The following is a 230,686-nucleotide window of genomic DNA, read 5'->3' as shown; positions in this document are numbered from 1 at the left end:
TTTTACCAGTTCCTGATAAACCAAAGAATAAAGCAACATCACCTTTTTCGCCAACGTTGGCTGAGCAATGCATACTCATGATGTCTTGTTGTGGTAATAAATAGTTCATGACTGAGAAAATACCTTTTTTCATTTCACCCGCATATTCAGTTCCCCCGATTAAGATAACGCGGTGTTTGAATGAAACAATCACGAATGTTTCTGATTTTGTACCATCTACTTCAGGATTAGCTTTGAAGTGTGGTGCTGAAACAATTGTGAAGTTTGGTTTGATTTTTTGAGCTTCTTCTTTTGAAGAAGGGCGGATGAACATATTTTTCGCGAATAAATTATGCCATGCCATTTCGTTCACTACTGTTAAACGTAGTTGTGTATCTTCGTCGCTGCCTGCATAACCATTGAAGACATAAAGTTCATCTTTTTGATCTAAATAGTCTAAAACTTTGTCGTAAAGTCTTAAGAATGTATCTTCTTCAATAGGTTGGTTGATTGAACCCCAGTCAATCGTATCTCTATAAGAAGGTTCATTTACAATAAATTTGTCTTTAGGTGAACGTCCAGTGTATTGACCTGTCAGTGCATTGATAGCCCCAAGCTCTGTCAGTTCCCCTTCGTTGTTGTCCAGAATCTTGTTGTACAATTGTGTAGTTGTGAGTTGGAAAAGTGATGAAGACTTTCCAATCAAATGATCCAACTTATTACGGTTAGTTTGTGCATCTACTGCCATTTTAAAAACCCCTCCAGCGCGTAAGTATTGTTAATAATTGTAAGCCTTTACATTTTCATAGTATAACATAATATGCCGATTATTCCATAACAGATTTAAGATTTTAGACATATAGAATTGACAAGCCTAAAGAGTTTGGGTAGTATTGTGATTAACGGATTCTCTTATCCTGAGTGGCGGAGGGACATGGACCCAAAGAAGCCCAGCAACCTCTCCTTATCGGAGAAAGGTGCCAAACCGTTTGCAAATGTCATTAAAGATGTTTGAACGATAAGAGCGAAAGGACGTTTAAGGGCTTTCTCTCTATGTTTATATAGTTTGAAAGTCCTTTTTTATTTGAGCTCGTAGATAGAGAATTTTCGTAATCAAAATCAAAAGGAGTCAGTTATGTCGAATAATAGAAAATTGTTTACGTCAGAATCTGTTACAGAAGGGCATCCTGATAAAATAGCGGACCAAATTTCAGACGCTATTCTGGATGAATTATTAAAGAAAGATCCGGATGCAAGAGTAGCTTGCGAAACAGTAGTCACTACGGGAATGGCTATGATTGTCGGAGAAATTTCTACAGCAACTTATGTTGATTTTCCTAAGGTTGTCCGTGATACAGTAGCAGAAATCGGTTATACGAGAGCGAAATATGGTTATGATAGCCAAACAATGGCTGTGATGTCAGCAATTGATGAGCAATCACCAGATATCGCACAAGCAGTAGACACTGCTTTAGAATATAGAAATGAAATTACGGAAGAGGAAATTGAAAGTACAGGTGCAGGTGACCAAGGTTTAATGTTTGGTTATGCGACGAATGAAACAGATACGTATATGCCGACACCTATTTACTTCTCACACCAACTTGCGAAACGTTTATCAGATGTCAGAAAAGATGGTACATTAACTTACTTAAGACCAGACGGTAAAGTACAAGTTACTGTTGAGTATGATGAAAATGATAAACCAGCACGTATTGATACGATTGTTATTTCAACACAACATGCTGAAGATGCTTCATTAGATCAAATTCAACGTGATATCAGAACACATGTGATTGATCCAATCGTACCAGCTGAGCTATTAGATGAAGAAACTAAATTCTTCATTAACCCGACAGGTCGTTTTGTGATTGGCGGACCTCAAGGTGACGCTGGTTTAACAGGACGTAAGATTATTGTAGATACTTATGGTGGTCTTGCACGTCATGGCGGTGGTTGCTTCAGTGGTAAAGATCCTACAAAAGTAGACCGTTCAGCAGCATATGCAGCACGTTATGTGGCTAAAAATATTGTTGCAGCAGGATTAGCAGATAAATGTGAAGTACAACTTGCATACGCTATCGGTGTAGCAGAACCTGTATCTATTTCAATTGATACATTTGGAACTGGTAAAGTTTCTGAAGGACAATTGGTAGAAGCGGTAAGAGCTAACTTTGACTTGCGTCCAGCAGGTATCATTAAAATGTTAGACTTAAAACGTCCTATTTATAAACAAACAGCAGCTTATGGTCACTTTGGCCGTACGGATGTTGCTTTACCATGGGAACGTGTAGATAAAGTAGATGCATTAAAAGAAGCTGTTCAAGCATAACTATACAGTTTTTGAATTTGTGACATTTTATTATCGATACATTCGATATTTTCCTTTATAATTGGGAGTAAGATATGTAAAGGAGCGGAATATGTTATGGGACCATTAGAAATTGGTTTGATTGCAGCAATTGTCGTCGCTGTTATCTTCTTTGTCTTATTCTTAGTTGTCTTAAACAGTAAGAAAAAGGCTAAGTTGAAAGCAGAGGAACAATATGAGGCAAAAGAAAGAAGTATAAAAGAAAATTATGAAGACGAGCTTGAAAAAGAACGCGTCGAACATAAAAAAGCGGTCACAAAACAACGCGCTGATTTCGATGAAACAGTGACAGCAAAAGATCGTGAAATCGATGCGCTGAAGCTCTTCTCGAAAAATCATAGTGAGTATGTGACAGACATGCGTTTAATCGGTATCAGAGATCGTTTGGTTAAAGAAAAACGTATTCGACCAGAAGATATGCATATTATGGCGAATATCTTCTTACCTAAAAATGATTTTAATGCGATTGATCGTATCAGTCATTTAGTCTTAACACGTACAGGCTTATACATTATCGATTCTCAATTACTTAAAGGACATGTTTATAATGGCATCAGTCAAGAACAATTCGGTACATTACCAACCATTGAACAAGTCTTTGATGTGTTGGATTTAGATAAACGTCATCCTCAAACATTAGTGTTAGATGAAAATGATGATAAGCAATCAGCTTCATTTGTAAACTACTCAAATCAATTAAAAGAAGTTGAGCACTTAGCAGATACATTGAAGCGCGAATTGAATTTGAAATATACACCAATGGCATTACTTTATTTCAATCCTAAAAATGAAGGTGCAGTGACAATTTCAAATTACGCACAAACAACAAATACTAAAGTACTAGTTGGACCAGAACAATTAGATGAATACTTTAATAAATTCGTTTTCCATGGACGTATTCAATATAATGTTGAAGACTTACAACGTGTTATGGAAGAAATTGAATCATTTAATTAATACAATATGCACTGTTGACTGTAATTTTACAGTTAGCAGTGCATTTTTAATTCAAAATGTTTTACAGTTTTATTCATTGTGCATAGCATAAAGGTAAAGCAACAATGCAAGGAGAGAGAAAATGAATACATTTACGCTATATAATGGACAAACGATGCCACAATTGGGACTTGGCACATATAGAATTGAAAATAGTGATGAATTAGCACAACGTGTATCATTTGCGATAGAACACGGTTATCGCAGTATAGATACAGCTGCACGCTATGGAAATGAAGAAAAAGTAGGAGAAGGCATTAAAAAGGGTATTCAAGCCGCTGGCATACACCGCTCAGATTTATTCATTACCTCAAAACTATGGTTAGATGATTACGGCAGAATGAATGTAGAAGAAGCTTATCAACGAACTTTAGATAAACTTGATTTAGATTATTTAGATTTATATTTAATGCATTGGCCTGGCTCTAATGAAGAAGAAATGATTGATACATGGAAAGGCATGGAAGATTTATTAAAACAAAATAAAGTTAAAAATATTGGTGTCAGCAACTTTCAACCGCATCATTTAGAAAGTTTGTTGTCACATGCATCGATTAAACCAGTGATTAATCAAATAGAATTTCATCCTTATTTAACACAAAATGATTTAAGGTTGTATCTTAAAGCGCAACGTATTCAAGCAGAAGCTTGGTCACCATTTATGAACGGCGACATCTTAAAAGATGAAACAATTCAAGCTATCGCTGACGAAGTAGAGAAGTCACCTGCGCAAGTTGTATTGAGATGGCATATTCAACATGATGTTATTGTGATTCCTAAATCCATTACACCTTCACGCATTAAAGAAAATATCAACGTGTTTGACTTTGAGCTATCCGACGACCAAATGAAACGTATAGATCTATTAAATCAAAATAAAAGTATAGACGCAGATGTACCATCTTATAAATCATATTAATCAAAAAGAAACGTTACCCTTTACAGTGAGTTGTAAAAGATAACGCTTCTTTTATGCGATAACATAACCGATTAGGCATGCGATAAAGCATAATCCATATTGTAAAAAGCTATACGCAATAAAAAGCATACGTTGTGACTTAGTGGTCAACATATTGGTTAATTCCAGTGATAGGGTAGAGAATGTAGTTAAACCACCTAAAAATCCTACAATAATCAATGGAGACAACCAAGCTTGTGCAATTGCGATACCTGATAGCAAGCTGATTAAGAAACTGCCTACTAAGTTGACAATAAGCGTTGCTATTGGCAGCTGAGTAGATAGTTTTGAACAGTTATTTGTGACAGCTGCACGGACTACAGCGCCTAAACCGCCACCAAGCATTACTAATAAAAGGTTACTCATGACTTAAGGCACCTCCAGCTTTACTACCGATATAGCATACTGCTAAACCAAGAATATAGCTTGAAATCGCGTAGACAAAAAGTAAAATATATTGCTGATGTTCAAACATTTTTACCAGTTCAAATTGAAATGTAGAGAACGTGGTTAATGCACCTAAAAATCCAGTTGTAATTCCTTTTTTGAGTAAAGGATTAGATTTAAAAGTTTGAATCACCAAGGCGGAGACTAAACCCATAAAAAAGGCGCCCGCTAAGTTAGCAATAAAAGTGCCAATCGGAAACCCTTGGCCATGATTTAATTGTGAAAAGATAAATCGCAGCAAGGCACCTAGTGCGCCTCCTACGAACACATATAAATACTGCAAAATATCGCCTCGTCACATTTTTAATATATAAATAATGCTACTGTTATAGTGGGTTGTCAATTAAAATCTAATCATACCAAATGAGATTAAAGAAGTAACGATATGAATAACAATCACTATAAATAAGATGATAGGTAACATTTTACTGGCTTTACGAATCCAATCTGTACGTTCTTTTGAATGTTTAATAGATTTATCTGCTAAAATGATCGCAATAATTAGGATAATTGCATTAACAACACTGCTTGTAATTATTTTTTTCGCAATTGAATGAAACTGCTCGTTTAACAGTGGATTATACATGTTAAAGTTAAAACTGATGATAATAAGGATTATAGTAAGGTAAAAATAAAGTTTTGACCGTGACATGATGACCTCCGTTTCTGTACATTCTTTTATAATATCATAAAATTTTAGAGGGTTGTGGTTTCTTTTTTAAACCTTTATTAACAATTCTGCTGTGAGTTAATCAATCGCGATTTAAACGGGGGAATGTTATAATCAAGTTACTTTAGACAGCATTGAAAGTTAACAGTAATAAGGAGGCACTTATTTTATGGTAAAAGCAGATTTGAATGTAGAAGTATTTGCGGATGGTGCAGATATTGAAGAAATGAAAAAAGCTTACAAAAATAACGAGGTAGACGGTTTCACAACAAACCCGAGCTTAATGGCTAAAGCAGGTGTTACAGATTATAAAGCATTCGCTGAAGAAGCTGTGAAAGAAATTCCAGACGCTTCAATTTCATTTGAAGTATTTGCGGATGATTTAGAAACAATGGAAAAAGAAGCGGAAATTTTAAAACAATATGGTAAAAATGTTTTCGTTAAAATTCCAATTGTGAATACAAAAGGTGAGTCTACAATTCCTTTAATTAAAAGATTATCAGCTGACGGCGTACAATTAAACGTAACTGCAGTATACACTATAGACCAAGTTAAAGAAATTACAGATGCAGTCACAGAAGGTGTTCCAACTTATGTTTCTGTCTTTGCAGGACGTATTGCGGATACTGGTGTGGATCCATTACCACTAATGAAAGAATCTGTAGAAGTAACACATTCTAAAAAAGGCGTAAAATTATTATGGGCAAGTTGCCGTGAATTATTTAATGTCATTCAAGCAGATGAAATCGGTGCAGATATCATCACATGCCCAGCAGGCGTTATCAGCAAAATTCCAAATATCGGCAGAGATATCAATGAATTATCAGTAGATACTGTTGAAGGATTTGCGAAAGATATTCAAAAATCAGGACTTTCAATTCTATAATTAAATGAGAAATCTAGTATCATGATAATTGATTCTAGTATAAAATAAAGGCAGAAATAATCTTTACCAAGGTATCAGTCCTTATCGTAAAGTTATTTCTGCCTCTTTTTAAAATTTTACCGGGCAGGTGTATAGATGTCGTGAAAAAAGAGCAATTTGAAACAAAAGTAAAAAAGCAACTTTGGTTCCTAAATAAGAAAGAAAAAGATCAGTTGAACCAAGTTTTAAAGGATTTAGAAAACGATCAGACTGATACATTAACTTATAAACAGCCTATCAAGTTTTCAAATCAATTTTTAAGAACGCATATCTTTAAAAAGCGTCATCAAGGAACGGCCTCACTATTCTTAATTATTGTTGGGATGCTACTTATCAATGCATTATTACTAGGTTTATTTTTATTTGGTTTACTAACGAGTTTAAGTGTCGTTCAATATTTTGTAAATCCACAAGTCGATTTATCACTTGTACAATTAGCATTAATTCTAATAGGTGGCATTATATCGCTGATCGTCGCAAGTATTTTAATGAAAATCGTTACAGCATTCTTTACAAAAAAGTTGTTAGAAAATCGCTTTAATCAGCGTCATGAAAAGTCATAAAATGTAAGAAGATACATTCTAACCACTTACGATGCACAAACGAGTAATGGGCGTTTACGACTAAATGCACACCATTTTTAAAGATCAGTCTTGTTGTATAGCGTTCTTGTTTTAGACCTATGATTTCCAAACCATTTACAAAGTACTGGATAGGTGCACGTTTATTCTGTATAGGGAATAAAATAGTTTGTTGATTCACGATTAATGGCAAGTGTTTACGAATATTGAGCATTTGTTTCAATTCATATGATGCATATTTAGATTGAGGTGATTCACGTCTTAATAATGCATTCATATAAGATTTTAATGGTACTTTCGTTAAACCATGAAACATGTTGTAAACACATTCTATTTGGAAAGTGTGATGAGGGTAGGAAGTGAAATATAAAATTCTTGGACGTTCACAAACAACCATTATGACATCTCTCCTTTAAGAAAGTGTTTTAAAGGTGCAAGTTTATGGCGAACTTGCATTTGATACTTTCTGATTGTAGTCGCTGACTTATTCATCAAAGTTTGTATTTCGAACTGTTTATAACCACATAATTTTAAATTCAACCACATGCGTTCATAGTCATTAAGCAGCAAGTAATATTCAGATGCGATCAACTGCGTGAGATAATTGTAATCTGAGTAATCACTTGTTTCTTTAATATCGGAGATGATTGCTTGATTACTCTCTTCTAAAACTTTACTTTTCTTTCTAAATAAATCGATGAGATAGTAGTTCAGCCTTTGAAATAAATAACCGCTCATGCTATTATGAATGGACGTATCAAATTGTCGTAATAATGACCACATTTTGATGGATAAAAGTTGGGCATATTCGTCAATATCATACTTAATATTATATCTTTTTTAATAAAGCATAAATGATACCCTGGTGTCGGATGATTAATGTCTCTATGTTCATCACTCCACACTTTCAATCTTTGTACATAACATATTATTTCTGGTTGGTTTGAGTTTAACGAAGCGGATTAATTCTTTCATTTGCTAAATGTACAAAATAGGTGTTAAATAGAAGGGTAGAATTAAATAATTTAACAAAATAAATTGTAGTTTTCGACATAATAAGCATGATTAAACATAATTTACTAATAGATGGGAGGATTCCATGGATTACGCACACTTGAATTTAGAACACTTTTTCGCACGCCATGATGAATTGGATATGATTAAAGATAGTTCAGATTTTGTAATGATTAATAATATGACAAATGAAATGATGTATCGTGATGGCAAAATTGAAGGTACAATCGATTTGAACCGTTACTACTATAAGAATAGATCAGAAGCAGCTAGTTTTATAATTATGGAGTACAAACGTCCGGAATAATTAAAAACGAAAGCTAGTATTCGCCTGTTTATTACAGAAATGTCTGTAGATAAATAGGCTGTTTTTTATTTGAAGGATGTTATTTTGCACGAATCATGTACTGAGGTTATAGAAATGTTATTGAAAGAATACAGCAATATTACATTCTGACTTCAAGCACGTTCTATGGAATAAGATATGATAGAATGGTGGTTGGATAACTCTAAATTGTGATACACTGCAAAAAGTGTTAAGATTTAGAATCAAAACGAAATAATTTTTAAGTGTTATAAAACCGTAGGAACTATGGGGATAGCTCGGTAAGAAATAAATCAGTCATCATGAATGCGCCGAGAAGCTTCAACACCGTGTTACATAGTGTTAAGCAGTTCACTTTAACTTGACCTAAGAGGTGTAATTATGACGAAACACAAGAAAGGCTCTATCTTCGCAATTATAGGGCTGCTTGTTATTTTGGCTGTGACAGGTTATATTTTCTTTTCTATGATTTCCGACCAAATATTGTTTAAACATGTTAAAAAAGAAGAAACAGTTGAACATTTGGACGTAACTCTGAATCAAGCAGCTAAAAAACAAATTAATAACTATACAAGCCAACAAGTTTCCGACAAAAATGATAGATGGCATGATGCTACAGGAACAGAGATCAAGAAAGCCATGGACAGTGAAAAATTTATCGATGATAAAACTCAAAAGTATCAATTCTTAGATTTATCTAAATATCAAGGTATCGATAAAAATAGAATTAAGCGTATGCTTGCTGACAGACCTACATTATTAGCACATACTGAAGACTTTATTCATGCAGCTAAAAAACGACAAGTAAATGAAGTATACTTAATTTCACATGCTATCTTGGAAACAGGTGCTGTAAAAAGTGAATTATCAAAAGGTGTAGAAATTGATGGTAAAAAATACTACAACTTCTATGGTGTCGGCGCATTAGATGAAGACCCGATTAAAACGGGTGCTGAATATGCGAAAAAACATGGTTGGGATACACCAGAAAAAGCGATTGATGGTGGTGCAGAATTTATTCATAAGCACTTCTTATCAAATCCAGATCAAAATACGTTATATAGTATGAGATGGAATCCTAAGAATCCTGGTGAACACCAATATGCAACAGATATCAAATGGGCAGAAAGCAACGCATCACTTATTGCAGATTTCTATAAAAAGATTAATACTGAAGGTAAATACTACAAGCTATTTGTTTATAAAGATGACAAAGAACATCAATAATAATTTAATATAATATATAGTTTAAAGCGAAATGATTAAATGAATGTGATTTAATTGTTTCGCTTTATTTTTGTTTGTTGCATAATAGAAGGTGAAGCAATAAACAGGGTAGTTATGTAGGAAGAGTAGGAGGTTATTTGTATGCGTGTTGCAATAATCGGAATGGGCACTGCAGGTGTCAGTATTTTAAGACAATTAGAACAGCACCCATATTTCAAAGAACTAGACATTGATGTTTATGACAATGCTAAAAATATGGGACAAGGTGTACCATTTCAAAATGACAGCTCACAATTACTAATTAATTTACCAAGTAAGGATATGTCATTAAATTCTAAAGATCAGGAAGAGTTCTATCATTGGTATCAACAACAAAATGAATTTAAATTTGAGAATGCGACTTATTTACCAAGATTTGTCTTTGGACATTATATGAAAAGTTACCTCGATAAATTTAATGACATGTATGACAATATTCATATTATTACTGAAAAAGCGACTGAAATGTACTTGGAAAAAGGTTTTGAAAAAGATGCGCATATTCAATACTTTATTTGTACCAATCATGAACAAGAGGCATGTCGTCAATATGACTATGTCTTTTTGACAGTCGGTACGATGGCTTATCATGACCCATACCAGTTAAAAGGATTAAAAGGATTTATTAAATCACCTTATCCCACATATGAAACATTAAATACAGTGGAAGATACGGATGATATCGCAGTAATCGGAACAGGTTTATCTAGTCTTGATGTTATTCGTTATGTTGTGAAGCATCATCCTAACTTACCATTGACGGCTGTGAGTCGACGTGGAGAGTTGCCAAGTGTCAGAGGAGAAATGCCAGAAATTACATTAAAGTATCTAACTAAAGAAAACTTTAATCAGATTATTAAATCTCATTTTGGTGTAGTTCCACTAGAGACTGCTATTCATCTCTTTAAGCAAGAGTGTGAGGATTTGAATATCCCGCTTCAACAGCTTATCAATCGGAAAGTCGGCGACCCAATTAAAGATTTAAAATATGATTTAGCTCACCCAGAAATATTAGGTGTATTCCAAAGTTTATTAGAAACGATAAAAGAAAATATGAACTGGATTTGGAATAGTTTAAGCATTGAAGATCAAAGGGAGTTTATGAAACGCTACATGCCGATTTTAAAAGCGAATTCCAACCCAATGCCGCCACGCACAGCACGTTTGCTTATAGAAGAGATAGAAGCGGGACACTTGTTAATCAAAAAAGATTTAGAAAAAGTTGTACAAGAAAATGATACCTTTGTTTTCAAATATAAAGATTCAAACGAAACTGAACAATATAATGTTGTGATTAATGCGACTGGACCTAGAACACAATTAAAAGATTTAGATGAAGATGACGGCTTTTTAATTGATATTACGAATAGACAAATTGTGCAAGCGCATCCGATGGGCGGCATTCAAATTGTGCCTGAAACAAATCAAGTCATCAGCCCGAGATACGGAACACTGCCACACTTAATTGCGATTGGTCAGATTACCAACGGCATCAACCAAGCACGAAATGGTGTCAATATGATTGTGCGTCAATCTGTACAAGCGGTTAATAGTTTATATGAATTTCATTCGGAGAATAGATAATCATTAAGTAATAATTATTGTCAGTTAAATTAAAATAAGCTATGATAAATATATGAGCAAAGTATTGCTCGTTCGATTCAGAAACAATTTCATAATATTCTTTCGGGGCAGGGTGCAATTCCCAACCGGCAGTAAAAACATAAGCCTGCGACCTGTACTCTATTTTAGAGTATGGCTGATCTAGTGTGAATCTAGAGCCGACAGTGAAAGTCTGGATGGGAGAAAGAATCAAGACGTCATTAAATATGATTTAAAACGCGTATTTAAGTGAAGTCTAGTTTGTGTTAGCAATTTTTAACATGGGTGGACTCTGTTTAAATACGGTGATGATACATTTTTCCGTTGCCTCTTTAGTTAGGTGACGGAATTTTTTTATTTTAATGAGGTGATTGTTTGAATCGATTTTTACAAAATGCGATTGCATTAGCAAAAATGGCTGAAGGCCAAACGGGTGTGAACCCTGCCGTTGGTTCTGTCGTGGTTAAAGATGGCAGAATTGTCGGTTTGGGTGCGCATTTAAAACAAGGTGAACGACATGCGGAAGTACAAGCCTTAGATATGGCAGGTGCAGATGCAGAAGGCGCAACGATTTATGTTTCGCTTGAACCTTGCACACACTTTGGTTCTACACCGCCTTGCGTCAATAAAATCATTGAAGCAGGTATTTCAAAAGTTGTATATGCGATGAAAGATATAACTTTAGATTCACCTGGTGATGAGATTTTAACTGAAGCAGGTATAGAAGTGGAATATCAGCATGATGCACAAGCAGAAGCTATGTATACAGATTTTTTCAAAGCTAAACAAGCACAGATACCTGAAGTAACTTTAAAGGTTAGTGTCAGTTTAGATGGAAAGCAAGCGACAGATAACGGTCAAAGTAAGTGGATTACAAATCCAGGTGTGAAACAGGATGTGTTTAAACATCGAGCAAGACATGATGCTATTCTAACCGGTGCAGGTACTGTACAAGCTGACAATCCGAGTTTAACGGTAAGGTTAGAAGGAGAAAGACAGCCTGTACGTGTGGTGTTAGCGAGAAGCGGTCATTTGGATTTCACACAAACTTTATTTACTGATCAACAGACACCTGTGCTTGTGTATACAGAAAATACACAATTAAAAACAAAAGAGCATGGGTCTAATATTCAAATCATTGTATTAGATGATTGTTCTATTGAAACTATTTTAAAAGATTTATATCAAAGAGGTATCGGCTCAGTCTATGTAGAAGCTGGACCTAAAGTGACTTCACAATTTCTCCAATCACAGTGTGTCCAAACACTGATTATTTACTACGCCCCGAAAGTAATTGGAGGTTCTGGCAAGTATCAGTTTTATCAAACTGACAATGTACTTCCTTTAGAAAAAACTCCTCAATTTGAAATTGACCATTCTGAAATCATCGATCAAAATATCAAAGTTGTATTAAGAAAGAAGTGATTTCATGTTTACCGGTATTGTAGAAGAAATCGGTACGGTTGATCGCCTTGTGACAGAACAAAATGTCATAAAACTCTCGATAGCATGTGAAACAATTTTAGAAGATATGCATATCGGCGATTCAATCAGTGTCAATGGTGCATGTTTAACAGTAACTTCCTTTAATCAGAAATCCTTTGATGTGAATGTTATCAAAGGTACAGAAAATAAAACGTATCTCAATCAACTGACTAAAGGCAGCTCGGTCAATCTTGAACGTGCTATGCCGAGTCAGGGCAGATTTGGCGGCCATTTTGTGTTAGGTCATGTCGATGAAGTCGGAAAAGTCCTAAAAATCAGACCGTCATCTAATTCTAATATCATGACCATACAATGTCCTAAATCTATTACTGACCAAATGGTTCAACAAGGTTCAATCACGGTTGATGGAACAAGTTTAACGATTTTCAGATTAGCAGAAGGCCAATTTGATATTCATTTAATTCCAGAAACAAAACGCGCAACGATTTTAGGTCAAAAGCGTGTCGGTGATACCGTGCATTTGGAAGCGGATATGTTATTCAAATATGTACAAAAAGCAATTTCAAATCAAAATACTGAATTAACGCCAGATAAATTAGCGCAATTCGGATTCTAAGAGGAGTGTTCAGAAATGCAATTTGATGATATCGAAAGTGCAGTTGAAGCACTAAAACAAGGTGAAAGTATTATTGTTGTGGATAATGAAGACCGAGAAAATGAAGGGGACTTAGTAGCTGTAACGGAATTGATGAATGAAAATACAGTCAATTTTATGGCACGAGAAGCACGTGGTTTAATTTGTGCACCTCTAGCTCCTTCTATCGCACGCTCATTAAATTTAGAGCCGATGGTTAAAGATAACAGTGATGCATTTGGTACAGCATTTACTGAAAGTATTGATCATATCGATACTACGACAGGTATCAGCGCTGCTGAGAGAATGCTGACAGCTAAAGCTTTGATTAATGATGAGAGTACAAGTGCAGATTTTAATAGACCAGGTCATTTATTTCCATTGATTGCTAGAATCGGCGGGGTTCTAGTACGTCCAGGACATACGGAAGCGGCTGTAGATTTAGCAAGTATGACAGGTTCAAAACCAGCAGGTCTTATTTGTGAAATCATGAATGAAGACGGCACAATGGCTAAAGGTGAGCAACTCCAAGCATTTAAAGAAAAACATCAATTAAAAATGATTACTATTGAATCTTTAATTCATTACCGTAAATTGCATGAACAGCACATGCATGCAAAAGCTAAAGTAAAATTACCTACAGATTTCGGTACATTTGATATGTATGGATTTGAATCAGATTATTCACATGATGAAATTGTAGCAATTGTTAAAGGTGACATTCAAAACGTTGAAAATGTACGTATTCATTCATCTTGTCTGACAGGTGATATTTTCCATAGTCAACGTTGTGACTGTGGTGCTCAATTAGAAGCAGCAATGAAATACATCGATGAACACGACGGTATGGTGATTTACTTACCACAAGAAGGTCGAGGCATTGGCTTAATTAATAAACTGAAAGCCTATGAACTGATTGAACAAGGTCACGATACAGTCACTGCAAATTTAGCATTAGGTTTTGAAGAAGATTTACGAGATTATTATCATGCTGCTGAAATTTTAAAACACTTCGGCATTGAAAAAGTGAACTTGTTAAGTAATAACCCAGAAAAATTCAAAGGGTTAAAACATTATGGTATTGAAGTTGAAAAGCGAATTGAACTGATTGTACCTGAATGTAGTCACAATCATGATTATATGCAAACGAAAAAAGAAAAAATGGGACACATGATTTAATAAATTTTAACGATATTATTGGAGGAATTAACATGAACTTTGAAGGTAAACTATTAGGTAAAGATTTAAAAATCGGTATTGTTGTGAGTCGTTTTAATGATTTTATTACAGGTCGCTTATTAGAAGGGGCTAAAGATGTATTAGTTCGTCATGAAGTAGAAAATGATAATATTGATGTAGCATTTGTACCAGGTGCATTTGAAATTCCACTAGCTGCTAAAAAATTAGCAGAAACAAATAAGTATGATGCAGTGATTACATTAGGTTGTGTCATTCGCGGAGCAACATCTCATTATGATTATGTATGTAATGAAGTTGCAAAAGGCGTATCAAAAGTGAGTGATACAGCAGGCTTGCCAGTAATCTTCGGTGTACTAACAACTGAGACAATTGAACAAGCAATCGAACGAGCAGGTACAAAAGCAGGCAATAAAGGTGCAGAATCAGCAATGGCTGCAATTGAAATGGCAAACTTATTAAAATCAATTCAATAAGTGTTTTTGAATTAAAAATAACAGACAAAAGGCAAGGCCGATAGTGGTCTTGCCTTTTTCATGAATACAGTATTTACTTGCGTTTCTTTAAGCCTTTGAGACCGAAACTTAAACCAATAATTGCGGCAATTGCGCCAGCGCCTACAGCAAGTGTTTTAGGTTTCACAAATTCTTTGACAGCTAAATTTAAATTTTGCGGACGTTCAGCTAAACGTCGCATAAAGTATCCGAACCAATCTTCGCCAAATGGAACATAGATACAGAAATGATAACCGTCTTCGGCAATTTCATAAGCTAACTCTGAACGGAAACCATACAACATTTGAAATTCGAAATTATCACAATCTATGTTGTTCTCTTTAACGAATTTTTTAACATGATCAATGATTTTGTGGTCATGTGTAGCGATAGATGTAAAATTCTTCGCACTTTTCAGTCTTTTTTCGATAAGCTTAATGTAATTCTCATCGATGTCCTCTTTAGTTTGGTAGGCGATAGACGCATTTTCTTTATAAGCACCTTTGACTAAACGTAATCGAATGTGCGGGTAATTTTCAATCATATTGTCGGCTGAATATAAATAAGCTTGAACTACTGTTCCGATGTTATCATAATCTTTTGATAATTCATCCAATACGTAGAGGATATTTGATAAGCCTGCATATTTCTCGGTATCAATATTGATATGAATATTACCAAGTGACTTTCCTTTTTCTACAATTTCTCTTAAGTTCTGTTCTGCCAAATGTACATCGAACTCTGCGCCTAATTGACTGATTTTAAGAGAAATATGTGCGTCTAAATTGTTGTCGTAAATTGCTTGTAGTACAGTTAAAATAATTTTCTTTTCTTTAATACTTTGTTCTTTTGAATCTACAAATTCACCAAGACAATCGACAGTCACCGTAATCCCCTTATCATTAAGTGTTTGGATTGTCTTAATAACTTCATCAATCGAGTTACCAACAACTACTTTACTGGCACCTAACATAGGTCCGTATTTTCGTGCTGCTTGGTTCAAAAAAGTGTTATTTGATAAACTGATAAAAAAATCTTTGACTAATGGCATGTAAATTCCTCCCATACAACTCTGTTAAAAATAGTGTATCATGTTTCATAAATGTATGAAAACGTTAACAATATACAAATATACTTATTTATTTATAAATAACACTAATAGTAAATTATGTAATTGATATGAGAAAAGAACACAATACTAAAAAGGTTATCCTTAATTCCGTTGAGTATATATGTCAGTTCTAAATAGATTTTAATCGGTTCGTTTTGATACAATAATAGTAATTAATTCAGTAGAAGGGTAGTCGTTGATATGTGGAAGTGGGAAACAGAAAGCGAAGCAAAAGGTGTCATAGTTATTGCTCATAATATATTAGAACATACAGGCAGATATGCCTATGTGATTACATCACTCAGACGAAATGGATATCATGTGATTATGGGTGATTTGCCTGGACAAGGCCAAACTTCAAGATCTAATAAAGGTCAAATCGACAACTTTGAAGTCTATCACGAACATATCTTGGAATGGTTGAGAATAGCGAGTGAATATAAATTACCTACATTTTTAATGGGTGTCGGCTTAGGCGGTTTGATTACATTAAATTTAATGGAAAGAACTGAGTTGCCGATTGAAGGTATTATTTTACTTTCGCCATTAGTTGCGTTTAAGACAAATGCTAAAACACGCAAAAATCTATTTACATCTAATATTGGTGCAGGCGTTAAAGATATGCGCTTTAATGTAGGCATTGAACCTGAGCATTTAACAAGAAATGAAGAAGTTATAAGAGAAACTAAAGAAGATGGTTTGATGCTGACAAAAGTATCTTACCATTGGTATAAAGAAGTTGTTCATGTCATGAAAAAGACTTTAGAACATTTAGAAGACATCCAAAGTATCCCAATGTGCTTAATGTATGGGAAAGAAGATCAAATTTTAGACACCGATGCGATTGTAGAAATCAAAAAACGTGTAAAAACAGACGAACTTTATTATAAAGCATGGGAAGGACTCTACCATGAAATTCATAATGAACCAGAGCGTCCGTTAGTCATGCGTTATATCCTTAGTTATTTAAATAACAAAGTCAATGCATTAGGTTTTATACCAAATGACATTGATGATCAAATTGAAATTTAATCAAAAAGGCGCTGTAATAACCTTTACCATTACAGCGTCTTTTGTATTGTCGGTAAATGTTTACAATGTGTAAAATTTCCAAGCATTTCGCATTGATTTTATAGGCTGAAATTGGTATCTTGTATATGTGAAATAAATCACATAGAAGCGATTCTAAATTGGAGAGGGTAAGTAATATGAGTAATGTAAAAGCGAATAAAGTAGTTTTAGTAGGCGATGGTGCAGTAGGTTCTAGTTATGCATTCGCTATGGTAGCACAAGGTGTTGCTGATCAATTAGTAATTATTGATTTAGTAGAAGAAAAAGTAAAAGGCGATGTACTAGACTTAAACCATGGTATGCCTTATGGTGAATCACCATCTATCGTTACAGCAGGTTCATATGCTGATTGTTCAGATGCTGATTTAGTTGTTATCACTGCAGGTGCACCCCAAAAACCTGGTGAAACACGCTTAGATTTAGTAGAAAAAAATACTAAAATCTTCAAATCAATTGTGGGTCAAATTATGGACAGCGGTTTTGATGGTATTTTCTTAATTGCTGCTAACCCAGTAGATGTGCTTACTTATGTCACTAAAAAAGTTTCTGGTTTACCAAAAGAACGTGTTATCGGTTCTGGTACAATTCTAGATACAGCACGTTTCAAATATGAATTAGGTGCAGAATTCGGTGTAGCACCTGAAAGTGTTAATGCTAGCATTATTGGTGAACATGGTGATTCAGAATTAGCAGTATGGTCACAAGCAAGTATTGCAGGTCAAAATTTATATGATATTTTAAATGGTGATCCTGAACGTGCAAAACGTATTGAAGAAATCTTCTTAAATACACGTGATGCAGCTTATGACATCATTAAAGCTAAAGGCGCAACTTATTATGGTATCTCAATGGGCTTATTACACATTTCTAAAGCCATTTTACGTAACCAAAATCTTGTATTAACAGTTTCAAGTTACTTAGAAGGTGAATACGGTCATAAAGATGTTTACATCGGTGTACCAACACTTGTAAACCGTGCAGGTGCAGTGAAAATTTATGAAACACCTTTAAATGAAAGAGAAACTAAAGAGTTTAGCCACTCTGTAGAAGTATTAAAAGAAACAACTAAAAGTGTAGATAAATTATTTAACTAAATTTAAATACAACAAGAGCAGCTATCGCATTATGCGGTAACTGCTCTTATTTTTATACTCAGATATTATCTTTTTTCAATCGCGCAAATATAAGGTGGATTATTTTGTTGGTTAATAAAACCGTATTGTAAGACATGTGCTTTTTGTTGATCGAATTGTTGAAGATATTCAAAGACAACATTGCTTTCTATTCGACCTTCAGGATGGCCAGGGTAAATCACAATTACAATAATACCTTCTGGTGCTAACATTTCAAAAAGTGACTCAATGGCTTGTATAGTAGTTTCAGAAGTCGTCACAATATGTTTATCACCTTTAGGCAAGTATCCTAAATTAAAGATTGCCGCATCAATCGGCAAATCTTCTTGTTTGATGTAGTGTGATACATGTTCATGTCCATCTAAGATCAAAGTAGTGTTGTTATAATCTTTTACTTTCTCTCGTGCTGCTTTGATAGCCGCTTCCTGTATATCAAACCCATACACATGCCCCTTTGGAACATGCTGGGCTAAAAATAATGTGTCATGTCCATTGCCGCACGTAGCATCTACTACTGTGCTAGTTTTATTGATGTGAGAAATAATTAATGACTTCGCAAAAGGTAAAATACGTTCTACTTTCATGATTGTTCTACTTTCTCTACAGGTTGATAATGTTCACCTTGTGCGGAATGACGACGTGCTAATTCTGCATCAATCGCATTCAGCACTTCCCACTTATTAACACTCCACATTGGTCCAACCATTAAATCAATTGGGCCATCACCTGTAATACGATGAATAATCATTTCAGGTGGCAAGATTTCTAATTGATCACAAACTAAGTTGACATATTCTTCTTGTGACATAAAATTCAACATGCCTTTTTCATATTGTTTTACCATCGGTGTGCCTTTAAGTAAGTGTAATAGATGGATTTTGATACCTTGAACATCCATTTGTGCGACAGTTTTTGCTGTTTCCATCATCATGTCATAATCTTCACCAGGCAAACCATTAATAATGTGGGTACACACGTTAATATTATGTTTTCTCAATTTAGCAACACCATCATAATATGTCTGCATATCATGTGCACGGTTGATTAAATCGGAAGTTTTTTGATGTACGGTTTGTAATCCTAATTCCACCCATAAATACGTACGTTTATTTAAATCGGCTAAGTATTCAACCACATCGTCAGGAAGACAGTCAGGTCTTGTTCCAATGGATAAGCCGACAACACCAGGTTCTTTCAACACAGGTTCAAATTTTTCTTTTAACACTTCGACAGGTGCGTGTGTATTTGTAAAGGCTTGGAAATAAGCAATATATTTACCTTCATGCCATTTTTCATGCATGCGTTCTTTAATTTCTTTAAATTGTACATCAATCGGATCTGCACGATTTCCCGCAAAGTCACCACTTCCTGCAGCTGAGCAGAATGTGCAACCGCCATGTGCAACAGTGCCGTCTCGGTTTGGGCAATCAAAGCCTCCATCTAATGCGACTTTAAATATCTTTTGTCCGAATCTATTTTTTAAATGGTAATTCCATGTATGATAACGTTTATCTTCAAATGCATACGTAAAATATCGACCCATATGACATTTTCCTTTCTTAAATTAATCCATTGTAAGATTTTACCATAAATTGAAGGGACATGTTGAGGAGAAAATCCGAATTAGGTCTTTTATTCATTTGAAAATTATAGTAAGATGATTTGGTTGCAAAATCCAAAATTCAATTCAATATAAATCCTAAACACGTTTCGCTTACAGTTATTTGTCTCTGTTTGCGAAATTTTTATTGGTAAAAATACAGAACGTTTTTGCCTGAGAAAAAGATAAAAAGAATAGAAAGCGGGTGGAACAGTATGAATATGCCTAAATCCATTTGGTGGTTAGTTATTGGTATGGCCATCAATATTATGGGTGCTAGTTTTTTATGGCCTTTAAATACGATTTATATGAGTCAGGAATTAGGGAAGAGTTTGACGACTGCCGGAATGGTTTTAATGATCAACTCTTTAGGTATGGTTGTCGGGAACTTATTAGGTGGCTTTTTCTTTGATAAGCTCGGTGGTTTTATTACGATTATGAGCGGTGCAGTGATTTGTTTATGTGCAACGACATTATTGAATTTCTATCATGGATGGCCTTTATATGCGGTATGGTTAGTCATGTTAGGATTTGGGGGCGGTATCATTATCCCGGCAATTTATGCGATGGCAGGTGCAGTTTGGCCGAATGGTGGACGCCAAACCTTTAATGCTATCTATTTAGCACAAAACTTAGGTGTCGCATTTGGTGCTGCTATTGCTGGGTATGTAGCTGAACTCAGCTTTAATTACATTTTCATCGCAAACTTGTTAATGTATGTCGCATTCTTTATCGTGGCAGTGACACAATTTAATTTACAATATCGCGGTAAAGTTAAAATACCCGATGCAAACCAATGGGCACAAAAGAAATATCGCAAACGTTTTGTGGCTTTGTTATTACTTTGTGTTATGTTTTCAATTTGTTGGATTGCATATATTCAATGGGAAAGTACTATCGCTTCATTCACTCAAGAAATGAATATTTCATTGTCTCAATACAGTGTTCTATGGACAATTAACGGTATTATGATCTTAGTAGCCCAACCTTTAATTTATCCGGTTATTCGCTTACTTAGAGGTAATTTGAAGAAACAGATGTTTGTCGGAATTTGCGTATTCATCGTGTCATTCTTTGTGACAAGCTTTGCGGAGCAATTCTCAGTATTTGTGATTGGGATGATCATTTTAACGCTTGGTGAAATGTTCGTATGGCCAGCCGTTCCAACTATTGCGAATCAATTAGCGCCTGAAGGTAAACAAGGTGCTTATCAAGGTATTGTTAATTCAGCAGCGACGGTCGGTAAAGCATTCGGACCTTTAATCGGCGGTATTTTAGTTGACAGTTTCAATATGCAAGCCATGTTCTTAACGATGATGGGCTTATTGTTTATTTCGATGTTTTTCTTATTTATATATGATAAACGTTTATCACCAGATGAATTTGATGTTTAAACAAGGTATACGTGGTATATCTTGTTTTTTTCTTTTTATGGATAAGCAGGGACGTAGAAAAACTTCATATATATATCAATGAGAATAGAAGCGGTGACTAGGAATTTAAGACTTGCATTAAGAGTTAGAATAAAATATAGTTATAAGTGTATATGGAGTAGTAATTTAATGGACTTATCAAGAGAGCTGGTGTTCGGTGCAAACCAGTTAAGTCATTTAAATGAACTTACCAGCGATTATATTAAGAATAATACAGCTCGAGCTATTATGTATGAGGTGCGTAGAAGATACGAATGAAGGTGGTACCGCGGCACAATGTCGTCCTTCATAAGCAAAGCATAATAGTTTGAGTTGTATTTTTTTATTAGGAGGAAAGCAAAGTGAGTTTTAATCATCAAGAAATTGAGAAGAAATGGCAAGATTATTGGGCAGAACACAAAACGTTCAAAACGAACGATAACTTGGGTCAAAAGAAATTTTATGCTTTAGATATGTTCCCGTATCCATCAGGTGCTGGACTTCATGTTGGGCACCCTGAAGGTTATACAGCAACAGATATTATTTCACGTTACAAACGTATGCAAGGGTACAACGTGTTACATCCTATGGGATGGGATGCTTTCGGTTTACCAGCAGAACAATATGCGTTGAATACAGGCAATGATCCACGTGAATTCACTAAAAAGAATATTCAAACGTTTAAACGCCAAATTCAAGAATTAGGTTTCAGTTATGACTGGGATAGAGAATTAAGCACAACAGATCCTGACTATTATAAATGGACACAATGGGTATTCATCCAACTGTTCAATAAAGGTTTAGCTTATGTTGATGAAGTAGCTGTGAACTGGTGTCCTGAACTTAAAGCGGTTTTATCTAACGAAGAAGTTGTAGATGGCGTTTCAGAACGTGGTGGTTTCCCAGTATATCGTCGTCCTATGCGTCAATGGGTACTTCGTATTACAGAATATGCAGACCGTTTATTAGAAGACTTAGAAGATTTAGATTGGCCTGAATCAATTAAAGATATGCAACGTAACTGGATTGGTCGTTCTGAAGGGGCAAAAGTTACGTTTGAAGTTGAAAATCATGGCGGTAAAATTGATGTGTTTACGACACGTCCGGACACTATTTATGGTGCGACTTTCGCAGTATTAAGTCCAGAACATGAGTTAGTCTCTCAAATTACAACAGAAGATCATAAAGCAGAAGTGGAAAAATACCAAAAAGATGCTTCTATGAAATCTGATTTGGAACGTACAGATTTAGCAAAAGACAAAACAGGTGTATTCACTGGTGCTTATGCGATTAATCCATTATCTGGTGAAAAATTACCAATCTGGATTGCGGACTATGTCTTATCATCTTATGGTACAGGAGCTGTGATGGCTGTTCCTGCGCATGATGAACGTGACTATGAATTCGCACAAAAATTTGATTTGCCAATCAAAGAAGTTATTGAAGGCGGAGATATTTCAGAAGCGGCATACACAGGCGATGGTCCACATGTAAATTCTGGTGCTTTAGATGGGTTGCATAATGCTGAAGCCATTACAAAAGCAATTGAATTGTTAGAAGAAAAAGGTGCCGGCGAGAAAAAAGTCAATTATAAACTTCGTGACTGGTTATTCAGCCGTCAACGTTATTGGGGTGAACCTATTCCAATTATTCATTGGGAAGATGGCACTATGACAACTGTTCCGACTGATGAATTACCATTATTATTACCAGAAACTGATTCTATCGAACCTTCTGGTACTGGTGAATCTCCACTTGCGAATATTGATGAATTCGTAAACGTTGTAGATCCAGAAACTGGTATGAAGGGTCGTCGTGAAACGAATACGATGCCACAATGGGCAGGCAGTTGCTGGTACTACTTACGCTATATTGATCCGCATAACGATGAAATGTTAGCAGATCCAGAAAAATTAAAACATTGGTTACCGGTTGATTTATATATCGGTGGTGTAGAACACGCTGTACTTCACTTACTCTATGCAAGATTCTGGCATAAAGTACTTTATGATTTAGGCGTTGTACCAACGAAAGAACCATTCCAAAAATTATTCAACCAAGGTATGATCTTAGGTGAAGGTAACGAAAAAATGAGTAAATCTCGCGGTAACGTTGTAAACCCTGATGATATCATCCGTTCTCACGGTGCTGACACATTACGTTTATATGAAATGTTTATGGGACCTTTAGATGCGGCTATCGCTTGGAGTGAAAAAGGTTTAGATGGTTCAAGACGTTTCTTAGACCGTGTATGGAGATTGTTTGTAAATGAAGATGGTTCATTATCTTCTAAGATTGTAGATACTGATGATAAGTCACTTCAAAAAGTTTATAACCAAACTGTTAAAAAGGTGACAGAAGACTTTGATACATTGAACTTCAACACAGCAATCAGTCAATTGATGGTCTTCATCAATGAAGGTTATAAAGCTGATCAATTATACAAACCATATGTTGAAGGTTTCGTTAAAATGTTATCACCTATTGCACCACACTTAGGTGAAGAACTATGGGCTAAATTAGGTCATGATGAGACAATCAGTTACCAACCTTGGCCAGATTTCGATGAAGCATTGTTAGTAGATGACGAAGTTGAAATCGTTGTCCAAGTTAATGGCAAAGTAAGAGCAAAAGTCTTCATTCCAAAAGATGCGTCAAAAGAAGAAATGGAAGATATTGCGTTACACAATGAGAATGTTAAATTAGATATAGGGGATAAAGACATCAAGAAAGTCATCGCAGTTCCGCAAAAATTAGTTAATATTGTAGCTAAATAATAAAGGAGGATGATTAAGTTATGGAATCAATCACAACTGATGAATTGAAAAAGAAAATGTTCGATAATGAACCAATTCATATCGTTGATGTCCGAGAAAACGAAGAAACAGCGAAAGGTATTATTCCAGGAGCAACAACTATTCCAATGAATGAAATTCCTGATAACCTTAATGAATTCAATGAGAATGATACGTATTACATTATCTGTGCTGCAGGTGTTCGCAGTGCGAATGTAGTGAATTACTTGAAAGAACAAAACCCTAATATTCATGCGGTTAATGTAGAAGGCGGCATGAAAGCTTGGGGCGATGAAGGTTTAGAAATTAATAGTATCTAATTGAATGATAATAGCCGAAACTGGTCGTAAAATTACGATGCAGTTTCGGCTATTTTTCATTTTGTTGATTAAATTATGTGGAAAACTATTCAAACTGTCCGGCATTGATACCTGATACACGGCCTGTAACCAATGCGCTTGTAATATTGTAACCGCCAGTATAACCATGAATATCTAAAACTTCACCGCATAAAAATAGGCCAGGTGTAATTTTTGACATCATTGTATGCGGTTCAATTTCTTTAATAGAAACACCGCCACCAGTCACAAATGCTTTTTCAATAGGTAACGTACCATTCACTGTAAATGTAAAACCTTTGAACAGTTGTGCAAGCGTCAGGATTTGTTGGTTGGAAATATGATGACCTGTAGTGTCTTCAGCTACACCAGTTTGTTCTAGTATAAAGTTGAGATAGCGTTCTTCAATAATCCCACGCAGACTGTTTTTAACAAGTTTATCTGGTGTTTCTTTAATTAAAGATTTGATACGCGCTTGAACCTCATTTTCTTTTTCGTCAGGGAACACATCTAATTGCATTTGAATGTCTTGTTTCTTTTGAGATTTTTGTTCTTTGTAGACGAATTGGCTGCATCGTAATGCGGCTGGACCACTGATTCCAAAATGAGTGAAAATCATATCCATTTGATGTGTGATACGCGGTTTGCCATTTTTTCTAAGCACTGATAATGCGACATCTTTTAAACTCAATCCTTTTAGAGTCTTCCTGATAATAAAAGGTTCTTTAGAAGTAATTGGGACTTCAGTAGGGAAGAGTTCAGTTATTGTATGACCGAGAGACTCAGCAAACGTATAGCCATCTCCAGTTGATCCTGTTTGCGGAACACTTGTCCCACCCGTCGCAATAACAACGGTCTTACTATGATAAACTTGATCATTTTGATCTGTCACAATAAAATGGCCGTCCTCATCTAGCTTAATATGTTTGACTGCAATTTCTTCTTTAATTTCAACATTATTATTTTTGAGTTCTTGAACTAAAGTATCTACGACGTCTTGAGCACGGTTAGAAACCGGGAACATTCTGCCGTGATCTTCTTCTTTAAGTTTCACACCACGAGATTCGAAGAACTCAATAATGGATTCGTTATCAAAGACTGAAAAAGGACTGTATAAGAATTTTCCGTTACCTGGAATGTGGCGAATAATTTCATCATAGGGCAGTCGATTTGTGACATTACATCGTCCGCCACCTGAAATTTTTAATTTCCTGCCGAGTCCTTTTTTCTTTTCTATTAATAATACTTTTTGTTTGTTTTGACTTGCGGCTGCTGCAGACATTAAACCACTGGGTCCGCCGCCGATAATAATCGATTGATACATATAATCGGTACGCGCTGAAATGAATATGCGCGTCTGCCTCCTTTAAATTTGATTTCTGTATTGTATTTAGGTTATTGTGAAAGCTTAGGTGAGTCATTTGTTTGTTTTGCAGTGCCTGCGATATATTTCTCTGACACTGTTGTGAAATTATTTATATAATCTTTCCTGTTAACACTATTTTAAGCTATAATACTAATGAAAAAAAGTAACTGCTGACAATTGTTGGTAGTAGGATAAGATTAAAATTATTTTCAGATAGGAAGATTGTAATGAATGAAAGTCAAGAATTAGTAAGAGGGACCTTTCTTCTAACGGTAAGTATTTTAATAACTAAAATACTAGGTGTGCTATTTATCATTCCGTTTTATGCCATTATCGGCGGAGAAGAAAACTTGGCCCCGTTCAACTATGCATATGCACCTTATAATATTGCGATTGCGGTAGCAACTGCTGGTGTGCCATTGGCCGCATCAAAATATGTTGCGAAATATAATGCAATCGGTGCATATCATGTCAGTCAAAAGTTATATCGATCAAGTTTTATCGTTATGTCAATCAGCGGTGTTATCGGTTTTATTATTTTATATGCATTATCACCATTGATTGCCAATGTGACACTTGCGCATAAATCAAACATAGAGGGCGGCTGGACTGTCGAAGACATCACGTGGATTATTCGTATTATCAGTACAGTTGTTATCTTCATTCCATTACTTGCAACTTGGCGAGGTGTGTTCCAAGGATTTAAATCTATGGGACCTACAGCTATTTCTGAAGTAACTGAACAAGTTGCACGTATTATTTTCATTTTAGGCGGCAGTTATGTCGTGTTAAATGTGATGGGTGGATCAGTATTGATGGCGAATGGTGTCGCTACGTTCGCGGCAGCAATCGGTGCTATCGTCGGTATCTTTACGCTATGGTATTACTGGCGAAAGCGTAAACCGCATATTGATAAAATGGTAGCGTCTGATACTACTGGTTTAGATGTACCATATTCAAAAATGTATAAGGAAATTATTTCTTATAGTATCCCGTTTGTCATTGTGAGTTTGAACTTCCCATTATTCAATATTGTAGACCAATTAACACATAACAATGCGTTAGGTATGGCAGGAGTACCGCAACAATTGCATGACTACTTCTTTACAATCTTGAATATGACAACAAATAAAATTGTGATGATACCAACATCTTTAGCTGCTGGTTTCGCGATTAGTTTAATCCCTTATATCACTAAAACTTATGAGTCAGGGGAATTATCAGAAATGCATCGTCAAATCAGAACATCATTAGGTGTATTGATGTTCATCACAGTTCCAGCAAGTTTAGGTATTATGGCTTTAGCAGCACCGTTATATACAGTGTTCTATAGCAGTAACTTTGACGGAAGTCGTTTATTATTCTTCTACGCACCCGTCGCGATGCTGATTTCTTTATTAAGTATTACAGCATCAATGCTGCAAGGGATTGATAAACAGAAATTGACAGTGTTTGTTATTTTAGCAGCAGTCGTCGTTAAGGTCGTCTTGAACTTCCCATTAATTGTCGCATTCCATACAGCAGGTGCGGTATTAAGTACAGGTATCGCATTATTGTTTGCGAACATATGTAACTTTTATATTTTGAAAAAGTATGCTAAGTTTACATTTACAGAAACTTGGATACAGTTTGCGAAAATCTTCATCTATGGCTTTATCATGATGCTTTGTGTTGAAGCAGCATATTGGGTAACGCAACTGATTGTGTCACCGCAAACTAAAATCGGAAGTCTGATTATCTTAATTGTGGGGGTTGTTATCGGCATGGTTGTTTATGGCGGTATCACGCTGAAAACAAGACTTGCTGACCAATTTTTAGGTGAATTGCCAAGCAAGTTACGTAGAAAGTTGAGAATCTCATAATGCGATTGGATAAATTTTTATCGAACATGGGTGTCGGAACACGCAGTGAGGTAAAACAATTCCTTAAACAGAACGCTGTTGAAGTGAATAACAAAAAAGAAAAACAAAGCAAACGACAAATTGATCCGAATTCAGATATCATTACAGTCAATGGAGAACAAATAACTTATATTGATAAGATTTATCTGATGCTCAATAAACCTGAAGGCTATGTGTCTGCTGTAGAGGATGCAGAACACTTAACGGTTATCGGATTAATTGAAGACTACCAATATTTAGACATATTTCCGGTAGGTCGTCTTGATAAAGATACTGAAGGCTTATTATTGATTACGAATGATGGGCAATTTAATCATGATGTAATGAGTCCGAATAAACACGTATCGAAAGTATATCGTGTTGAAGCAGCACTGCCTGTAACAGAGGAAGATGTACAAAAGTTTGAAAAAGGTATTGAATTATCAGATGGACCGGTTAAACCTGCAAAGCTTGAACTAACGGAAAATCCAAGGATTGTGTACGTTACAATTCAAGAAGGACGTTACCATCAAGTAAAAAGGATGTTTCACGCAATTGAAAATGAGGTAACTAAATTAAAGCGAGTTCAAATCGGAAGCTTAAAACTAGATGATAATCTGTCAAAAGGTGCATATCGTACTTTGACGGAAGCAGAATTAGAACTAGTGAAAAACTAATTTCTTAAAGGACAAGGTGATTATTATGGCAAAATCAAGTAACTTTTTTAAAGCAGTACTAGGTATTGGTGCAGCAACTGCAGCAGTATTATTATCAAGAAAAGAAAGCAGAGATCGTCTAAAACAAGAGTATGATAAATACAAAGAAAATCCAGAATCATACAAAGAAAATGCTAAAGAATTAGCGAACCAAGTTGCATCTAAAGCAACTGAAACGTTCAACGAAGTAAAACAAGATCCTAAAGGCTATGCTGAAAAAGTAAAACAAGACTCTAAAGGTTTCTTACAAGAGCAAAAAGCTCGCTTCTCTAATTCAGAAGATGCAACATCACCAACTTTAGATGATGTTAAACAATCTGATGAAGCACAAAATAATATCAGAATTGTGACTGAAGAAGACTTAAAACAAAATGACAATAAAGGTTCAAACGATACTAAATAATAGCAATTGAACTTTCAGTACCTTAGCGAATAGCTAAGGTATTTTTTTATTTAAAAATTTCATTCTGAGATGACTGTGATGACAACATTTTGAGATTAAGTCAGAAAATTAAGTAGGTTCCCACTGTTGTTTAAGAATCAGTTAGGGTAAAATATAGAGTGAACTAAAATTTGAGAAGGAAGTTGATCACGAATGTGGAAAGAAAAAGTGCAAGAATACCAAGATCAAATTATTGCTGATTTAAACGGCTTACTTTCAATTGAAAGTGTCAGAGATGATAGCAAAGCTACACCTGATGCACCGCTAGGTCCAGGTCCTAGAGCTGCGCTTGATTATATGTATCAAATTGCAGAACGTGACGGATTTAATGTCCACGATGTCGATCATGTTGCAGGAAGAATTGAAGCAGGTAAAGGTGAAGACTTATTCGGCATTCTTTGTCATGTTGACGTGGTACCTGCAGGTGAAGGTTGGGATACACCACCGTTTGAACCGACTGTAACTGAAGATGCAATTATTGCACGTGGTACATTGGATGATAAAGGTCCAACAATTGCTGCGTACTATGCGGTTAAAATCTTAAATGAAATGAATGTAGACTGGAAAAAACGTGTACACATTATCATTGGCACAGATGAAGAATCAGACTGGACTTGTGTAGAGCGTTATTTCAAAACAGAAGAAATGCCTGAACTAGGCTTTGCACCTGATGCAGAATTCCCTGCAATCCATGGTGAAAAAGGTATTACAACATTCGATATTGAATTAGCTGGCGAAGCAAAAGATTCTACTGATACAAATTCAGAAGTTACACTATTATCATTTGAGTCTGGACAACGCTATAACATGGTTCCAGATGAAGCAATTGCACATCTCAAAGTTAAAAATAACAATTCAGAAGTAACAGAACGTTACCAACAATATCTAGAAGCACATGAACTTGTAGGTAACAGTGAATTAGAAGACGATAAGCTGGTTTTACGATTAAAAGGTAAAGCGGTTCATGGTATGGACCCATCTATCGGTTTAAATGCCGGCTTGTTCTTACTCCACTTCTTACGTGGATTAGAATTAGATACTCAAGCAGCTAAATTCGTTGATTTAAGTGAACGTTACTTATTCGAATCTCACTTCGGTGAAAAAATGGGTATGAAATTCCATACTGATAAAATGGGAGACTTAACAACAAATATCGGTATTATTTCATATACATTGCCTGAAGGCGGAAGATTCGGTGTGAACTTACGTTATCCAGAGGGATTTGAATTTGATGAAGCAATTGAAGGATTCAAGCATGAAGTGAATGATTTAGGATTCGAACTTAAACTTGGGAAAGTTCAACGTCCGCACTATGTAGATAAAGAAGATCCATTTGTACAATCATTAGTTCAAGCTTATCGTAATCAAACAGGTGACATGACTGAGCCTTATACAATTGGCGGAGGTACTTATGCACGTAATCTAGATAAAGGCGTAGCATTCGGAGCAATGTTCAGCGACTCAGAGGACTTAATGCATCAAAGAAATGAATATATTACGAAAAAACAACTTTTCAATGCTACTAGCATTTATTTAGAAGCGCTATACGCATTATGTGTGGAGGAATGAGTATGACAAACAAGGTATTTTTGAACGGCCAATTTGTAGATGAACAGGATGCAAATGTACCATACAATGACAGAGGTTATAACTTTGGTGACGGTATTTACGAATACATTCGTATTTATGACAATACATTATTTACTGTAAAAGAACACTTTGAAAGATTTTTACGAAGTGCGTCAGAATTAAATATTGATTTAGATGAAACAATAGAATCACTAACTGACAAAGTAAAAAAACTTGCAGAAGTAAATAATGTTGAAAATGGTGGGGTGTATATCCAAGTTACTCGTGGTGCAGCACCAAGAGATCATGCATTCCCTGGACCAGATGTTAAACCTCAGATGATGGCATTTACAAGAAGCTACGGCAGACCTGTGGAAAAACTAGAAAATGGTATCAATGCTGTTACTGTAGAAGATATTCGTTGGTTAAGATGTGATATCAAAAGCTTAAATTTATTAGGCAACGTGCTTGCGAAAGAATACGCTGTGAAATATAACGCTGATGAAGCAATCCAACATCGTGGCGAAACAGTTACTGAAGGAGCTTCAAGTAACGTTTACGCAATTAAAGACGGTGTTGTTTATACACATCCTACGAATAATTATATTTTGAATGGTATTACGAGACGAGTTATTAAAGCAGTTGCTGAAGAACAAGAAATCCCATTTAAAGAAGAAACGTTTACAGTGGATTTCTTAAAACAAGCAGATGAAATTATTGTCTCTAGTACGTCTGTTGAAGTGATGCCTGTAATTAAATTGGATGGTGAAGCGGTCGGCAATGGTGAAGTCGGCCCAATTACTCGCCAATTACAAAAAGGCTTCGAACAAAAAATTGAGGAAAGTCATTAATTGCATGATTTTCTCCAACTTACCTTGAAAATGTGTTATAATTTTATTTTGTCGCTACTGAAAATTTAATTATTTTCAATAGCTTTCTAGAAAGTAAAATGTGTCTTTTTGTTTCTCATTTTTGGTTGAAAACCAAGGTTAAAAATTATAAAATTAACAATGAGTGCTAAGGACGTAAAAGTATTAAACTTTTTAAAGAAATATAAAATATGGCTCTTGAAATACATTTCTAGAGCCATTTTCTAATTGAAAGCGAGGTGAACGTGTTGGAGCAGTTCTATCAGTTAGGATGGACTTTAGATTCTGCTGGAGGCGCATCCGGAGAGGCTTATATGGCCGAACAAGATGGTCAAAAGCTATTTTTGAAAAGAAATTCTAATCCATTTATAGCGGCATTATCAGCTGAAGGTATTGTCCCTAAATTAGTTTGGACAAAACGAATAGAAACAGGGGAAGTTGTCACAGCGCAACATTGGAAAAATGGCAGAGAATTAACTTTCGAAGAAATGACTCAGACAAGAGTGGCTAAGTTATTGAAAAAAATTCATAGCTCAAAAACATTATTGACCATGTTGAAAAGAATGGAAATGGAACCTATAACACCAGATATTCTATACAATAAAATCAATACCTCGCTTTCCAGACAGGTACTGACGCACCATGTAGTCAGAAAAGCCTTGACGTATCTTGAAGAGCATAAACCTCATTTGGACCCTCGCTTTTATACAGTCGTTCATGGAGATGTAAATCATAATAATTGGTTGCTATCTGATCGTGATGAACTTTATTTAGTCGACTGGGAAGGTGCAATGTTAGCAGATCCTGCCATCGATATCGGAATGCTGCTTTACAATTACGTTCCTCAAAATGAGTGGTCAGAATGGCTTGAAAAATATGGTTGCAAAGAATCATTAGATTTAAGTAAAAGAATGAAATGGTATACCGTTATTCAAGCGATTGGTCTTGTAGAGTGGTCTGAAGAACAGAAACGTTATAAAGATATGAATATATGGCTGAAATTTTTAAATGAAGTGATGAACAGCAACGTATTTATTTGAGGAGAATAAGCAAATGAGATTAAGAAATAAACCTTGGGCAGAGGATTATTTGCGCAAACATAATACAGTTGTAGATATGGATGGAACGCATGCTGGCGAGATGTCAGCATGGTTCGATAAATCACAACCGATTTATATTGAAGTCGGTTCTGGAATGGGGCAGTTTATTACAGAACTCGCTGTACAACATCCTGAAGTCAACTTTGTCTCTTTAGAAAGAGATAAAAACGTGATGATTCGTGTGTTAGATAAAGTGTTGGAAAAGGATTTGCAGAATATCAAACTAATTTGTAATGATGCAATGGAATTAACTGATTACTTTAAACCTGGCGAAATTGATCGTGTTTATTTAAATTTTTCTGATCCTTGGCCGAAAAAACGACATGCGAAGCGAAGACTAACGTATCACACGTTCCTTGCATTATATAAAACGATTTTGAAAGAAGATGGAGAAATCCATTTCAAGACTGATAATCGAGGATTATTTGCTTATAGTTTAGAAAGTATGTCTCAGTTTGGTATGTATTTTACTAAGATTAATCTCAATCTTCATGATGAAGATGATGAGGATAATATTGAAACTGAATATGAAAGAAAGTTTGCGGATAAAGGTTCACGTATTTACCGAATGGAAGCAAAGTTTCATCATTAATCACTGCATTCAATAGAATGCAGTTTTTTTGCGTTTCTAAAGTTTGAAAATATGTCTATATCAACCTATACTTAGTTATATATCTGAACGTTAGGGTGAGGCTTTTGAAACTAGGAAAATTTAAAATCCATGATTTGAACGGTGGTATGACGCACATGGACGGAGGCACAATGTTCGGTCCAGTTCCGAAACCCTTATGGGATAGAAAAATACCAGCAAATGAAAAGAACCAAGTACCCATGAGTGTATCTCCGATTTTAGTTCAAACAGAAGAACACAATATCTTGATTGATACAGGTTTAGGTGAAGGTAAGCTTACTGAAAAACAAAAACGTAACTTTGGTGTTGAAAATGAAGGATTAATTGAAGAAGGGCTGCAAAAGCTCGGTTTAACATCAGAGGACATTGATATTGTCTTGATGACCCATATGCATTATGATCACGCTTCAGGTTTATCTGATGTAGAAGGTCATGCGAAATTCCCTAATGCAGTTCATTATATACAACAAGATGAATGGCATGAATTTTTAGCACCTAATCTACGCAGTAAAGCAACATATTGGCCTGAACTTAATCTCGGTGATTATCAAAAGCATTTAATTTTATTTGAAGATGAGATTGAGGTTGTGCCAGGTGTTCATATGTATCATACGGGTGGCCATAGTTTTGGACACAGTATAATTACTATTGAAAGTGATGGAGAAAAAGCAGTCCATATGGCAGATATTTTTCCTTCACATGCGCATATGAACCCATTATGGGTAACATCATATGATGATTATCCAATGCAATCAATCAGAGAGAAAGAAAGATGGCTGCCTTGGTTGATTATGCAGGATTATTGGTTCTTGTTTTATCATGATGCGTCATACTTTGCGCTTAAATTTGATAAAGAAGATCATTCTATCAAAGCAGAAATAAAAAGAAATCAATAACTTAAAACAAATGCAACAAAAAAACAATGTCTCCGTTATACGGAAACATTGTTAGAATAAGTATGCATACCAATATCATTAAACTTCTTTTATGTTAATGATTTTACCATTTGTCGCATCGGCGATAAATTCATAATTACTGATTTTGCCGTGGTTTTTAGTTGTAACACCGCCACGGTATATTTCATAATGAATACCGTCTTGTTCGAATGGTTGAGGTTCTGAGACAATGTATGACCCTGTCACGTTCATAAAGTAGCTTTTCACTTCTTCAATTAACTTTTGCGGGTTATACTTTTTAGTGCCTAAAAATGTGAGGTAAGCTAGTAAACTACTCAATAAAACTGTGATTGGTAATACTATCAATAACAAAATTTTTCTTCGAGACATCTCAATTTATACCTCCACTTACGTTATAACAATATTCTACCATAACATTAGGAGGATAATGAATTATTAAGGAGCGATGAACAGTGGAAATTGCGAAAAATGAAACATTACAACATATTAAAGCTTTAACAGAATTTCATGGTGCACCAGGTTTTGAACAAGATTTAAGAGCGTACATAAAAAAAGAAATGGAACCATACGCTGACGAGTTCATCTATAACCGTATGGGTGGATTTTACGCGGTAAAAAAATCTAAAAAAGAAAATGCGAAAAAAGTGATGGTAGCAGCACATATGGATGAAGTCGGTTTTATGATTACTGACATTACATCAAATGGTATGCTGCACTTTACGAACTTAGGCGGCGTTGCTGCAGATATATGGCAAGGTCAACGTTTAAAAGTCAAAACAAGACAACAAGAAATTATTACAGGTGTTGTTGCAAGCATTCCTAAACATTTCAGAACAGGTAATGAAGGTCAACCGCAAATTAAAGATTTAATGTTAGACATCGGTAGTGACTCTGCAGATGAAGTCAGAGCACGTGGTGTAGAGATTGGAGATTCAATTGTTCCTGATACCTCTTTAATTCAATTATCTGAACATCGTTTTGCGGGTAAAGCATGGGATAATCGTTATGGTTGTTTATTAGCGATTGAAATTTTAAAATTATTTAAAGACAAAGAACTAGATGTTGATTTATATGTAGGTGCAAATGTCCAAGAAGAAGTCGGTTTAAGAGGTGCACGTGCAGCTGCAGAACAAATTGATCCAGATGTAGCATTTGTAGTCGATTGTTCACCAGCTAACGATATGAAAGGTGTACAACAACTTTCTGGTAAACTGGGAGCAGGAACATTAATCCGTATTAAAGATGGAACCATGATTCTTAAACCAGCATTCAGAGATTATTTATTAGAACAAGCACAACAACATGATATTAATACACAATATTATATTTCACCAGGCGGCACTGATGGAGGAGAGATTCACAAAGCGAACATAGGTATCCCAACTGCAGTCATTGGTGTTTGTGCACGCTATATTCATAGCTCCGATTCAGTATTTGATATCAGAGACTATTATTCAGCAAGAGCATTACTTGAAGTATCTATTTTAGGATTAGATGATGAAACCATTGCACATTTACAATATTCATAAATAAGAAGAAAGAAGTGGATAAATATGAAACAATTAGAATCAGTAGAAGCGTTTGAACAACTTAAACAAGGTAAAACTGTATTTATGTTTACAGCAGATTGGTGCGTAGATTGTCGTTTTATCGCACCGAGACTTCCTGAATTAGAAGAAAAACATCCGGACTATACATTTGTGTCAGTAGATCGCGATAAATTTATTGATTTAGCAGCGGACTTAGGAATTATGGGGATTCCAAGCTTTTTAGTTTACGAGAACGGTGAACAAGTCGGAAGTTATGTCAGCAAAGATAGAAAAACGATTGAACAAATCAGCGAATTTATTACGAATATTTAAATAAAAATACCCTTAGGAAATTCACATTTTTTCTGTTCCTAAGGGTATTTTTACGGTAAACTATAAAAAGGTATGTAATTAGGAGTGTTAATATGAATGTCTTTCAAATGAGAGATAAACTAAAAGAACGTTTAAATCATTTAGATGTTAATTTTACATTTAATAGAGAAGAAGATACCTTGCGCATTGCACGTAAAGATAATGGTAAAGGTGTAACGATTAGATTAACACCCATCGTCGCGAAATATAACGATCAACAAGAAAAAATTGTTGATGAGATTGTTTACTATGTCAATGAAACAATTCAACAAATGAGTGATGATGCACTGCAACAAATGGACAATATCAAAGTGATGCCAGTGATGCGTGCAGCAAGTTTCGATAAGGAAACTAAAGAGGGGCATCCGTTTGTGATTGATGCACATACAGCAGAAACAAATATCTATTATGCATTAGATTTAGGAAAGTCTTATCGACTCATTGACGAATCAATGCTGAAACAATTAAATGTGACTGCACAACAAATTAAAGAAATGGCATTATTCAATATCAGAAAATTAGATAACCCATACAAAACAGATGAAGTTAAAGGCAATCTGTTCTATTTTATTAATACGAATGATGGGTACGATGCGAGTAGAATTTTAAACACGCCATTATTAAATCAATTTGAAGAAAACTGTGAAGGTGAAATGTTAGTAGCTGTTCCGCATCAAGATGTTTTAGTTGTGGCAGATATCAGAAATAAAACGGGTTACGATGTGATGGCTCATTTAACCATGGAATTCTTCACGAAAGGTCTTGTACCAATTACATCGCTATCATTCGGATACGATAATGGCCACTTAGAACCTATCTTTATCTTGGCTAAAAATAATAAAAACAAAAAAGATAAGAGTCCAAATGTGGTCCAAGAATTGAGCACAGTAAAAAATCAAAAGAAAAACGATAAGAAATAAGGAGAATAGATAATGAATTTATTTTACAACTTAAACGGCGTAGGAGATGTAGCATTCTTACAAGTAGAACCTGCTGAAGGAGAGTTCGACTATACAACACATGGTGACGTAGTGAGAATTACGTTAGATGGTAAAGCTGTAGGATATAATATCTTCAATGCTTCTAAGCATTTACCAATCGAAGGTAATGGACATATTAAACTTACACCAGAATTATTAGATGGTTTACAAAACGTCTTAAAAGAATCAGGTATTGACGATCAATTAGATTCTGACTTATCACCAAAATTTGTAGTAGGTTATGTTAAAACTAAAGAAAAACATCCAAATGCGGATAAATTAAGCATTTTACAAGTAGATGTTGGAAATGAAACATTACAAATTGTATGTGGTGCGCCAAATGTTGAAGCAGATCAAAAGGTTGTAGTCGCAAAAGTAGGCGCTGTAATGCCTAGCGGTATGGTTATTAAAGATGCTGAATTACGTGGTGTACCATCAAGCAGTATGGTTTGCTCAATGAAAGAATTAAATTTACCGAACGCACCGCAAGAAAAAGGAATTATGGTATTATCTGAGGATTACCAAACAGGACAACCATTTTTCGAAGAATAAAGTGATTGGAAGGAAGTGACATTATGAACTGGTTTGATAAATTGTTTAGTGATGAAGACGAAGAAGAAGTTTATCAAAGAAAATATAGTCAGCGCAGACAAAAATTAGAAGAAAAAGAACGTCGTCGTCATGCATTACTACCAGAAAATAATGATATTTACGAACGTCCAAAAGGTAATTTTAGATTTCCACTTCATGTGAATGATTCTGACCAACAAACAGAATCAGATTCAGAATCCAATCATTCTGAACCAACTTATGAGTCAGAAGAATTTGTTGAAACTTCTTCGTATCAAAAACCAGACCGTCGTCATAGAAGAAGACGTACGTTTTATGATGACGATACACCATCATTTCGTTCTTCACGCAACACACGTAAGCAATCAGAATCAAAAGAACGTGCTCCAGAACAAACGCATCAAAGAGAACATCAAAATAGACGTGTACAGAATTATTCGACACGCTATGATACGAAAGATATTTATTATAAAAGTGGTGAATTCAGAGCTGAAGAAGTACCTTCAGCTATTTTCGGTACGAAAAAACGTCATCCTTTAGAAAATGGTGTTATTCAACGTTCAGAGGGTGTTACTGAAGAACCTAAAAAGCAACAAGAAAAAATACCGACAGATCCATTAAATGGTTCACGTAAACAAGCTTCAAAAGCACATGAAGTTGAAACAAGAGAATCCGAAGACACAAAAAATGAAACAGAACAACTGTCTTCTAAAGATTCACAACACCAAGTGAAACAAACACCTAATTATTCTAAAGCGGATAATACAATTAATATTAATAATATTTATGCTTCACAAATTGTTGAAGAAATTCGACGTGAACGCGAACGAAAAGTGTTACAACGCAAAAAATTCAAAGAAGCACTTCAACAAAAACGTGAACAAGAAGATGTCAGCTCAATTCAAAAGGCTATTGATGAAATGTATGCTGAACAAGCCAAACAGTATGTAGAAGATCCAGTCTTCCAAGAAAATGGCTTTGAAAAAGAAAAAGAAGCCAGAGCTGCTGAAGACCAAGAAGGCGAAGAAACACAACAACCTACCTCAGAACACATACAAACAGAAACGTCTGAAGAAACGTCAACACAACCACAAAACGACTTTGACTATGAAGAAGTAGATTTAAACCAAGTTCAAGACATGCATCAATTAGACGAACAAGACGTTAAAGTTGTAGAAGATGCTCCTGAAGAAACACAACAACTTGAATCAGAATCACCTCAATCTGAGACAGAAAATCTAACAGAGTCTCCTGAGCCTTTACCAGAAGTTTCTGAAGCACAATATACCGAAATTGAAGATGAAGAAGAACCAGTTGAAAGTGAACAGGAAGAAGTACCAGAAGAACCTGTAAATGGAACTGAAATGCATGAAAGTACTGACGAACAGGAATCAGAACCAGTACAAGAAACATCAGAAGAACCTGAAGATGAACAGGATGAACTACAAGAAGATAATTCTACGGAGGTTCAAGAACCTGTGTTAGCACCAGATAGTAATACATCTAAATCAGAGGCAACGAAAACTGATGAGACTAAAGAAGAAGTCACAGAAGAAAAAGCAAAATCGAGCCTTGAACCTCAATTGAAACCAGATCAACCAAAATCTGATGATGCAGAAAAAGAAGAGTCAAAAACAGAAATAAAAGAGGAACAAGAAGAATCAGTTGAACAAGAAGAAACTAATGAAAAAGTTTCTACACCTGACTCTAATAATGAAGAACAAGAAGAAAATAAAGCAGAGGCAGAAGAAGTTAAAACTGAACAACCGAAAATTTCTCGTCCAATTCGTAAAGGTGCTAAGCCGTTCAATGTGATGATGACACCATCAGACAAACGTCGTATGATGGATGCACAAAAACGTAAAGCTGCACAAACTTCAAAAACACAAACAAGTGGTTCTGCGGTTTCTTCAGAGCCTGAACAAAGCGTGGTTTCACAAACGACTGAAGTTTCGACTCATGACGACAGTGAACCACAATCATCACAATATGAAAATCAAAACTCTGATCAACCAAAAGCTGAACAAGGACATATCACAACAAGTGTACAGACAGCAAAAACGACACAATCTAATGCACAAGAGGAAGTTAAGCAACCTGTAACTGCACAAAAGGAACCTGTTCAAGCACATCACGAAGGTATTCGAAAAGGGCCTAATTTAAAACTGCCAAGTCTAGATTTATTAGATGAACCAGAAGTACATGAAGTTGACCAAGAGTGGATAGATGAGAAAAAAGAAGAGTTGAATGATGCATTTTATTACTTCAATGTACCTGCAGAGGTTAAGAATGTTACAGAAGGACCTAGTGTGACACGTTTTGAATTATCTGTTGAAAAAGGGGTAAAAGTTTCTAGAATCACTGCATTACATGATGATTTGAAAATGGCTTTAGCCGCCAAAGATATTCGAATTGAGGCACCGATTCCAGGTACAAGTTTAGTAGGTATAGAAGTACCAAATATATCGCCAACAAAAGTGAACTTAAAATCTATTATTGAGAGTCCTCAATTTAAGAATGCAGAATCTAAATTAACAGTTGCGATGGGTAATCGCATCAATAATGAACCGTTATTAATGGATATTGCGAAAACGCCACACGCACTGATAGCAGGGGCTACGGGTTCAGGTAAATCTGTTTGTATCAACAGCATATTACTTTCACTATTATATAAAAATCATCCAGAAGAGTTGAAACTCTTGCTGATTGATCCGAAAATGGTAGAGTTAGCACCATACAATGGTTTACCGCATTTAGTATCACCTGTGATTACAGATGTCAAAGCAGCAACACAAAGCTTGAAGTGGGCTGTTGATGAAATGGAAAGACGTTATAAATTATTTGCGCAATATCATGTGCGAAATATTACAGCTTTCAATAAAAAAGCTTCATACGAGCAACGTTTGCCTAAAATTGTCATTGTAATCGACGAGCTTGCAGACTTAATGATGATGGCACCGCAAGATGTAGAGCAATCTATTGCGAGAATTGCACAAAAAGCACGTGCATGCGGTATTCATATGCTTGTAGCAACACAACGTCCATCTGTAAACGTTATTACAGGATTAATCAAAGCGAATATTCCAACTCGTATCGCATTTATGGTATCATCTAGTGTGGATTCAAGAACTATATTAGATAGCGGCGGTGCAGAACGCTTACTTGGTTACGGAGATATGTTGTATCTTGGTAATGGTATGAATAAACCAATTCGCGTTCAAGGCAGCTTTGTGTCTGATAAAGAAATCGATGCAGTTGTCGATTTTATTAAGGCACAACGTGAACCGGAATATTTATTTGAAGAAAAAGAATTGTTAAAACAAACAAAAGCACAACCTAAAGATGAGTTGTTTGATGATGTATGTCGATTTATGGTTGCAGAGGGCAATATCTCAACATCACTCATTCAGCGTCATTTCCAAATTGGTTACAATAGAGCTGCACGAATTGTTGACCAACTTGAAGCGTTGGGTTATATTTCAGGTTCGAACGGTTCGAAACCAAGAGAAGTTTATTTGACTGCAGCTGAAATAAATGAGGAATAAGAAAGAAGGAGTTTAAGTATGACACACTATCATTTTGTCGGTATTAAAGGCTCTGGTATGAGTTCATTGGCGCAAATTATGCATGATTTAGGCCATGAAGTTCAGGGCTCCGACATCGACCAATATGTGTTTACAGAAGATGCATTAAGAAATAAAGGGGTTAAAATTTTGCCATTTAACCCAGACAATATTCAAAAAGGCATGGTTGTTATTCAAGGAAACGCCTTTTCAGATGAACATGAAGAAATTGTCCGCGCAAAAGAATTAGGATTAGAAATTATTGATTATCCTACATTCTTAGGCCATGTCATTGAGCAGTATACGTCTGTAGCTGTGACAGGTGCACACGGCAAAACATCTACAACAGGCCTTTTATCACATGTAATGAATGGAGATAAAAGAACTTCTTTCTTAATTGGTGATGGCACAGGTTTAGGTATTCCTCAAAGTGAATATTTTGCATTTGAAGCATGTGAATATAGACGTCACTTTTTAAGTTATCATCCGGATTATGCGATTATGACGAACATCGACTTTGATCATCCTGATTATTTTAAAGATATTGATGACGTTACAAGTGCGTTCCAAGAAATGGCGCATAATGTCAAAAAAGCAATTATCGCATGGGGTAAAGATGACCATTTAAGAAAAATTAAAGCAGATGTTCCTGTTTATTACTATGGATTAGAAAAAGATGAAGATATTTATGCTGATAACCTTCAAATTACAGAACATGGTACATCGTTTGACGTGTACATTGACGGTAAATTCTTCGACCATTTCTTATCACCGCAATACGGGGATCATAATATTTTAAATACACTTGCGGTTATTATGGTTTGTCATTTAGAAGGTCTTGATGTAAAAAATATTAAAGAAGCGTTAGAAACATTCGGCGGAGTGAAACGTAGATTTAATGAAACAAAAGTACATAATCAAGTAATTGTTGACGATTATGCCCACCATCCGCGCGAAATTAATGCTACAATTGAGACAGCACGTAAAAAATACCCGCATAAAGAGGTTATCGCTGTCTTTCAACCGCATACGTATTCTAGAACAAAAGCGTTCTTGAATGAGTTTGCTGAAAGCTTGAATAAAGCAGACCGTGTCTTCTTATGTGATATTTTCGGATCTATCCGTGAACATGAAGGCAGTTTGACAATTCAAGATTTAATTGATCGCATTCCAGGTGCGCAATTAATCGGTGAAAAAAATGTAAATATATTGAAATCATATGAAGATGCTGTGATTTTATTTATGGGTGCAGGGGATATTCAAAAAGTTGAACGTGCCTATTTAGACAATCACGGAGTAATTAATGAATTTTAATATGTTTATGTTAAAATATGTATGGGTATTAAGTAAAAATAAGACATAAGCAATTTAGGAGGCGTTTTTAATGGACTGGATTTTACCTATAGCAGGTCTAATTGCAGCTATAGCATTTTTAGTATTAGTAATCGGAATTGTAGTTGTTCTTTTATCTGTTAAGAAAAACTTAGACTACGTGGCTAAGACTCTTGATGGAATTGAAGGACAAATTCAAGGGATTACAAGAGAATCAACAGATTTACTTCATAAAGCAAACCGCTTAACTGAAGATATTCAAGATAAAGTGGACCGCTTAAATTCTGTAGTTGATGGAGTAAAAGGTATCGGTGACTCTATCCAAGATTTAGATGGATCAGTGGACCGAGTAACTAACTCAATTGCACATAATATTTCTCAAAACGAAGATAAAATTTCACAAGTCATCCAATGGTCAAACGTTGCGATGGAAATTGCTGATAAATGGCAATACAGAAAACAACGTAGAGAAAGTGCAAACTACAGAGGATAATGGTTAAATGCAGTTCTAACTGGAACTGTGTACCTCATCTGTAGGCTACATTATCAATTATAAGACGTACTAACTGCACTTAAATGAGGTTGAATCAACTTTGTTTAAGTGCTTTTACTTTATAGGAGGCAAATACATGAGAAAGAACGACGAAGCTAGATTAGAAATTTACGAAGTTGAAGCTATGTCTGATACTGTCCGTAAAGATTTCGTTTATGGGTTCATCGCAGGAATATTTATTGGTACAGCAGGTGGTTTTGTGATTAATCAAGTGAAAAAACGTAAACAACTTGAAAAGCAAAATCAACCAGCAGAAGCAAAGAAACCATCAGTGAAAGAAAAAGTGTCTGCACAGACAGATGCGCTTAAAGCAAATGCACAAAGTCAAATTCAAGATATTAAAGATAAAGCACAACAGCTTAAATCTGATGTAAAACAAAAATTCAACAATGATGAACAAGAAACAGATCCAAAAGCATTACGAGCGCAACGTGAAGCAATTCGTAATGAAGCAGCAGCACATGATTTAGCAAATGTTTCTCCGCAAGCTCAAGATGTTCAAACAGACAACAATCCTTTAAAATCTTCACAACCAGATACAGTGCCTTTCCATGAATTTACAGCAACAGGAAATGCATTAGCAGCGAAAGAAAAAGCTAAATTAATTGAAAATGATAATACAGTAGCAACTAAAGTAGCTGAACTATTTGAAGCTAAACCAGTAAAATCAAGTGGTTTTAAAACAGTTCCAGTATTAGTTACAGTTGCAGCTGCAACAACAGCAGTAGGAAGCAAAAAAGCTGCGGATGCTAAAGCAGCAAAACCTGCAGATGCTGAAAAACGTACAGCACAAACACATGAGAAAGCTTCATTCAATAAAGGTGTTATTACGCATGATAAAGCAACTGCTAATCATTCAGAAGCACACAAAACACCAGAAGCTTCAGGTAAAGTAGAATCTAAGACTGTTAATGATACAAAAACAACGAAAACAGAAACAACTAAAACGACAAACACACCTAAGAAAAATGCATCAACAACTAAGCAGACAGCGAAAGCTACTTCACCGAAAGATGCGACAAAAACTACAAAAACAACAACACAAAAACCAGCAGCAAAAGGAAACAAAACAACGACACAAAAAACAACAACAAAGACAACAAAATCAGCTGCAAACAAATCAACAAAGAAACCTAGTGTAACACCAGCGAATAAGAAAACAACGAATAACACTACAAAGACACAACCAAAAGGTGAAACAACTACGAAGAAAATTGAAAAGAAAACATTCAATGACTAATTGTACCTAAAAGAAATCAACCTTATTCTTTTTGAGGTTGATTTTCTTTTTTACTTTTGGTTAAATCTAGTTAAGGAATTGTGAGAAAATTAATAATAATCGAAACAATTCGATTTATTTCGCTTTTCCTCTTGATTAATGATAAAGTTCTTGCTAGAATAACTGTTAAATTCAATATTTTTATCGCTTTAAAGCGTGATAAATTGGATGCAAAAATTACATAGAGGTGACCAAATAATGAATAAGTTAGAACAGTACAGAAATGAAATTCAAGACATTAATGAAAAGATTTTAGACTTACTAGTAGAACGTGGTAAGTTAGCACAGAAAATAGGGGATGAAAAGCGTAAACAAGGTACTAAGGTTTATGATCCTGAACGTGAAAAAGTAATGTTGAATGCTTTAATCGAAAAAAATAATGGTCCATTTAACGATAATGTAATTAAACAATTATTCAAAGAAATATTTAAAGCATCCACTGACTTACAAAAATCTGATCGTGAAAAACATTTAATTGTTTCAAGAAAATTAAAAGCAGAAGATACAATTGTACGCTTTGACAATGGTGGAGTTATTGGTGATGGCAACAAGTCATTCATTTTCGGTCCATGTTCAGTAGAATCACAAGAACAAGTCGATGCAGTTGCTCAAGACTTACAAAGTAAAGGATTAAAATTCATCCGTGGCGGTGCTTTCAAACCACGTACTTCTCCTTATGACTTCCAAGGTCTAGGATTAGAAGGATTGAAAATTCTTAAAAACGTTAAAGATAAATATAATTTAAATGTTGTAAGTGAAATCGTAACACCAGCTGATTTAGAATTGGCAGATGATTACCTAGATGTGTTCCAAATTGGTGCACGTAACATGCAAAACTTCGAATTATTAAAAGAAGCAGGACGTACAAACAAACCAATTTTATTAAAACGTGGTTTATCTGCGACAATTGAAGAGTTCATTTTCGCAGCAGAATATATTGCATCACAAGGTAACCAAAATATTATCTTATGTGAACGTGGTATAAGAACATACGAAAAAGCAACACGTAATACTTTAGATATCTCAGCAGTACCGATTCTTAAACAAGGTACACACTTACCAGTAATGGTAGACGTAACACATAGTACAGGAAGAAAAGATATTATGCTTCCAACAGCTAAAGCAGCTTTAGCAGTAGGTGCAGATGGTGTTATGGCAGAAGTACATCCTGATCCAGCTGTTGCATTAAGTGATAGCGGACAACAAATGGATATTGAACAATTCAACAAATTCTATGATGAGCTAAAACCACTTGCTGATATGTACGATAGCAAGCAATTACGCTAATATATAGTTAATTGAAAGCCTTTTAAATTAAAGTATTCAAACCTTTGATTTAAAGGGCTTTTTTGTGTTTTGCAAAACATCATATGTGTGACAAAACAGTGACAGCAGAAAGTTTTGTTTTGAGTTTGTGACAAATTATGGTACACTTTGAAAATGTTGTGAAAACTTACTATAATAGTGTTTGAAACGCTTTCAGAAAGGGTGATATTATGACCGTTACTATTTATGATGTTGCAAGAGAAGCGCGTGTTTCCATGGCAACTGTTTCTCGTGTGGTAAATGGCAACCAAAATGTCAAACCAGAAACTAGAGATAAAGTAAATGCAGTCATCAAAAAGCTTAACTACAGACCTAATGCTGTTGCACGAGGGTTAGCAAGTAAAAAAACAACAACAGTCGGGGTAATTATTCCAGATATCTCGAATGTATACTATTCTCAACTCGCAAGAGGGTTAGAAGATATTGCAACGATGTATAAATATCATTCAATTATTTCTAACTCTGACAATGATTTAGAAAAAGCTAAAGAAATTTTTAACAATCTACTTAGCAAACAAGTAGATGGTATTATTTTCTTAGGCGGAACACTCGATGCAGAATTGGAAAGTTTAATTGAAAACTCTTCTGTACCTGTTGTAGTTTCAGGAACAAGTGATGATGATAATACAGTTGCTTCTGTAAATATCGACTATAAACAAGCTGCTGAAGAAGTGACTAATCATTTAATCAATTCTGGCGCAAAACGCTTTGCCTTTGTTGGCGGCAATAACTCTGAAAAAGCAGAAAACGATGTGTTATCTAGTTTAAGAGATACACTAGCATCACATGGTTTATCTTTAGAAGATAATCTGACTTTCAGAGGTAAAGAAACATATCGCGATGGTATTAAAGCTTTTGAAGATATTAAAGCGTATCAACCAGATGCAATTTTATCTATCAGTGATGAACAAGCTATTGGTATTGTCCATGCTGCTGAAGATGCGAATATCAACATTCCATCTGATTTACAAATTGTAAGCTTTAATAATACACGTTTAGTTGAAATGGTACGTCCGCAACTATCAAGTGTCATTCAACCGCTTTATGACATCGGTGCAGTAGGTATGCGTTTACTTACTAAATATATGAATAATGAAACGATTGAAGATTCAACGGTCATTTTACCATATCGTATAGAGTATCGCGGTACAACAAAATAAGATGTATAAATTTAAAAGTCTGAAAGAAAGTCACATTACTTTCCTCCAGACTTTTTTATTTTCCTTCATTTAATCAGAACCAACTCGCAACCTGGTTCGCATGTTTTAAGTTCTTAGCAGTAATTTCTGCAGTACGTGGAATTTCCATATAATCTAGACGTTTATCCTCCCAAGTCGTTGGCAAATCAGTCGGCGTATAAGTTCGCCATTTTTCTACCCATTCTTTCGGTAAATCTCCATGTTGAATCGGCACATCCATCAAACTCAAGAAGACATGACTCCAAGCTCTTGGAACAACGCGCCAAATGTTATATCCACCGCCACCGAACATCATGACTTTCCCATCTGTATATTCATCTGCCAACGCTTTAATATAATAGGGAATAGCATAGAGTGAATCTAAAGTACAATTCATATGAGTAAGTGGATCGAGATAGTGAATATCAACACCATGTACACTTAAAATAATATCAGGTTTGAATGATTTAACAACAGGTGTGACAGTGCGTTTAAAACAATCAATATATGAATCATCTTCTGTATAAGGTTCAAGCGGAACATTGACAGAATAACTGAAACCTTGTTCTTTGCCGCGTTCTGTATAATGACCTGAACCTGGAAATAAAAATTTACCCGTTTCATGAATGGAATAATTCAGAATTTCATTTTGTGTATAGAAGCTCCATTGCACACCGTCCCCATGATGTGCATCTGTATCTATAATCATCACTTTCATGTTATAGCGTTCAGATAAGTATTTAGCGGTAATGGCGATATCATTGTAAATACAGAAGCCATTTGCGCGGCCTGGCAATGCATGATGTAATCCTCCGCCTAAATGACATCCGTTTTTAACTTCTCCTTGAACAATCATATCAGCAAGTTTTAAAGCACCGCCTACAATACGTGCACTATGTTGATGCATATGTTTAAACTGTGATGTATCTTCGTTCGCAAAACCATATTTTTTGGATTCTACCTCACTTAAAATTCCACGAGAAGCGTGTTTAATCGCATTTACGTAGTCATAAGAATGTATAAGTGTTAATTCTTCATCTGTGGCGATTCTCGGTGTAATAATTTGACTTGAACTCAGTAATCCTGCATCGATTAACAGTTCAGTCGTCAATTTTAAGCGCATTTGATTAAAAGGATGTTCATTACTGAACCGATAGCGCATTAATTGATTTGAATAAACATACCCCGTTTGTTTTTTGTTTTGACTCATAAAATCTCCCCTTTAGTAGAAGAAGCGGTTCATAAAACGTATATCATCAAACGCCTCCATCTGGTCTAATGTGATACGTGCACCGATTCTTGCCATTAAACAGTTTGCTGGATGTCCTGTAATTTCAGGATCATCAGTTGCGAAAATCTCTAAACCCCCATGAGACATCAACTTCTGCATTAATTTTTTATATTCGTAGACATCTAATTTAGAGTTTTTCAAATCCCAGTGCCAATAGTACTCAGTTGTTAACACAATATAATCTTCAAATTCATCTTCACTTAAGCTTGTTTTAATGAGTTCATTACCTAATCCTGTACCGCGATGCGGTAAGGCTATTTCAACGGCACCAAGCTCAATTAAATAGGGCAGGTTGCCTGTAGACCAACGTTCTAATGGATCAGGATAATGATAAGTGACATATCCGACAATGGTGTTTTCATGTCGTAAGACGTAAATACGACCTTCTGGCAATTCACTAATTTCTTGAATCGCTTCAAATTGTTCGATAGGTCTTCTAAATGCATCCAAACCATCATCGTAATCCATTTGTTCAAGTTGTTTACGTGGTACAGGACCTTCAATAACATAAGTTGTATCGTGACGTGTGTATGTTTGTTTTACATACGTTTTGACATGTTCCATCTTGCCACATCCTTTTTCATATTCTCCTAAGATGAGAGTGCTAAAATTTACTTTTTCACTAAAATGATATGTTTCCACGTATTAATTTAATTATAATGGTTTTAACATAAATTTACACACAAATCAGAATTATCGCAATTATTTTTGAAAATTTACTATGATTTTTGTATAATGGTTTTTGAAAGCGATTTCAAACAAAGGGGGCAATTCAAATGAAAGTTGATATTTATAAAGGGGGAGAAGGTAATTATAACCTTCAAAACTATGACGAAACGTATCAGAACTTTGATTGGAAAGACGTAGAAAAAGCTTTTTCATGGTATGAAACAGGAAAGATCAATATGGCGTATGAATGTATTGATCGTCACGTAGATAATGGTCTAGGGGATAAAGTGGCCTTAAACTACAAAGATGCCAAACGTAAAGAAAGTTATACTTATAAAGAAATGCAGCAATTATCGAATAAAGCCGCAAACGTACTAAAAGATAAAGCGCAAGTAGAAAAAGGGGATCGTGTCTTTATCTTTATGCCAAGAACACCAGAGTTATACTTTGCGTTCTTTGGTATTTTAAAAATTGGTGCGATTGTCGGACCATTATTTGAAGCATTTATGGAAAAAGCAGTCGCTGACCGTTTAGATAATAGTGATGCGAAAGTAATTGTAACAACGAAAGATTTAGTAGATCGAATTCCAAAAGACGACTTACCAAACTTAGAGAAAATTGTCATCGTCGATAATGATGGGGTAGACGATGAATACGTAGATTTTCAACAAGAAATGGAAGATGCTAGCGATTCATTTGATATCGAATGGTTAGATCGTGAAGACGGTTTGATTTTACATTATACTTCTGGCTCTACAGGACAACCTAAAGGTGTGTTACATGTTCAAGATGCCATGATTGTACACTATATTTCAGGTAAATATGTTCTTGATTTACAAGAAGACGATATTTATTGGTGTACAGCAGACCCAGGTTGGGTAACTGGTACTTCATACGGTATTTTCGCACCTTGGCTAAACGGTGTGACAAACTGTATTGCTGGGGGACGTTTCTCTCCTGAAGCATGGTATGGCATGATTGAAGAATTTAAAGTCACAATTTGGTATACAGCACCGACAGCGTTACGTATGTTAATGAGTGCAGGAGACGACGTTGTGAAGAAATACGATTTATCATCATTAAGAGAAGTGTATTCTGTAGGTGAACCATTAAACCCAGAAGTAATTAAATGGGCAAAAGAAGTATTAGAACACACTGTTTTAGATACTTGGTGGATGACAGAAACAGGCGGTCATATGATTGTCAACTATCCTTCTATGGATGTAAAACTAGGTTCTATGGGTAAACCATTACCTGGTATTGAAGCGGCTATTGTGGATGACCAAGGTAATGAGTTACCACCGAATCGAATGGGTAACTTAGCCATTAAAAAAGGCTGGCCATCTATGATGCGTAAAATTTGGAAAAACCAAGAAAAGTATGATTCTTACTTTATTGGTGATTGGTATGTATCAGGAGATTCAGCATATCAAGATGAAGATGGATACTTCTGGTTCCAAGGTCGTGTTGATGATGTGATTATGACTGCTGGTGAACGTGTCGGACCATTCGAAGTGGAATCTAAATTAGTGGAACATCCTGCAGTCGCAGAAGCAGGTGTTATTGGTAAACCAGACCCAGTACGTGGTGAAATTATTAAAGCATTCGTTGCTTTAAATCATGGCTATGAACCAGATGATGAATTGAAAGAAGATATCAGAACATTCGTCAAACACGGTTTATCTGCGCACGCTGCACCAAGAGAAATTGAATTCAAAGATAAATTACCGAAAACACGTTCAGGTAAAATTATGAGACGTGTATTAAAAGCTTGGGAACTTGATCTTCCTGAAGGTGATTTAAGTACAATGGAAGACTAATTGTATATAAAAAACTAACAATAAAATAGGTTGATCATATGAGCGATATCAAAATAAAATCAATGTTTTGGTATCGCTTTCATTATTGCAAAATAAAGGTTTTACATAAAATTTTATCATCTATTTTTGTAATATTACCATAAAAGTAAGAATACTTAAAAATTAATGATGAATATGTTCGACAATAAATGTATATTTCGATATGATGAATGATGTAAAAGGTTTTAAAAACAGTTGAAGCAAGTCTCTATTTACTGCATTTATCTAAACGTATTTTAAAAGCGTTGAGGGCATAAAAGTACGTGGTAAATAAAGTGAACGGATGGTTGCTGAGACTGTAATTCAATTACTAAATAAGGGGCTGAATGAATTGAGTCATTTATCAGATTTGGATATCGCGAATCAAGCTACATTACAACCAATTAAAGACATTGCAGAAAAGATTGGTATTTCGGAAGATGCTTTAGAACCATATGGTCACTATAAAGCTAAAATTGACATTAACCAATTAAAAGACAATGGGGACAAAGGGAAAGTTGTTCTTGTTACTGCAATGAGTCCAACACCAGCTGGTGAAGGTAAATCAACTGTAACTGTTGGTTTAGCAGATGCCTTCCATGAATTAGGAGATAATGTCATTATGGCATTACGTGAGCCAGCATTAGGTCCAGTATTCGGTATTAAAGGTGGCGCAACTGGCGGCGGTTACGCACAAGTATTACCAATGGAAGATATCAACTTACACTTCAACGGTGACTTCCATGCGATTACAACAGCAAACAACGCGTTATCAGCATTTATTGATAACCACATCCATCAAGGTAATGCGTTAGGCATTGACCAACGTCGTATCGAATGGAAACGTGTGTTAGACATGAACGACCGTGCGTTAAGACAAGTTGTAGTAGGTCTTGGTGGACCAACACAAGGTGTTCCGCGTGAAGATGGATTCAACATCACAGTAGCATCTGAAATTATGGCGATTCTTTGCCTAAGCACTGGCTTGAAAGACTTAAAAGAAAGTATCGCTAACATTACAGTTGCATATACACGTGATCGCAAACCAGTTACGGTTGCTGATTTAGAAGTTGAAGGTGCAATTGCGATGATTCTTAAAGACGCAATCAAACCTAACTTAGTGCAATCAATCGAAGGTACACCAGCATTAATTCACGGTGGGCCATTCGCAAATATTGCACATGGTTGTAACTCAATTCTTGCAACTGAAACAGCACGTAAACTAGCTGATGTTGTGGTGACTGAAGCTGGATTCGGTTCAGACTTAGGTGCTGAAAAATTCATGAACATCAAATCACGTAAAGCAGGATTCGAACCAAGTGCTGCTGTAGTTGTTGCGACAATCCGTGCATTGAAAATGCATGGCGGCGTAGCAAAAGATGACTTGAAAGAAGAAAATGTTCAAGCAGTTAAAGACGGTTTAGAAAACTTAGCACGTCATATCAAAAACATCCGTTCATTCGGTGTAGAACCAGTCGTAGCATTAAATGCATTCGTAGCAGATACAGATGCTGAAACTAAAGTAGTTGAAGACTGGGCAAAAGAAAACAATGTACGTATTGCCTTAACTGAAGTTTGGGAAAAAGGCGGCAAAGGCGGCATTGAATTAGCTGAACAAGTGAAAGAAGTATTAAATGAAAAACATGATTTCAAAAATACTTATGAACTTGATGAACCAATTGAACAAAAAATCGAAAAAATTGTTAAAAACATCTATGGCGGTAAAAAAGTAACATTTACAAGCAAAGCACAAAAACAATTGAAACAAATTAAAGATAACGGTTGGGATAATTACCCAGTATGTATGGCTAAAACACAATATTCATTCTCAGATGATAAAGATTTATTAGGTGCGCCTGATGATTTCGAAATCACAATCAGAGAATTACAAGCTAAAACAGGTGCTGGCTTTATCGTTGCTTTAACAGGTGCGATTATGACAATGCCTGGCTTACCTAAGAAACCAGCTGCATTAAATATGGACGTTACAGAAGACGGCCATGCGAAAGGTTTATTCTAATTTAAGCTATAACTAAAACAGGCCCTGAAGTGTGAGTATATTACTCATGACTTCAGGGTCTTTTTGTCATTAAATGTGCTTCTATATTATATTTTTCTGCTTTTTCATACGTAGATTCAGAAATCAATCCTTCTACTCTCATACGCCATAGTACATAATGTTGGCGCTGTAAGCCGATTTCGAGTTCATCTTTAGGTTTAAGTGTGCCGTCTGCTTCATAAGGTGTGTAATAATAAGGACTTTGAACTAATCCGACAAGATAAGTCGCTTCCGGCAAATTCACATCACTTGGCGGTTTCCCGAATAAACTAAATGAAGCGGATCCAATACCTGTAATGTTGTCGCCATTATAATCACGTCCAAAAGGAACGATGTTCAAATACGTATATAAGATTTCTTCTTTAGTCATAATCCGTTCAAGTTTGAGTGCCAATACAATTTCATTTGCTTTACGGTTATAGGTCTTATCATTATTCAACACCTGATTCTTAATCACTTGTTGGGTAATGGTACTGCCGCCTGAAGAGACCTCTGTTTCAAATATATCTTGATAAATAGCTCTCAGTAATGCCTTAGGTAAGATTCCATCATGTTTATAATACAGTGAATCTTCAGAAGCTATTAAAGCTTTAGGTATTAAAGCATTCACGCTTTTCGGTCCAACTAACAATGGGTTTTGTGATTCATCATATTGTGATAAGAAATCCTTTTTAGCATAATTGACTTGTTCATCACCAGGTACATTCAGTACTGCCTCACGTAATTCTGTATCTGTAATATTTTCTGACTGCGCTGTCATACTCATAAAGAAACCGACTAATAAACCGGTTGCTAAACTCAAAGTCAGCAAAATAATAATGAACAGCCAAACAAAAGAATATTTAATCCGCTTATACCATTGTTCAAAGATACGAAGCGGGGTAGAAGCTAAGGGTGCATTAAGTTTGAATGGTTTCATGTTTCGCCTCCGTTAATTAAACATAGTATAGCATAATTGAATTCAAGTTGACTTTTAAAAAACAGTTGATTATAATGAATACAAATTAATATGTTTTGGATAAGGAAAAGTAACTCATTTGATTGTTTTCAGAGAACTGGTGGATGCTGCGAACCAGTAACAACAAATCAGTGAATACACCTGTTGCCTTAATAAAAAGTATCCAACGTTTGACTTAATGAACGTATCATTAATGAAAGTAACCTTTTTAAGTATGGTGGTACCGTGCAATAGATGCGCCCTTACAGAATTTTTCTGTAAGGGTTTTTTTATTTTCCAAATTTCTAAAACACAGCAAACACAAAATATGAGGAGGAATATGATATGACAAATGAATTATTACAAGACTTAGAGTGGCGTGGCCTAGTTTATCAACAAACAGATGCTGAAGGTTTAAAAGCATTATTAGATAAAGAGCAAGTGACATTATACTGTGGTGTGGACCCAACTGCTGACAGTATGCATATCGGTCATTTATTACCATTATTAACTTTACGTCGTTTCCAAGAATACGGTCATAAACCGATTGTATTAATCGGCGGCGGTACAGGTATGATTGGAGACCCATCAGGCAGAACGGACGAACGTGTTTTACAAACAGAATCACAAGTTGAAGATAACGTACGTGGTATCGGTGCACAAATGGATAAAATCTTTAATTTCTCTGGTGAAGGTGCAGCACAACTTGTTAACAATAAAGATTGGTTAAGCCAAATTTCATTAATTGATTTCTTACGTGATTACGGTAAACATGTAGGCGTGAATTACATGTTAGGTAAAGATTCAGTACAATCACGTTTAGAAAAAGGTATTTCTTACACTGAATTCACATACATGATTTTACAAGCAATTGATTTCGGTCATTTAAACCGTGAATTTAACTGTAAAGTTCAAATCGGCGGCTCTGACCAATGGGGTAATATCACAAGTGGTATCGAATTAATGCGCCGTATGTACGGTCAAACAGAAGCGTTTGGTTTCACAATTCCATTAGTTACAAAAGCAGATGGTAAGAAATTCGGTAAATCCGAATCAGGTACAGTTTGGTTAGATGCTGAAAAAACAAGCCCATACGAACTTTACCAATTCTGGATCAATACATCTGACGAAGATGTTATCAAGTTCTTAAAATACTTTACGTTCTTAGATAAAGCAGAAATTGAACAATTAGAAGCATCTAAAAATGAAGCACCTCATAAACGTGAAGCGCAAAAAGCACTTGCTGAAAATGTTGTAAGCTTTATTCATGGTCAAGCTGCCTTAGATGATGCGATTCGTATTTCAGAAGCATTATTCAGCGGTAATTTAAAAGCTTTAAGCAGTCAAGAATTACGTGAAGGCTTTAAAGATGTACCACAAGCTGCAGTCGGCCATGATACAACAAATATTGTTGATTTCATTGTAGAAGCGGGTATTTCTTCTTCTAAACGCCAAGCACGTGAAGATGTATCAAACGGTGCGATTTACATTAATGGTGAACGTCAACAGGATTTAAAATATGAAATTACTGACGAAGATAAAATTGATAATGAATTTACAATAGTACGTCGCGGTAAAAAGAAATACTTCATGGTGAAATACCAATAATATTATTATTTCAGAAATGAATATAAACAAATAAAACGCTTGAAGAGGAATGTCCTGCTTCAAGCGTTTTAATATGTGTTCAAACGATTATTTTTTACCTATACGTACATCTAGATCTTGTTTCTTGCCATCACGGATAACTTTAACTTTCAATGTATCGTCCGGCTTTTTATTTTCATATAAGTAAGATCTTAAATCACTATCATCTTTAATCGCTTTACCATCTGCTTCGATGATAATGTCTCCTTCTTTAAGTTCGCTGCTGCCTGAAGCTTTCGCCACATAGACACCATCATTACGATCAGTATCTAATTCACGTTTATAACGTTCAGGAATGTCGCTCATGTTGATTGTACCGATACCAATAGAAGGGCGTTCGACTTTACCATGTTTTACAAGTTGTTCGATTGTAATTTTCACTTCATTACTTGGAATCGCAAATCCGATACCTTCAACTTGTGCCATAGAAATTTTCATAGAGTTGATGCCGACAAGATCGCCATCTAAATTGACTAAAGCACCGCCTGAGTTACCAGGGTTGATTGCTGCATCGGTTTGTAGCACTGACACTTTATTATTACCGGCAGATGTTTGTGTTTCAATCGTACGTTCATTTGCAGAAATGATACCTGATGTCACAGTATTCGCAAATTCTAATCCTAATGGGTTACCAATCGCAAAAACGCTGTCTCCTGTTTTAACTTTTGATGAGTTTGCGAATTGGATAGCTTTAGTGCCCGGTGCATTTTCGATTTTTAATACCGCGATATCAGTTAATGCATCTTTGCCGACTAATTTAGCATCGACTTTTTTTGTATCATGTAATTGAACTTTGATTTCACTTGCACCATCCACCACATGATTGTTAGTAACGATATACGCACTGTCACCGGATTTTTGATAAATTACACCAGAACCGATACCCGCTTCTTGTGATTTACCAGCAGAGCCATTGAAGAAATCTTCTAAGCTTTGTGCTTTCTGCATATTGATTACACCAACAATAGAAGGCGAGACATCATTGATCATTTGATTAACAGATTTATACTTTGAACTTTTACCGTCTAAGACATTGCCGCCTTTACTATTTGAGGCTTCTTGTACAGTCGCACCGTCATTTGATGAATTCATCAATTTTGTGGCACCGAAGACAATTAAAGCGCTGACGATTCCCGAAAGTAAAGCGATGAGAATCACACGTAACCATGGGAACGAACGCTTAGGCGGTTGATAATTTTCGTTATAGTATTCAGTCATTGAATTCCTCCCAATATGTTTCTTTTTATTATTATCATATGTTTAGTACATAATTTCTACTATTTTGCTATGACAAACTTTATAAGATGATGACAGAATCAATAGAAGCTTGAAATAGGCTTGTTGCCAAGGGGCGGAAGTGATAGAATTTGTATAGTTAAATAAACAATTTAGTAGGTGACAGAATGTATAAATTTATCAGCAGTATTTTATATTGGATTATTGTCAAACTAAGTAAATCGCTTAAAGTTTATGGACGAGAAAATGTACCGCAACTAAATCGTTATGTGGTCACTTGCAACCATGAAAGTTATAACGAAGTGATTATGCTTGGTATGGCGCTTTACCCAAATCAAATCCATTATATGGCTAAGAAAGAGTTATTTTATAACCCGGCTTTCGGCAACTTCTTAAAATCATTAAATGCTTTTCCAGTGGATCGTGAAAATCCGGGACCAAGTACTATTAAAACACCTGTGAATTTATTGAAGAAAAATAAAACAATCGGTATGTTCCCAGCAGGACATCGTACTTCTGAAGAAACACCATTAAAACGTGGTGCAGCTACGATTGCTATGATGGCAAAAGTACCTATTGTACCTGCAGCTTATGAAGGTCCAGATAAAATTATTGGTCTAGTAACAGGCAAAGCTAAAATTATTTTCGGTGAACCGATTGATACGAACGCTTTACCAGACCATTTAAAAAAACGTCATGAAAAAGTGGACTATATTACACAAGAATTAACTAAACGTACAAGAGCCTTACAACAAGAATTAAAACAGTTACCTAAATAATAACATGACATCAAAGTCAGATGATGGTAGAGAACGCAGCTCCTTCACCGCATCTGACTTTATTTTTATGTGTTTTCAATTATTTTATATAGAGAGAGAAGGATGAACAATGTATAACTTTTTACAACGTCTTGGACGCTCATTAATGCTTCCCGTTGCCGTCTTACCAGCAGCAGCCATTATTATTGGTATCGGAAATTTATTAAAGGCTTTAGAGGTTACACCGACTTTAGCTGAATTTATTTTCCAAAGTGGTATCGCAGTTTTAGAACAACTCGGCTTACTTTTCGCGATTGGTGTGGCACTAGGTATGGCCAAAAAGAACGATGGTTCTGTGGCACTTGCGGCAGTTGTTGGTTACTTTGTTGTGACGTCAGTATTAAAAACAGAAACTTTAGCAAAAATTTTAAGTGTAAAAGAAGATAGCTTAAACATCGGTTTTACCGCTATGAATAACCAAAACGTATTTATCGGCTTAATTATCGGTTTAATTGCGGCATTTTGTTACAACAAATTCAGTGGGACCGAATTACCGACTGCTTTGTCATTCTTTAGTGGTAAGCGTTTAGTACCTATTATGACAGCATTCTTATCGGTTATTTTGACGATTATTTTATTATTTGTATGGCCATTCGTGTATAGTGGTATTATTTCATTTGGTAAATGGATTATGGATTTCGGTGCATTCGGTGCATTCCTGTACGGATTTTTCAACCGTTTATTAATTCCAACTGGATTACACCACGCATTAAATTCAGTATTCTGGTTTGATTTAGCAGGTATTAATGATATTGCGAAATTCCAAACAGGAGAAGGTGCGGTTAAAGGTATCACAGGCAGATATATGGCTGGATTCTTCCCAGTGATGATGTTTGGTGTGCCAGCAGCTGCTCTTGCTATGTATCAAACAGCGGATTCTAAACAAAAGAAACGTGTTGCTGGTTTAATGCTCGCTGGTTCGATTTCAGCCTTCTTTGTAGGTGTAACTGAACCGATCGAATTCGCATTTATGTTTGCAGCTCCAGTATTATTTGTAATTCATGCATTGTTAACAGGTTTATCTTTATTCATCGCTGCACTTTTCCATTGGACTGCAGGTTTCTCATTTAGTGCAGGACTGATTGACTTCTTATTATCATTAATCAATCCGGTTTCTAATCACCCATGGATGTTGATGGTACAAGGTGTTGTCTTCTTTGTAATTTATTATGTAGTGTTCAGAGTGGCTATTTCAGTCTTTAATTTAAATACTCCTGGTCGTGGAGATGAAAAGATTGCTGACCCTGTGGATGAAGAAGGTGTTTCAAGTGAGACGGGCAAAGGTGGCAAATATAGCGCAATGTCTACACAAATTATTTCTGGATTAGGTGGTAAAGAAAATATTACTTCACTAACGAACTGTGCTACACGTTTACGTTTAGAAGTGGCAAATATCGATCAAATCGATAAAGCGCAAATTAAACAATCCGGTGCTGCAGGTGTAACAACAAGCGGCCAACATAATGTTCAAGTCATTATCGGTACACAGGTTCAACAAGTCGCAGATGAAGTAGAAAGACAATTAGAATCAGAATAAAGTCATAAGAACGGAGACGCTTTAAGAAGAGTTGTCTCCGTTCTATTGCTTATTTATGTATAACTTTGTATAATATTAATTATTCTGAATTTTCCGAAGTAGGTGGAGAAATGAAAGCAGTATTATTTGATGTTGATGGTGTATTTTTAAGTGAAGAAAGATGTTTTGATGTTTCAGCATTAACGGTATACGAAATGCTGATGAGTCAGCACTTTTTAAAATTAATGCCGACTGTGACATTTAATTCTATTAATGACAGTGAAATCAACTTGATTCGCCAAGTTGTTTTTGATCAAGATAACATTTTAAATGCGATGAAATCTCGTGGTTTGAATTCCAACTGGGATATGTTGTTTATTGTGTTATCCATTCATTTGATAGATTTACTCAAAACGTTATCGAAAGAGGACAGGGAAGCCTTTTTAACAGCACATCCTTTTACAGATGTGACCATTCAAGAAGTAGGAGATTTGGTCGGTCGTCAACAAGTCGACTTTATGAAGCCGCTTCACTTTATCGAAAACGCAGAATCAGGTAAAACAAAAATTTACCGTGATTTACGCATCTATGCGGCAGAACAACTTGATACAAAACATACTGAGTTATTTGAAATCCGCAGTCCTTTATGGGAAATTGCACAAGAAGTATTCCAAGAATGGTATTTAGGTCATCGTTTATATCGAAAAGTTGAAGAAAAAATACCGAGAAGCGATTTTAAAACAGGTTATATTTATCATGAAGAAGAATTGGCTGAAGCGGATCAACTCAAAACTTTATTAAGTGACTTAAAAGCAGCTGGCTATACGCTCGCAGTTGCGACAGGTCGACCAAGAACGGAAACGTTAGTGCCATTTGAAGATAAAGGCTTTTTAAAATACTTTGATGAGTCACACATTGTATCAGCGAGTGAAGTGTTAAAGGCAGAAGAAATGTTCCCTGAACTTAAACCATTAGGTAAACCGAACCCGTTTTGTTATGTTGCCGCATATAACGGTAATAATGAAGCGGATTATCAAAATTATGCCGAACAACAAGAACAGGTATTTGCTGGAGAAGAGATATACATAGTCGGTGACTCTCTTGCAGATTTATTCAGTGCACAAAAGACAGGTGCAACGTTTATCGGTACTTTAACCGGTTTAAAAGGTAAAAAAGCGAAAGAAGAATTAGAATCATATCACGCAGATTATATTGTGGGTAATGTATTAGATATTCGTTCAATTTTATTGTAATGAAAAACCGGCAAACTTGGATATTATTTCCAGTTTGCCGGTATTTTTGTGATTATTATTTATTTAAGTCTACAAATTGAATAGATTCAAATCCATCGATTTGATGTAATGCAGCGATAACTTCGTCAGAAACAGGCATATCGACTGAGATAATCATCATCGCATTACCGCCTTGTGTAGTACGTCCTAAGTGCATAGAAGCGATGTTGATATCATATTCACCTAAAATTTGTCCTGTGCGTCCTACGATACCTGGACGGTCTTGGTGATGAATGACTAATTGATATTTTTCTGGTTTGAAATCAACAGGGTAGTCATTGATTTGAACGATACGTGGACCATAGCCGTTTAAGACAGTGGCACCGACTGTTACTTTACGATCACGGTTAATCATTGTTAATTCAATATAGTTGTTGAATGAACGTGATTTCGCATCTTTTTCCACATTATAAACAACGTTTTGTTCATTTAATAAGAAGAGGGCATTAACCAAGTTTACACGTTCAGCTAGATCTTGAGATAAAATTCCTTTAGCAATCGTACGTGTTAAAATATTTGTATCTTCTTTAACTAATTCACCGCTGAATTTAATTTTCAATTCACGTGGTGCTTTACCTAATAATTGGATACATACTTTGCCGACCATATCACATAAGTTCAAGTATTCTTGTAACTCATTATCTTCTTCGCCAAAAATCATTTTTGGTGCATTGACCGCATGTCGGACATTACCTGTGTGGAAGAATTCTTCTATTTCATTTGAAACAGAGACGGCCACTTTTTCTTGAGCTTCAACTGTTGAAGCACCTAAGTGCGGTGTTACAACAATTTTATCGTGTTTAGTTAAAGGTGAATCAGTTGCAGGTTCATGTTCAAATACGTCAATAGCAGCACGTGCAATTAAACCTTTATCTAAAGCATCAACTAAAGCTTGTTCATCAATAATACCGCCACGTGCAACGTTGATGATTTGTAAATTAGGTTTTGCTTGAGCAAAGAAATCAGCATTGATTAAACCTTTCGTTTTAGGTGTCAGTGGGGTATGGACTGTTACAAAATCAGCACGTTGTGCAATTTCATCAACTGAGGCACGCTCGATATCTAGTTCTTTTGCTTTTTCAGCAGTTAAGTAAGGATCAAATGCGATAATTTTCATACCAAAACTTTTCGCACGTTTAGCGACACCTAGACCAATACGTCCTGTACCGATGATACCAAGTGTTTTATGATACAACTCTGTACCCTTAAATTGAGAACGATTCCATTTACCTTCTTTTAATGATTGGTTGGCTTCAGGTATTTGACGCGCCATCGCAAGTATCATTGCCATTGAATGTTCTGTTGCTGAAATAGTATTACCATCAGGGGCATTAATCACTAATACACCATGCTTTGTAGCTGCGTCTCTATCAATGTTATCGACACCGACACCTGCACGTGCAATGATTTTTAAATTTTCAGCAGCTTCAATGACTTCAGGTGTTACTTGTGTCTGGCTTCGTATGATTAAACCGTCATATGCTTTAATTTTTTCTATTAGTTCATCAGGAGAAAGTCCTGTATCAATATCTACTTCGAAATCTGGATCGTCTAATAAAGTTTGTAAACCATCTTTAGCGATGGGATCTGATACTAAAATTTTATACATAAGCTTTTACCACCTCTAAATATGCTGTAGTACCTTTGCCGATATATGTTTGATGACGTATTTCTGAAAGTACAATTTCTAATGCGCTGATGCATTGTAAAATGTCGGCAGTATCGATTTGACCTAAATGACCAATACGTAGAATTTGACCTTTTAATTTACCTTGACCGCCAGCAATTGTGATATTGAAACGGTCTAGTAATTCATTTTTAATCGTTGTGACTTCGCTTGGAGAATTTGGCACAAATGCGGTTACAGTTGGTGAAGCAAATTCATCTTTAACAAGTAATGGCAAGTCTAAAGCTTTTAATGCAGCTCTTAAACCATCTCTGATGACGTTATGACGTTCAATTACGTTTTCAAAGCCTTGTTCTTCAATCCAATCTGCATAGGCAGCGACACCTTTATACAGACTCACATTCGGTGTAAATGGTGTTGAATTTTTTTCAGCAGAAGCAATATATTTATTGAAGTCTAAATAAAAACGAGGTGTTTTAACTTCTGCAAAACGTGCTTTAGCGCGGTCAGAATAAGCCGCAAATGCCAAGCCTGGTGGTAACATGATTGCTTTTTGACTTCCTGACACTAAGACATCAATGTAGTCACGTTTTAAGTTGACATCTACAGCCCCGACACAGCTTACACCGTCTACTACAAAGTATATTTCTGGGAAGTTTTTGTGAATCGCTTTACCCAATTCATGAATAGGGTGAAGGACAGAAGTCGATGTTTCACAATATTGACTGTAAACGGCAGTTACAGGTTCTGGTAATGCTTTTAGATATTGAATAAATGCCTCAACGTCTACTGCTGCTCCCCAAGCTACTTCAAAGACATGTACATTTTTAAAATATGTTTGAGCGATTTGTTTATAACGATTACCAAAGGCACCAGAAACAATTACAGCCACATGGTCATTCGGATTTAACAGATTAACCATACTTGCTTCTAAAGCGCTTGTCCCACTGGAAGTAAAGATTAAAACGTCGTTTTCAGCCCCGAATACAGGTTTTAACCCTTTATATGCTTTTTCTGCGATTGCTTCAAATTCTTTTGTGCGATGACCAATCATCGGTTCTTGAATGACGCGTTGAATGCGTTCAGGAATCGGAGTTGGTCCAGGTGTCAATAACAATGGATGATGATACATATAGATTTCCCCCTAATGTAAGATTCATTAATCTTACCAAATATTCTGAAAATAATAAAGGCAATTTAAGTATACTTTTACTTAAAATTGATGATTTTATATTAAACTGATATTGTAAGCGTTTTAATATAAAATAACAAGCAACCCAACCAAAGTTGGGTCACTGTTATAGAATGACTGCATCGATTTCAATCTCAACATTACCTCTGATTGAATTAGATATCATGCAGTTATTGTCAGCAATTTTTAAAAGTTTATCTAATCTTTTTTCGAGTGCTTCTTTTTGATCAGCATCAACAGTAATTTTAGGATGATGCGTAATTTTCTCCATTTTGAATTTGCCGTTATTGAGAGAAGCGGTCCCGACTGAAGATTGGTTAATAGAAATATCAGTGAAATGCGCACGTTCTAGAGTTGCTGCTAATGAAATGATATAACAAGAAGAGGCAGCAGCAATCAACATTTCATCTGGATTTGTACCTTCGCCAATACCTCCAAGCGAGCTTGGAATAGAAATAGACTCGTTTAAAACATCGCCTTTAACAGTGCCAGTTTCATCTCTGCCGCCGCTCCATTGTGTTGTCACAATAAAATCATGTTCTGCCATATCTCTTTGACCTCCGTTTAAATTATGATAGATTGTTTTTACAATCATATTAAAAGGGTGAATAACATGGAAAAAGTCATTCCGAGTGAGGATTTTCAAATTATTGCACATCGTGGATTTTCATTAGACTATCCAGAAAATACGTTACTGGCTTATAAAGCAGCATTGAACGCTTCAGTAGATATGCTAGAAATTGATGTGCATTTAACTAAAGATCATCAACTCGTTGTTATCCATGATGATAAAATAGATCGAACTTCTAATGGAAGTGGGTATGTTAAAGATTATACGCGAGATGAATTAAAAAGCTATGATTTCGGTTCATGGAAAGATGCGACATTTATAGGCGCAAAGATTATGACATTTAAAGAAGTCGCAAAGTTAGTTGAACCACATGATACGACTTTACTGATTGAGATTAAGAAGCCAAGTAAATATCCAAATATAGAAGAACAATTATTAAAAGAAATAGAAGATGCCCATTTAGATGCAGATAAGGTCATTATCCAATCATTTGATGAAAGAAGTATAGAGAAAATTTCTAAACTTACACGAAAGTATTCTCTTGGTGTGTTGTTAAGTAAGAAAAAATATTTGTTTAAAATGCCGAATTTTAATAAATTAGCTAAATTTTGTGAGTATGCTAATCCTAATTATGAACTCGTTAACCAAAAGTTTATAGAAAGGGCACACTTGCATCACTTAAAAGTATTGCCTTATACAGTCAATGATATCAATGATATTAGAAAACTAATGATTGATGGGGTAGATGGCATCATTACAGATGGCCCAAATCATTATTTTGAATTAGATTGATTAATTAGAATACCACTTGTATAATTAAATTATCTAATTAACAGAAGGGAAGATAAGAGAAGAACGATTGAGAACTCATATCTGTTTTTCTCGAACAACGATGAAATTTAACCTCAAACCCATCCAAAGACTGGATAAAAAAGAGTTATTAAGCTGGGTAATCATCATTATAGGAGTTACTATCTATAGAGTAGTAAAACGAAAAAAAGCCAAAGCGCATCGTGCATAATAAAAGGATGTCTGATTTTACAGGCATCCTTTATTTTTTATTCATTTTTATGTCTGATATATTGAATCGTTCATTAATCATGTTATAAGCCCAAGGCAGATACTTTGTGAAACCATAAAAGAATCCAAATAACGCAAAAATCGCTTCACCATTATCTTGGGTAATTGATAATAAAATCAAAGTACTAACAAATACATACACGTTAACCACTAAAACGATAAACGCAAAACTTTTTATTACGTTATCTACTTCGTCATTTTTAAAATATTGATACGTCATAATAATAGCTGAAAGTACAAAAGAAATCGCAAGGGATAAAGATAATGCAAAGCCGAAGTTGGCTATAAAAGCATCAATGATCACTTTTAATATTGATTTTTCAAAATAACTTTTATCAAAGTATTCAGTAAAACTTGGTAAGAAGATGAAACCAGAAACAAGATAAACACCAGCTAGTATCATAATCAATCTATTATTTTTCAACCAGTTTTTCACGTTGCACATCTCCTTCTATTTAGTAATTATATTATGACGCAAACAACTGAATAATACTAGCGCTTATAAAAGGGAAGGGGAAAATTAACATAAAAAATACTGCACCTTTTGAAAAGATGCAGTATCGAAATCTCGAAATTATTATTTACCTGAGTAGTACTCAATGATAAGTTGTTCGTTGATTTCAGCTGGTAATTCGCTACGTTCTGGAATACGTACGAAAGTACCTGATAATTTTTCTTCGTCGAATTCTAAGTATTCTGGTACGAAGTTGTTGATTTCAACTGATTCAAGGATGATGTCTAGTTTTTGAGATTTTTCTCTAACTGAGATCACTTGACCTGGTTTTAAAGTGTATGATGGGATATCAACGCGACCACCATCTACTTCGATGTGTCCGTGGTTTACTAATTGACGTGCTTGACGACGTGTACGTGCTAAACCTAAAGCATATACAACTGCGTCTAAACGACGAGCAAGTAAACGCATGAAGTTTTCACCGTGAACACCAGATTGTTTACCAGCGATATCGAATGTGTTACGGAATTGTCTTTCAGTGATTCCGTATAAGTAACGTAATTTTTGTTTTTCACGTAATTGAATCGCATATTCTGATAATTTTTTTCTTTGGTTTGGACCATGTTGACCTGGTGCGTAAGGGCGTTTTTCTAACTCTTTACCAGTACCGCTTAAAGAGATACCTAAACGACGAGATTTTTTCCAGTTTGAACCTGTAAATCGAGCCATGTTAAGACTCCTCCTTTTGTTTTTTGTAGTTGTTATGAAAAAACAAAGAAGAGTATTGTATGCTTAATAGGATATATTGTTTTGTGTGTCCTCGCCTCATAGCTCCGGTTACACGGCACGTCCGCGTTGGGAACAACATAGAGCCTATTAATATACAATTGCTACTTTCGTTATTTCACACAAAGAGTATTGTACCATTATGACGAATAAAGTCAAGGGTTTATCTATATTTCCATGCAAAACAATTATTTCACTGTTCGTGCAATTTGTTCTTCAAGAATTTTCATTAATGAGACTAGGCCTTCTTCATCAGTTTGAGTAAAGCGTCCTGTGATCGGTGCATCAATATCTAATAAACCGATGACTTCACCGTCGCGATGCAATGGAATGACAATTTCTGATCGGCTACGTGCATCACATGCGATGTGACCAGGGAATTGGTGAACATCTTCTACACGTTGAACGATATCTTTTTCAACAGATGTTCCGCAAACACCACTGCCGACTTGAATAGGTGTACAAGCAGGTCTGCCTTGGAAGGGTCCTAAAATGAGTTGTCCCGCTTCCATTAAATAAAAACCAATCCAATTAATATTATCTAAGTTTTCGTTTAAAAGGGCAGAAGTATTACTTAGCAAAGTGATTAAATATTTTTCATCTGCATTTAAACCTTTCATTTGTTGTGCAATTGATTGGTAGTTTGTCGTCGTTTGTTTCATAAATAATGACCTCTTTTCTGTCTAGCATTTTCCATATTATAATATGGACATCTATAAGACTTCAATTTAAGGTGCTTAATCAGCAATTTGTATAAAGAAAATTAATATTTTATTTTAATGAGGCAAGAAATTACGCTATAATGAGAAGTGATTAAATAGGAGGAGAAAACAATGGCACTGTATATCATCTTAGCAATTATAATTATTGCACTTATAATTGTCGGTATCATGTTCTATCTCCGTTCTTCAAAACGTCAAGTGGTCGAAAAAACCGAAGAGCGCAAGATAGAGGTTGAGAAACTAACATTAGACGATCGTCTGAGAGAGTTGGACGATTTAACCCTTGAGGGTGAAACACAACTAGAATATGACCGCTTAAAGCGCGAATCATTAAAAAATACTAATGATAATTTAAGTCCGGTTGAAGAGAAAATTCATAATGCGGAAGAAAACTTTGATAAATTCAAATTTGCTGCAGCACAAGCTGAGTTAGACGATGCAAACGCATTAATGGATCGTTATGAAAGTCAACATGCAAAATTAACTGAAGAAGTTGAAAACATTTTAGCTTTGCATAAAGAAAGTGACCGCTTATTTGAAGAAAGCAAAGTTGCATACCGTGAAATGAAACGTGATGTTTTAGCAAACCGTCATCAATTCGGTGAAGCGGCAGCACCATTAGAAAAAGAAATTGAGTTGTTCGAACCAGAGCTTGTTAAGTATACTGAGTTAAAAGAAGAGGGGAACTACAAACAAGCTTATGAGCATATTAAAACGCTTAACGAAGACATCAATTACTTACAAAAAGATATGCAAGAAATTCCAGAATTAATCCGAGAAGCGCAAAAAGAACTTCCAGGTCAATTCCAAGACTTGAAATATGGTTGCAGAGACTTGAAAGTTGAAGGCTATGATTTAGACCATGTTAAAGTCGACAGTAACTTACAATCAATGAAAACAGAGTTGAGCTTTGTTGAGCCGATGATCAGTCGTTTAGAACTTGAAGAAGCAAACGACAAATTAAACGCTATCAATGATCAACTTGATGAAATGTATGATTTAATCGAGCATGAAGTGAAATCGAAAAATAAAGTAGATGAAACGAAAGAAGTTATCACAAATGACTTGTTCCGTGCGAAAGATACAAATTATACATTACAAACGGAAATTGAATATGTACGTGAAAATTACTATATCAATGAGACAGACATTCAAAATGTACGTCAATTTGAAAATGAAATTCAAAACTTGATTTCAGTTTATGATGAAATTTTAAGAGAAATGTCAAAATCGACAGTACGTTATAGTGAAGTTCAAGACAACTTAGCGTATATCGAAGATCACGTTAAAGTGATTAATGAAAAACAAGAAAAACTTCAAAATCATTTAATTCAATTACGTGAAGATGAAGCTGAAGCAGAAGATAACTTGTTACGTGTACAAAGTAAGAAAGAAGAAATTTATCGTAAGTTATTAGCTTCTAACTTAACAAGTGTTCCAGAACGCTTCATTATTATGAAAAACGAAATTGACCATGAAGTACGTGAAATCAACAGTCAGTTTGATGAACGTCCAATCCATGTGAAGCATTTGAAAGATAAAGTTACAAAAGTTGTCTTACAAATGAATAATTTCGAAAATGAAGCAATGGATGTTTTAGTCAATGCAGTTCTTGCTGAAAAATTAATCCAGTATGGTAACCGTTATCGTAAAGATGACAGCAGCATTGATAAGAGCTTGAATGAAGCAGAACGTCTATTTAAAAATAATAGATACAAACGTGCGATTGAAATTGCAGAACAAGCTTTAGATTCAGTAGATCCAGGGATTTCACAACGTATTGAAGATGAAGTTGTTTCACAAAGTCAAATTTAGTACTTTATACAAGAAGGCGAGAGCAGTATTTTGTTCTCGCCTTCTTTTTGCTTATTGAGAATTCATTGATTTGTGGTAAAATATTAAAATTGGAACAAAAGACTCAAAAAGATAGAATTCATTAAGTGGAAGTGACGAAAAGTGATTTATTTAGATAATGCAGCGACTACAAAACCTGCACAAGATGTGTTAGACACCTTTGTTAAAGTCAACCAAGATTTATATTTTAATCCGAATAGTCCACACCAAGCAGGTTTGCAAGCTGAACAATTGTTGAAACAAGCAAAGCTACAAATCAACCAAATTCTGAACTTAGAAGATAGATACGATATTATTTTTACAAGTGGTGCGACAGAATCCAATAATATGGCATTAAAAGGTGCTGCTTATAACCGAAAACCTTATGCTGATGAAATTATTGTTTCTGTTTTAGAACATCCATCAGTGTTAGAAGTGATGCGTCACTTAGAAGAAGAAGGGTTTAAATTACGTTATGTGAATGTGACAAAAGCAGGCACCATTGATTTAGAACACTTAAAATCATTGATGAATCCGAATGTTGGTCTTGTCACATGTATGCACGTTAATAATATTACTGGCAAAATTCAACCGATTGAAGCGATTGCGGAAATACTTGAAGCGTATCCAAAAGCACATTTTCATGTGGATGCTGTGCAAGCTATCGGAAAAACTCCTTTACACTTTAATGGTGTAGACAGTGTTAGTTTTAGCGGTCATAAGTTTAATGGCTTAAAAGGACAGGGTTTATTATTAGTACGTAATATTCATAACCTTGAACCTGTGATTCATGGCGGTGGCCAAGAATATGGTTTAAGAAGCGGAACAGTTAATTTACCGGTAGATATTGCGATTGTTAAAGCATTGAAACATGCTGTAAGCGAACAAGAACAACTGAATTCAAGATTGACTGAATGGAATGAAGACTTACGAAACTTCTTTAAAGCGTATCCAGGGGTACATGTGAATTCACCACATCAAAGTGCACCACATATTCTAAATGTTGGATTTGATGGCGTGAAAGGGGAAGTATTAGTCAATGCTTTCTCAAAACAAGGTATCATGTTATCTACAACAAGTGCATGTTCATCAAAACATAGTCGTTTAAATGAAGTGTTACTAGCGATGGGGATCAGTGAATCAAGAATTGAAGGCAGTATTCGTATTTCTATGGGTGCAATAACGACTGAATCAGACATTGAAGGATTTAAAGAAGCGTTTAAAATTGTTTATGAAGAAATGAAGGAGTTGTTAAAAAAATGATCTATGATCATATTTTAGTGCGTTATGGTGAACTAACGCTTAAAGGTGCGAACCGAAAAATGTTTGTGAACCGTTTACGTTCAAATGTCAAACAGGCTTTAATGCCGCTTCAAGGCTACCATGTTAAAGCAAACCGAGACAGAATGTATATTGAAGTCACACCTGAAGCGGATATCGAAGAAATTATGCGTCGTATTAGCCAAGTATTTGGTGTGAAGTCCATCAGTCCTGTGATGAAGCTTGAAAAAGATTTAGAAGTAGTGAAAAAACAAGCAAGTGAATTTGCGAAAGCCTATGCAGACGGAGATTCATTCAAAATCGATGTGAAACGTGCGGACAAGCAATTTCCATATGATACGTATCAATTACAACGTATGCTTGGCGGGGCAGTGTTAGAAAACAATGAACAAGTCCATGTAAATGTTAAACAACCAGATCATGTCATTAAAACAGAAGTACGCTTAGATGCAATTTATATTTATGACCGTGTGATTGATGGCGTTGGCGGATTACCAGTTGGTACAGGCGGTAAAACATTATTAATGTTGTCAGGCGGTATTGATTCACCAGTAGCAGGTATGGAAATCATGCGTCGTGGTGTAACAGTAGAAGCCATTCATTTCCATAGTCCGCCATTTACAAGTGAAAAAGCTAAAGAAAAAGTCATTGAACTAACGCGTATCTTAGCTGAACGTGTAGGGCCGATCAAATTGCACATCGTTCCATTTACAGAAGTTCAAAAACAAATTCATAAAGTAGTCCATGAACGCTATACTATGACATCTACAAGAAGAATGATGATGAGCATTGCTGATAAAGTAGTACATCAAATTGGCGCAGATGCGATTGTTAATGGTGAAAACTTAGGACAAGTTGCCAGCCAAACACTTAAAAGTATGTATGCGATTAACCATGTTACTTCAACGCCAGTCTTACGTCCATTATTAACTTTAGATAAAGAAGAAATTGTCATTAAAGCAAAACAATATGGTACGTTTGAAACATCAATTCAACCATTTGAAGATTGCTGTACAATTTTCACTCCTAAAAACCCGGTTACAGAACCTGATTTTGAAAAAGTAGAACGCTATGAAAGTGTATTTGACTTTAGTGAAATGATTGATCGTGCTGTAGAAGGTATTGAAACTATTGAAGTCACTAAAAATTATCAAAGTCAAAAAGACAAAACAACAGAAGCGTTAATGGAAGATTTATTCTAAGTAATATGTGAGTAAAAAGGGGTAAACATCGTGGAATGGGATTTGACACTGATATTAATCATAATTGTATTTGGATTTTTAGCTGCGTTTATTGATGCAGTAGTTGGTGGCGGTGGTTTAATATCTACACCGGCTCTACTTGCCATAGGTCTCCCGCCAGCAACTGCACTTGGAACAAATAAACTAGCAAGTTCATTTGGTTCTTTAACCAGTGCGATTAAGTTTATACGTTCCGGCAAGGTCGATTTGAAAATTGTAGGCAAGCTCTTCCCATTTGTCTTTTTAGCGGCAGTGGGCGGTGCGAGCTTGGCTTCCTTTTTACCAGCTTCAGTCTTAAAGCCGCTTGTCATAATCATCTTAACGATTGTGATGATTTATACACTCGTGCGTAAAGATTGGGGCAGTATACGAACATATCAAAAGCTTTCAACTAAAAAAGCGATTCTCTTTACAAGTGTATTATTACTCATCGGTTTTTATGACGGCTTTTTAGGTGGAGGCACAGGCTCGTTCATGTTGTTCACTTTACTGATAGTCGGATTTGATTTCTTAAGTGCTGCTGGTAACGCGAAGGTCCTTAATTTCGCTTCAAATATCGGTGCATTATTGCTATTTATGTTGCTAGGCAAAGTTGATTACGGGATCGGTTTGATTATGGCTTTCAGTATGATTGTCGGTTCCTATGCAGGTGCGCAATTTGCACTGAGACAAGGTGTCGGTTATGTCAGAGTATTGTTTGTCATCGTAACGAGTGCATTAATTCTTAAAAATATCTATGATTATATGCAGCAATGGTTTAATTAAAGTAAACTGCGTCTTAAACTGTACGCAGTTTACTTTTTGTTTATGACGATAAATCTTTCAATTCAAGGCATCTTCTACATGAAAAATAGTAAATAGTTCATTCAATCGAAGGATAAATATTGGAGTTGACGTGTTGATATCGGTATAATGGGGTAAAGAAAAAGTACTAACAAAATCTCAGGAGGTTGTTTATTAATATGGTACAAATTACATTCGGCGGAGATCCCGTTTCATTAGTAGGTAATGCAGTAGAAGAAGGGCAAGAAGCACCAGACTTCACAGTAGTAAACAATGATTTAGAAGAAGTTACACTTGCAGATTACGAAGGCAAGAAAAAACTAATCAGTGCAGTACCATCTATTGATACAGGGGTTTGTGATAAACAAACACGTAAATTCAACGAAGAAGCAGCATCAGAAGAAGGTGGCGTAGTGCTTACTATTTCTGAAGACTTACCGTTCGCTCAAAAAAGATGGTGTGCAGCAAGCGGTTTAGACAATGTTATTTTATTAAGTGACTACCAAAAACATTCATTTGGTAAAAACTTTGGCGTATTAATGGACGACTTACAATTATTAGCGCGTTCAGTATTCGTATTAGATAAAAATAACAAAGTTGTTTATAAAGAAATCGTGAATGAAGGAACAGACTTCCCTGATTTCGAATCTGCATTAAAAGCATATAGAGAATTAGACTAAAGTAAAGCAAGTATTTAAAGTAATTTTAAGTTAATAAATTTAGACCAGACTGCTCATAATTAGTGTAAGGATTTTAGATTCATTGATTATGAGCAGTCTTTTTAGGAAGGATTTTAAAATGGCTGAAGAACAAACAATTATGGAACGTTTGTTTCATGAATTAGATACTAAAACAAAAGAACTCAATAAAGAAAATGGTCAAAGTTTTATTGAAAACTTAGGGCTTGCGATGGAACAGATTTATCGTAATGACCGTGACTTATTAGAACAAGCAACACTAGCAGACCGACGTAAAGCTTTCCAATTTGCATATTTAAGCTTGTTGCAAGAACAAGATATTCAGGCAAATCACCAAATTACTCCTGACTCGATCGGCTTGATTCTTGGATTCTTAGTACAACAGTTTACACAAGATAAAAAAGAACTGAACATTGTTGATTTAACCAGCGGCAGTGGTCATTTAAGTGCAACTGTGCATGAAGTGTTAACAGAGCAGACATTAATGCATCATCTTGTTGAAGTGGATCCAGTGTTATCTCGTGTCAGTGTACATCTAGCGAATTTCTTGGAAATTCCTTTTGATGTTTACCCACAAGATGCGATATTGCCTTTACCGTTTGAAGAAGCGGATGTCGTGATTGGAGATTTGCCTGTAGGTTATTATCCAGTAGATGATCGCAGTCATGAAATGAAATTGGGATTTGAAGAAGGACATAGTTATGCGCATTTCTTATTAATTGAACAAGCAATTGAAGCGTTAAGAGGTGCAGGTTTTGCATTTTTAATTGTGCCTAGCAATATTTTTGAAGGTGAACATGTAAAACAGCTCGAAAAATTCATTGCAACAGATACAGAAATGCAAGCATTCTTGAACTTACCGAAAACTTTGTTCAAAACTGAGCAATCTCGCAAATCAATCCTGATTTTACAGAAAAAAGAACGCGAGGTAACGCATGCTGTTGAAGTGTTGTTGGCCAATATACCAGATTTTAAATCTCCGCAACAGTTTCAAGGATTTTTAAAAGAATTGTCAGAATGGCTGCAACAAAATCATCACAAAAAATAAACTGTAATAATCTTGAAATTGAACTGTATTAATGGTTAAATAGATATGGTAAAAGAAAATGTAAATATTGGAGGCATAGTTTTATGTCAAAATTAGTGTTAGCAATTAACGCAGGTAGTTCATCACTGAAATTCCAACTTATAGAAATGCCTGAAGAAAAATTAATAAGTAAAGGTTTAATTGAGCGTATCGGCCTTAAAGGCTCAAAAATCACAGTAGAATTTAATGGTCAAAAGTATACTGATGAAAAAGAAATCAGCGACCACGTAAAAGCTGTTGATTTAATGTTGGATAGCTTAATTAACCACGGTATTATTCGTGACATCAATGACATTGATGGTACAGGACACCGTGTTGTTCATGGTGGGGAATTATTCCCTGAATCTGCGTTAGTTACAGACGAGGTAGAGAAACAAATTGAATCATTGACAGAATTAGCACCGCTTCACAATCCAGCAAACTTAATGGGTATTCGTGCATTCCGAAAATTATTGCCGAATATTCCACATGTTGCAGTGTTTGATACATCATTCCATCAAACAATGCCAGAACAAGCATATTTATATAGCTTGCCATTCCATTACTATAAAGACTATGGTATCCGTAAATATGGTTTCCACGGTACAAGCCATAAATATGTATCACAACGTGCTGCTGAAATTTTAAATCGTCCAATTGAAGAATTACGTATTATTTCTTGTCACATCGGTAACGGTGCTTCTATTGCAGCAATCGATGGCGGCGAATCAGTAGATACTTCAATGGGCTTCACACCATTAGCAGGTGTTACAATGGGTACACGCTCTGGTGATATTGACCCAGCATTAATTCCATATATTATGGAAAAAACAGGTAAAAACGCTGAAGAAGTGTTAGATATCCTAAATAAAGAATCAGGTTTATTAGGTATCTCAGGTACTTCAAGTGACTTACGTGACTTAGAACAAGATGCGGATGAAGGTAAAACACGTGCACAATTAGCACTAGATGTATTTGCTTCACGTATCCACAAATATATTGGTTCTTATACAGCGAAAATGCACGGTGTAGATGTTATTGTCTTCACTGCAGGTGTCGGTGAAAACTCTGACGAAGTGCGTGGCCGTGTATTAGAAGGTTTAGAATTCATGGGTGTTTATTGGGATCCTAAGAAAAACGAACAAATTCATGGTTCAGAAGGATTTATCAACTACCCACATTCACCAGTTAAAGTATTAGTTATTCCAACAAACGAAGAAGTAATGATTGCACGTGATGCAGTTAAATTCGGTAGTTTATAATTGATAAAATTCATCCAGTTAATAGGGGAGATAACCTTGTTAACTGGATTTTTTTATGCGTAATGATAATTTTTAAAGTAATAAAAAAACCGATCAGTTATTAACTGACCGGTTAAACGCTCATAGTAAAAGCAAATTAATTATCTTGCTTGATATTGTTTACGTAATTCTTCAGTTGCTACTTGAGGTTCGAAATCTTCAGGCATTTCTTCTGTACGAACTACTAGAACATCACAAGGTGAATGACGAACAATAGCTTCTGAAACAGATCCTACGATAAAGCGTTCTACCGCATTCAAACCAGAAGTACCGCAAATAACTAAGTCTGCTTTGACTTCTTGAGCGATTTTTTTAGGAATGATTGCTTTAGGTGAACCAAATTCAAGGAGTGTTTCAACGTCTTCCACGCCTTCTTTTTGGGCAAAATCTTTATAACCTCTAAGTAATTCTTCAGCGAATTGTTTAGATTTTTCTGTGAACTGAACATCATAAACTTCGTATGAAGTATATGTTCTAGAGTCAATAACATTAGTGATGATAAGTTTAGCGTTGTTACGTTTCGCTACTTCCACCGCTTTATTGAATGCCCATTCAGCTTCTTGTGATCCATCTACTGCGATTAAAATATTTTTATAAGTTAACATCGTACATGACCTCCTTCTTCTATTCACTTATATTTTACCACATTGACAGAATATTAGAAATAAAAGTAGCGATTGAATTTTTATAATTGATTGAATTTTATGAATATCTTATCTTTCGTGATAACTTAATCTTATCATCCTTTTCCAACCGTAATGATTGCGCTTTCAGCATATAAGCGTTAGGATAAGGATGGGAGGTGTACGGAATGAAAATAGGTATTCCAAAAGAGATAAAAAATAATGAAAACAGAGTAGGTTTATCACCAAGCGGTGTTCATGCTTTAGTTGAAGCAGGGCACACAGTTAAAGTAGAGAGCAGCGCAGGTGAAGGTTCATTCTTTACAGATGAGGATTATAAAGACGCAGGTGCAACAATTGTTGATGGACCTGGCGAAGCTTGGGATGTTGAAATGGTTATCAAGGTTAAAGAACCAATTGAACCAGAATACAAATATTTCAAGAAAGATTTAATCTTATTCACTTATCTACACTTAGCAAACGACGAAACATTAACAAAAGAACTTGTTGATAATGAAGTCGTTGCGATTGCATACGAAACGGTGCAATTACCAGATAGATCATTACCATTATTAACGCCAATGAGTGAAGTTGCAGGTAGAATGGCGACACAAATCGGTGCGCAATTCTTGCAAAAATTCTATGGCGGTATGGGCGTATTGCTAGGAGGAATTCCTGGTGTACCTAAAGGTAAAGTCACAATTATCGGTGGCGGCCAAGCAGGTACAAACGCAGCGAAAATCGCTTTAGGCTTAGGTGCCGACGTAACAATCTTAGACGTTAATCCAAAACGTTTACAAGAACTTGATGATTTATTCGGCGGACGTGTGCATACAGTTATGTCTAACCCGCTTAATATCGAACAAAATGTTACGCAAAGTGATTTAGTTGTCGGTGCGGTATTAATTCCAGGCGCTAAAGCACCAAAACTTGTAACTGAACAAATGGTTAAAGACATGAAAGACGGTGCTGTATTGGTAGATATCGCTATCGACCAAGGTGGTATCTTCGAAACATCTGACCACGTTACAACGCATGATGATCCAACTTATGTTAAACATGGTGTGGTTCACTATGCAGTAGCAAATATGCCAGGTGCGGTACCACGTACTTCTACAATTGGTTTAAACAATGCGACATTACCTTATGCGCTACAAATCGCAAACAAAGGTTATTTACAAGCATTGAAAGATAACCAACCATTATCTTTAGGATTGAATGTGTACGACGGTAAAGTTACAAATGAAGGTGTAGCTAACACGTTTGATCTTCCGTATACACCAGTAGATCAAGCATTAAATTAATTATTAATTTAATGGGATGTAAGGAGCGTATAAAGCTCTGAAAACATCAAAAATGACGCCATCTCATTGCTGTTTGGGGTATAAACAGCGATGGGGTGGCGTCTTTCTATACTTAAAAATTTTTCAGCTCATAAAAAAGGTGGAGTATTCGTACTCCACCTTAAATCAATACTCTCTCATTATTTATCATAATGTGTTAAGACTTCATTTCCATCTTCAGTGACTAAGATGTCGTCTTCGATACGGACACCCACTTCACCAGGAACATAAACACCAGGTTCAACTGTGACAACCATACCTGGAACAAATTGATTTGTGTTGAATCCAGCAACATCTTGATATTCATGTTCTTCTAAGCCTAAACCGTGGCCAAGACGGTGTACGAAGTATTCACCATAACCAGCATCAGCAATAATACCGCGTGCTTTTCTGTCTACGTCACCAATAACTACGCCCGGTTTAATCATGTCAATTGCAGCTTTTTCAGCTTCTAATACAACATTATAAACAGATTGTGCTTTTTCGCTTGGGTTACCGAAAGCTACTGTTCGTGTCATATCTGAGCAATAGTTTTCATAAATAACACCTAAGTCGAATAAGACATATTCATCTTTTTGAAGTTGGCGATCACCAGGAATACCATGTGGTGAAGCAGCATGGTCACCAAATAAGACCATTGTATCGAAACTCATTGCGCTGACACCGTATTTTGTTTGAATTTCATACTCAATATGACGTACCACTTGTTTTTCTGTTACGCCTTCTTCTAAGAAATCTACACCGATTTCAATACATTTATCAGCAAGTCTTGCAGCTTCTTTAATTTTGTCAATTTCCTCAGGTGTTTTAACATTACGTAAATCTTTAATAGTTTGGTCAATTGAACCGAATGTTTCAACACCAAATCCTTCAATTAATTCTTTTTGACGTTTTAATGTCAGATGATCTTCTTCCACAAGAATTTTATCAAAGTTGTAATCTACAAGCTTAAATGGATCTTCACCATCAGCATTACCGACAACTTTACCAGTGAACGGAGAGGCTTTAACCTCTTCTACTTCTAATTTAGGGACAAATAAAACTTCTTCACCCTCAGCAGTAATTAGCAAGGCTAATAAACGTTCGTGGGGATCGCTTAAGTAGCCAGAAAAGTAGAATACGTTAAGCGGTGTCGTAATCCAAGCAGCCCCTGCATCTTGATTACGTATTTCATTAACAATTTCTTCTGTTTTCAAAATTCTTCAACCTCCATTCGTATGATTAACTTTATTTTAAGTCAAAGCGGTTCAGAATTCAAAAGGCAATGGTGTCATTTAGACTAAAGTGGGGTAAATGTTATACTAGAGTTAAGATTGAAGCATAAGGGGGCTTTTTAAAATGGAATTATCATTTCATGGACAATCAACAATCTATTTTGAAGCAAACGGCAAGAAAGTCATCGTAGATCCATTTATTACTGGTAATGATTTATCAGATTTAAATGCAGAAGATTTAGAGGTAGATTATATTATTTTAACGCATGGTCACGCAGACCACTTCGGTGATACTGTGAAAATTGCGCAAAAAAATAATGCGACAGTTGTCGGCCTTGCGGAAGTTGCAGATTATTTATCAACTGCACAAGGTGTAGAAAATGTACACCCAATGAATATCGGAGGTAAATGGGAATTTGACTTTGGAACAGTTAAGTATGTACAAGCGTTCCATAGTTCAAGTATCACAAATGAAAACGGTATTCCAGTTTATTTAGGTTCTTCAACTGGTTTGATTTTAGAAATTGAAGGCAAAACGATTTATCACTGCGGTGACACTGGCTTATTCAGTGATATGAAATTAATCGCAGATCGTCATCCAGTGGATGTATGCTTTGTACCAATCGGTGATAACTTCACAATGGGTATTGAAGATGCCAGCTACGCGATCAACGAGTTTATCAAACCGAAAATCACTGTACCTGTGCATTACAACACATTCCCATATATTGAACAAGATCCTGAAGAATTCAAGAAATTGGTTAAAGAAGGCGAAGTACAAATCTTAAAACCAGGTGAAGCTGTAGAATTCTAATAACACAGATAATAAAAATGCTTGTACAACTCAATGTACAAGCATTTTTCATTATTTTACAATCAATACTGGGATATGAGCACGTTTTGCGACTTTATGGCTGACGCTGCCTAGCACAAATTTCTTTTGCTCTTGTGCTTTACGGTTACTTACTACTAAAATGTCATAATCACCACTGTTCGCAAACTTAACAAGTTCTTCTTTTGGATTACCGCGTACAATGATTTCATCGTATTCGATACCGTATTCATCAAGAATATCACGTGTTGGTTGTAATTCTTGACTACGCGCTTTTGTTAAATCGTTTAAATGTGTGCCGCCCTTAATAGATGCTTGTGCATCTTGTTCAGTGATCGCATTTAATAATGTGACAATTGTGCCTTCACCAGACAATTTTCTGATATTAGCTAATGCTTTTTTGTTTTCTAAATCAGTATCAACGCCGAGTAAAATATTTTTATACATTCTCAATCCCTCCTTAATACATATTCTAATAAAAATGTGTCAACTTTTCCAATTAAATTTATTGTCAACTTAACAAACCGTATTTAAATTACAAAATGTCAACTATTGAGTTAGGTACTCCACCTATAACATGTTAAAATTCAAGAGAGATTAACTTCGATTTTTAGACTGAATCAAGTTATAATTAATAAGAAGAGTAAGCAGAGAATGAGGGAAGTAAGTAATGACAAAACATGAACAGATTCTTGCACACATTGAATCACTCGCTGTGGGTCAGAAAATATCTGTCCGTAAAATAGCAAAAGATTTAGAGGTATCTGAAGGAACAGCTTACCGTGCAATTAAAGATGCTGAACAACTTGGACTCGTCGCTACCATAGATCGAGTCGGAACTGTGAGAATAGAAAAGAAAACTAGAGAAGAAATCGAACATTTAACGTTTGGTGAAATTGTTAAAATTATTGATGGTCAGGTACTTGCAGGTCGTAACGGTCTTCATAACACGCTGACTAAGTTTGCTATTGGTGCCATGAAATTAGAAAATGTGGTTAAATATCTGACTAAAAATACTTTGTTGATTGTCGGTAATAGGACGGATGTACAATTAGAAGCATTGAGACATGGCAGTGCAGTGTTGATTACAGGTGGTTTTAGTACAACACCTGAAATTAAACGTTATGCAGATCAACATGATTTGCCTATCTTATCGTCTAATTACGATTCATATTTAGTTGCGAATATGATTAACCGTGCGATGTATAATCAGATCATTCGTAAAGAAATTTTAATTGTTGAAGATATTGTTAAACCTGTCACTGAAGAGACTGTATTGAAAGAAACAATGAAAGTTGCAGATGTCAAAAGTCGTTCACAAGAGACAGGACATTCAAGATTTCCAGTTGTCGATGATGACTTTAAATTGGTCGGGATTGTGACAAGTAAAGATATTATTGCAAAAGATTCAGAAGAATATCTTTATAAAGTAATGACTAAACCGGTGTTAAATGTGCAAGTGTCTACAACTGTTGCGACATGTGCGCATATGATGATATGGGAAGGTATTGAATTGCTGCCGGTCACGACAATCAATAAGAAATTACTTGGCGTAGTATCACGTGAAGATGTTCTGCGTGCTATGCAATTATTAGGACGTCAACCGCAAGTAGGGGAGACCATCAATGATCAAGTCGGCAAGTACATTTCAATTAATAAAGATAAAATTACTGTAGATGTTGCACCCCAACTGACAAGCCAATACGGGACGTTAAGTAAAGGTGCTTTTGTCGCAATTATTGAAGAAACGATTCGCTATAAAATGCGTCAAATAAAAAAACAAGAAGTTATGATTGAAAGTTTAAGTATTATTTATATGAAGACAGTTTCTATTGAAACAGAACTTGAAATTAATTATGACATGTTAGATGTTGGGAGACACTTTGCTAAAATTGAGGTCAGCATGCGTGAAGGACAACAAGATGTAGCTAAAGCATTGATTATTTGTCAAATGCTAGAAAGCTGATGTACTGCATCAACAGATAATGAAGGAGTAATGATATGAATACATTTAATGAAATTATGAACCGAATTGAACAAGAAGATACAATTATTATCCATAGACATGTGCGACCCGATCCAGATGCCTATGGTTCTCAATTAGGTTTAAAATCTTATTTACAATTAAAATTTCCAGATAAAAAAGTCTATGCTGTAGGTGAAAGTGAGCCTTCTTTAGATTTTATGGGAACATTTGATGCAGTAAGTGATGATACTTACAAAGAAGCATTAGTCATCGTATGTGATACAGCTAATGCGCCTCGTATTGATGATCAACGTTTTGCTAATGGTAAAGGTTTAATCAAAATTGATCACCATCCTGCATTAGATCAATATGGCGAGTTAAATTATGTGAACACTGAAGCTTCATCAACAAGTGAAATCATCTTTGATATCATTGCGCATTTTAATGATACATCCATCATTGATGCAGAAACAGCACGCTTACTGTATTTAGGTATCGTTGGCGATACAGGTCGTTTCTTATTCAGCAATACAAGTGCGCATACAATGGAAGTTGGGGCACAACTTTTAAAATATCCATTTGACCACACTGCAGAATTGAATAAAATGGCTGAAAAAGACCCTAAACTTATGCCATTCCAAGGCTATGTGCTACAAAACTTTGAAATGAATGACAACGGCTTTGCGAAAGTTCAAATTACACAAGATGTTTTAAAACAATTTGATATTAAACCGAACGAAGCTTCTCAATTTGTAAATACAATTGCTGATTTACGCGGTTTAAAAATTTGGGTCTTTGCAGTTGATGAAGGCGAAGATATTCGTTGTCGTCTGCGTTCTAAAAAAGTTGTTATCAATGACGTCGCACAACAATTTGGAGGCGGCGGACACCCGAATGCATCTGGTGTTACAGTTTATAGTTGGGAAGAATTTGATCGTTTAGCAGAAGCCTTAAATCAAAAATTAATCGACTAACTGCACAATATTAAAAAGGGAGGGACAAAATTATGAAGGCACATCTAAATATCCACACTGCGTATGATTTGCTAGAATCTAGTCTACGTGTTTCTGACATTGTTGAAAAAGCAGTCGCAGAAGGCTATCAATCGTTGGCACTGACTGATAGAAATGTCTTGTATGCTGTCCCTCAATTTTATGATGCATGCAGACAAGCAGACATCAAACCCATTATCGGTATGACTGTAGATTTAAGTGATGGCTTAACAGAGTTAGAAACAGTATTATTAGCTAAAAATAATCAAGGATTAAAATCGTTATATCAACTTTCTTCAGCAATTAAAATACAAGATAAACGTACGATTTCTACAGAATGGCTAAAACATTATCAAAATGATTTAGTCATTATTTTTAAGCGTATCAATGCTGAACAAATGAATTTAGCGGAAATGTTTAGTGAACACACAGAAGTATTCACGGATCATTTAAGCAGCGGTGCAGCAGAACAATTAGATTTAAATCAAGTGTGGATGCAAGAAGCGAAATATCTTGATGAAGCAGATGCTGAAACTGTCAGTGCATTGCAAGCAATTAAAAATAATAAAGCGTTAGACTTGGTAAATACAGGTAGCGAACAGCATGCTCATTTATATAGCCAAGCTGATATAGATAGCTTGAGTTTATCTCAAGACATTATTGATAATACAAATGACCTTGCTGATCAATGTAATATTACGATTGAATATCATCAATCACTGTTACCACAGTATGATACACCTGAAGGTACTTCATCTAAAGAATACTTATACCAATTATTAGATAATGCTATTAAACGTATGAACTTAGATACTCCTCAGTATAGAAAACGTTTAGATTATGAGTTCGATGTCATTACGAAAATGGGGTACGAAGATTATTTCCTAATTGTAAGCGATCTGATTCATTACGCGAAAACACAAGATGTCATGGTCGGTCCAGGTCGTGGTTCATCTGCAGGTTCTCTAATCAGTTACTTGTTGAATATCACAACGATTGACCCATTAAAATATAATTTATTATTTGAGCGATTTTTAAATCCCGAACGTGTCACAATGCCAGATATTGATATCGACTTTGAAGATACAAAACGTGAACGTGTGATTGAATATGTACAACAAAAATATGGAGATTACCATGTTTCAGGTATTGTGACATTCGGGCATTTACAAGCGAAAGCAGTCGCAAGAGATGTAGGACGTATTATGGGGTTTGAAGAAAAAACACTCAGTGAAATTTCACATTTAATTCCGTCTAAATTAGGTATAACTTTAAATGAAGCTTATGACACACAAGCATTTAAAGACTTTGTGCATCGCAATCATAGGCATGAAATGTGGTTCAAACTCAGTAGGAAATTAGAAGGATTGCCGAGACATACATCAACGCATGCGGCAGGCATTATTATTAACGAACGCCCATTATATCAATATGTACCATTATTAATGGGAGATACGGGTCTATTAACACAGTGGACAATGACTGAAGACGAACGACTTGGTTTGTTGAAAATCGACTTTTTAGGTCTGAGAAATTTATCCATCATTCACCAAATCATCAATCAAGTAAAGAAAGATTTAAATATCGATATTGATATAGAATCTATTCCTTTTGATGATGAGAAAGTATTTAAAATGTTGTCATTAGGGGAAACAACCGGATTATTCCAATTAGAATCAGACGGTGTCAGAGATGCGTTAAGACGTTTACAGCCGCAACATTTTGAGGACATTGTCGCAATGACTTCTTTATATCGCCCAGGTCCAATGGAAGAAATACCGACATATATTGCTAGACGTCATGACCCATCTAAAGTGGCCTATCTTCATCCTGATTTAGAACCGATATTAAAATCCACATACGGTGTTATTATTTATCAAGAACAAATCATGCAGATTGCAAGTAAGTTCGCAGGGTTCAGTTATGGAGAAGCGGATATTTTACGTCGAGCAATGAGTAAAAAGAATCGTGCTGTGTTGGAAAATGAACGTCAACACTTTGTAGAAGGTGCCAGTCGAAATGGCTACTCAGAACAATTAAGTAAACAAATCTTTGATTTAATTCTTAAATTCGCAGATTATGGTTTCCCACGTGCTCATGCGGTGAGTTATTCTAAAGTCGCCTATACGATGGCGTATTTAAAAGTACATTATACTAATTATTTTTATGCCAATATTTTAACGAATGTGATTGGCAGTGAGAAAAAGACTGAACAGATGATTGCTGAAGCTAAAACGATGAACTTAAAGATTTTACCTCCAGACATCAACGAAAGTCATTGGTATTATAAAGCAGCTGAACAAGGTATTTATTTATCTTTAGGTACCATCAAAGGTGTCGGTTATCAAAGTGTTAAAGCCATTGTAGATGAGCGTTATCAAAATGGTCGATATAAAGATTTCTTTGATTTTACACGCCGTTTATCTGGGCGTGTTAAAACACGTAAGTTATTAGAAGCGCTCATATTAGTGGGAGCATTTGATCAATTCGGTGAAACACGTGCAACCTTATTAGGAACATTAGATGAGGTTTTAGATTCATCAAGTCAAGTCGAACAAGATGCTTTGATTTTTGACTTTGTGACACCGAAATTAGAGTACCAACAAAAAGAAGAGTTGCCTGATTTAGCATTAAGTAACTTTGAAAAAGAATACTTAGGATTTTATATTACAAAACATCCAATGGAAAAATTGTTTGATTCAAAACAGTTTTTAGGCATTTATAAATTAAACAATGCGAACAATCATCAACCTGTACTTGTACAAATGGACACACTGAGACGTATTCGTACAAAAAAAGGGCAACCGATGGCTTTTGCGACTTTAAATGATGGTGAGCACACGTTAGATGGTGTTATTTTCCCTGATACTTTTCAACGTTATGAAACACTTCTATTAGAAGAAAAACCGTTTATTGTAAAAGGGAAATTCGAAAATAGAAATCAAAAGCATCAATTAATTATTAATGAAATACAAGATTTAGATGCATATGAAAAAACGATGTTTGAAAAAGCAACACGTATTATACTCAGAAAAATTAATGTTGATGATTTAGAATTTGATACTGAACCATCTGAAACACATCAACAACTTCCAATATATTTTTATGATGAACAGTCAAACCAAATGCGGCAAGTTGGAAGAATTGAACGTGATGTTGACACGATTGAAAGATTGGTTGAACAAATTGATCCTGAAAATATTCGCTTAATGTAATAGAAGTCTGTGACAATGGATTGCATTAGTTACAGACTTTTAAAACTTTTAAGCAATTCATCGACAAAATTAAGGAAATTAATAATTTGACCCATGAGAATCAGTGAAACAGTGACATCTGTGTTATAATCAGTACATAAAATTCAGAGTAGTACTAAAACCAAAAGTTTATTGTAAATTTTCGGTAAAAATAATAAAACAACTCAGTAATAGATTGAACATAATATGCGTGAATTTATTTCGATATTAAGATACAGAACAAAGGAGCGATTGGTTTGTCATTAAGAGACGATGCTTTAGAAATGCATAAAAGAAATCAAGGTAAATTTGATGTTACACCCAAAGTAAAAGTTACAAATAAAGAAGAATTAAGTTTAGCTTATTCTCCTGGTGTTGCAGAACCATGTAAAGAGATTTATGAGGATCCCCGTAAAGTCTATGATTATACATCTAAAGGCAATACTGTAGCTGTAGTAACAGATGGCACTGCAGTATTAGGATTAGGTAATATTGGTCCTGAAGCAAGTATTCCTGTAATGGAAGGTAAAGCAGTTCTATTTAAAAGCTTTGCTGGGGTAAGCGGTGTACCAATAGCTTTGAATACAACAGATACAGAAGAAATTATCAAAACAGTTAAATTATTAGAACCTAATTACGGCGGTATCAACTTAGAAGATATTTCTGCGCCGCGCTGTTTTGAAATTGAAAACCGATTAAAAAAAGAAACTAAAATTCCAGTCTTTCATGATGATCAGCATGGGACAGCAATCGTGACAATGGCTGGATTGATTAATGCTTTAAGAATTACAGATAAATCGCTATCAGATATCAAAGTGGTATTGAATGGTGCAGGCGCTGCAGGTATTGCGATTGTGAAATTATTATATTCATACGGTGTGCGCAATATGATTATGTGTGATTCTAAAGGTGCTATTTATAAAGGACGCCCGCATGGCATGAATGAAACCAAAGAATTTGTGGCAGAATGGACGAACAAGGATAAACAAGAAGGTAAGTTAGCTGATGTTATCCAAGGTGCTGATGTCTTTATCGGTGTTTCTGTTGCTAATGCATTATCTCAAGATATGGTAAAATCAATGAATAAAGACAGTATTATTTTTGCGATGGCAAATCCTAATCCAGAAATAAATCCAGATGACGCAAAAGCGGCTGGAGCAAGAGTGATTGGAACAGGCCGTTCAGATTATCCGAACCAAATCAATAACGTGTTAGCATTCCCAGGCATCTTCAGAGGGGCTTTAGATGTACGTGCAACACATATTAATGAGAAAATGAAACAAGCTGCTGTACAAGCTATCGCTAATTTAATTGGGCCGGATGAGTTGTCACCGGAATACTGTATTCCAGCACCATTTGATAAACGTGTAGCACCATCGGTTGCACGCAATGTAGCGAAAGCAGCTATGGAATCTGGAGTTGCTAGGGTTGAAGTTGACCCAGATGAAATATACAATAAAACGATGAGATTAACTGATATTAAATAGATTATTTTTACAATGTACTGTTATGTCTTTAAATTAACATAATAGTGATGTGGAGGTTGACCAATGTTTAAAGATTTTTTCAATCGAGGCAGTAAAAAGAAAAAATATGTAACTGTCCAAGATTCAAAACAGAATGACGTTCCATCAGGTATCATGACTAAATGTCCAAAATGTAAAAAAATCATGTATACAAAAGAACTATCTGAAAACCTCAATGTGTGTTTTAATTGCGATCATCACTTATCTTTGACTGCATATAAACGAATTGAAGCAATTTCAGATGAAGGAACATTTAAAGAGTTTGATAAAGGAATGACATCTGCCAATCCTTTAGACTTTCCTGGTTACGAAGAAAAAATTCAAAAAGATCAAAGCAAAACAGATTTGAATGAAGCGGTAGTAACTGGAACAGCCGAATTAGATGGTACAAAATACGGCGTTGCAGTTATGGATTCACGTTTCAGAATGGGGAGTATGGGTTCTGTTGTCGGTGAGAAAATCTGCCGTATTATAGATTATTGTACAGAACAACGTCTGCCGTTTATCCTTTTCTCTGCAAGTGGCGGTGCCAGAATGCAAGAAGGTATTATTTCATTAATGCAAATGGGTAAAACAAGCGTATCATTGAAACGTCATTCTGATGCTGGTTTATTATATATTTCTTATATTACACATCCTACAACAGGTGGTGTTTCTGCCAGCTTTGCATCAGTTGGTGATATCAACTTGTCAGAACCGCGTGCTTTAATCGGTTTTGCGGGTCGTCGTGTTATTGAACAAACAATTAATGAAAAATTACCGGATGATTTCCAAACAGCGGAATTCTTATTAGAACACGGCCAATTAGATAAAGTAGTTCATCGTAAAGATATGCGTGCTACTTTAAGTCAATTATTGAAAATGCATACAGGACAAGAGGTGAAAAAAGATGCTTGATTTTGAAAAGCCGTTATTTGATATTAAAAATAAAATAGATGCTTTGAAAGAATCACAAGAGAAAAATGATGTAGATTTGCAAGAGGAAATCGATATGTTAGAGGCTTCTCTAGAGCGTGAAACTGAAAAAATATACAAGCATCTTAAACCTTGGGACCGTGTTCAATTAGCTAGAATGCAAGAACGACCTACAACTTTAGATTATATTCCATACATCTTTGATGATTTCATGGAATTACATGGGGATAGGAATTTCAGAGATGATCCAGCAATGATAGGCGGCATTGGATATTTAAATGGTCAGCCAGTCACTGTAGTTGGTCAACAACGTGGTAAAGATACAAAAGATAATATTTACCGTAATTTTGGAATGGCTCATCCAGAAGGGTACCGTAAAGCGTTACGTTTAATGAAACAAGCTGAGAAGTTCAACAGACCTATCTTTACATTTATAGATACTAAAGGCGCATACCCTGGTAAATCTGCTGAAGAACGTGGTCAAAGTGAGTCTATTGCTAAAAACTTAATAGAAATGTCTAGCTTGAAAGTGCCTGTCATCACTTTAGTTATTGGTGAAGGCGGAAGCGGCGGTGCTTTAGGTATTGGTATTGCAAATAGAGTATTAATGCTTGAAAACAGTACGTATTCAGTGATTTCACCAGAAGGTGCAGCAGCGTTGTTATGGAAAGATAGCAACCTTTCAAAAATTGCTGCTGAAACAATGAAAATCACAGCACCTGATTTAAAAGAATTAAGTGTGATTGATGAAGTTATTACAGAACCACTTGGCGGCGCACATAAAGATATTGAACAACAAGCGCGCAGTATTAAACAGGCGTTTGTTTCTCATTTAGATGCGTTGAAAAAATTAGATGGACCAGCGTTAGCTGACGATCGTTTTGATAAATTCCGTCAAATGGGTGAATATAAAGAACAATAAGGGAAAAGGATTCTATACTTCTTTTTTAGGGAAGAGTGTAGAATCCTTTTCATTTTGTATTTGAGAATTAATCCGGTTATGATGGTTAAAAATAGCAGAAATTGAAAAAATTAGACTGTAAAAATATGTCTATCGTATCCATATTAAATAAAAAGTGTGGCTATATTTCGAAAATAGAAATATAAAACGTTTACATTATGGATTGCATGGTATTTTTATGGATAACCACGCTATTTTATGGTATTTTTAATGTAAATCATACAAGTTAGGAAGGTCAGTTGTCATGAAAAAAATTGCAGTTTTGACTAGTGGTGGAGACGCTCCGGGAATGAACGCTGCTGTTCGAGCAGTTGTGCGTACTGCCATTTATAATGGGATTGAAGTTTACGGTGTGTACCAAGGCTACCTCGGATTGATAAATGATGATCTTAAAAAGCTTGAACTAGGATCAGTGGGAGATACAATTCAAAGAGGAGGTACATTCCTTTACTCTGCACGTTGCCCAGAATTTAAGGACAAAGAAGTACGTGCCAAAGCAATTGAAAACTTAAGAAGTCATGGTATTGATGGATTAGTTGTAATCGGCGGTGACGGAAGTTATCGAGGTGCTCAACGTATCAGTGAAGAATGCCCTGAAATTCAAACTATCGGTATTCCGGGAACAATCGATAATGATATTCCAGGTACAGACTTCACAATTGGTTTTGACACAGCACTCAATACAATTATTGATTCTGTCGATAAAATCAGAGACACTGCTTCAAGTCACGCGAGAACATTTATTATTGAAGTTATGGGCCGCGATTGTGGTGACCTTGCATTGTGGGCTGGTTTAGCTGTCGGTGCAGAAACAATCCTCGTTCCAGAAGTAAAAACAGATATCAAAGATATCGCAGAAAAAATAGAAGCCGGTATTAAAAGAGGTAAAAAACATTCTATCGTTATGGTAGCTGAAGGTGTTATGTCAGGACAAGATTGTGCAGAAGAATTAGCAAAATACATCCATGTAGATGGACGTGTATCTGTGCTCGGTCATATCCAACGTGGTGGTAGCCCAACTGGACAAGACAGAGTGTTGGCATCAAGACTTGGCGGTCATGCCGTAGAATTATTAATTGAAGGTAAAACAGCATTGGGAGTTGGCATTAAACAAAATGAATTAACTCAAACACCATTTGATGATATCTTCAGTAATAAAGGTAGTAAGTTTAATTTTGATATGTATGAGTTAGCACAAGAATTATCAATTTAATGATAGATTTAGTGAAATTTTTAGGAGGCTTTTATAATGAGAAAAACTAAAATCGTTTGTACGATTGGACCTGCATCAGAATCTGAAGAAATGTTAGAAAAATTAATGAACGCTGGCATGAACGTTGCCCGTTTGAACTTCTCACACGGTGATCACGCTGAACACAAAGTTCGTATTGACCGCATCAGAGAAGTTGCACAACGTTTAGACAAAACTATCGCAATCATGCTTGATACAAAAGGACCTGAAATCAGAACACACAACATGAAAGACGGTGTGATTTTCTTAGAAAAAGGTAAAGAAGTTATCGTAAGCATGGAAGAAGTTTTAGGTACATCTGAGAAATTTTCTGTAACATATGCAGATTTAATCAACGACATTGAAATTGGTTCTTATATTCTATTAGACGATGGTTTAGTAGAATTAGAAGTTAAAGAAATCAATAAAGATAAAGGCGAAGTTTTATGTGAAGTCCTCAACTCAGGTGAAATTAAAAATAAAAAAGGTGTTAACTTACCAAACGTTAAAGTTAACTTACCTGGTATTACTGATAAAGATGCTGATGATATCCGCTTCGGTATCGATCAAAACATCGACTTAATCGCAGCAAGCTTTGTACGTCGTCCAAGTGACGTATTAGATATCCGTAAAATTTTAGAAGAAGAACGTAATACTAACATTCAAATTCTTCCTAAAATCGAAAACCAAGAAGGTATCGACAACATTAAAGAAATCCTTGAAGTTTCTGATGGTTTAATGGTAGCTCGTGGTGACATGGGTGTTGAAATTCCACCTGAAAATGTACCTGTAATCCAAAAAGACCTTATCAGACAATGTAACAAATTAGGTAAACCAGTTATCACAGCAACTCAAATGTTAGACTCTATGCAACGTAACCCACGTGCAACAAGAGCCGAAGCAAGTGACGTAGCTAACGCTATCTATGATGGTACAGATGCAGTTATGTTATCTGGTGAAACTGCTGCAGGTTTATATCCTGAAGAAGCTGTTAAAGCAATGAGAAACATTGCAGTTGCAGCTGAAGCCGCTCAAAACTACAAAAAATTATTAAATGACCGTACTAAATTAGAAGAAACTAACTTAGTAAATGCAATTGGTGTTTCTGTAGCACATACTGCCCTTAACTTAAAAGTTAAAGCAATCGTTGCTGCAACTGAAAGTGGTTCAACTGCAAGAACTATCTCTAAATTCCGTCCACATTCAGACATTATCGCTGTAACACCAAACCCAGAAACAGCTCGTCAATTAGCATTAGTATGGGGCGTATTCCCAGTTGTTAAAAAAGGACGCAAAACTACTGACGCATTACTTAACAATGCAGTAGCAACAGCAATCGAAACTGGTCGCGTTCAAAATGGTGATTTATTAATCATCACTGCTGGTGTTCCAACTGGTGAAAAAGGTACAACTAACATGATGAAATTACACTTAGTTGGTGACGAACTTGTTAAAGGTCAAGGTGTTGGACGTAATTCAGTAGTAGGTAACGCAGTAGTTGTAAATGAAGCTTCTGAATTAGAAGGCAGAGATCTTTCAAACTCAGTAATCGTTACTCATTCTACAGATGAAACATTCGTACCTTATGTAGAACAAGCTGCTGGTTTAGTTGCTGAAGAAGCTGGTATCACATCACCAAGTGCGATCATCGGTTTAGAACAAGGTATCCCAACAATCGTTGGTGCTAAAAACGCAACTAAATTAATCGCTGATGATGTTACAATCACAGTTGATGCAAACACTGGCCGTGTATATGACGGTTATGCAAACGTACTTTAATCATCTCTAAAGTATCAATATTAAACTTTAAATAGACAAGCTGTCTGTTCCTCAGGAGCAGACAGTTTTTTATTTTGATTTGGGAAGTGAATGTATCACCTTATAATTCATGTAGCATTTAAAAGCAGTCTATGCATTGTTTTAAGCATGATATAACATCAGATATGTATTTATAATAAAGAAAGTGTTGTTAATCTATGGGGCTCATATAGGGGATAGAAGAGGATAGGATAGGTTTTAGACAAAGCAAAATGCGCTTACTCTAAAAGTGAGTAAACGCATTTTGTTAGGGTGCGTATTTTTAATTTTTATGATTGATGTTTCTTAAGTTGTTGTGTGTATCTCCAGTACATTAATCCTAAAAGGATAAACCAGATTGGAGATAAAAATACTGCAGTTCTTGTTACCGGGTTGACGAATAGCAATGCGAATACAAAGATGAAGAAAAATAAAATCATGTATCCTGAGAAACGTCCACCTGGCAATTTATAAATTGAATTTTTGTGTGCTTTTGGATTGCGTTTATGATAGTTAATATAAGCAACGATAATCAATGCCCAAACTACTAAGAATAAAACTGTTGATACTGTTGTTACATATGTGAATACTAATGTTGCATCTGGGAAAATATAGTTCAATAATGCTGCGATAAGTAATAATGCACATGAAACAAAGATCGCAATGTGCGGCACACCATTTTTATTTGTTTTGTTGAAAACAGGTGGTGCTTGTTCTTGTCTTGATAAACCAAATAACATACGGCTGTTTGAGAAAATACCACTGTTACAAGATGATGCAGCAGCTGTCAGTACAACAAAGTTGATGATACCTGCTGCGAAAGGTATTCCGACTAACGCGAACAATCTTACGAATGGACTGTCAGAAGGATCTACTTTATACCAAGGAATGATTGACATAATTACTGCAAGTGATCCTACATAGAATAGTAAGATACGTACAGGTACACTGTTAATTGCTTTAGGAATAATCTTTTCAGGGTCTTTTGTTTCACCAGCTGTTACACCAATCAACTCAATCCCTACGAATGAGAAGAGTGCCATTTGGAAAGACATGAAGAAACCTGATACACCTTTAGGGAAAATACCATGGTCATAAAGGTGTGTGATACTCGCATGACCGAATTTAGTTTCATAAGCAACGAATATCATACCTAATCCAACAACGATTAACACGATGATTGTCGTAACTTTGATAATTGCGAACCAGAATTCTAATTCTCCAAAAAGTTTTGCGCTTAATAAGTTGAATGCCATTAAAACAAGTACACAGACTAAAGCGCTGACCCAGTTAGGAATTTCAGGCCACCAGAAACTGACATACTTCGCTACGGCTGTAACTTCTGCCATCCCTGTGATAATCCAACATAACCAATATGTCCAACCTGTCACAAACCCAGCAAAGGGTCCGATATATTCATTTGTCACATCTGCGAATGATTTAAATTTTGTGTTTGTAATTAAGATTTCCCCTAAACCCCTCATAAACATAAACAACATTAAACCAATAATGATGTACGTTAATAAAATCGAAGGTCCCGTCATCGCAATCGTTTGTCCTGCCCCTAAGAACAATCCAGTACCGATCGCACCGCCAATTGCGATTAACTGTATGTGCCGATTGCTTAATTCTCTTTGTAAATTGTTTGACATAAATTAATTCAACTCCCTTTTTGCACCTTAATAATATTATGCACATATCCATAGAATATGACAAATGGTTTTTAAAAATATTGAGAATTTTCATGCAATTATCAATGAATTTAAGTTATGATGAATGATAATAAATTAAAAATAATCGGTTAATTTGCATGGGTTTTCGTTACTTAAAACTATAAAAATGTAATATAATACCAATGAAGGCAATGAGATATGGTCTGAACAGGGTGTTTTAACTGTTTGAGCAATGTAATCGCTTTATACAAAGTTTCGAAATTGTTCACAAAACCGTTAATATTGGATATAATACTAAATGAAAGCCATTTCAATTTGTTATAGAAAAGGGGAAATTAATATGGCAGAATTGCATAAAGGTTTAGAAGGGGTAATTGCAGCTGAAACAAAGGTAAGCTCAATTATCGATAGCCAATTGACATATGCTGGTTATGACATCGATGATTTAGCAGAAAACGCATTATTTGAAGAAGTTGTATTCTTACTATGGAATTACAGACTTCCGACGAAAGACGAATTGAACAAGTTGCAAGAAAAATTATATGAGTATGCAAAACTAGACCAAAAAGTTTATGAGCATTTCGAAGATTATGCAACAGACGACGTTCATCCAATGACAGCATTAAGAACTTCAGTTTCTTATATTGCACACTTTGATGAAAATGCAGAGTCAGAAACGGATGAAGAAAAATTAGAACGTGCAATTAGAATCCAAGCAAAAATGGCATCACTTGTGACGTCATTTGAACGTGTAAGACAAGGAAAAGAGCCAGTTTATCCTAAACAAGGCTTATGCTATGCAGCTAACTTCTTATATATGTTACGTGGTGAAGAGCCAACAGACATTGAAGTTGAAGCATTTAACAAAGCATTGGTATTGCATGCTGACCATGAATTGAATGCATCAGCATTTACAGCACGTTGTGCAGTATCATCTTTATCAGATATGTATTCAGGTATTGTTGCAGCTGTAGGTTCATTAAAAGGGCCTTTACACGGCGGAGCAAACGAACGTGTTATGAACATGTTATCTGAAATTCATTCAGTGGATGAAGTTGAACCATATATTGATAATAAATTGAAAAACAAAGAGAAAATCATGGGCTTTGGACACCGTGTTTATAAAGACGGAGATCCACGTGCGAAATATTTAAAAACAATGAGTAAAAAAATTACGGATGAGACAGGTCAAAAACATTTATATGATATCTCAGTAGCGATTGAAGACTTAATGAAAGAACGTACAGGCATTATTGCTAACGTTGACTTCTATAGTGCGACTGTTTATCACAGCATGGATATTCCACATGATTTATTTACTCCAATTTTCGCAGTCAGTCGTTCTGCAGGTTGGTTAGCACATATTTTCGAACAATATAGAGATAATCGTATTATGAGACCACGTGCTCAATATATCGGTGAAACAAATCGTAAGTATTTACCAATTGAAGAGCGCTAATTTTTAACAGCGACATTCTTGAATCATTAATCACAAAATTTATATTAACGGAGGAATTTAGAATGGCACCAGAAAAAATTGTTAAACAAGAAGACGGTTTATTAGTACCGAATAATCCTATTATTCCATTTATCATCGGTGATGGTATTGGACCAGATATCTGGAGAGCAGCAAGCCGTGTATTAGATGCAGCGGTTGAAAAAGCTTATAATGGCGAGAAAAAAATCGAATGGAAAGAAATCTTAGCTGGTCAAAAAGCATATGATGAAACTGGCGAATGGTTACCACAAGAAACTTTAGATACGATTGAAGAATATTTAATCGCAATCAAAGGACCTTTAACTACACCAATCGGTGGCGGTATTCGTTCATTAAACGTAGCATTACGTCAAACATTAGACTTATATGCTTGCTTACGTCCAGTACGTTGGTTCAAAGGTGTTCCATCTCCTGTTAAGCGTCCAGAAGACACTGACATGGTTATCTTCCGTGAAAATACTGAAGACATCTATGCAGGTATCGAATTTAAAGAAGGTACGCCAGAAGCTAAGAAATTAATCGATTTCTTACAAGATGAAATGGGTGCTAAAAACATTCGTTTCCCTGAAACTTCTGGTATCGGTGTAAAACCTGTATCTAAAGAAGGTACTGAACGTTTAGTACGCTCAGCTATCCAATATGCGATTGATAACAATCGTAAATCAGTCACATTAGTGCACAAAGGTAATATCATGAAATTTACTGAAGGTGCATTCAAACAATGGGGTTATGATTTAGCTGAAAGTGAATTCGGTGATAAAGTATTCACTTGGCAACAACATGATCGCTTAGTAGATGAAAAAGGTAAAGAAGAAGCGGACAAAATCCAAGATCAAGCAGTTGCAGATGGTAAAATCATTATCAAAGACTCAATTGCTGATATCTTCTTACAACAAATCTTAACGCGTCCTGCTGAGTATGATGTAGTAGCAACTATGAACTTAAATGGTGACTACATTTCTGACGCATTAGCAGCACAAGTCGGCGGTATCGGAATTGCACCTGGTGCAAACATCAACTATGATACTGGCCACGCTATCTTTGAAGCAACTCACGGTACTGCACCTAAATATGCAGACCAAGATAAAGTAAACCCATCATCAGAATTATTAAGTGCAGTATTAATGTTAGAACACTTAGGTTGGCAAGAAGCTGCTGACTTAATTACAGATTCAATTGAAAAAACAATTGCATCTAAAGTTGTAACGTATGACTTCGCACGTATGATGGATGGCGCTAAAGAAGTAAAAACTTCTGAGTTCGCTGACGAGTTAATCAAAAATCTATAAGACTTAATTGATTTCAAGCTATACTGCTCTGATAAGGGCGGTATAGCTTTATTTTTTTGAATGATTGAACTTGTTAAGTGAATGTTAAGTTTATGTAAAGATGTTTCGTAGTATGTTATCTTTTTGAAAATATAAGTTATAATTAAGATGAAAAATACACAGGGGGTAAGACTATGACACAAAAAATTTTAGTAGTCGATGATGAACAATCCATTGTAACTTTGCTGAAATACAATTTAGAAACAGCAGGTTATTTAGTAGAAGTTGCTTATGACGGTGAAGAAGCACTTCAAAAACTGAATGCCGTACAACCAGATTTAGTCGTATTAGACGTAATGTTGCCGAAGTTGGATGGCATTGAAGTTTGTAAAACGATTCGTTCAGACCGAAATCTTGTTCCTATCTTAATGTTGACTGCCAAAGATGACGAGTTTGATCGCGTATTAGGCTTGGAACTCGGTGCAGATGACTATATGACTAAGCCATTCTCACCAAGAGAAGTTGTAGCACGCGTAAAAGCTATTTTACGCAGATCTAAACAAGTTCACAGTCAAAAAGAAGAAGAAACAGATAGTGAAGATGTAATCATCGGTTCAATCAAAATCAGACCTGAATACTTTGAAGTATATAAAAATAATGAACTGTTAGAATTGACCCCTAAAGAATTTGAGTTACTTCTTTATTTAATCGAGCGCCAAGGTAGTGTTATTACAAGAGAGCACATGTTGAACTCTGTATGGAATTATGAATTTACTGGTGATTCAAGAATTGTTGATGTGCATATCAGTCATTTAAGAGATAAATTAGAGGAAAACCCTAAGCAGCCGAAGCTTATTAAAACTGTTCGTGGATTAGGCTATAAACTAGAAAGACCTAAATCTGCAAATTGAAGTTTTACACAAGATTACTGCTGACGTTAGCCATCTTGATTATCTCTTGTCTTGTTGCTTTAGGTTTACTAATCAATCATGCGATTTATACAACGATTTCATCGAGAGATGCTGAAAACTTGAAGCATGATGCTGAGCGTATCAACAAGACATACAAAGCACATCATGAAGAGGCTTTAAAAGAATACGCACACTTAAATAATTTTACAATATCCATACATAGCAATGATGGAGGTAAAACATTATTTAAATCAGATAAAAAAGTTCCCGCAAATCCAAACATCAATGTAGTTGGAAATCCATCTAATCTGCTTTATGATACGCATCATGACAATCGTAGATTTACTTATAAATATATTAGTAATGATCATTTTATTATAATTACAGGTTACGATAATGAAATTACACAACTACAATTTGAAGCTTGGAAATATATTGCGATCATTGGTTTATTCATTATTGCCTTAGTCTTCTTAATTGTTAGAAACATTAACCGCACATATATCAGACCGATTAATGATGTAACTTATGCGACGAAACTCTTAGCACAAGGGCACTATCATATCAGAGTACCTGAAAGCAATGTGAAAGAAACGCGAGACTTATTCGTAACAACGAATGAATTAGCACGTCGTTTACAAAAAATGTATAACGAACAAAAAATTCAATCAAATCGTTTGAAAACAACACTTGAAAATATACCAAGTTCAGTTTTAATGATTGATAAATACGGTAAAATTGTTATCGCGAATACAGCATATTATGAAATGTTTAATCCTGAAACAAATGTCGTGAATCAAAATTACAATCGTGTGATCAAAGGTAAATTGAATACATTGATTATCGATGCCTTTAAAACCGAGAAAACGATGAATGAACAAGTCAAAGTATATTTGAATAATGTTCACGAACGTTATTTTGATACCGTCTGTGTGCCGATTTTATCTCGTAAAAAGAAAAGAATGCAAGGGATGGTTGTCGTTCTTCACGATATTACCAGCTTGAAGAAATTAGAGAATTTGCGTCGTGAATTTGTCGCAAATGTCTCACATGAGCTGAAAACACCTATCACTTCAATTAAAGGATTTGCGGAAACTTTAATTGATGGGGCGAAGAATGATGAAACGACGTTGGATGAATTCTTAAATATTATTTTGAAGGAGTCTAATCGTATTGAGTCATTGGTCGAAGATTTATTAGACTTATCACATATTGAACAACAAAAAGAAATTGAAACAGAACCAGTGGATTTATCTGATGTAACGAGAAACACCGTAAAAACTTTATATACAAATGGTAAAAAGAAAAATATTACGTTGGAAACGGATATTGAAGATTACGTGATTATCGATGCCGAAACATCGAAAATTGCTCAGGTTGTGGTGAACATCGTCAGCAATGCGATTAACTATTCACCTCAAGATAGTCGTATTCATGTGCGTGTCTATAAAGATGGAGAAAAACGTGTCTTAGAGGTCGAAGATTTTGGGATTGGAATCGCTCCAGAAGATCAAAAACATATCTTTGAACGTTTTTATCGTGTAGATAAAGCTAGAAGCCGTGATTCAGGCGGTACAGGACTTGGTTTGTCTATTACGAAACATATTGTCGAAGCTTATCACGGACGTATTCAAATAGACAGTCAAGTTGGCGTAGGTACAACGTTTAAAGTGATATTTTTCGATAATAAAAATAAATCAATTAAGTTATCTTAATATATGCGCCGGATGGAATTCCGGCGCTATTTTTATGAGTGGCTATGTCACATATGATAAAATAGAAACAAATCAATTCTGGAGGTTATAGTGTGGAAAAATTAGTGTTAATTGATGGGAATAGTTTAAGTTTCCGAGCATTTTATGCATTGCCTCTTTTAACGAATCGTGCAGGAATTCATACAAATGCCACTTATGGATTTGCGATGTTATTAGAAAAAATTATCAAAGAAGAAAAACCGACCCATTTCTTAGTCGCATTTGATGCTGGAAAAACGACATTCAGACATCAAACATTTAAAGAATATAAAGGCGGCAGACAAAAGACGCCACCAGAATTAAGTGAACAATTTCCGTTAATCAGACAATTATTAGATGCGTATCATATTAAGCATTATGAACTAGAAAATTATGAAGCGGATGATATTATTGGAACGTTAAGTCAAGCTGCAGATAAAGCAGGTTTTGAGACAATAATTGTAACGGGTGACCGAGACTTAACACAACTCGCTTCTGATAACGTGACTATATACTATACGAAAAAAGGTGTGACAGATGTTGACCATTACACACCTACATTCATCGCGGAAAAATATAATGGTTTAACACCGTCACAGATTATTGATATGAAAGGTTTAATGGGAGATAGCTCAGATAATATCCCAGGTATCGCGGGTGTCGGTGAAAAAACTGCTATTAAACTTTTAAATCAATTTGATTCAGTTGAAAACCTTTATAATCATTTAGATGAAGTTTCTGGTAAAAAGTTAAAAGAAAAACTTGAAAACGGTCATGATGATGCGTTGATGAGTAAAGAGTTAGCAACGATTAATAGAGAAAGTCCAATTGAAGTTACACTTGAAGAAACGAAGTTGCCTGATGAAGTGGATCAAACACAAAAAATTGAACTGTTTAAAGAACTTGATTTTAAACAAATGTTGAACCAAATCGATGTTGATGCCGATACTGAAACTGAATCTGATCGAACATATGATATTGAAACAGATTTCAACGCAATTGACTTTGATCAATTAAAACAAGCAGCGCTTCACTTTGAAGTAGATGAAGGTGACTATCTCACTGCAGATATTTTGAAATTCGGCTTTAAAGCAGATGAACACTTTGTGGTGATTAATGCGGATGAGATTCAAAATTATCCTGAGTTAATAAAATGGTTAGAAGACGAACAAACAGAAAAGTATGTCTATGATGCGAAAAAAACATATGCAGAAGCACATCGCATGAGTATCGATATTAAAAATATTACGTTTGATATCATGTTAGCAAGCTACATTTTAAATCCATCTCGCTCAATTGATGATGTTCATTCAGTAGTTGTCGATTATGGCCAAGGTTATGTACCTGAAGCAGTACACGTTTTTGGTAAAGGCAAAAAACGACAAGTGCCAGAAGATGATGTGTTGAATCCTTATATTGCTTCGATTTTGGATGCGATTGATGCGAGCACACCTGTAATGATTGATGCATTGAAAGAGTACAATCAATTAGATTTATTCAATGACTTAGAATTGCCGCTTGCGCGCATTTTAGGACAAATGGAAGAAATGGGCATTTACACGGATATTGAAGAGCTAAAAGAAATGGAAAGAGAAATTCAAGGTAAGCTTGATACTTTAATTGCTCGTATTCATGAAGCAGCAGGTGAGGAATTCAATATTAATTCACCGAAACAATTGGGTGTCGTATTATTCGAAAACTTGAAGTTACCAGTTATCAAGAAAACGAAAACGGGTTACTCAACTGCAGTAGATGTTTTAGAACAACTACAAGGTGAACATCCGATTATCGAAGATATCTTAGAATATCGCCAGTTATCTAAATTACAATCTACTTATGTAGAAGGCTTACAAAAAGTGATACAAGATGATAATCGCATTCATACACACTTTAACCAAACACTTGCACAAACAGGACGTCTGTCATCTGTCGATCCTAACTTGCAAAATATTCCTGTACGCTTAGAAGAAGGTCGCCGCATTAGAAAGGCCTTTAAACCTGCAGAAGCGGATAACGTTATTCTTTCAGCGGACTATTCTCAAATTGAATTACGCGTACTTGCTCATATTACGCAAGATGAAAGCATGATGAATGCCTTCAGAGAAGGAAGAGACATTCATACAGCTACAGCCATGAAAGTCTTTGGTGTAGAAGCAGACGAAGTAGATGGTTTAATGCGTCGACAAGCTAAAGCTGTAAACTTCGGAATAGTATATGGCATTAGTGATTATGGTTTAAGCCAAAGTTTAGGTATTACGAGAAAAGCAGCGAAGAAATTTATTGATGATTATTTAGATAGTTTCCCAGGCGTTAAACAATATATGAGTGATATCGTTAAAGATGCGAAAGCAAAAGGTTATGTAGAAACATTATTACACCGTCGCAGATATATCCCTGATATTACAAGCAGAAACTTTAATCAACGCAGTTTTGCAGAAAGAACAGCTATGAATACACCAATTCAAGGCAGTGCTGCAGATATTATCAAACTAGCAATGGTTAATTATGATAAAGCTGTGAAAGAAACAGATTTCAATGCACACTTATTACTGCAAGTACACGATGAGTTGATTTTTGAACTGCCAAAAGATGAGGTAGAAGCTTTCAGTGAATTTATTGAAGATATTATGGATAATGCCATTGAATTAAAAGTACCATTACAAGTGGATACTAACTATGGTCCAACATGGTACGATGCAAAATAGAAAGAAGGTCGCAAATTGCCTGAATTACCAGAAGTAGAGCACGTTAAAAGAGGGATTGAACCCTTTGTGATTAATCAAATTATTGAAAGTGTTGAGTTCTCGGATAAAGTCATCGATGGAAAAGCGAGCGGTAGAGACACAATTATTAAACAAATTGATTTGCCGATGTTTAAAAATCGTACAGAAGGCTATAAAATTACACGTGTGGAACGCAGAAGTAAATATATTCTTTTATATTTAGAGAAAGATGAAGATAAAAGAGTATTAGTCAGTCATTTAGGAATGACTGGTGGCTATTTCGTAGTCAATGACTTAACGGAGATTATTGTACCGAATTATCAAAAACATTGGCACGTCAATTTCAAACTTAGTAACGGCAAACAGTTAATCTTTTCTGATATTAGACGCTTTGGTGAAATTAAAAATGTTGATGATATTACAGCATACACGTCATTTGAAAAGATGGCTCCAGAGCCTTTTGATGACAATGCATACACACACTATCAAAAACAATTAGCATTGCCGAAGTATCAGAATAAGCCGATTAAACAAGTGATCTTAGATCATCATGTTATTGCAGGTTGCGGTAATATTTATGCTTGTGAAGCTTTATTTAATGCACGTATTCATCCAAAACGCAAAGTTAATACTTTAACGAAAAAAGAGCAAAAGCGTGTGTTTGATGAAGTAGTGGCTGTTCTAACATTAGGTATTGAACAAGGCGGAACCAGCATTTCTGATTATCGCCATGCAGATGGTCAAACCGGACATATGCAGGAGTATTTAAATGTATATAAAAAGAAAATCTGTCCTGTATGTGGTGGACCGATTGAGACAGAAGTGATAGGTGGCAGAAACAGTCACTTTTGTCCAAACTGTCAAAAATAAATAAATTGAACGAGGGAGATTAGATTATGCAAAAAGTAATTGGTTTAACAGGCGGAATCGGAACAGGAAAATCTACTGTATCTGAATTGCTTGCAGTCCATGGTTTTAAAATTGTGGATGCGGATATTGCGGCAAGAGAAGCGGTAGAAAAAGGTTCTGAAGGTTTAGAACAAGTCCGCCAAGTATTTGGCGATGAAGCGATAGATGAAAATGGTGAAATGAATCGCAAATACGTCGGTGAAATCGTATTTAATGATGACAAAATGCGAGAGAAATTAAACCAAATCATACATCCTATCGTGAGAGATTTAATGGAAAGACAAAAAGAAGCTTATTTAAAAGATGGCTTCAATGTAATTATGGATATTCCATTATTATTTGAAAATAACCTTCAAGATACTGTTGATGAAACATGGTTAGTCTATGCTTCTGAAAGTATTCAAGTGGAACGTTTAATGGAACGTAATGACTTAACACAAGAAGAAGCGAAAGCGCGTGTATATAGTCAGATCTCTATCGACAAAAAACGTCGTATGGCAGATCGTGTTATTGATAATCGCGGTACGTTGCTAGAGCTTAAACAAAACCTTGAAGCATTGTTGATGGAAGAAGGTTATATTCAAAGTTCTGAAGAGGTTTAATGTGAATATGATTTTAATCTGAACATGAATACAAAAAATTGCTTATCATTAGTGATAAGTAATTTTTTTAATTATTTTGCTAAAACGCTTTCATTTTAACGTGAATATGTTATACTGATTCCATAAAGTATAACACATATAAAACGAGGGGTGCTTTTTATGACAACGAATATTGCAATTAATGGAATGGGACGCATTGGGCGCATGGTTTTGCGTATTGCTTCTAAAAATGATGATTTAAATGTAGTGGCAATTAATGCGAGTTATCCTCCAGAAACGATTGCACATTTAGTAAAATACGATACAACACATGGTAAATATGACGGTAATGTAGAACCGACAGAAAATGGTATTCGTATTGATGGTCATGATATTAAATTAGTTTCAGATCGTAATCCAGAAAATTTACCTTGGAAAGATTTAGATATTGATATTGTCATAGAAGCGACTGGGAAATTTAATCACGGAGACAAAGCGGATGCACATATTAAAGCAGGCGCTAAAAAAGTCTTATTAACAGGTCCTTCAAAAGGCGGTCACGTACAAATGGTTGTTAAAGGCGTTAACGATGACAGCTTAGATGTTGAAGAATTCGATATCTTTAGTAATGCTTCATGTACGACAAACTGTATCGGTCCAGTAGCAAAAGTATTAAACGACAACTTTGGAATCGAAAATGGTTTAATGACTACAGTACATGCGATTACAAACGACCAAAAAAATATTGATAACCCACACAAAGATTTACGCCGTGCGCGTTCTTGTAACGAAAGTATTATCCCAACTTCAACAGGTGCTGCAAAAGCATTGAAAGAAGTTTTACCTGAATTAGAAGGTAAACTACATGGTATGGCACTTCGTGTTCCTACTAAAAACGTTTCATTAGTAGACTTAGTAGTAGACTTAAAAGAAGATGTAACAGCTGAGCAAGTCAACAAAGCATTTGAAGATGCTGACTTAGAAGGCGTATTAGCTGTTTCAGATGAGCCGCTAGTATCAGTTGACTTTAACACAAACCCTAACTCAGCAATCGTTGATTCAATGTCAACGCTTGTAATGGATGACAAGAAAGTTAAAGTGATTGCATGGTACGACAATGAATGGGGTTATTCTAACCGCGTTGTTGATATTGCAGTTCAAATTGGTGAATTGTTAAAAACAAAAGAAAAAGCAACAGCTTAATTGAAACTGCTGTCATAAATTTTTAACCAGTTAATCAGAAGTAGGGCTCTGATTAACTGGTTTTTTTATGTGCTGGCTTCCTTTCTTTTGTGACTTGCACTTTTATAGTATAATAGGCGTAATCAATTAAAGAGGTGAAAATGAATGAAATGCCCTAAATGTAATTCTACGCATTCTCGTGTGATAGATTCTAGACATGCTGATGAAGCCAATGCCATTCGCAGACGTCGTGAATGTGAAAATTGCGGCACTCGTTTTACTACATTTGAGCATATTGAAATGAGTCCGCTTATCGTAGTGAAAAAAGATGGCACACGTGAGCAGTTTTCACGTGACAAAATATTGAATGGGCTCGTTCGTTCGTGTGAAAAGAGACCAGTCGGTTATCAACAGCTTGAAGATATTACAAATAAAGTAGAATGGCGTTTAAGAGATGAAGGCCATGCAGAGGTTTCTTCAAGAGAAATTGGCGAACATGTGATGAATTTATTAATGCATGTGGATCAAGTATCCTATGTAAGATTCGCCTCTGTATATAAAGAATTTAAAGATGTCGATCAATTGCTTGAATCTATGCAAGGCATCTTACAAGAAAAGAATAAACGGAGTGAATCTTGATGAAGTTGAGTCAAAATGACTTTGGATTACGTCCGCAAGATCCATTCAAAGTGCTGCAAGCACAAAAACTTTCTGCATCTCAACTCGAAGTATTGAACCGTTTGTTTACACCACTTATCGGTACAACAGCCATCGGTGTGTATCATTATCTTTCTCAGTTTGCAGAGGTTAAACAACAAAAAGACTATACACATTATGTGATTATGAGTGAGTTGAAATTAAACCTAGGTCAATTCAGAGAAGAAATGAATCGTTTGGAAGCGATTGGACTGATTAAAACCTATGCAAAACATGATGAAAATCAATCACAATTTGTGTATTTGTTAGTCGATCCGCCATCACCAAAAACATTTTTCAATGATCCTATGTTATCTGTTTATCTCTATAAAGAAGTTGAGGGTAAACGTTTCCATGAATTACGTCGTTATTTTGAAACGACACAAGTTGATTTATCAAATTATCATGAAGTGACAAGAAATTTTACAGATGTTTTTAAAGTACCAAATCATGCGTTAGATAAGGTAGATACGACACATCAAATAACAGAAACACAAAAATACGATGGTATGAACTTAGACCGTGTTCACTTTGACTTCGAATTGTTGTATCAATTACTAAGCAATCATTTTGTCAGTGCAGAAATAATAGAAGAAAAAACGAAACATCTCATTACACAACTCGCTGTGCTATACGGTATAACGCCGGAAGGGATGAAGAATCTGATTTTAAAATCGCTGACAAGTGCTCAAAAAATTTCGTTTGAAGAGTTGCGTAAACAAGCGCGTGCGTTTTATGCGATTGAACACGAAAATCAATTGCCGTCTTTAGAGGCGCAAGCAGAACCTGTTCGACCAGAACCTGTTCGACCAGAACCTGCAGAAGAGGCACAAATAGAAATCAATTCTATTCCTCAAACAGATGAAGAGTTTAAACAATGGTTTAAATTAATGGATAATTTAAGTCCGATTGATATGTTGACAGGGTGGTCGGGTTCAGAACCGACACCTCAACAAAAATATATGATAGAAGACATAATCGTGCGAGAACAATTACCGTTTGGTGTAATTAATATGTTATTACAATACGCCATGTTAAATAGTGGGATGAAATTGACTAAAAAGTATATATTAGAGATTGCATCAAACTGGAAAAAATTGGAAATCAGTTCTGCAGAAGAAGCCTATCATCATGTGATGAAGTTGAAAAAGGATGAACAAGAACGTCAAACTAAAAGTTATCAACAACAAAGCGGTCCAAAACGCTATAATAATAGAAGAAATCCTGTATCAAAAGAGATTACACCTGATTGGCTGTTGAATCGAGAACATGAAAAACGTCGTAAGAAAGGTGAAAAACGTTCATCCGCTTCAACCGACCAATCTCTCGCGCAAGATAGTGCAGCCTTTTTACAACACTTAAAAGAAACATGGAAGGAGGATGAATAATATGAAACGTTTCAGTAATATCATGCAGACATCTCCAGATTTTCAAAAAAGATTTGAGAAAATCAAAAGAGATGTAATTAATGATCCTGACGTTAAACGCTTCCTAGAAGAACATCAATCTGAAGTAACGAATCGGATGATTGAAGAAGACTTGAATATTTTGCAAGAATATAAAGACCAGCAAAAACATTATGATGGCCATGAATTCAAAGATTGTCCTAACTTTGTTAAAGGTCATGTACCTGAACTCTATATTGAACATAACAGAATTAAAATCAAATACCTTCCATGTCCATGCAAAATCAAACACGATCAAGAACAACGAGAAGCACATTTAATCACTTCACATCATATGCAGAGAGATACGTTAGATGCTAAATTAGCAGATATTTATATGGATAATCGTGAACGTTTAAATGTAGCTATGAAAGCTGATGAATTATGTAAAGCAATCGTAAGAGGAGAAAGTGTTAAAGGTTTATATTTATATGGTTCTTTTGGTACAGGCAAATCCTTTATTTTAGGTGCGATTGCCAATCAATTGAAGTCCAAACTGATTCCTTCAACGATTGTATACCTACCTGAATTCATCCGTACGTTAAAAAATGGATTTAAAGATGGTTCATTTGAACGTAAATTACAAGTGGTCAGAGAAGCGAATATCCTCATGCTAGATGATATCGGTGCAGAAGAAGTCACACCTTGGGTGCGTGACGAAGTCATCGGACCATTACTGCATTATAGAATGGTACAAGAGTTGCCGACATTCTTTAGCTCAAACTTTGATTTCAAAGCTTTAGAACACCATTTAGCGATGACGCGAGATGGCTCTGAACAGACAAAAGCTGCTAGAATTATGGAACGTATTAAATCTTTAGCAGAACCCTATGAATTAGTCGGCGAGAATTATCGTGATGATTGATATTTTTTGAAAATGAGTTATAATAGAATTAAATCTAAATCAACGTAAACATTAAAGGATATGACATGTTTTTCACTGTTATACAGAAAATTGCTGATGATGAGAAAGCAGTTAACATACTAATATGTTACTCCCTTTTAGATAAATGATATTCGTAATGGATATCCGGCTCAAGACCGTTATCTTATGCAGAGATGAGAAACAGTATCATGGGAATGTTCTGTTTCTTAAACTAGGGTGGTATCACGAGAACCTCGTCCCTTTATAGGGCGGGGTTCTTTTTGTTTTACGTGAAGATTATAAATGGAGGCGTTTATGAATGGACAAAATTAGTATTACATTTCCAGATGGCAACAGTTCTGAATTTGATAAAGGCATTACTACTGAAGAAATCGCACAATCAATCAGTCCTGGGTTAAGAAAAAAAGCAGTAGCAGGTAAATTTAATGGACAAATGGTTGATTTGACTCGTCCACTTGAAGAAGATGGATCAATTGAAATCGTAACTCCTGGCAGTGAAGAAGCACTTGAAGTGTTACGTCACTCTACAGCGCATTTAATGGCACAAGCATTAAAACGTTTGTATGGCGACGTGAAATTCGGTGTAGGTCCTGTCATTGAAGGCGGTTTCTACTATGATTTCGATACTAATGCTAAAATTTCTTCAGATGATTTCCCTGAAATCGAAAAAACAATGAAACAAATTGTAAATGAAAATCATAAAATTGAACGTAAAGTAGTCAGCCGTAATGAAGCGAAAGACTTCTTTAAAGACGATCCGTATAAACAAGAATTAATCGATGCAATTCCTGAAGATGAAAATGTGACACTATATACACAAGGTGAATTCACTGACTTATGCCGTGGTGTACACGTACCATCTACTTCAAAAATGAAAGAGTTCAAACTATTATCTACAGCAGGTGCATATTGGCGCGGTGACAGCAACAATAAAATGTTACAACGTATTTATGGTACAGCGTTCTTTGATAAAAAAGAATTAAAAGCACATTTAAAAATGCTTGAAGAACGTAAAGAACGTGACCACCGTAAAATCGGTAAAGAATTAGACTTATTTATGAACAGTCAATTAGTAGGCGCTGGTTTACCATTATGGTTACCAAACGGTGCAACAATTCGTCGTGAAATTGAACGTTACATCGTAGATAAAGAAGTTAGTTTAGGCTATGACCATGTTTATACACCTGTTTTAGCTAATGTTGACTTATATAAAACTTCAGGACACTGGGATCATTACCAAGATGACATGTTCCCGCCAATGAAATTGGACGAAACTGAAGAAATGGTTTTACGTCCGATGAACTGCCCACACCATATGATGATTTATAAAAATAAACCACATTCATACAGAGAATTACCAATTCGTATTGCTGAATTAGGTACAATGCATCGTTATGAAGCAAGTGGTGCGGTATCAGGCTTACAACGTGTACGTGGTATGACTTTAAATGACGCACACATCTTCGTACGCCCAGATCAAATTAAAGAAGAGTTCAAACGTGTAGTTGAATTAGTTCAAGAAGTATACAAAGACTTTGGTTTCGAAAACTACAGCTTCCGTTTAAGCTATCGTGATCTAGAAGATACAGAGAAATATTTCGATGATGATGAAATGTGGAACAAAGCTGAGGCAATGTTGAAAGAAGCAGTAGATGAAATGAACTTACCGTATGAAGAAGCGGTAGGGGAAGCGGCATTCTACGGTCCTAAATTAGACGTTCAAGTTAAAACAGCTATGGGTAAAGAAGAAACTTTATCAACAGTTCAACTTGACTTCTTATTACCAGAACGTTTCGACTTAGCTTATATCGGTAAAGATGGTGAAGAACACCGTCCAGTAGTTATCCACCGTGGTGTGGTATCAACTATGGAACGTTTCGTAGCATTCTTAACTGAAGAAACTAAAGGGGCTTTCCCAACTTGGTTAGCACCAATGCAAGTTGAAATCATCCCAGTTAATGTGGACTTACATTATGATTATGCACGTCAAATCCAAGATGAATTAAAATCACAAGGTGTGCGTGTAGAAATTGATGATCGTAATGAAAAAATGGGATATAAAATCCGTGAAGCACAAATGCATAAAATCCCATATCAACTTGTAATTGGAGACAAAGAAATTGAAAACAATGAAGTGAACGTGCGTAAATACGGTTCTAAAGATCAAGAAACTGTAGAAAAAGATGAATTCATCTGGAATTTAGTCGATGAAATTCGTCTAAAAAAACAACGTTCGAATTAAGACCTTGAAATCAGTCTTGAATTAAGGTATATTACAATGTAGTTAATTAAATATTAAAAAAGTGTTAGAGGTTGCATCTTTGATGAGTTGCTTATCAGAAGCTTTATTGGAGCGTAGGTTGAATAAGTTAAAGGCAAAGATGCCGAAATTTACAATAGCCATAACTATTGTATTTTGGGTCAGTTTCCGAATAGGAACTGGACTGTCACATAATGTGATGTGCTACCGTATATGATAAATTTCAAGTGATGGTCGCATATCTGTAGCGGCCATCATTTTTTGTATTCATGCAAGCCTCTATACTAAAGAAAGGAATCGATTATGAACAATCAATCTAATCAGGATGCAGGCATCCAAAGAGGTCTGAAAGACCGTCATATTTCCATGATCGCCATCGGGGGATGTATCGGAACAGGATTATTCGTTACATCTGGCGGTGCAATTCATGATGCTGGACCACTCGGCGCATTAATCGCCTACGCAGTTATCGGTATTATGGTGTTCTTCTTGATGACATCATTAGGAGAAATGGCAACGTACTTACCAGTATCTGGTTCATTCAGTACGTACGCAACACGATTTGTAGACCCATCATTAGGCTTTGCTTTAGGATGGAACTATTGGTTTAACTGGGTTATCACTGTAGCAGCTGACGTAACTATTGCAGCGCAAGTGATTCAGTACTGGGATCCAATGAAAGGCATTCCTGCATGGGCATGGAGTGTACTCTTCCTTATCATCATCTTCGCTTTAAACTCATTATCAGTTAGAGTGTATGGTGAAAGTGAATATTGGTTTGCATTAATTAAAGTAATAACAGTTATTGTCTTTATTGGTATCGGCTTACTTACTATTGTCGGTATCATGGGCGGTAAATTCATCGGATTTGAAACATTTACTTCTGGTGACGGCCCGATTTTAGGTGGTAATTTAGGCGGAAGCTTATTATCAATCTTAGGTGTATTCTTAATTGCTGGTTTCTCATTCCAAGGAACAGAGTTAATCGGTATTACAGCAGGGGAATCAGAAAATCCTGAACGTGCTGTACCAAAAGCAATTAAACAAGTATTCTGGAGAATTTTATTATTCTATATCTTAGCTATCTTTGTAATTGGTATGATTATTCCTTATACTCATTCAGCATTGATGGGCGGAGAAGATAACATCGCGACATCACCATTTACATTAGTATTTAAAAATGCTGGTTTAGCGTTTGCGGCATCATTTATGAACGCAGTTATCTTAACTTCAGTATTATCAGCAGGTAACTCTGGTATGTACGCATCAACACGTATGTTGTACTCTATGAGTAAAGATAAACTTGCAGCATCAGCATTTGGTAAAACTACAAAGCATGGTGTGCCATTCTTAGCATTAATCGCAACTGGCGCCGTAACAGTATTAATCTTCTTAATACAACGCTTAAGCGGTGATGCATATGAATACATCGTTGCAGCAAGTGGTATGACAGGCTTTATCGCATGGGTTGGTATTGCAATCAGTCACTACCGATTCAGACGTGCTTTTAAAGTCCAAAATTATGATAAACATGAATTGAAATACAAAGCTAAATGGTTCCCATTCGGTCCGATTTTCGCAGGTATCTTATGTGTGATTGTTATTATCGGCCAAGATGTTGATTTCATTAAAACAGGTGATTTTGATCCAAATCGCTTCATTATCACTTACATGGGTATTCCAGTTTTCTTAGCATTCTTCTTGTATCATAAAATCAGATATAAAACTAAAAAAATTCCATTGAAACAAGTTGACTTAAGTCAAGACGTGGATATGAGCCAATTTAAATAAAGTTAAAAATTTTAATTGACTTTGTCTTGTAATGTTGATATGATTGTATACGTTGAATACGAAACGAACCAAGTAGAAGCTTCCCGCTTCTCACCTGTAGCGACGCTTAAGGCTGTTGGCAGGTCCAAAACAACGTTACAATGATGACGTTGACTTTATGGAAAAGAGCGGGCACTTCTGTGTCCGCTCTTTTTTACTTGGGATATTTCGTAAATATAACGGAGGTGTTAACCATAGCAAAAGATCAAACGCAAGTTAACGATAGAATTCGCGCAAGAGAAATTCGTGTCATTGGTCAAGACGGTGAACAAATCGGTGTTAAACAAAAACGTGAAGCATTAGAAATGGCTGATCGTGTTGGTTTAGATTTAGTCGTAGTAGCGCCTAACGCTAAACCACCTGTTGCTCGTATTATGGATTACGGTAAATACAAATTCGAGCAACAGAAAAAAGAAAAAGAAATGAAGAAAAAACAAAAAGTTATCAATGTTAAAGAAATTCGTTTAAGTCCAACAATTGAGGAACATGATTTCCAAACTAAGTTGAAACAAGGACGCAAATTCTTAACTAAAGGCGATAAATGTAAAGTTTCAATTCGTTTCAGAGGACGTGCCATCACTCATAAGGAAATTGGTCAACGTGTATTAGAGAAATTTGCAGGCGAATGCAAAGATATCGCTACAGTTGAACAAAAGCCTAAAATGGAAGGCCGTCAAATGTTTATTATGCTAGCACCACTAGCAGAAAAATAATTTTTAAAGATATTACAGGAGGAATTTCATTATGCCTAAAATGAAAACACACCGCGGAGCAGCTAAACGTGTTAAAAGAACTGCTTCAGGTAAATTAAAACGTTCAAGAGCTTATACTTCTCACTTATTCGCAAACAAAAGCACTAAACAAAAACGTCAATTACGTAAATCAGCTTTAGTTTCTAAAAGTGATATGAAACGTGTAGCACAATTATTAGCTTACAAAAAATAAGTTATTAACGAGATAAACACACAGGTCAGCTTTAGCTTTGAAATAAAGAAAGCGCCTGAAACAAATCAAAAATAATCAGAGTTATAGATATAACCAAGGAGGAATTCAATATGCCACGTGTTAAAGGTGGAACAGTAACAAGAGCGCGTCGTAAAAAAGTAATCAAATTAGCTAAAGGTTACTTCGGCTCTAAACATACTTTATATAAAGTAGCTAAACAACAAGTAATGAAATCAGGTCAATACGCATTCCGTGACCGTCGTCAAAGAAAACGTGATTTCCGTAAATTATGGATTACTCGTATCAATGCAGCAGCTCGTAACCACGGCTTAAGCTACTCAAAATTAATGAACGGCTTAAAACAAGCTGACATCGACATTAACCGTAAAATGCTTTCTGAAATTGCAATTTCAGACGACAAAGCTTTCGGCGAATTAGTTGAAAAAGCTAAAGCAGCTTTAAAATAATTCATTTACAATACTCAATCATTGGTAGATAAGCGTACTGATGATTGAGTTTTTTTAATACAACTTTACGTTGATTTTAAAACTTTGATAGAATACAGACAAGTACATAAACCCAAAGTAAAGGAGAAACACATGTCGAAATTTGATGAAAGAATAATTGTAGTACCAAGAGAAATTGTTTTTAACAAAGAAAAAGACGCATTTAATGGTTTCTTATCAAAAAATGATCCGTCAGGGGAAGCGATTTTCGATAACTTAGACAAGTACGAAGTGAAACGTCGCGGTGATATGGAAGAAGATCCGACATATAAACAATTAATTTCATATTGTTTATTAGAGAACGAAAAGGGCGAAATATTAGTATATGAACGCCTTTCTGGTGGCGGTGAAAGTCGTCTGCATGGACAGTCATCAATTGGTGTCGGCGGTCATATGAATGATGTTATGGATGCACAATCTATTAATGAAGTCTTACGTGTGAACGCACAACGTGAACTAGAAGAAGAAGTCGGTATTAACAGCAGCAAAACACAAAACATGGAATACATTGGTTTTATTAACGATGATACGAACGAAGTAGGAGAAGTTCATTTAGGTGTCGTATTTAAAATCAGAGTAGATTCAAATAGTGTAGAAGCAAAAGAAACTGACACACTTAAAATCAAATGGATGAATCAAGGTAAAATTGAAAATTACGATGATTTTGAAACATGGAGTGCATTAATCTTACAAGCATTTAATTAGAAGCGGGTGTTAATAATGACTGACATAATCCCATTTCCACAAAATCAATCCAAATTGATTAATGATATTAAAACATCTTTTAATCATGAACAGTATGATGAGATGTATGATCTTTTTATGAAGTATGAAAAAGATTTTGAACTCGATACTGACTTGGCTTTATTGAAGTGTGAAATGCTTCTGAGAATGGAACAATACTTAGAATTGCGTGAAGAAGCGATTATCTTGTTGAAACAAGGCTTCGATGCATATAATCGCTTAATGGTGTATTATATGACAAGTCTGCATGGGTTAGGCCAATATTATGAATGTGTTAACCTGTTCAATCAGATTATTGATCAAGTAAAAGATCATGATATACGCATGCAGTTGTTTCCTATTAAAGAAGATGCACAAATGCAGCTGAATCAGAATAAAAAGCACTATATTTCAAAAATGAGTCGCTTTACAACGCTGACTATTGATCAACAGTTATATTTATTATTCGATATGATGCATGAAGGCCAATATGGCTTTGCGGAAACTTTTGCGGAAATTTTAAATCAAGAACGACTTCATTCGCATGTGCAAACAATTATCTTAGAATATTTGAAAAAAGCGCAGTATCAACACGAAATCAATTTTGTTAAAAATAATGCAGAATTTAAAGTCGTACCGAAAGCTCTGCCAGGACTTGAATATGCATCTTTTACACAAAAGGTAATTCCAGCGGTGATGCAACAATTTGAAGACCAATTCGGCAGTCAGATGCGAAGTGAAATTTCACAGATGTTGCAAGGTTTTGCAATTGGTATTTATCCATTGGAAATCGAACAAGAAGCACCTGTAGACGCATGGATTGACACATTCTTCAATTATATAGAAGATATGTTGAATCTATCAGAATCAGCAGAGAAACATATGAGTGAACCTGTCTTGAAGTGGATTCATGCGATAGAACAGAATATCACTCAATAATTGGGGTAATATGATATTATTGACCTTGATAGAAAATGAAAAATTAGTTTGTTTTAACATTGCGTATACGTTCTAATCACCAGGTTTGTAACCAATTTATACGTATGCTATAATGAAAAAGTTGAAAAATTAAAAAAGGATTATCATGGAGGTTTTTATACATGACAGCAACATGGGAAAAAAAGGAAGGTAACCAAGGCGTTTTAGAAGTTACAGTTCCTGCTAAAAAAGTAGATCAAGCAATCGATCAAGCATTCAAGAAAGTAGTTAAACAAGTAAATATTCCTGGTTTCCGTAAAGGGAAAGTTCCTCGCCAAATTTTTGAACAACGTTTTGGTGTAGAAGCACTTTACCAAGATGCAGTAGATATCTTATTACCAGAAGCTTATGGTGAAGCTATCGAAGAAACTGGTATCAAACCAGTTGATCAACCAGAAATCGAAGTAACACAAATCGAAAAAGGTAAAGACTTGAAATTCAACGCTACTGTTACAGTTGAACCAGAAGTAAAACTTGGTGAATACAAAGGTCTTGAAATTGAAAGACAAAATGCTGAATTAACAGACGAAGAATTACAAGAACAAATTGATCACAGCTTAGGTCACTTAGCTGAAATGGTAATCAAAGAAGATGGTGCAGTTGAAGAAGGCGATACTGTAAACTTAGACTTCGATGGTTATGTTGATGGTGAACAATTTGAAGGCGGACAAGCTGAAGGTTACGATTTAGAAATCGGTTCAGGTATGTTCATCCCTGGTTTCGAAGAACAATTAGTTGGCTTAAAAACTGGTGAAGAAAAAGACGTTAAAGTTACATTCCCAGAAGAATACCACGCTGAAGAATTAGCTGGTAAAGAAGCAACATTCAAAGTAAAAATCAATGAAATCAAATACAAAAATGTTCCAGAATTAGACGATGAAATTGCGAACGAATTAGATTCAGATGCAGATAGCGTTGATGAATATAAAGAAAATCTTCGCAAACGTCTTGAAGAAGAAAAGAAAGTCAATGCTGAAAATATTGAAAAAGAAGAAGCAATCAACAAAGCAGTTGAAAATGCTGAAGTAGATATTCCAGAAGCTATGATTAACACTGAGTTAAACCGTATGATGCAAGAATTCGAACAACGTATTCAACAATCAGGTCTTAACTTAGAAACTTACTTCCAAATCTCTGGTCAAGATGAATCTCAATTAAGAGAACAAATGAAAGACGACGCAGAAGCACGTGTTAAAACTAACTTAACATTAACTGCGATTGCGAATGCTGAAGACGTAGAAGCATCTGAAGAAGATGTTGATAAAGAGTTAGAAGCAATGAGCACACAATTCGGTATCTCTGCTGAAGATATCAAGAAAACATTAGGCAACACTGACTTAATTAAAGGTGATGTACGTGTTAAAAAAGTTATCGATTTATTAGTAGACAATGCTAAATTTGTTGAAGGTAAAGAAGATAACAAAGAAGAAGAAAAATAATTCATTCATTTCCAATTGAATAAATGAATAGGTAGAGGGTGAAGTTGCATGATAACTGATTCATACTGAGATGCATGTGCATCATATGAATTAAAACATGTGATTTCATCCTCTACAGTGATTTACGGTCGAAATCATTTCGTTTTAGATATGCTTGTGCTATATTGTTTGTAAGCAATTTTGTTGCATAACCTTTACAAAATGATATATTCAATATACAAGTTGATAAAGTAATGAAATCACCATAGATAAAATAAAAATAATTGTAAATGAACTAAAACCTGCAAAAATGTCGGATATATACAGGTTTTAAAAGAAACGATAAAGTCTATAAACACATTTATTGCATACTATAAAGTGTTTTAGTATAGTCTTTATGGAATAGAGGTGTAAATAATAAATGTTTAAGTTCAATGAAGATGAAGAAAAATTGAAATGTTCTTTCTGTGGTAAAGACCAAGACCAAGTTAAGAAACTTGTAGCTGGTAGCGGCGTGTACATTTGTAATGAATGTATTGAATTATGTTCAGAAATTGTTGAAGAAGAACTTGCGCAAACTGCTACAGAAGAATTTACAGATTTACCGACCCCGAAAGAGATTATGGATCAATTAAACAACTATGTAATTGGTCAAGAAAAAGCTAAGAAATCATTATCTGTTGCTGTATACAACCACTACAAACGTATCCAACAACTAGGACCGAATGATGACGATGTAGAACTACAAAAAAGTAACGTTGCTTTAATCGGACCTACAGGTAGCGGTAAAACATTACTTGCACAAACTTTAGCTAAAACATTGAATGTTCCATTTGCGATTGCGGATGCAACAAGTTTAACTGAAGCAGGTTATGTTGGTGAAGACGTAGAAAATATCTTACTACGTTTAATCCAAGCAGCTGACTTTGATATTGATAAAGCTGAAAAAGGTATTATTTACGTGGATGAAATTGATAAGATTGCACGTAAATCAGAAAACACTTCAATTACACGTGATGTGTCAGGTGAAGGTGTTCAACAAGCATTGCTTAAAATTCTAGAAGGTACAACTGCAAGTGTTCCACCTCAAGGCGGACGTAAGCATCCTAACCAAGAGTTTATTCAAATTGATACAACGAATATCTTATTTATCCTTGGTGGTGCCTTTGATGGTATCGATGATGTCATCAAACGTCGTTTAGGTGAAAAAGTAATCGGCTTCGCAAGCAATGAAGCGGCGAAAGTTGATGAAAGTGCACTATTAGAACACATTCGTCCAGAAGATTTACAATCTTATGGATTAATTCCAGAATTTATCGGACGTATTCCAATTGTCGCAAACTTAGAAACATTAGATATTTCAGCATTGAAAAATATCTTAACGCAACCTAAGAATGCGTTAGTTAAACAATACAAAAAAATGCTTGAGCTAGATCATGTTGAACTAGAATTTACTGAAGAAGCTTTATCAGCGATTGCTGAAAAAGCTATCGAACGTAAAACTGGTGCACGTGGCTTACGTTCAATCATTGAAGAGTCATTAATTGAAATCATGTATGATATTCCATCTACAGATGATGTAGCAAAAGTGGTTATCACTGCTGATACAATCAATAATGAATCTACACCAGAATTGTACGATGCGGAAGGAAACAAAGTGAATTTAGAAAAAACTTCTGCATAGTTTAGATAAATCAAGCACTCTTTTACTCTGTTGAGAGTAGGAGAGTGCTATTTTTATGGGCATTTTTGATAATAGATTCACTTTTAAAATTAAAATTTGATATAATGAAACGCGAATCAATCTAAAAGTAGTAGAAAAGAGGTCGAATATGAATATCAACCCAAATAATATAGAACTGTTAATCAGTGCAGTCAAACCCGATCAGTATCCAGAAACAGGACTTGATGAAGTGGCGTTAAGCGGGCGTTCAAATGTAGGCAAATCAACGTTCATCAATAGTATGATTGGACGTAAAAATATGGCAAGAACTTCACAACAGCCAGGGAAAACACAAACATTGAATTTTTATGATATAGATCAACAACTTGTTTTTGTGGATGTACCAGGTTATGGCTATGCGAAAGTAAGTAAAAAACAGAGAGAACAGTTTGGTAAAATGATAGAAAAATATATTACTGAACGTGAACAATTGAAGCTGGTAATCCAATTAATTGATATTAGACATGCGCCGACTCAAGACGATGTACTGATGTATGATTTTTTAAAGTATTATGATCTGCCGGTTTTAATCATTGCGACGAAACAAGATAAAATCGCCAAAGGTAAGATTCAAAAGCATCTTAAAGTGATCAGAGAAAAACTTGAAATGGAAAGTGAAGATACAATTATCAGTTATTCATCGATAAATAATAAGAATCAACAAGTGATATGGAATGCGATTCAAAGTTATTTATAATGAGTTTTATGTAAAAAGATGACCTTTATTATTTATGAAACCTATGAATCATGATAAAGACTGTGAGTATCAACTTTTTAGCAAATGTGTCAATAATATGGATGTAGTTAGCATTTAAAGTGAAATATGACAAAATTATGACTAGACCTTTTCTAGATTAGAATATTTCTAATTAAAAAGGTTTGATGACTTTAAGGTTTAAATTTGTGTGTTATAATTAGTGTATTGTCAATAGTATGGAGGGCGTTAAAAATGCATATAATTGCGATAAGCATCAACCATCGTACCGCTGATGTAGCACTGAGAGAGAAAGTTGCTTTCAAAGCTGATGCCATACAAGAATCGCATATTGATTTATTTGAAACTAAATCAATATTAGAAAACGTGATTTTATCAACATGCAACCGAACAGAAGTCTATGCAGTAGCAGACCAGATTCACACTGGACGTTATTACATCCAACGCTTTTTAGCGCGTAAATTCGGTTTAGAAGTTGAAGAAATCAAATCAATGTCTGAAGCATTGGTGGGGGATGAAGCTGTAGAACATTTATTTAATGTAACTTCAGGCTTAGATTCTATTGTGTTAGGGGAAACACAAATTCTTGGCCAAATGAGAGATGCATTCTTTACAGCACAAGAAGTTGGTACAACAGGTACGATTTTCAATCATTTATTTAAACAAGCAATCACATTTGCGAAACGTGCACATCATGAATCTGATATTGCTGATAATGCTGTCAGTGTTTCATATGCAGCCGTAGAATTAGCTAAAAAAGTATTCGGCAATCTTAAATCACAACACGCTGTGATTATTGGTGCTGGCGAAATGAGTGAACTCTCATTACTGAACCTAATGGGTTCAGGTATCGAACATGTTACGGTTGTGAATAGAACAGCTGAGCGTGCACGTCAATTAGCAGAGAAGCATCAAGCTTCTTATGCCACTATGGAAGAATTAGAAAACTTATTAGTCAATGCGGATATAGTAATTAGTTCAACAAGTGCATCTGACTATATTATTACTCGAAATATGATGGAATCTGTAAAACGTCAACGTAAACAAGAGCCAATGGTTTTAATCGATATTGCGGTACCTAGAGATATTGATCCAGCTATTGAATCCGACATGAACATTTTCAGCTACGATATCGATGACCTTAAAGGACTTGTTGATGCTAATTTACGTGAAAGAGAAGCAGCAGCAGCACAAATCGCTGAACAAATTCCACATGAAATCGCAACGCATAACGATTGGGTCAACATGTTAGGTGTCGTTCCTGTTATCAGAGCTTTACGCGAAAAAGCAATGCATATCCAACAAGAAACTATGGATAGCATTGACCGTAAATTACCTGATTTAAGTGAACGTGAACGTAAAGTGATTTCTAAACATACTAAAAGTATCATTAATCAAATGTTGAAAGATCCGATTAAACAAGCTAAAGAATTGAGTAATGATAAAAATAGCAGTGAAAAATTAGAGCTGTTCCAAAATATCTTTGATATTGAAGCTGAAAGCGAATATGAAAAGAGTGTTGCAAAAAAAGAACGCCGACTTTCAGCAAGACAAATCTTAGGTTTTGATTAAACAGCCATAGTATGGTGATGATATGCAAGATATATTTTTCGTGCGTTTCCATGAAGTAACCTTGCTGATTTATTTACTCAGTATTTCTTGCTATTTTTATGATTTTTTTAAAAAGAATCATAAAATTAGAACCTTAGGGTTCTACACACTAGGGATTGTTTGGTTACTGCAAACAATCTCTTTGTCTTTATATATCAATATGGCCAGAGCGGTTCCGCTCGGTTCGGTCTTTGATGTGTTTTATTTTTTGAACTGGATGATTTTATCGATTTCTATAGTCATCAGTGTTGTAAAACATTTAGACTTTTCTATATTTTTGTTTAATGCCATTGGGTTTGTTGTGATGTCGATACATACCTTCAGACCAAATGAAACATATATTCGAGATGCAGAATTCAATGTTAATCATGAATTGTTGATTATACATGTCTCGCTGGCCATTATCAGTTATGCATTATTTTCACTCGCATTTGTAAATGGTGTGTTATATGTATTGCAGTATCGTAACCTTAAACACAAGCATTTCGATCAAAAATATTTTAGAATAGGTAGTGTGTACAGCTTAGAAAAGATGACGTTTTATTCAACAGTCATCGGATTAGTTATTTTAATTATCGGAGTAATTTTAGGCGCACAATGGGGTTTTCAGACAATAGGTTTCAATATTTTGCTAGATCCTAAAGTGGTATCTTCAATAATTGTAATGATTTGTTATGGTATCTACATTCTCTTACGAACAAGAAAATGGGTAAGCCCTTTAAATCATGTTTTATTTAATATGCTGATTTATCTTTTCAGTATGTTCAACTTATTGTTTATTTCTCATTTTCCGAATTTCTTCGGATAAAGTATAACCTTATGCAGAGGAGGACGTTGGCATGCGTAAGCTTGTCGTTGGTTCAAGAAGAAGTAAATTGGCATTGACTCAGAGTCGTCAATTTATTGAAAAGTTAAAAGAGGTACAACCAGATTTAGATATTGAAATCAAAGAAATCGTCACAAAAGGTGATCAGATTGTAGATAGACAACTTTCTAAAGTCGGGGGTAAAGGTTTGTTTGTTAAAGAAATACAACAAGCCTTATTTGACCATGAGATTGATTTAGCCATTCACTCTTTAAAAGACGTGCCAAGTGAATTACCAGAAGGGCTAACACTTGGCTGTGTTCCTGATAGAGAAATTCCATTTGATGCATTTATTTCTAAAAATCATGTGAAACTTGCAGATTTACCGGATGGTAGCATTGTTGGTACAAGTTCTTTAAGACGTGGCGCACAAATTCTAGCAAAATACCCTAATCTTGAAATCAAATGGATTAGAGGTAATATCGATACAAGACTTAATAAACTAGAAACTGAAGATTATGATGCGATTATTCTCGCAGCTGCAGGCCTACGTAGAATGGGTTGGTCTGATGATATCGTTACCGAGTATTTACAACCAGATTTACTCATTCCAGCAATCGGTCAAGGTGCACTAGGAATTGAATGTCGTAGTGATGACGAAGAACTTTTAGACCTGTTGAAAAAAGTGCATAATCAAAGCGTAGCAGAATGCGTTACTGCAGAGCGTACGTTCCTTAAAGAAATGAACGGTAGTTGCCAAGTCCCTATTGGAGGTTACGCAACTGTTGATAATGACGGACAGCTAACATTTACAGGCTTGATCATGTCACCAGACGGCAAGCAACGCTTTGAACATACAGTTAACGGACAAAACCCAGTTGAACTTGGCAAAGCAGCAAGTGATGTCTTGAAAGAACAAGGTGCATATGAAATCATTAAAGCATTAAATGATGAAGCCTAATCTATAAGTCGGAGATGAATTGCTATGAGTGCATCAGTCATAATGACGCAATCTAGTTCAATGCCAACAGAAGATCAAAGGTGGATACATTTGCCTTTTATTAAATTAGAACCACTCGCTTTTGATGATTCTGTATTAAATCGTTCTTATACTTGGCTTGTATTTTCTTCTAAAAATGCAGTGCGATATTTTTTACCGTATCTTTCACTATTACGCTATGAAAAGGTAGCAGTTATAGGTGAAAAAACACAACGCTTTTGTGAACAACATGGTATAGAAGTAGATTTTTGTCCTGAAGATTTTTCGCAAGAAGGATTTCTAGATAAGTTTACGTTCAAAGAAGGAGCCTCTATTTTTATACCCAGCAGTAAAGCAGCACGACCTATATTAGAAGAGGTATTAAAAGAACGTGGGGCAGATGTGGTAAAAATTGATTTATATGAACCTGTTGAGCATCAACAGAATATTCTTTATGCGATTAAGTTGTTAAAAGAACAGTCAGCTGATGGTATTGCATTTGCGAGTTCATCTTCCGCTGAGAACTTTTTTAAAGCATTAAAACGCTGCCAAGTACAACCTGATTTTGAGTGTTATGCTATTGGTCAACCAACTTATGAAACAGTTCGTAAAAATGGTTATGATGCTGTCATAGCACGAAAACAAACAATTGATGGTTTAATCTATACAATAAAAGAAAGTAGGAATCTTAAATGAGTTTTGATAGACACAGAAGATTACGTATTAATGAATCAATGCGCAGTCTTGTAAGAGAAAATCACGTACGTAAAGAAGATTTGATTTATCCTATCTTTGTCGTAGAAAGAGACGATGTTAAACAAGAAATTCCATCTATGCCAGGGATTTATCAAATCAGCTTGAATCACCTAGAAGAAGAATTGCAAGAAGCTTATGATTTAGGTATCAGAGCGGTGATGTTCTTTGGTGTCCCAAATGAAAAAGATTCAGTGGGTACAGGTGCTTATGCACATGAAGGTATCATTCAACAGGCAACTAGAAAATCTAAAAAACTTTATCCAGACATGTTAGTGTTAGCAGATACATGTTTATGTGAATATACAGATCATGGCCACTGCGGTTTAATTGATGATCATACACATGATGTTGATAATGATAAAACATTACCATTGCTTGTGAAAACAGCAATTTCTCAAGTAGAAGCGGGTGCTGATATTATTGCGCCAAGTAATATGATGGATGGTTTTGTGACTGAAATTCGTAAAGGTTTAGATGATGCAGGTTACTACAATATTCCAATCATGAGCTATGGTATTAAATATGCATCAAGTTTCTATGGTCCATTCCGTGATGCTGCTGAATCAACACCATCATTTGGTGATCGCAGAACATATCAAATGGATCCAGCTAACCGTCGTGAAGCACTACTTGAACTTGAAAGTGACTTAAAAGAAGGTGCAGATATGATGATTGTGAAACCTGCGTTAAGTTACTTAGACATTATCAGAGATGTTAAAGAAAGAACGAATGTTCCAGTTATCGCATATAATGTCAGCGGTGAATACAGTATGGTTAAAGCAGCTGCATTACAAGAATGGATTGACGAAGAACGTAACGTTATGGAACAAATGGTTTCAATGAAACGTGCAGGTGCAGACATGATTATTACGTATTTCGCGAAAGATGTTTGTCGTTATTTAGATAAGGAGGACAAATAAATGAGTTACGAAAAGTCTATTGAAGCATTTAAAAAAGCAGAAAAATTAATGCCTGGCGGTGTGAATAGTCCAGTTCGTGCATTTAAATCTGTAGATATGCCAGCAATCTTTATGGATCATGGTAAAGGTTCTAAAATCTATGATATCGATGGAAATGAGTATATTGATTATGTATTAAGCTGGGGACCTTTAATTTTAGGTCATGAAAACAAACAAGTGATTGACAGCTTGCATAAAGCAGTCGATAAAGGTACAAGTTTTGGTGCTTCTACATTAGAAGAAATTAAATTAGCAGAACTTGTAGTCGACCGTGTACCATCAATTGAAAAAGTCAGAATGGTTTCATCAGGTACGGAAGCAACTCAAGATACAATTCGTTTGGCTAGAGGTTACACAGGCCGCGATAAAATCGTGAAGTTTGAAGGCTGCTACCATGGTCATAGTGACTCACTTTTAATTAAAGCGGGTTCTGGTGTTGCGACTTTAGGTTTACCAGATTCTCCTGGCGTACCTGAAGGAACAGCAAAAAGTACGATTACAGTGCCTTATAACGATTTAGATGCGATTAAACAAGCGTTTGAAATGTATGGCGATGACATTGCCGGCGTGATTGTAGAACCTGTAGCAGGTAATATGGGGGTTGTTCCACCAATTGAAGGTTTCTTACAAGGATTAAGAGATATCACGAATGAGTATGGTTCATTATTAATCTTTGACGAAGTTATGACTGGCTTCAGAGTTGGTTATAACTGTGCACAAGGTTACTTCGATGTTATGCCTGACTTAACTTGCTTAGGTAAAGTAATCGGTGGCGGTTTACCAGTCGGTGCATTCGGCGGTAAAGCGGAAATTATGGATAAAATTGCGCCAGTGGGTTCAATTTATCAAGCAGGTACATTATCAGGTAACCCATTAGCAATGACAAGTGGTTATGAAACATTGAGTCAACTTACACCAGAAAGCTACGAATACTTCAATGAACTTGGAGATATTTTAGAAGAAGGTTTGAAAAAAGTTGCTAAAAAACATAATATACCATTAACAGTTAACCGAGCAGGTTCAATGATTGGTTACTTCTTAAATGAAGGTCCAGTGACTAACTTTGCTCAAGCAAACCAAAGTGACTTGAAACTCTTCTCAGAAATGTATCGTGAAATGGCTAAAGAAGGCGTCTTCTTACCACCATCTCAATTCGAAGGTACATTCTTATCTACTGCGCATACAAAAGAAGATATTGAGAGAACAATTGAAGCGTTTGATAAAGCATTTGAACGCGTCACAAATAAATAATATAAATTCACTTAATTAGAGAGTGAGACATCAAATTCTAGGTGTCTCACTCTCTTTTTGTATAAATTATTTTTGTGAACGATTATAATATCGGTTAGAAATCAATTCTTATAACTTTCGTATAAAGCGTGTTATGATGATAATGAATGAAAAGTAGTGGGATAAGGGTAGTGGTAATCAATGAATAAAAAATTGCGTAATAATATTATCGTATTATTACTAGCAATCGTTATCAGTTTGATTCTATCTGCAATGAATATCATGCTGCCTTATATGTTTGGTCCTATAATCGCAAGTATCATTTGTATCCGAGTCTTCAAGTTGGAAGTAGAATGGCCGTTTTGGCTCAGTCAGTTGGGTTTAATTTTACTAGGGGTACAAATTGGATCCACATTTACACGGACGGTTTTAAATGATATTACGCAAAACTGGTTATCTATTGTTTTAGTAACAGTATTGCTGTTGGGGATGGCAATACTGATTGCATATTTCTTTAAAAAGATTGCAAAAGTAAATAATGAAACAGCATTGTTAAGTGTTATTCCTGGAGCATTAAGCCAGATGTTAATTATGGCTGAGGAAGACAAGCGTGCCAATATATTAGTAGTGAGTTTAACACAGACTTCACGTGTTATCTTCGTAGTCATCTTGGTTCCAATGATGTCTTATTTTATGTCGAGTGGAAGCGGAGAAGCATCTAGCAGTAAATTGGTGGAACTTGAACCGCTCACTCACGTGTTGAATATTGGACAAATCGTATTGTTGATTGTTGCTATTGCGATCGTTTACTTTGTAATGGCAAAAATTAATTTTCCAACGAAGCAATTGCTGGCTCCAATTGTGGTATTAATTGCTTGGAACATGTTTACGAATGAAACATTTTCACTGGATAACTATTTAATTGCGGCAGCACAGATTGCCTATATGATTAGAATCGGTATTCAAATTTCTAAATTAATGAATGATTTAAAAGGACGCGTGGCAGTTGCTATTGCTTTCCAAAATGTAATGCTCATCTTATTAGCTGGTGTCATGGTCTATTTAATATCACTCTTTAATCATATGCCGTTAAATGATTTATTCTTAGGTGCAGCACCCGGAGGTATGAGTCAAATTGTCTTGGTTGCGATGGAAACACATGCTGATGTAGCCATCATTTCTAGTTTCCATATCTTTAGAATTTTCTTCATTTTATTCTTAATCGCGCCAATCATAAAATATTTCTTAAGCTATACTGAGCGTAAACTGAATAAGTAGCACATGAAAATAACCGCCTCATCGGGCGGTTATTTTGTATACATCTTATTAAATTAATGTGTTTCACCTAATGCGATAGTTTCATCACGATTATCTGCTGATAACTCTGAGATTGCCGCTTCCAACCCTTTAACAATAGTATCTAGCGCCATAGAAGGTGTATTCGGTTTATTCGTGACTTGTTCAGGAATGAACGGTACATGAATAAAACCAAATTGAATATAAGGGAAAGTAGTCGCATGCAAATATCCTAATTGATAGAGTACATGATTACATACAAAAGTTCCTGCAGTATTTGAAAGTGAAGCAGGAACACCTGCATCTTTAATCGCTTGTGTCAGGCGTTTTACTGGCATATTTGAAAAGTAAGCAGGTGCGCCATCTTCTTGAATAACTTCATCAATGGGTTGATTACCTTTATTATCTGCAATTCTTGCATCATCTACATTAATGCCGACACGTTCGGGTGTTAAATCAAATCTGCCGCCAGCTTGTCCAATAGCAAGTACCGCATCATATGTTTCAATTTTAAGTTGTTGTTTAATAGCTTCAACCGATTCGTTGAATACAGTAGGGATTTCTAATTTCGTAATCGTATGTTCACCGATTGTTTCTGGTAATAACTTCACTGCTTCTAAAGCTGGATTTGTTTTTTCTTTGCCAAACGGATCAAAAGCTGTAACTAAAATATTCATGTTATCTTCTCCTTTATCTGTTTATTAAAATGCCCAGAAATACATTAATCCGATATGTACTAAGATTAATATGAAAGCAACTGGGATTTGTGCTTTGATGACACTGAATTCATTTTTCATTTCTAATAAAGCAACAGGTAATGTATTGAAGTTTGCGGCCATTGGCGTTAATAAGGTACCACAGAAACCACCAGTCATCGCTAGTGCACCAGCAATTGCAGGGTCAGCACCTTGTGCAATGACGAAAGGAATACCAATACTTGCGGTAATAACAGTAAAAGCTGCAAATGCATTACCCATCAACATTGTGAAAATGACCATACCTAATATATACGCAGTGGCGCCAATTAAGTGATTGCCTTCAGGTAAGAAACTTGAAATACCGTTAGAAATCACTTTGCCAACACCGCTGACTGTAAATAGTACTCCTAATGCTGCTAAGAATTGCGGTAAGATACCAACTGTCCCAACTTGTTGTGTCAATCTATCACTGTCATATAACATGTATTTTGCTTTAGGCTTGATAATGAAATACGCAGCAATCAAACCGACAACTGAAGCAATTCCTAAGCCAATGGCGCCACCAAGAGGTGTCCAGTTTGAAATGATGACAGCTACAACAGCTAAAACAACTGCTGGCCAAAAGAGTTTATTGCCAAAACGTTCAGCGCCTTGATTACCTTGTTCCTCAGTAACGTCCACAATGTTTTTGATAGTAACCTGACGTGTTAATGTTAATAGTCCCATTAACAAGATAAGTGCACCATTGATTACGTTTGGTATATACGGTCCAAAAATAAATGTTATCGCAAGCAATACCCAAAAGAGGGCAGTGCCAATACGTTTTTCTTTGTTTGGATCTCGCAATACACGGTAAGCTGTATAAAGTAATTGGATACCAATTAAAATATAAAAGAACTCAAGGATAGTATCTAATGTATGTTGACTCATGCTTGATCCTCCTTGTTTCTGTATTTACGTTCTAGGTAACGGTCTAACAAAATATTTTTAACTACGACAATCAGAATTGTGATGATTGCGATTGGTACAGAAGCAAGCGCTAAACTGACCGCATTGACTTTAATATCAAGTGAATTAAATGTACCGACCATTAAAAGTACGCCAGCAGCACCTACAAATAAATTCTGGCCAAAGAAGTTACCGTAGTTCTCCATAGCCGAAGCTTCTGCTTTAATTTTCTCCACATCTTTTTCATCGATTTGTTCAGGTTTTAAATTATATTTTGTTTTCAATGCCCCTTGAACCATCGGATTAATTAACGGACGTACGAATTGAGGATGACCTCCGATCCGAATGGAAGCGAGTCCTGCAATTTCTCTAATTAATAAATATAAGGATAATAAACGTCCGCTGGTCATGGATTTAACCTTTCCGATTAATACGGTTGCTTGTTTTTTTAATCCAAATCGTTCAATTAAACCAACCATAGGTAAGGTTAATAAGAAAAGAGATACCAGGCGATTATCGACAAAAGCTTTGCCGAGGACGTCTAATATTTCAAAGAAATCCAAACCGGATACAAGTCCGGTTACAATTGCAGCAGCTAAAATAACCGCAATCGTATCAAACTTAAATAGGAATCCGATAATAATAACTAGAATACCTATTAATTTTAACCATTCCATAAAATGCCCCCTTAAAATTTAATATATTTGATATTCTAGCATAAAATAGAGAGAATTTTACGATAATTTTAAATTTTAAAATAAAATAGGAACACAACCGTGTTCCTACTGTTTTGATGGCTTATAAGGACAACCAATCAAGTGGGCGTCATAGAGACCTGCTGCTTCTAAAAATGAAAACATCGTTACAGGACCCATAAACTTAAAGCCATATTTCTTTAAGTCTTTAGACATTTTTTTAGCGCGTTCATCGACGGTGATACGGTCTTTAGATGAACGATATCGCAAATCAATCGGCTGATTATCAACGTATGACCACAGAAAATCACTAAAACTGCCATGTTCTTTTTCAATTTGAATATAGCCTTTTGCTTGGCTGACAATTGCTTCTAACTTCTTTCTATAATGAACGATATTAGGAAATTCCATGAGTTCATCAATATCTTTTTCTGTCATTTGTGCAATTTTATGAGGGTCAAATTGATAGAAAGCATCACGATATGCAGAACGTTTCTTTAAAATCGTTAACCAAGAAAGTCCTGCATGTTGTGATTCTAGAGCCATTAGTTCAAATAATTTTTGACTATCATAAAGCGGCTGACCCCATTCTTTATTATGATATTCAATATAGAGTGGATCAGTTGTGTTGAATGCACATTCATTCATAAAATTTCATTCCTTCGCATTGACTTATTTTAGAGTTCTATTATACTATAAATTAGTAGAGAATATGATTTCGGGAAGAGTAGACAGTTGATTAATTTCAAAGAGAATGTATGGTTGGTGAAAATACATAATTGATGCTGTTGAAGGTAGCCCGCTTAGATCTTTAGCTGAACAGTACAGTAGGTTAAAGCGTGTATTGAGCGTTAATCATTATGAAGTGCAATATAGATGAACTATGTTGAATTTAGGTGGTACCACGGAACATCCGTCCTATGTATAGGAATGGGTGTTTTTTATTTTAAGGAGGAATTGTCCTATGGAAATGAAACCAAAATACAATCCGAATGAGGTTGAAGCTGGACGCTATCAAGAATGGGTAGAGAAAGGCTATTTCAAACCTAACGGAGACACATCAAAAGAAACGTATACGATTGTTATCCCACCTCCGAATGTAACTGGTAAATTACATTTAGGTCATGCTTGGGATACAACGTTACAAGACATTTTAACACGTATGAAACGTATGCAAGGTTACGATACGTTGTATTTGCCTGGTATGGACCATGCGGGTATTGCGACACAAGCAAAAGTTGAAGCAAAATTACAAGAACAAGGTATTTCAAGACATGACTTAGGTCGTGAGAAATTCTTAGAAGAAGTTTGGAGCTGGAAAGAAGAATATGCTTCATTTATTCGTCAACAATGGGCGAAATTAGGTCTTGGACTTGATTATGATAGAGAACGCTTCACATTAGATGAAGGCTTAAGTAAAGCGGTTAAAAAAGTCTTTGTAGATATGTATAACAAAGGTTTAATTTATCGTGGCGAACGTATTATCAACTGGGACCCTGTTGCGAAAACAGCGATTTCTGATATTGAGGTTATTCACGAAGACACACCAGGTAAATTCTATCATTTTAAATATCCTTACGCTGATGGCGAAGGATATATTGAAATTGCTACAACACGTCCTGAAACAATGTTAGGGGATACTGCAATTGTCGTTAACCCTAATGATGAACGTTATAAAGATGTTATTGGCAGAAAAGTTATTTTGCCGATTGTCGGTCGTGAGTTGCCAATTTTAGCAGATGAATATGTAGACGTTGAATTTGGTAGTGGTGCTATGAAAGTAACACCAGCACATGACCCTAATGACTTTGAATTAGGTAAAAGACATAACCTTGAATCTATTATCGTCATGGATGAATCAGGTAAAATGAACGACAAAGCTGGTAAATACGAAGGTATGGACCGCTTCGAATGTCGTGACCAATTAGTAGAAGACTTAAAAGCAGAAGACTTAGTGATTAAAATTGAAGATCACACACATGCTGTTGGACATTCTGAAAGAAGCGGTGCCATCGTAGAACCTTACTTATCTACACAATGGTTCGTAAATATGGAACCTCTAGCAAAACGTGCACTTGATAATCAAAAAACAGATAATCGTGTGAATTTTGTACCTGAACGTTTTGAACATACATTTAATCAATGGATGGAAAATATCCGTGACTGGACAATTTCACGTCAATTATGGTGGGGTCATCAAATCCCAGCTTGGTATCATAATGAAACAGGCGAAATTTATGTAGGAGAAGAAGCACCAGAAGATATTGAAAACTGGACACAAGATGAAGATGTATTAGATACATGGTTCTCTAGTGCTTTATGGCCATTCTCAACACTTGGTTGGCCAGATACTGAAGCAAAAGATTTTGAACGCTACTATCCAACTAATGCATTAGTTACAGGTTATGACATTATCTTCTTCTGGGTTGCACGTATGATTTTCCAAGGATTAGAATTTACAGATCAACGTCCTTTCAACGATGTATTATTACATGGTTTAGTTCGTGCTGAAGATGGTCGTAAAATGAGTAAATCATTAGGTAACGGTGTAGATCCTATGGATGTTATCGACCAATATGGTGCAGACAGCTTAAGATATTTCTTAGCTACAGGTTCATCTCCAGGTCACGATTTACGTTACTCAACTGAAAAAGTAGAATCAGTTTGGAACTTCATTAACAAAATTTGGAACGCTGCACGTTTCAGCTTGATGAATATTGGTGAAGACTTCAAATTTGAAGATATCGACTTATCTCAAAACTTATCACTTGCTGATAAATGGATTTTAACGCGATTAAACGAAACAGTTAAAACGGTAACTGACTTAAGTGATAAATATGAATTTGGTGAAGTTGGCCGTGCTTTATATAACTTTATTTGGGATGAATTCTGTGACTGGTATATCGAAATGAGTAAAATTCCAATGAATGGTGAAGACGAAGCGCAAAAACAAGTTACACGTTCAGTCTTATCTTATGTATTAGACCGTACAATGCGTATGTTGCATCCTTATATGCCATTTGTGACAGAAGAAATTTGGCAAAACTTACCGCATGAAGGTGAAACAATTGTGACAAGCGCTTGGCCACAAGTTCAAACTGAATTTATGTATGAAGACAGTAAACAAGCGATGCAATATGTCGTAGAAATTATTAAAGCTGTCCGTCAAGCTCGTTCAGAAGTGAACACACCGCTTTCAAAAGCAATTCCGATTTATATTAAAACGAAAAATGCGGAAATCACTCAAATGCTTGAAGAAAATAAACATTACATTGACCGCTTCGGCCACCCAAGCGAGTTAATCATTTCAACAGATATCGAAACACCTGATAAAGCAATGACTTCTGTAGTCGGTGCAGGTGAAGTGATTTTACCATTAGAAGGTTTAATCGATATGGATAAAGAGATTGCACGTTTAGAAAAAGAATTAGATAAATGGCAAAGCGAACTTGATCGTGTCGATAAAAAATTATCAAACGAAAACTTCGTTAATAAAGCGCCTGAAAAAATTATCAATGAAGAACGTGCCAAAAAAGAAGATTATCAAGAAAAATATGATAGCGTCAAAGCTAGAATTGAACAATTAAAAGCATAGGAGTCCTGATAATGAATTACCTAGACAGCTTATATTGGATACACGAAAGAAATAAGTTTGGTATCAAACCAGGCACAAAACGCATGGAGTGGATGCTAGAACGCCTAGGTCATCCAGAACAAAACATTAAAGGCATCCATGTCGGCGGAACAAATGGCAAAGGTTCTACAGTCGCATATCTACGTGCTGCACTTGTCGAGAATGGTTATGATGTCGGTACATTTACTTCACCCTATATTGAAACGTTCAATGAGAGAATCAGCTTAAACGGGTCGCCAGTCAGCGATGATGTTATCGTTGACCTGGTTGCTCGTGTGAAGCCGGTAAGTGAAGAGATGGAAGCGGAAACTGAATATGGAACAGCGACTGAATTTGAAATTATAACAACGATGATGTTCTTATACTTCGGCGCGATCCGACCTGTAGACTTTGTGATTGTTGAAGCAGGACTTGGTATTAAAAATGATTCGACAAATGTATTTTCACCTATTTTGACAATTCTAACGAGCATTGGTTTAGATCATACAGATTTATTAGGTTCAACTTATTTGGATATTGCTAAAGATAAAGGTGATATCATTAAAGCGGATACGCCGTTTGTTTATTCTGTTATAGAAGATGATGCTTTAAAATACTTAAGTGAATATGCAGAAAAACAACAAGCGCCTGCTTATGAGTTGGATAAAGATATTTCTGTTGTTTCAGAAGAAGATGAATTTACGTATCGCTTTAAAGATTATGAATTAGAAAACATAGCGTTGCATATGCTTGGCGAACATCAAAAAGAAAATGCAGCTTTAGCGATTACAGCGTTAATTGTGATGTTTGAAGCGGGACAAATTCAGTTAGACTTCAATAAAATGATTAAAGCTATGGAAGAAGTCAGCTGGACAGGGCGTATTGAAGAAGTTAAAGAAAAACCGCTTATGATTATTGATGGCGCTCATAATAATGAAAGCATCGATGCATTAGTGAGTACAATTCAAAATTATTATCATAAAGATAAGGTTGATATTTTGTTCTCAGCTGTAAGCGGCAAACCAATTCATCATATGTTAGAAGATTTAGGACAAATTGCAGATCATGTTTATATCACAGACTTTGATTTCTATCGTGCGAAGCCAAAAGAAGAAATCGCAAATGAAGCAGAACATTTTGATCCAATTTTAATTGATGACTATGTAGACTTTGTAGAGAATTATGAAGACGATACATTGGTTATTACTGGCAGCTTATACTTCATCAGTGAAGTGAAAGCAAAAGTGAACTTTGAAGCTTAATGGCTTTAATTAAATATTAAATACTAAACTCCTTTTGAGATGACGTTTATTCACGGCCATTTCAGAAGGAGTTTTTAATGTTTTCTGCATGTAAAAATGACAATTATATATGGTGTTTGTTCGTAAAAAATTAAAATAAAATATTTTATACATACTATTTGAAAATGACCTTCCTAGCACGTATAATAACGTTGATATTTCAGAAAGTAGGTGAAGCTTCTGCACGTTATTGTAGCTGTCCTAATCACTTCAGTGCTTGAAAGTTTTTTGTATCAACTGTGTTTTGTTAAAACATTAAACTTCAGTTATATGAAACAACGTTCAAAATGTGAAACGTGTCATCATGATTTAAAATGGTATGATTTAGTTCCGATTATTAGTTTTGTGATATTAAAAGGCCGATGTCGATATTGTAGACATAAGCTTTCTAAATTACATGTTATAGGTGAATTATGTGCGTTATTGCCAATCGGTTTGCTTGTTTTCAATGTAATTTACCCATCTTCTGCATTATTTCTTGCTTTATATTTATTTCTGCTCGTTGCTGCACTGTATGATATGCATACACATACGATTCCCGTCCACTTTGTTTTAATTTTTATTATAGTTGTCATAGCCTTAGCGCCAAAGGTGTTTATAACGCAAATTGGTATTGTAATTTTGCTTCACATTTTATTTATACTTGCACCTCATGCGATAGGGTACGGAGACATTTTAATTTTCACTTTACTCAGTCTCGTCTTTCCTTATTTATTTTTCCTCATGATATTCTGTATGACTTTTATTATTGGTGGTTTATTTATGATAATGTTTCGTTTGTTCACGAAGCGTAGAATATTAGAAGTGCCACTTATCCCCTTTATTTTTATCAGCTTTTTAACTATTTCTATCTTTTATCCTAACTTATTATTTATACTTCACTTTTATTAAACGGAGGTTTCATTTTGAATATAAAACACTTACCTGATTGTGATAAACCTAGAGAGAAGCTTATAGCTAAAGGAGCGCAACACTTATCTGAGTCCGAGTTGCTTGCCATATTGATTAATACTGGCAGAAAAGGGCGGTCTAGTGTCGAAGTTGCGCAAGATTTATTAAATTTAACAACGAAGCTTAAAGATTTAAAACTATTGTCTTTAAATGACTTGATGGATGTGAAAGGTATCGGTATGTATAAAGCGGTGATTTTAAAGGCAGCGTTTGAACTAGGTGAACGTATGAATGCGCCGGATCAAAAAGAGAAAGTAAAAATTAATTCACCCCAAGATGCGGCGGATTATTTTTTATCGAGGATGATGCATTTAACACATGAACAGTTTGAGGTATTATTTTTGAACTCAAAGAATATTGTAATTCGTCATGAAGTCATCTTTGTAGGAACTTTGAATTCTTCTGTGGTGCATCCTAGAGAGGTATTTAAAGCAGCTATTAAGTGGTCGAGCAATGCGATTATTGTGGTACATAATCATCCGTCTGGTGATGTGTTAACCATAGTATAATAAATAATAGTAGTTAAAGTAGTTTAAGAGGAGATATTAAAGGGATATTTTACTTTAAATAAAAATTAACAAGGTTTATAATTTGTAGTAGTTAAAGTATTTAAAGAGGTGGGAACATGTGAAGGTTCAAAGGATAGAAGTGGAGAATAAGCCGTATCCATTGTATTTATTACTAGATAAAGAATACCAGCTAATAGAACCAGTAATGAAATTTATTAAATACTTAGATAATACTGGTAAGTCTCCTAATACCATTAAGGCATACTGCTATCATTTAAAGTTGCTGTACGAGTTCATGGAACAGAGAGGTGTTATTCTTAATGATATTAACTTTGAGTTGTTAGCAGACTTCGTAGGTTGGTTGAGATATCCTTCAGCATCAAATGTAATTGATCTTCAGTCAAAAAAAGCCATAAGAGAAGAAACGACAGTGAATACAATTTTAAATGTAGTTATGAGTTTTCTTGATTATTTAAGTAGATTAGGAGAATTTAAATCAATTGATGTATTTAAACAAGCAAAGGGAAGAAATTTCAAAGGATTTTTACATCATGTTAATAAGGGTAGATACCAAAAGAATGTCTTAAAGTTAAGGGTTAAAAAGAAACAGATAAGAACATTGAGATCAAAGGAAGTTAAGCAAATTATTGATGCTTGTCATACGAAAAGAGATAAATTAATTTTAATGCTTATGTATGAGGGTGGTTTAAGAATCGGTGAAGTGTTATCGCTTAGGCTTGAAGATATTGTCACTTGGGACAATCAAATCCATTTAACACCTAGAGATGTTAATGTTAATGAAGCTTATATTAAATTAAGGAAGGAAAGAACAATACATGTGAGTAAAGAACTTATGTCACTTTATACAGATTACTTGATATATGAGTATAGTGAGGAATTGGAGCATGATTATGTTTTTATTTCCTTAAAAGAAGGCTATTTTGGGAAACCACTAAAGTACCAAAGTGTTCTTGATCTAGTTAGAAGAATAGTTAAAAGGACTGGAATAGAATTTACATCACATATGCTTCGCCACACTCACGCAACGCAGCTAATTAGGGAAGGATGGGATGTTGCGTTCGTTCAAAAGAGATTAGGTCACGCACATGTTCAGACAACGTTAAATACCTATGTTCATCTTTCAGATCAGGATATGAAAAATGAGTTTAATAAATACCTCGAGAGAAAGGAGCATAAGAAATGAATGCTTCTAGTAAAAGGAAAATTATTAGTCAGAGTGAGATTAGCAAAAAAATAGCTGTAATGAATGAAGAAATGCAGGGGTTTTGGGCTAATAATAGTTGGGATATAAGAAAATGTCCACATCCTTCTGCCATAGAATTAAGTAAGAATCCTGCTTTAAGGAATCGTTGGGTTCGTTTTGAACGTGTTAAAAATCTGTGGTTAAGAACAGAATTGAAATATTTTTATTTTTACCATTTAAACAATGGAATATGGAATGCAAAAACTGTCTGGATTAGAAAAGGAACAGTAATTAATAAAATGTTAGATTTCTTAGATTTAAAGTATCCTAGCATTACTTCAATTACTGAAGTTCCTATTGAAAAAGCAATGACGGAGTATAGAACTTATTTGACAAAACGGGGTGTTAGAATTACCACTACTAATTATAAGATTACTGCTAATCAAGAAAAAACACCTGTAAAAGCTAATTCCTACTATGTTACTAATCTAAAACAATTTATGGAGTTTTATGAGAACTTTTATTTTGATGGAGAGGAGTGGGATAAAGACGTTTGGGATAGACGTAACTTACCTTTGCCAGATGATAAGGTTAACCCAACACAATATGAATATACAATTAACTTTAAAGGGTTTCGGAATACATATTTTAAACAACTTGTAAAAAGATATTGTAAGTTGAGATTGAACGTGGATAGCTTTTCCTATGTAAGTGATATTGCCCAAAGACTTAAAGAGTTCTTTAATTTTCTGGACATGAAATTTAAACAAGTTCAGAGAGTACACCAATTAACGAGAGTGGAAATTGAAGCATATTTAAGTGAACTAAACATGATGGGAATAAAACCTAGTACAATAACTGGGAGGATCTCTATATTGGAAGGACTATTTAGTACCCTTCTTAGGCTAGAATGGGATGATGTTCCTTCCAAAATATTAATTTATTCTGAGGACTATCCGAAAATACCAAGAGCAAAACCACGCTTTATAGATGAATTCGTCCTAGAGCAATTGAACAGTCATCTTGATAAATTACCCGAATATATAGCTACGATGACTATGATTGTTCAAGAATGTGGAATGAGGATAAGTGAATTGTGCACCTTGAAAAAAGGCTGTCTATTAGAGGACAAAGATGGAGATTTCTTTTTAAAGTATTATCAATGGAAAATGAAAAAGGAGCATATAGTTCCAATATCTAAAGAGGTAGCTTTACTTATTAAAGTTCGGGAAGATAAAGTTTCAGAGGAATTTCCAGATAGTGAATACCTCTTTCCAAGAAAAGATGGATCGCCATTAAAACAAGAAACATTTAGAGGTGAGTTAAATAAATTAGCTTATGAGCAAAATATAGTGGATAAATCAGGTGAGATTTATAGATTCCATGCCCATGCCTTTCGCCATACAGTAGGAACAAGAATGATTAACAACGGGATGCCCCAGCATATTGTGCAGAAATTTTTGGGGCATGAAAGCCCAGAAATGACAAGCAGATACGCTCATATCTTTGATGAAACTCTAAAAAATGAATTTACTAAATTTCAGGAAAAACTGGTTACCAATAATGGAGATGTGCTTGATCTAGATGAAGATAATGAAGTTGATGATGTAGAGCTTCAATGGTTCAAGAAAAATATAAATGCACAAGTGCTTCCAAATGGTTATTGTAGATTGCCAGTAGTAGCAGGTGGTTGTCCACATGCGAATGCATGCTTAGATTGCACTCACTTCTGTACCAGTAAGCAATTCTTACCACAGCACGAAGAACAGTTAGAGCGTACAGAAGAGTTATTAGCCATAGCTAAGGATAAACAATGGCAAAGACAAGTAGAGACTAATAGCCGTGTTAAAGAGCGTTTAGAACAAATCATTGGAAGTTTGACGGGGTAATTATCAATGGATAAACAAGTTAGAAATACAACAGAAATTGTACGTTTGGCGAAGCAGAAATCAAAAAAGACAAGGGAAAAAGTAGACAAAGCGATTTCTAAATTTTCGATTGAAGGTAAAGTTATTAATTTTAATTCAATAGCAAAGGAAGCTAATGTTTCTAAATCATGGCTTTATAAGGAACACGATATTAGGCAAAGAATCGAATCCCTTCGTGAGCGTCAAATAACAGCAAATGTAGTCTCAAAACCCAAGAAAAGTTCTCGTTCGGAGGAAATCCTTATTAAAACCTTAAAAAGAAGAGTAATGGAATTAGAAAAAGAAAATAAAAAATTACAGAACCAAATTCAAAAATTATATGGAGATCTGTATAATAAAGAATAATTATTAATCTGTAGACAAATTGTGAAAGGATGTACTTAAACGCTAACGGTCAGCTTTATTGAACAGTAATTTAAGTATATGTCCAATCTAGGGTAAGTAAATTGAGTATCAATATAAACTTTATATGAACATAATCAACGAGGTGAAATCATGAGCAATTTGATTAACGGAAAAATACCAAATCAAGCGATTCAAACATTAAAAATCGTAAAAGATTTATTTGGAAGTTCAATAGTTGGAGTATATCTATTTGGTTCAGCAGTAAATGGTGGTTTACGCATTAACAGCGATGTAGATGTTCTAGTCGTCGTGAATCATAGTTTACCTCAATTAACTCGAAAAAAACTAACAGAAAGACTAATGACTATATCAGGAAAGATTGGAAATACGGATTCTGTTAGACCACTTGAAGTTACGGTTATAAATAGGAGTGAAGTTGTCCCTTGGCAATATCCTCCAAAAAGAGAATTTATATACGGTGAGTGGCTCAGGGGTGAATTTGAGAATGGACAAATTCAGGAACCAAGCTATGATCCTGATTTGGCTATTGTTTTAGCACAAGCAAGAAAGAATAGTATTTCTCTATTTGGTCCTGATTCTTCAAGTATACTTGTCTCCGTACCTTTGACAGATATTCGAAGAGCAATTAAGGATTCTTTGCCAGAACTAATTGAGGGGATAAAAGGTGATGAGCGTAATGTAATTTTAACCCTAGCTCGAATGTGGCAAACAGTGACTACTGGTGAAATTACCTCGAAAGATGTCGCTGCAGAATGGGCTATACCTCTTTTACCTAAAGAGCATGTAACTTTACTGGATATAGCTAGAAAAGGCTATCGGGGAGAGTGTGATGATAAGTGGGAAGGACTATATTCAAAGGTGAAAGCACTCGTTAAGTATATGAAAAATTCTATAGAAACTTCTCTCAATTAGGCTAATTTTATTGCAATAACAGGTGCTTACTTTTAAAACTACTGATTTATTGATAAATATTGAACAATTTTTGGGAAGAATAAAGCGTCCTCTTGTGAAATTAGAGAACGCTTTATTACTTTAATTTAGTGAAACAATTTGTAACTATTGAAAATAGAAAGAAATTGTTCCTTCGATAGTTTATTAATATTAGTGACATTTGCATGCTTCAAAGCCTGTCGGAATTGGTTTTTAGTGAAAAGAACACGATATTCACGGTTTACCCACTTATAAACAAAAGATCGATACTTTTTGTAGTCCTTCTTTGAAATCAATGGTTGATGTCGTTCAAGAACAATCAATACAGAGTCTACACTTGGCTTAGGATGAAAATATAGTGGTGGTACTTTTTTGAGCATTTTTATATCCATCTCCACCATTAATAGTAAACCCAAAGCTCGTTGCAGATTTTGCAATCTTTTCGCAAATCCCTTCTCAACGATAAGATAGCTATATTTAGCCTGACTTTCAAAGGTAATTCTTTTGACAATATCCGTACTGATGTTATAAGGAATATTACCATATATCTTATAGTTTATATGTTTTGGGAAGGAAAATTTTAGAATATCCGTTTGAATCACTTTTATATTCTCAGAGGGGTTTACCGCTTCTTTAGTCACTTGACATAAGCCTCCATCAATTTCTATAGCAGTAACTGATCGACTCATTTTGACTAGCTCTTTGGTAAAATGTCCTTTTCCTGATCCGATTTCTATTACGTTGTCTTGTTTACTGATATTCGTGTGATTCAATATTTCTTTTACATGCTTTTTAGAAGTAATAAAATTTTGCGTGTCTTTAGGGTTTTTCTGGTTCATTATAACCTTCTCCTTACTGGTTATAATGAACTGACATTAAGCGTTCATTATAACCAATTAATTTTGATTTGGTTGATAACGAACTTTATTAATAACAAATATAGAAAAAGTACCCATACTTTTATCTCCTTTCCATTTTTTTTCATTATGAATGAGATAAAGTAATTTCTACTACTGCGATACTGGTGCACATAATTGAAACCTCCTTATGTAACTGAATATGATTGTATCATCTTTTCATTTTAGAATAAACCTTTATATGTAATTTTGCACTTGACACTTCAGATGGACGTTTTCTTCAAAATAATATGTTTTGAAACTTGATAAGAGAAGCCACTGTCTTTACTAAAAAGTAAAGGCTGCGATAAAGGACAGTGACTTTAATAAAGTTGCACTGTTGTATTGTCTTTGGATAAAATTGTCTAAAGGGAAGTTTTATCCCCAACGAAAAAACATCTAAAGTGGTAAGTAATGAAAGAATGTCGATAAAGTAGGAATGGGGGATCTTTTTGAATACAATAGAATCACAGTTTGATAAGGTTGCAGAAGATTACGATTTCGTGAATGAGCTTTTGAATGATTATTCATTCTTTGTGTCTAATATGTCTCCAAAGAAAGGCAGAGCATTAGATATCGGATGTGGCTCGGGTTTGTTAGTGGAGAAATTAGCAAGTTATTATGATGAAGTGGTAGGGATTGATATTTCTAATCAAATGCTCGATCTTGCCAAATCTAAACGTCAACTAACAAATACGGTCTATCTGAATATGAATGCAGAACAACTTAATTTTAATGAGAAGTTTGATTTTATTGTAAGCCGAACAACCTTTCATCATTTGGATGATATAGCCAGCGTAATACAGCAAATGAAGGAACTGTTGAATGAGGAAGGAAGAATAGTTATTCTTGATAATGTATCTGAAGTCGAGACACCGCCTACCTATGTTTATAAATTAGGGGCAATCCAAGAGTTTTTACCGCATTGTTTCAAATTTGGAATAAAAAATGCGATTAGAATTTATAATCACAACACATCTAAATCATGGCTTGAGCATTTAGCTTCAGATAAGTACCTATCTGAACAAAATTATTACGATTTATATGAAAAGTTGTTGCCTGGATGCCAATTCCATAAAATGGGTTGGGCAATGGGGGTTGTCTGGACAAAATAACTTAAAGCTGTGGCTTTGAAAAGTTGAATTTGTGATTGTTTTCAGAGCTATCGGGTGCTTTAGTATAAATAACAATGAATAAAAAATCAGCCTGTATCTTATGTTACTATTAAGTAATTTAAGATACAGGTTTTACTATTTTTGAAATAAGTACCTTCCACTTCAAATACATGTATTCAAAGTGAAAGTATTGATTTAAATGATTCTTTTGTAATTTACTCTTGATAATACATCACACCTTCAAAAGAAGATATTCATACAACAAAACGATTGCAAGAGTGTGGCAGAGTGCTTGGCATTGAATTGCTTGATCATATAATTATTGGAGATGCGAAGTATTTGAGTTTGGTTGAAGCGGGGTATTTTGATGATTAAAAAACCGATAACACGACATGAAGGTGTTATCGGAATATAGTAAATATGCTTTGATTTAAAATGGATGCATTTGAAAATAGTTCAGAATCCACATAATCCCTTGATAAGCTAAATAAATAATTAAAGCGAAAATCGCAATTTTTATGATAAAACGTAGTAATGAAACACCTACTCTGAAGAGTAGACCAATCAATAATACGAGTAAAATAATTGTTAAAATTGACATGGCTGCAACTCCTTTACATATAGTGTAACTGAAATGTATTGTGGATGCATCGGTCTTGGGATTTAAATCAAGTGTCGTTCTCTAGTCTGATGAAAATTCTCGTAAAAAAGCGTACAATGAAATCATTAAGAATGGGACGGTGTGAGGATGCGTTTTCTATTTAACATCATTAAAAATATTATAGCAGTCGGATGCATCATTGTAATTGTCTTTTTTGCGTTGAAATATGCACCGTTTTTAAAAGAACAAGAATGGAATCCAATCAGCAATAAAACTACCTATTCATCTTATCAAGGCGGTAATGTACCAATTGAAGATTTCAAACCTGGCCAACGTTATGTTGTAGAAAAAAATGATATTTTGAATAATATGCCCGCAAGTCAGACTAAGAACATCTTTAACATGTTGAATAAAGAAGAGTTTATGGATGTCAGCGGATTAAGCAGAATGGGCTATAATGAAAATTATTTAATTGGGCAACGTGGCAATCAGTTTATCATGTACAAATTCGGTTCTGATGAATTACGTATTTATGCAACGGAAATTGAACTGCATCAAGACTTACAAGCGATGCAGCAAAATATACAAATGCACCCTGTAGCTTATTTTAAATAAATCGAGTTGTTTCTATAGTGCATTATCTTGAAAATAATACAGTCTTACGTTACCCTTGTGTTGAATCATTGATAGAGAGGTTTGGTGTTCTTTAATGAGTAAACAAACAAATGGAAAAAACGCTGCTGAACAATCAAAAGCGCAAAAGCTGTTTGAGAACTGGAGAAAAGAAGAAACCCTGTATAAAGAAGATGAAAAAGAAGACAGCAACAAGAAATAATGATTCAGACTTAGACAGTGTATATGAACATTTACAGCTGATTTTTAATTAAAATAAAATGAAGATATTTTTTGGGCATCAGCCGATTTCAAATGAATTGCTGATGCTCTTTTTTTAAGTATTTTTTGCCAGGTACAGTTGGCACTTTAACTAAGGTGTATAATAATATAAAATATAGTGAGATATGAAAAATTGAGTTAATAGAGGTGTTCAGGTTGTCCAAGTTTTTTAAAAATAACAAATTGATTGTTATTTTCTGTTCCCTGATTCTATTTATATCGTTAATAGGGTTATCGATCAGATCACATCACCAATCGCCTGTGGAACAATATGTCGGTGATACCGTGTCCGTTCCTCAACGCGTACTATCTTATCCATTACATATAGTAACAGGTTCAATTGACGGTTTATTCAATGGAAAAACATCAAAAGAGGATAAAAATAAAATCAAACAATTAGAGGCAGAAAATGAGAGATTGAAAGCGGAAAATGAAGGTTTTCGTAAAGAATTAGATATTAAAGACATCTCTAAATACGAACCTCTCAGCGCAACAGTGATTGCTAGAAATCCAGACCAATGGATGAATAAAGCGATTATTGATAAAGGGAAAAAAGCCGGAATCAAACAAAACCAAGCTGTTATTACAGCAGAAGGTTTAGTCGGCAGAGTTGTCAAAGTCAATCAGTTTTCTGCTCAAGTAGATTTGCTTTCAACTTCATCTCGTAATGGTAAACTTTCAGTTAATATTCAACATGATTCTAAAAAAATCTTCGGGTTGATTAACCATTATGATAGAAAAACAAATGAATTAGTTATCAGTGATATTGATAATAAGGATAAAATCGCAAAAGGCGATAAAGTTGTGACAAGTGGTTTAGCGAATCAAATACCAAGCAACTTATATATCGGTGAAGTTACTAAAGTAGAAAATGATCAATATGGGCTTTCAAAAGAAGTGAGAGTAAAAACAGCGGCAGATTTAAGTGACTTAGATCATGTTTATGTTGCACAACGCGATCCGAAAACACTTCCTGATGAAAGCGGTGATGAATAATGCGTGCGTTTTACTATTTTTTAATTGGGGCTGTATTGTTCTATCTTGATTCATTAATCGCTTTAGTGATACCGATGCAAATCGGTGGAAGAGGGATTATCTTCGTACCGCATTTATTGTTGATGTATTTGTTGATTATTACCATCTATAAAAAACCAAGTATCGCAGTTGTACTTGCGATAATTTTCGGATTAACTACTGATTTATATTATGGAACAATCTATGGTTTAAATACATTTGGTTATTTATTATTTGTGATTTTGATGGATTTCTTTTTCAAAGTATACTATCGAGATCATACGATGGTATTCATTGGTGTTTGGCTGTTTACAATCATCTTTGAAATTTACCAAGCATTAATTTATGGTTTGTTAGGATTAATTAAATTTAATCTTTGGGACTTTTTATTATTCCGATTATTACCAACCGCTTTCGTAAATTTACTGTTATTGGTGATTGTTTTTAGCTTGATTAAAAAATTAATCAAAAAATTAGATTTGCCAATTGACAGGAAAGCCTAGGGATGGTAAGCTTTAGCAGTTGAGTAGTTTATAGCTACATACAACCGCTCAAATATAGGTTTAAGTATACCAAGTGTATCACCTATATATGGCGTGACTTATTTTATAGGAGGTGCAAAGTATGTTTGCTATTATCGAAACAGGCGGTAAACAAATTAAAGTAGAAAAAGGTCAAGAAATTTACGTTGAAAAATTAGATGTAAACGAAGGTGACACTTTCACTTTTGACAAAGTTTTATTTGTAGGTGGAGACGCAGTCAAAGTTGGTGCGCCAACAGTTGAAGGTGCGACAGTAACAGCTACAGTAAACAAACAAGGTCGCGGTAAGAAAATCACTGTATTTACTTACAAACGTCGTAAAGACTATAAACGTAAAAAAGGCCATCGTCAACCATACACTAAATTAACAATCGACGCAATCAACGCTTAATCATGATTAAGATAGACGTTTCGTTTAATGAAGAGGGTCAAGTAACAGATGTCATCATGGATGGTCATGCTGAACATGGCGAGTATGGTCATGATATTGTCTGTGCTGGCGCTTCAGCGGTTTTATTCGGAAGTGTCAATGCTATCCTCGGATTAACATCTGAAAGACCTGACATAGATTATGACGATGATGGAGGCTATTTCCATCTCAGAAGTGTAAACGTAAACGATGAACAAGCGCAATTGATTTTGCAAGCAATGCTCGTATCACTTCAAACTATTGAAGACGAGTACCACGATAATATAAAATTAAATTATAAGTGAGGTGTATCCAGATGTTAAAATTAAACTTACAATTCTTCGCATCGAAAAAAGGGGTAAGTTCTACTAAAAACGGACGTGACTCTGAATCTAAACGTCTTGGCGCTAAACGTGCTGACGGACAATTCGTAACAGGTGGATCAATTTTATTCCGTCAACGCGGAACTAAAATCTACCCTGGTGAAAATGTAGGTCGCGGCGGCGATGACACATTATTCGCTAAAATTGACGGCGTTGTTAAATTCGAACGCAAAGGCCGTAACAAAAAACAAGTTTCAGTATACGCTGCAGCTGAGTAATTTTTGTTGACGCAACACCAGAAGTTTAACTTCTGGTGTTTTATTTTTGTCTTTATTTCTAAGCGTACATAAAGAATGATATAATAATCTAGATATTGCATTAGAAAATATATAAAAGAGGTGAGAAACATGTTTGTCGATCAAGTTAAAATATTATTAAAAGCAGGCGATGGCGGTAACGGTATCACTGCATATAGAAGAGAGAAATATGTTCCTTTCGGAGGCCCGGCAGGCGGAGACGGCGGTCGCGGTGCATCTATAGTTTTTGAAGTAGACGAAGGGTTACGTACATTACTCGATTTCAGATATCAACGCCAATTCAAAGCCAAACGTGGTGAAGGCGGCCAAAGTAGTAACATGCATGGTAGAAATGCGGAAGATTTAGTATTAAGAGTCCCACCAGGCACAATTATTAAAGCAGTTGAAACGGATGAAGTCATCGCTGACCTAGTAGAAAATGGACAACGTGCCGTTGTCGCTAAAGGTGGACGTGGTGGTCGAGGCAACTCTCGATTTGCAACACCAAGAAACCCAGCACCTGATTTCAGTGAAAATGGTGAACCTGGTGAAGAAATTGAAGTCACATTAGAATTAAAATTAATGGCAGATGTTGGCTTAGTTGGTTTCCCAAGTGTAGGTAAATCTACATTGCTTTCAACAGTCTCAAAAGCAAAGCCTAAAATCGGAGCATACCATTTCACAACGATTAAACCAAATTTAGGTGTTGTTTCAACACCTGACGGTCGTAGCTTTGTTATGGCTGATTTACCTGGATTAATTGAAGGTGCTTCAGAGGGTGTTGGTTTAGGACATCAATTCTTACGTCATGTCGAAAGAACTAAAGTCATTGTACATGTGATTGACATGAGCGGATCAGAAGGCAGAGATCCTTATGAAGATTACCAAACTATTAACAATGAATTAAAATCTTACGGTCAACGTTTAGAAGATCGTCCACAAATCATCGTCGCAAATAAAATGGATTTGCCAGACGCACAAGATAATTTAGAACTCTTTAAGTCTGAAGTTGGTGACGATGTAGAGATTATTCCAATTTCTGCTTATACACGAGAAAATCTTGATCAATTACTTTATGCGATTGCTGATAAACTAGAAGAGTATAAAGATGTTGATTTCTCTAAAGAAGATGATGAAGCATTAGGTGTGAACCGTGTATTATACAAACACACACCATCACAAGATGCATTCACAATTACACGTGATGATGATGCAGCATTTGTGGTCAGCGGTAAAGCAATTGAAAGAATGTTCCATATGACTGATTTCAATAGTGACCCGGCAGTTAGACGTTTTGCGCGTCAAATGCGTTCAATGGGTATTGATGATGCATTAAGAGAACGTGGTGCGAAAAATGGAGATATCGTAAGAATTTTAGGCGGAGAATTTGAATTCGTTGAATAGAGGTGTCTAAGTGAACGATAAACAAGTGAAAAAGTTCTATCTGATACGAGAAGATGTACTTCCAGAGTCTGTCATTAAAACATTGCAAATTAAAGATGCATTAAAAGAAAATCCGCATTTGTCTATTTATGAAGCAGTCAGACAATACGGTTTATCTCGTAGTGCCTTTTACAAGTATAAAGATACTATTTTTCCAATTGATGAAAAGGTAGAAGATACAAGAGAATTCACTATCATTCTTTATGTACATGATAAGGTTGGTATGCTTGCACAAGTTCTTAATACGATTTCTCAAATTCACATGTCTGTTTTAACGATTCATCAAAGTATTCCGATGGAAGATAAAGCAACAATCACATTGTCTTTAAATACTGCAGGCAGTCAGACTTCGATTGAAGATGTGATTTTTGCATTACGAAACATTGAAAATGTTTATAAAGTAGAAATAATCAGTATGTCAATGTAAGGAAGTGACGGCGTGTACGCATATATTAAAGGTCAATTAACACAATTGTTCCCAACACACGTGGTGGTGGAAACGAATGGTGTCGGTTATGAAATCCAAACACCGAACTCTTATCGTTTTCAATCTTCATTTCAACAAGAAGTAGTAATTTACACGTCTTTAGTTGTTAGAGAAGATGCACAGTTGTTGTATGGTTTTATATCAGAAGAAGAAAAAGAAATGTTTTTAAGCTTGAATAAAGTGACAGGTATTGGTCAAAAATCGGCATTGGCAATTTTAGCTGCAAGTACGCCTAATGAAGTGAAAATCGGTATAGAAAATGAAAATGAAGCGTATTTAACAAAATTCCCAGGCATCGGTAAGAAGACTGCACGTCAAATCATCTTAGATTTAAAAGGTAAAGTTCAAATCACAGATGAAAGTGCAGATACTTTATTACAGCAACCTGATACAACTGTATCCGGCAATTCACCAGTCCTAGAAGAAGCCTTGCTTGCATTAGAAGCATTAGGTTATTCTAAGCGTGAATTGAAAAAAGTTGAAAAGAAATTGAGTACAGAGCAGTTTGAATCAGTGGATGAAGCGGTTAAAGCAGGTTTGAAAATATTAGTTTCTTAAAAATAAGTCAAAAGGAGGGGACACAATGGATGACAGAATGGTAGATCAAACGGTCCATGATGATGAATATTCTTTTGAATTATCATTGAGACCACATTTACTAAGACAATATATCGGTCAAGCATCAATTAAAGCTAATTTAGAAGTCTTTATAAAAGCAGCAAAGATGCGTGAGGAGCCATTAGATCATGTTTTATTATTCGGCCCCCCTGGACTTGGTAAAACAACCTTGTCAAACATCATTGCGAATGAAATGGGTGTAAACATCAGAACAGTTACTGGACCAGCAATAGAACGACCTGGTGATTTAGCGGCAATCCTTTCAGGTTTGCAACCAGGTGATGTTTTGTTTATTGATGAAATTCATCGTTTAAGCAGTGTAGTTGAAGAGGTTTTATATCCTGCAATGGAAGATTTCTATTTAGATATCGTGATCGGCAAAGGAGAAGAAGCGCGCAGTATTCGTATTGATTTGCCTCCATTTACATTAGTAGGTGCAACGACAAGAGCCGGCAGCTTAACGGGCCCTTTACGTGATCGCTTTGGTGTTCATTTACGTTTGGAGTTTTATAATGAGGATGAACTAGAAGATATTATTAAGCGAACTGCAGAAGTACTAGGAACAGAAATTGATGAAGAGAGCGCTGCAGAACTTGCGAAACGTAGTAGAGGTACACCACGTATTGCCAACCGTCTTCTTAAACGCGTTCGAGATTTCCAACAAGTCAATGAAGACGACAAAATATATATTGAAACAACAAAACGTGCATTACAACTTCTACAAGTTGATGATTATGGTTTAGATTATATCGACCATAAAATGATGCGCTGTATTATTAATCAATATAATGGGGGACCTGTCGGTTTAGACACAATCGCTGTTTCTATCGGTGAAGAACGTATTACAATCGAAGATGTTTATGAGCCTTTCTTAATTCAAAAAGGCTTTTTAGAACGCACACCGAGAGGAAGAAAAGCGACACCCCTAGCTTATGAACACTTTGGCACTGAACATGGAAAGAGGGACAATTTTGAATATTGAAGAGTTTGATTATCATTTACCGGAAGAACTAATCGCACAAACGCCGTTAAAAGATAGAGATACAAGTCGTTTATTAGTATTAAATAGAAAGAATGGCGACATTGAACATCGTCATTTTAAAGACATTATTGAATATTTTAATCCAGGTGACACGCTTGTCTTAAACGATACTAAAGTCATGCCTGCGCGCTTATTTGGTTTAAAAGAAGATACAAAAGCTAAAGTAGAAATGTTGATGCTGACACAAATCGAAGGTAATGATTGGGAAGTATTGTTGAAGCCTGCGAAACGTATCAAAGTGGGCCAAAAATTATCATTTGGTGAAGGGAAAATCATCGCAGAATGTATTAAGGAATTAGAACAAGGTGGACGCATTATGCGTTTATATTACGAAGGTATTTTACAAGAACGTTTAGATGAATTAGGTGAAATGCCATTACCGCCTTACATCAAAGAACGTTTAGATGATCCAGATCGCTATCAAACAGTCTATGCGAAGGAAACAGGTTCTGCCGCTGCACCAACAGCCGGCTTACACTTTACAGATGAGCTGTTAGAACAATTAAAAGTGAAACAAGTGAACCTTGCATTTGTAACATTGCATGTCGGTTTAGGTACCTTCAGACCTGTCAGCGTTGATAATATAGATGATCATAAAATGCATAGTGAATATTATCAGATGTCTCAAGCTACAGCTGATTTGTTAAATGAAACAAAACAAAAAGGACATCGTATTATTTCAGTTGGTACCACATCAACAAGAACATTAGAAACGATTCGCAGAGACCATGACCAATTTACAGCACAAAGCGGATGGACGGATATCTTTATTTATCCAGGCTTTGAGTTTAAAGCTATTGATGCTTTAATTACGAACTTCCATCTGCCGAAGTCCACACTTGTCATGTTAGTTTCAGCATTCAGTTCAAAACAATATATTTTAAATGCATACCAAACAGCTGTCGAAATGAAATATCGATTCTTCAGCTTTGGTGATGCAATGTTAATTATTTAAGGGAGTCGTGAAAAAGTTATGCCTGCAGTAACTTATGAACATATCAAAACATGTAAACAATCCGGTGCAAGGTTAGGAATCGTGCATACACCGCACGGTTCATTTGAAACACCTATGTTTATGCCAGTAGGAACACAAGCAACCGTTAAAACTATGAGTCCTGAAGAACTAAGGGAAATTAATGCACAAATCATTCTAGGCAACACATACCATTTATGGTTGCAACCCGGTAATGACATTATTAAACGCGCGGGTGGTTTGCATAAATTTATGAATTGGAACGGCCCAATTCTGACTGATTCAGGTGGTTTCCAAGTATTCAGTCTAAGTAATTTACGTAAAATCACAGAAGAAGGTGTTCATTTCAGACATCATAAAAATGGTTCTAAATTATTCTTGAGTCCTGAGAAAGCGACAGAGATTCAAAATGATTTAGGTTCAGATATTATGATGGCATTTGATGAATGTCCGCCAATGCCTGCTGAATATAAATATGTCAAAGACTCTATCGAAAGAACAACAAGATGGGCAGAGCGTTGTCTGAAAGCACATAAACGACCAGAAGACCAAGCTTTATTCGGAATTATCCAAGGTGGAGAATATAAAGATTTACGTCAGCAAAGCGCTGAAGAATTAGTGAAGTTAGATTTTCCTGGCTATGCGATTGGCGGATTATCTGTGGGTGAACCTAAACCAGTCATGTATGACATGGTTGAATTTACTGAACAATTCATGCCTAAGGATAAACCACGTTATTTAATGGGTGTCGGCTCACCAGATGCTTTAATCGAATGTGGTATTCGTGGTATGGATATGTTTGATTGCGTATTACCAACACGTATAGCACGAAATGGTACATGTATGACTTCTAATGGTCGTGTGGTTATTAAAAATGCAAAATATGCAGACGATTTAAGTCCGCTTGATGAAAATTGTGATTGTTATACATGCCGTAACTATACAAAAGCTTACTTACGTCATTTAATAAAAGCAGAAGAAACTTTTGGTATACGCCTAACTACTTATCATAACTTATATTTTCTGTTAAAATTAATGGAGGATATCAGACAGGCCATTCGGGAGGATCGTCTTTTAGATTTTAAAGAGGAATTCTTTGAACAATATGGATTGAATGAAGAAAATCCTAAAAACTTTTAATTAAAGGAGTAATGTTTGTGAATTTAACTGGTCTTATTTTACCTATTGCATTATTAGCTTTAATGTGGTTCTTCATGATCAGACCACAACAAAAGCGTCAAAAGGAACACCGTGAAATGGTGAACCGTTTGGAATCAGGACAACACGTTACAACAATCGGCGGCATCAAAGGTGTCGTACGTGCAGTTGATGAAACAACAGTTGTCATTTCAGTTAACGACAAAGGCACTCAAATCACATTTGAAAAAGGTGCTGTAAAACAAGTTAATCCAGACTAATTAATGTTAGTATGACATAGTATAGGCAAGCGTAAGCGAATTACCTGTACATAGATTAACCCAATAAACATCCTAAAGCGATCCGATATAGATTGTTTTAGGATGTTTTAATTTTGTTTGAATTACTTTAAATGCATGAAAAGTTGTTTTAAATTAGTGTAGGAGCGTGTATAATTCAATATTGGAATACGATTTTATAAGGTTTTGCATAGTATTAACGTGATTTAATGTTGATTTTAATCAATTGTACACGCTATGCATCACATAAAGTATTGTTTGAATTTTTGAAAGCTGAGTAAGGATGTAGTAAGCTATATAGGTTCATTCAATTGAAGTGCAGCGTAAGAACAAACCGAAACGTTTGGTTTTAGCTTGCAGTTCATTTGAAAAATCAAGTATGCTATTTACATAAGTAAATAATGAGGTGTTCATGTGAAGAAAAACAGTAGAATAATTGCATTCTTGTTACTTGTTGTGTTGCTTTTTGCTGGCATGGCAGCAACTTACAAGAATGTAATTAAAGACGTTCGTTTAGGCTTGGACCTTCAAGGTGGATTTGAGGTACTTTACCAAGTTAATCCATTACAAAAGGGTGATAAGATAGACGATAAGGCTGTTCAAGCCACAGCCAAAACGTTAGAAAACAGGGTCAACGTCTTAGGGGTATCTGAACCTAAGATTACTGTTGAAGATAATAACCGTATTCGAGTACAACTTGCTGGTGTTAAAAACCAAAATGAAGCTCGAGACATTTTATCTTCACAAGCGAATTTAACGATTCGTGACTCAGACGATAACGTTAAATTAACAGGTAAGGATTTAGTTCAAGGTTCTGCAAAACAAGAGTTTAAGCAGAATACCAACCAACCGGCTGTTACTTTCAAATTGAAAGATAGTAAAAAATTCAAGAAAGTCACAGAAGAGATTTCAAAACGTAAAGAAAACGTGATGGTTGTTTGGTTAGACTACGAAAAAGGCGATAGTTACCAAAAAGAAAAAGAGAAAAAAGACCCGAAATATGTTTCAGCAGCGTCAGTTGATCAACCTATCAACTCTGACAGTGTAGAAATTTCTGGTGGATTTAATGGCGAAGAAGGCGTTCAAAAAGCAAAACAAATTGCTGACTTATTGAACTCTGGTTCTTTACCAGTACATCTTAAAGAAATTTACTCTAACTCTGTAGGTGCACAGTTCGGTCAAGATGCATTAGATAAAACAATCTTCGGTTCATTATTAGGTGTCGGAGTCATTTACTTATTTATGGTAGGATTCTACAGATTACCTGGTATTATTGCCGTAATTACATTAACAACATATTTCTACTTAACTTTAGTAGCCTTCAACTTCATTCATGGTGTACTTACATTGCCAGGTTTAGCGGCACTGGTACTTGGTGTCGGTATGGCGGTTGATGCGAACATCATCATGTATGAACGGATTAAAGATGAGTTGAGAATCGGACGAACATTGAAACAAGCTTTCCACAAAGCGAATAAGAGTTCTTTTATTACGATTTTAGATGCGAACTTAACAACTGTCTTAGCGGCAGCTGTGTTATTCTTCTTTGGTGAAAGTGCGGTTAAAGGTTTCGCTACGATGTTATTACTCGCAATCTTAATGAGTTTCGTGACAGCAGTATTCTTAACACGTATCTTATTATCATTGTTAGTACAATCAAATTACTTCAAGAAAAGTTTCTGGTTATTTGGTATTAAGAAGAAAGATAGACATGATATCAATGAAGGTATTGATGTGTATCAATTAAAAACACCTTATGATCATTGGAACTTCATGAAACTTGCGAAACCATTATTCTGGTTCAGTGGTATTGTGATTGCTGCTGGTGTAGTAATTCTGTTTATATTCAAATTAAACTTAGGTATCGACTTTACAAGTGGTACACGTGTTGATATGAAAGCAGATCATAAGATTACACAAGAAGATGTTACAAAACAATTAGACAAAGCGCATATGAAGCCTGACCGTATTTCATTATCTGGTAATAACGATAGCGCTTCTGTTCAATTTAAAAATGATTTGAGCAAAGACGAAGTTGCTAAAGTTAAAAATGTGATGAAAAAAGAATTCGGTAATGAACCTACTGTTAACACAGTTTCACCGGTGATTGGTCAAGAAATTGCGAAAAACGCATTACTTTCATTGATTTACGCATCAATCGGTATGATTATATACATTTCATTACGATTCGAATGGCGAATGGGCTTATCATCTATCATCGCATTACTGCATGATGCCTTTATGATTGTTGCGGTATTCAGCTTGTTCAGAATTGAAGTAGATGTAACATTTATCGCAGCAGTTCTAACAATTATCGGTTACTCTATTAACGATACAATCGTTACGTTTGACCGTGTACGTGAGAACTTGCATAAAATCAGGGTGATTACTAAACCAGAACAGATTGACAAAATTGTAAACCGTTCAATCAGACAAACACTGACACGTTCAATCAACACTGTATTAACAGTTGTGATTGTTGTAGTCGCATTATTAATCTTCGGTGCATCAAGTATCTTCAACTTTGCACTTGCATTATTAATTGGTTTAGTTTCTGGTGTATTCTCATCTGTGTTCATCGCTGTACCTTTATGGGGCATGATGAAAAAACAACAGCTTAAAAAAGCACCAAATCATAAACTTGTCGTTTATCGTGAAAAACGTAAAAACGAAGATAAAATTCTGGTTTAATAGAACGAGAGTATTAACTCCTGGACTTTTTAGTCTGGGAGTTTTTTTATGATGTAAAACGCTATGTTTGGTAGAAGTTGCTTTTTATTTTATGAGTTCTTCTGTATAATGACATGTGGAAAAGAGGGAAGTCGTTATATGATTAAAGCTAAGTATAAATGGGATTTACAATCGAATATATCAGAAATCACATCAGATGACGCTAAAGCATTAAAGCTTACACCTATCGTACAAAAAATATTACAAAGCAAAGGTGTAATAGCGTCTTCTGAAATCAAACAATTACTAGAACCATCTCAAATTCAGCATGACCCTTATGCGTTAAGTGATATGAAGAAAGCTATCGAACGTATCAATCAAGCACTTGATAAAAAAGAACGTATTTTAGTTTATGGAGATTATGATGCTGATGGGGTAACATCTACATCTATATTAGTCAGTGCATTAAGAGAACTTGGTGCAGAAGTCGGATGGTATATTCCAAATCGATTTACTGAAGGATATGGACCAAATGAAGCAGCCTTTAGAAATGCAGCGGATGAAGGTATCGATTTGATTATTACAGTTGATAATGGTATCCAAGGTCATCATGAAATGCTAGTGGCTAAAGAATTAGACATAGATGTGATTATTACAGATCACCATGAAATTGGTGAAACGTTACCGGAAGCTTATGCGATTGTGCATCCGATGCATCCAGATTTTGACTATCCATTTAAATACTTAAGCGGTGCAGGGGTCGCATTAAAAATTGCTCAAGCATTACTTGATCATCCTGCACCTGAATTTACAGCTTTGGCAGCCATCGGTACAGTTGCTGATTTGGTCTCATTAACAGATGAAAACCGAGCTATTGTACAACAAGGTATAAAAGTGATGAACAATCATCCATCAGTTGCCATCGAAGCGCTGCTAAGTCAAGCAGGGTATAACGACGCGATAAACGAAGAAACGATTGGTTTTATAATAGGACCGCGTTTGAATGCAGTAGGCCGTCTAGATGATGCAAGTTTAGCAGCGGAATTGTTAATGTGTGAAAGTGCGGAAGCAGCGGAATTCTTAGCTGAGCAAGTTGAACATTTTAATCAAGAACGAAAAGATATTGTTCAAGAGATTGCAGACGAAGCACTTGAAATGGCACAAGCGGAAGTAGAAGCTGGAAACCGCTTCTTAATCCTTGCCCAAGAAAATTGGCATGAAGGTGTTCTTGGCATAGTTGCCTCACGAATTGTTGAAACATATGGCTTGCCGACGATCATTCTAAACATTGATACTGCACAAGATTTTGCGAAAGGTTCTGCACGCAATATTGAACAAGTTTCAATGTATGAGATGCTAGATAAAGAAAGACCATTGATTTCAAAATTCGGTGGGCATCATATGGCAGCGGGAATGACTTTACCAATTGAAAATATAGAAAAGCTTAAAACAGCGTTAAATGCTCATATGGCAGAACTCGCAAAACACGAAGATTTAACACCTAGGAAAAAAGTAGATTTAGTATTAAGCGAATCTGATATTACGGTTAAAAATATTTCAGATATTGAAAAGTTACGACCATTCGGTACAGACTTTACTAGTCCTGTGTTTGAATTAGATGGGATTCAAGTCAAACAATCTAAAGGGATTGGTCAAGAAGGCAAACATTTAAAAATGACACTAGGTGATTCTAAGTTACAAGCCCTTTATTGGCAAAATGGTGCATATGCACACCAACTAGAACCGAACGAACCCTTAAATTTAATCGGGACCTTACAAATAAATGAATGGAATGGTAATCAATCACCTCAATTCATGGTACAAGATATGGCTTCAGAACAGCTGCAAATTTTAGACTTCAGAGGCAAAGCACGTCAACATGAGATGCATGATAATGCATCGACTGCAGAAATTATCAATGCACAGGCTGAAAAAGCACATGAACATCAATATTTCTATGGAGATATAATTGAACAAGTTTATGACAGATATATCTTTAAAGAGTTACCATTGGATTTAGAAACCATGGCACAAACATTAAAGTCAATTCAAGCCAGTCAAATTATTTTAGAGTTGAACCATCAACACTCTATTTATTTTGATGGCATGCCGCAAATGAACCATTTTAAGGCGTGCTATAAAGCCTTATTTATGAAAGATGAAATCAACTTAGAACAAGATGGAATGCAGTTATGCAACTATTTAAAAATCAAACCGCCTTTATTGATATTTATGCTCAAAGTCTTTAATGAATTAGATTTTATTGAGAATAATCATGGTATAATTAAAGTGAATAAAAATGTAGATAAAAAGGACATTACTTCTAGTAAGCTTTATCAAGCAAGACTTAAACGGATAGATGTTGAGAAATTCTTGTTATATGATGACTTTTCAAAGGTGAAACTTTGGATTAAAGAACAGCTAGCTAAGTAATTAGGAGGAAATAAATAAATGGATTTAAAACAATATGTTTCAGAAGTACAAGATTGGCCTAAAGAAGGCGTCAATTTCAAAGATATCACAACGATTATGGATAATGGGGAAGCTTATGGTTATGCGACAGATCAAATCGTTGAATTTGCTAGAGAAAAAGAAGTAGATATCGTTGTAGGTCCTGAAGCACGTGGCTTTATCATCGGTTGTCCTGTAGCGTATTCAATGGGAATTGGGTTTGCACCAGTACGTAAAGAAGGCAAACTTCCTAGAGAAGTCATCAAATATGAGTACAACTTGGAATATGGTACTAACGTTTTAACTATGCATAAGGATGCTATTAAACCAGGACAACGCGTCTTAATTACTGATGATTTGCTAGCGACAGGCGGCACGATTGAAGCTACAATCAAACTCGTTGAAGAACTAGGAGGTATTGTGGCTGGTATTGCCTTTATCATCGAATTAAAATATTTACATGGTTATGAAAAGATTAAAGACTACGAAGTATTAAGCTTAATTTCATATGATGAGTAAAATAATGTATCGCTTACTAGTGAAGGGTAAGCGATACATTTATTTATTTGCAAAATTTGTTTTTTGTTTTTAAAATAAAAGTTCATTCTACAAGGTAAGCTTGTAAACGACACTGACAAGATAATTGCGAAAGTTCACACAATACGTCGAAGTATAGTGGTTCAATTATCTGTCAATGTATAGTAGAATAGATATATTATTTAATATAAATGTAAGTTGTGATAAAAGGAACGAGTTGAAAATAGGCTGGTAACCTATATAACTATTGTCGAAATACGAAATATTCAAACAAACTGACAAGCAGTTTATAAAATAAAATGTACTTAAAAAGAAGATGTGGGGGTGTCTAATGTGAATAATGAATATCCATACAGCGCAGATGAAGTCTTATATAAAGCAAAATCCTACTTATCCAAAGAGGAGTATGAACATGTCTTGAAAAGCTATCATATCGCATATGAAGCGCATCAAGGCCAATTCAGAAAAAATGGTTTGCCTTATATTATGCACCCGATTCAAGTAGCTGGTATTTTAACTGAGATGCATCTTGACGGACCGACTATTGTTGCAGGCTTCTTACATGATGTAATTGAGGATACTCCTTACACATTTGATGACGTAAAAGCGATGTTTAACGATGAAGTAGCCATGATTGTTGAAGGGGTTACGAAATTAAAGAAAGTCAAATATCGTTCTAAAGAAGAACAACAAGCTGAGAACCATAGAAAGTTATTTATTGCGATTGCCAAAGATGTACGTGTTATCTTAGTTAAATTAGCAGATAGACTGCATAATATGCGTACTTTAAAAGCGATGCCGAGAGAAAAACAAATTAGAATTTCTAAAGAAACATTAGAGATTTACGCACCTCTTGCACACCGTTTAGGGATTAATACAATCAAATGGGAACTTGAAGATATAGCGCTTCGTTATATCGATGGTGTACAGTACTTCCGTATCGTCAATCTCATGAAGAAAAAACGTAGTGAGCGTGAAGCTTATATTGCAAACGCGATAGACAATATACGTGCTGAAATGGATAAAATGCATATTTCAGGTGAGATTAACGGCCGTCCTAAACATATTTACAGTATCTATCGTAAAATGATGAAACAAAAGAAACAATTCGATCAAATCTTTGATTTATTAGCAGTGCGTATTATTGTTGATTCAATTAAAGATTGTTATGCGGTATTAGGTTTAGTACATACTTTATGGAAACCGATGCCTGGCAGATTCAAAGACTATATTGCGATGCCTAAACAAAACATGTATCAATCGTTGCATACCACTGTTGTAGGTCCAAATGGCGATCCTTTAGAAATTCAAATCAGAACACATGAAATGCATGAAATTGCTGAACACGGGGTTGCGGCGCATTGGGCTTATAAAGAAGGCAAGAAAGTCACTGATGATAATTCAAGTTATGCTAAGAAACTATCATGGTTGAAAGACTTGGCAGAAGCGGATAAAACAGCGAATGATGCACAAGAATTTATGGAATCATTGAAGTTCGATTTACAAAGTGATAAAGTATATGCCTTCACACCACAAAGTGATGTGATTGAATTACCTTATGGTGCAGTTCCGATTGACTTCGCCTATGCCGTACACAGTGAAGTCGGCAACAAAATGATCGGTGCAAAGGTCAATGGTAAAATCGAACCGATTGATTACGTATTGCAAACTGGAGATATTGTTGAAATACGAACAAGCAAACATTCCTATGGACCAAGCAGAGACTGGTTGAAAATTGTTCGTTCTTCCAGTGCAAAAAGCAAAATTAAAAGCTTCTTCAAAAAACAAGACCGTTCTTCAAACATTGAAAAAGGTAAGTTTATGGTAGAAGCGGAAATTAAGGAACAAGGCTTTAAAGTTGATGAAGTATTGACAGAAGCGAATATAGATATCGTCAATCAAAAATATAATTTCTCAAATGAAGATGATTTATTTGCGGCAGTAGGTTTTGGCGGTGTGACATCATCACAAATCGTTAACAAGTTAACGGAAAAACAACGTATTCTTGACAAGCAACGTGCATTGAATGAAGCGCAAGAAGTCACAAAATCTGTACCGATTAAAGACAATATCACCACAGACAGCGGTGTTTATGTTGAAGGTATTGAAAACGTATTGATCAAATTATCTAAATGCTGTAATCCGATTCCAGGTGACGATATTGTAGGTTATATTACTAAAGGACATGGTATTAAAGTACACCGTACAGATTGTCCGAATATCCGAAATGAAAAAGAACGTTTGATCAGCGTAGAGTGGGTGAAATCTAAAGACTCTACACAACGTTATCAAGTTGATTTAGAAGTCACTGCCTATGACCGCAACGGATTACTTAATGAAGTACTACAAGCGGTTAACGCAACTGACAGTAATTTAGTTAAAGTATCAGGTAAATCTGATGTTGAAAAAAATGCTATTATTAATTTAAGTGTGATGGTTAAAAACGTCAACGAAGTATTTAAAGTCGTAGAACGTATTAAACAACTAGGAGACGTCTATACAGTAACAAGAGTTTGGAACTAACTGAGGTGTATATAAATGAGAGTAGTAGTACAACGTGTCAAACAAGCATCTGTAACAAATGAAACGTTAAATAATCAAATTGGAAAAGGTTTATGTTTGTTAGTTGGTGTCGGTAAAGATTCGACTGAAGCAGATGTGCAAGCAGTGGCAAAAAAGATAGCCAATGCAAGAATCTTTGAAGATGAAGAAGGAAAAATGAATTTGAATGTTCAGCAAATCGGGGGTGAGATATTATCTATATCTCAATTCACGTTATATGCTGATGTTAAAAAAGGCAATAGACCTGGCTTTTCAAATTCTAAATCTCCAGATGAAGCAAATCGCTTATACGAAGCATTGAACGATACATTACGTACTTATGACTTAGAAGTTAAGACAGGTGAATTCGGTACTGATATGTTAGTGGATATCGCAAATGACGGTCCTGTGACGATTATTTATGAAAGTCAGGACGGCAAAGTGATATGAACCGAATAGAACGGTGGTTTAAAAAGCATAGACTTAAACCGATTCCCGTACTCATTGCTGCACTCTTAATTATTATTGTTGTATTTACGATAATTCTCGTTGCCAATTATCAAGATAAACATGATGATAGTGTAACAATGAAAGAAGATGCAGAATTAAGAACGGGTCCTAATGCCGTTTATCCTGAGATTTTTCCTGCTGAAAAAGGTGAAACATTCCATAAACTTGATAAAAAAGGTAAATGGATTTATGTTGAAACGAGTAATGGCAAGCAAAAAGGATGGGTGGCTGGATGGCATACGGATTTAGATATTCCGCCAGATAATGATCCGAATGCTAAGCCGTTAAAAGGCAAAGTGATTGTACTGGACCCTGGTCATGGCGGTGGTGACCAGGGAGCAGCCAGTGGCACTAAGTATAAATCTTTAGAAAAAGTTTATACTTTAAAAACTGGATTGGAGTTAAAAAAGAAACTTGAGCAAGAAGGCGCAACTGTTAAAATGACGCGTGACAATGATAATTACGTCAAACTGAAAGATAGAAATCTTAAAGGTGATGCGTTTATCAGCTTACATAATGACGCTTTGGAGTCTCCTGAAGCAAATGGTGCAACAGTATATTGGTACAAGAAAAAACAAGAAGATTTAGCACAAGTTTTAAGTATGAGTATACAGAAAAAAGGTTTGCTGTCACCTAAAGGTGCAAGACAGGAAAATTATCAAGTATTGCGTCAATCTAAAATACCGGCTGTGTTAATTGAGCTAGGATATATCAGTAATCCAACAGATGAGATGATGATACGAGATAAATTGCATCGTCAAATATTAGAACAGTCTATTGTTGATGGTTTGCGTATGTATTTTTCAGCTTAAATAGTTGCAATCAATGCTTAAAATCGTTATGATATTATCTGAATAAAATAATTAAAACCGTTACGATTCTTGAATAGACATTACGAAATGATACAAGAGAAATAATCCTAGGCTGAAAGATTATTCAGAGTAATTTTGTCATTATTGAACACAAGAAGAGGTGAAGGTAAATAGTTACTGTTTATCTTCCGTACAACATACGTTAAATGTTTAAAGTGGAACTGTGCTATACAGTTCAATTAGGGTGGCAACACGGAAAATTCGTCCCTTGTGTGATAGTGATATCATACAAGGGGCTTTTTTATTTCTAAAAGGAAGTGACGATATGATTAAAATCCCACGTGGTACACAAGATATTCTGCCTGATCAAAGCAGAAAATGGAGATATATTGAAACAAAATTAGATGAATTAATGGAACTTTATAATTATAAAGAAATTCGCACACCTATTTTTGAAAGCACTGACTTATTCGCAAGAGGTGTCGGCGATTCAACAGATGTTGTACAAAAAGAAATGTATACATTCAAAGATAAAGGTGATCGCAGTATTACATTAAGACCAGAAGGTACTGCAGCAGTAGTTCGTTCATACATTGAAAATAAAATGCAAGGTGATCCGAACCAACCGATTAAACTTTACTATAATGGTCCGATGTTCAGATATGAACGTAAACAAAAAGGGCGTTATCGTCAATTTAATCAATTCGGTGTAGAAGCAATCGGTGCCGAAGATCCAAGTATTGATGCTGAAATTTTAGCAATGGTAATGCATATCTATGAATCATTCGGCTTAAAACACTTGAAACTTGTGATTAATAGTGTGGGTGACTTTGATTCTCGTAAGGAATATAACGAAGCGTTAATTAAGCACTTTGAACCTGTCATTGATACGTTCTGTAGTGACTGCCAATCTCGCTTGTATACGAATCCAATGCGTATTTTGGATTGTAAAGTGGATAGAGATAAAGAAGCGGTTAAAACTGCACCACGCATCACAGAATATTTAAACGAAGAATCAAAAGCTTATTTTGAACAAGTTAAAAGTTATTTAGATGAATTAGGTATTCCTTATGTGGAAGATCCAAACTTAGTTCGTGGTCTGGATTATTATACACACACTGCTTTTGAATTAATGATTGACAGTCCAGATTATGATGGTGCCATCACAACACTATGCGGCGGCGGACGTTACAATGGTTTATTAGAATTACTAGATGGACCAAAACAAACAGGTATTGGTTTCGCATTAAGTATTGAACGTTTACTACTTGCGTTAGAAGAAGAAGGTATCGAAATCGAAGATGAAGATCATTTAGATTTATTTATTGTAACGATGGGTGAGAAAGCGGACCGTTACGCAGTTAAATTATTAAATGATTTACGCCATCACGGTATTAAAGCAGATAAAGATTACTTGAAACGTAAAATTAAAGGTCAAATGAAGCAAGCGAACCGTGTAGGAGCTGAATATACGATTGTAATCGGCGACCAAGAACTTGAAGATGGAAATATCAATATCAAACATATGGAGAGCGGAGAATCAGAAGCGATTCAACTCACGGATTTAGTTTCATATTTTGAAGAGAAGAAAGCGAAATAAGAGGAGAGAGTAATTATGAGTAAAAGAACAACTTATTGTGGTCTTGTAACGGAAGACCTTTTAGGACAACACGTCACTTTAAAAGGATGGGTACACAATCGTCGTGACTTAGGTGGATTAATCTTTGTTGATTTACGTGACCGTGAAGGCTATGTACAAATCGTCTTCAACCCAGACTTTTCTAAAGAGGCATTAGAAGTTGCGGAATCTATCCGTTCTGAATACGTGATTGAAGTTGAAGGTACAGTAACAAAACGTGATCCTGAAACTGTAAACCCTAAAATTAAAACAGGTAATGTTGAAGTACAAGTTGATAAAATCAATATCATCAACAAAGCACAAACTCCGCCATTTTCAATAAATGATGATTCACAACAAGTGGATGAAAATATCCGTTTAAAATATCGTTATTTAGATTTAAGAAGACAAGAACTTGCGCAAACAATTAAAATGCGTCACCACATTACACGCGCAATTCATGAATATTTAGATAAAGAAGGTTTCTTAGATATCGAAACACCTTTCTTAACTAAATCAACACCAGAAGGTGCACGTGACTATTTAGTACCATCTCGTGTGCATGAAGGTAAATTCTATGCGCTACCGCAATCACCACAATTGTTCAAACAATTATTGATGATCAGCGGCTTCGATAAATATTACCAAATCGTAAAATGTTTCCGTGACGAAGACTTACGTGCAGACAGACAACCTGAATTCACGCAAGTCGATATTGAAATGAGTTTCGTAGACCAAGAAGATGTTATGGAACTTGGTGAAGACATGCTGAAAAGTGTTGTAAAAGATGTTAAAGGTGTTGAATTGACTGAACAATTCCCACGTATGACATACGCAGAAGCTATGTCACGTTATGGTTCTGATAAACCAGATACACGTTTTGACATGGAGTTATTGGATGTTTCAAAACTAGGAGAAACAATGGACTTCAAAGTCTTTAAAGATACAGTAGAAAAAGGCGGGGAAGTAAAAGCATTAGTTGCGAAAGGTGCTTCAGACAAATATACACGTAAAGATATTGATAAATTAACTGAGTTTGTGAATATCTATGGCGCAAAAGGATTAGCTTGGGTCAAAGTTGTTGAAGATGGCTTAAGCGGACCAATCGCAAGATTCTTTGAAGTTGAAAATGTTGAAACATTAAAATCTTTAACAGATGCAGAAGCAGGAGATTTAGTATTATTTGTTGCAGATAAACCAAGTGTTGTCGCACAAAGTTTAGGTGCATTACGTGTAAAATTAGCGCATGAGTTAGGCTTAATTGATGAAGATAAATTAAACTTCTTATGGGTAACAGATTGGCCGTTACTTGAATATGATGAAGATGAAAAACGCTATGTAGCAGCGCACCATCCTTTCACATCACCTAAAGATGAAGATTTAGACAAATTAGATTCTGAACCAGAAAAAGCACAAGCGAAAGCGTACGATATCGTATTAAACGGTTATGAATTAGGCGGCGGTTCAATCAGAATCCACAATGGTGATATTCAAGAAAAAATGTTTGAAGTCTTAGGCTTTACAAAAGAAGAAGCACAAGATCAATTCGGCTTCTTACTTGATGCATTCAAATATGGTGCACCACCACATGGCGGTATCGCATTAGGTCTTGACCGCTTCGTCATGTTATTAACAGGACGTACAAACTTACGTGATACAATCGCATTCCCTAAAACTGCGTCAGCTGTATCATTAATGACACAAGCACCAAGTGAAGTTTCTAATAAACAATTAGAAGAATTAGCATTGCGTATTCGTCATTAATAGAAAAATTACACTTTGAGAGTGTTTATATTTGCAATTACCATTTTATGTGGTAATATCTAAATATAAGATAGTCGTCTGAAATACTCGTAGTTTGCTGTATGTATTTTGACCTAACACTCTTTGATCAGGGAGCCCAATAGGTTTTCTTGCAGCGCACACGCCTCTTAAGGAGGACTTGCAAAACAAGAAACAGGGCACCCACCTGTAATTAGCAGGCCAAAATGATCAAGCTCTAATAACTACGGTACAACGGATTCTATCGTACGTAGGACTTCGGTCCTACGTATTTTTTTTATTTTCTTTTCAAAGTTTGGCTTTTTTCACGAAATAATATTATCTAAATTTGTTATAATGGTATATGGTAGTAAAGTTAGATTAAAGGAGTATAGATTTGATGAAACATCAATTTTCACGTAATGAATTGGCATACGGTAAAGAGGGACTTGATTTATTAAAACAACAAACAGTTGCAGTACTTGGCGTTGGGGGCGTTGGGTCTTTTGCAGCAGAAGCTTTAGCTAGGACAAATATCGGCCATATCATTTTAATTGATAAAGATGATGTGGACATTACTAATGTGAACCGTCAATTACACGCACTTACAACGACTATCGGTCAAAGTAAAGTGACATTGATGGAAGAACGTATCAAATTAATCAATCCAGATTGTAAAGTAACTTCTTTACATATGTTCTATACCGAAGAAACGTATGAACAACTGTTCAATGATTATGATATTGATTACATTATTGATGCGAGCGACACAATTATTTATAAAGTGCATTTGATGAAGGAATGTTTGAAACGCGACATTAAAATCATTTCTAGTATGGGTGCTGCAAATAAAACAGATCCAACACGTTTCCAAATTGCCGATATTTCTAAAACGAATACAGATCCTATCGCAAAAATAATTAGACAAAAATTGAAAAAAGAAGGTATTAAAAAAGGGATTCCAGTTGTTTTTTCAGATGAAAGTCCAATCGTCATCAGAGAAGATGTTAAAGAAACAGTCGGCGATAAAAATGCGGCAACGCGTAAAGGTCAAATGCCACCATCTTCAAATGCATTTGTGCCAAGTGTAGTAGGCTTAATTTGTGCAAGTTATGTCATCAACGATGTCTTAAAAGATATACCTGTGACTAGAATTAAAGATAAAAACCAAAAATAAAAAGGCTGATGTAGAATCGTAGACTGACTACGATTCTTCTATCAACCTTAATTAACGCTTGTTTTGCTGCTTAGTAATATTGTCATAGATTTGTTTAAGTTGCTGTTCAGTTTTAGATGTTGTTTTAGGATGGTAATAATGTCTGTTTTTAAGTTTATCCGGCAGATATTGCTGTGGTATAAAGCCATTCTCAGAATCATGCGGATATTGATAACCAATTGCATGACCTAATTCTTTAGCGCCTTTATAATGACCATCTTTAAGATGATTAGGCACTTGGCCGACATGACCTTTTCTAATATCAGATAAAGCAGCGTCAATGGCTTTGATACCTGAATTTGATTTAGGTGATAAGCATAATTCAATAACTGCTTGACTGAGCGGAATGCGTGCTTCTGGAAATCCTAAACGTTCTGCAGATTCAATGGCAGCGAGTGTACGTTGCCCGGCACCAGGGGATGCTAAACCGATATCTTCATAGCTGATCACTAGTAATCTTCTCGCGATGGTTGGGAGATCTCCTGCTTCAATCAGTCGTGCAAGATAATGTAATGCGGCATCAGTATCACTGCCTCGAATTGATTTTTGGAAAGCACTCATGACATCATAGTGCATGTCACCATCTTTATCACTGACAAAGCTGCCTTTTTGCATACAATCTTTGGCATCTTCTAAAGAAACGTGAATTTTGTCATTCTCATCAGGTTTAGCACTTAGTACTGAAAGTTCTAAGGCGTTTAAAGCACTGCGCACATCACCGTGACTTTGAGTAGAGAAGTATTGCATTGCATCATGATCAACTGTTGCATGATAGGAAGCAAGACCGCGTTCTTCATCAGCTAAAGCGCGTTCTAATGCTACAGCAACATCTTCTTCTGTCAGAGGATAGAGTTCAAATATCTGTGCTCGTGAACGAATAGCAGGATTAATCGCATGGTACGGATTGGATGTTGTCGCACCAATAAGTACAATTTTTCCGTTCTCTAAGTGAGGTAACAGGAAATCTTGTTTAGCTTTATCTAAACGATGGATTTCATCAAGCAGTAAAATGACTTGACCAGACATTTTCGCTTCTTCAACCACCATTTGCATGTCTTTTTTGGTATTTGTCACAGCGTTTAATTGTCTGAACTTAAACTGTGTAGAACCTGCGATGGCTTTCGCAATACTGGTTTTTCCAATACCAGGAGGTCCATAAAAAATCATTGAAGTCAGTCGTTTGGATTCAACCATTCTTCTAATGATACCTTTTGGACCAACTAAGTGTTGTTGTGATATGATTTCATCTAGGTTTTGCGGACGCATTCTAGATGCTAAAGGTTCGTTAGTCAAGATAGAGTCACACCTTTCTATTACTATATTAACGTAAAAAATGCTAGAATTGAATAAAATAAAATCGGATTAAGCGAGGTAATAAAATGAAAATTTCAACAAAAGGGAGATATGGCTTAACCTTAATGATTTCTCTTGCTAAGAGGGAAGGTCAAGGTTGCGTATCGTTAAAAACTATTGCAGAAGAAAATAAATTAAGTGATCTATACCTAGAACAATTAGTAGGACCTTTAAGAAATGCCGGATTGATTCGTAGTGTACGCGGTGCTAAAGGTGGATACCAACTCCGTGTCCCAGCTGATGAAATTAAAGCCGGAGATATTATTCGCCTGCTTGAAGGTCCGATTTCATTCGTTGAAAGTATAGATTCAGAGCCGCCAGCACAACAAGAACTTTGGTTGCGCATGAGAGACGCAGTCAGAGAAGTATTAGATGGCACAACGTTAAAATATTTAGCAGACTTTAACGATACTGATAAACGCGATAATTACATGTTCTATATTTAATAAGTATTGCAGTTCAACTACAGGTTGTTGGACTGCATTTTTTAATGCGTAATATGGATACGTTTATTCAAATTCACATGTGGTATTCATATAATATAACTAGATTTGAAATAATTGGAGGAATCGATTATGGCAAATAAAGGTGAAGACAAATTAGAACAAGCAAAAGGCAACGTTAAAGAAACAGTAGGTAATGCTACTGATAATAAAAAATTAGAAAATGAAGGTAAAGCAGATAAAGCTTCAGGTAAAGTTGATGAAAAAATCAATGATGCTGCAGACAAAGCAAAAGATGCAGCTGGCAAATTAAAAGATAAATTCAATAAAGATAAATAATTATCAATCAATAAATAGAAATAACGGGCAGAATCATTTAAGGTTCTGCCCGTTATTTGTGTTTAAGCAAAATACTGATCAACGTATATATATTTATTTACGAACTTGTTTCATAACACGTTGTAAGCGTTCGAATGATTCTTTTTGTTTTTCTTGATCATAGATATAACTGATTGCCATCAATTCATCAAACTCGCCGTAGATATCCATGAATTTTTCGATTTGTTGTTTAACAGTTTCTTCTGAACCTATTAATGAAACACCTAAGCGACCTTTTGCCATTTGTAATTCTGCAGGAGTAAGCACATCTGCTAAATTATCAATTGGTGGTTGCAGCGGTTCCATTCTGCCGCGTGTAATGCTCACTGTAACTTGTGCTAATGTTGTTGCTAATTTTTCAGCTTCTTCATCTGTTTCAGCAACAATCGCATTCAAGCATACAATCATATATGGTTTGTCTAATACTTCAGATGGTTCGAATAATTCTTTATAAATGGACATAGCTTCTCTCATTTGTTGCGGTGCAAAGTGACCAGCAAATACATAAGGTAAGCCCATTCTTGCAGCGAGATGTGCAGAGTCTGTAGAAGAACCTAAAATATATAACGGAACGTTTTTATCAACAGCAGGATATGCACGTACGTAGCCTTGTTGGTTTTTTGGTCCGAAGTATTTTTGTAGTTGTGCAACTTCTTCAGGGAACGCATAAACACCATTATGTTGATCTCTGCGTAATGCGCTCGCTGTCATCATATCTGTACCCGGTGCACGGCCTAAGCCTAAATCGACTCGCTTTTTAAACATTGTTTCTAATGTACCGAATTGTTCAGCTACGACTAATGGTGCATGGTTTGGCAACATAATACCGCCTGAACCGACACGGATGTTTTTCGTATGTTCTAATGTGTGTTGAATCAATAACGCTGTCGCAGAACTCACTAAATTCGGAGCGTTATGATGTTCTGCAATCCAATATCGTTCATATCCTAATTCATCTAGATGTTGAGCTAAGTCCACCATATTATCGATGGCTTGCTTCTCATCTTCACCTGATTTAACAGGTACTAAATTGAGTGCAGAAACTTTAATTTCATTCACATAAAGACCTCCTCGTTTTGAATGATATATTAATTATAACAAGAACAAATATTAGAAAGAATTTTATTGCTTAAAGCATGTGCTTTGCATGTTATAATATTTGTGGAACAGAGTACTAGAAAAATTGTAGTGTTGGTGCTAGAATTGGAACATTGATAAAATTGTGAGGAAGTGTCTGACAAATGGAAGTATATGCAGATTATGCAGCAACAACTCCAGTAAAAGAAGAAGTAATTGATAAGATGATGGAATTGTATGCGAAGCATTATGGCAATCCTTCATCCATTCATCGTGTAGGTAGAGATGCCAGACAATATTTAGATGCATCACGTAGAGAAATTGCGTCATTATTAAGCGCAACGCCTAATGAAGTGATTTTCACTAGTGGGGCAACTGAATCTAATAATACTGTGATTAAAGGGTTAGCATATGCTAATCAACATAAAGGAAAGCATTTAATTACATCAAAAATTGAACATCATTCTGTCTTACATGTATTTGAACAACTAGAGCGTGAAGGCTTTCACGTTACGTATTTAGATGTTGATCGTGAAGGTATCATCGATTTAGAACAATTAAAGGCAGCTATGAGTGATGCAACTATTCTTGTTTCTATCATGTTTGTGAACAATGAAGTAGGTACCGTACAGCCGATGTATGATATAGAAGACATCGTTAAAGCACATGATGCTTATTTACATGTGGATGCTGTACAAGCAGTTGAACATCTGCCGATTGAATTTGATGATTTTAAATTCGATACAATGAGTATAACAGCACATAAATTCGGTGGACCTAAAGGTGTCGGTGCATTGTTAGTTAAACCGAAGACACCTATTCAATTTTCACAACTTGGCGGTGAACAAGAAACAAAACGTCGTGCAGGAACAGAAAATGTACCGCAAATTGCGGGAATGGCTGAAGCATTAAAATTAGCTACAGAACATCGTGATGAAAACAACATTCATTTAATGAATCTTAAAGAAACATTTTTAGTTAACTTGCAAGAACGCAGTATTCCATTTGAAGTGAACGGTTCAATGACCGATACAACAGGACATATCTTGAACTTGTACTTCCCATTCATCGATGTGGAAACGATGTTAACTTTGCTTGATTTAGCGAATATTGCAGTCTCATCAGGCTCTGCATGTACTGCAGGTTCAACTACACCATCACATGTCTTAGCAGCCATGTATGGTAATGACGACCCTAGAACAAAACAATCTATCCGCTTCAGTTTTAACGAATTAACAACTGAACGTGACATTAAATATATCGTAGCAGAAATACAGAAAATTTATTTGAAATTTAAGGAGGAATAAGCGTGAGCAACCAAGATACTCGTGTTGTAGTAGGAATGTCTGGTGGCGTAGACAGCTCAGTGACTGCCTATCTTTTAAAAGAACAAGGCTATGACGTTATCGGTATTTTCATGAAAAACTGGGATGACACTGATGAAAATGGCGTTTGTACCGCGACAGAAGACTACAATGACGTGATTGCTGTTTGTAACCAAATCGGTATACCGTATTATGCGGTAAACTTCGAAAAAGAATACTGGGATAAAGTCTTTACTTACTTCCTAGATGAATATAAAAAAGGACGCACACCAAATCCTGATGTGATGTGTAATAAAGAAATTAAGTTCAAAGCATTTTTAAACCATGCTATGAAACTCGGTGCAGATTATGTGGCGACAGGCCATTATGCACAAGTAAGACGCAATGAAGATGGCACAGTAGAAATGCTGCGTGGTGTGGATAATAATAAAGACCAAACATATTTCTTAAATCAACTGACACATGAACAACTATCTAAAGTAATGTTTCCGCTTGGCGGCATGGAGAAATCAGAAGTCAGAGAAATCGCGTTAGCACAAGATTTAGCAACTGCGAAGAAAAAAGATTCGACAGGAATCTGCTTTATCGGCGAACGAAACTTCAAAGATTTCTTATCTAATTATTTACCAGCACAATCTGGTGATATGCGCACATTAAACGGTAAAAAAATGGGAACACACGGCGGTTTAATGTATTACACAATCGGTCAACGTCATGGTCTAGGTATCGGCGGCGATGGAGATCCATGGTTTGTTGTAGGTAAAAACCTTGAAGATAATGTGTTATATGTAGAACAAGGTTTCCATCATGATGCATTGTACAGTGATTATTTGATCGCTTCTGACGTTTCACTTGTGAATGATATCGACTTATCACAAGGTTATCGTTGTACCGCAAAATTCAGATATCGTCAAAAAGATACAGGGGTGACAGTGACACAAATCGGTGATGATCAAATCCGTGTTGATTTTGATGAACCAGTACGTGCAATCACACCTGGACAAGCCGTTGTATTATATGATGGCGACGTTTGCTTAGGTGGTGCAACAATTGATGATGTTTATAAAAATGAAGGTCAACTCACATATGTTGTCTAAATTTTAATCAGGGACTAGGACTTTCCTAGTCTCTTTTTTACATAGTTTCAAGTTTTTCTGATAAAATAAAGAGTTGAATAAGAAAGAAATGAGGACTAAGCATGAAACAAGAAGAAATTTATCAGTTAATTAAAGAAGGTCAATTTGAAACAGCGTTAAAAGCACTGTTTGAAAATATTGATGCACATCCTGAAGACATTGAAAACTACATTAATTCAGGTATTCTGCTTGCGGAAGCAGGTGAAATTGAAAAAGCTGAGAAATTTTTCCAAAAAGCTTTAACTATCGATCCGAACAACGGTGCGATTTATTATAATTTAGCTAATGTTTATTATAATGCAGAAAGTTTTAATGATGCGATTAAACTTTATCAACAAGCACTCAAAACAGGTGTCGATGAAGCGGATACCAATTATATGATAGGGATGTCATTTAATAACTTAGGTGACTATAAATCTGCATTACCTTTCCTTATGCGTGCTGCAGAATTAGATCAAAATAAAGATGAAGAAATTCAATTCCAATACGGTTTAGTCCTATGTCATTTGGAATTGTTTGACCAAGCTGTCAAACAGTTAGATACCGTGTTAAATATAAATCCCAAACATACAGACGCATTATATAACCGTGGTTTAGCGGGTTATATGTTTACTGAAGAAATCTATGAAGCAATCCCATACTTTGAAAAAGCAATAGAGATTGATCCAGAACATTTATTAAGTCAGCATGCACTTAAAACATTCACCCAATTTGATGCAGAGGAGGAATAAATTTGGAGAACCCTACATTGTTTGACTATTCGATGGTCAAAGGAACAGTAGAAGCAATCTTATTTCAAAATAAAGATAATTTCTATACCGTATTAAAAGTAGATCCGATTGAAACCAATGAAGATTTTGATAATATGCCTACAATTGTGGGGTTCTTTCCTGAAATTGCTGAAGGCGATGTTTATACCTTCAAAGGTCAAGCTGTGACACACCCTAGATACGGCAAACAATTAAAAGCTGAAACTTTCGAAAAAGAAGTACCGCAAACAAAAGATGCGATTATCAGTTACTTATCGAGTGATTTGTTTAAAGGTGTCGGTAAGAAAACGGCTGAAAATATCGTAAATACACTTGGTGAAAATACCATCAATAAAATTTTAGATGATCGTTCAGTCCTAGAAGAAGTACCGAATTTATCTAAAAAGAAACAAAGTCAAATCGCAGATCAAATCTATAGTAACCAAGAAGTAGAAAAAATTATGATCAGACTTCATGATTTAGGCTTCGGTCCAAAATTAGCGATGAGCATCTATCAAGTTTATCAAAGTGATACCTTACAAACGATTGAGAAAAACCCGTATGATCTTGTCTATGATGTACGTGGTGTCGGTTTCCATAAAGCAGATACTTTAGCTAAGAATTTAGGCATAGAATATAACGCCCCTGAACGCTTAAAAGCAGGTCTGCTTTATACGATAGAAGAAGAGTGTATTAAACAAGGTCATACATTTTTACCTAAAGATTATGTATTAGAAACTTCGTTAGAGATGTTAAGCAAGGGATATGACCAAACGATAGATGCCAGTATGTTAGAAAAAATGATACTTGAATTGACAGAAGAAAGTAAGTTGGTGGAAGCGGATGAAACACTTTCTATCCCAAGCTTATATTATTCAGAAGTCAAAAGTGTGCAGAACCTGTATCGTATTGCGTCACATCAAGCTAAATTTGAGAATATCGAACAATCTGACTTACAAATCAATATTGGTGAAATCGAGGAAATGAATGGAGTCAACTACGCATCTTCTCAAAAAGAAGCACTTGAAACAGCGATTAATTCAAAAGTCATGCTGTTGACAGGTGGTCCAGGTACAGGTAAAACAACGGTTATCAAAGGCATCGTTGAACTCTATGCGGAAACGCATGGTTTATCCTTATCCTATGACGATTACCAAGAAGATGATTATCCGATAGCGCTTGCTGCACCTACAGGACGTGCAGCCAAACGTTTACAAGAATCAACTGGACTTGAAGCAATGACTATCCACCGTTTAATCGGCTGGAGTCAAGATACCAAGCCTGAAGATGTCTTAGAAAATGAAATTACTGCTAAGCTCATCATTATTGATGAAATGTCGATGGTAGATACATGGTTGTTTCATCAGTTCTTAAATGCAGTGCCGATTGATGCACAAATCATTTTAGTCGGAGATGAAGACCAATTACCATCAGTCGGCCCAGGACAAGTGTTTAAAGATTTAATTGATGCGAAAGTCATTCCACGTGTTAATTTAACTGAAGTCTACCGTCAACAAGATGGTTCTAGTATCATTGAACTCGCACATAAAATGAAATTAGGTCAGCCGATAGACATTACTGAGCGATTCCACGATCGCAGCTTTATTCCTTGTACAGCTGAACAAATACCAGATGTAGTCAATAAAGTGGTGAGTTCTGCTGTTAAAAAAGGCTACGATATGAGCGATATTCAAGTCTTGGCTCCGATGTATCGCGGCAGTGCCGGCATTAAGCGTTTAAATAAAGTATTACAAGATATCTTGAATCCTAAAGCTGAAGATGCAAGAGAGATTGAGTTCGGAGAAGCGGTCTTTAGAAAGGGCGACAAAGTCTTACAACTTGTGAATCGTCCTAATGATAATATTTTCAATGGTGATATCGGTGTGATTGTCGGTATCTTCTGGGCACGTGAAAACGAATTAAATAAAGATATACTTGTCGTTGATTTCGAAGGCAATGAAATTACATTTACCAAACAAGATATGATGGAGTTAACACATGCTTATTGTACTTCCATTCATAAAGCACAAGGTTCAGAGTTTCCAATTGTTATTATGCCGATTGTAAAACAATATTATCGCATGTTGCAGCGTCCGATTATCTATACAGGACTTACACGTGCCAAACAATCTTTAGTTTTTCTTGGTGACAGCCAAGCCTTTGACATCGGTATGAAGACCCATGGCCAAGTTCGTATGACGAGACTCGCACAATTGCTCAGAGATTACTTCGGTCATGAGAGTGAAACAAATGAAGAACAAGCAGATGAACAAATAAATGATCAAACAACCTCAGCACCTGCACAACAACTCGTAGAATTAACAGAAGCAACGATTTATGAAATTGACCCGATGATTGGTATGGGTAAGGTCACACCTTATACTTTTAATCATGAATAAAGTGTTGTGTGAAGTATGATATATGTTGACTTTTAAAGTCTGTCAGACTAAAATAAAATTAATTCGCATAAAGCCGAGTAAGCAAATCGTTATGCCTAAGAGAGGTACCGGGTGGTGTAAGGTATCGCATCATTTGCTGAACGCTACTTTATGTCAGTCCGTATAAGAACAAGAGTGATGCAGGATAATTTGCTGCATAACTAGGGTGGTACCGCGATGCATTCGTCCCTTTGAGGATGAATGCATTTTTATTTTGTGAAAGAACCTATACGGCAATGTTTTAAATATGTATATTAGGAGTGAGTTATTTATGAAGCGATTAAAAGCAAGTGAAATCAGACAAAATTTCATTGATTACTTTAAAGAAAATGGACATATGGTCGAACCTTCTGCACCTTTAGTACCGATTGATGACGATTCATTATTATGGATCAACTCAGGTGTTGCGACATTAAAAAAATACTTTGATGGACGAGAAATTCCAAAAAAACCACGTATCGTGAACGCGCAAAAAGCGATTCGTACAAACGATATTGAAAACGTTGGTTTTACTGCACGTCACCATACTTTCTTTGAAATGTTAGGGAACTTTTCTATTGGTGATTATTTCAAACGTGAAGCGATTGAATTTGCTTGGGAATTCTTAACTAGTGATCGTTGGATGGGTATGGAACCTGAAAAATTATACGTGACCATTCACCCTGAAGATATGGAAGCTTTCGATTTATGGCACGATGTCATCGGTTTAGATGAAAGCCGTATTATTCGTATTGAAGGCAACTTCTGGGATATCGGTGAAGGTCCATCAGGTCCGAACACAGAAATCTTCTATGACCGTGGTCCAGACTATGGTCAAGATGATCCGGCTGAAGAAATGTATCCAGGTGGCGAAAACGAACGTTACTTAGAAGTATGGAACTTAGTCTTTAGTGAATTCAACCATAATCCTGATCATACGTATACACCACTTCCAAATAAAAACATTGATACCGGCATGGGTCTAGAACGTATGGCATCGATTGCGCAAAATGTACGTACTAACTATGAAACTGACCTATTTATCCCAATCATTGAAGAAGTTGAACAAATTTCAGGTAAGAAATATCAACAAGATGCTACGCAAGATGTTGCATTCAAAGTCATTGCGGATCATATCAGAACCATCGCATTCGCAATCGGTGATGGCGCTTTACCAGCAAATGAAGGCCGCGGTTATGTCTTACGCCGTTTATTACGTCGTGCAGTTCGTTTCAGTCAATCTTTAGATATCAACAAACCATTTATGTATGAACTTGTCGATACAGTGGCAGACATTATGGAACCTTACTATCCAGAAGTAAAACAAAAAGCAGATTTCATTAAACGTGTCATTAAATCTGAAGAAGAACGTTTCCACGAAACATTAGAAGAAGGCTTAGCAATTTTAAATCAATTTATCAAAACAGCTAAAAAAGGCGATAAAATGATTAAAGGTGAAGATGCGTTCAAATTATATGATACGTATGGTTTCCCAGTTGAATTGACTGAAGAAATCGCTGGTAACGAAGGTTTAAGTGTCGATATGGCGACATTCGAAACAGAAATGCAGCAACAAAGAGATCGTGCACGTCAAGCACGTCAAAATTCACAATCAATGCAGATTCAAAGTGAAGTGTTGAAAAATATTACGACAGATAGTGAATTTGTCGGTTATACACATACAGATTATCAAACGGAGTTAACAGACTTAATTTATAATGGCGAAGCGGTAGAACAAGCAGATGCGGGTGAGACAGTTTACTTTATCTTAAAACAAACACCATTCTACGCTGTTTCAGGTGGTCAAGTGGCTGACCAAGGTACAGTCGGCAATGACAACTTCGAAATTGAAGTGACTGAAGTAACGAAAGCACCAAATGGTCAAAACTTGCATAAAGGTATCGTGCAATTCGGTCAAGTCACAAAAGGCGCACAAGTCGACGCTTCAGTTAACCAAGAAGAACGTCGTGCTATAACGAAAAATCATAGTGCAACCCACTTATTACATGCTGCGCTGAAAGAAGTGTTAGGTGACCATGTCAATCAAGCAGGTTCACTCGTTGAAGGCGAACGTTTACGTTTTGACTTCTCACATTTCGGTCCTGTGACTAAAGAAGAATTAGAACAAATTGAACGTCGTGTCAATGAACAAATCTGGAACGGCATCAATGTTTCAATCAAAGAAATGCCGATTGAAGAAGCCAAAGCTTCAGGTGCAATGGCATTATTCGGTGAAAAATATGGCGATATTGTCCGTGTTGTAGATATGAAACCATTCTCAATTGAATTATGCGGCGGTATTCATGTTCAAAACACATCAGAAATCGGTTTATTTAAAATTGTCAGCGAATCAGGTACAGGTGCTGGTGTCAGACGTATTGAAGCCTTAACAGGTAAAGCAGCATTCTTATACCTTGAAGGTATCCAAGATAAATTCAATGAAGTGAAACACTTAGTGAAAGCTAAAGACGATACGCAAGTGGCTGAAAAAGTAACACACGTGATTGACAGCGAAAAACAATTACACAAACAATTAGAACAACGTAACCAAGAAATCACTGCACTAAAAATGGGCAGCTTAGATGATCAAGTTGAAGACATTAACGGGTTGAAAGTATTAGCGTTACAAGTAGAAGCAGACAATGCGAAAGCCTTAAGACAAACTATGGATGATTTCAAATCTAAATTACAAGATGCGGTCATTATTTTAGCAAGTGATGTCGGTGGTAAAGTTGCTTTAGTTGCGACGGTACCGAAATCAGAGACAAATAAAGTCAAAGCAGGCGACATTATTAAAGAAATGGCACCTGTTGTCGGCGGTAAAGGAGGCGGTCGTCCAGATATGGCACAAGGCGGCGGCAGCGAGCCAAGTAAGATAACAGATGCATTACAATTCATTAAAAACTACATTAAATCACTATAATCTCCTTGCACTCTCATGTAGAATAGAGGATGTATCAGCCTACTATAGTAGAAGGAGTGTGTAGTAAAATGAACAATTTTGATAAAACAATGCGTTTCAATATTGAAGAAGTACCAAAAGATGATGTTAAATCCGTGCTGACTAATGTGTATCGTACCCTTGAAGAACGTGGTTATAATCCAGTAAACCAAATTGTAGGATATTTACTTTCAGGAGATCCTGCGTATATCCCACGTCATAACGAAGCAAGAAATCAAATCAGACGTATCGATCGTGATGATATCATGGAAGAACTTGTTTCTAATTATTTGAAGGTATCAGATAAAGAATAATCAATGTTATCACATAAAATTATCGGATTAGATGTTGGCAGCAAAACAGTCGGCGTTGCTGTGAGCGACTTAATGGGTTGGACTGCTCAAGGCTTAGATACACTCCGAATCAATGAAGAAGAAAATGAATTAGGTATAGACCGCTTGGCAGCTATCATCAAACAAGAGGATGCAGATACTGTCGTGATAGGATTACCGAAGAACATGAATAATTCTATTGGATTTAGAGGCGAAGCTTCGTTAAAATACAAAGAAGCACTCCTTGAAGCATTACCAGATCTTAAAGTGGTAATGTGGGATGAGCGCCTAAGTACAATGGCAGCTGAAAGGTCATTGTTAGAAGCAGATGTTTCTAGAAAAAAACGCAGCAAGGTCATCGATAAAATGGCAGCTGTGTTTATCTTGCAAGGCTATTTAGATTCACTTTAATTTACCGTAAAAGGAGCGTTATTTATGTCAGAGAAAAATCAAAATCAAGAAGCGGAATTACAAATCAATAACGATGAGGAATTATTAACTTTATTCGATGAAGAAGGCAATGAAGTCCTTTATCGTAAAGTATTAGAATTTTATCATCCTGAATTTGACAAAGAATATGTCATTTTAGCTGAAGAAGGCGAAGCGTCAGACGACGATGATATGATTGAATTAATTCCGATGATCAATGTCCCAGATGAGTCTGGTGACGGCGGTAAATTCTTACCAGTTGAAACTGAAGAAGAGTGGGACATGATTGAAGAAATCGTTAACACTGAAATGGAATAAATGAGCAGTTATGAAGCGGAGGTTATCCTCCGCTTTTTTCGTGCCTCGAAATCCAATTTTCACTTGACTCATAACAAAGTATTTTGCAGATATTCATTCTGAGTACTTAATATTCAATAGGTTTTATGGTAAAATATGTAAAGTTAAATAATGATATGTGCAACAGCGATATAAGAATCAGTCAAACTGCGACTGATTTATTTTTATTCTTTTGTACATTGTATGGATAAAGGAAGAGAAATATGAGCAAAAATGAAAGTTATTTAGTTGCGTTATCACAAAAGCATTCCCATCCATTAGAAAGATTAAGACCTTATGCGATAGATCATGAGGTGCCGATTATTCATCCTTTATCATTAGATATGATCAAACAGTTGATACGCATCCATCAGCCAAAGCGTATTTTAGAAATCGGTACTGCTATTGGCTATAGCGCTATGCATTTTGCGTCTGTTGATCCTTCTGTGCATATATGGACGATTGAACGTGATAAAAACATGTATCAACAAGCTGAACAAAACATTGAAGACTTTGGATATCAAACGCAAATTCATATGATTTATGGAGATGCGAGAGAAACATTTGACCAAGTCTCTGATACACAGTTCGATATGATATTTATCGATGCGGCAAAAGCACAAACAAAGAAATTCTTTGAACTGTATACACCCTTGCTTAGAGAAGGCGGTTTAGTCGTTGTTGATAACATTTTATATCATGATTTTGTTGCTGATATTGATGTGGTTCGCAGCAGAAATATTAAACAAATGGTGAAGAAGATTCAAAAGTTCAACGCATGGTTAAATGATAACGAAGCATATCAAACAAACTTTTTAGATATAGAAGACGGTTTAGCAATAGCCGTAAAAGGAGACTCGAAATGACAGAATTACTCGTGACACCTAAATCAGTCGCACATATTGAGACTTTAATTGAAAAAGGTGCTGATGCTTTTGTGATAGGCGAACAAAAGTTCGGTCTACGCTTAGCAGGTGAATTTGATCGTACTGCGATGAGAGAAGCGGTCGATATCATTCATGCACATGGCAAAAAAGCATATGCGGCTGTTAACGGTATTTTTCATAACTATCACTTAAACGCTGTAGAAGATTATATTGATTTCTTACACGAAATCAGAGTAGATCGCATTATCTTCGGTGACCCGGCAGTCGTGATGTATGTTAAAGCACAACAAGACCCGATTGCTTTGAACTGGGACGCTGAAGCATTAGTCACAAACTACTTCCAGTGCAATTACTGGGGTAAACGTGGTGCGAAACGTGCTGTACTTGCGCGCGAATTGAATTTAGAAGAAATCTTGAACATTAAAGCACATGCGGATGTTGAAATTGAAGTACAAGTCCATGGTATGACATGTATGTTCCAATCAAAACGTATGCTGCTCGGCAATTATTATACATTCCAAGACAGACAAATGAAGATAAAACGTAATGAAACAGACAAGGATTTATTGTTATACGATGAAGAACGCGAAAATCAATATCCTGTGTTTGAAGATTATAACGGCACACATATTATGTCACCGAATGATATCTGCTTGATTGAAGAGTTAGAGCCGTTGCTTGAAGCGGGCATCGACAGCTTGAAAATTGATGGTGTATTACATACAGAAGAATATATTAACGTATGTACAGAACAATATAGAGAAGCCATTGATTTATATCATGAAGACCCTGAAGCTTATGAAGATGAAAAATTCATGCTCGTTGATCCGATTGAAGCCATTCAACCAGACCATCGACCATTCGATGAAGGATTCTTATTCAAACATACCGTTTATTAAGGAGGAAAAATCTTGGTTACTCAAGTTAAAGAAGTAAAAACACAACCTAAACGCCAAGTGAAAAAGCCAGAGTTGCTTGCACCTGCAGGTAACTTGGAAAAACTGAAAATTGCTGTACATTATGGGGCAGACGCAGTCTTTTTAGGCGGACAAGAATATGGACTCCGTTCTAATGCTGATAACTTCACAATGGAAGAAATCAAAGAAGGCGTTGAATTCGCATCACAATACGGTGCAAAAATTTATGTCACAACAAATATCATCGCGCATGATGAAAATATGGATGGTTTAAAAGATTATTTAAGAAATCTAGAAGCCACAGGCGCAACAGGAATTATTGTTGCGGACCCATTGATTATTGAAACATGTAAACGTGTCGCACCTAAACTTGAAATTCATTTATCAACACAACAATCACTAAGTAACTATAAAGCAGTAGAGTATTGGAAAGAAGAAGGTTTAGATCGTGTTGTACTTGCACGTGAAACAGGCGCAATGGAAATGAAAGAGATGAAAGAAAAAGTAGATATCGAAATCGAAGCTTTTATCCATGGCGCAATGTGTATCGCATATTCCGGTCGCTGTACTTTAAGTAATCATATGACAGCACGTGACTCTAACCGCGGCGGATGCTGCCAAAGCTGTCGTTGGGATTATGACTTATTAGAACTCGATGAAGATGGCGACTTAGACTTGTTTTATAAAGAAGAAGAAGTCGTTCCATTTGCGATGAGTCCTAAAGACTTGAAGTTAATCGAATCTATTCCAAACATGATGGATATCGGTATTGATTCACTTAAAATTGAAGGACGTATGAAATCAATTCACTATATTGCGACTGTTGTTTCTGTCTATCGTAAAGTGATTGATGCGTATGCAGCAGACCCTGACAACTTTAAAATTAAACCAGAGTGGTTAATAGAATTAGATAAATGTGCTAACAGAGACACTGCTTCTTCATTCTTTGAAGGCACACCAGGTTACCAACAACAAATGTTCGGTAATGAATCTAATAAGAAAACACCATATGATTTCTGCGGTTTAGTGTTAGACTATGACAAAGAAACAAAAATGGCGACAATTCAGCAGCGTAATCACTTTAAACCTGGACAAGAAATTGAATTCTTCGGTCCTGAAATCGATAACTTTACACAAGTCGTCGAAGCGATTTATGACGAAGAAGGCAATGCATTAGATGCTGCACGTCACCCACTTCAAATTGTTCAATTTAAAGTGGATCATGATATTTATCCAAACAACATGATGCGAAAGGAAATAGGATAATGAAAGCCACTACCATTATAGGCATTGCAGGCGGTTCTGGATCAGGTAAAACATCAGTCACAAACGAAATTCTGCATAATTTAGAAGGTCATAGTGTTGCATTAATTGCACAAGACTACTATTATAAAGACCAATCACATTTAACATTTGAAGAACGCTTACAAACGAATTATGACCATCCGTTTGCGTTCGATAATGATTTATTGATTCAAAATCTAATCGATTTACGCAATGGTATACCTGTAGAGGTACCGACGTATGATTATGTCAATCATACGAGAAGCCCTGAAACCATTGCATTTCAACCGAAAGATGTTATTATCGTAGAAGGAATATTTGCACTAGAAAACAAAACATTACGTGATTTAATGGATGTTAAGATTTATGTCGATACCGATGCAGATTTACGTATCTTAAGACGCTTGATGCGTGATACGAAAGAGCGAGGTCGCTCTATGGAATCTGTCATTGATCAATATATGTCTGTCGTACGTCCGATGCATAATCAATTCATCGAACCGACTAAACGTTATGCGGATATTATTATCCCTGAAGGCGGCAGCAATAAAGTTGCTATCGATATAATGACGACAAAAATCCAATCATTAATACAAAATCAACAGTAACACTTGAGTAAAGGAAGATGAAAATATGGAAAACCAAAAACAATATCCAATGACCCAAGAAGGTTTTGAAAAGCTAGAACAAGAACTTGAAGAATTAAAAACTGTCAAACGACCTGAAGTCGTAGAAAAAATCAAAGTTGCACGTTCTTTCGGGGACTTATCTGAGAACTCTGAGTATGATGCAGCGAAAGATGAACAAGGTTTCATTGAACAAGATATCCAACGTATTGAACACATGATTCGCAATGCATTGATTATTGAAGATACAGGCGATAACAATGTGGTACAAATCGGGAAAACTGTGACATTTGTTGAACTGCCTGATGGCGATGAAGAAGTGTATCAAATTGTTGGGTCTGCAGAAGCAGATGCATTCAATGGCAAAATTTCAAACGAATCACCGATTGCAAAAAGTTTAATCGGTAAACATCTAGAAGACGAAGTTCGTGTACCACTTCCAAACGGTGCAGAAATGAAAGTGAAAATTACTAATATTCAATCACAATAATCATTTATCACAAAGGCTGATATCGCTTTATGATAAATAGATAACAAAGGGTTGGTGATACTTTTGTTTGAAGCTTGCTTCAAATGGACAAAAGTAAAGCGCCAACCTTTTTTATGTGATGATCTTGGTGAACATGGTCTTTGGTCGTTGCACTAGACAAATTATGATAAAATATCACTGATAGTTCATTTGAAAGGGGAAATGGCAATGATAGGAATCATTGGCGCAATGGAAGAAGAAATAATGATATTAAAAGAACATATTGAGGATTTAGAAGAAGTTACCATTGCTCATGTAAAATTTTATAAAGGTAAAATTAATGATAAAGCAGTCGTCTTGACGTTAAGCGGTATCGGTAAAGTTAACGCAAGTATCTCCACTGCTTTACTTATTCAACAATTCTCCCCAGAGGCAATTTTGAATACAGGTTCTGCAGGGGCGCTAGATTACTCGTTGAATGTGGGTGATGTCTTAATTGGGACAGAAGCGATGTATCATGATGCGGATGCGACGGCATTCGGTTATGAATTGGGACAAATTCCGAATATGCCGATTGCGTATGAAGCGGATGATAACTTAGCAGAATTAGCACAAGCTGTTATTGAGAAACAAAACTTAACAGGTCGCTTAGGTATGATTGTCAGCGGCGACAGTTTTATCGGTGAAGTTAAACAACGTGAATACATTAAAGAACATTTCCCTAAAGCTATGGCTGTAGAGATGGAATCTGCAGCAATTGCACAAACATGTTATCAATTTAACACACCGTTTATTATTACAAGAGCAGTATCAGATTTAGCGAATGGCGAAGCAAATATTACGTTTGATGAATTCATTGGAGAAGCAGCGAAAACATCAAGTGAAACTGTACTCCAAATGTTAAAATCATTATAAAGATAAGGTGGATTAATGTAATGGGAATTTTAAGTAGGAATTTTATGCCGAATGCTTATGTTAAATCAATCCATGAAATAGACTTTGATCAGTTAGCAGAAAATGGAATCAAAGGCGTTATTACGGATTTGGACAATACATTAGTAGGTTGGGACGAAGCTGATCCGACACCGGCAGTCATTCATTGGTTTAATATGTTGAATGAAAAAGGTATCAAAGTGACAGTGGTTTCAAATAACCATCAAGGCAGAGTATCTAGTTTCTGCCAACCACTCAAAGTCAACTATATCTTTGAAGCTAAAAAACCGATGGGAAAAGCCTTTAAACATGCATCAGAACGTATGGGATTAAAACCTGAAGAGACTGTTGTTATTGGCGATCAAATGATGACAGATGTCTTTGGCGGTAATAGACGTGGCATGTATACTGTTATGGTTGTTCCTGTAAAAAAAACTGATGGATTTATCACGAAATTCAATCGAATTATTGAAAGACGTTTATTACACAGATACAAAAGAAAAGGCTATATTAAATGGGAGGAAAATTGATTGACAGAAACGAAATGTATTGGATGCGGTGCGACTTTACAAGCCGATGATCCAAAGAAACCAGGTTATGTGCCAGCGCACAATCTGCATAAAGAAGATGTGATATGTCAACGCTGTTTCAGATTAAAAAATTATAATGAGATTCAAGATGTGGGTATGGATAGCCAAGATTTCTTGGACTTATTAAATCATCTTGCAGATAAAAAAGGACTTGTAGTCAATGTTGTAGATATCTTTGATTTTGAAGGTTCCTTCATAAATGCTTTAAAGCGTATTGTAGGGAATAAAAAAGTGATTCTTGCAGCGAATAAAATTGATTTATTACCTAAACAAATTAATAAACGCCGTGTTAAAGATTGGTTGAAAAAATCCGCGCGAAAATATGGGTTGGAAGCGGAAGATGTTGTTTTAATTTCTGCAGAAAAAGGATACGGGATTCAAGATTTATTAGAAGCTATCCAACAACACCGAAAACAAGAAGATGTTTATATCGTAGGCACAACCAATGTTGGGAAATCTACATTAATCAATAAACTGATTGAACAAAGTGTAGGTGAAAAGAATGTAGTAACAACTTCACGATTCCCAGGAACAACTTTAGATTTAATAGATATTCCATTAGACGATCATTCATTTATGTACGATACACCTGGTGTCATCCAAGATCATCAAATGACGCATTATGTTTCTGAAAAAGAACTTAAACAAATTATGCCTAATAAAGAAGTAAAACAACGTGTTTATCAATTAAACGAAGAACAAACACTCTTCTTTGGAGGATTAGCAAGAATCGATTACGTTTCTGGAGGTAAACGCCCACTGGTTTGTTATTTTTCTAATAATTTGCCGATTCATCGGACTAAAACTGAAAAAGCCAATGAGTTATGGCGAACTCAGCTCGGTAAATTATTAGCACCACCAAGTAATAAAGATGATTTTAATTTAGACGAAATGAAAGCAGTACGCTTGGAAACGGGTAAAGAGAAGAGAGACGTAATGATTGCAGGGTTAGGTTTTATAACAATTGGACCTGGAGCAAAAGTTATTGTCAGAGTTCCGAAATCAGTTGATGTTGTATTGAGAAATTCAATCATGTAGCAGGTGATAGTTATGAAATTTGCAGTAATCGGTCATCCTATAGACCACTCGTTATCTCCAATTATGCACGACGCAAACTTTAAAGCGTTAAAGCGAGATGACACTTATGAAGCATTAAACATTCTACCAAAACATTTTCATTTAATCAAAGAAATTATAAATGAAAAACAATTGGATGGTTTTAATATTACTATTCCGTATAAGGAAAACATTATACCTTACCTTGATGAAATAGATTCACATGCCGAAACAATTGGCGCTATTAATACAGTGAAGATAAAAAATGGTCGTTGGTTAGGTTATAACACTGATGGCATTGGTTATCTTAAAGGGTTGCAAGAAGTATATCCAAAACTAGAAAATGCAAAAATATTGCTAATAGGAGCAGGTGGCGCTAGTAAAGGTTTAGCAGCCGCATTGAATGAGATTGTTACAACACCTTTAGCTGTTGCGAATCGTACAATGAGCAGATTCGATACTTGGGATTTATCTGTAGAACAATTAACGCTAAGTGATGCTGAGAAAATGTTGGATCGTTTTGATATTGTCATAAATACTACACCTGCTGGAATGAATAAAAATAAAGATGTAGTGATATCATTAGACAACCTAGCACCTCACACACTTGTTAGTGATATCGTCTATATTCCATCCAAAACGCCGATATTAGCACTCGCTGAAGAAAAAGGTAATCCTATATATAATGGCTTGGATATGTTTGTTAATCAGGGTGCTGAAAGTTTTAAAATTTGGACAGGTCAAACAGCTGATACTGAGGCGATGAAAACGGCAGTAATCGAACAATTAAAAAGGAGAAATTAAATGCTTACAGGAAAACAAAAGAGATTTTTAAGAAGTAAAGCGCATCATGTGAACCCTACTTTTCAAATTGGAAAAGCTGGTTTAAATGAAAATATGATTGAGCAACTAGATGAAATTTTAGAAAATAGAGAATTAATAAAAATTCATATCTTACAAAATAATATGGATGATAAAAGTGAACTTGCACGAGCTGTAAGTGAAGCAACAAATAGTGAATTGGTACAAGTAATTGGGTCTATGATTGTTCTATACAAAGAATCAAAAGAAAATAAGCAAATTGAATTACCTTAATTAATGACGCAATCAATAGTATTATACGGGGGCCAATTCAATCCAATTCATACAGCACATTTAGCTGTAGCAAGTGAAGTGTATCATCAATTAAAACCAGATCGTTTTTTATTTTTACCGAGTTACATGTCACCACTTAAAAGCCATAATTCTGAATTAAACACAACACATCGTCTAAAGATGTTAGAGATCGCTACAGAAGAATTAGGATTTGGTGAGGTATGCTTGGATGAAATTGAACGACAAGGTCAAAGTTATACTTACGACACACTAAATGCAATTAAATCTGAACTTCCTGATTCAAGACTTTTCTTTATTATCGGCACAGACCAATACGAACAATTAGAACGTTGGTATCGTATTGATGAACTTAAACAAATTGTTACATTTGTTGTTGTCAATCGAGGTAAAGAAGTACAGGAAGTATCAGAAGACATGATAGCTGTAAGGATACCTAGAATTGATATCAGTTCATCATTGATTCGTCACCGTGTACAATCAGGTGAATCAATACAAATTCTAGTTCCTAAACGGGTTGAATCATATATCAGAAGGGAGCGATTATATGAAAATTGAAGAAGCTATCAAACTAGTTGAAGAAAAACTGCCAAAGAAAAGATATAAACATTCATTAAGAGTAGCTGAGACAGCAAAACATTTAGCTGAAATCCATAAAGGGGACGTGGAAAAAGCTGAACTTGCTGGTGTTTTACATGACTTTTCAAAATATGATGATTTAGGATATATGTATCAAATTGTAGGTCAGCATAATTTAGACCCAGATTTATTAAGTTATGGTTCAGAAATTTTACATGGCCCAGTCTGTGCAGTTATTATGAAAGAGAAGTATGGTATTACTGATGAAGAAGTATTAGCTGCTATTCACTATCATACGACTGGTCGTGCACAAATGACAAAAACAGAAAAATTGGTTTTTATTGCGGACTATATTGAACCAAAAAGAGAAATACCAGGCGTTGAAGAAATTAGAGGAATGGCAGAACAACCAGGCAACTTAGATCAAACAATTTATGAAATCTCTAAAAGAACAGTGCTATTTTTAATTGGTAAAGATATCAGTGTGTACAAAGCGACGATTGATTGTTTAAACTACTATAATTTCAGTGATGAAAGAATAAAGGATGATTAAATGCAAGTAGAACAAATTTTAGATATAGCGATTAAAGCAGTTGAAAGTAAAAAAGCAGAAGAAGTTATTTCACTTAATTTAGAAGGTATTCATGATATGGCAGACTACTTTGTTATTTGTCATGGTAATAATGAACGTCAAGTACAAGCAATCGGTAGAGCGGTAAAAGAAGCTGCAGATAAAGAAGGTATTAATGTTTCAGTGTTTGAAGGTTTAAACGAAGCAAGATGGATTTTATTAGATTTATCTGGTGTTATCGTACACATCTTCCATAAAGATGAACGCGGCTATTATAACATTGAAAAACTTTATAGAGATGCACCGATGAAAACATATGAGGAAGCTTATTAAATGAGCCAGTATGAAGGCTTTAGCCAATATTATGATGAGCTTACACAAGATCAACCATACAATCAATGGCTAGAAATTATACGACAAGCAACTTCTAAGCGAACTAGTATATTGGATATTGGCTGTGGTACTGGTAGTTTGACGACGTTATTAACTGATTTTAAAAGTGTAACAGGAATGGATTTAAGTAGTGATATGCTCGCAGTTGCTTCCCAAAAGTCTGATTCAGTTAGATGGATTGAGGGTGACATGACAGATTTTGAATTAGGTCAAAATTTTGATGTCATTACTATATTGTGTGATTCATTAAATTATATTACTGATCAACATGATGTAATTGAAACATTTAAGCATGTATATCGCCATTTAAATACTGATGGAACATTTATCTTTGATGTCCACTCAAAGTTTAAAATGAATACGCTATTTGCAAATCAAACATATATTGATGAAACTGAACATATCTTTTTAGCATGGGAAGCAATTCAAGGTGATTTACCTGACAGTGTATGGCATTATATGACTTTCTTTGAACAACAAGACGATGGAAGTTATCGACGTTTTGATGAAGAGCATTTTCAAAAAACATTCAGCGAACAAGTATATATTGAAATGCTTAATGAAGTTGGTTTTAGCCATATTCATACATTTTATGACTTTGATATTGAAAATCATGATGAACAAAGCGATCGCTTATTCTTCATAGTTAAAAAATAAAAGAAGAAAAATCACTCCTTTAAACGTTTAAAAGATAAAGGAGTGAATTTTTTATGTTAGAACAGTTAAAACACTACTATAACCAATATAAGCATTTCTCATGGTTATTGGTTATTGCAGTTATTGTGCTTGCTTTTATTTTAATGAAACTACACTCTGATAGTAGTAACCAAGAAATAGAATCAACTGCTCAAAATGTGAGCAACTCTCATTTAGATAATGACAAACAAAATTTTTCAAAAAAGAAAGAATCAAACAAAGAGGCCGACACAGAAACTGAAGCAAATAGAAAAACTAAAGTAGTATGGTAGATGTTAAGGGGGCTGTTGAACACCCTGATATTTATGAAATGAAAGATAATCAACGTATAAAAGATGTGTTAAATAAAGCAAAACTAACGAGCAAGGCTGATTTAACAACTATCAATCTTTCGGAGAAATTAACTGACCAAAAAATGATTTTCATACCAGAAAAAGGTCAAAATCTAACAACAAGTAGTAGCATAAGCACCTCTAGTACACAAAGCACTAATAAATCACCACAAACGAAAGTTAACCTTAACAGTGCCAAAGAAAATGAATTAACTACTGTGAACGGCTTAGGACCTTCTAAAGCAAAGGCGATCATTGAATTTAGAGAAACAAAAGGACCTTTTAATAGTGTGGATCAATTGAAAAATGTTAAAGGTATCGGAGAAAAATCGTTCGAGAAGTTAAAAGAATATTTTACAGTTTAACAATATTGATTTATTACTGTGCAGATTTGTAATAAAATAGTATTGTTATAAGACAAAGGAGGTTCAAAGTGTGGAAAGAATTAAATGGGAAGAATACTTTATGGCTCAAAGCCATTTGTTATCTCTTCGCTCAACATGTACAAGATTATCTGTAGGGGCTACTATAGTGAAAGATAATAGAATCATAGCTGGTGGCTATAATGGTTCAGTTGCAGGTGAAGTACATTGTATTGACGAAGGTTGTTTAATGGAAGATGGACATTGTATAAGAACAATACATGCAGAAATGAACGCGATTCTTCAGTGTGCAAAACAGGGTGTTTCAACTGAAGGAGCAACGATATATGTCACACATTTCCCATGTTTGAACTGTACGAAATCTATTATTCAAGCAGGCATTAAGAAAATCTACTATGCTAAAGATTACCATAACCATGATTATGCTTTAAAATTACTGAAACAATCAGGGATTGAATATAAAAAAATACCATTTGATGCCGATCAAGTTGCAGAATTCTTAACGAAGAAGTGATTCATATTTGATATATATCGCACTTGCATTTTTAGAAGGCATCTTATTGATATATAATAAGCCGCTTGCATACATTCTTGCCGGCTTATTATTTTTAATGTTATACAAAAGAAAGTTACCAATATTATTAACCATATTGATATTATGTCAACCTATAATAAGTTATGAAATATTTTCTAGCCATATAAAGTCTAATATTCAAGATTTAAAGTGGTTTAAGATTCATAGTCATTTGAATAATCGCATTGAAATTACTCAATTAAAGGTTAAAAACGAAAAATATGTAGAAGGGATAGCAAAATTACAAAATCATTCAGTCAAACTTTTCTATTTTCCAAAGCAAAAAAGTCATTTAATTGAATTGAAAAAGTTACCCTCAAACTTAAATTGTATTGTAGAAGGGCAGCTAAAAGTTGATTCGGATTTTAACGACACGATTTCACTTATGGTAAATAAATTCAATACGAAATCGTGCACTGCTATCGAGTCAAATTCCGTTCATTCAATAATTGAAAAACACAAGGCTTTTTCATTAACTCGCTTAAAATCAAATTCTCCATACTGGCAAAATACTTATGCAATGATTACAGGGGATGTCAGTTATATTGATAAAGGTGCAATTGAACTTGATAAAGAAATCGGCATTTATCATCTATTGGCCGTAAGTAGTTCACATGTCGTTGTAATAGCATCCATATTTTACTTTGTATTTAATCGCTTCTCTATTCCTCTTTTTATTACAAAGACTTTTATTATCTTCGTATTGTTTTTATTTGCTTATTATACTAATTTTGCACCGAGCGCTTTAAGAGCAATACTTTGTATGTCCTTAGTCATGATTATTCCAAAAAGATTCTATCAATCATTATTAGATATACTAGCAACTGTCTTCCTTTTTTTATGTGTTACCAATCCTGATATCGTTTTTGATATTGGATTTCAATTCTCATTCTTAATCACTTTTTTCATTATGTTATGCGCTCCAATTTTAAAAACATTAACAACTATACAATCTATGTATGTTATGACATTCATAGCACAAATCGGATCATTTTTAGTCAGTGCGTTTCATTTTAATCAGATTCAGTGGATTGGTTTTATTGCTAACTTCATCTTTATACCATTTTATTCATTCATTCTATTTCCCATTGCTATCTTCACTTTTTTCTATTATCAATTTTTTGGTTCAAATCTGTTATTAAATCAAATAATCTCGTTTAGTTATTGGTTACATGACACGCTCTTAATTCCGATTTTCAAGCATTTAACATGCTATAGATGGTTTATAGGGGAAATGAACAGCTTACTTTTAGCTGGTACCCTTATTTGGCTCGTATTGATGCTTACGTTAACTACAAATGGCAAAATAAAAAAATCTACTGTTATTTTTATACTTGGAAGTATCATTATTACTTATTCAGCATCATTACCACATTTAAGATTTACAGCACTTAATGTTGGACAAGGAGATTCTTTTTTATTTGAAACAGGAGCTAGACAACGCATATTAATAGACACAGGAGGTAAGGCACAAAACGAAAATGAGCTCTTTGATTTTAGTACCAAGAATGCAAATGCTTCTCATTCTATCAGCAAGTTTCATGTGCTGCCAACCCTCCGTAAAAGGGGTATTTCTTCGTTAGATTATGTCATTATTACACATCCACATGCTGATCATATCGGTGAACTAGATTATATAATTAGTCATGTTCACATTAAACGCTTAATCATTAATTTTAAAAGTTATCCCACTCACACATTAATGCAATTAAAAGACTTGTGTCATAAATATAAAACCACTCTATTAGATGTTAATAGTATTTCTTCGATTAAACTAGGAGATAATAAAATAAAATTTTATAATACGGCAATCACTCAAAGTAAGGATTTAAACGATCATTCAATAATAGCTTTGATACAAACTAAGACATATAACATATTAACAACTGGAGATGCGACAATAAAAAATGAACAGAAGTTGCTATCGAATTATAAACTTCCGAAGATAGATATATTGAAAGTAGGACATCATGGCAGTAAAACAAGTAATAGTGAAGTATATTTAAATACTATTCATCCTACTTATAGTATTATATCGAGCGGCCAAAACAACGTATATAAATTACCTAATAAATCTGTAGTAGATAGATTAAAAAAAGTAGGTACTAAGTTATACAATACGCAAAACAATGGGGAAGTGACTTTCAAATTAAATAAGGAAATTGAGGTGGAAACTGAAAAATAATTATAAATGGTCTGACTATCGGACAAATGATATAATACTTAAGTATGCTAATTTTGAGAGGTGCAAGTTGTGGAAAATAATATTATTACTATTTATGGTGAAGTTCCAGAGCTTATAGAAAAGAAAACGCAAGAACTTACACAACAGTATTTGCAAGGTGAAAAAGATGAATTCAATTATGCAAGTTTTAATTTAAATGAAACTGAAATCAGTGTATGTATTGAAGAAGCTTTAACTTTACCGTTCTTCTCTGACTTGAAGGCTGTTATTGTGAAAAACGCTTATATCTTTACAGGTGATAGAGGTAATAAAGATTTAAATCATAATATAGAGCAACTGCAGGAATTTATTGAAAAATATGATGGTCCTTCATTGGTTATATTTGAAGTTTATAATCCTAAGCTAGACGAGCGTAAAAAGCTTGTTAAAAGCTTAAAAAAATATACAAAACTGGTTAAAATCGAGCAAATGTCTGAAGATGAGCTTAAAAATTGGATTAAGCATACCTTAAATGAACAATATAAGGATATTAAACAAGATGCTTTGAATTTATTTATTGATTTAACAGGTATAAATTTTAACTTAGTTAAACAAGAGTTAGAAAAAATTATCTTATATTTAGGAGATCGTCCAACTATAACTAAACAAGATGTTGAGACAATTGTAAATAGAAGCCTAGAGCAGAACGTTTTCTTATTAACAGATTATATTCAACAAGGAAAAAAAACTGAAGCAGTGCATTTAGTGAATGATTTAATTACTCTAAAAGAAGAACCAATTAAGTTGTTGGCTTTGATTGCTAGTAATTTCAGGTTATATTATCAATGCAAAATTCTAGCTAAAAAAGGTTATTCACAAGCTCAAATCGCTAAAACTGTCAGTGTCCATCCATTTAGAGTGAAATTAGCATTGAGAGCATCTAGACAGTATGATTTGAAGCACTTGATGAATATTATGAATGCATGTGCTGAAACTGATTATAAATTAAAATCTTCGTATATGGACAAACAGCTTATATTAGAACTCTTTATTTTATCCATATAAAAAAAGTTCAAGCAGATGCTTGAACTTTTTCATTATTTAGCTGCAACCATTAATTTTGATTTAATGCGGTCAGCTTTATTTGAGTGAATTAAGTTAGCTTGAGAAGCTTTGTCGACTTTTTTCACAGCGATACGTACTAATTCATTTTTGTTTTCAGCGTTTTCAGCGATAGCTGTTTTCGCACGTTTAACTGCAGTACGCATAGCATTTTTTTGAGAAATGTTTTGTGCTTCAGCTTTGTTAGTTGTTTTAACACGTTTAATAGCAGATTTAATATTTGGCATTGAATGTCACCTCCTAAAAGTGATCTATGATCATCAAATAAATATTTGATTACAACAAGAAACATTTTATCAAATGTACTATTAAACTGCAATCATTTATTTTCAATGAGGCTTTTAACAAGCGATGATTTACAGTAAAATAGAGTCTGTCAGTAAAATGTACATGAAATTGCCATTAGTTGCAATTATGGGGCAAACACGTTATTATATCAAAGAATATCATACATAATGCTCTATTTGAATATTATGAAAGTGAGTAGATAGAATGAATAATGAAGAACGGTTAAACCGACAAGAAAATATTAGAAACTTTTCTATCATTGCCCATATTGACCATGGAAAGTCAACGTTGGCTGATAGAATTTTAGAAAACACTAAAAGTGTTGAAACACGAGAAATGCAGTCACAATTATTAGATTCAATGGATTTAGAAAGAGAACGCGGTATCACTATTAAGTTGAATGCGGTTAGATTAAAATACGAAGCTAAAGATGGTAAGAATTATATTTTCCACTTAATTGATACACCAGGACATGTCGATTTTACTTATGAAGTTTCTCGTTCTTTAGCAGCATGTGAAGGGGCTATTTTAGTTGTAGATGCTGCACAAGGTATCGAAGCACAAACACTGGCAAACGTATACCTTGCACTTGATAATGACTTAGAATTACTTCCTGTAGTGAATAAGATTGATTTACCAGCTGCAGATCCTGAACGTGTTAAACAAGAAATTGAAGATGTTATTGGTTTAGATCAAGATGATGTAGTTTTAGCAAGTGCTAAATCTAATATTGGTATTGAAGAAATATTAGAAAAAATCGTTGAAGTCGTACCACCACCAGAAGGGGATCCTTCTGAACCATTAAAAGCATTAATTTTCGACTCTGAATATGATGCTTATAGAGGTGTTATTTCTTCAATTCGAATTATGGATGGCGTAGTTAAAGCAGGGGACAAAATCAAAATGATGGCGACTGGTAAAGAATTCGAGGTAACCGAAGTTGGTATTAACACACCTAAACAACTTCCAGTCGAAGAACTAACTGTTGGAGATGTTGGCTACATCATCGCAAGCATCAAAAATGTGGATGATTCACGTGTAGGGGATACTATCACACATGCAGAACGCCCAGCAGCACAACCATTAAAAGGTTATAAAAAAATGAATCCAATGGTGTTCTGTGGTTTATTCCCAATTGATAATAAAAAATATAATGATTTAAGAGAAGCCTTAGAAAAATTACAGCTGAATGATTCATCACTAGAATTCGAACCTGAGACTTCTCAAGCTTTAGGCTTTGGTTTCCGTACAGGATTCTTAGGCATGCTGCATATGGAAATTATTCAGGAACGTATCGAACGAGAATTTGGAATCGAATTAATTGCGACAGCTCCATCTGTAATTTATGAATGTATTCTAAAAAATGGTGAGAAAAAAATCGTTGATAATCCAGCACAAATGCCTGAGAGAGATCAAATTGATGAAATTTATGAGCCTTACGTTAGAGCAACAATGATGGTACCGAATGATTATGTAGGTGCCGTTATGGAATTATGCCAACGTAAGCGTGGACAATTTATCAATATGGACTATTTAGATGATATTCGTGTCAATATTATTTATGAAATTCCACTTTCAGAAGTAGTATTTGATTTCTTCGACCAACTTAAATCAAATACAAAAGGCTATGCTTCATTTGATTATGAACTTATCGGCTATAAAGAAAGTGATTTAGTTAAAATGGATATCTTATTAAACGGCGAAAAAGTAGATGCTTTAAGTTTTATTGTTCATAAAGAATTTGCATATGAACGCGGTAAAGCGCTTGTTGAAAGATTAAAAACGTTAATCCCTAGACAACAATTCGAAGTACCCGTACAAGCTGCAGTTGGCCATAAAATCATTGCCCGTACAAATATTAAATCAATGGGTAAAAATGTACTTGCGAAATGTTATGGTGGAGATATCAGCCGTAAACGTAAATTATTAGAAAAGCAAAAAGCAGGTAAAGCAAAAATGAAAGCAGTAGGTAATGTTGAAATACCTCAAGACGCTTTCTTAGCAGTATTAAAAATGGATGAAGATTAATAATAAGGTTGGGACTCTAATGTCCCAGCTTTTTATTTTGAATTTTGTCCTAAAAGCGAGGCGAAAATATGAAAGTTAAAAGTGCATATATTCATATTCCATTTTGTGTCAGAATTTGTACTTACTGTGATTTCAATAAATACTTTATACAAAATCAACCAGTTGATGAGTATTTAGATTGCTTAATTGAAGAATTTAAAACAGCTGACAATCGCACATTAAAAACAATGTTTGTAGGAGGAGGCACACCTACAGCGTTAAATGAGTCACAATTAGAGCGTTTGTTAAAAGCTATCAATGAGCACTTTACTATTTCAGGAGAATATACTTTTGAAGCAAATCCAGATGAACTTACACCATCAAAGATTAAACTTTTAAAAGACTACGGCGTCAATCGCATTTCAATGGGTGTTCAAACATTTGACCAAGATTTATTAAAAGTACTTGGGCGTACACATAATACGGCAGATATATACAATGCTGTCGAGCTTGCTAATCAATACCAGATTAACTCTATCAGTCTTGATTTGATGTATCATCTTCCTGGTCAAACACTTAAACAATTTGAAGATAGTTTAGATATTGCGTTATCAATGGATATTAATCATATCTCAAGTTACGGTCTAATTCTTGAACCTAAAACTCAATTTTATAATTTATATAGAAAAGGAAAGTTAAAACTTCCAAACGAAGATGTAGGGGAAGAAATGTATGAGTTATTACTTGATAAAATTAATCAATCTTCAATGCATCAATATGAAATTTCAAATTTTGGTCAACCTGGTCATGAATCTGAACACAACAAAGTGTATTGGATGAACGAAGGTTATTATGGCTTCGGAGCAGGTGCCAGTGGATACGTTAATGGAAGCAGATATTCAAATGTCAATCCTGTTAATCACTATATTAAGAAGATTAGAAACGGCGAACGTCCTATTTTACATCAAACCACACCCACTCATCGCGAACAAATGGAAGAACAGATGTTTTTAGGTTTAAGAATGAATCAAGGGGTAAATAAATCTGTGTTCAATCATAAATTCAATGAAAACATTGATCAAATCTATGCTGAGGCACTTACTGACCTAAGTAAAAAGGGCTTAATTATTAATGACAATAACGCTGTTAAATTGACTGATCGAGGTAAAGTTATTGGCAATGAAGTCTTTGAAGCATTCTTATTAGATTAATTTTAAGGGGTCAAGGCTTTAACATTGACTTACTTTGACCAATTTGATAAATTATAATTAGCACTTGGAAGAAGAGAGTGCTAATGAGGTGGAAACATGATTACAGATAGACAATTGAGCATTTTAAATGCCATTGTTGAAGATTATGTGGATTATGGTCTACCTGTCGGTTCTAAAACAATTATTGAGAGACATAATGTTGATGTGAGTCCAGCTACTATAAGAAATGAAATGAAACAATTAGAATCATTTGGTTTAGTAGAAAAATCTCATGCATCATCAGGAAGGTCACCTTCATTAAAGGGTTTTAGATACTATGTAGACCAACTGTTGGAAAATACTTCTCCTCTAAAAGAAACGAATAACCAACGTTTAAATAAACTGTTAATGGAATATAATTTTAATTTATCTGCTGCACTAAGTGTGTATGCGAATGAATTGTCATTATTTACACAGTATACTACGTTGGTAATGAAACCAAATCAATCAAAAGATTTGATCAGCGATGTTCATTTGTTTAACGCAACCGCTAATTTGGTTATTATGGTAATTGTGTTCGAAACAGGAAATGTTGAACATATTCAATTAGCAGTAGACGAAAAGATTTCTAAAGCGCGTTTAATTCAAATAGCGAATTACATCAAAGAACTTTATAACAATAAAAGTTTTGTTGATGAAGCAATGGAACATTCGAGCGACATCACAACAATTCATCAATTAACAGATTTACTTTATCAAAGAGTTAATGATAGCAAGAAAGACATCTACCTTGGTGGTAAATCAAATTTAATTGATACATTGAATGAGCAGAATGTGAATTCAATACAACAAATTCTTCAATATTTAGAGTCCAATAAGATATTGAAACTGTTCGAAAAAGATAATCATTCTGGAATTGATGTTAAAATAGGAAAAGAAATTGATAATGACCTAGAGGACATCTCAATTGTGATGAGTGATTATCATATTGATGAACATCTTAAAGGACACATAGCTGTTATTGGACCGACCGCTATGCGTTATCAAAATGTAATTCAATTACTATATAAAATATAGTTTTGAAATGTATTGGAGGACAGAAAATGGCAGAAAAAGATCAATCAGTTAACAATGAAGAAGTTGCTGAGAACGAAGATGCAACTGTAAATTCAAATACTGAAGAAGATACTCAATCAACTGAGAATACCGAAAACGTTCAAAATGGTTCTGAAGAGAATCAAGAAGAGAATGAAATCCAACAACTAAAAGATGAGTTAAAAGAACAAGAAGAAAAATATTTACGTCTGTATGCAGAGTTTGAAAACTATAAGAGACGTATTCAAAAAGAAAATCAAACATTAAAAACATATCAAGCTCAAAGTGTTTTAACGGATATCTTGCCGACTATTGATAACATTGAACGTGCGTTACAAATAGAAGGTGAAGACGAATCATTTAAATCTCTGCAAAAAGGGGTACAAATGGTTTATGAAAGCTTATTACGCGCACTAGAAGAAAACGGTCTTGAGAAAATAGAAGCTTTAGGACAACAATTTGATCCAAACTTCCATCAAGCTGTTATGCAAGATAGTGATGATTCATATGAATCAGGCGAAGTTACACAAGAGCTTCAAACTGGTTATAAATTGAAGGATCGTGTATTACGCCCTTCAATGGTTAAAGTAAATCAATAAATATAACTGATGAAATATACAACAAATGTTATTAGGAGGAATTATTAGTTATGGGTAAAATTATCGGAATTGACTTAGGTACAACAAATTCATGCGTGTCTGTTTTAGAAGGCGACGAACCAAAAGTAATCCAAAATCCAGAAGGTGCACGTACAACACCATCTGTTGTAGCTTTCAAAAATGGTGAAACTCAAGTAGGTGAAGTTGCTAAACGACAAGCAATCACAAACCCTAATACTATTCAATCAATCAAACGTGAAATGGGTACAGACCACAAAGTAGACGTTGATGGAAAATCATACACTCCACAAGAAATTTCTGCAATGATTCTTCAAAACTTAAAAAGTACTGCAGAAAGCTATCTAGGAGATAAAGTAGATAAAGCAGTTATTACTGTTCCAGCTTACTTCAATGACGCTGAACGTCAAGCTACTAAAGATGCTGGTAAAATTGCTGGTTTAGAAGTTGAACGTATTATCAACGAACCAACTGCAGCTGCTTTAGCTTACGGTTTAGATAAAACTGATCAAGACGAAAAAGTGTTAGTATTCGACCTTGGTGGCGGTACTTTCGACGTTTCAATCCTTGAATTAGGCGACGGCGTGTTCGAAGTATTATCAACAGCAGGTGACAACAAACTTGGTGGTGACGACTTTGACCAAGTAATCATTGACTACCTAGTTTCAGAATTCAAAAAAGAAAATGGCATTGATTTATCACAAGATAAAATGGCATTACAACGTTTGAAAGATGCAGCTGAAAAAGCTAAAAAAGACTTATCTGGTGTATCACAAACTCAAATTTCATTACCATTCATCTCTGCAGGAGAAAGTGGTCCATTACACTTAGAATTAACTCTAACTCGTTCTAAATTCGAAGAACTTTCAGATGATTTAGTTCGTCGTACAATGGAACCTACTCGTCAAGCACTAAAAGATGCTGGCTTAACAAGCAAAGATATCGATGAAGTAATCCTTGTTGGTGGTTCTACTCGTATTCCAGCTGTTCAAGAAGCAGTTAAAAAAGAAATCGGCAAAGAACCAAACAAAAGTGTTAACCCTGATGAAGTTGTAGCTATGGGTGCAGCTATCCAAGGTGGCGTTATCTCTGGTGATGTTAAAGATGTTGTATTATTAGACGTTACACCATTATCATTAGGTATCGAAATTATGGGTGGTCGTATGAATACATTAATCGAACGTAACACTACTATCCCAACATCAAAATCACAAGTTTATTCAACAGCAGCAGATAACCAACCAGCAGTAGACATTCACGTATTACAAGGTGAACGTCCAATGGCTTCAGATAACAAAACATTAGGACGCTTCTCATTAACTGATATTCCACCAGCTCCACGTGGTGTACCACAAATCGAAGTAACATTTGATATCGATAAAAACGGTATTGTAAACGTTACTGCTAAAGACTTAGGTACAAACAAAGAGCAAAATATCACAATCGAATCAAGCTCTGCACTTTCAGATGATGAAATCGATCAAATGGTTAAAGATGCTGAACAAAACGCAGAAGCAGATAAAAAACGTCGTGAAGAAAGTGACTTACGTAACGAAGCTGACAGCTTAGTATTCCAAGTTGAAAAAACATTAAAAGACTTAGCTGACAATATCGGCGAAGACGATAAAAAACAAGCTGAAGACAAAAAAGAAGAATTGAAAAAAGCACTTGAAGGCGACGATTTAGAAGATATCAAAGCTAAAAAAGAAGAACTTGAAAAAGTCGTTCAAGATTTATCAATGAAAGTTTACCAACAAGCACAACAAGCTCAAGAACAACAACAAGGTGGAGATGCTTCTAACAACAGTGATGTTGAAGATGCTGATTTCACTGAAGTTAAAGACGACGACAACAAAGATAATAAATAAGTGCATGCTTTCTCAAAAGAGTAGCTTTAACTAAATAAAGAAAAAAGCGGCTTCTTAAAAATTTAAGTCAAAGTCAATTGTACATTGGCTTTGACTTTTTATTATTTAACCAACTATACTTTAAAAGGTATAATGATTCTAAACTAGCAGAAAGATAAGGAGAGATTACAGTGGCAAAAAGAGACTATTATGAAGTCTTAGGTGTCAGTAAAGATGCGTCAAAGGACGAGATAAAAAAAGCCTACCGTAAATTATCCAAAAAATATCACCCAGATATTAATAAAGAAGAAGGCGCAGATGAAAAGTTCAAAGAAATTACTGAAGCTTATGAAGTGCTAAGTGATGAGAATAAACGCGCAAACTATGATCAATTTGGTCATAACGGACCACAAGGCGGCTTTGGCGGCCAAGGATTCGGCGGTCAAGACTTCAGTGGCTTCGGAGGCGGTTTCGAAGACATATTCAGTACGTTCTTCGGAGGCGGTGGTGCACAACGTGATCCAAATGCACCACGTAAAGGGGACGACTTACAATACACTATGACTATTTCATTCGAAGAAGCAGTCTTTGGTGCTGAAAAAGAAATTTCAATTCGTAAGGAAGTAAAATGTGAAACTTGTGACGGCTCAGGTGCAAAACCAGGTTCTAAAAAGAAAACGTGTCACTATTGTAATGGAGCAGGACACGTATCTGTAGAACAAAATACAATACTTGGTCGTGTAAGAACTGAAAAAGTTTGTCCAGTATGTAATGGTACAGGTGAAGAAATTGAAGAACCATGCCCAACTTGTCACGGTAAAGGCACACAAACTAAAAACGTTAAAATCAAAGTCAAAGTACCAAAAGGTGTAGACACTGATCAACAAATTCGTTTAGCCGGTGAAGGCGCTCCAGGACATAACGGTGGACCACAAGGTGACTTATATGTTGTATTCAGAGTTAAACCATCTGATAAATTCATCCGTGAAGGTGATGATATCTTCTATAACTTGAAAATCAGCTTCCCACAAGCAGCTCTAGGTGATGAAGTTAAAGTGCCTACATTAGATGGTGAAGTTATTTTAACAGTTCCAGAAGGTACTCAAGACGGAAAACAATTCCGTATGAAAGAAAAAGGTGTTAAAAACGTTCATGGCTATGGATATGGTGACTTGTTTGTGAACATTAATGTAGTGACTCCAACTAAATTAAGTGAAAAACAAAAATCATTAATGCGAGAATTTGCGGAACTTAGCGGTGAAGAAATTGAAGAACAACCTTCTAATTTCAAAGAACGCGCACGTAGATTCTTTAAAGGAGAATAACAATAATGAACTGGGTGGAACTTTCAATTGTAGTAAATCATGAAGCACAAGATGCAAGTACAAACATTTTAGAAGACTTGGGTTCAAACGGTGTAGTGATAGAAGACTCAGAAGATTTAAAAGGAAACTTAGAGGATAAATTTGGCGAAATATATGAATTGAATCCTAGTGATTATCCTGAACGTGGTGTAAGAATTAAAGCATATTTCAACGAATTAGAATACTCAGATGAACTAAAAAAAGATATTTTAAGTGCTATCAAGAAGATTGATACTTTAAATGAAAATATGTTTAGCTATTCTGAACAATCACTTCAAGAACAAGATTGGGAGAATGAGTGGAAAAATTATTTCCATCCATTCAGAGCTTCAGAACGCTTTACTATTGTGCCAAGTTGGGAAGAATATGATAAAGAAAATAATGAAGAATTATGTATTGAACTAGATCCAGGTATGGCTTTTGGTACAGGAGATCATCCTACAACTAGCATGTGTTTAAAAGCGATTGAAACATATGTAAAACCAAAACATACTGTGATTGACGTTGGTACTGGATCAGGTATCTTAAGTATTGCTTGCTCATTATTAGGTGTTAAGCGTATCAAAGCTTTAGATCTGGATGAACTAGCTATAAAAGTAGCAAAAGAAAATTTCATAAAAAATGCTTGTGCTGATTCAATTGAAACAACAACCGGTAATTTATTACAAGGCGAAACAGATAAATATGATATTGTAATCGCAAATATATTGGCGCATATTATTGAAGAAATGATAGATGACGCTTATAATACTCTAAATGAAGATGGTTTATTTATAACATCTGGTATCATTGAAGAGAAGAGCAATGAAATTATAGAACATATGAAGCGTACTGGTTTTAATATCATTTCAATTAATCACGACAACGGTTGGGTTTGTATCGTTGGAGAGAAAGAGAGCAAATAATATGCAAAGATATTTTATAAATCAAAACGCTGATGAAAGTCAGCGTTTTTTTATTACTGACAAAGACGATATACATCACATTTCAAATGTCATGCGTCGTCAAGTCGGGGCTAAAATTATCGTAACCTTCGAGGACTTAAAGGTTTATCTCTGTGAGATTACAACTATAAATAATGAAGGCGTTGAATTTAAATTATTAGAAGAACAACCAAATGATACTGAATTACCTATTGAAGTAACAATTTGCAGTGGATTAATTAAAGCAGATAAATATGAGTGGTTGCTGCAAAAATCTACGGAATTAGGTGCTTCTCACTTTATTGCAGTACAAATGGATCGTTCTGTTGTAAAACTAAATCAAAGTAAAGCAGATAAAAAATTGACACGATGGAATAAAATTGTCAAAGAAGCAGCTGAACAAAGTTATCGTCTTGTAATCCCAACTATTGAATTTGTATCGAATTTAAAGAAAGTATATGTTAATATAGATAAATATGATTATGTACTAATCGCTTATGAAGATGCAGCAAAAGAGGGCGAGATGAGTGAGTTTAAACGCGCACTCGAACAATTCAGCAAAGGAGATCGTGTATTAATTATTTTTGGACCAGAAGGCGGTTTAAGTCCTGATGAAATTGAAATGTTCAAAAATAATAGTTACATAGTCGGCCTAGGTCATCGAATCTTGAGAGCAGAGACGGCTCCGCTTTATGCGCTTAGTGCAATTAGTTATGAAAAAGAATTAATGGGGTGAAATAAATGTCAACAGTAGCTTTTCATACTTTAGGTTGTAAAGTAAACCATTATGAAACTGAAGCAATTTGGCAATTATTTAAAGATGCCGGTTATGATCGAGTTGAATTTGATACAAATGCCGATGTCTTTGTTATAAATACATGTACAGTTACAAATACAGGAGATAAGAAGAGTAGACAAGTCATCCGACGTGCTATCAGAAAAAATCCAGATGCAGTCGTTTGTGTTACAGGATGTTATGCACAAACATCGTCAGCAGAAATCATGGATATCCCTGGAGTAGACGTTGTAGTCGGTACACAGGATAGAACGAAGTTGTTAGGTTATATTGAAGAGTTCAATGCTGAACGTCAACCAATTAACGGTGTAGGCAATATCATGAAAAATCGTACATATGAAGAATTAGATGTACCATATTTCACTGATAGAACACGTGCTTCTTTAAAAATCCAAGAAGGTTGCAACAACTTCTGTACTTTCTGTATTATTCCATGGGCACGTGGTTTAATGCGTTCAAGAGATCCTGAGAAAGTAGTAGAACAAGCAACAACATTAGTAAATTCTGGTTATAAAGAAATTGTGTTGACTGGTATTCATACAGGTGGTTACGGTCAAGACTTGAAAGATTATAACCTAGCACAATTATTACGTGATTTAGAATCAGTAGATGGATTAGAAAGAATTCGTATTTCATCAATCGAAGCTAGTCAATTAACTGATGAAGTCATTGATGTAATCAAAAATTCAAATAAAGTCGTACGTCACTTACACGTACCATTACAATCTGGTTCAGATACAGTATTAAAACGCATGAGACGTAAATATTCAATGGCACACTTCTCAGAACGATTGATGAAGTTACATGATGCTTTACCAGGTTTAGCAGTCACTAGTGACGTGATTGTAGGATTCCCAGGTGAAACTGAGGAAGAATTCCAAGAAACATATGACTTTATTTTAGATCATCACTTCTCAGAATTACACGTTTTCCCATATTCAGCTCGAACAGGGACACCAGCTGCTAGAATGGATGATCAAATTGATGAAAGTGTAAAAAATGAACGTGTTCATAAACTAATTGAATTAAGTAACCAATTAGCGAAAGAATATGCTTCTCACTTTGATCAAAAAGTATTAGAAGTAATTCCAGAAGAGCACGGTGAAAAACCAGGTACATTAGTGGGTTATGCAGATAACTACATGAAAGTTGAATTTGAAGGCGATGATTCGCTTATCGGCGAACTTGTACGTGTGAAAATCACAGAAGCAGGTTATCCTTTAAATAAAGGTTATGTTACTCGTGTGATTGATCATGCAACAAATAGCAGTGAATTTACAGCTATTGTGTAAGGTTCAAAAAATTAATTATTCTAATTGACCGCATCAACAACATATATTATAATTAGCATTGCATGGTTTATAAAAAACTATGCAAACGAATTTTAAAGTTCCGTTGTTATTTGGAGGGAGGGAAATACAGATGTCTAAAACAGTAGTCCGTAAAAACGAATCACTTGAAGATGCATTACGCCGTTTCAAACGCTCAGTTTCTAAAAGCGGTACAATTCAAGAAGTACGTAAACGTGAATTTTACGAAAAACCAAGTGTTAAACGTAAAAAGAAATCAGAAGCTGCACGTAAACGTAAATTCAAATAATTATTAAGTCTGTTGACTCCCTCAACAAACAATTAATTATTATATAATGCAGTTTAAACAGCCCTAAGTTTTACAATTATGTAAAACTTAGGGTTTTTTCTTATGTTTTGATGCTACATAATATAATTTTTCTATTGATGTTAAAATAAAACGATAATCCTATAATTACACTAAGTAATCATGTATAATGAACCTTGAGAGCGAGGTGAATCTATGTCATACCAAGCTGAAATCCTACATAATATTTCGGTATTTCAGGCAAGTTCAAATTCCACACTACATCAAATCAGCGATTTTATAACAAGTCCATTTATTTCATTAATTTTAACCTGTATTATCTTTTTAGGTTTTCTTTATCAACTCTATTCCAAGCGTATTAACTTTCCAGGCATTCTTGCTGCACTAGCCTTATTAATACTATTTTTAGGCTATTTGATACAAGGAGAAGTTTCCTTAATTTCTGTTGGATTATTTTCTATAGGTGTGATACTGCTCGTCATTGAATTGTTTGTTATTGGTGCAGTAATCGGCATTATAGGCATGATTCTCATCACAGTAAGTATGATTATGCTTGGTGAAAACATTCTTTGGATGTTAGTCAATGTTATAATCGCTTTAATACTGACTATTATAGAATGGGTGATATTAGTGAAAGGATATAACAAAAAGATTTCGTTATTTGAAAAAGTTATACTCAGAGATTCGACAACGTCTGAAGCTGGCTATACTTCACACGATGACCGCTCTAATCTAGTAGGACAAACTGCAATCACTTTAACAGAATTACGACCTGCAGGAATGATTTCATTAAATGATGAACGCATAGATGCAGTGTCAGATGGAACATTTATACAAAGAGATGTAGAAGTCAAAGTAACTGAAGTTGAAGGATCGAGAGTAGTTGTCAGAGAGATTCCAAAAAACACATAATACTAGGAGGCACTTACTATGTTAGTACCGTTAATAATCATTGTTATTATTGCAGTCATTGCTCTATTAATCTTATTTTCATTTGTACCAATCGGTTTATGGATTTCTGCAATAGCAGCCGGTGTCAAAGTAAACATTGGCACACTTATCGGAATGCGTTTAAGACGTGTTTCACCACGTAAAGTTATCGCGCCATTAATTAAGGCACATAAAGCTGGTTTAAACCTTACAACTAACCAACTAGAATCACACTACTTAGCAGGTGGTAATGTAGACCGCGTTGTAGATGCAAATATTGCTGCACAACGTGCTGACATCAACTTACCTTTTGAACGTGGCGCAGCGATTGACCTAGCAGGCCGTGATGTTTTAGAAGCTGTCCAAATGTCTGTAAACCCTAAAGTTATTGAAACGCCATTTATTACAGGTGTTGCTATGAACGGTATTGAAGTAAAAGCTAAAGCTAGAATCACAGTTCGTGCAAACATTTCTCGTTTAGTCGGCGGTGCTGGTGAAGAGACTATTATTGCACGTGTCGGTGAGGGGATTGTTTCAACAATCGGTTCAAGTGAACATCATACTGTTGTTTTAGAAAATCCAGACAATATTTCAAAAACTGTATTAAGTAAAGGTCTAGATTCAGGAACAGCCTTTGAAATTTTATCTATTGATATCGCAGATGTGGATATCGGTAAAAACATCGGTGCAGACTTACAAACTGAACAAGCATTAGCAGATAAAAATATTGCTCAAGCTAAAGCAGAAGAACGTCGTGCAATGGCAGTTGCATCTGAACAAGAAATGAAAGCACGTGTACAAGAAATGCGTGCGAAAGTTGTGGAAGCAGAATCTGAAGTTCCACTTGCAATGTCTGAAGCTCTAAGAAAAGGTAATATCGGAGTTAAAGATTACTATAATTTGAAAAACATAGAAGCTGATACAGGTATGCGTGAGTCTATCAATAAACGTACGCAACCAAATGATAACGAGTCACCAGACAAGTAAACGAGGTGATTAAATGAATATCGGTCTAATAATATTTGTCGTTAGTGTTGTTATCTCATTAATATCAGCAATTAACGATAAAAATTATAAAAAGAGACAACAAAATCAACCAAAATCATCACAACCTAGAAGACAACCTACGACTGAGCGTAAACAACAAAAAGGGTTTCTTGAACAATTAGGTGAAAAGTTTGAGGAAATGCAAAAAGAATTAGAAGGTACGCCGCCATCTTCTCAACCTGATCACACACCTAAACCAGAAGAAACTACACGTCCAAACCATCGTACATCTCAACCGAGACAAACGCGCGAGCAATCATCTCAACCAAGACTCGATTCAAATCAAAAAGAGCAAGTATTGACAAAACAACTGAATGATTCTTTAAATAATGAGTTACATGATTTACGCTCTCAAATGGATTTAGAGAAACAAAAGCAAATTGAGATATTAGAACGTCGTGCTCAAGCAATCATTAGTGATAAATATCTTTCAGAACGTGCTAAAAAAGAAAGACTCAAACAACTATTCGCTAATAAGTTTAATCAAACAAGCACACGAACTAATGAAGATTTACGCTTTGATGAAGATGAAATACTAAATGGTTTTGTTTGGTCAGAAGTACTTAAAAAGCCGAAACAGTTACAATAAATTTAATGGATTGGATGGACATAATTTTATGTCATCCAATCCATTTTTCTTTTATGCAAGCTAAACTTTATTGGATTAATAAACAGCGAGAACATGATATAATGATTGTATGAATATGTGGAAATTATTAACTAAGTCCGTAGTTTCCGTTAACCATTATATTCTGCATCTTATTAAAAAATATGCTGAAAAGCGATAATAATGAAAAGGAGTTAATGTATGCCAGGAATAATAGTTATTGACGATATCAATCAAGCCCAAGCACTAATAGGTAATAACGATGAACACTTACAAGCAATAGAAGAAGCTTTCAATGTTATTGTTCATGCTAGGGGGCAAGAAATAGCTGTAAAAGGGCAACAACAAGAAGAAATTGTAAAAGCAGAAGCTGTAATAAAAAACCTTTTAAAAGTAATTGATCAAGGCGTATCAATTAATCTTAAAGATGTAGAAGCAGCAATTAAAATGGCAGAGAAAGGATCTATCCAACACCTCGTTGATTTATACGATGAAGCAATTACTAAAGATGCTTATGGTAAAACAATTCGTGCAAAAACAATGGGTCAACGTTTATATCTGAATGCGATGAAGCATAATGATTTAGTCTTTGGTATTGGACCAGCTGGTACTGGTAAAACTTTCTTAGCTGTTGTTTATGCTGCTAAAGAATTGCGTCAAGGTAACGTAAAAAGAATAGTGCTGACTCGTCCCGCTGTAGAAGCAGGCGAATCATTAGGTTTCTTACCAGGCGACTTAAAAGAAAAGGTAGACCCTTATTTAAGACCTTTATACGATGGTCTTCATACGGTACTGGGACCTGAGCAAACAGCGCGTTTTATTGAAAGAGGTATCATTGAAGTTGCACCATTAGCCTATATGAGAGGACGTACACTTGACGATGCATTTGTTATTTTAGATGAAGCGCAAAATACGACGCATGCCCAAATGAAAATGTTCTTAACACGTTTAGGATTTGGATCAAAAATGGTCGTAACGGGTGATATGACTCAAGTAGACTTGCCGAGAGGTATTAAAAGCGGATTAAAACAAGCTGTTAAACGCTTATCAGGCGTTAAAGGCATTAGTGTACAAACATTAGACCAAAGTGATGTTGTACGTCATCCATTAGTAAGTAAAATTATCAGCCGTTATGAAGGAGATGAATAAACGCCATGTTCACGATTGATTTTTCAAATCATACGGATGAAGTAAAAGAAGAATGGTATGACCAGATTGAAAAGTTATTAAACTTTGCGAAAGAACAAGAGAATATTGAAGAAGATGCAGAACTATCAGTGACATTTGTTGATAAAGAAGAAATTCAACAAATTAATAGAGACTATAGAGATAAAGATAAAGTTACTGATGTCATTTCATTTGCGTTAGAAGAAGATGAACCTGAAATTGAGGGTTTAGATATCCCTCGTGTACTAGGTGACATTATCATTTGCGCAGATGTTGCAAAAGAACAAGCTGCAGAGTATGGACATTCCTTTGAGAGAGAACTCGGCTTTTTAAGTTTGCATGGCTTCTTACATTTACTTGGCTATGATCATATGAATGAAGCCGACGAAAAAGAAATGTTTGGAAGACAAAAATCTATTTTAGATGCTTATGGCTTAACAAGAGAATAGTCTATGAATCGTTTTAAGTATCCCATTCAAGGGTTGTTGACCATACTACAAAAAGATCGTAACTTTTTATGGCATATCGCAATTGGCTTTTTAGTCATTGGCGCGTCTTTTTACTTCAATATTACCCGCATGGAATGGATTGCGGTTATTTTAACAATTTTTCTAGTGTTAGCATTTGAAGCAATTAACACCGCAATTGAATATGTAGTTGACCTTGTAACGGATGATTATAAACTTTTTGCTAAATATGCTAAAGATATCGCAGCACTAAGTGTGCTTTTAATATCTATCGCAGCAGTAATTATAGGTCTAATTATCTTTATCCCTTACATCGTTAACTTATTATAAAGGAGAGAGATAAAAATGGCTTATACTCAAGAACATTATGAAAAAGTAAGAGAAGCACAAAAACGTTCTTATTCACCTTACAGCAACTTTAAGGTGGGTGCTTATTTAAGAACTAAAGATGGCAAAGAATTTTTCGGCGCAAATGTGGAAAATGCTGCGTATGGCGAAGCAATTTGTGGAGAGCGTTCAAGTTTAGTTGCAGCAATTAGTCAAGGTTATAGACCAGGTGACTTTGAATCTTTAACAGTCACAGTAGATGCTGATAAGCCTTCATCACCATGTGGTTCATATCGTCAAGTTATTAATGAACTATGTGATGACGACATGCCGATTTATTTAACAAACCATAAAGGCGATATGATTGAAACGACTGTCGCCGAATTACTGCCGCTAGGTTTTTCAGGAAAGGATTTGAATATATGACAGAACATAAATCAGGCTTTGTTTCAATTATAGGCCGACCTAACGTAGGTAAATCTACGTTTATGAATAGAGTGCTTGGGCATAAAATCGCAATTATGTCAGACAAAGCACAAACAACTAGAAATAAAATACAAGGTGTTATGACTGAAGATGATGCACAAATTATCTTTGTTGATACACCAGGTATTCACAAGCCCAAACATAAATTAGGCGACTATATGATGAAAGTTGCTAAAAATACTTTATCAGAAGTAGATGCAGTCATTTTCATGGTTAACGCTGATGAAAAGATTGGTCGCGGTGATGAATATATTATGGAAATGCTGAAAAATGTCAAAACTCCAGTATTCCTTGTTATCAATAAAATTGACTTAGTACACCCTGATGAAATCATGCCTATTATTGAATCATATCAAAAATATATGGACTTCTCTGAAACTGTTCCAATGTCAGCATTAGAAGGTTTAAATGTTGAACACTTTATTGAAGTACTTAAAACATATTTACCTGAAGGCCCTCAATATTATCCAGATGGTCAAATTTCTGACCACCCTGAACAATTTGTGGTAGGTGAATTAATAAGAGAAAAAATTCTTCACTTAACGAGCGAAGAAATTCCACATTCAATAGGTGTTAACGTTGATAGAATGGTTAAACAATCTGAAGATAAAGTTCGTATAGAAGCTACAATTTTTGTTGAAAGAGATTCACAAAAAGGAATTGTCATCGGCAAAGGCGGCAAAAAGTTAAAAGAAATTGGAAAACGTGCGAGATTGGATATCGAAAACCTATTAGGTTCAAAAGTGTATCTCGATTTATGGGTAAAAGTACAAAAAGATTGGCGTAATAAAATCAACTTTATTCGCCAAATGGGCTATATAGAGGATCAAGATTAAACTAGAAGGTCGGTGGTACCTTTTATGTTAGTAAAACAAAAAGGAATTATTATTAAAACAGTCGATTATGGCGAATCAGATAAAATTATTACCATCCTAAGCGAAAGTGGCGCGAAGATTCCTTTGATGGTCAAACGTGCTAAAAAAAGTAGAACAGGTATGCAGGCTAATACACAATTATTTGTATATGGCCTGTTTATCTATGCTAAATTACGTGGTCTAGGCATACTTAATTCAGTTGATGTTATCAGTCAAAATTATCAACTTCGTTTAGATATTTATGAGAGCAGTTATGCTGCACTTTGTGCTGAAATCATTGACAAATCTATGGACGAAGAACAAATTTCTAAATTTAATTATCAACTCTTACACTTTTGCTTGAACAGAGTTGAAAAAGGTTACAGTGCCCAACTGATGTCCGTTATTGTTTTATTAAAAAAAATGCCTGACTTTGGTTTTACTATCGCATTCAATCAAGATATTATCTCAGGCGATACAAACCAAGCAAATTTATGTGGCTACAGTTTTAAATATCATGGTGTGATTGCTCAGGAGAATTTGTATAGAGATGAACGAGCAGTTCCTATATCTAATAAAACACTTTATTTATTGGATGTACTTCAAAAACTGCCTATAGATAAAATGAATTCAGTTAATATTCATCAGGATATAGTAGATGAGATGTCTGATTTGCTTATCATGTTATACCGGGAATATGCGGGTGTGTTTTTCAGAAGTCAAAAATTAATAAATCAATTGCATCGTTTAGAGTCCAATAACCAGAAAAAATGATAGAAAAATAAGGGTATATCGCAATTTCGCGATATACCCTTATTTATTTAATATTAGAATTTAACTTTTTCAGCTAAGAAATCGTTTAATTCAGAGATTGGCATACGAACTTGTTCCATAGTATCACGTTCACGTACTGTGACTTGTTGATCTTCTAATGAATCGAAGTCAAATGTAATACAATATGGTGTACCAATTTCATCTTGACGACGGTAACGTTTACCAATTGATTGTGATTCGTCAAAATCAACTGTAAAGTTTTCGCTTAATTGTTCGTAAACTTTAATTGCTTCTTCAGATAATTTTTTGCTTAATGGTAAAATTGCTGCTTTATACGGTGCTAGAGCAGGGTGGAAGTGCAATACTGTACGTTCATCTTTACTGCCTTCAACACCTTCACGGTCATAAGCATCACATAAGAATGCTAATGTCACACGGTCAGCACCTAAAGAAGGTTCAACACAGTATGGGATGAATTTTTCATTTGTTTCTGGATCATGGTATCTGAAATCTTCACCAGAATATTCACTATGTTTTTTCAAGTCGTAGTCTGTACGGCTTGCAATACCCCATAATTCGCCCCAACCAAATGGGAATTTATATTCAATGTCTGTAGTTGCATTAGAGTAATGAGATAACTCATCTTGGTCATGATCTCTTAAACGAATATTTTCATTTTGAAGACCTAAGTCTAATAACCATTTTTCAGCAAATGTTTTCCAATAATTTTGCCATTCGATTTCTTCACCAGGACGGCAGAAGAATTCTAATTCCATTTGTTCGAATTCACGTGTTCTGAAAATGAAGTTACCTGGTGTAATTTCATTACGGAATGATTTACCGATTTGACCAATACCAAATGGTAATTTTTTACGCATTGAACGTTGGACGTTTTTGTAGTTGACAAAGATACCTTGTGCAGTTTCAGGACGTAAGAAAATTTCGTTAGTTGAATCTTCAGTTACACCTTGGAAAGTTTTGAACATCAAGTTGAATTGACGGATATCAGTCCAGTTAGCAGTACCGCTTACTGGGCATTTAATACCTTCTTCTTCAATAATACGTTTCATTTCATCAAAACTTAAACCATCTGCGATAAAGTTTTCGTCACCTTTTTCATTTTGCATATATTCTTCAATTAATTTATCTGCACGGTAACGAATTTTACTATCTTTGTTGTCGATCATAGGGTCATTAAAGTTACCTAAGTGACCTGATGCTTCCCATACTTTAGGGTTCATCAAAATTGCTGCGTCTAAGCCAACGTTATAAGGTGATTGTGAAATAAATTTTTTCCACCATGCACGTTTAATATTATTTTTTAATTCAACACCTAATGGACCATAATCCCAAGTGTTTGATAAACCACCGTAAATCTCACTGCCTGGAAATACAAAACCTCTGTGTTTTGCTAGCTGAACTACTGATTCCATATCTTTTGCCATAAATAACACTCCTCTTTAATAATAAAAAAACGTCCCAAGATAACGAAATAAACATTTCGAAATCTTGGGACGAGTTATCTCATTTCTCATTGAAATTCGTAATAACCCGCGGTTCCACCCAAATTAGTGTAGACACTCGCTTAGATTATAAAAGTTGTTAGGCCAATTTAATTGTTAAGCTCGCACCATCCTTAACTCGCTTCAAACCTAATTCTAATGCATCCGAAAATTAAAGGCAAGTGTTTATATAGATTTGTAGACCAAAACAATTACAGTTATAATATAAATTGTAAGTGTGAAGGGGTGAAGACATATAGAACTGAGTAGTAGGCAAAGTGAAATTATCGAAATAGTAAAGCAAAATGGGCCGATTACCGGTGAAAAGATTGCCGAACAACTAAGTTTAACTAGAGCGACACTTAGACCTGATTTAGCTATTTTGACAATGTCTGGGTTTCTCGAAGCTAGACCTAGAGTAGGATACTTTTATTCTGGTAAATCAACAAATCAATTATTAACAGAAAAATTACGTCAATATGTTGTTAAAGACTATCAATCTTTGCCGATTGTCTTAAAAGGCGATACTTCTGTTTATGAGGCAATATGTACAATTTTTCTTGAAGACGTCAGCACGTTATTTATTGTGAATACAAATAATGATTTTGTTGGAGTTTGTTCAAGAAAAGACTTACTCAGAGCATCCATGATTGGCGAGGATATACATACGATGCCAGTCAGTGTTATCATGACACGTATGCCGAATTTAACACACGTTTTAGAAAATGATTTGGTCGTACTAGCTGCACAGCTTATGATTGAAAAAGAAATTGATTCTCTGCCGATAGTTCGTGGTAAAGATAATGGTAAGTTGGAAGTCATCGGGCGCATTTCAAAAACCACGATAACAAAATTATTTGTATCAATTTTCGATGAGTAGGAGTAGGATTTAATGCAAAAGATAAAAATAATAATTGCATCTGATTCGGTGGGAGAAACAGCCGAACAAGTTGCAAAAGCTTGTGTTTCTCAATTTAACTCGAAAAATTTCCAAAGTCAGATTGTACGTTATCCATATATTGAAACGTTAGAGAATGTTGATGAAGTTATGGAAGTTGCGAAAGAAAACGAAATGAATATTGTTGTTTTCACGCTTGTAAAACCTGACATTAAAGAATATATGGAACAGCAATTAGCCGAAAAAAATATAAAACATGTCGATATCATGGGACCATTAATGAATATTTTAATTGATGAAATCGATGAAAAACCATACTATGAACCAGGTATAGTGCATAAACTAGATGAAGCATACTTCAAAAAAATTGAAGCGATTGAATTTGCAGTTAAATATGATGATGGTAAAGATCCGAAAGGTTTACCTAAAGCTGATATTATATTAATTGGTATTTCACGTACTTCAAAAACACCTTTATCACAGTTTTTAGCACATAAGCGTTATAAGGTTATGAATATCCCAATCGTTCCTGAAATCAATCCGCCTGAAGGGTTATTTGAAGTAGATCCAAAAAAATGTATTGCATTAAAAATCAGTGAAGAAAAGTTGAATAAAATCCGTAAAGAAAGATTGAAACAACTCGGGCTTGGAGATTCAGCACGTTATGCTACAGGGCAACGTATTCAAGAAGAATTGGATTACTTTGATAAAATAGTTGATCGAATAGGCTGTCCTGTGATTGATGTTTCAGACAAAGCTATAGAAGAAACAGCGAATGATATCATGTATATAATTGAACAAAATAAAATGAATAAGTAAGCCTAATACAATACGCTGGTGTTTTAAACTCAGCGTATTTCTTATTGAGCTAATAACTTTTATTTTTTATAGAAAATGATATAATAATAAGACTAATGTATACAGGTGGTTATGGTGAGAATAGAGCAATCAGTAATAAATGAAATAAAAGATAAAACAGATATTCTTGACCTTGTAAGTGAATACGTGAAATTAGAGAAAAGAGGGCGCAATTATATTGGTTTGTGTCCTTTTCATGATGAAAAAACACCTTCGTTTACTGTTTCAGAGGACAAACAAATTTGTCATTGTTTCGGTTGTAAAAAAGGCGGTAATGTTTTTCAATTTACTCAAGAGATAGAAGGTATTTCGTTTGTCGATGCTGTTAAAGCCCTTGGAGAAAGGGTAAATATAAAAGTAGATGTTGGACAAAATAATGAGCAAAACCAAATCGCTTCTGATGACTTAATGATGATTAAAATGCATGAACTTATGCAAGAATATTATCATTATGTACTGATGAAAACAGTGGAAGGGGAAGAGCCTTTAAAATATTTGAAGTCTAGAGGTTTCACTGAAGAACTGTTAAAAGACAGAAAAATCGGTTTTGCACCCGACAACTCTCACTTTTGTCATGATTTCTTGCAAAAGAAAGGTTATGATATTGAGCTAGCGTATGAAGCCGGTTTATTATCTCGCAATGAAGAAAACTTTAGTTATTATGATCGATTTAGAGATAGAATTATGTTTCCTTTGCATAATGCACAAGGACGAACTGTAGGTTATTCGGGAAGAACATACAAAAATCAAGAACCTAAATATTTAAACAGTCCGGAAACACCTATATTTCAAAAGAGACGACTTTTATATAACGTTGACAAAGCAAGACGTATTATACGTCAAAAAAATGAAATTATACTATTAGAAGGGTTTATGGATGTTATTAAAGCTGACATTGCTGGGGTTAAACAGGTTGTAGCAAGTATGGGAACACAAATTTCCCAAGAACACATAGCGTTCATCAAAAAACTAACATCAAATGTCACATTACTATTTGATGGCGATTTTGCAGGACAAGAAGCTACACTTAAAACTGGGCAGCACTTACTAGAGCAAGGTCTGAATGTTTTTGTTATTCAACTTCCTTCTAAAATGGATCCAGATGAGTATATTACTAAATATGGGGAAGATGCTTTTAAAAAATACGTGGAACATGAAAAACGTGCTTTTGTATTGTATAAAGTCAATTTATATAAAGACGAAATCGAAAATAACGACATGGCTTATGAACAATACCTTAAAGAGATAACGAACGATGTTTCATTAATGCAATCAGGGATTTTGCAGAAAAAAGTATTGCAAGACGTTTCTGAATTGTTTAAAGTAAGTTTTGATAGTCTAAATAATGAAGTGTCAAGACATAACCAACATTCATTTCAACAAATACCTGCTGCAGTTCCAGAAGTTAAACAAAAAAAATATTCAAAACAAGAAGATGCTGAACGTAAACTATTAAAACATTTTATGTTTAATAAAGACATTTTTCTTGAACATAGTCAGCGTGTAGAAGCAGATGACTTTACAAATCAGCAATTTAAGCGTATATTTAATATTTTGCACGACTACTATGCTGAAAATGAATATTATAATCTGAGTACTGCATTATTATATAGTGATGAAAAAATAGATAGAGAAACTTTAATTGCATTAGACAATCTTTTACTCAATAACAATCCATATGAACATGAGATTGATGAGTATATTCAAATTATTGTTAGCAGTAGAGATGAAGAGACCTCTGAGTCATTAAACCAAAAGTTACGAGAGGCTACACGTATTGGTGATTCAGAACTGCAAAAGTATTATTTGCAAAAGATTGTCGCTTTAAATCAAAAACGAATGTATTAAAATTGTTAATATATATTTAAAGAGTTTTATTTAAGTAACGCATTGTGTGCTTATATTAATTTCGGGAGGCCTTTTTATGTCTGAAAACCAAGTGAAAGTAGTAAAAAAACAAACCATCGATCCGACATTAACTTTGGAAGATGTAAAAAAACAATTATTAGATAAAGGGAAAAAAGAAGGTCATTTAAGCCATGAAGAAGTAGCAGAAAAACTGCAAAACTTCGATATGGACTCTGATCAAATGGACGAGTTCTTTGAACAATTAAATGATAATGATATAAATCTTATTAATGAAAAAGACAGTTCTGATACAGACGAAAAACTTAATCCTAATGATTTAAGTGCACCTCCAGGTGTTAAAATCAACGACCCTGTACGTATGTATTTAAAAGAAATCGGTCGTGTTGATTTATTAAACGCCCAAGAAGAAATTGAACTTGCAAAACGTATCGAACAAGGTGATGAAGTAGCTAAAGCAAGATTAGCAGAAGCAAACTTACGTTTAGTTGTCAGCATTGCTAAAAGATACGTAGGACGCGGTATGTTGTTCTTAGACCTTATCCAAGAAGGAAATATGGGCTTAATTAAAGCGGTAGAAAAATTCGACTTCAGTAAAGGTTTCAAATTTTCTACGTATGCAACATGGTGGATTCGTCAAGCAATTACACGTGCTATTGCTGACCAAGCGCGTACAATCAGAATTCCAGTACACATGGTCGAAACAATTAATAAATTGATTCGTGTTCAACGTCAACTACTACAAGATTTAGGTCGTGATCCAGCACCAGAAGAAATTGGTGAAGAGATGGATTTACCACCAGAAAAAGTACGTGAAATCTTAAAAATTGCACAAGAGCCTGTTTCTTTAGAAACACCAATTGGTGAAGAAGATGACAGTCACTTAGGAGATTTCATCGAAGACCAAGAAGTACAAAGCCCATCTGATCACGCAGCGTACGAGTTATTGAAAGAACAATTAGAAGATGTTTTAGATACACTAACTGATAGAGAAGAAAACGTATTAAGATTACGTTTCGGTCTTGATGATGGACGTACAAGAACACTTGAAGAAGTTGGTAAAGTATTCGGTGTTACAAGAGAACGAATTCGTCAAATCGAAGCTAAAGCACTTAGAAAGCTAAGACATCCAAGCCGTAGCAAACGCCTTAAAGACTTTATGGATTAATTAAGTAAAAATAGCGAGACAATGAGCTGATAATGTTTGGCTGACGAAGGCAAGGAATCATGTAAAGACCTACAGTCAATCGAATATCTTGCTTATTGTCTCGCTCTTTTATTAGAGGAGCCAAAGTGATGATTTTAAACCAACGACTTACTGCAGTGAGTAAATATATAACTGGTGATGTATTGGCAGATATTGGTTCAGACCATGCATATTTGCCAATCTATGCGATAGAAAACGAATTATGTACTTCTGCTATTGCTGGAGAAGTGGTAAAAGGACCATATCAAGCTGCTTTAGATAACGTTAAAAAATATAGCATGCAAAATAGGATTGATGTTAAACTGGGAGATGGATTAAATGTCCTAGAAAAAACAAATAACGTTAATACTATTACAATATGTGGAATGGGCGGCCCATTAATTGCAGAAATACTCCAAAATGGAAAAGAAAAGCTAATGAATCAACCACGTTTAGCGTTACAAAGTAATATTCAAACATCTACTTTAAGACGTACATTAATGAAATTGGATTACCATATTATTGATGAAGAGATTATGGAAGAAAAAGGCCATATTTATGAAATAGTTATTGCAGAATATGGTCATAAAGAATTAAAAGAAGTAGAGTTGAAATTCGGTCCGATTTTAATGAATTCTAAATCAGCTTTATTCATTAAAAAATGGAATAGAGAATTAGAAGCTTTAAAAAACATCCAATCTCACTTGGATAAGAACAAGCATCAAAGCCGCTTAGAAGAGATTAATCATGAGATCAAATTAATTCAAGAGGTGTTATCATGAAAACTTCAGAGTTACTAAATATTTTAAATCAGCATGTTCCTTTTTCTTCTGCTGAAAGTTGGGACAATGTTGGCTTATTAATCGGGGACAAACAACAAGAAATCACAGGTATACTGACGGCGTTAGATTGTACAATGGAAGTGGTAAATGAAGCAATAGAAAAAGACATTAATACAATTGTTGCACATCATCCACTTATCTTTAAAGGAGTTAAAAGCATCAATGAACAAGGTTATGGCGCTATTATTCGTCGTTTGATACAAAACAATATCCAATTAATTGCCTTGCATACAAACTTAGATGTATATCGTTTTGGTGTCAATGCGATGCTATCAAAGCAAATTGGACTTACACATACTGAAATTTTAGAACCTCAACAAACAAATTATTATAAAGTCCAAGTGTTTATTCCTGAAGAAAATGTAGAGACATTTAAAAATAAAATGAATGATGAAGGTTTTGCATCTGAAGGTGATTATGAATACTGTTTCTTTTCTACTAAAGGTTCTGGACAATTTAAACCTGTCGAGAATGCACATCCTCATATCGGTGAGTTGGATCAAATCGAAACAGTTGAAGAAGTAAAAGTTGAATTCATGATTCAAGAGTACGAACGTACAAAAGCAGAGGATTGTATTAATGTACTACATCCATATGAAACACCGGTATATGATTTTATTCCATTAACTAAAACGGTAAAACGCGGTTTAGGTATGATAGGACAATTACCAGAACAAACAACTTTAAAATCATTAGCAATGACTATTAAAAAACAATTAGATATACCAAGCGTCCGTTTCACTGGGAATCCAGACACAGTAATCTCAAAAGCAGCAATTATTGGTGGCTCTGGTATTGGTTATGAAAAATTCGCACATCAAAAAGGTGCAGATGTATTTATCACTGGTGATATTAAACATCATGACGCATTAGATGCTGAAACAGAAGGATATAACTTAATCGATATCAATCATTATAGTGAATATGTTATGAAAGAAGGTTTAAAATCATTACTTAAAGAATGGATTAGTAATGATAACTTTACTATTGAAGCTTCAACTTTAAATACAGATCCATTTAATTATGTATAAAAAACTAAAAAGGAGGGATTTTAATGGCCACACAACACCCATTTGAACAATTTGATTTAAGTCCACAACTTATAGATGCTGTAGCTGACTTGAATTTTAATCAGCCAACTGAAATCCAACAAAGAGTAATCCCTAAAATTATCAAAGGTCAAAATATTATCGGGCAATCACAAACGGGTACTGGGAAGTCTCATGCTTTCTTGTTACCATTAATGGAAAAAATTGATACTTCAATTCAAGAACCCCAAGCTATTGTCGTTGCACCAACTAGAGAATTAGCACAACAACTTTATAATGCAGCACATCATTTAGCACAATTTAAAGATGAAGTTAAAGTCACTTTATTTATTGGGGGAACTGATTTTGCACGTGACAAACAACGTTGTAACGTACAACCTCAATTAGTCATTGGAACACCAACACGTATCAATGATTTATCAAAGGACGGCACATTACATGCACATTTAGCTCAGTATTTAGTTGTAGATGAAGCTGACTTAATGATTGATTTAGGTTTAATTGAAGACGTCGACCATATCGCAGCACGTTTAGATGACAGTGCACATATCGCTGTATTCAGCGCTACGATTCCAAAATCTCTACATCCGTTCTTAAATAAATATTTAAATCAACCAGAACTTATTGAAGTAGATAGTAAAACACAAAACAAGAAAAATATTGATTTTTACTTAATACCGACAAAAGGTTCATCAAAATTAGATAAAACCAAAGCTTTGATTGATATTATCAATCCATATCTATGCCTTATTTTCTGTAACAGCAGAGAAAATGCTGATGAATTAGCAGAATCATTAACTGCAGAAGGCTTAAAAATCGGTATGATTCATGGCGGATTAAGTCCTAGAGAAAGAAAACAACAAATGAAACGCATCCGCAACTTAGACTTTCAGTTTGTAATCGCAAGTGATTTAGCATCAAGAGGTATTGATATCGAAGGTGTCAGTCATGTAATTAACTATGATGTTCCTAAAGACATCGATTTCTTCACTCATCGTGTCGGCAGAACTGGTAGAGGCCAATATAAAGGTGAAGCATTTACTTTATATATGCCCGATGAAGAATATTTAATTGCTGAGATTGAGAAAAAAGGTTATAAATTCCAAGATGTTGATATAAAAAATGGTGAACTAAAAGAAATCAAAGCGCATAATACAAGACAAACACGTAAAAACAAAGATGATCACTTAACTACTCAAGTGAAACAACAAGTTAAGCGCGGTAATAAGAAAAAAGTAAAACCAGGGTATAAGAAAAAGTTCAAGAGAGAATTAGAAAATTTAAAACGTCAAGAACGTAAGAAATACAGTAAACGTCAAAACAGACAACAAAGAAAAAATAAGTAAAGGTTAGGTGGACAGATTGTTAATTGGTTCTCATGTTCCGATGAATGGTAAAAAAATGCTGCTGGGTTCAGCAGAAGAAGCACATAGATTAGGCGAAAAAACATTTATGATTTATACAGGTGCACCTCAAAACACAAGAAGAAAAGACATCTCAGAACTAAATATTGAAGCCGGACACGAAGCAATGAAAGAATATGGTCTTTCTAATATCGTTGTGCATGCACCTTATATTATTAATATTGCAAATACACAAAAACCCCATGTTTTTGATTTAGGTGTTGAATTTTTACAAAAAGAAATTGAACGTACCGAAGCAATCGGTGCAAAAGACATCGTCTTACACCCAGGTTCACACGTAGGAGCTGGTTCTGAAGCTGGCATTAAAAAAATTATTGAAGGTTTAAATGAAGTTCTAACAAATGAAAATGATGTCAGAATTGCATTAGAAACTATGGCCGGTAAAGGATCTGAAGTAGGTCGTACATTTGAAGAATTAGCACAAATTATAGATGGCGTAAATCATAACGAACGACTATCAATTTGCTTTGATACCTGCCACACACATGACGCAGGATATGATGTCAAAAATGATTTCGACGGTGTACTTGAGGAATTTGATAAAATAATTGGATTAGACAGAATTAAAGTACTTCATGTTAATGATAGTAAAAATGAAGTCGGTGCACATAAAGACCGTCACGAAAACATCGGTTTTGGTCATATCGGATTTGATGCATTGAATTATATTGTTCATCATGAAGTATTCGAAAACATTCCAAAAATTTTAGAAACACCTTTTGTAGGCGAAGATAAGAAAAATAAAAAACCACCATATAAACATGAGATTGAAATGTTGGAAAGTCAAACTTTCAATCCTGATATGAAGAATATCATTATGAGTGAATAATTCTATTAGAGTAATTATGTAATTAAAAGACAAAGCTTACTTTGTCTTTTAATTTTACATGCTCAATCGTAAGCATTACAATTTACATATTATTTATTCAAGGTTATATTTATAGCGAGGTGAAGATATGTCTACCCCAGTTTTTGAATTAAAAAATATAAATTACTATTTTGGAAACAAACAAGTACTGGAAAACATAAACATTAAAATATATAAAGGTGATTTCTTGGCAATTGTCGGACCGAATGGGGCAGGTAAATCTACATTATTAAAAATTATGCTAGGTTTATTTCCACTTCAAAGCGGTGAGATGTATATTGATGGCCAGAAATACCAACGAAAATTATCAGAGTTGAAAATCAGCTATGTATCTCAAAAAGCAAGAGCATTTAATTCAGGTTTTCCTGCTAGTGTAAAAGAAGTTGTTTTAAGTGGATTAACAAAACAAAAACACCTTTTTCAATGGTTTAATAAAAAGGATGTACAAAAAGTTAAAAACATCCTAAAACGCTTAAATATTGAACACTTATTAAACAAAAACATTGCTGAATTATCAGGTGGACAACAACAACGCGTGTTAATCGCAAGAGCATTGATTTCAGACCCATCAGTACTTATTTTAGACGAACCTACTAATGGTATTGATGCTAAACATGTCAGTGAGTTTTATCAAACACTAGAGCAATTAAAAAATGAAGGTGTCACTATTATTTTAGTTACACACGATATCGGAGTTGTCGTGGATACTGCAACAAAAGTTGCTTGCTTAAATAGACATTTACATTTCCATGGTCCTGCACAAGAGTTTAAGTCGCTAGATCAAGTTGAAATATCAAAAATTTACGGCTATCCAATTAAATTTGTTGACCATCAACATGAAAGGGAGTGCTGTAACTAATGATTGAAGCATTAATGAATTTCGATTTTATGCGCTATTCTCTTTTAAGTGGTATCTTGATTGGGTTTATTGCACCATTTATTGGTGCATTTATCGTAGTACGCAGACTCTCTTTGATTGCTGACGCATTAAGTCATGTAACTTTAGGCGGTATTTCTTTCGGAATGTTTTTAACCACATTATCACCGATATTTATCTTTATAAATCCTATGTGGGGTGGCATATTGTTTGCGGTAGTCGGTGCACTTTTAATAGAAAAATTAAGAACATCTTATCAAAACTATCAAGAAATTGCGATACCGATTATTATGAGTGCAGGTATTGGCTTAAGTGCCATTTTTATTTCACTTGCAGACGGATTTAACCAAGAGTTAGTAGGTTTATTATTTGGATCAATCAGTGCTGTATCTTTAAGTGATATGATTACTGTTTTGACCATTGCTGTACTTGTAACACTTTTCATTATGTTATTTTATAAAGAACTCTTTATCCTTTCATTTGATGAAGAATATAGTAAAGTTATTGGTATACCAAGATGGATTCAATTCTTATTCATTATCATTGTAGCCATGGTTATTTCAGCATCTATGCGCGTAGTTGGTATTTTACTTGTAAGTGCATTGATGACTTTACCAGTGGCCATAGCAATGAGAATGACAAAAGGATTTAAACAATTAATCCTCTATAGTATTATCATTGGAGAAGTATCTGTTATTGGTGGTTTAGTAATTGCTTTTTATTTAAATTTATCACCAGGTGGGGTTATTGTAGTATTATTAGTACTTATTTTAGTAGCTACAATGTTCACTCAGACTTTACGTACTAGGGTAAAAAAAGGAGATAGTTAAATGAATACGACTGATGCTATCAAATTATTAAAAGATAACGGTCATAAATATACAGATAAACGAAAAAAGATTATCGATATTTTCGTGAAGGAAAACAAATATGTAAGTGCGAAAACAATCCAACAAACTATGGATACTGCATATCCTGGAATATCTTTCGATACAATTTATAGAAATTTGTATTTGTTTAAAGATTTAGGAATTATCGAAAATACTGAACTAGATGGTGAAATGAAATTTAGAATTGCTTGTACACATCACCACCATCATCATTTCATTTGTGAAATTTGCGGAGACACGAAAGTAATTGACTACTGTCCGATGGACGCAATTAGGAAACAACTTCCTAATGTTACAATTCACACACACAAGCTTGAAGTTTATGGCATTTGTGAAAAATGTCAGTAACCATTAAATTTAGTAACTATATCAGTTTATAATGTTTAACTCTTTACTTTCAGGATAAACATATAGAGGAAAGAGTTCATATTAATTAGAAACTTCATTATTTTATAAGCATAAAAATTGTAAGGTATCTAACGACTTGATATAGTAAATATGAAAACAATTTAGGAGGATGATTATTTATGGCTTTTGAATTACCAAATTTACCATATGAGTTTGATGCATTGGAACCACACATCGATAAAGAAACGATGGAAATTCACCATGACAAACACCATAACACTTATGTTACAAAATTAAACGCAGCAATCGAAGGAACTGATTTAGAAAACAAATCAATCGAAGAAATTGTTGCTAACTTAGATAGTGTACCATCTGACATCCAAACTGCAGTCCGTAATAATGGTGGTGGACACTTAAACCACTCATTATTCTGGCAAATCCTTTCACCTAACTCTGAAGAGAAAGGTACAGTAGTTGATAAAATTAAAGAACAATGGGGTTCTTTAGACGAATTCAAAGACGAATTTGCTAAAAAAGCTGCTGGACAATTTGGTTCAGGTTGGGCTTGGCTAGTAGTAGATAAAGACGGTAAATTAGAAATCGTTACTACAGCAAACCAAGACAACCCAATTACTGAAGGCAAAACTCCTATCCTAGGCTTAGACGTTTGGGAACATGCTTACTATCTTAAATATCAAAACAAACGTCCAGACTATATCAATGCATTCTGGAACGTTGTTAACTGGGAAAAAGTTGACGAGCTATACAACGCTGCAACTAAATAATCTTAATACCCACGAAAAGTTAAATTATAACTTTAACAGCAATTGGTTATCCAATTGCTGTTTTTTTATTGTTTCATTTGATTTTCACTTCTTTTACGAAGAAATCTTAAATTTATGTTTGGTTTTCTATGCAAATTATAGAAAAAAGTTCCGATTTCATATATCATTTGTTTAGAGAACTGTTGAATTGAGGTAGGTTGTATTGCTAAAAAGATTAAAGGAAAAAACGAATGATGAAAAAATCAGGAATCTGATGGATAAACGAATCGGATTCTTCTTCGGTCTCGTTGTCGTAGTATTTGTAATCATTGTTTTACGATTGGGTTACTTACAAATTGCACAAGGTTCTCATTACAAGCAACTCATTAAAAATGATGAAAATATTACGGTAAATGAATCTGTCCCAAGAGGAAGAATTTTAGATCGTAATGGTAAAATTCTTGTTGATAATGCTTCTAAAAAGTCTATTACATATACTAGAGGTAGAAAGACTTCACAAAAAGATATACTCAACGTAGCAGAACGCTTATCTAAATTAATAAAAATGGATACTGATCGTATTACCAAAAGAGATAAACAAGACTTCTGGATTCAATTACATCCTGATAAAGTTTCAGACATGATGAAAAAAGAAGATAAGATGCTTAGTGAAGGGGAAATTTCACAAGAACAGTACGATGAAGAATTGCATAATAAAATCAAGCAAAAACAACTTGATGATTTATCTGACAAAGACTTACAAGTATTAGCAATTTATCGTGAAATGATGTCAGGTTCAACACTAAATCCTCAAACTATTAAAAAGGATGATGTCAGCAATAAAGAATATGCTGCTGTGTCACAACAACTTTCAAAATTACCAGGTGTAAATACATCTATGGATTGGGATCGTAAATATCCTTATGGAGATGTACTCAGAGGTTTATTCGGAAGTGTTTCAACATCAGAAGAAGGTATACCAAAAGAACTGACTGATTACTATTTATCAAGAGGCTATTCAAGAAATGATAGAGTTGGTAAATCATATTTAGAGTATCAATATGAAAATGTATTACGTGGTAAAAAGAAAGAAATGAAATACACAACTGATAAATCAGGAGAAATAACGAATGCAGAAGTAGTTAATCCAGGTTCACGTGGAGATGATTTAGTACTTTCAATAGATATTGACTTACAAAAGAAAGTAGAAGAATCTTTAGAACATCAAATTAATAAACTTCGTGGTGAAGGTGCTAAGAACATGGATAATGCATTCATTGTAGTGCAAGATCCAAATAATGGAGATATCTTGGCTATGGCTGGTAAGCAAATTAAGCCAGATGGTTCCATGACAGATTATGATATTGGTAACTTTACTTCTCAATATACGGTTGGTTCATCTGTTAAAGGTGGAACTTTATTAGCAGGTTATCAAAACAAAGCCATACATGTAGGAGAACATATGATTGATGAACCTCTACATTTCCAAGGTGGGCTTACAAAACGTTCTTACTTCAACCAAAATGGAAAAGTAGATATTAACGATAAAGAGGCATTAATGCATTCATCAAACGTATATATGTTTAAAACAGCTTTAAAACTAGCGAAAGATCCATATCATTATAATATGGCATTACCAAACGATATTAGAGATGCAGGTCAAAAATTACGTAAAGGACTAAATCAAGTAGGTTTAGGTGTTAAAACAGGAATTGACTTGCCTAATGAAGTTGCAGGTCAAATAGAAAAATTAGATTCAAACAGCGGTAACTACTTAGACCTTGCGATTGGTCAGTATGATACGTACTCTCCATTACAATTATCACAATATGTTTCTACGATTGCGAATAACGGTTATAGAATTACACCACACGTTGGTCTTGAAATCAGAAAAGCAACAGATAAAGATAGTTTAGGACCGGTTAAACATAAAATACGCGGTAATGTATTGAATCGTCTTAACAACTCACCTGATGAAATTAAACAAGTTCAAAAAGGGTTTGATATGGCATTTAATAAGGAACCAGGTACTGGATATAAGAGTTTCCATGACACAGTCGTACCATCTGCTGGTAAAACAGGAACAGCAGAAGTATTCCAAGACGGAAAGCCAAGAGTTAACTCAACTTATATCGGTTATGCTCCTAAAGATAATCCTAAATTAGCTTTCTCAATTGTCTATACTAATCAACCCGTTCCAGAACCATGGTTACAAGGTGGAGATTTAGGTCGCGACATTATCAATTATTATTTCGGTAAAGAAAAGAAATCATCAAAATCATAATTTTTCAGCTGATACTCACTCATCGAGTATCAGCTTTTTTATTTCTATATACCTTCAAATATTAAGTCTAATGACACTTATGCAGATAAACGTTATAATGAAAATATTAATTCAAATAGAAAATATTGGGGTGTTATCATGAAAAAATCTGAACTTCGCAAACAAGTTTTGCAGAAGATGAAAAATATTAACAATCTCAACAAAGAAAAAGCTGATCAATGGTTAAAAGAACAATTATTAAAGACTGATGCTTTTAGAAACGCAAAAACGGTTGGCATTGTATTGTCTATGGAACATGAGGTTAATACATTTCCGATTATTAAAGAAATCATCAGTCAAGGAAAAATCCCTTTTGTACCAGCAACTGATTATGAAACTAAACGTATGACATTCCAAAGACTAAATGATTTAAACCAATTAAGCACGGATGAAAAAGGTATCCAATACGTTGATGCCGATACAGAGCGTACAAATTCATTAGATTTATTAATTGTACCAGGCGTTGTTTTTAACCAAGAAGGCTATAGAATCGGCTATGGTGGGGGTTATTTCGATAAGTTTTTAAATCGACATCGTACAGAAACAATAAGCCTAGTGTATGATACACAAATCGATAATTCATTTAAACCAGAAGCACATGATGAAGTCGTTGAACGTCTGATCATTGCTAAAACTAGTTAAACTGGAGGCACCATGAATATAGAAAAACAATTTTGGAAATTAATTTATTATTATGTTAAATACTTCAACTACGAAATCGCACATATCAGTAAAAATGATACAGAAGTTTGGCTATCCAATAAAAATAAGAAAAAACTTATTATTGTTAAAACTGGAGTAAGCAGCTCTCAAGAAATACGTTTTGACAAAAGCAGAGTTTTAGAACATCAAAACGAAATTAGTGAATATACAGGATTCATTCCAAAATATGTGACTTTCAATTATTTAACTGAAAAAATCTTCACTTATGAGAACTTGAATGAAGTTCATCCTATTCACATGAATTTTAATGTCATTCGAAACCAACAAGATTTATTAAAAACTTTGCCGAACCCTATTATAGCTAAGCTTTATTCACGTCAAAATGATAAAACATCACTCTACTACAAGAAACGACTTTATAGTAACAATCCTATAGAAAAATATATGTTGAAATTTGCTCCAGTCACATACTCGCTTATTGCTATTAATATAATGATTTGGCTGTTTATGTTTTTGATCATCAATGCATTTACAAACAGAAGTTTATTAGATTGGGGCGGTTTAGTTCATTTTAATGTAGTGCATGGAGAGATATACCGTTTAATCTCATCTATGTTCATTCATTTTAACTTTGAACATATATTGATGAATATGCTTTCATTGTTTATCTTCGGAAAACTTGTTGAAGCCATTGCTGGTCATTGGAAAATGCTAGGGATTTATTTCATCTCTGGTATCTTTGGTAACATTGTATATTTAGCACTGGACACAAACTCGATTTCAGTAGGTGCTAGTGGTGCAATTTTCGGTTTGATCGGCAGTCTATTCGCAATTATGTATCTTAGTAAACAATATACACCAAAAATGCTATTACAATTAGTTGGTGTATTAGCGTTATTAACAGTATTTTCATTATTTATGGCTAATGTAAATATCTACGCACATTTGGGTGGATTTATTGGCGGATTACTAGCTACTTTTATAGGTTATTATTTTAATAAAGATCGAAAGTTATTTTGGATTTTACTTGGTGTCGGTATTTTACTATTGATTATCTTGTTAATAAGAACATTCACTATTAAAGAGGATAATATTTATGATAAATTAATAAGTGAAGAGATGAGCAATGGTAATTACAACAAAGCTGAAGAGCTTATTAAACATACTATGAATAAAGGCTACGAAGATGATTATACATATTATTTAAGTGGTCTGTTAAAAGCAACAAAAGATTCAAAAGCTGAAGGAATTTCAACATGGGAACGCGGATTAAAACATTACCCTAACTCTGGCGTTCTAAATTATGAACTAGCAATTGCTAATCGTTCATTAGGAGATAAAAAATCGGCACTTAAACATATAAAGGTTGCAGTAAAATCAAATCCTCATAATGAAAAATATAAGTATCTAAAAAAAGAGTTGGAAAAACAAAATGAATCGTCAAATTAACACCTTTTACGACGTACAACAGTTACTTAAACAATTTGGGTTTATAATTTACTTTAAAGATAAACACGACATGTATGAAATGATGGAACAAGAAATTAGAGAGCTATTTGAATATCAACTTATCTCTAAAGACGCATTTATCAAGTGTATCTTAATAATCAATCAAAGAAGGATGAATAAGTAATGAGAAATTTAATATTGGCAGCCGATGTCGGTGGAACTACATGTAAACTAGGAATTTTTGATAACAAACTTGAAAGAATCACTAAATGGTCGATACAAACTGATATCAGTGATCCATCAGGTGTCGTTTTACTTAAATCTATTTACAGTGCGTTTGTACAAAAAATGAATGAACTAAGTCTAAAAATGGAAGATGTTATTGGATTGGGAATTGGTGTACCAGGACCTGTTGATTTCGAATCAGGTATTGTTCATGGAGCAGTAAATTTAAACTGGCCTGGGGATGTTAACGTGCGAGCAATTCTTTCACAATTTGTAAGTTTCCCGATTTTTGTTGACAACGATGCTAATGCAGCGGCACTAGGTGAAAAACATAAGGGCGCAGGTCATGATGCAGATGATGTTGTAGCCATTACATTAGGCACTGGAGTAGGTGGCGGTATTATCTCAAATGGCAAGTTAGTTCACGGTCATAATGGTTCTGGTGCTGAAATTGGTCATTTCAGAGTAGACTTTGATCAACGGTTTGCTTGTAATTGTGGTAAAAATGGTTGTTTAGAAACTGTTGCTTCAGCAACAGGTGTAGTTAACTTAGTTAAATTTTATCATCCTAAACTTACAATTAAATCTTCGATTTTAGAGCTCATTAAAGAAGATAGAGTCACTGCAAAAGATGTTTTCGATGCTTCTAAAAAAGGTGATTTGTTCTGCTTATTTATTACTGAACGTGTTGCAAACTATATCGCTTATGCATGTAGTATCATCAGTGTAATGAGCAACCCGAAATATATTATCCTAGGCGGCGGAATGTCTGAAGCAGGAGATATTCTAATTGAAAATATTAAAACTGAATATAGAAACCTTACTTTTACACCTGCACAAAACGGCACTGAAATTGTGAAAGCACAATTAGGAAACGATGCCGGCATTACTGGTGCTGCAGGTTTAATAAAAACATATGTGATTGAAGAGGAGCGTGTTGAATAATGGCTATCGTAGACGTAGTCGTAATTCCAGTAGGAACAGAAGGTCCAAGTGTAAGTAAATATATTGCAGAAATTCAAACAAAATTAAAAGAATTCAAAGAACAAGGTATCATTGATTACCAACTAACACCTATGAATACCCTAATAGAAGGTGATTTGAAAGACTTATTGCATGTCGTTCAAGTAATTCATGAACTGCCTTTTGATAAAGGTCTAGACAGGGTATGTACTAATATAAGAATAGATGACCGTCGAGACAAATCTAGAAAAATGAATGATAAATTGGTCTCTGTTCAAAAACAATTAGACAAAAATAGTGGTGAAAAATAATGGAAATTTCATTTTTAACTTTAGGTATAGCGGATACAAACACTTATTTTATAGAAAATGAAGACAGTGTTTTACTTGTAGATCCATCAAGTGATGGGCAAGAGATTATTTCAAAACTTAAATCTATTGGCAAACCGTTGAAAGCAATCATTTTAACTCATGCGCACTTTGATCATATCGGTGCATTAGACGAAGTGTTGGAGCACTATGATGTGCCTGTTTATCTTCATAAAGAAGAATTTGATTTTCTTACTGAACCTGCAAAAAATGGTTCTGAAAAATTCAGTCAATATGGTTTAAAGCCTATTACAAGTCATGCAAAACCTATTGCACTCGATGAAGGTAAACATGATATCGAAGGATTCAATGTCGAAGTCATGCATACACCTGGTCATTCACCAGGAGGGCTCACTTTTATCTTTGATGATTTCGCATTAGTTGGAGATGCTTTATTTAATAACGGTATTGGAAGAACAGATTTATATCGTGGAGACTACGAAATATTAGTAGACTCTATACAAGATAAAATTTTCACTATAAAAGATGATCTACCGTTATATCCAGGACATGGCCCTTCTACCACTGTAGAAGGTGAACAATTAAATCCTTATCTACACGGCTAAAATTTAAAAGTAATATTCTCGGGGTCGGGACATAAATGTTCTGACTTCTAATAA

The 230,686-nt window shown here is 35.0% G+C and carries 221 protein-coding genes, 1 other RNA gene, 2 pseudogenes, 3 riboswitches and 4 other annotated features (1 of these 231 cut by a window edge); of the genes and pseudogenes, 188 read left to right on the top strand and 36 right to left on the bottom strand.

The genetic code is table 11. The features are described from left to right. Positions 1-727 carry the 5' portion of a phosphoenolpyruvate carboxykinase (ATP) gene (gene pckA / locus HMPREF2603_RS11495; protein ID WP_002481257.1) on the bottom strand. Its footprint begins 866 nt before the window's first position, so the window shows 727 of its 1,593 coding nt (coding positions 1-727); the start codon lies at positions 725-727; its stop codon lies off the left edge, out of view. A 161-nt stretch (positions 728-888) separates the two neighbouring features. After that, positions 889-1,004, top strand: a riboswitch (SAM riboswitch). Positions 1,005-1,114: 110 nt separating this feature from the next. On the opposite strand from pckA, the gene metK reads away from it, so the two are divergent. From metK to HMPREF2603_RS11480, 3 genes are all read left to right on the top strand, one after another. After that, positions 1,115-2,311 (top strand): methionine adenosyltransferase, encoded by a 1,197-nt coding sequence (gene metK / locus HMPREF2603_RS11490; RefSeq protein WP_002481256.1) that lies wholly within the window; start codon positions 1,115-1,117, stop codon positions 2,309-2,311. A gap of 96 nt (positions 2,312-2,407) precedes the next feature. Next, the gene (locus HMPREF2603_RS11485; protein WP_002481255.1) at positions 2,408-3,307 is read left to right on the top strand and encodes an NERD domain-containing protein; all 900 of its coding nucleotides are present in this window, start codon (positions 2,408-2,410) and stop codon (positions 3,305-3,307) included. A 121-nt stretch (positions 3,308-3,428) separates the two neighbouring features. Continuing rightward, positions 3,429-4,265, top strand: a complete 837-nt coding sequence (locus tag HMPREF2603_RS11480) for an aldo/keto reductase (protein WP_002481254.1) — start codon at positions 3,429-3,431, stop codon at positions 4,263-4,265. A gap of 51 nt (positions 4,266-4,316) precedes the next feature. Here the strand turns inward: HMPREF2603_RS11480 and HMPREF2603_RS11475 are convergent, their stop codons facing one another. From HMPREF2603_RS11475 to HMPREF2603_RS11465, 3 genes are read right to left on the bottom strand one after another with little or no spacing between them, the layout of a single operon-like run. After that, entirely contained in the window at positions 4,317-4,670 is a 354-nt protein-coding gene (locus HMPREF2603_RS11475; RefSeq protein WP_060804835.1) for a fluoride efflux transporter FluC, read from the bottom strand. Next, positions 4,663-5,034, bottom strand: coding sequence for a fluoride efflux transporter CrcB (crcB, locus tag HMPREF2603_RS11470; protein ID WP_060804834.1), 372 nt, complete (start codon positions 5,032-5,034; stop codon positions 4,663-4,665). Before crcB ends, HMPREF2603_RS11475 begins: the two co-directional genes overlap by 8 nt. 60 nt (positions 5,035-5,094) lie before the next feature. Next, on the bottom strand, positions 5,095-5,403 hold the full coding sequence (locus tag HMPREF2603_RS11465; protein WP_060804833.1) for a hypothetical protein: 309 nt from the start codon (positions 5,401-5,403) through the stop codon (positions 5,095-5,097). A 187-nt stretch (positions 5,404-5,590) separates the two neighbouring features. Here HMPREF2603_RS11465 and HMPREF2603_RS11460 point away from each other — a divergent pair, with 187 nt between their 5' ends. After that, entirely contained in the window at positions 5,591-6,307 is a 717-nt protein-coding gene (locus tag HMPREF2603_RS11460) for a transaldolase (RefSeq protein WP_060804832.1), read from the top strand. A 140-nt stretch (positions 6,308-6,447) separates the two neighbouring features. Beyond that, on the top strand, positions 6,448-6,909 hold the full coding sequence (locus HMPREF2603_RS11455; protein WP_023016003.1) for a hypothetical protein: 462 nt from the start codon (positions 6,448-6,450) through the stop codon (positions 6,907-6,909). Here HMPREF2603_RS11455 and HMPREF2603_RS11450 read toward each other — a convergent pair. Both HMPREF2603_RS11450 and HMPREF2603_RS11445 read right to left on the bottom strand, forming a co-directional pair. Next, complete coding sequence (locus HMPREF2603_RS11450) at positions 6,884-7,243, bottom strand: hypothetical protein (RefSeq protein WP_142351512.1); 360 nt, start codon at positions 7,241-7,243, stop codon at positions 6,884-6,886. The genes HMPREF2603_RS11455 and HMPREF2603_RS11450 overlap by 26 nt on opposite strands. Positions 7,244-7,323: 80 nt before the next feature. Then, positions 7,324-7,710 (bottom strand): hypothetical protein, encoded by a 387-nt coding sequence (locus tag HMPREF2603_RS11445; protein WP_083278234.1) that lies wholly within the window; start codon positions 7,708-7,710, stop codon positions 7,324-7,326. A gap of 316 nt (positions 7,711-8,026) precedes the next feature. Here HMPREF2603_RS11445 and HMPREF2603_RS11440 point away from each other — a divergent pair, with 316 nt between their 5' ends. The 7 genes from HMPREF2603_RS11440 to ribE all read left to right on the top strand — a co-directional run bounded on the left by HMPREF2603_RS11440 (position 8,027) and on the right by ribE (position 14,887). After that, a complete protein-coding gene (locus HMPREF2603_RS11440) occupies positions 8,027-8,248 on the top strand; it encodes a hypothetical protein (protein WP_023016000.1) in 222 nt (73 codons plus the stop codon). 399 nt (positions 8,249-8,647) lie between these two features. Further along, positions 8,648-9,493: a peptidoglycan release complex glucosaminidase SagB gene (locus tag HMPREF2603_RS11435; RefSeq protein ID WP_002481245.1), complete on the top strand. Its 846-nt coding sequence runs from the start codon at positions 8,648-8,650 to the stop codon at positions 9,491-9,493. A 141-nt stretch (positions 9,494-9,634) separates the two neighbouring features. Then, positions 9,635-11,116: an FAD/NAD(P)-binding protein gene (locus HMPREF2603_RS11430; protein ID WP_060804829.1), complete on the top strand. Its 1,482-nt coding sequence runs from the start codon at positions 9,635-9,637 to the stop codon at positions 11,114-11,116. 94 nt (positions 11,117-11,210) lie between these two features. After that, positions 11,211-11,347, top strand: a riboswitch (FMN riboswitch). 162 nt (positions 11,348-11,509) lie between these two features. Beyond that, a complete protein-coding gene (gene ribD / locus HMPREF2603_RS11425; RefSeq protein WP_060804828.1) occupies positions 11,510-12,559 on the top strand; it encodes a bifunctional diaminohydroxyphosphoribosylaminopyrimidine deaminase/5-amino-6-(5-phosphoribosylamino)uracil reductase RibD in 1,050 nt (349 codons plus the stop codon). Positions 12,560-12,563: 4 nt separating this feature from the next. Then, entirely contained in the window at positions 12,564-13,196 is a 633-nt protein-coding gene (locus HMPREF2603_RS11420) for a riboflavin synthase (RefSeq protein WP_057509781.1), read from the top strand. A 15-nt stretch (positions 13,197-13,211) separates the two neighbouring features. Next, positions 13,212-14,393: a bifunctional 3,4-dihydroxy-2-butanone-4-phosphate synthase/GTP cyclohydrolase II gene (locus HMPREF2603_RS11415; RefSeq protein WP_023015995.1), complete on the top strand. Its 1,182-nt coding sequence runs from the start codon at positions 13,212-13,214 to the stop codon at positions 14,391-14,393. 32 nt (positions 14,394-14,425) lie between these two features. Next, entirely contained in the window at positions 14,426-14,887 is a 462-nt protein-coding gene (gene ribE / locus HMPREF2603_RS11410) for a 6,7-dimethyl-8-ribityllumazine synthase (RefSeq protein WP_023015994.1), read from the top strand. 73 nt (positions 14,888-14,960) lie between these two features. Here the strand turns inward: ribE and HMPREF2603_RS11405 are convergent, their stop codons facing one another. Beyond that, positions 14,961-15,956, bottom strand: a complete 996-nt coding sequence (locus tag HMPREF2603_RS11405) for a proline dehydrogenase family protein (RefSeq protein WP_060804827.1) — start codon at positions 15,954-15,956, stop codon at positions 14,961-14,963. A 261-nt stretch (positions 15,957-16,217) separates the two neighbouring features. On the opposite strand from HMPREF2603_RS11405, the gene HMPREF2603_RS11400 reads away from it, so the two are divergent. Both HMPREF2603_RS11400 and HMPREF2603_RS11395 read left to right on the top strand, forming a co-directional pair. After that, positions 16,218-17,048, top strand: coding sequence for an alpha/beta fold hydrolase (locus tag HMPREF2603_RS11400; RefSeq protein ID WP_002481238.1), 831 nt, complete (start codon positions 16,218-16,220; stop codon positions 17,046-17,048). 176 nt (positions 17,049-17,224) lie between these two features. Beyond that, a complete protein-coding gene (locus HMPREF2603_RS11395; RefSeq protein ID WP_070502114.1) occupies positions 17,225-18,181 on the top strand; it encodes an L-lactate dehydrogenase in 957 nt (318 codons plus the stop codon). A gap of 65 nt (positions 18,182-18,246) precedes the next feature. On the opposite strand, the gene HMPREF2603_RS11390 is transcribed toward HMPREF2603_RS11395, so the two are convergent. Together HMPREF2603_RS11390 and HMPREF2603_RS11385 are read right to left on the bottom strand one after the other, a co-directional pair. Further along, entirely contained in the window at positions 18,247-18,804 is a 558-nt protein-coding gene (locus HMPREF2603_RS11390; protein ID WP_060804826.1) for a tRNA 5-(aminomethyl)-2-thiouridylate-methyltransferase MnmM, read from the bottom strand. Then, entirely contained in the window at positions 18,801-19,763 is a 963-nt protein-coding gene (locus HMPREF2603_RS11385) for a tRNA modification radical SAM protein MnmL/YtqA (protein WP_057509782.1), read from the bottom strand. The genes HMPREF2603_RS11390 and HMPREF2603_RS11385 overlap by 4 nt, the downstream gene beginning before the upstream one ends. A gap of 272 nt (positions 19,764-20,035) precedes the next feature. Between HMPREF2603_RS11385 and HMPREF2603_RS11380 the strand changes: the two genes are divergently transcribed. The 3 genes from HMPREF2603_RS11380 to HMPREF2603_RS11370 all read left to right on the top strand — a co-directional run bounded on the left by HMPREF2603_RS11380 (position 20,036) and on the right by HMPREF2603_RS11370 (position 24,347). Beyond that, positions 20,036-21,214, top strand: a complete 1,179-nt coding sequence (locus HMPREF2603_RS11380; RefSeq protein ID WP_002481234.1) for an MDR family MFS transporter — start codon at positions 20,036-20,038, stop codon at positions 21,212-21,214. A gap of 138 nt (positions 21,215-21,352) precedes the next feature. Next, positions 21,353-21,543 (top strand) — a binding site (T-box leader). A gap of 51 nt (positions 21,544-21,594) precedes the next feature. After that, positions 21,595-24,009 carry a leucine--tRNA ligase gene (gene leuS / locus HMPREF2603_RS11375; RefSeq protein ID WP_002481232.1) on the top strand — a complete coding sequence of 805 codons (2,415 nt, stop codon included), beginning with the start codon at positions 21,595-21,597 and terminating at the stop codon, positions 24,007-24,009. 20 nt (positions 24,010-24,029) lie between these two features. Then, a complete protein-coding gene (locus tag HMPREF2603_RS11370) occupies positions 24,030-24,347 on the top strand; it encodes a rhodanese-like domain-containing protein (protein ID WP_002481231.1) in 318 nt (105 codons plus the stop codon). Between the two features lie 85 nt (positions 24,348-24,432). Here the strand turns inward: HMPREF2603_RS11370 and HMPREF2603_RS11365 are convergent, their stop codons facing one another. After that, on the bottom strand, positions 24,433-25,689 hold the full coding sequence (locus HMPREF2603_RS11365) for a BaiN/RdsA family NAD(P)/FAD-dependent oxidoreductase (RefSeq protein ID WP_060804824.1): 1,257 nt from the start codon (positions 25,687-25,689) through the stop codon (positions 24,433-24,435). A 269-nt stretch (positions 25,690-25,958) separates the two neighbouring features. Here HMPREF2603_RS11365 and HMPREF2603_RS11360 point away from each other — a divergent pair, with 269 nt between their 5' ends. The 8 genes from HMPREF2603_RS11360 (at position 25,959) to HMPREF2603_RS11325 (ending at position 33,834) form a co-directional block, all read left to right on the top strand. Further along, entirely contained in the window at positions 25,959-27,593 is a 1,635-nt protein-coding gene (locus HMPREF2603_RS11360; protein WP_060804823.1) for a putative polysaccharide biosynthesis protein, read from the top strand. Further along, positions 27,593-28,288, top strand: coding sequence for a pseudouridine synthase (locus HMPREF2603_RS11355; protein ID WP_070502112.1), 696 nt, complete (start codon positions 27,593-27,595; stop codon positions 28,286-28,288). Before HMPREF2603_RS11360 ends, HMPREF2603_RS11355 begins: the two co-directional genes overlap by 1 nt. Positions 28,289-28,313: 25 nt before the next feature. Beyond that, positions 28,314-28,730, top strand: coding sequence for a YtxH domain-containing protein (locus HMPREF2603_RS11350; RefSeq protein WP_060804821.1), 417 nt, complete (start codon positions 28,314-28,316; stop codon positions 28,728-28,730). 192 nt (positions 28,731-28,922) lie between these two features. Further along, on the top strand, positions 28,923-30,338 hold the full coding sequence (gene pepV, locus HMPREF2603_RS11345) for a dipeptidase PepV (RefSeq protein WP_060804820.1): 1,416 nt from the start codon (positions 28,923-28,925) through the stop codon (positions 30,336-30,338). Between the two features lie 2 nt (positions 30,339-30,340). Beyond that, positions 30,341-31,189, top strand: coding sequence for a D-amino-acid transaminase (dat, locus tag HMPREF2603_RS11340; protein WP_023015988.1), 849 nt, complete (start codon positions 30,341-30,343; stop codon positions 31,187-31,189). Between the two features lie 266 nt (positions 31,190-31,455). Next, positions 31,456-32,247: a phosphotransferase family protein gene (locus HMPREF2603_RS11335; RefSeq protein ID WP_023015987.1), complete on the top strand. Its 792-nt coding sequence runs from the start codon at positions 31,456-31,458 to the stop codon at positions 32,245-32,247. Positions 32,248-32,260: 13 nt separating this feature from the next. Beyond that, positions 32,261-32,899 (top strand): tRNA (guanosine(46)-N7)-methyltransferase TrmB, encoded by a 639-nt coding sequence (gene trmB, locus HMPREF2603_RS11330; protein ID WP_060804819.1) that lies wholly within the window; start codon positions 32,261-32,263, stop codon positions 32,897-32,899. A 104-nt stretch (positions 32,900-33,003) separates the two neighbouring features. Further along, positions 33,004-33,834 carry a YtnP family quorum-quenching lactonase gene (locus HMPREF2603_RS11325; RefSeq protein ID WP_057509792.1) on the top strand — a complete coding sequence of 277 codons (831 nt, stop codon included), beginning with the start codon at positions 33,004-33,006 and terminating at the stop codon, positions 33,832-33,834. Positions 33,835-33,912: 78 nt separating this feature from the next. On the opposite strand, the gene HMPREF2603_RS11320 is transcribed toward HMPREF2603_RS11325, so the two are convergent. Beyond that, positions 33,913-34,224: a hypothetical protein gene (locus HMPREF2603_RS11320; RefSeq protein WP_002481220.1), complete on the bottom strand. Its 312-nt coding sequence runs from the start codon at positions 34,222-34,224 to the stop codon at positions 33,913-33,915. A gap of 83 nt (positions 34,225-34,307) precedes the next feature. On the opposite strand from HMPREF2603_RS11320, the gene HMPREF2603_RS11315 reads away from it, so the two are divergent. From HMPREF2603_RS11315 to ccpA, 10 genes are all read left to right on the top strand, one after another. Continuing rightward, on the top strand, positions 34,308-35,384 hold the full coding sequence (locus HMPREF2603_RS11315) for a M42 family metallopeptidase (RefSeq protein ID WP_060804818.1): 1,077 nt from the start codon (positions 34,308-34,310) through the stop codon (positions 35,382-35,384). A gap of 24 nt (positions 35,385-35,408) precedes the next feature. Beyond that, entirely contained in the window at positions 35,409-35,717 is a 309-nt protein-coding gene (locus tag HMPREF2603_RS11310) for a thioredoxin family protein (RefSeq protein ID WP_002481218.1), read from the top strand. A gap of 92 nt (positions 35,718-35,809) precedes the next feature. Beyond that, complete coding sequence (locus HMPREF2603_RS11305; RefSeq protein WP_002481217.1) at positions 35,810-36,676, top strand: DUF1444 domain-containing protein; 867 nt, start codon at positions 35,810-35,812, stop codon at positions 36,674-36,676. 12 nt (positions 36,677-36,688) lie between these two features. Further along, the gene (gene ytpR, locus HMPREF2603_RS11300) at positions 36,689-37,288 is read left to right on the top strand and encodes a YtpR family tRNA-binding protein (RefSeq protein ID WP_060804817.1); all 600 of its coding nucleotides are present in this window, start codon (positions 36,689-36,691) and stop codon (positions 37,286-37,288) included. Between the two features lie 23 nt (positions 37,289-37,311). Then, positions 37,312-40,851 carry a DNA translocase FtsK gene (locus tag HMPREF2603_RS11295; RefSeq protein WP_060804816.1) on the top strand — a complete coding sequence of 1,180 codons (3,540 nt, stop codon included), beginning with the start codon at positions 37,312-37,314 and terminating at the stop codon, positions 40,849-40,851. Between the two features lie 18 nt (positions 40,852-40,869). Further along, positions 40,870-42,183 carry a UDP-N-acetylmuramate--L-alanine ligase gene (gene murC / locus HMPREF2603_RS11290; RefSeq protein ID WP_002481214.1) on the top strand — a complete coding sequence of 438 codons (1,314 nt, stop codon included), beginning with the start codon at positions 40,870-40,872 and terminating at the stop codon, positions 42,181-42,183. A gap of 70 nt (positions 42,184-42,253) precedes the next feature. Beyond that, positions 42,254-42,694: a DUF948 domain-containing protein gene (locus HMPREF2603_RS11285; RefSeq protein WP_002481213.1), complete on the top strand. Its 441-nt coding sequence runs from the start codon at positions 42,254-42,256 to the stop codon at positions 42,692-42,694. Between the two features lie 136 nt (positions 42,695-42,830). After that, positions 42,831-43,994 carry a hypothetical protein gene (locus HMPREF2603_RS11280; RefSeq protein ID WP_060804815.1) on the top strand — a complete coding sequence of 388 codons (1,164 nt, stop codon included), beginning with the start codon at positions 42,831-42,833 and terminating at the stop codon, positions 43,992-43,994. A gap of 234 nt (positions 43,995-44,228) precedes the next feature. After that, positions 44,229-45,320 (top strand): bifunctional 3-deoxy-7-phosphoheptulonate synthase/chorismate mutase, encoded by a 1,092-nt coding sequence (locus tag HMPREF2603_RS11275; RefSeq protein ID WP_031262773.1) that lies wholly within the window; start codon positions 44,229-44,231, stop codon positions 45,318-45,320. Between the two features lie 209 nt (positions 45,321-45,529). Beyond that, positions 45,530-46,519 carry a catabolite control protein A gene (gene ccpA / locus HMPREF2603_RS11270; RefSeq protein ID WP_002481210.1) on the top strand — a complete coding sequence of 330 codons (990 nt, stop codon included), beginning with the start codon at positions 45,530-45,532 and terminating at the stop codon, positions 46,517-46,519. A 73-nt stretch (positions 46,520-46,592) separates the two neighbouring features. On the opposite strand, the gene HMPREF2603_RS11265 is transcribed toward ccpA, so the two are convergent. Beyond that, entirely contained in the window at positions 46,593-47,747 is a 1,155-nt protein-coding gene (locus HMPREF2603_RS11265; RefSeq protein WP_060804814.1) for an acetoin utilization protein AcuC, read from the bottom strand. Positions 47,748-47,759: 12 nt separating this feature from the next. Further along, positions 47,760-48,392, bottom strand: coding sequence for a GNAT family N-acetyltransferase (locus HMPREF2603_RS11260; protein ID WP_002481208.1), 633 nt, complete (start codon positions 48,390-48,392; stop codon positions 47,760-47,762). Between the two features lie 212 nt (positions 48,393-48,604). On the opposite strand from HMPREF2603_RS11260, the gene acsA reads away from it, so the two are divergent. Together acsA and HMPREF2603_RS11250 are read left to right on the top strand one after the other, a co-directional pair. Next, positions 48,605-50,317 carry an acetate--CoA ligase gene (gene acsA, locus HMPREF2603_RS11255; protein ID WP_002481207.1) on the top strand — a complete coding sequence of 571 codons (1,713 nt, stop codon included), beginning with the start codon at positions 48,605-48,607 and terminating at the stop codon, positions 50,315-50,317. 370 nt (positions 50,318-50,687) lie between these two features. Next, positions 50,688-52,355: a formate--tetrahydrofolate ligase gene (locus HMPREF2603_RS11250; protein WP_023015981.1), complete on the top strand. Its 1,668-nt coding sequence runs from the start codon at positions 50,688-50,690 to the stop codon at positions 52,353-52,355. A 52-nt stretch (positions 52,356-52,407) separates the two neighbouring features. On the opposite strand, the gene HMPREF2603_RS11245 is transcribed toward HMPREF2603_RS11250, so the two are convergent. Then, entirely contained in the window at positions 52,408-53,313 is a 906-nt protein-coding gene (locus tag HMPREF2603_RS11245) for a biosynthetic peptidoglycan transglycosylase (protein ID WP_060804813.1), read from the bottom strand. 363 nt (positions 53,314-53,676) lie between these two features. Here HMPREF2603_RS11245 and tyrS point away from each other — a divergent pair, with 363 nt between their 5' ends. Continuing rightward, positions 53,677-54,939 (top strand): tyrosine--tRNA ligase, encoded by a 1,263-nt coding sequence (gene tyrS, locus HMPREF2603_RS11240; RefSeq protein WP_060804812.1) that lies wholly within the window; start codon positions 53,677-53,679, stop codon positions 54,937-54,939. An 87-nt stretch (positions 54,940-55,026) separates the two neighbouring features. Here the strand turns inward: tyrS and HMPREF2603_RS11235 are convergent, their stop codons facing one another. Continuing rightward, entirely contained in the window at positions 55,027-56,211 is a 1,185-nt protein-coding gene (locus HMPREF2603_RS11235; protein WP_398574949.1) for a S1C family serine protease, read from the bottom strand. Positions 56,212-56,381: 170 nt separating this feature from the next. Between HMPREF2603_RS11235 and HMPREF2603_RS11230 the strand changes: the two genes are divergently transcribed. The 3 genes from HMPREF2603_RS11230 to HMPREF2603_RS11220 all read left to right on the top strand — a co-directional run bounded on the left by HMPREF2603_RS11230 (position 56,382) and on the right by HMPREF2603_RS11220 (position 59,801). Continuing rightward, positions 56,382-56,993, top strand: a complete 612-nt coding sequence (locus HMPREF2603_RS11230; RefSeq protein WP_002481202.1) for a lysophospholipid acyltransferase family protein — start codon at positions 56,382-56,384, stop codon at positions 56,991-56,993. Between the two features lie 109 nt (positions 56,994-57,102). After that, complete coding sequence (gene nagE, locus HMPREF2603_RS11225) at positions 57,103-58,569, top strand: N-acetylglucosamine-specific PTS transporter subunit IIBC (RefSeq protein ID WP_060804810.1); 1,467 nt, start codon at positions 57,103-57,105, stop codon at positions 58,567-58,569. Between the two features lie 110 nt (positions 58,570-58,679). Beyond that, positions 58,680-59,801 (top strand): HAD family hydrolase, encoded by a 1,122-nt coding sequence (locus HMPREF2603_RS11220; protein WP_060804809.1) that lies wholly within the window; start codon positions 58,680-58,682, stop codon positions 59,799-59,801. A 55-nt stretch (positions 59,802-59,856) separates the two neighbouring features. Here HMPREF2603_RS11220 and serA read toward each other — a convergent pair whose 3' ends face one another. The 3 genes from serA to HMPREF2603_RS11205 form a co-directional block, all read right to left on the bottom strand. Next, the gene (gene serA / locus HMPREF2603_RS11215; protein ID WP_002481199.1) at positions 59,857-61,449 is read right to left on the bottom strand and encodes a phosphoglycerate dehydrogenase; all 1,593 of its coding nucleotides are present in this window, start codon (positions 61,447-61,449) and stop codon (positions 59,857-59,859) included. After that, positions 61,442-62,599, bottom strand: a complete 1,158-nt coding sequence (locus HMPREF2603_RS11210; RefSeq protein WP_060804808.1) for a pyridoxal-phosphate-dependent aminotransferase family protein — start codon at positions 62,597-62,599, stop codon at positions 61,442-61,444. The genes serA and HMPREF2603_RS11210 overlap by 8 nt, the downstream gene beginning before the upstream one ends. A 166-nt stretch (positions 62,600-62,765) precedes the next feature. Continuing rightward, positions 62,766-63,206 carry an OsmC family protein gene (locus tag HMPREF2603_RS11205; protein WP_060804807.1) on the bottom strand — a complete coding sequence of 147 codons (441 nt, stop codon included), beginning with the start codon at positions 63,204-63,206 and terminating at the stop codon, positions 62,766-62,768. 66 nt (positions 63,207-63,272) lie between these two features. Between HMPREF2603_RS11205 and HMPREF2603_RS11200 the strand changes: the two genes are divergently transcribed. After that, entirely contained in the window at positions 63,273-64,022 is a 750-nt protein-coding gene (locus HMPREF2603_RS11200) for a glycerophosphodiester phosphodiesterase (protein WP_002481196.1), read from the top strand. Between the two features lie 259 nt (positions 64,023-64,281). On the opposite strand, the gene HMPREF2603_RS11195 is transcribed toward HMPREF2603_RS11200, so the two are convergent. From HMPREF2603_RS11195 to HMPREF2603_RS11185, 3 genes are all read right to left on the bottom strand, one after another. Beyond that, entirely contained in the window at positions 64,282-64,746 is a 465-nt protein-coding gene (locus tag HMPREF2603_RS11195) for a hypothetical protein (RefSeq protein ID WP_002481195.1), read from the bottom strand. Between the two features lie 141 nt (positions 64,747-64,887). Further along, positions 64,888-65,493 carry a 30S ribosomal protein S4 gene (gene rpsD, locus HMPREF2603_RS11190; protein ID WP_060804806.1) on the bottom strand — a complete coding sequence of 202 codons (606 nt, stop codon included), beginning with the start codon at positions 65,491-65,493 and terminating at the stop codon, positions 64,888-64,890. 245 nt (positions 65,494-65,738) lie between these two features. Beyond that, entirely contained in the window at positions 65,739-66,212 is a 474-nt protein-coding gene (locus HMPREF2603_RS11185; RefSeq protein WP_002481193.1) for a GAF domain-containing protein, read from the bottom strand. A gap of 171 nt (positions 66,213-66,383) precedes the next feature. Here HMPREF2603_RS11185 and ezrA point away from each other — a divergent pair, with 171 nt between their 5' ends. The 7 genes from ezrA to HMPREF2603_RS11150 all read left to right on the top strand — a co-directional run bounded on the left by ezrA (position 66,384) and on the right by HMPREF2603_RS11150 (position 74,436). Beyond that, positions 66,384-68,087, top strand: coding sequence for a septation ring formation regulator EzrA (gene ezrA, locus HMPREF2603_RS11180; protein WP_002481192.1), 1,704 nt, complete (start codon positions 66,384-66,386; stop codon positions 68,085-68,087). A gap of 141 nt (positions 68,088-68,228) precedes the next feature. Beyond that, positions 68,229-69,368, top strand: coding sequence for a cysteine desulfurase family protein (locus HMPREF2603_RS11175; protein ID WP_060804805.1), 1,140 nt, complete (start codon positions 68,229-68,231; stop codon positions 69,366-69,368). Next, positions 69,365-70,588, top strand: a complete 1,224-nt coding sequence (gene thiI / locus HMPREF2603_RS11170; protein ID WP_060804804.1) for a tRNA uracil 4-sulfurtransferase ThiI — start codon at positions 69,365-69,367, stop codon at positions 70,586-70,588. The genes HMPREF2603_RS11175 and thiI overlap by 4 nt, the downstream gene beginning before the upstream one ends. 30 nt (positions 70,589-70,618) lie before the next feature. Continuing rightward, a complete protein-coding gene (locus HMPREF2603_RS11165; protein ID WP_002481189.1) occupies positions 70,619-71,392 on the top strand; it encodes a TSUP family transporter in 774 nt (257 codons plus the stop codon). 197 nt (positions 71,393-71,589) lie between these two features. Then, positions 71,590-72,090, top strand: coding sequence for a thiol peroxidase (gene tpx, locus HMPREF2603_RS11160; RefSeq protein ID WP_002481188.1), 501 nt, complete (start codon positions 71,590-71,592; stop codon positions 72,088-72,090). A 118-nt stretch (positions 72,091-72,208) separates the two neighbouring features. Next, complete coding sequence (locus HMPREF2603_RS11155) at positions 72,209-73,156, top strand: class I SAM-dependent methyltransferase (RefSeq protein WP_002481187.1); 948 nt, start codon at positions 72,209-72,211, stop codon at positions 73,154-73,156. A gap of 83 nt (positions 73,157-73,239) precedes the next feature. Continuing rightward, positions 73,240-74,436 carry an acetate kinase gene (locus HMPREF2603_RS11150; protein ID WP_002481186.1) on the top strand — a complete coding sequence of 399 codons (1,197 nt, stop codon included), beginning with the start codon at positions 73,240-73,242 and terminating at the stop codon, positions 74,434-74,436. Between the two features lie 140 nt (positions 74,437-74,576). Here HMPREF2603_RS11150 and HMPREF2603_RS11145 read toward each other — a convergent pair whose 3' ends face one another. Next, entirely contained in the window at positions 74,577-75,080 is a 504-nt protein-coding gene (locus HMPREF2603_RS11145; RefSeq protein ID WP_002481184.1) for a universal stress protein, read from the bottom strand. Positions 75,081-75,286: 206 nt separating this feature from the next. On the opposite strand from HMPREF2603_RS11145, the gene ald reads away from it, so the two are divergent. Continuing rightward, on the top strand, positions 75,287-76,402 hold the full coding sequence (ald, locus tag HMPREF2603_RS11140) for an alanine dehydrogenase (RefSeq protein WP_023015972.1): 1,116 nt from the start codon (positions 75,287-75,289) through the stop codon (positions 76,400-76,402). A gap of 179 nt (positions 76,403-76,581) precedes the next feature. Here the strand turns inward: ald and HMPREF2603_RS11135 are convergent, their stop codons facing one another. Continuing rightward, entirely contained in the window at positions 76,582-77,637 is a 1,056-nt protein-coding gene (locus HMPREF2603_RS11135; RefSeq protein WP_002481182.1) for a M24 family metallopeptidase, read from the bottom strand. A 142-nt stretch (positions 77,638-77,779) separates the two neighbouring features. Between HMPREF2603_RS11135 and HMPREF2603_RS11130 the strand changes: the two genes are divergently transcribed. Then, on the top strand, positions 77,780-78,469 hold the full coding sequence (locus HMPREF2603_RS11130; RefSeq protein ID WP_002481181.1) for a metal-dependent hydrolase: 690 nt from the start codon (positions 77,780-77,782) through the stop codon (positions 78,467-78,469). 51 nt (positions 78,470-78,520) lie between these two features. Here the strand turns inward: HMPREF2603_RS11130 and HMPREF2603_RS11125 are convergent, their stop codons facing one another. Further along, positions 78,521-78,934, bottom strand: coding sequence for a universal stress protein (locus HMPREF2603_RS11125; protein WP_002481180.1), 414 nt, complete (start codon positions 78,932-78,934; stop codon positions 78,521-78,523). Between the two features lie 223 nt (positions 78,935-79,157). Here HMPREF2603_RS11125 and HMPREF2603_RS11120 point away from each other — a divergent pair, with 223 nt between their 5' ends. The 8 genes from HMPREF2603_RS11120 to pyk all read left to right on the top strand — a co-directional run bounded on the left by HMPREF2603_RS11120 (position 79,158) and on the right by pyk (position 91,090). Beyond that, entirely contained in the window at positions 79,158-80,453 is a 1,296-nt protein-coding gene (locus HMPREF2603_RS11120; protein WP_002481179.1) for a DRTGG domain-containing protein, read from the top strand. A gap of 35 nt (positions 80,454-80,488) precedes the next feature. Next, positions 80,489-81,427 (top strand): DHH family phosphoesterase, encoded by a 939-nt coding sequence (locus HMPREF2603_RS11115; RefSeq protein ID WP_060804803.1) that lies wholly within the window; start codon positions 80,489-80,491, stop codon positions 81,425-81,427. A 32-nt stretch (positions 81,428-81,459) separates the two neighbouring features. After that, positions 81,460-84,660: a DNA polymerase III subunit alpha gene (locus HMPREF2603_RS11110; protein ID WP_060804802.1), complete on the top strand. Its 3,201-nt coding sequence runs from the start codon at positions 81,460-81,462 to the stop codon at positions 84,658-84,660. A 275-nt stretch (positions 84,661-84,935) separates the two neighbouring features. Then, positions 84,936-86,165 carry an NADP-dependent malic enzyme gene (locus HMPREF2603_RS11105; RefSeq protein WP_002481176.1) on the top strand — a complete coding sequence of 410 codons (1,230 nt, stop codon included), beginning with the start codon at positions 84,936-84,938 and terminating at the stop codon, positions 86,163-86,165. Positions 86,166-86,228: 63 nt separating this feature from the next. After that, on the top strand, positions 86,229-87,101 hold the full coding sequence (gene accD, locus HMPREF2603_RS11100; RefSeq protein ID WP_002481175.1) for an acetyl-CoA carboxylase, carboxyltransferase subunit beta: 873 nt from the start codon (positions 86,229-86,231) through the stop codon (positions 87,099-87,101). Continuing rightward, complete coding sequence (locus HMPREF2603_RS11095; RefSeq protein WP_060804801.1) at positions 87,094-88,041, top strand: acetyl-CoA carboxylase carboxyltransferase subunit alpha; 948 nt, start codon at positions 87,094-87,096, stop codon at positions 88,039-88,041. The genes accD and HMPREF2603_RS11095 overlap by 8 nt, the downstream gene beginning before the upstream one ends. A 283-nt stretch (positions 88,042-88,324) precedes the next feature. Further along, on the top strand, positions 88,325-89,293 hold the full coding sequence (gene pfkA, locus HMPREF2603_RS11090; RefSeq protein ID WP_002481173.1) for a 6-phosphofructokinase: 969 nt from the start codon (positions 88,325-88,327) through the stop codon (positions 89,291-89,293). A 36-nt stretch (positions 89,294-89,329) separates the two neighbouring features. Further along, positions 89,330-91,090, top strand: coding sequence for a pyruvate kinase (gene pyk, locus HMPREF2603_RS11085; RefSeq protein ID WP_060804800.1), 1,761 nt, complete (start codon positions 89,330-89,332; stop codon positions 91,088-91,090). Between the two features lie 308 nt (positions 91,091-91,398). Here the strand turns inward: pyk and HMPREF2603_RS11080 are convergent, their stop codons facing one another. Continuing rightward, a complete protein-coding gene (locus HMPREF2603_RS11080; RefSeq protein WP_002481171.1) occupies positions 91,399-92,760 on the bottom strand; it encodes an amino acid permease in 1,362 nt (453 codons plus the stop codon). Between the two features lie 361 nt (positions 92,761-93,121). Between HMPREF2603_RS11080 and HMPREF2603_RS11075 the strand changes: the two genes are divergently transcribed. From HMPREF2603_RS11075 to HMPREF2603_RS10940, 28 genes are all read left to right on the top strand, one after another. Next, the gene (locus HMPREF2603_RS11075) at positions 93,122-94,240 is read left to right on the top strand and encodes a citrate synthase (RefSeq protein WP_023016092.1); all 1,119 of its coding nucleotides are present in this window, start codon (positions 93,122-93,124) and stop codon (positions 94,238-94,240) included. Between the two features lie 62 nt (positions 94,241-94,302). Beyond that, entirely contained in the window at positions 94,303-95,568 is a 1,266-nt protein-coding gene (icd, locus tag HMPREF2603_RS11070; protein WP_002481169.1) for an NADP-dependent isocitrate dehydrogenase, read from the top strand. Positions 95,569-95,741: 173 nt separating this feature from the next. Next, on the top strand, positions 95,742-96,458 hold the full coding sequence (locus HMPREF2603_RS11065; protein WP_070502111.1) for a response regulator transcription factor: 717 nt from the start codon (positions 95,742-95,744) through the stop codon (positions 96,456-96,458). After that, entirely contained in the window at positions 96,455-98,173 is a 1,719-nt protein-coding gene (gene pnpS, locus HMPREF2603_RS11060; protein WP_002481167.1) for a two-component system histidine kinase PnpS, read from the top strand. The genes HMPREF2603_RS11065 and pnpS overlap by 4 nt, the downstream gene beginning before the upstream one ends. 92 nt (positions 98,174-98,265) lie before the next feature. Next, on the top strand, positions 98,266-100,896 hold the full coding sequence (gene polA / locus HMPREF2603_RS11055) for a DNA polymerase I (protein WP_060804798.1): 2,631 nt from the start codon (positions 98,266-98,268) through the stop codon (positions 100,894-100,896). Between the two features lie 15 nt (positions 100,897-100,911). Further along, positions 100,912-101,784, top strand: coding sequence for a bifunctional DNA-formamidopyrimidine glycosylase/DNA-(apurinic or apyrimidinic site) lyase (gene mutM / locus HMPREF2603_RS11050; protein WP_060804797.1), 873 nt, complete (start codon positions 100,912-100,914; stop codon positions 101,782-101,784). 26 nt (positions 101,785-101,810) lie between these two features. Further along, positions 101,811-102,425: a dephospho-CoA kinase gene (gene coaE, locus HMPREF2603_RS11045; RefSeq protein ID WP_057509820.1), complete on the top strand. Its 615-nt coding sequence runs from the start codon at positions 101,811-101,813 to the stop codon at positions 102,423-102,425. 159 nt (positions 102,426-102,584) lie between these two features. Next, positions 102,585-103,607 (top strand): glyceraldehyde-3-phosphate dehydrogenase, encoded by a 1,023-nt coding sequence (locus tag HMPREF2603_RS11040; protein WP_023016088.1) that lies wholly within the window; start codon positions 102,585-102,587, stop codon positions 103,605-103,607. A 144-nt stretch (positions 103,608-103,751) separates the two neighbouring features. Then, positions 103,752-104,225 carry a transcriptional regulator NrdR gene (gene nrdR, locus HMPREF2603_RS11035; RefSeq protein ID WP_002481162.1) on the top strand — a complete coding sequence of 158 codons (474 nt, stop codon included), beginning with the start codon at positions 103,752-103,754 and terminating at the stop codon, positions 104,223-104,225. After that, positions 104,225-105,670: a replication initiation and membrane attachment family protein gene (locus tag HMPREF2603_RS11030; protein WP_070462573.1), complete on the top strand. Its 1,446-nt coding sequence runs from the start codon at positions 104,225-104,227 to the stop codon at positions 105,668-105,670. Before nrdR ends, HMPREF2603_RS11030 begins: the two co-directional genes overlap by 1 nt. 1 nt (position 105,671) lies before the next feature. Then, positions 105,672-106,592 carry a primosomal protein DnaI gene (dnaI, locus tag HMPREF2603_RS11025; RefSeq protein ID WP_002481160.1) on the top strand — a complete coding sequence of 307 codons (921 nt, stop codon included), beginning with the start codon at positions 105,672-105,674 and terminating at the stop codon, positions 106,590-106,592. 319 nt (positions 106,593-106,911) lie between these two features. Next, positions 106,912-108,855 (top strand): threonine--tRNA ligase, encoded by a 1,944-nt coding sequence (gene thrS, locus HMPREF2603_RS11020; RefSeq protein WP_060804795.1) that lies wholly within the window; start codon positions 106,912-106,914, stop codon positions 108,853-108,855. A 57-nt stretch (positions 108,856-108,912) separates the two neighbouring features. Then, positions 108,913-109,088: riboswitch (Lysine riboswitch) on the top strand. Positions 109,089-109,176: 88 nt separating this feature from the next. Then, positions 109,177-110,664: an amino acid permease gene (locus HMPREF2603_RS11015; protein ID WP_060804794.1), complete on the top strand. Its 1,488-nt coding sequence runs from the start codon at positions 109,177-109,179 to the stop codon at positions 110,662-110,664. Between the two features lie 64 nt (positions 110,665-110,728). Continuing rightward, positions 110,729-110,865 (top strand) — a sequence feature (ribosomal protein L20 leader region). 23 nt (positions 110,866-110,888) lie between these two features. Beyond that, positions 110,889-111,416 (top strand): translation initiation factor IF-3, encoded by a 528-nt coding sequence (gene infC, locus HMPREF2603_RS11010; RefSeq protein WP_031262802.1) that lies wholly within the window; start codon positions 110,889-110,891, stop codon positions 111,414-111,416. Positions 111,417-111,447: 31 nt separating this feature from the next. Next, complete coding sequence (gene rpmI, locus HMPREF2603_RS11005) at positions 111,448-111,648, top strand: 50S ribosomal protein L35 (RefSeq protein ID WP_002481156.1); 201 nt, start codon at positions 111,448-111,450, stop codon at positions 111,646-111,648. Positions 111,649-111,758: 110 nt separating this feature from the next. Beyond that, a complete protein-coding gene (gene rplT, locus HMPREF2603_RS11000; protein WP_002481155.1) occupies positions 111,759-112,115 on the top strand; it encodes a 50S ribosomal protein L20 in 357 nt (118 codons plus the stop codon). 132 nt (positions 112,116-112,247) lie between these two features. Continuing rightward, complete coding sequence (locus HMPREF2603_RS10995) at positions 112,248-112,859, top strand: NUDIX domain-containing protein (RefSeq protein ID WP_060804793.1); 612 nt, start codon at positions 112,248-112,250, stop codon at positions 112,857-112,859. A 15-nt stretch (positions 112,860-112,874) separates the two neighbouring features. Continuing rightward, positions 112,875-113,816: a hypothetical protein gene (locus HMPREF2603_RS10990; protein WP_060804792.1), complete on the top strand. Its 942-nt coding sequence runs from the start codon at positions 112,875-112,877 to the stop codon at positions 113,814-113,816. A gap of 161 nt (positions 113,817-113,977) precedes the next feature. Further along, a complete protein-coding gene (gene tig / locus HMPREF2603_RS10985) occupies positions 113,978-115,294 on the top strand; it encodes a trigger factor (RefSeq protein WP_060804791.1) in 1,317 nt (438 codons plus the stop codon). A gap of 400 nt (positions 115,295-115,694) precedes the next feature. After that, the gene (clpX, locus tag HMPREF2603_RS10980) at positions 115,695-116,957 is read left to right on the top strand and encodes an ATP-dependent Clp protease ATP-binding subunit ClpX (RefSeq protein ID WP_023016082.1); all 1,263 of its coding nucleotides are present in this window, start codon (positions 115,695-115,697) and stop codon (positions 116,955-116,957) included. A 148-nt stretch (positions 116,958-117,105) separates the two neighbouring features. Further along, positions 117,106-117,693 (top strand): ribosome biogenesis GTP-binding protein YihA/YsxC, encoded by a 588-nt coding sequence (gene yihA, locus HMPREF2603_RS10975; RefSeq protein ID WP_023016081.1) that lies wholly within the window; start codon positions 117,106-117,108, stop codon positions 117,691-117,693. Positions 117,694-117,945: 252 nt separating this feature from the next. Continuing rightward, positions 117,946-119,283: a glutamyl-tRNA reductase gene (hemA, locus tag HMPREF2603_RS10970; protein WP_060804790.1), complete on the top strand. Its 1,338-nt coding sequence runs from the start codon at positions 117,946-117,948 to the stop codon at positions 119,281-119,283. Positions 119,284-119,305: 22 nt separating this feature from the next. Beyond that, a complete protein-coding gene (locus HMPREF2603_RS10965) occupies positions 119,306-120,130 on the top strand; it encodes a cytochrome C assembly family protein (protein ID WP_002481148.1) in 825 nt (274 codons plus the stop codon). 31 nt (positions 120,131-120,161) lie between these two features. Continuing rightward, the gene (gene hemC, locus HMPREF2603_RS10960; RefSeq protein ID WP_002481147.1) at positions 120,162-121,088 is read left to right on the top strand and encodes a hydroxymethylbilane synthase; all 927 of its coding nucleotides are present in this window, start codon (positions 120,162-120,164) and stop codon (positions 121,086-121,088) included. Between the two features lie 24 nt (positions 121,089-121,112). Next, on the top strand, positions 121,113-121,802 hold the full coding sequence (locus HMPREF2603_RS10955) for a uroporphyrinogen-III synthase (protein ID WP_057510435.1): 690 nt from the start codon (positions 121,113-121,115) through the stop codon (positions 121,800-121,802). Then, on the top strand, positions 121,799-122,782 hold the full coding sequence (gene hemB, locus HMPREF2603_RS10950; RefSeq protein ID WP_060804789.1) for a porphobilinogen synthase: 984 nt from the start codon (positions 121,799-121,801) through the stop codon (positions 122,780-122,782). Before HMPREF2603_RS10955 ends, hemB begins: the two co-directional genes overlap by 4 nt. Next, the gene (gene hemL, locus HMPREF2603_RS10945; protein WP_060804788.1) at positions 122,783-124,072 is read left to right on the top strand and encodes a glutamate-1-semialdehyde 2,1-aminomutase; all 1,290 of its coding nucleotides are present in this window, start codon (positions 122,783-122,785) and stop codon (positions 124,070-124,072) included. It abuts the gene before it with no gap. 180 nt (positions 124,073-124,252) lie between these two features. Then, entirely contained in the window at positions 124,253-125,329 is a 1,077-nt protein-coding gene (locus HMPREF2603_RS10940; protein ID WP_002481143.1) for an AbrB family transcriptional regulator, read from the top strand. Positions 125,330-125,382: 53 nt separating this feature from the next. Here HMPREF2603_RS10940 and pcp read toward each other — a convergent pair whose 3' ends face one another. The 4 genes from pcp to HMPREF2603_RS10920 all read right to left on the bottom strand — a co-directional run bounded on the left by pcp (position 125,383) and on the right by HMPREF2603_RS10920 (position 128,336). Beyond that, positions 125,383-126,024: a pyroglutamyl-peptidase I gene (gene pcp / locus HMPREF2603_RS10935; protein ID WP_002481142.1), complete on the bottom strand. Its 642-nt coding sequence runs from the start codon at positions 126,022-126,024 to the stop codon at positions 125,383-125,385. A gap of 24 nt (positions 126,025-126,048) precedes the next feature. Further along, on the bottom strand, positions 126,049-126,975 hold the full coding sequence (locus HMPREF2603_RS10930) for a DUF979 domain-containing protein (protein WP_023016079.1): 927 nt from the start codon (positions 126,973-126,975) through the stop codon (positions 126,049-126,051). Continuing rightward, the gene (locus HMPREF2603_RS10925; protein ID WP_060804787.1) at positions 126,972-127,670 is read right to left on the bottom strand and encodes a DUF969 domain-containing protein; all 699 of its coding nucleotides are present in this window, start codon (positions 127,668-127,670) and stop codon (positions 126,972-126,974) included. Before HMPREF2603_RS10925 ends, HMPREF2603_RS10930 begins: the two co-directional genes overlap by 4 nt. Before the next feature lie 105 nt (positions 127,671-127,775). Then, positions 127,776-128,336 carry a DNA-3-methyladenine glycosylase I gene (locus HMPREF2603_RS10920; RefSeq protein WP_002481139.1) on the bottom strand — a complete coding sequence of 187 codons (561 nt, stop codon included), beginning with the start codon at positions 128,334-128,336 and terminating at the stop codon, positions 127,776-127,778. 62 nt (positions 128,337-128,398) lie between these two features. Further along, positions 128,399-128,612, top strand: a binding site (T-box leader). A 40-nt stretch (positions 128,613-128,652) separates the two neighbouring features. On the opposite strand from HMPREF2603_RS10920, the gene HMPREF2603_RS10915 reads away from it, so the two are divergent. The 8 genes and pseudogenes from HMPREF2603_RS10915 to HMPREF2603_RS10885 all read left to right on the top strand — a co-directional run bounded on the left by HMPREF2603_RS10915 (position 128,653) and on the right by HMPREF2603_RS10885 (position 138,472). Then, positions 128,653-131,283: a valine--tRNA ligase gene (locus tag HMPREF2603_RS10915; protein ID WP_060804786.1), complete on the top strand. Its 2,631-nt coding sequence runs from the start codon at positions 128,653-128,655 to the stop codon at positions 131,281-131,283. 11 nt (positions 131,284-131,294) lie between these two features. Next, positions 131,295-132,563, top strand: coding sequence for a bifunctional folylpolyglutamate synthase/dihydrofolate synthase (locus tag HMPREF2603_RS10910; RefSeq protein ID WP_060804785.1), 1,269 nt, complete (start codon positions 131,295-131,297; stop codon positions 132,561-132,563). Between the two features lie 210 nt (positions 132,564-132,773). Continuing rightward, positions 132,774-133,493 (top strand): prepilin peptidase, encoded by a 720-nt coding sequence (locus tag HMPREF2603_RS13145; protein ID WP_081600398.1) that lies wholly within the window; start codon positions 132,774-132,776, stop codon positions 133,491-133,493. Between the two features lie 14 nt (positions 133,494-133,507). Further along, a pseudogene (gene radC / locus HMPREF2603_RS10905) lies at positions 133,508-134,047 on the top strand (DNA repair protein RadC); the annotation flags it as partial. A 133-nt stretch (positions 134,048-134,180) separates the two neighbouring features. Next, positions 134,181-135,266 carry a tyrosine-type recombinase/integrase gene (locus HMPREF2603_RS10900; RefSeq protein WP_000868132.1) on the top strand — a complete coding sequence of 362 codons (1,086 nt, stop codon included), beginning with the start codon at positions 134,181-134,183 and terminating at the stop codon, positions 135,264-135,266. Beyond that, positions 135,263-137,155, top strand: a complete 1,893-nt coding sequence (locus HMPREF2603_RS10895; RefSeq protein ID WP_001557544.1) for a site-specific integrase — start codon at positions 135,263-135,265, stop codon at positions 137,153-137,155. The genes HMPREF2603_RS10900 and HMPREF2603_RS10895 overlap by 4 nt, the downstream gene beginning before the upstream one ends. 6 nt (positions 137,156-137,161) lie before the next feature. Beyond that, positions 137,162-137,539 carry a DUF6262 family protein gene (locus tag HMPREF2603_RS10890; RefSeq protein ID WP_000361059.1) on the top strand — a complete coding sequence of 126 codons (378 nt, stop codon included), beginning with the start codon at positions 137,162-137,164 and terminating at the stop codon, positions 137,537-137,539. A gap of 150 nt (positions 137,540-137,689) precedes the next feature. Beyond that, the gene (locus HMPREF2603_RS10885) at positions 137,690-138,472 is read left to right on the top strand and encodes an aminoglycoside nucleotidyltransferase ANT(9)-Ia (RefSeq protein ID WP_000067268.1); all 783 of its coding nucleotides are present in this window, start codon (positions 137,690-137,692) and stop codon (positions 138,470-138,472) included. Positions 138,473-138,597: 125 nt separating this feature from the next. Here HMPREF2603_RS10885 and erm(A) read toward each other — a convergent pair whose 3' ends face one another. Together erm(A) and HMPREF2603_RS13850 are read right to left on the bottom strand one after the other, a co-directional pair. Beyond that, the gene (gene erm(A), locus HMPREF2603_RS10880; protein WP_001072201.1) at positions 138,598-139,329 is read right to left on the bottom strand and encodes a 23S rRNA (adenine(2058)-N(6))-methyltransferase Erm(A); all 732 of its coding nucleotides are present in this window, start codon (positions 139,327-139,329) and stop codon (positions 138,598-138,600) included. Between the two features lie 57 nt (positions 139,330-139,386). After that, positions 139,387-139,446 (bottom strand): erythromycin resistance leader peptide, encoded by a 60-nt coding sequence (locus HMPREF2603_RS13850; RefSeq protein ID WP_010959190.1) that lies wholly within the window; start codon positions 139,444-139,446, stop codon positions 139,387-139,389. A gap of 392 nt (positions 139,447-139,838) precedes the next feature. Between HMPREF2603_RS13850 and HMPREF2603_RS10875 the strand changes: the two genes are divergently transcribed. Together HMPREF2603_RS10875 and HMPREF2603_RS13135 are read left to right on the top strand one after the other, a co-directional pair. Beyond that, complete coding sequence (locus HMPREF2603_RS10875; RefSeq protein ID WP_001092058.1) at positions 139,839-140,501, top strand: class I SAM-dependent methyltransferase; 663 nt, start codon at positions 139,839-139,841, stop codon at positions 140,499-140,501. A 231-nt stretch (positions 140,502-140,732) separates the two neighbouring features. After that, a pseudogene (locus tag HMPREF2603_RS13135) lies at positions 140,733-140,876 on the top strand (JAB domain-containing protein); the annotation flags it as partial. Between the two features lie 55 nt (positions 140,877-140,931). Here HMPREF2603_RS13135 and HMPREF2603_RS13465 read toward each other — a convergent pair. Next, positions 140,932-141,102, bottom strand: coding sequence for a hypothetical protein (locus HMPREF2603_RS13465; RefSeq protein ID WP_002481135.1), 171 nt, complete (start codon positions 141,100-141,102; stop codon positions 140,932-140,934). 147 nt (positions 141,103-141,249) lie between these two features. Here HMPREF2603_RS13465 and HMPREF2603_RS10870 point away from each other — a divergent pair, with 147 nt between their 5' ends. The 24 genes from HMPREF2603_RS10870 (at position 141,250) to HMPREF2603_RS10760 (ending at position 164,656) form a co-directional block, all read left to right on the top strand. Further along, a complete protein-coding gene (locus tag HMPREF2603_RS10870) occupies positions 141,250-141,717 on the top strand; it encodes a DUF4930 family protein (RefSeq protein ID WP_002481134.1) in 468 nt (155 codons plus the stop codon). 94 nt (positions 141,718-141,811) lie between these two features. After that, complete coding sequence (locus HMPREF2603_RS13700; RefSeq protein ID WP_002481133.1) at positions 141,812-141,937, top strand: hypothetical protein; 126 nt, start codon at positions 141,812-141,814, stop codon at positions 141,935-141,937. A gap of 215 nt (positions 141,938-142,152) precedes the next feature. Then, the gene (gene mreC / locus HMPREF2603_RS10865) at positions 142,153-142,992 is read left to right on the top strand and encodes a rod shape-determining protein MreC (protein WP_002481132.1); all 840 of its coding nucleotides are present in this window, start codon (positions 142,153-142,155) and stop codon (positions 142,990-142,992) included. Next, positions 142,992-143,513 carry a rod shape-determining protein MreD gene (gene mreD / locus HMPREF2603_RS10860; RefSeq protein ID WP_060804784.1) on the top strand — a complete coding sequence of 174 codons (522 nt, stop codon included), beginning with the start codon at positions 142,992-142,994 and terminating at the stop codon, positions 143,511-143,513. The genes mreC and mreD overlap by 1 nt, the downstream gene beginning before the upstream one ends. A gap of 32 nt (positions 143,514-143,545) precedes the next feature. Further along, positions 143,546-143,622 (top strand) — a sequence feature (ribosomal protein L21 leader region). Positions 143,623-143,634: 12 nt separating this feature from the next. Next, complete coding sequence (gene rplU / locus HMPREF2603_RS10855) at positions 143,635-143,943, top strand: 50S ribosomal protein L21 (RefSeq protein WP_002481130.1); 309 nt, start codon at positions 143,635-143,637, stop codon at positions 143,941-143,943. Positions 143,944-143,945: 2 nt separating this feature from the next. Further along, a complete protein-coding gene (locus tag HMPREF2603_RS10850; protein ID WP_002481129.1) occupies positions 143,946-144,266 on the top strand; it encodes a ribosomal-processing cysteine protease Prp in 321 nt (106 codons plus the stop codon). An 11-nt stretch (positions 144,267-144,277) separates the two neighbouring features. After that, positions 144,278-144,562, top strand: a complete 285-nt coding sequence (gene rpmA / locus HMPREF2603_RS10845) for a 50S ribosomal protein L27 (protein WP_002481128.1) — start codon at positions 144,278-144,280, stop codon at positions 144,560-144,562. Between the two features lie 129 nt (positions 144,563-144,691). Beyond that, positions 144,692-145,984, top strand: a complete 1,293-nt coding sequence (gene obgE / locus HMPREF2603_RS10840; RefSeq protein ID WP_023016071.1) for a GTPase ObgE — start codon at positions 144,692-144,694, stop codon at positions 145,982-145,984. A 10-nt stretch (positions 145,985-145,994) separates the two neighbouring features. Further along, on the top strand, positions 145,995-146,450 hold the full coding sequence (locus HMPREF2603_RS10835) for an ACT domain-containing protein (protein WP_002481126.1): 456 nt from the start codon (positions 145,995-145,997) through the stop codon (positions 146,448-146,450). Positions 146,451-146,462: 12 nt separating this feature from the next. Then, complete coding sequence (gene ruvA, locus HMPREF2603_RS10830; protein ID WP_070502109.1) at positions 146,463-147,068, top strand: Holliday junction branch migration protein RuvA; 606 nt, start codon at positions 146,463-146,465, stop codon at positions 147,066-147,068. Positions 147,069-147,093: 25 nt separating this feature from the next. Then, complete coding sequence (gene ruvB, locus HMPREF2603_RS10825; protein ID WP_023016070.1) at positions 147,094-148,110, top strand: Holliday junction branch migration DNA helicase RuvB; 1,017 nt, start codon at positions 147,094-147,096, stop codon at positions 148,108-148,110. Next, a complete protein-coding gene (gene queA / locus HMPREF2603_RS10820; protein ID WP_060804783.1) occupies positions 148,100-149,125 on the top strand; it encodes a tRNA preQ1(34) S-adenosylmethionine ribosyltransferase-isomerase QueA in 1,026 nt (341 codons plus the stop codon). The genes ruvB and queA overlap by 11 nt, the downstream gene beginning before the upstream one ends. A gap of 18 nt (positions 149,126-149,143) precedes the next feature. Continuing rightward, entirely contained in the window at positions 149,144-150,283 is a 1,140-nt protein-coding gene (tgt, locus tag HMPREF2603_RS10815) for a tRNA guanosine(34) transglycosylase Tgt (protein ID WP_070502107.1), read from the top strand. A gap of 17 nt (positions 150,284-150,300) precedes the next feature. Further along, complete coding sequence (yajC, locus tag HMPREF2603_RS10810; protein WP_002481121.1) at positions 150,301-150,561, top strand: preprotein translocase subunit YajC; 261 nt, start codon at positions 150,301-150,303, stop codon at positions 150,559-150,561. A 432-nt stretch (positions 150,562-150,993) separates the two neighbouring features. Next, positions 150,994-153,270: a protein translocase subunit SecDF gene (secDF, locus tag HMPREF2603_RS10805; RefSeq protein WP_060804782.1), complete on the top strand. Its 2,277-nt coding sequence runs from the start codon at positions 150,994-150,996 to the stop codon at positions 153,268-153,270. 138 nt (positions 153,271-153,408) lie between these two features. After that, on the top strand, positions 153,409-155,682 hold the full coding sequence (gene recJ / locus HMPREF2603_RS10800; protein ID WP_060804781.1) for a single-stranded-DNA-specific exonuclease RecJ: 2,274 nt from the start codon (positions 153,409-153,411) through the stop codon (positions 155,680-155,682). A gap of 18 nt (positions 155,683-155,700) precedes the next feature. Continuing rightward, complete coding sequence (locus HMPREF2603_RS10795; RefSeq protein ID WP_023016066.1) at positions 155,701-156,219, top strand: adenine phosphoribosyltransferase; 519 nt, start codon at positions 155,701-155,703, stop codon at positions 156,217-156,219. 351 nt (positions 156,220-156,570) lie between these two features. Further along, positions 156,571-158,760 carry a RelA/SpoT family protein gene (locus HMPREF2603_RS10790; RefSeq protein ID WP_002481117.1) on the top strand — a complete coding sequence of 730 codons (2,190 nt, stop codon included), beginning with the start codon at positions 156,571-156,573 and terminating at the stop codon, positions 158,758-158,760. Positions 158,761-158,775: 15 nt separating this feature from the next. After that, on the top strand, positions 158,776-159,228 hold the full coding sequence (gene dtd, locus HMPREF2603_RS10785) for a D-aminoacyl-tRNA deacylase (protein WP_002481116.1): 453 nt from the start codon (positions 158,776-158,778) through the stop codon (positions 159,226-159,228). Then, the gene (locus tag HMPREF2603_RS10780; RefSeq protein ID WP_002481115.1) at positions 159,225-160,100 is read left to right on the top strand and encodes an N-acetylmuramoyl-L-alanine amidase family protein; all 876 of its coding nucleotides are present in this window, start codon (positions 159,225-159,227) and stop codon (positions 160,098-160,100) included. The genes dtd and HMPREF2603_RS10780 overlap by 4 nt, the downstream gene beginning before the upstream one ends. Positions 160,101-160,425: 325 nt before the next feature. Continuing rightward, positions 160,426-161,700, top strand: a complete 1,275-nt coding sequence (gene hisS / locus HMPREF2603_RS10775) for a histidine--tRNA ligase (protein ID WP_060804780.1) — start codon at positions 160,426-160,428, stop codon at positions 161,698-161,700. A gap of 15 nt (positions 161,701-161,715) precedes the next feature. Continuing rightward, entirely contained in the window at positions 161,716-163,482 is a 1,767-nt protein-coding gene (gene aspS, locus HMPREF2603_RS10770; protein ID WP_060804779.1) for an aspartate--tRNA ligase, read from the top strand. Between the two features lie 72 nt (positions 163,483-163,554). After that, a non-coding RNA gene (gene ssrS, locus HMPREF2603_RS10765) (6S RNA) lies at positions 163,555-163,745 on the top strand. Positions 163,746-163,879: 134 nt separating this feature from the next. Then, complete coding sequence (locus HMPREF2603_RS10760) at positions 163,880-164,656, top strand: tRNA threonylcarbamoyladenosine dehydratase (RefSeq protein WP_060804778.1); 777 nt, start codon at positions 163,880-163,882, stop codon at positions 164,654-164,656. Between the two features lie 51 nt (positions 164,657-164,707). On the opposite strand, the gene HMPREF2603_RS10755 is transcribed toward HMPREF2603_RS10760, so the two are convergent. Continuing rightward, positions 164,708-165,988 (bottom strand): replication-associated recombination protein A, encoded by a 1,281-nt coding sequence (locus HMPREF2603_RS10755; protein ID WP_060804777.1) that lies wholly within the window; start codon positions 165,986-165,988, stop codon positions 164,708-164,710. A gap of 86 nt (positions 165,989-166,074) precedes the next feature. Between HMPREF2603_RS10755 and cymR the strand changes: the two genes are divergently transcribed. Continuing rightward, a complete protein-coding gene (gene cymR / locus HMPREF2603_RS10750; protein ID WP_002481110.1) occupies positions 166,075-166,494 on the top strand; it encodes a cysteine metabolism transcriptional regulator CymR in 420 nt (139 codons plus the stop codon). Between the two features lie 129 nt (positions 166,495-166,623). Further along, on the top strand, positions 166,624-166,830 hold the full coding sequence (locus HMPREF2603_RS10745) for a CsbD family protein (protein ID WP_002481109.1): 207 nt from the start codon (positions 166,624-166,626) through the stop codon (positions 166,828-166,830). A gap of 93 nt (positions 166,831-166,923) precedes the next feature. Here HMPREF2603_RS10745 and HMPREF2603_RS10740 read toward each other — a convergent pair whose 3' ends face one another. Next, positions 166,924-167,928 carry an LLM class flavin-dependent oxidoreductase gene (locus tag HMPREF2603_RS10740; RefSeq protein ID WP_060804776.1) on the bottom strand — a complete coding sequence of 335 codons (1,005 nt, stop codon included), beginning with the start codon at positions 167,926-167,928 and terminating at the stop codon, positions 166,924-166,926. Positions 167,929-168,110: 182 nt separating this feature from the next. On the opposite strand from HMPREF2603_RS10740, the gene HMPREF2603_RS10735 reads away from it, so the two are divergent. From HMPREF2603_RS10735 to holA, 27 genes are all read left to right on the top strand, one after another. Next, positions 168,111-169,253: a cysteine desulfurase family protein gene (locus tag HMPREF2603_RS10735; protein ID WP_060804775.1), complete on the top strand. Its 1,143-nt coding sequence runs from the start codon at positions 168,111-168,113 to the stop codon at positions 169,251-169,253. 2 nt (positions 169,254-169,255) lie between these two features. After that, a complete protein-coding gene (mnmA, locus tag HMPREF2603_RS10730) occupies positions 169,256-170,368 on the top strand; it encodes a tRNA 2-thiouridine(34) synthase MnmA (RefSeq protein WP_002481106.1) in 1,113 nt (370 codons plus the stop codon). Positions 170,369-170,469: 101 nt separating this feature from the next. Continuing rightward, the gene (locus HMPREF2603_RS10725; protein ID WP_002481105.1) at positions 170,470-171,138 is read left to right on the top strand and encodes a tetratricopeptide repeat protein; all 669 of its coding nucleotides are present in this window, start codon (positions 170,470-170,472) and stop codon (positions 171,136-171,138) included. Between the two features lie 2 nt (positions 171,139-171,140). Beyond that, positions 171,141-173,555, top strand: a complete 2,415-nt coding sequence (locus HMPREF2603_RS10720) for an SF1B family DNA helicase RecD2 (RefSeq protein WP_060804774.1) — start codon at positions 171,141-171,143, stop codon at positions 173,553-173,555. 310 nt (positions 173,556-173,865) lie between these two features. After that, entirely contained in the window at positions 173,866-176,496 is a 2,631-nt protein-coding gene (gene alaS, locus HMPREF2603_RS10715; RefSeq protein WP_002481103.1) for an alanine--tRNA ligase, read from the top strand. Between the two features lie 68 nt (positions 176,497-176,564). Then, the gene (locus HMPREF2603_RS10710) at positions 176,565-176,828 is read left to right on the top strand and encodes an IreB family regulatory phosphoprotein (RefSeq protein ID WP_023015119.1); all 264 of its coding nucleotides are present in this window, start codon (positions 176,565-176,567) and stop codon (positions 176,826-176,828) included. 3 nt (positions 176,829-176,831) lie between these two features. Then, positions 176,832-177,257, top strand: coding sequence for a Holliday junction resolvase RuvX (gene ruvX / locus HMPREF2603_RS10705; RefSeq protein WP_002481101.1), 426 nt, complete (start codon positions 176,832-176,834; stop codon positions 177,255-177,257). A gap of 24 nt (positions 177,258-177,281) precedes the next feature. Then, positions 177,282-177,593, top strand: coding sequence for a DUF1292 domain-containing protein (locus tag HMPREF2603_RS10700; RefSeq protein ID WP_002481100.1), 312 nt, complete (start codon positions 177,282-177,284; stop codon positions 177,591-177,593). A 242-nt stretch (positions 177,594-177,835) separates the two neighbouring features. Then, positions 177,836-178,477 (top strand): O-methyltransferase, encoded by a 642-nt coding sequence (locus HMPREF2603_RS10695; protein ID WP_002481099.1) that lies wholly within the window; start codon positions 177,836-177,838, stop codon positions 178,475-178,477. Next, positions 178,474-179,397 carry a peptidase U32 family protein gene (locus HMPREF2603_RS10690; protein WP_002481098.1) on the top strand — a complete coding sequence of 308 codons (924 nt, stop codon included), beginning with the start codon at positions 178,474-178,476 and terminating at the stop codon, positions 179,395-179,397. The genes HMPREF2603_RS10695 and HMPREF2603_RS10690 overlap by 4 nt, the downstream gene beginning before the upstream one ends. A 12-nt stretch (positions 179,398-179,409) precedes the next feature. Then, on the top strand, positions 179,410-180,681 hold the full coding sequence (locus HMPREF2603_RS10685; protein ID WP_070469018.1) for a peptidase U32 family protein: 1,272 nt from the start codon (positions 179,410-179,412) through the stop codon (positions 180,679-180,681). Beyond that, positions 180,681-181,307 carry a uridine kinase gene (gene udk / locus HMPREF2603_RS10680; protein ID WP_002481096.1) on the top strand — a complete coding sequence of 209 codons (627 nt, stop codon included), beginning with the start codon at positions 180,681-180,683 and terminating at the stop codon, positions 181,305-181,307. The genes HMPREF2603_RS10685 and udk overlap by 1 nt, the downstream gene beginning before the upstream one ends. A gap of 25 nt (positions 181,308-181,332) precedes the next feature. Next, a complete protein-coding gene (gene greA, locus HMPREF2603_RS10675; RefSeq protein WP_002481095.1) occupies positions 181,333-181,815 on the top strand; it encodes a transcription elongation factor GreA in 483 nt (160 codons plus the stop codon). Between the two features lie 207 nt (positions 181,816-182,022). Beyond that, complete coding sequence (locus tag HMPREF2603_RS10670; protein WP_037556408.1) at positions 182,023-182,709, top strand: 5'-methylthioadenosine/adenosylhomocysteine nucleosidase; 687 nt, start codon at positions 182,023-182,025, stop codon at positions 182,707-182,709. A 20-nt stretch (positions 182,710-182,729) separates the two neighbouring features. Next, a complete protein-coding gene (locus tag HMPREF2603_RS10665; RefSeq protein ID WP_002481093.1) occupies positions 182,730-183,257 on the top strand; it encodes a YqeG family HAD IIIA-type phosphatase in 528 nt (175 codons plus the stop codon). Next, on the top strand, positions 183,258-184,355 hold the full coding sequence (yqeH, locus tag HMPREF2603_RS10660) for a ribosome biogenesis GTPase YqeH (protein WP_002481092.1): 1,098 nt from the start codon (positions 183,258-183,260) through the stop codon (positions 184,353-184,355). A gap of 12 nt (positions 184,356-184,367) precedes the next feature. Continuing rightward, on the top strand, positions 184,368-185,177 hold the full coding sequence (aroE, locus tag HMPREF2603_RS10655) for a shikimate dehydrogenase (RefSeq protein ID WP_060804772.1): 810 nt from the start codon (positions 184,368-184,370) through the stop codon (positions 185,175-185,177). Beyond that, positions 185,178-185,468: a ribosome assembly RNA-binding protein YhbY gene (gene yhbY / locus HMPREF2603_RS10650; protein ID WP_002481090.1), complete on the top strand. Its 291-nt coding sequence runs from the start codon at positions 185,178-185,180 to the stop codon at positions 185,466-185,468. A 3-nt stretch (positions 185,469-185,471) separates the two neighbouring features. Then, on the top strand, positions 185,472-186,044 hold the full coding sequence (locus tag HMPREF2603_RS10645; RefSeq protein WP_070502105.1) for a nicotinate-nucleotide adenylyltransferase: 573 nt from the start codon (positions 185,472-185,474) through the stop codon (positions 186,042-186,044). Then, on the top strand, positions 186,034-186,618 hold the full coding sequence (gene yqeK, locus HMPREF2603_RS10640) for a bis(5'-nucleosyl)-tetraphosphatase (symmetrical) YqeK (protein ID WP_002481088.1): 585 nt from the start codon (positions 186,034-186,036) through the stop codon (positions 186,616-186,618). Before HMPREF2603_RS10645 ends, yqeK begins: the two co-directional genes overlap by 11 nt. Next, positions 186,619-186,969 (top strand): ribosome silencing factor, encoded by a 351-nt coding sequence (rsfS, locus tag HMPREF2603_RS10635; RefSeq protein ID WP_002481087.1) that lies wholly within the window; start codon positions 186,619-186,621, stop codon positions 186,967-186,969. It begins immediately after the preceding gene. Beyond that, positions 186,970-187,686 (top strand): class I SAM-dependent DNA methyltransferase, encoded by a 717-nt coding sequence (locus HMPREF2603_RS10630; protein WP_070463602.1) that lies wholly within the window; start codon positions 186,970-186,972, stop codon positions 187,684-187,686. Positions 187,687-187,739: 53 nt separating this feature from the next. After that, positions 187,740-187,997, top strand: coding sequence for a hypothetical protein (locus tag HMPREF2603_RS13695; RefSeq protein WP_261676391.1), 258 nt, complete (start codon positions 187,740-187,742; stop codon positions 187,995-187,997). Positions 187,998-188,035: 38 nt separating this feature from the next. After that, on the top strand, positions 188,036-188,422 hold the full coding sequence (locus HMPREF2603_RS13690) for a ComEA family DNA-binding protein (protein ID WP_261676389.1): 387 nt from the start codon (positions 188,036-188,038) through the stop codon (positions 188,420-188,422). Between the two features lie 70 nt (positions 188,423-188,492). Beyond that, positions 188,493-188,954, top strand: a complete 462-nt coding sequence (locus HMPREF2603_RS10620; RefSeq protein WP_002481084.1) for a ComE operon protein 2 — start codon at positions 188,493-188,495, stop codon at positions 188,952-188,954. 7 nt (positions 188,955-188,961) lie between these two features. Next, positions 188,962-191,199, top strand: a complete 2,238-nt coding sequence (locus HMPREF2603_RS10615; protein ID WP_060804767.1) for a DNA internalization-related competence protein ComEC/Rec2 — start codon at positions 188,962-188,964, stop codon at positions 191,197-191,199. Positions 191,200-191,268: 69 nt separating this feature from the next. Beyond that, positions 191,269-192,243, top strand: coding sequence for a DNA polymerase III subunit delta (gene holA, locus HMPREF2603_RS10610; protein WP_023015129.1), 975 nt, complete (start codon positions 191,269-191,271; stop codon positions 192,241-192,243). A gap of 32 nt (positions 192,244-192,275) precedes the next feature. Here the strand turns inward: holA and rpsT are convergent, their stop codons facing one another. Further along, complete coding sequence (rpsT, locus tag HMPREF2603_RS10605) at positions 192,276-192,527, bottom strand: 30S ribosomal protein S20 (protein ID WP_002481081.1); 252 nt, start codon at positions 192,525-192,527, stop codon at positions 192,276-192,278. A 265-nt stretch (positions 192,528-192,792) separates the two neighbouring features. On the opposite strand from rpsT, the gene lepA reads away from it, so the two are divergent. The 19 genes from lepA to recO all read left to right on the top strand — a co-directional run bounded on the left by lepA (position 192,793) and on the right by recO (position 210,703). Continuing rightward, complete coding sequence (gene lepA / locus HMPREF2603_RS10600) at positions 192,793-194,616, top strand: translation elongation factor 4 (RefSeq protein WP_002481079.1); 1,824 nt, start codon at positions 192,793-192,795, stop codon at positions 194,614-194,616. Positions 194,617-194,684: 68 nt separating this feature from the next. Then, on the top strand, positions 194,685-195,806 hold the full coding sequence (hemW, locus tag HMPREF2603_RS10595; protein WP_060804766.1) for a radical SAM family heme chaperone HemW: 1,122 nt from the start codon (positions 194,685-194,687) through the stop codon (positions 195,804-195,806). 96 nt (positions 195,807-195,902) lie between these two features. Then, a complete protein-coding gene (gene hrcA, locus HMPREF2603_RS10590) occupies positions 195,903-196,862 on the top strand; it encodes a heat-inducible transcriptional repressor HrcA (protein WP_002481077.1) in 960 nt (319 codons plus the stop codon). Between the two features lie 26 nt (positions 196,863-196,888). Then, on the top strand, positions 196,889-197,479 hold the full coding sequence (gene grpE / locus HMPREF2603_RS10585; RefSeq protein WP_002481076.1) for a nucleotide exchange factor GrpE: 591 nt from the start codon (positions 196,889-196,891) through the stop codon (positions 197,477-197,479). A 50-nt stretch (positions 197,480-197,529) separates the two neighbouring features. After that, on the top strand, positions 197,530-199,365 hold the full coding sequence (gene dnaK / locus HMPREF2603_RS10580; RefSeq protein ID WP_002481075.1) for a molecular chaperone DnaK: 1,836 nt from the start codon (positions 197,530-197,532) through the stop codon (positions 199,363-199,365). Positions 199,366-199,535: 170 nt separating this feature from the next. After that, the gene (gene dnaJ, locus HMPREF2603_RS10575; protein ID WP_002481074.1) at positions 199,536-200,669 is read left to right on the top strand and encodes a molecular chaperone DnaJ; all 1,134 of its coding nucleotides are present in this window, start codon (positions 199,536-199,538) and stop codon (positions 200,667-200,669) included. Positions 200,670-200,674: 5 nt separating this feature from the next. After that, entirely contained in the window at positions 200,675-201,613 is a 939-nt protein-coding gene (prmA, locus tag HMPREF2603_RS10570) for a 50S ribosomal protein L11 methyltransferase (RefSeq protein ID WP_060804765.1), read from the top strand. Between the two features lies 1 nt (position 201,614). Next, complete coding sequence (locus HMPREF2603_RS10565; protein ID WP_060804764.1) at positions 201,615-202,367, top strand: 16S rRNA (uracil(1498)-N(3))-methyltransferase; 753 nt, start codon at positions 201,615-201,617, stop codon at positions 202,365-202,367. A gap of 5 nt (positions 202,368-202,372) precedes the next feature. Next, positions 202,373-203,719 carry a tRNA (N(6)-L-threonylcarbamoyladenosine(37)-C(2))-methylthiotransferase MtaB gene (mtaB, locus tag HMPREF2603_RS10560; RefSeq protein ID WP_060804763.1) on the top strand — a complete coding sequence of 449 codons (1,347 nt, stop codon included), beginning with the start codon at positions 202,373-202,375 and terminating at the stop codon, positions 203,717-203,719. A gap of 130 nt (positions 203,720-203,849) precedes the next feature. Continuing rightward, positions 203,850-204,026: a 30S ribosomal protein S21 gene (rpsU, locus tag HMPREF2603_RS10555; protein ID WP_000048060.1), complete on the top strand. Its 177-nt coding sequence runs from the start codon at positions 203,850-203,852 to the stop codon at positions 204,024-204,026. A gap of 213 nt (positions 204,027-204,239) precedes the next feature. Then, positions 204,240-204,956: an NfeD family protein gene (locus HMPREF2603_RS10550; RefSeq protein ID WP_002481069.1), complete on the top strand. Its 717-nt coding sequence runs from the start codon at positions 204,240-204,242 to the stop codon at positions 204,954-204,956. 18 nt (positions 204,957-204,974) lie between these two features. Continuing rightward, positions 204,975-205,961 (top strand): flotillin-like protein FloA, encoded by a 987-nt coding sequence (floA, locus tag HMPREF2603_RS10545; protein WP_002481068.1) that lies wholly within the window; start codon positions 204,975-204,977, stop codon positions 205,959-205,961. 13 nt (positions 205,962-205,974) lie between these two features. Next, positions 205,975-206,610: a superantigen-like protein SSL4 gene (locus HMPREF2603_RS10540; RefSeq protein WP_060804762.1), complete on the top strand. Its 636-nt coding sequence runs from the start codon at positions 205,975-205,977 to the stop codon at positions 206,608-206,610. 219 nt (positions 206,611-206,829) lie between these two features. Then, positions 206,830-207,777 carry a PhoH family protein gene (locus HMPREF2603_RS10535; RefSeq protein ID WP_023015136.1) on the top strand — a complete coding sequence of 316 codons (948 nt, stop codon included), beginning with the start codon at positions 206,830-206,832 and terminating at the stop codon, positions 207,775-207,777. A gap of 5 nt (positions 207,778-207,782) precedes the next feature. Beyond that, positions 207,783-208,244 (top strand): rRNA maturation RNase YbeY, encoded by a 462-nt coding sequence (gene ybeY, locus HMPREF2603_RS10530; protein ID WP_057510460.1) that lies wholly within the window; start codon positions 207,783-207,785, stop codon positions 208,242-208,244. 3 nt (positions 208,245-208,247) lie between these two features. After that, positions 208,248-208,592: a diacylglycerol kinase family protein gene (locus HMPREF2603_RS10525; RefSeq protein ID WP_057510461.1), complete on the top strand. Its 345-nt coding sequence runs from the start codon at positions 208,248-208,250 to the stop codon at positions 208,590-208,592. Between the two features lie 15 nt (positions 208,593-208,607). Next, complete coding sequence (gene cdd, locus HMPREF2603_RS10520) at positions 208,608-209,015, top strand: cytidine deaminase (RefSeq protein WP_060804761.1); 408 nt, start codon at positions 208,608-208,610, stop codon at positions 209,013-209,015. Next, positions 209,012-209,911: a GTPase Era gene (gene era / locus HMPREF2603_RS10515; protein WP_060804760.1), complete on the top strand. Its 900-nt coding sequence runs from the start codon at positions 209,012-209,014 to the stop codon at positions 209,909-209,911. The genes cdd and era overlap by 4 nt, the downstream gene beginning before the upstream one ends. Before the next feature lie 24 nt (positions 209,912-209,935). Beyond that, entirely contained in the window at positions 209,936-210,703 is a 768-nt protein-coding gene (recO, locus tag HMPREF2603_RS10510; protein WP_023015139.1) for a DNA repair protein RecO, read from the top strand. A 53-nt stretch (positions 210,704-210,756) separates the two neighbouring features. Here the strand turns inward: recO and HMPREF2603_RS10505 are convergent, their stop codons facing one another. Continuing rightward, positions 210,757-212,148: a glycine--tRNA ligase gene (locus HMPREF2603_RS10505; protein WP_002481060.1), complete on the bottom strand. Its 1,392-nt coding sequence runs from the start codon at positions 212,146-212,148 to the stop codon at positions 210,757-210,759. A 313-nt stretch (positions 212,149-212,461) separates the two neighbouring features. Between HMPREF2603_RS10505 and HMPREF2603_RS10500 the strand changes: the two genes are divergently transcribed. The 19 genes from HMPREF2603_RS10500 (at position 212,462) to HMPREF2603_RS10410 (ending at position 230,632) form a co-directional block, all read left to right on the top strand. Continuing rightward, positions 212,462-213,085, top strand: coding sequence for a transcriptional regulator CcpN (locus HMPREF2603_RS10500; protein WP_081705407.1), 624 nt, complete (start codon positions 212,462-212,464; stop codon positions 213,083-213,085). A gap of 12 nt (positions 213,086-213,097) precedes the next feature. Then, on the top strand, positions 213,098-213,922 hold the full coding sequence (locus tag HMPREF2603_RS10495; RefSeq protein WP_057510463.1) for a pyruvate, water dikinase regulatory protein: 825 nt from the start codon (positions 213,098-213,100) through the stop codon (positions 213,920-213,922). A 114-nt stretch (positions 213,923-214,036) separates the two neighbouring features. Further along, positions 214,037-215,809 (top strand): DNA primase, encoded by a 1,773-nt coding sequence (dnaG, locus tag HMPREF2603_RS10490; protein WP_060804759.1) that lies wholly within the window; start codon positions 214,037-214,039, stop codon positions 215,807-215,809. Between the two features lie 76 nt (positions 215,810-215,885). Further along, positions 215,886-216,995, top strand: coding sequence for an RNA polymerase sigma factor RpoD (gene rpoD / locus HMPREF2603_RS10485; protein WP_002481056.1), 1,110 nt, complete (start codon positions 215,886-215,888; stop codon positions 216,993-216,995). Positions 216,996-217,120: 125 nt separating this feature from the next. Continuing rightward, entirely contained in the window at positions 217,121-217,795 is a 675-nt protein-coding gene (locus tag HMPREF2603_RS10480) for a tRNA (adenine(22)-N(1))-methyltransferase (protein ID WP_060804758.1), read from the top strand. Beyond that, positions 217,792-218,886: a Nif3-like dinuclear metal center hexameric protein gene (locus HMPREF2603_RS10475; protein WP_060804757.1), complete on the top strand. Its 1,095-nt coding sequence runs from the start codon at positions 217,792-217,794 to the stop codon at positions 218,884-218,886. The genes HMPREF2603_RS10480 and HMPREF2603_RS10475 overlap by 4 nt, the downstream gene beginning before the upstream one ends. A 23-nt stretch (positions 218,887-218,909) precedes the next feature. Next, positions 218,910-220,250 (top strand): DEAD/DEAH box helicase, encoded by a 1,341-nt coding sequence (locus HMPREF2603_RS10470; protein WP_057510466.1) that lies wholly within the window; start codon positions 218,910-218,912, stop codon positions 220,248-220,250. 16 nt (positions 220,251-220,266) lie between these two features. After that, a complete protein-coding gene (locus tag HMPREF2603_RS10465) occupies positions 220,267-221,157 on the top strand; it encodes a deoxyribonuclease IV (protein WP_023015145.1) in 891 nt (296 codons plus the stop codon). A 127-nt stretch (positions 221,158-221,284) separates the two neighbouring features. Further along, on the top strand, positions 221,285-222,055 hold the full coding sequence (locus HMPREF2603_RS10460) for a metal ABC transporter ATP-binding protein (RefSeq protein WP_002481051.1): 771 nt from the start codon (positions 221,285-221,287) through the stop codon (positions 222,053-222,055). Then, positions 222,055-222,903: a metal ABC transporter permease gene (locus tag HMPREF2603_RS10455; protein WP_002481050.1), complete on the top strand. Its 849-nt coding sequence runs from the start codon at positions 222,055-222,057 to the stop codon at positions 222,901-222,903. The genes HMPREF2603_RS10460 and HMPREF2603_RS10455 overlap by 1 nt, the downstream gene beginning before the upstream one ends. Further along, complete coding sequence (locus HMPREF2603_RS10450; protein WP_023015147.1) at positions 222,904-223,311, top strand: Fur family transcriptional regulator; 408 nt, start codon at positions 222,904-222,906, stop codon at positions 223,309-223,311. It abuts the gene before it with no gap. Positions 223,312-223,490: 179 nt separating this feature from the next. Continuing rightward, positions 223,491-224,096 carry a superoxide dismutase gene (locus HMPREF2603_RS10445; RefSeq protein WP_002481048.1) on the top strand — a complete coding sequence of 202 codons (606 nt, stop codon included), beginning with the start codon at positions 223,491-223,493 and terminating at the stop codon, positions 224,094-224,096. 202 nt (positions 224,097-224,298) lie between these two features. Beyond that, entirely contained in the window at positions 224,299-226,359 is a 2,061-nt protein-coding gene (locus HMPREF2603_RS10440) for a peptidoglycan D,D-transpeptidase FtsI family protein (RefSeq protein WP_037556407.1), read from the top strand. A 138-nt stretch (positions 226,360-226,497) separates the two neighbouring features. Continuing rightward, positions 226,498-227,040, top strand: coding sequence for a 5-formyltetrahydrofolate cyclo-ligase (locus HMPREF2603_RS10435; RefSeq protein ID WP_060804756.1), 543 nt, complete (start codon positions 226,498-226,500; stop codon positions 227,038-227,040). Positions 227,041-227,052: 12 nt separating this feature from the next. Beyond that, a complete protein-coding gene (locus HMPREF2603_RS10430; RefSeq protein ID WP_070502103.1) occupies positions 227,053-228,510 on the top strand; it encodes a rhomboid family protein in 1,458 nt (485 codons plus the stop codon). Further along, positions 228,494-228,694 (top strand): YqgQ family protein, encoded by a 201-nt coding sequence (locus HMPREF2603_RS10425; RefSeq protein ID WP_002481044.1) that lies wholly within the window; start codon positions 228,494-228,496, stop codon positions 228,692-228,694. Before HMPREF2603_RS10430 ends, HMPREF2603_RS10425 begins: the two co-directional genes overlap by 17 nt. Further along, entirely contained in the window at positions 228,694-229,680 is a 987-nt protein-coding gene (locus HMPREF2603_RS10420; RefSeq protein ID WP_002481043.1) for an ROK family glucokinase, read from the top strand. The genes HMPREF2603_RS10425 and HMPREF2603_RS10420 overlap by 1 nt, the downstream gene beginning before the upstream one ends. Beyond that, on the top strand, positions 229,680-230,009 hold the full coding sequence (locus HMPREF2603_RS10415) for an MTH1187 family thiamine-binding protein (RefSeq protein ID WP_002481042.1): 330 nt from the start codon (positions 229,680-229,682) through the stop codon (positions 230,007-230,009). Before HMPREF2603_RS10420 ends, HMPREF2603_RS10415 begins: the two co-directional genes overlap by 1 nt. Beyond that, the gene (locus HMPREF2603_RS10410) at positions 230,009-230,632 is read left to right on the top strand and encodes an MBL fold metallo-hydrolase (protein WP_060804754.1); all 624 of its coding nucleotides are present in this window, start codon (positions 230,009-230,011) and stop codon (positions 230,630-230,632) included. Before HMPREF2603_RS10415 ends, HMPREF2603_RS10410 begins: the two co-directional genes overlap by 1 nt. Positions 230,633-230,686: the final 54 nt, after the last annotated feature.

Source organism: Staphylococcus sp. HMSC055C03, from assembly GCF_001809385.1.
In the GTDB taxonomy this organism is placed as follows: domain Bacteria; phylum Bacillota; class Bacilli; order Staphylococcales; family Staphylococcaceae; genus Staphylococcus; species Staphylococcus simulans.
This window is presented reverse-complemented; position numbering and strand designations above follow the sequence as displayed.

Coding starts and splice junctions, on each gene's coding strand:
- alaS (WP_002481103.1), top strand. CDS start 173,866: ATGAAGCGATTAAAAGCAAGTGAAATCAGACAAAATTTCATTGATTAC.
- coaE (WP_057509820.1), top strand. CDS start 101,811: ATGCAAAAAGTAATTGGTTTAACAGGCGGAATCGGAACAGGAAAATCT.
- mtaB (WP_060804763.1), top strand. CDS start 202,373: ATGTCAACAGTAGCTTTTCATACTTTAGGTTGTAAAGTAAACCATTAT.
- acsA (WP_002481207.1), top strand. CDS start 48,605: ATGAAAGTTGATATTTATAAAGGGGGAGAAGGTAATTATAACCTTCAA.
- HMPREF2603_RS11475 (WP_060804835.1), bottom strand. CDS start 4,670: ATGAGTAACCTTTTATTAGTAATGCTTGGTGGCGGTTTAGGCGCTGTA.
- rpmI (WP_002481156.1), top strand. CDS start 111,448: ATGCCTAAAATGAAAACACACCGCGGAGCAGCTAAACGTGTTAAAAGA.
- HMPREF2603_RS11245 (WP_060804813.1), bottom strand. CDS start 53,313: ATGAAACCATTCAAACTTAATGCACCCTTAGCTTCTACCCCGCTTCGT.
- HMPREF2603_RS11445 (WP_083278234.1), bottom strand. CDS start 7,710: ATGTGGTCATTATTACGACAATTTGATACGTCCATTCATAATAGCATG.
- rpsT (WP_002481081.1), bottom strand. CDS start 192,527: ATGCCAAATATTAAATCTGCTATTAAACGTGTTAAAACAACTAACAAA.
- obgE (WP_023016071.1), top strand. CDS start 144,692: ATGTTTGTCGATCAAGTTAAAATATTATTAAAAGCAGGCGATGGCGGT.
- HMPREF2603_RS11430 (WP_060804829.1), top strand. CDS start 9,635: ATGCGTGTTGCAATAATCGGAATGGGCACTGCAGGTGTCAGTATTTTA.
- hemB (WP_060804789.1), top strand. CDS start 121,799: ATGAGTTTTGATAGACACAGAAGATTACGTATTAATGAATCAATGCGC.
- ccpA (WP_002481210.1), top strand. CDS start 45,530: ATGACCGTTACTATTTATGATGTTGCAAGAGAAGCGCGTGTTTCCATG.
- HMPREF2603_RS13690 (WP_261676389.1), top strand. CDS start 188,036: ATGAAAGATAATCAACGTATAAAAGATGTGTTAAATAAAGCAAAACTA.
- HMPREF2603_RS11120 (WP_002481179.1), top strand. CDS start 79,158: ATGACAAAACATGAACAGATTCTTGCACACATTGAATCACTCGCTGTG.
- HMPREF2603_RS10895 (WP_001557544.1), top strand. CDS start 135,263: ATGAATGCTTCTAGTAAAAGGAAAATTATTAGTCAGAGTGAGATTAGC.
- HMPREF2603_RS10870 (WP_002481134.1), top strand. CDS start 141,250: ATGCGTTTTCTATTTAACATCATTAAAAATATTATAGCAGTCGGATGC.
- HMPREF2603_RS11280 (WP_060804815.1), top strand. CDS start 42,831: ATGAGAAAGAACGACGAAGCTAGATTAGAAATTTACGAAGTTGAAGCT.
- HMPREF2603_RS11420 (WP_057509781.1), top strand. CDS start 12,564: ATGTTTACCGGTATTGTAGAAGAAATCGGTACGGTTGATCGCCTTGTG.
- HMPREF2603_RS10910 (WP_060804785.1), top strand. CDS start 131,295: ATGAATTACCTAGACAGCTTATATTGGATACACGAAAGAAATAAGTTT.
- HMPREF2603_RS11220 (WP_060804809.1), top strand. CDS start 58,680: ATGAAAGCAGTATTATTTGATGTTGATGGTGTATTTTTAAGTGAAGAA.
- HMPREF2603_RS10410 (WP_060804754.1), top strand. CDS start 230,009: ATGGAAATTTCATTTTTAACTTTAGGTATAGCGGATACAAACACTTAT.
- rpmA (WP_002481128.1), top strand. CDS start 144,278: ATGTTAAAATTAAACTTACAATTCTTCGCATCGAAAAAAGGGGTAAGT.
- HMPREF2603_RS11185 (WP_002481193.1), bottom strand. CDS start 66,212: ATGAAACAAACGACGACAAACTACCAATCAATTGCACAACAAATGAAA.
- nrdR (WP_002481162.1), top strand. CDS start 103,752: ATGAAATGCCCTAAATGTAATTCTACGCATTCTCGTGTGATAGATTCT.
- HMPREF2603_RS11400 (WP_002481238.1), top strand. CDS start 16,218: ATGTGGAAGTGGGAAACAGAAAGCGAAGCAAAAGGTGTCATAGTTATT.
- HMPREF2603_RS11480 (WP_002481254.1), top strand. CDS start 3,429: ATGAATACATTTACGCTATATAATGGACAAACGATGCCACAATTGGGA.
- HMPREF2603_RS11415 (WP_023015995.1), top strand. CDS start 13,212: ATGCAATTTGATGATATCGAAAGTGCAGTTGAAGCACTAAAACAAGGT.
- udk (WP_002481096.1), top strand. CDS start 180,681: ATGAAAGCCACTACCATTATAGGCATTGCAGGCGGTTCTGGATCAGGT.
- HMPREF2603_RS11360 (WP_060804823.1), top strand. CDS start 25,959: ATGAATGAAAGTCAAGAATTAGTAAGAGGGACCTTTCTTCTAACGGTA.
- hemL (WP_060804788.1), top strand. CDS start 122,783: ATGAGTTACGAAAAGTCTATTGAAGCATTTAAAAAAGCAGAAAAATTA.
- HMPREF2603_RS11465 (WP_060804833.1), bottom strand. CDS start 5,403: ATGTCACGGTCAAAACTTTATTTTTACCTTACTATAATCCTTATTATC.
- cymR (WP_002481110.1), top strand. CDS start 166,075: ATGAAAATTTCAACAAAAGGGAGATATGGCTTAACCTTAATGATTTCT.
- HMPREF2603_RS11265 (WP_060804814.1), bottom strand. CDS start 47,747: ATGAGTCAAAACAAAAAACAAACGGGGTATGTTTATTCAAATCAATTA.
- HMPREF2603_RS10725 (WP_002481105.1), top strand. CDS start 170,470: ATGAAACAAGAAGAAATTTATCAGTTAATTAAAGAAGGTCAATTTGAA.
- tyrS (WP_060804812.1), top strand. CDS start 53,677: ATGACAAATGAATTATTACAAGACTTAGAGTGGCGTGGCCTAGTTTAT.
- clpX (WP_023016082.1), top strand. CDS start 115,695: ATGTTTAAGTTCAATGAAGATGAAGAAAAATTGAAATGTTCTTTCTGT.
- rpoD (WP_002481056.1), top strand. CDS start 215,886: ATGTCTGAAAACCAAGTGAAAGTAGTAAAAAAACAAACCATCGATCCG.
- HMPREF2603_RS10445 (WP_002481048.1), top strand. CDS start 223,491: ATGGCTTTTGAATTACCAAATTTACCATATGAGTTTGATGCATTGGAA.
- pcp (WP_002481142.1), bottom strand. CDS start 126,024: ATGAATATTTTAGTTACAGCTTTTGATCCGTTTGGCAAAGAAAAAACA.
- HMPREF2603_RS11310 (WP_002481218.1), top strand. CDS start 35,409: ATGAAACAATTAGAATCAGTAGAAGCGTTTGAACAACTTAAACAAGGT.
- HMPREF2603_RS11075 (WP_023016092.1), top strand. CDS start 93,122: ATGGCAGAATTGCATAAAGGTTTAGAAGGGGTAATTGCAGCTGAAACA.
- rplT (WP_002481155.1), top strand. CDS start 111,759: ATGCCACGTGTTAAAGGTGGAACAGTAACAAGAGCGCGTCGTAAAAAA.
- pfkA (WP_002481173.1), top strand. CDS start 88,325: ATGAAAAAAATTGCAGTTTTGACTAGTGGTGGAGACGCTCCGGGAATG.
- ybeY (WP_057510460.1), top strand. CDS start 207,783: ATGTTCACGATTGATTTTTCAAATCATACGGATGAAGTAAAAGAAGAA.
- HMPREF2603_RS10435 (WP_060804756.1), top strand. CDS start 226,498: ATGAAAAAATCTGAACTTCGCAAACAAGTTTTGCAGAAGATGAAAAAT.
- HMPREF2603_RS11320 (WP_002481220.1), bottom strand. CDS start 34,224: ATGTCTCGAAGAAAAATTTTGTTATTGATAGTATTACCAATCACAGTT.
- rsfS (WP_002481087.1), top strand. CDS start 186,619: ATGCAAGTAGAACAAATTTTAGATATAGCGATTAAAGCAGTTGAAAGT.
- HMPREF2603_RS10990 (WP_060804792.1), top strand. CDS start 112,875: ATGACTGACATAATCCCATTTCCACAAAATCAATCCAAATTGATTAAT.
- HMPREF2603_RS10415 (WP_002481042.1), top strand. CDS start 229,680: ATGGCTATCGTAGACGTAGTCGTAATTCCAGTAGGAACAGAAGGTCCA.
- HMPREF2603_RS11210 (WP_060804808.1), bottom strand. CDS start 62,599: ATGTATCATCATCCATTGTTATTGACACCTGGACCAACTCCGATTCCT.
- hemW (WP_060804766.1), top strand. CDS start 194,685: ATGAAAGTTAAAAGTGCATATATTCATATTCCATTTTGTGTCAGAATT.
- HMPREF2603_RS10940 (WP_002481143.1), top strand. CDS start 124,253: ATGAATAAAAAATTGCGTAATAATATTATCGTATTATTACTAGCAATC.
- HMPREF2603_RS11385 (WP_057509782.1), bottom strand. CDS start 19,763: ATGGGTCGATATTTTACGTATGCATTTGAAGATAAACGTTATCATACA.
- HMPREF2603_RS10920 (WP_002481139.1), bottom strand. CDS start 128,336: ATGAATGAATGTGCATTCAACACAACTGATCCACTCTATATTGAATAT.
- HMPREF2603_RS11485 (WP_002481255.1), top strand. CDS start 2,408: ATGGGACCATTAGAAATTGGTTTGATTGCAGCAATTGTCGTCGCTGTT.
- cdd (WP_060804761.1), top strand. CDS start 208,608: ATGGCTTATACTCAAGAACATTATGAAAAAGTAAGAGAAGCACAAAAA.
- HMPREF2603_RS11065 (WP_070502111.1), top strand. CDS start 95,742: ATGACACAAAAAATTTTAGTAGTCGATGATGAACAATCCATTGTAACT.
- ytpR (WP_060804817.1), top strand. CDS start 36,689: ATGAATTTATTTTACAACTTAAACGGCGTAGGAGATGTAGCATTCTTA.
- HMPREF2603_RS11440 (WP_023016000.1), top strand. CDS start 8,027: ATGGATTACGCACACTTGAATTTAGAACACTTTTTCGCACGCCATGAT.
- HMPREF2603_RS11030 (WP_070462573.1), top strand. CDS start 104,225: ATGAAGTTGAGTCAAAATGACTTTGGATTACGTCCGCAAGATCCATTC.
- trmB (WP_060804819.1), top strand. CDS start 32,261: ATGAGATTAAGAAATAAACCTTGGGCAGAGGATTATTTGCGCAAACAT.
- HMPREF2603_RS11365 (WP_060804824.1), bottom strand. CDS start 25,689: ATGTATCAATCGATTATTATCGGCGGCGGACCCAGTGGTTTAATGTCT.
- ezrA (WP_002481192.1), top strand. CDS start 66,384: ATGGCACTGTATATCATCTTAGCAATTATAATTATTGCACTTATAATT.
- HMPREF2603_RS10630 (WP_070463602.1), top strand. CDS start 186,970: ATGAGCCAGTATGAAGGCTTTAGCCAATATTATGATGAGCTTACACAA.
- grpE (WP_002481076.1), top strand. CDS start 196,889: ATGGCAGAAAAAGATCAATCAGTTAACAATGAAGAAGTTGCTGAGAAC.
- HMPREF2603_RS11295 (WP_060804816.1), top strand. CDS start 37,312: ATGAACTGGTTTGATAAATTGTTTAGTGATGAAGACGAAGAAGAAGTT.
- accD (WP_002481175.1), top strand. CDS start 86,229: ATGTTTAAAGATTTTTTCAATCGAGGCAGTAAAAAGAAAAAATATGTA.
- mreD (WP_060804784.1), top strand. CDS start 142,992: ATGCGTGCGTTTTACTATTTTTTAATTGGGGCTGTATTGTTCTATCTT.
- HMPREF2603_RS11040 (WP_023016088.1), top strand. CDS start 102,585: ATGACAACGAATATTGCAATTAATGGAATGGGACGCATTGGGCGCATG.
- HMPREF2603_RS10565 (WP_060804764.1), top strand. CDS start 201,615: ATGCAAAGATATTTTATAAATCAAAACGCTGATGAAAGTCAGCGTTTT.
- floA (WP_002481068.1), top strand. CDS start 204,975: ATGTTAGTACCGTTAATAATCATTGTTATTATTGCAGTCATTGCTCTA.
- HMPREF2603_RS10505 (WP_002481060.1), bottom strand. CDS start 212,148: ATGGCAAAAGATATGGAATCAGTAGTTCAGCTAGCAAAACACAGAGGT.
- HMPREF2603_RS13695 (WP_261676391.1), top strand. CDS start 187,740: ATGTTAGAACAGTTAAAACACTACTATAACCAATATAAGCATTTCTCA.
- HMPREF2603_RS11305 (WP_002481217.1), top strand. CDS start 35,810: ATGAATGTCTTTCAAATGAGAGATAAACTAAAAGAACGTTTAAATCAT.
- serA (WP_002481199.1), bottom strand. CDS start 61,449: ATGTATAAAATTTTAGTATCAGATCCCATCGCTAAAGATGGTTTACAA.
- HMPREF2603_RS11460 (WP_060804832.1), top strand. CDS start 5,591: ATGGTAAAAGCAGATTTGAATGTAGAAGTATTTGCGGATGGTGCAGAT.
- ribE (WP_023015994.1), top strand. CDS start 14,426: ATGAACTTTGAAGGTAAACTATTAGGTAAAGATTTAAAAATCGGTATT.
- HMPREF2603_RS10925 (WP_060804787.1), bottom strand. CDS start 127,670: ATGGAATGGTTAAAATTAATAGGTATTCTAGTTATTATTATCGGATTC.
- HMPREF2603_RS11125 (WP_002481180.1), bottom strand. CDS start 78,934: ATGTATAAAAATATTTTACTCGGCGTTGATACTGATTTAGAAAACAAA.
- dnaK (WP_002481075.1), top strand. CDS start 197,530: ATGGGTAAAATTATCGGAATTGACTTAGGTACAACAAATTCATGCGTG.
- HMPREF2603_RS10930 (WP_023016079.1), bottom strand. CDS start 126,975: ATGAGTCAACATACATTAGATACTATCCTTGAGTTCTTTTATATTTTA.
- hisS (WP_060804780.1), top strand. CDS start 160,426: ATGATTAAAATCCCACGTGGTACACAAGATATTCTGCCTGATCAAAGC.
- ald (WP_023015972.1), top strand. CDS start 75,287: ATGAAAATAGGTATTCCAAAAGAGATAAAAAATAATGAAAACAGAGTA.
- HMPREF2603_RS11205 (WP_060804807.1), bottom strand. CDS start 63,206: ATGGCAGAACATGATTTTATTGTGACAACACAATGGAGCGGCGGCAGA.
- HMPREF2603_RS10550 (WP_002481069.1), top strand. CDS start 204,240: ATGTCATACCAAGCTGAAATCCTACATAATATTTCGGTATTTCAGGCA.
- rpsD (WP_060804806.1), bottom strand. CDS start 65,493: ATGGCTCGATTTACAGGTTCAAACTGGAAAAAATCTCGTCGTTTAGGT.
- HMPREF2603_RS11260 (WP_002481208.1), bottom strand. CDS start 48,392: ATGGAACATGTCAAAACGTATGTAAAACAAACATACACACGTCACGAT.
- HMPREF2603_RS10780 (WP_002481115.1), top strand. CDS start 159,225: ATGAACCGAATAGAACGGTGGTTTAAAAAGCATAGACTTAAACCGATT.
- icd (WP_002481169.1), top strand. CDS start 94,303: ATGGCACCAGAAAAAATTGTTAAACAAGAAGACGGTTTATTAGTACCG.
- ruvB (WP_023016070.1), top strand. CDS start 147,094: ATGGATGACAGAATGGTAGATCAAACGGTCCATGATGATGAATATTCT.
- yqeK (WP_002481088.1), top strand. CDS start 186,034: ATGAAAATTGAAGAAGCTATCAAACTAGTTGAAGAAAAACTGCCAAAG.
- hemA (WP_060804790.1), top strand. CDS start 117,946: ATGCATATAATTGCGATAAGCATCAACCATCGTACCGCTGATGTAGCA.
- HMPREF2603_RS10995 (WP_060804793.1), top strand. CDS start 112,248: ATGTCGAAATTTGATGAAAGAATAATTGTAGTACCAAGAGAAATTGTT.
- HMPREF2603_RS11095 (WP_060804801.1), top strand. CDS start 87,094: ATGCTTGATTTTGAAAAGCCGTTATTTGATATTAAAAATAAAATAGAT.
- HMPREF2603_RS10795 (WP_023016066.1), top strand. CDS start 155,701: ATGGATTTAAAACAATATGTTTCAGAAGTACAAGATTGGCCTAAAGAA.
- HMPREF2603_RS10665 (WP_002481093.1), top strand. CDS start 182,730: ATGGGAATTTTAAGTAGGAATTTTATGCCGAATGCTTATGTTAAATCA.
- HMPREF2603_RS10695 (WP_002481099.1), top strand. CDS start 177,836: ATGAGCAAAAATGAAAGTTATTTAGTTGCGTTATCACAAAAGCATTCC.
- hrcA (WP_002481077.1), top strand. CDS start 195,903: ATGATTACAGATAGACAATTGAGCATTTTAAATGCCATTGTTGAAGAT.
- rpsU (WP_000048060.1), top strand. CDS start 203,850: ATGTCTAAAACAGTAGTCCGTAAAAACGAATCACTTGAAGATGCATTA.
- HMPREF2603_RS10475 (WP_060804757.1), top strand. CDS start 217,792: ATGAAAACTTCAGAGTTACTAAATATTTTAAATCAGCATGTTCCTTTT.
- yihA (WP_023016081.1), top strand. CDS start 117,106: ATGAATATCAACCCAAATAATATAGAACTGTTAATCAGTGCAGTCAAA.
- pyk (WP_060804800.1), top strand. CDS start 89,330: ATGAGAAAAACTAAAATCGTTTGTACGATTGGACCTGCATCAGAATCT.
- HMPREF2603_RS10455 (WP_002481050.1), top strand. CDS start 222,055: ATGATTGAAGCATTAATGAATTTCGATTTTATGCGCTATTCTCTTTTA.
- HMPREF2603_RS10735 (WP_060804775.1), top strand. CDS start 168,111: ATGGAAGTATATGCAGATTATGCAGCAACAACTCCAGTAAAAGAAGAA.
- HMPREF2603_RS10450 (WP_023015147.1), top strand. CDS start 222,904: ATGAATACGACTGATGCTATCAAATTATTAAAAGATAACGGTCATAAA.
- HMPREF2603_RS11145 (WP_002481184.1), bottom strand. CDS start 75,080: ATGTTAACTTATAAAAATATTTTAATCGCAGTAGATGGATCACAAGAA.
- HMPREF2603_RS10890 (WP_000361059.1), top strand. CDS start 137,162: ATGGATAAACAAGTTAGAAATACAACAGAAATTGTACGTTTGGCGAAG.
- thiI (WP_060804804.1), top strand. CDS start 69,365: ATGATCTATGATCATATTTTAGTGCGTTATGGTGAACTAACGCTTAAA.
- dtd (WP_002481116.1), top strand. CDS start 158,776: ATGAGAGTAGTAGTACAACGTGTCAAACAAGCATCTGTAACAAATGAA.
- HMPREF2603_RS10700 (WP_002481100.1), top strand. CDS start 177,282: ATGTCAGAGAAAAATCAAAATCAAGAAGCGGAATTACAAATCAATAAC.
- dnaI (WP_002481160.1), top strand. CDS start 105,672: ATGAAACGTTTCAGTAATATCATGCAGACATCTCCAGATTTTCAAAAA.
- lepA (WP_002481079.1), top strand. CDS start 192,793: ATGAATAATGAAGAACGGTTAAACCGACAAGAAAATATTAGAAACTTT.
- tig (WP_060804791.1), top strand. CDS start 113,978: ATGACAGCAACATGGGAAAAAAAGGAAGGTAACCAAGGCGTTTTAGAA.
- HMPREF2603_RS10535 (WP_023015136.1), top strand. CDS start 206,830: ATGCCAGGAATAATAGTTATTGACGATATCAATCAAGCCCAAGCACTA.
- HMPREF2603_RS11080 (WP_002481171.1), bottom strand. CDS start 92,760: ATGTCAAACAATTTACAAAGAGAATTAAGCAATCGGCACATACAGTTA.
- murC (WP_002481214.1), top strand. CDS start 40,870: ATGACACACTATCATTTTGTCGGTATTAAAGGCTCTGGTATGAGTTCA.
- yhbY (WP_002481090.1), top strand. CDS start 185,178: ATGCTTACAGGAAAACAAAAGAGATTTTTAAGAAGTAAAGCGCATCAT.
- HMPREF2603_RS10420 (WP_002481043.1), top strand. CDS start 228,694: ATGAGAAATTTAATATTGGCAGCCGATGTCGGTGGAACTACATGTAAA.
- HMPREF2603_RS10915 (WP_060804786.1), top strand. CDS start 128,653: ATGGAAATGAAACCAAAATACAATCCGAATGAGGTTGAAGCTGGACGC.
- HMPREF2603_RS10670 (WP_037556408.1), top strand. CDS start 182,023: ATGATAGGAATCATTGGCGCAATGGAAGAAGAAATAATGATATTAAAA.
- thrS (WP_060804795.1), top strand. CDS start 106,912: ATGGACAAAATTAGTATTACATTTCCAGATGGCAACAGTTCTGAATTT.
- ruvX (WP_002481101.1), top strand. CDS start 176,832: ATGTTATCACATAAAATTATCGGATTAGATGTTGGCAGCAAAACAGTC.
- HMPREF2603_RS10690 (WP_002481098.1), top strand. CDS start 178,474: ATGACAGAATTACTCGTGACACCTAAATCAGTCGCACATATTGAGACT.
- pepV (WP_060804820.1), top strand. CDS start 28,923: ATGTGGAAAGAAAAAGTGCAAGAATACCAAGATCAAATTATTGCTGAT.
- HMPREF2603_RS11405 (WP_060804827.1), bottom strand. CDS start 15,956: ATGCCATTAGTCAAAGATTTTTTTATCAGTTTATCAAATAACACTTTT.
- HMPREF2603_RS10885 (WP_000067268.1), top strand. CDS start 137,690: ATGAGCAATTTGATTAACGGAAAAATACCAAATCAAGCGATTCAAACA.
- era (WP_060804760.1), top strand. CDS start 209,012: ATGACAGAACATAAATCAGGCTTTGTTTCAATTATAGGCCGACCTAAC.
- aroE (WP_060804772.1), top strand. CDS start 184,368: ATGAAATTTGCAGTAATCGGTCATCCTATAGACCACTCGTTATCTCCA.
- dat (WP_023015988.1), top strand. CDS start 30,341: ATGACAAACAAGGTATTTTTGAACGGCCAATTTGTAGATGAACAGGAT.
- tgt (WP_070502107.1), top strand. CDS start 149,144: ATGCCTGCAGTAACTTATGAACATATCAAAACATGTAAACAATCCGGT.
- aspS (WP_060804779.1), top strand. CDS start 161,716: ATGAGTAAAAGAACAACTTATTGTGGTCTTGTAACGGAAGACCTTTTA.
- HMPREF2603_RS11450 (WP_142351512.1), bottom strand. CDS start 7,243: ATGTTTCATGGTTTAACGAAAGTACCATTAAAATCTTATATGAATGCA.
- HMPREF2603_RS10645 (WP_070502105.1), top strand. CDS start 185,472: ATGACGCAATCAATAGTATTATACGGGGGCCAATTCAATCCAATTCAT.
- metK (WP_002481256.1), top strand. CDS start 1,115: ATGTCGAATAATAGAAAATTGTTTACGTCAGAATCTGTTACAGAAGGG.
- hemC (WP_002481147.1), top strand. CDS start 120,162: ATGCGTAAGCTTGTCGTTGGTTCAAGAAGAAGTAAATTGGCATTGACT.
- HMPREF2603_RS10430 (WP_070502103.1), top strand. CDS start 227,053: ATGAATATAGAAAAACAATTTTGGAAATTAATTTATTATTATGTTAAA.
- HMPREF2603_RS11395 (WP_070502114.1), top strand. CDS start 17,225: ATGAGTAATGTAAAAGCGAATAAAGTAGTTTTAGTAGGCGATGGTGCA.
- HMPREF2603_RS11155 (WP_002481187.1), top strand. CDS start 72,209: ATGGCTGAAGAACAAACAATTATGGAACGTTTGTTTCATGAATTAGAT.
- recO (WP_023015139.1), top strand. CDS start 209,936: ATGTTAGTAAAACAAAAAGGAATTATTATTAAAACAGTCGATTATGGC.
- HMPREF2603_RS10710 (WP_023015119.1), top strand. CDS start 176,565: ATGAACAATTTTGATAAAACAATGCGTTTCAATATTGAAGAAGTACCA.
- HMPREF2603_RS11115 (WP_060804803.1), top strand. CDS start 80,489: ATGAATACATTTAATGAAATTATGAACCGAATTGAACAAGAAGATACA.
- greA (WP_002481095.1), top strand. CDS start 181,333: ATGGAAAACCAAAAACAATATCCAATGACCCAAGAAGGTTTTGAAAAG.
- tpx (WP_002481188.1), top strand. CDS start 71,590: ATGGTACAAATTACATTCGGCGGAGATCCCGTTTCATTAGTAGGTAAT.
- rplU (WP_002481130.1), top strand. CDS start 143,635: ATGTTTGCTATTATCGAAACAGGCGGTAAACAAATTAAAGTAGAAAAA.
- HMPREF2603_RS11370 (WP_002481231.1), top strand. CDS start 24,030: ATGGAATCAATCACAACTGATGAATTGAAAAAGAAAATGTTCGATAAT.
- HMPREF2603_RS13465 (WP_002481135.1), bottom strand. CDS start 141,102: ATGTCAATTTTAACAATTATTTTACTCGTATTATTGATTGGTCTACTC.
- HMPREF2603_RS10470 (WP_057510466.1), top strand. CDS start 218,910: ATGGCCACACAACACCCATTTGAACAATTTGATTTAAGTCCACAACTT.
- HMPREF2603_RS11285 (WP_002481213.1), top strand. CDS start 42,254: ATGGACTGGATTTTACCTATAGCAGGTCTAATTGCAGCTATAGCATTT.
- recJ (WP_060804781.1), top strand. CDS start 153,409: ATGATTAAAGCTAAGTATAAATGGGATTTACAATCGAATATATCAGAA.
- HMPREF2603_RS11350 (WP_060804821.1), top strand. CDS start 28,314: ATGGCAAAATCAAGTAACTTTTTTAAAGCAGTACTAGGTATTGGTGCA.
- HMPREF2603_RS10965 (WP_002481148.1), top strand. CDS start 119,306: ATGCAAGATATATTTTTCGTGCGTTTCCATGAAGTAACCTTGCTGATT.
- HMPREF2603_RS13700 (WP_002481133.1), top strand. CDS start 141,812: ATGAGTAAACAAACAAATGGAAAAAACGCTGCTGAACAATCAAAAGCG.
- prmA (WP_060804765.1), top strand. CDS start 200,675: ATGAACTGGGTGGAACTTTCAATTGTAGTAAATCATGAAGCACAAGAT.
- HMPREF2603_RS10760 (WP_060804778.1), top strand. CDS start 163,880: ATGAAACATCAATTTTCACGTAATGAATTGGCATACGGTAAAGAGGGA.
- HMPREF2603_RS10955 (WP_057510435.1), top strand. CDS start 121,113: ATGAGTGCATCAGTCATAATGACGCAATCTAGTTCAATGCCAACAGAA.
- HMPREF2603_RS11130 (WP_002481181.1), top strand. CDS start 77,780: ATGGAATTATCATTTCATGGACAATCAACAATCTATTTTGAAGCAAAC.
- HMPREF2603_RS10525 (WP_057510461.1), top strand. CDS start 208,248: ATGAATCGTTTTAAGTATCCCATTCAAGGGTTGTTGACCATACTACAA.
- HMPREF2603_RS10460 (WP_002481051.1), top strand. CDS start 221,285: ATGTCTACCCCAGTTTTTGAATTAAAAAATATAAATTACTATTTTGGA.
- HMPREF2603_RS11015 (WP_060804794.1), top strand. CDS start 109,177: ATGAACAATCAATCTAATCAGGATGCAGGCATCCAAAGAGGTCTGAAA.
- HMPREF2603_RS10540 (WP_060804762.1), top strand. CDS start 205,975: ATGAATATCGGTCTAATAATATTTGTCGTTAGTGTTGTTATCTCATTA.
- HMPREF2603_RS11150 (WP_002481186.1), top strand. CDS start 73,240: ATGTCAAAATTAGTGTTAGCAATTAACGCAGGTAGTTCATCACTGAAA.
- HMPREF2603_RS11390 (WP_060804826.1), bottom strand. CDS start 18,804: ATGAAAGTAGAACGTATTTTACCTTTTGCGAAGTCATTAATTATTTCT.
- HMPREF2603_RS11230 (WP_002481202.1), top strand. CDS start 56,382: ATGTATAAATTTATCAGCAGTATTTTATATTGGATTATTGTCAAACTA.
- nagE (WP_060804810.1), top strand. CDS start 57,103: ATGTATAACTTTTTACAACGTCTTGGACGCTCATTAATGCTTCCCGTT.
- HMPREF2603_RS11110 (WP_060804802.1), top strand. CDS start 81,460: ATGAAGGCACATCTAAATATCCACACTGCGTATGATTTGCTAGAATCT.
- HMPREF2603_RS11200 (WP_002481196.1), top strand. CDS start 63,273: ATGGAAAAAGTCATTCCGAGTGAGGATTTTCAAATTATTGCACATCGT.
- HMPREF2603_RS11435 (WP_002481245.1), top strand. CDS start 8,648: ATGACGAAACACAAGAAAGGCTCTATCTTCGCAATTATAGGGCTGCTT.
- HMPREF2603_RS10425 (WP_002481044.1), top strand. CDS start 228,494: ATGAATCGTCAAATTAACACCTTTTACGACGTACAACAGTTACTTAAA.
- HMPREF2603_RS10850 (WP_002481129.1), top strand. CDS start 143,946: ATGATTAAGATAGACGTTTCGTTTAATGAAGAGGGTCAAGTAACAGAT.
- HMPREF2603_RS10495 (WP_057510463.1), top strand. CDS start 213,098: ATGCAAAAGATAAAAATAATAATTGCATCTGATTCGGTGGGAGAAACA.
- HMPREF2603_RS10745 (WP_002481109.1), top strand. CDS start 166,624: ATGGCAAATAAAGGTGAAGACAAATTAGAACAAGCAAAAGGCAACGTT.
- HMPREF2603_RS11380 (WP_002481234.1), top strand. CDS start 20,036: ATGAATATGCCTAAATCCATTTGGTGGTTAGTTATTGGTATGGCCATC.
- HMPREF2603_RS11355 (WP_070502112.1), top strand. CDS start 27,593: ATGCGATTGGATAAATTTTTATCGAACATGGGTGTCGGAACACGCAGT.